The organism is Streptococcus sanguinis (genome assembly GCF_020729725.1).
GTDB lineage: Bacteria > Bacillota > Bacilli > Lactobacillales > Streptococcaceae > Streptococcus > Streptococcus sanguinis_V.
In genome coordinates this window covers 173,015-403,700 of record NZ_JAJEPA010000012.1, presented here as the reverse complement: position 1 = coordinate 403,700, position 230,686 = coordinate 173,015, and the positions used below count along the sequence as shown (strand labels likewise).

The window sequence follows — 230,686 nt, the reverse complement described above, 5'->3', positions numbered from 1 at the left end:
GGAAGCAATGATATAGTAGACTGCCACGCCGTACTTGCTGTGAGGTAGGCTGACTTCTTCAACGATAGCTCCCAAGCTTTCCAAGTGCTTCGCCGCTGCTAAAATCGTTTCCTTAACCTTGCTGTCAATTCCCTCACCCATGTATTCCTTAGGCAGGGCAATCTTCATTCCCTTGATATCTTGGCCAATCTTGCTGGTAAAGTCTGGCACTGCTTCTTGTGATGATGTAGAATCCTTAGGATCATTACCAGAAATAACATTCAGAAGCTGTGCATTTTCCTTAACCGTTTGAGAGAAAGGCCCAATCTGGTCTAAGGAAGAACCAAAAGCAATGAGACCAAAACGGGAAACCCGTCCGTAGGTTGGCTTGAGGCCGACTACACCGTTAAAGGAAGCCGGCTGACGAATAGAACCACCCGTATCTGAACCCAGTGACAGACGAACCTGACCAGAAGCAACAGCTGTTGCTGAACCACCAGATGATCCACCAGGAACCTTGCTGCTGTCCCAAGCATTCTTAGTCGTCTTAAAGTAAGAGTTTTCGCTGGATCCCCCCATGGCAAACTCGTCCATGTTGGTCTTCCCGACGATAATCATGTCCTTACCGTAGAGCTTCTCCACGCTGGTAGCATCGAAAATCGGCTTGTAATTGTAGAGTATCTTAGAAGCAGCCGTCGTCAAAATCCCCTTGGTTGAGATATTATCCTTGACTGCCAGCGGAATTCCGCTCATAAGATTGTCCGCATCAATGCCCCTAGCATCCAGAGCCGCAGCCTGAGCCAAAGCCTTCTCTTCGCTGACAGTAATAAAGCTGTCCACAGCTGCTTCACGTTCTTTGATGTCTGCCAAAGTTGCCTGAGTTAACTCTACCGCAGAAATTTCTTTCTTGACCAGCAAATCGTGCAGCTCTTCAATGGTCTTGTGATTAAAAGTCATTAGGCATCTCCTCCGTCATCTAGGATGGCAGGCACTTTGATGTAGCCCCGCTCTTTTTCAGGTACATTTTGGAAAAGCTCTTCCCGGTTCCAGCCTGGCTGAGCCACATCTTCTCGCATATAGTTGATATTGGCAGCTACATTGGAAGTGAAAGGCACCCCTTCCGTGTCCACTTCATTGAGCAATTCGACCATGTCGACAATCTTGGTTAAGGTCGTTGCAAACTCAGCCGTTTCTTCTGGTGAGAAAGCCAGTTTTGACAGCTTAGCAACGTGACTTACTTCTTCTTGAGTAATCTTCATCTCTGATTCCTTTCATAAGATATGTGAGCTTTAGCGACTGAAAATAAGAATTTGAGATGATTTTTTTATTTCCAGAGCTTAGCTCACCTTTACTTTGACAAGCTAGGGACGCTCATTTATTTGCCATCCGCTAGCTCTTTTCTTCAGCTTCTTCCTGCCATTCTTCAGGAATTCGCATCATTTCATTTTACCATATTTCAGGCTAATTCTTCAATTCTAAATGCAGTTCTTTGAGCTGTCTTTGTTCCACCAAACTTGGACTTTCCAGCATAGGATCAAAGCCAGTACCATTTTTCGGAAAAGCGATGACTTGCCGGATATTTTCTTCCCCAGCCAAAATCATAACCAAGCGATCTAAGCCCAGAGCCAAGCCGCCGTGTGGTGGGAAGCCGTATTCTAAGGCTTCCAGGAAGAAACCAAAGTCCCGTTCATAGTCTTCTCGGCTCATGCCTAAAAGCTCAAACATAGCTTCCTGAGCCTTCCTGTCATGAATCCGTAGACTCCCACCGCCAATTTCATAGCCATTCAAGACGATGTCGTAGGCATGGCTGCGGAATTGGTCTGGCTCCTGTCCATCTTCAAAAATCCCCTGTGTGAAAGGATGGTGCATGGCTTGATAGCGGTTTTGGTCTTCATTCCACTCCAGCAGCGGCCAATCCACAACCCAAAGGAAATGAATCAGACTCGGGTCAATCAAATCCAAAGCTTTTGCGACTTCTATACGCAGATGCCCCAAAGCTTCCTGAGCTCGACGCTTCTTGGCCATGACTAGCAGGATGAGGTCTCCATCCTTGGCCTCAAAACGTGCTAGTAAATCCCGACTCTCAGCCTCAAAGGTGCTAGCCAAATCACCAACTAACTGACTATTTTCAACCTTGAGGCTGGCAAAACGACTGCAGCCAAATTCCTTCATTTCCTGATAGTAGTGACTCAGCTGTTTCTTGCTAAAAGCACTAGCTGCATCTGGCACACAGATTCCCATCACTTCCTCTTGGCTATCCAAGGCTTTCTTGATAAGAAGCGATTCATTGGACTGGCATAAATCCGTCAAATTCTTCAGCTCTAAACCAAAGCGTGTATCTGGCTTATCAGAGCCGAAGCGGCTCATAGCCTCATCATAGCTGATAGTCGGAAAATCTTCTGTTAACTCTAAACCATGAGTTTTCTTGACAACAGCCTTGAGCATGGCTTCAACCAGAGCTCGGATTTCTTCTTCGCTTGCAAAACTCAACTCCAAATCCACCTGGGTAAACTCTGGCTGACGATCGCCCCGCAGGTCTTCGTCACGGAAACAACGAACAATCTGATAATAGCGCTCAAGTCCTGCTCCCATCAGCAATTGCTTGAGCATCTGTGGGCTCTGAGGCAGCGCATAGAATTGATTTTTAAAGACCCGACTAGGCACCAAGAAATCTCTAGCTCCTTCAGGAGTTGACTTAGTCAGATAAGGCGTCTCGACTTCCAAAAAGTCCAAACCATTCAAATATTCCCGAATGGTTGAGGTGACCTGGTGACGTAGTTTAAGGTTATGGGTCATCTTCTCACGGCGCAAGTCTAGGTAGCGGTATTTCTGACGCAGGTCTTCCCCAGTATGAGCATGCTGGTCCAGCTCAAAAGGCAATGCCTTGCTGCTAGCAATAACCTCAATCTTTTCAGCCCTCAGCTCAACCTGACCAGACTTGATGGACTTATTGACAAAGCGTTCTTCCCGCTGAACTACTTGCCCCGTCACAGCAATGACATCCTCTTTGCCAATGTCTTCCAGCTTAGTAAAATCTTCAATCTCACCGCCAACGAAGACCTGAAGCAAACCCTCGCGGTCCCGCAACTCAATAAAGGCTAGCTTGCCGTGATTGCGGATATTGGCCACCCAGCCAGTTGCGGTCATGGTCTGTCCGACCTGCTCTAAACCATAGTTTCCGATAAAAATTTCTTTCATGTTCTTTCCCTTTCAAATCAATTAGTAGCTCCGCCCTGTTGCTCAGGATATTAGCTATATTTCCCCATCGTCTTCACCTGACCTACTGCAAAATAAAAAGCTTTCGTCTATAAAACAGACGAAAGCCGTGGTACCACTGTTATTCGCCGCCCTAAAAGGCAGCCTCTGAGCTCGTAACGTGAGCGACGTTTGTGCTTAATCACACAAAAGATTACGAAACATGTTCTTCGGTTTTTGCTTTCTTGGTGCTGCTCTCAGCTATCAGCACTCTCTGTGCAAGTCAGCAAGCCTACTCTGCTTCTCTTTTACTCTTAAATTGTATCTATTATAGTCGAACCCAGGACATTTTGCAAGTGGTTTAAGGCAAATTTGTGATTTTCCTCTGATAGGGAAGCCACTGCCGGCTCTACCACCTGAATCTGATAACCAAGATTATAGGCATCAATCGCTGTATGCAAGACGCAAATATCCGTTAAGACTCCCGTCAAAATGACCGTATCTACTTTTCTTTCCCGCAAGCGAATATCTAAATCCGTACCGGAAAAGGCAGAATAATGGCGCTTATCCATCCAAAAGACCCGAGAGTCTGCTTGATGCTTCTCATAAAAATCAGCCAAAGGACCATAAAGATTGCGACCGCTAGTTCCTTTGATATTATGAGGCGGAAACAGCTTGCTTTCTGGGTGAAAGGCATCATTATCATCATGGGCATCAATAGCAAAGAAGATATAATCTCCTCTGTCAAAAGCTGCCTCAGTCACTTGAGCAATGGCTTCAGAAATTGCCTGTGCTGGCGCTCCTGCTGTCAACTTTCCCTCATCTGCGACAAAATCAACTGTATAATCAATGGAAATCAGTGCTTTAGCCATTAGTAGTCCCTCTTTTTAATTTCATCAAAGACATCCGTAATAAGAACTTTCAAATAAGTTCCTTTCATCCCCAGTGAGCGGCTTTCAATAATCCCAGCACTTTCCAGCTTACGCAAGGCATTGACAATCACTGAACGGGTAATCCCAATGCGATCAGCAATGACAGATGCAGTCAGCTGGCCTTCATTGCCATTGAGCTCGCCCAAAATTGCTGAAACAGCTCTCAGTTCTGAGTAAGACAGAGTATTGACTGCCATGGTCACTGCCGTCCGGCGGCGGATATTTTTTTCATCCTCTTCCCGCTGGAAGTTAAGCAGCTGGATACCAACCACTGTGCTGGCAATCTCAACCAAAATCAGATCATCGTCCGCAAATTCCTTGTCATTACGCCAGATAATCAATGAGCCTAAACGAATCCCTGAAACATGAATGGGAGCAATGGTAGTCAGGCCATCTGGAAAATCATCCTTGGTCTCTACCGGAAAAATCGTCAAATCATGCGTAACCGGCAGATTAGCTTCCGTTTCATAGACCAGATTGGCTTCTTGGACATACTCCTCTGGGAAATTCTTATCTTGGAAAAAAGCTTCTACGCGGTCATTATTGGTCTTATAGCGCATGAAATAGCCTAGAAGACGGCCCTTGCTATTGATAATACAGGCATTGCAGTGGATAATATCAGCCAACTGACGCGTAATAGCATTGTAGGGCAAATCTTCCTGCATCTGCTCCTCCGAGCGTTTCAGAATAGACGTAATTTTTCGTGTTTTTTCTAGTAAATCGGCCATATTTTTACCTCATATTTATTAGCTTCATTGTAACATAAAAGCAGTGAAATTTCAATAATTATCTGAAAATTTTTTATTGAAAAACAATTACATACAATTCTATAAAATAAAGAATTTTTCAGGTATATGACTTGATATGTCAAGTTATATTAAACAAAAAACAGTCAAGAATTTGACTGTTTTTGATTACTTTTGTTCTTTCTAATCAAGAGAACGCTTCTTGTAGAACAATTTCATAGCCATGAGCAGAAGCATTTGGCCTGCTAGAAGAAGCCAAGAAGAGTTTTCTCCTGTCTTAGGCAAGGCATGACCTGAAGCAGCTGTCTGCTTATGATTTCCAGAGCTAGCACTTCCAGCATTTCCAGTAGTTCCAAGAGCTGTATGCTGAGGATCTCCTACTTGTCCAGCAAGCGGAGAGCGAGCGAAACGCTCCTCTGTGTGAGCCAAAACAGATTGGTAATAGCGAATATCTTCTTCCTTATTCTGCTCAGCATAAGTTTGAGCTAGCAAGTCATATGTCGCCTTAGCTTGTGCTTGAACAGCAGTTAAAACTGCTACTTTTGCTTCTTGATCTGTTTGAGCTGTAAGAGCTGCTTGGTAAGCAGCCTGAGCTGCGGCTAGTTTAGTTTTAGCTTGTTCCAAGTTTTCTTCTGCATTTTCAAGATTTGACAATGACTCTTTAGCCATTTGCAATGCTGCTTCAGCATCTGTAACAGCTTTTTCAAGATTAGTCTTTCTTTCTTTTGCTGCATTCAAAGCTGCGTCTAGCTGAGCCAACTTATCTGATTCAGTTTTTAGAGCTTCTTGAGCTGCGGCAACTGTCGCTTGAACAGCAGTCAGAGCTGCTTGGGCCTGAGTTAATTTTTCTGCTTTAGTCTTGTCATCCAAGTTTGAGTTTTGCAGGGCTGCTTGTGCTGCTGCCAAATCCGCTTGATCAGCTGCCAACTTCTCTTGAGCTGCAGCAAGAGCTGCTTGGGCCTGAGCAGTTGCTGACTCACCTGCTTGAGCTTGGGCCTGAGCCAGTTGCTGGTTGGCTTGCTCTAGAGCTGCAGCCTTCCGATTGTAAGTAGTCTGAGCAACTCCCTTAGATGCCAGAGCCAGTTGATTAGCCTTGAAGGCAGCGTCATAGGCAGTTTGAGCCTGAGCTACTTCCTGCGGATCTACTTTTGCTGTTGCAGCTTTGCCTGTAATCGGGCTGGCATTGAAGTTCTTTTTGCTGGCATACTTGACTTGATCTTCTGACACAATGGTGAAATGAGCCATAGTGATGTCGCCTTCCATTGAGAAATCAACTCCCAGATAGTTTTTCTGGCGGCCAGTATTGAGACCTGAGATAGATGTAGCATGCAGCCATTCATAGCCATTAAACATGAATTCAACAACAGAATCATAGATTCGTCTCTTCATTTCAGCCACACTCATTTGGCCAGCTTTTTCTCTCCAAATATAAGCGTTTTCATAATACTGGAGACCTTTGCTCTCTTGCTCAGCACTTGTGGTCATTAAACCATATTCACGCGCTACGCGGTTAATTGCTTTAGCATCGTGATGGTATTTCTCCATCAAATCCCAGTTCCAGTTGTCTTTGCGGTATTCTGTCGCCACCTTATCAGCGAAATCAATTGAAGACGGTGTCACAACCACTTCACCTGTTCCCATCTGAGTACGCAGTTGGTTGATGAGTTCTGAAGCAAACTGTGAAAGTTCCTGACGAACATTCTGTGGAATATTGTTGGTATCAATCAAAGCTTTGCTATCTGTAGGATCTGCTACATAACGATTGAGAGCCTTAGCACTGGCATTAAGTGCAGCCAGTCTATTTTGAATCTCATTAGTTTTTTGCTCTGATAAATTTGGTACGATTAGCTCTCTCAAGGCTGCAATGTATTCCGGAGTCATTGAAACGCGGTTTTTATTGCTAGAAGCTTCAGCAGTAATTTTTCCAGCTTGAGCCTTTTGCAAAGCCTGTTGAGCTTGGTTCAGATCTGACTGAGTCTTCTCAGCCGCAACAGTTTTTTCCTGCAAGTTCTTTTGAGAAGCATCACGAGCCGTCTTAGCCTGAGTCTGGTTGGTCTGAGCTTTTGCAACCTCAGCTTGCTTCTGACTGTCAGTCTGACGAGCTGTAGCTACTTTTGCTTGCGCTTTTTCAACAGCAGACTGGTCAGCTGCCACCTTGTCTTGGGCTGCTTTCACATTTTTTTCTGCTTTAGCTGTAGCGTCCCCACTTAGGTTGGCCTGAGCTTCCTTCACGTCGTTTTGAGCTTTAGCAAGGCGTCCTTCTTGAGTTTTCGCTTGCTCTTGAGCTTCTTTAGTCTTGGCTGCCTGGGCATCGCGCTCAGCTTCAGCCGTCTTAGTTGCTTGGTCAGCTTTAGCCAGTTCTGACTTGTTGCTGTCCACTTGAGCTTTTTGATTGCTCTCTTCTTGCTTAGCTGTTTCAATAGCTTCCGGACCAGCTTTATCAGCTGCCTCCTGTGCCCGGTTAGCTTCAGCTTGTGCTTGCTCGACCTGACTTTGAGCCGCAGCAGTATTTGCCTGAGCTTGAGCCAAATCAGCTTTCCCTTGTGCAACATTGCTGTCGGCTTCTTTTACAAGAGCCTGAGCAGCATCTACCTGTTCTTTCGAAACAGATTCATCCTTTTGTGTGTTTTCTGCCTGTGGTTGGCTTTGACTAACGGGCGCATCAGAATAAGACTGATTATCAACTAATTGATCAGCCTGAACTCCTTCTGCGAGCACCAAAGACAATGCCGCTGCACTGACAGAAAAAGCACTAAGTGTCTTTTTCATTGTCAATATAATCTCCTCCACTTTTTCATCATTGTTAAAAACATTGACAAACACATTCTATCATGTTTGTCTTCTGGAAGGAAGACGCTAACACATTTTTTTAAGCATTTTTGGACAGATACATAAAAAATGTTGGACAAATTCCTAAAAAATGTCGGTAAAACCACCTATAATTTTTACCAATCGACCTCAAATTCAATTTCCAGAGCATCTTAATTTTTTTTATTTTTGCAATTCAAAGACAACCATTGGACTAAAAAATATGTAAAATAAGTTATAAAAAGGCCGGAATATTTTCCAGCCTTTTTATAACATCCGCTTATTAACGGCGATATTGGCGCAAGAAGCGCGTCATTTTTTCTTGGATTTGAGCTAGCTCATCTACTCGAGGCAGATAAACGATGCGGAAATGATCTGGATCCTTCCAGTTAAAACCTCGTCCATGGACGAGAAGGACTTTTTCCTGCTTGAGGAAATTGAGCACAAACTGCTCATCGTCGTCGATGTGATACATGTTCCGGTCAATTTTCGGGAAAATATAGAGACCAGCTTTAGGTTTTACAGCTGACAGTCCTGGAATATCCTGAATAGCCTGATAGATGAAATTACGCTGCTCATAGATACGACCACCTGGCAACAGCAGTTCATCCACAGATTGATGACCGCCAAGTGAGGTTTGGACGACTTGTTGAGCCAAGACATTAGAGCACAGGCGCATGTTGGAGAGCATGTTCAATCCTTCGATATAACCCTTAACATGATGTTTAGGACCAGATAGTACCATCCAGCCAACACGGAAGCCTGCAATGCGGTGCGACTTGGAAAGACCATTCATACTGACACAGAAGATATCAGGAGCCAGACTAGCCACAGACGTATGGACATTTCCGTCCATCACCATGCGGTCATAAATTTCATCTGCAAAGATAATGAGATTGTTCTGGCGAGCAATTTCCACAATCTCCAGCAGCAGTTCCTTAGGATAAAGCGCTCCTGTTGGATTGTTAGGGTTAATGATAATGATAGCCTTGGTATTAGATGTTATTTTTGACTTGATATCGTCAATATCTGGATACCATTCTGCCTGCTCATCACAGACATAGTGAACAGCATTCCCACCAGCCAGACTGACTGCAGCCGTCCAGAGTGGATAGTCTGGCATTGGTACCAGCACCTCGTCCCCGTCATCCAGCAAGCCCTGCATGGACATGACAATCAGCTCGCTGACACCATTTCCCAGATAAATATCATCAATATCTACATTAGGAAAATTCTTAAGCTGGCAGTACTGCATGATAGCCTTACGGGCTGAAAAAATCCCCTTGGAGTCAGAGTAACCCTCACTGTCACGCGCATTCATAATCAAATCATGAATGACCTCATCAGGAGCGGTAAAACCAAATTCAGCCGGATTTCCTGTATTGAGGCGGAGAATTTTTTCACCGTTGGCCCGCATGCGCATAGCTTCATCCAAAACCGGACCGCGAATATCATAGGCAACATGTTCCAGCTTGCTGGACTTGTCAAATTCTTTCATTCTTATTTTTCCTCTATTCATCAGAATGTTATCATTATACCACCAGAAAAAGCGATTGACAACAAAAAAATAAGCTCACTTTTCACGCGATTATGAAGCGATTTATAAGATAAAGAGCACTATTCCTTTTCTAACCCCTCAAAGTAAAGGAATCTTTTTCTGCTTGCAATTTTCTGACAGCATTTCCATTTTATCTTTACTTTTTTTCTGAAAAGGGTTACAATAGAAACAAGAAAATAGTTGCAAATCACTCGGACGTTATGGACTGATTGATTTTTGGTCAGCCCAATCATTCTGTGAATGATGCGACGTCCTTTGCCGACCATTTTAGAGGAGGTAGCTCTATGACTCAGAAATATGAAAACATTATGGTTGCTGTAGATGGTTCTCACGAATCCGAACTAGCCTTTGAAAAGGGTGTTAACGTGGCCCTCCGAAACGGCTCTCGTCTCACTATCGCCCATGTCATTGACACCCGGGCTTTGCAAAGTGTCTCAACCTTTGATGCAGATGTCTACGAGGACTTACAGGAAGATGCTAAAAAGCTGACAGCAGAGTTGAAAGAAAAGGCTCAAAAATCCGGTATCAAGTATGTTGACATTGTCATTGAGATGGGCAATCCCAAGACTCTCTTGGCAACAGATATCCCAGAAGAGCACAAGGTAGATCTGATCATGGTTGGTGCTACCGGCCTCAATGCCTTTGAACGGCTGCTAGTCGGTTCTTCATCTGAATACATCCTGCGCCACGCCAAGGTTGACTTACTAGTGGTCAGAGATCCAGAAAAGACTTTATAAAAACTAGAGCAGTTCAATGACTGCTCTAGTTTTCTTCTTTCTGCTCTAAGGTACGCTGGTAGGCCTGAATCTGTCGTTCCAGTTCTTCTTTGATAGCTCCTTCGGGAGCGTATTTTTCTTCCCAATCATCTGGTTTGAGAATTTTATGGGTGACGGGGTCAAAGTGAGCCTTCCCGTCTGGGAAAATTTTGCCCATATTAGCCCGATGGACAATATCGAACAGCTGCTCTGGATCCACTCCCATCAGGACAAAACTGCCATAAGTGAAGTATAGAGTATCAATCAAGGCATCCACCTGACCGACTAGAGAAACCTCAGCCTGACTCTTGGAGCGAACCTTGTCGGCAGCCTTGTCAAGGGCCTGATGGAGATAGGCTACAGAGCTATCAAAGTCTTCCTCTGAGTTACTAGCTGCTCGCAGAAACTCAACCAACTCTTCTAGCTTAAAGCCTGCACGATAGCGAGCGTCCTGAGGCGACCAGGCAATCGGCTCTTCCTGAGTACTTTCATCCATGACACTATGGAACTCTTTAACCTTATTAAAGTGATGGTCGCTGCTGGTAAAGACCTTTTCCCTCGCTAGTATGCCAAAATGCTCCAGAGCCTTGTGAATCCCATCCTGACTATTGCTGCTAGTCGTATGCTTGGCCACTTCCTTGACTGAGCTGGTTCCATTTCCCATAGCAATGGAGAGGCCAACTCCCGATAGCATTTCCAAGTCATTGTCAGAGTCACCGAAGGCCATGACCTGATGAATGTCAAAACCATATTCCTTGCCGACTCGGCGAATCCCCTCTAGCTTAGATGTATCTTTATTGATAATATCAACCGCATAGGGGCTGCTGCGGGTAAATTTCAAATCAGGAAAGTCTGCTTCAATCTTACGGCTTTCTTCTGGACTGGCTAAAATCAAAGCTTGATAAATCGGCTCCTGAATCAGCTGCAGGAGATCCTTTTCATGCTGGGGCAAGGCCTTGCTGATGACCTTATTAAATCCATGACTGACTGTTCGAGCCATTCGCTTAGGGATGAAACGGCTAGTCCACTGGGAGAAAGGGCTCATACCGAAGGACATAATCTTGGAGCCCAACATAGCCTCAGCCGTTCCCAAGGAAATCTCTTTCCGATGCTTCTTAGCATAGACGATTAAATCCCGCAAACTCTGCTTATCAATGGGACTGGCAGAAATTACCCTGTCTCTTGAAAAAATGTACTGACCATTATAGGTCACAGCAAAGTCTAAGTTCAATTGCTCCATAAAAGGTTTGACAAAGAAAGGACCGCGGCCTGTTGCCAAACCGACCAATATTCCTTGCTCCTTTAAACTCTGAATAGCTTTTTCTGTAGATTTCAAAACCGTTCGACTGTCATTGACCAGTGTCCCATCAATATCAAAAAAGACGGCCTTTACTTCCATTGATTTTCTCATTCTTTCCTTTTATGATACAATAAATTATAACACAAAAATGACATACAATCACATGAATTGCAGAAAAGAAAAACTGGAGTAATATCCATGCAACAGAAATGAAAAATCTATGAAAACATAATGTGAGTTTTCAACTCTGCATTATGACTACAAGGAGAAAAAGGATTTATGACAAAGAAAATCTTGGTCCTGCACACAGGAGGAACTATTTCCATGCAGGCTGACGGCTCTGGGGCTGTCGTCACCAATGCTGATAACCCTATGAACCATGTGACCGTTCCGCTTGAGGGAATAGAGACGGAAGTCATTGACTTTTTTAATATTCCCAGTCCACATATCACGCCCCAACACATGCTCAAACTTTACCAGAAAATCAAAGCCAGTGCTGACCAATTTGACGGAGTAGTCATTACTCATGGGACGGACACTTTAGAAGAGACGGCTTACTTTCTGGATACTATGCAATTGCCGAAGATTCCGGTCGTTTTGACCGGGGCTATGCGCAGTTCCAATGAGCTGGGGAGCGACGGAGTCTATAACTACCTGACAGCCCTGCGGGTAGCTAGTGATGAAAAAGCCAGTGATAAAGGCGTGCTTGTCGTTATGAATGATGAGGCACATGCTGCCAAGTATGTAACCAAAACCCACACGACCAATGTCAGCACCTTCCAGACACCGACTCACGGACCGCTTGGCTTGATTATGAAGCAGGAAATTCTCTATTTTAAGACAGCGGAGCCTCGGGTCCGCTTTGACTTAAACAGCATTTCTGGTCTGGTGCCCATCATTCCAACTTATGCAGGCATGAAGACAGAGCTTCTGGACATGCTGGATTTAGACAAGATAGACGGCCTCATCATAGAGGCATTCGGTGCTGGCAACCTCCCCAAGGAAGTGGCTGGCAAACTGGCTGATATGATAGCAGCCGGACTGCCAGTTGCTCTGGTCTCTCGCTGTTTTAACGGAATTGCTGAGCCAGTCTATGCTTATGAAGGAGGCGGCGTTCAACTGCACCAGGCTGGTATCTTCTTCGTCAAGGAGCTCAATGCCCAAAAAGCCAGAATCAAACTGCTCATCGCCCTGAATGCTGGACTCAAAGGTCAAGAACTCCGAGATTATATGGAAGGCTGAGAAAAAAATCCCTATTTATTTTCTTTAAATCAAAAAGTGCTAAGTTTGCTTAGCACTTTTTTGACTCTTTCATATTCTAACATTGGGAAAACTTCATTGAATCGCTGGACTTAGAAGATAACCTCAAACAGAGACGCTAGAATTTCAAAAATATAATCACTTACCATAGGTCACCTCTATTTTCTGAGCTTTCTTAAATGTCTTTGGATAGTGGACTTTGATTGCAACTTTCATAGCTTTTACCTCGCTTATCATTCATTCTTTAAGAGCAAAAACGAAACTCTTGGAGTGTTTAGCTCCAAGCTTTGTTCCTAATCTTTTTGTTCTTACTTGGATATAAGGATACAGCCCTAAACTTAAGAATCTCTTATAGATTTCTTAGGGAAAGCTTATAGTCAAAGAATCCGGCAGCAATCCCTATCTACTATTTGAAAGGAACAAGTCTTTTCAATCAAATACAAAAAACTTCACCGATTGGGTGAAGTTTGTGATTGTTAGGAGATTTATGATGAAAAAATTCTAAATTATTCTTATTCTTTGAGTGGCTCATACCTCGCAGGTCTTCTAGTCTTCAAGCTTTGGTTACCAGATTTTAAGGGGTGTTTACATTGTCATTGGTCCCACCTCTTTCTTTGATTTGACAATAGTATAATCCCTCAAACTTAAAGCCTACTTATAAATAACTTGCAGTAAACTTAATCAAAAGAACTCTTAATCTAGGTAATCTCGCTTGTCCAAATGCAGAGCAATCAAGTGCCAATTAGGATCTGTCCGCCAGTTCGGATCAGCTGTAATCTGACTGGCAACCTTTCTGGCTTCTTCTAAAATCGGATAATCTTCTACGATGTCTGCCACTTGAAACTCAGGAATACCAGACTGCCGAGTGCCAAAGATTTCTCCAGAGCCTCGCATTTTCAGATCCTCCTCAGCCAGCAGGAAACCGTCGGTCGTCTCAGTCATGATTTTCATGCGGCGCTTGCCCGACTCCGTCTTAGGATTGGCAACAAGGACGGCATAAGACTGCTTACTGCCTCGGCCGACGCGGCCTCTCAGCTGATGAAGCTGGCTGAGTCCAAAGCGGTCCGCATCTATGATGACCATCACCGTAGCATTTGGGACATTGACTCCGACCTCAATAACTGTGGTAGAGACCAGAATATCAGTCCGTCCTTCCTTGAAGTCCTGCATAATCGCCTCTTTTTCCTCGCTCTTCATCTTGCCATGAAGCAGAGCCACTTGGGCCTGCTGACCAAAATAGGCTGTCAGTTCTTCTTCTAGGGCAATGGCATTCTTAAGATCCAAAGCTTCTGACTCCTCAATCAAGGGAGAAATAAAGTAGACCTGAGCGCCCTTGTGGAGCTCTTTTTTCAGCCAGTCGAGGACGACTTCCAGCTGCTCATGCTTGACCCAGCGGGTGATAATAGGCTTGCGTCCCGCAGGCATCTGGTCAATAATAGATACATCCATATCACCAAATGCTGTAATTGCAAGGGTTCTGGGAATAGGCGTCGCCGTCATCATGAGGACATCAGGATTGTCTCCCTTTTCCCGTAAAATCCGGCGCTGCTCCACCCCAAAGCGATGCTGCTCGTCAATAATGACCAAGCCCAATGCATGGTAACGGACCCCTTCCTGAATCAGGGCATGGGTTCCGACAATCATGTCTACCTGACCGTTTTCAATCGCTGATAAGGTTTCCCTGCGTTCAGCTGTTTTCATTCCCCCAGTAAGTAGGGCCAATTTCAGTTCTGGAAAAAGCTGGGTTAGGCTGTCAAAATGCTGCTCAGCCAAAATTTCTGTTGGAACCATCAGAGCTGACTGAAAGCCAGCTGTATAAACAGCATACATAGCTAGACCAGCGACTACTGTCTTTCCGCTTCCCACATCGCCCTGCAGCAGGCGATTCATGTGGCCAGGCGATCGCAAATCCTGCAAAATCTCTGTCAGACTGCGCTCCTGAGCTGAAGTCAGCTCAAAAGGTAAGCTCTGCTTTTTCTCGGCTACAGCATCCGACTGCCAATCAATCTTCAATCCATTGCTGACAGCCTTGGTTTCTCTCTTTAAGACCTGCAGCTGCATTTGGAAATAAAAGAGTTCTTCAAATTTAACCCGCCGAAGAGCCTGCTTGTAGTCCGCCAAGTCCTTTGGAAAATGCATAGCCCGCACAGCCTCAACTCTGCTCACTAGCTGGTAACATTCCAGCAGGGGCTGGGGCAGATTTTCCTCTAAGAGCAAGTCCAATCCTTGGTCAAATGCTGTCTTAATCAGCTTGACCAAACTAGCCTGACTAATTCCCTGAGCCAGCCGATAGACAGGCTGCAAGTCGTCCTCTACCTTAGCTAGCAGTTTCATTCCAGTCAGACTGGCCTTGGCTTTGTCCCACTTTCCAAAGACGGCTATATTCGCTCCCACTTCAATCTTGTCCGCCAGATATGGCTGGTTAAAGAAATTAACTGCCAGAGCGACTTCTCCCTGCTTGATGGTAAAGCGCAGGCGGTTGCGTTTGTAGCCGTAATACTGTACATTGGCTGGGGTTACGACCTGACCAGAAACAACCGCCTTTTCTCCATCCGCCAAGTCTAGGACATTTTTACTCTTAAAATCCTCATAACGAAAAGGAAAATAAAGCAGCAAATCCTGCAAGGTATCTAGACCCAGCTTGGCAAATTTTTCTGCTGATTTCGGTCCCACACTAGGCAGAACCGTCAAAGGTTGGTGTAAATTCATAATTCCTCTTTCAGTTCTGATACTGTTGCGATGCTGGCATCACAGACAGGGTGACCAAGCTAGAGCATCAAGCGGTTCCTGCATTAATCTTCTTAGTCTTTGTATACCCTCGGTACACGGTCGCTAATCAAGCAAACCACCTCATAGTTAATGGTGCCACGCTTTTCTGCCACATCTGTCACCGTAATGGTCTCCGCTCCGCTATTTCCAATCAACACAACCGGCGTGCCAAGGGGATAAGACTGAGGCAGGCGCACTGTAATCTGGTCCATGGAAACTCGGCCGACAATAGGACAGCGCTGACCATCAATCAAGACATCAAAGCCCTGCATATCACGTGTCCAGCCATCTGCATAACCCAAAGGAATGGTGCCAATCCACTCTTGAGACTGGCTAGTGTAGGTGGCTCCATAGCCAACATCAGCTCCAGCCTCTACTTCCTTGACATGCACCAATTCTGAGAGCAGCGACAGAGCTGGCTTGAATTCATAAGGAAGTTCCAAGGCAGTTCCGCTAGGGTTGAGACCATAGATGATATCCCCCAGCCGAACCGCATTTAGGACGGTCTCGCTGTGCCAGAGAGAAGTGGCGGAATTACTAGCATGAACGAGAGAGGGAACATTGTCCAGCTCAGATAAGATTTGATGAAAACAAGCCAGCTGGGCTTCAAACTTATAGTGATCCACTTCATCTGCCGTTGCAAAGTGGGTAAAAATTCCCTCCACGACAACCCCAGCAGCCTGCAAGCGATGGATTGCCTCCTGAGCTTCCTGACTATCTCGAAAACCAATTCGCCCCATACCAGAGTCAATCTTGATATGAAAATTTAACCCAGTTAAATCTTCTTCAGCGTCTAAAGCTAGATCCAGCCATTCTAAACTGGCTACGGTCAGAGACACCTTTCCCTTTCTAGCTAGCGGAAGCGCAGCCAGATCTGATACTCCTAGCACCAGAATTTTTTTGCCAATGCCGGCTGAACGCAGCTCCAAAGCTTCATCGATATTAGACACACAAAAGCCATCTACAAGGGGCTCAATGTGCCTAGAAACCTCAATAGCTCCGTGGCCATAAGCATTTGCCTTGACGACAGCCCACTTCTCTGTCGTCTGAGGCAGATGGGCACTCAGTTGTCTAATATTAAAAGCAATGGCAGCTAAATCAATCACTGCCTTGCTAGGTCTATGCAGACTAGCTTTCATCATCTTCCTCCAAAATAACGCTGGCTGTAACTAGGCCAGCAGCATGGCTGAGCGAAATCCAAACCTTGCCAGTAAAAGGTGACCGGCTGAAATAAGGAGCTCCCTGACGATCATTTAAAATCTCCAAGTCCTGAAACCTGAGCTTACCGATGCCAGTTCCCCAAGCTTTAGAAAAAGCCTCCTTGGCAGCCCAACGACCAGCCAGAAATTCGATTTTCCGCTTGCCGGATAATTCCTCAAAACGAGAAAGCTCCGCCTCTGTCAGCACCTTCTTTGCAAAGCGGGCATTTTTCAGATAGGCTCGCTCAATGGCAGCCAACTCTTCTATATCAATTCCGTGTCCTTTTATCATATCATTCTCTGGAAAGGCGACAAAACTCAGCTGGGCCGCCAGCTGAGTTCGTCTTCACCCGACAGTTAGTCCTCTTTACAGGTCAAGACTGTCCCTTTCAATTTTCCTTATTTATCTAAAGTGTTGTAAATTTCTTCAATAAGCTGAACTGTATTGTCCCAGCCTAGGCAAGGGTCAGTGATGGATTTACCAAAGACTTCCGGCTCATTTTGCCGGCCGTCTTCCAGATAAGACTCAATCATAAAACCACGAACCGCTCTCTTAATCTTTTCGTTCCAATCCCGATTCAGCAAGGTCTGACGCACAATCCTAATCTGTTCCAGATACTGCTTGCCAGAGTTATCGTGATTGGTATCGATGACGATGAACGGATTCTCCAAGCCCATCTTTTCATAGTAGGAAATGGCATCCAGCATATTTTCATAGTAGAAATTTGGAATATTTTTACCGTATTCATTGGTAGCCCCACGCAGAATAACGTGAGCCAACGGATTTCCAGAGGTTTCTACTTCCTGACTGTGAAAAAGGAAAGTCTGCTTATTTTGTGCCGCATAGACAGCGTTAAACATAACTCCCAGATTGCCAGAAGTTGGATTCTTCATGCCGACTGGAGCGTCAATACCTGACGCCACAAAGCGGTGCTCCTGGTCTTCAACTGAGCGAGCACCCACAGCATGATAGCTTACCAAGTCGTCCACCAGCACAAGATTGGACGGATAGAGCATCTCATCAGCCGTCGTCAGACCAGTCTCTGTAATGACGCGGTAGTGCAGCTGACGAACAGCCTGCAAACCATTGATAAGACTAGGAGCTTTAGAAGTATCTGGCTGGTGAACCAAGCCCTTATAGCCATCCCCATTGGTCCGCGGCTTAGCAGTGTAGACGCGCATGACGATAAAAATCTTATCTGCGACCTTCTTCTGCAGCTCTGACAAGCGGCGGGCATACTCCAGCACAGCCTCTTCATTGTCCGATGAACATGGGCCAATCACCAAGAGAATACGCTCGTCTTCCCCACTGAGAATCTCAGCTAGTTCTTGATCTCGCTTATTTTTATGAGCCAAGGCCTGACCAGTCAGTCTGGTTCTGGACTTAATCTGCTCAATGTCAATCTTCTGACCTTTTTCGATAAATGCCATACTATTTTCCTAATGTATCATAAATTTCACGAACCAGCTGTTCCGTATTGGCCCAGCCCAGACAAGGATCAGTAATGGACTTGCCAAAGACTTCTGGTTCGTCCTGACGACCGTCTTCCAGATAAGACTCGATCATAAAGCCACGTACTGTAGCCTTAATCTTTTCATTCCAGTCCCGGTTAATCAGAGTCTGGCGAACGATACGAACCTGTTCCAGATACTGCTTACCAGAGTTATCATGATTGGTATCAATGATGATAAAGGGATTTTCTAAGCCCATTTTTTCATACTGGGCAATGGTGTCCAGCAGGTTATCATAATAGTAATTGGGAATATTCTTGCCGTATTCATTGAGGGCACCGCGCAAGATGGCATGCGCCAAAGGATTGCCAGATGTTTCGACTTCCTTACCGGAAAAGAGGAAACTCTGCTTGTTCTGAGCTGCATAGATGCCGTTAAACATGACATTGAGATTGCCAGAAGTCGGATTTTTCAAGCCAGTCGGTAGATCCGCTCCACTGGCAACAAAGCGGTGCTGCTGGTCTTCAACCGAGCGAGCTCCTACAGCCATGTAAGAAATCAAATCATCTACCAGAGGCAGATTTTCTGGATAGAGCATCTCATCAGCTGTGGTCATGCCTGTCTCAGAAATAACCCGATAGTGCAGATTGCGGACTGCCTTGATGCCGTTAATCAGACTAGGAGCGGCAGTCGCATTAGGCTGATGAATAAGCCCTTTGTAGCCATCTCCGTTCGTCCGAGGCTTGGCAGTATAAACCCGCATGACCATAAAGATGCGATCTTTTACTTCTTCTTGGAGAGCAGATAGACGCTTGGCATACTCCAGCACCGCTTCTTCGTTATCTGAAGAGCAGGGACCAATGACCAAGAGAATGCGGTCATCCCGACCACGCAGAATCGCTTCTAATTCTCGGTCACGCTTTTCCTTGCGAGCGAGCATGTCGCCTTCTAGCTTAGCAAGTTGGCGAACTTCTGCCACATCAATGGGTTGACTGGTTGCTTTAAAGGTCATCTATTCTCCTTCTTTTATGCTTACTTTTTACGGCCGTGACAGTTCTTGAACTTCTTGCCAGAACCACACGGACAAGGGTCATTTCTCTTTACGTTAGACAGGTCTGCATTCTCAGGCATATTTGGCGCCTTAGCAGAGATATTGCGGGTAGCTGTCGTACTGATAGCCCGCTCTGTCCGCGGACGCTCTTGCTCATGAATCTGTGCTTTCATCATCAGACGAGTCACATCGAATTCAATGGAGCCAATCATGTCGTTGAACATACGGAAACTCTCTGCTTGGTATTCGACAACTGGGTTATTTTGTGCATAGCCACGCAGTCCAACAGCATTGCGCAGCTGGTCAAGGGCGTCGATATGGTCAGTCCACTTGCTGTCCACCACGCGCAGAATCAAGACCTTCTGGAATTCACGCACAGCTTCTTCGTCTCGCAGCTTAGCAATCTGACTGTCGTAAACTTCCAGTGCACGTTCAAACAGATAATCTTTGATTTCTTGGTCAGACTTGCCTTCCAAATCGCTATCTGAAATAGAATCTTCTGAAACCAAGTTATACTTAGCAAAGTTTAAAATCGCTTCAATCTTATCATCCTGATCAGAGTGGCTGCTGCCATCAACGATACGGTTAATCGTCCGTTTAATCATAGCATGGATTTCAGGACTGAGGTCACGGTCAGCAGTAATGACATCGTGGCGCTCAGCATAGATAATTTCCCGCTGCTCACGCATCACATCATCATACTGCAAGACTTGTTTCCGTGTATCGTAGTTATTTCCTTCGACACGCTTCTGAGCTGCCTCTACCTGACGGGTCAGCATGCCAGACTTGATAACAGAATCTTCGTCACTAAGATTCATTCGATCCAAGAGGGCTTTAATGCGCTCTGAGCCAAAGCGACGCATCAGCTCATCTTCCAGTGACAGGTAGAATTGTGACTCACCTGGATCACCCTGACGGCCTGAACGTCCACGCAGCTGATTGTCAATCCGGCGGCTTTCATGGCGCTCTGTACCGATAACGCAGAGACCGCCCAATTCGCGAACACCTTCACCCAACTTGATATCGGTTCCCCGTCCGGCCATATTGGTCGCAATGGTAACCGCACCACGTTGGCCGGCGTTCATGATAATTTGTGCTTCTTTATAGTGGTTTTTCGCATTAAGAACTTCGTGAGGAACCCCAGCTTCTACCAATTTCTTAGAAATATAATCACTGGTTTCAACCGCAACGGTACCGACCAGAACAGGCTGCCCTTTTTCATGACGCTCTTTAACATCCTGAACAACTGCCTTAAACTTAGAATCAATACTTGGGTAGAGCAGGTCAGAATGGTCAATACGTGCTACCGGACGGTTGGTTGGAATCGGAATAACACGAATGTTGTATGTTTCGCGGAACTCTTCTTCCTCCGTCTTAGCTGTACCTGTCATGCCGGACAGCTTCTTATACATACGGAAGAGGTTCTGATAAGTAATAGAAGCAGAAGTCTTTGTTTCTTCCTGAATCGGCACACCTTCTTTAGCTTCAATCGCTTGGTGGAGACCATCAGAGTAACGACGGCCTTCCATTGTCCGACCAGTAAACTGATCGACAATCAGAATTTCCTGATCTTCACTGACCACATAGTCAATGTCAAGGAGCATGATGTAGTTAGCTCGCAGAGCATTGTCGATAAAGTGAGTCAGGGCAACATTTTCAATATCATAGAGATTGTCCAGCTTGAAGTAACTTTCTGCCTTGTCAATACCTGAGTCAGACAAACCAATCGTCTTAGACTGAACATCGATGATGTAGTCGTCCTTATCCAGAGATTTGACATAGTGGTCAGCCATATGATAAAGCTGGTTGGTATCTGAAGAAACCGGTCCGGATACGATTAACGGTGTCCGAGCTTCGTCAATCAGGATTGAGTCCACCTCATCGACCAAGGCATAGTTGAGCGGACGCTGTACCATGTTTTCAGCGCGGACTACCATGTTATCACGCAGGTAGTCAAAGCCGATTTCAGCATTGGTTGAATAGGTAATGTCGCAAGCGTACGCTTCTTTCTTCTCAGATGGAGACTTAGCTGCCAGATTGATACCGACAGAAAGGCCCAACCAAGAGTAGAGCTCACCCATTTCGGTCGCGTCACGCTCAGTAAGGTATTCATTGACTGTGACAACGTGCACACCTTTGCCTGCAAGGGCATTTAAGTAAACTGGCATCGTCGCTGTCAAGGTTTTTCCTTCACCGGTACGCATCTCTGGAACATCACCATGATGGAGAACAATTCCACCCATAACCTGAACCTTATAAGGGAAAAGGCCCAACACTCGCTTAGCTCCTTCACGGACAACCGCAAAAGCTTCAAATAAGAGCTGATCTAAACTTTCGCCATCAGCATAGCGTTTCTTGAATTCTTCTGTTTTTGCCTGAAGTTCTTCATCAGACAAGGCCGCCATTTCGTCTTCATAAGCCAAGACTTTGTCAGCCATTTTTTCTAATTTTCTTAATTCACCTTTATCATTTTCAATGATAGTCTTTAAAATATTCGCCATTTTTTTCCTTACTATATAATAATCTTTCTGATTTTTAGAATGTTCTTTTCATTATAGCATGTTTTCCTATATCTTTCAAGAATGAAAAAAGCAAAAAAGCTCCAGCAGACTGTGCTTACAGAACTGGGAGAGGTCAGGATATTCGAGGCTAAAAAAGAAAAGGCAGAGGTCTCGCTCTGTCTTTTCGAGTCCAAACAATACAAAGATAAAAAGTGTTCTTTTTGATAAAGAGACCTTTTTCTGATAAGACCTATCACTCCTTGAACATTCTACCGCTATTTTGGCTACTTAAAATTCAACAAGCGCATGGTGTCTTGGGCAATCATCAATTCTTCATTAGTTGGAAGAATGAGGATTTTGGCCTGCGACTGGGGACCTTGGATAAAGAGCTGACCCTGCTCATTAGCTGCCTTATTCAAAGAAAGTCCTAAGCAATTGAGCTTTTGAACGACCAAGCTGCGGATCAAGGCTGAATTCTCACCGATTCCAGCAGTGAAAACCAAGGCGTCCAGACCATCTAAATCTGTGATGTAGCTTGCAATGGTCTGAGCGATGCGGTTGACAAACATGTTGACTGCTAGACTAGCTTTTTCATCGCCTCTGTCACAAGCTTCCAGAACATCTCTTAAATCATTGCTGAGCTGGGAGATAGCCAGCAGACCGGATTCTTTATTGAGGACATCACTTAATTGCTGGGCTGATAATTTTTCCTGTTCTAGCAGGAAAGGGAGAATCATAGGATCTATGTCACCGGAGCGGGAGCCCATCATCAGGCCAGCCAAGGGGGTGAATCCCATCGAAGTATTGACAGACTGACCATTTTTAATGGCGCAGATACTAGCACCATTGCCCAAATGGCAGTTGATAATCTTCAAATGCTCTGCAGCTTCTCCTTGGCCTTCCCAAATCTCCTTTACCTTTTGAGCAATATACTTGTGACTTGTTCCGTGGAAACCATACTTTCTCAAACCGTATTTATGATAGTAATCCCAGGAAAGAGGATAAAGATAATAAGCTTCTGAGAGGCTTTGATGAAAGGCTGTATCAAACACAGCCACTTGTCCTGTCTCCGGCAAGGCCTTTTGGAAAGCTCGAATCCCTACCAAGTTGACAGGGTTATGGCTAGGAGCTAGGAAGGACAGCTTCTCAATGATGGATAGCACTTGCTCGTCTATCAAAGCAGAATCATCAAAGGATTCTCCGCCATGGGCTACACGATGACCGACTCCATCTATCTCGTCCAGAGATGCAATCAGCTTCCGCTCCAAAAGAAAGTCAAGCAAGTAATCAACGGCAAATTGATGTGAAGGAATGGCCAGCAGTTCCTTTTCTTTTTGACCTTCAAATTCAATCTTAAAAATACCTTCCTTTAAGCCAATCTTTTCAAAAATTCCTTTCACCAAAAGGCTTTCATCAGGCATACTGAGCAGTTGAAATTTTAATGACGAACTGCCCGCATTAATCGCAAAAATTTTTTTAGACATATTTTTCTCCTGAGCAATGAAAACAGTGATTTTTTCAAATAACGTTTTTTGAAAACTGAAACTTTCCATTGCTGCTTGTTAGATAAATAAGCTAGCTTCAAATGGTCGGCTAGCTTATTTACTATTTTATATATTACATAGCATTGACTGCCAAGACAGCCAAGACAGCGCCGATAGTCGGTCCTACAATTGGCACCCAAGCATAAGCCCAGTTTGCATCTCCTTTATTCGGAACTGGCAAGAGGGCATAAGCAAGGCGCGGACCGAAGTCCCGAGCTGGGTTGAGGGCAAAACCTGTCGTCGAACCCAAAGACAAGCCGACCGCCATAATGAGGAAGCCAACTAAGAGTGGAGTGAGTCCTGGCGTGATTTCGCCGTGCGTTATCATCAAAAGTGCAAAGATGAAGAAGAAAGTCGCAACGATTTCACTGAGCAGATTAAATGCTGGATTCTGGATGGCTGGTCCAGTAGCAAATACGCCAACTGAGTTGCCTTCTTCTGCCTTGGTTTCCTTGAAGTGCGGATAATAGAAGAGCACTACAATAGCGGCTCCGACAAAGGCCCCGAGAATCTGAGCAATGATATAGCCCACCACTTGCTCCCAAGGGAAGATGCCTCCTACCGCAAAGGCAATAGTGACAGCTGGGTTAAGGTGACCGCCAGTATTGTAAAATCCTGCCGTATAGACACCCAAGGTCACTGCCAAGCCCCAGCCAAATACAACGGTAAACCAGTTGGGAGAGAAACCTTTTGCGAAACTCTTATTAAGACTGATAGACGCTCCGATTCCATTCCCAAAAACCATCAGAACCATGGTGCCTAAAAATTCACCTAGATATTTTTCCATACTCCATACTCCTTCATTTCGAAATACTTTATACTCTCTCCTCTATATTGCTTCTACAGCGCAATATAGATTCTAAGAAAGCATAAGAGAAATATGCTCGTAAAATAGGAGAAAATTCCTAGCTCCAAAGCATGGATTGCAAGTGGTATTCTCTCCTCTGATATTATTTAATTAGCTAGATTGCTTCTCTACAGTCCTACAGCATACTCAGCAATGGACTGGTCTTCCTCAGAACTTCCTCCGCTGACGCCGATACCGCCAATCATTTCTGACTGGCAATAAATAGGAATGCCACCAGCTAAACTAACGACCTTATTGTCAGTCATCGTTTCCAGCTGGTAGAGCCATTGGCCAGGCTGAGTTAAAGATGCTAAATCCTTGGACTGCATCCTCATGCCAACAGCTGTGTATGCTTTCTTATAAGCCATATCGTTACTCACTAACAAGGCATTTTCCATACGATAGGTCATCACGACTTGTGCTGCTGGATCAACCACCGTTATCACGACAGCTAGTCCTAGCTCTTCAGCCTTGCGTCTAGCCCTCGTTACCAATTCCCAGGCATCCTGATAGATATTTGTGAAAAGAACAGGCTCTTTATCCAGTAAAGTTTGGCATCTGGCAAGGACTTTTTGGATGATGATGTCCTGCAATTCTGAGTTTCCTTTCCAGCTTGATAGCTCTGGACTGCTGAGCTCGTCTTTCTCTCTATCTCTAGCCATCCATTTCACCTCTTTTCAGTAGTTGACACGGACATCTTTTTGAATCGAACGGAACAAGTCAAAAAGATGCTTCTAACAGGTCAGATTTTTTAAACGGGACTCCCTTGACCAAACGCGCTGCATTTGAGCCAAACAGGCGCAAGACGTGGTCAGGTATAGCGGAATAATCTTTGATACGATAGATAAATTTTTCAAGCGGCAAGTTACGATAATGGAGGACTGCATCTCGCCCGTCACAGGCAATCCCTACTAAAAGCTGGGATTGAGTTGCAGCCACATGAGCTAGTGATACAGGATCGCTCAGTTCATCTGGGCTGACTAGACTAAATGGGATACCTTCCTCTTCGATACCGTAGCCGATTTGTGCTACCTTATCCGCAGGAGCATTGTCCGTAGCTATCAGCCTAATGGTGGGCTTTCTAGTATAAGCTAATTCCATAGTCGGCCCCCCATTTCTCTCTGACATAGGTCAAAATCAGTCCAGTCGCTACTGCATTTCGAGGCCCTACCAAGCCACGCACATTACCTCGACCAGCTACAATGGCATTCTGAGAGAGGGCTTCGGTCACTAGCTGAGGTATTTCAAAGTCCAAAGCTGAGCCACCTACGATGACAACGAAAGGAATGTCTCGAATATTCTGAGTAGGGCTGACACGCTTGAGAGCCCGAACTGCATTGGTAACAAAGACTCTTTCTTTGGCAGACTGCCGAACGAGTTTGATTTTCTCGATAGAGTAGTCTCCGTCATCAATAGGAACAAATTCATCATTTTCCTTGACGATGACGACTCTGGCAAACAAATCTCCAGACAGCGGCTTGTCAAAAAACTGAACAGTGCCGTCTTCATGCCGGATATGAAAAAGACTTTCTACCTTAGCCAGAGGATATCGTTTGATGTCTTCTGCTAGATGATGATTTTCCAATCCCAACTCCGAATTGATCAGCATGGTTACCATATCACCGGCACCGGCTAGATGGACAGCCAAGATTTGACCCTTGCTATCAATAATGGAAGCATCTGTCGAGCCTGCTCCTAAGTCCAAAATAGCCAAGGGGCGATCCGTCCCTGGTGTAGTCAGAGCCCCGAGGATAGCTGATTCAGCTTCTGCTCCACCGATTTCTACGGTAATACCCAACTCACGTTCGACTTCTTGGGCAATGATGGACATTTGCAGCTTGTCAGAATTTACCATAGAGGCAATGCCGACAGCCTGCTCCATAGAAAATTCTCCTGCCACACCACCGCGCACAGAAATCGGAGCAAAAGTATTGACGGCTAGTAAGTCACGGATATAAATGTCGGAAGGCTCTTTCTCGGTCAGGTTAGCCATAGTTTGACGAACCTTCTCCAGCATGCCACCAACATTGGTCCCCGCTTCTCCGACAACATTGCTAATCTCGCCAGCATAGACAATCTTCTCCATAATCTCATCGGCACCCTTGGAAATATCCACCTTTAAGGTATGCTCCTTGCCGATAATTTGGATACTGCCTGCTGGAATCGTCCGAGCCTGAACGTCGCCTGCTGGCGTCTTAATCACGACAGCTGAGCGGTTGCCAATGAGGGCACGGGCAATGGGAACGATGCTTTTCGTCTCTTCTGCACTCAAGCCGAACACTGTCGCAATGCCATAGGGATTGGATAATTGGGAAATCACCTTCCCCTGCTCTACCACTTCAACAGCAGCTTGCATGCCCAAAGGCACCTTGTCAATAAAGAGAATCTCATCCACGATTGGAATCTTCTGGCTAATGCGGTTATTGACCAGAACCCCATCATCCGCTTGCAAGATTGCAGCGGTAATCTGATAGCCCTTGGCTAGATAGGCATTGATCAGCTGGGCAACCAAGTCAAAATCAATAATCTTTGGCACTACCACGATGTATTTCCCATCAAGAGGATGATGAACCAAATCGAGAATATCTACTGTGAGTCCAATCCCCAGACCCAGTCCGCCTGGAGTACGAGGATTATGACCAATCATGGTAGACTCAGTAATGACTGTCTCTGTGATGGTTTCCATGGCAACATCGCCGATAACAGGCGTCGCTTCATTGATCCGAATCAAATCAACTTGTCCCAACTCAAGCGATGTTTGCTCCATCAATTTTCTCAGAGATTGATAAATCCCGTGGACATTTTCCTTGGTCCCCTTGATGCCTGTTGTATCCGCAATGGCTGAGGCAAGAAAGTGAATGCTTCCATCATCTTGCACTTCAGCTAAGGCAGACTCGGTCGAAGAATTTCCTATGTCTACTCCAATGATTCGTTTCACATTTTCACCTCCACCAAGATTAGGCTATTTTGAGCAGCACTTATAAAAGCAGTGACAATAATCTTTTTTCAACCCAAAATAGCCTTGGTAAAACCGAATTAGTTGTCGCCTTTCAACTTCTTGCGGCGCTCATAATTTTCAGCGGCTTCTCTGACAAAGCCCCCACAGATAACAGCTCCATATTGGTTTTCCAATTCATTGGCGATGTCCAATAATTCCTGTTTGGAAGACCGGTAAGGGCGCAGGGCATTGTAGATTTCCAGCACACGCGCATCCGGAACCTTGGTCAGTTCCGCAGCCCGAGAAAAGTTATACTGGATTGCTTCGCGGCCGGCATTCTTAGCAATTTCACCTTGCTTGATCAAAATCTCCGGCTTAATCCGCAAATCCTCAGCCGTTACATAGCCAGACAAGATATTTTCCAGAGTAATATCTTCGAATTTCTTATCCTGACCAACCTTTATCCAGTCAGGGTGTTTTTTAGAAATAGGATAATCAGCCGCTGTCGCTTCATCAGAACTGACAGGACGATTGGCTGCTCCTTGACTAGCTGAGCCGCTATCGCTTAGCTCGGCTAATATTTGTTTTACTAATGTTTCTACTGATTCACTCATTCTGATTTCTCCTTGTAGACATCATATGCATCAAATCACCTGACATTCATCAGCTGGTTTTCCTCGTTTAACCAGTTTCGTTTCCTTGATATGCAGCAAGGCTGAGTAGGCCTGATACTTAGGACGAGCCATTTGGTCGTTAAGGGTTGGCACCGGATTTGGTGTTTCACCCTTGGCATACTTAGCAGCATTTTTACCAATCAAACGATAGGTTTCAGGAGTTAACAAAGGTGCCTGCGGGAAGAGTTCCAGATTACTGAGCGGTGGCAAATCACGTTGGTGAATAACCGTTGTTCCCTTAGACTGAACACCGATAGAAATGCCAGAACCAGACAAGTGGTCTCCTTCTACTGCTACAAAGGCAACGTCAGAAGAACGATAGACCTTGACAATGCGAGCCTTGAGCCCTTCTTCTTCGATACCAGCCACCAGCTGACGAAGCACTTCCGTATGAGGAATGTTCACCATTGTCTTCACCTGCTGTTCCCCAAAGGCAGGTCCAACTGCAATAACGACTTCATCCGTTGACTGGCTAGGCTTAGCCACACCAACTGTACGGATGACAGCTTTTTCATTGGACACAGGCTTTGTAACAGGCTTTTCGCTTGTTTCAGCAGCTGTTTCGTTGGTATTGGCGCTCATCTCTTTCATCACTTCTGCAATAATGGAGCGCAGTAAAGTTTCATTTATCTCTGTCATATTAGCTCCTCCTATACATCACGCGGGTCAATCGCTTTAGGAATGTCTTTGACTTTTTCCCATTCTTCGCCGACCAGACGATGGCCTGTACCGACACCAACATAGTCATTCGGTGAATTCACCGCTGAAATAACATTCCAATCCCGATCAAAGATAGCAGATGTTTGCAGGAAATCCCCTGCTACACGTTGCTTGAACAAATTGAGCAGCTCATTGGCAACTTCAGGGAAGCCATTATTAGCCAAGGCTTTGATCAAATCAGCCCCTTGAACGCCGCGTTCCAGAATACCTTGAGCAGCCTTAATATCTTCAACCTTATCCCGCTCTGGCATATCTTTAGAGCCATGAGCATAGGTCGCTGCTTCGACTTCTTCGTCGGTAATCGGCGGCAGACCTAAGCCCTTGAAAAGAGCTTGCATAACGCGTGCTGCCTTGTTCCGAACCTTTACAACTTCCTCTTCACGTACAGGACGAAGACCACCGTCTACCCGCAGGTCACGCTGCAGGACATTGTAGTCGTCAAAGTCTTCCGCATCCCAGTTAGATCCGGCAAACATATTGTCATAGTTTGGCGTAGCAGAGTAGCCAGAGTTGATAAAATCTGTACCTGGCGCAAACTGCATCAAAGTCCGAACGGAGCGACGTAAGTCTGAGTGAGTAAAGGTTTGGTCATTTGATGAAGCACATTCCAAGTCCAGCATGCTGGCAATCAAGTTTTCAGCAACGACTGCCCGAATACCACTTGGAACAGCTGCAGGAATACCGATACAGCTAACTGATCCATTCTGAGTTCCTTGAACCCCAGCCGCTTTCGTGACATAAAGACAGCGAGCTTCTAGATAGAGCATGGACTTGCCTTCGGCTTGTCCCATCTGTACTTCAGACCCTGTACCAGAAGTGAAGCGCATCTTGAGTCCCCGAGAAGCATAGGCTGAAGCCAGAAATGCTTTAGACCAAGGTGTATCATCTCCATCGGTGAAGACATCTTCTGTACCATAAACAGAGATGGTCTCAGCATAAGCTGTAAAGCCACGCATACCAAATTCTAGTTCTGTCGCTTCTTCCAAAGAGCACTGAGTCAGTACTCCGGGACGGCCAACTTGGGAACCAATCATCAGAGACAGGGCATTGAAAGGAGCGTAACGCACTACGGCAACTGTTGTTTCCTGCTCTGCAAAACCACGCAGAGCTCCTTCAGCTGCATCTGCAGCAATCTGAACTGGATTATCATTGACGTTAGTGACGTGGGCTTGAGTAGCTGTTTGCTTACGGGTCCGCATCTTTTGCAGACACATCATAATTTCCACGACATTCATCTGATTGACCACTTCAATGATCTTTGCTGGAGTCATGGCCTTGGTTAGCTTAATGATTTCTGTCCGAGGTACATTCGGTGTCAATATTTTATTGGCAATCTCTCTTGAGTCCATCTGAATAACTTCTTCAGCTCGGCTCAGGTCAATCCCATAGTTGGCAATGAATTGGTCAATCAGGTCAAATTCTTCTTTTGGTTTGCCGTCTAACTCAACCACTTTTCCATTTTGAATTTTGATACTGGGTTTAGGATCATTGGGGCTTTCCATAGCCACTAAACCTTCTTCGACCCATTCTTTTACAAATCCATCTTGGTTGATAGGGCGTTCGCTTAATACTTCAAAACGTTTGGATCTCATACCGTTTCCTCCCTCTCACTCTTAAATGTAAGATGGCTGTGAGTTGGTTGGCTCGTCACCCATACTGCCTAAAAGTGCCAGTCCAACTTCACGCGCTGAGATAACTGATTGTCTAACTGCTCCAGAATCCCCACTGATAAAGAGGATGGCTTCGTTTGAGTGGCTGGTGCCACCATTTCCTGGAGAAGCATAGCCGACAACAGTAACGTTTGCAGCCTTAACAGCTGTATCCGCCATAACAACACCAATAGCTGCAGGTGCTCCGACAATCAAGCCAAAAGCACGGCCGTATTCAGCACCAAAGGCAGTCTGACAAGCATAGCTAGCACGCGCAGTATACTGGAGTTCAATATGCCCTGCATCATTAGCATAAACATCACCAAAGGTTCGATCTACTTCCTTCAAGGTTACTTCCACAGCTCGTCTGACATCTGATACATCTTCACCACCGAAGATAATCAAACTTCCGTGTCCAGCACCGCCCTTGGTATCACGAGGCAGTTCGATTTTAACAATTTCTGTATTGGTTGCTTTGACCGCTTCATCTGCGGCCATAATATGAGGACCCGCACCGGTACGAGCACCGACTACACCAATTGAGCGATAGCTCTTTTCTAGCTTCATAGCATCCAGCACCTGCTGGTCCACATTGGCAATGACAAGTCCAATTGTATCGCCTATCGGATTAACACCGACAAATTCTGTAATATTGCATTTGTTTTCCATAAGACAGCTCCTTTCGCTGACATGTTTTTTGAAGCGCTTACAATTTTAGAGAATAGGCAAATCAGATAAGAGGAGCACCATAGCTATACGCCTCTTTCTGATTCTTTCTTTCTTACTTTTTTTGGGTCAAAAGAATAGATTATTCTAAGGTTTTCTGTTAAAATGAGTATGGTTGTTTTTTATAAAGGAAAAAATTCTGCATTCTCAAAAAGAGCCTAACCAACTTTTTTAGGAATGCTAAGCTAAGCCTACAAGAAATATACTTGACAGGCCTTTCCCTTCAAAAATAACAATCGCAGAGACAGATAACAGATGATAAACTTTTCGCAGGGTTGCTCATCTTCTATCTGTTTTTTTATTTTCCATCATTACAGAATGGCAGGACAGCAGGCCGCTGTCCTGCCATTCTAGTAAATCTGATAGTTGAATCTTCCGACAAACTAGCCTTGCCAGTCAGCCGGATAGGTCACATAGATAAAGCGGGCCTTATCTCTGACAGAGAACTGAATGTCGCTGCCTTTAGGGATAAAGAGTACTTCGCCAGGGCCAGCTGTCATGACTTCGTCACCAACGATAATATCAAGACGCCCTTCAATGACATAATCCACTTCATCATAGTCCAGATGCCAAGGGAAAGTTGTCTTTTCCATGGTCATCAGACCCAAGCCCAATCGTGGGCTTTCGTCTAAAGTCAGCAAGTCTCGTGTATAAACTTGATGACTCGCATCACCTGTATCCAAGCGATCTTCTGGACGAACATCTAGACCTGGCAGGGCGATAGAAGCCACTCCTGCCTTACTGACTTTCTTCCCGCCATCTTTAGTGGCTAATTCTTCCAATAAAATCTTACGAACCAATGTTTCTAGGTCAGAACGATTAATATCTGCCATACTTCATACCTCCAAGTCTAAGCTTCCTTCTTCGTTAAGAAGAAAGCCAGTAATACCGCTGTGATACCGCCGACAAATTTACCAATCATCATCGGCACAATCATTTCCGGTTTTTGACCAGCTGTGAAGCCTAGGTGATCTCCAATAACAAAGGAAGCAGATACGGCAAAAGCTACGTTGATAATCTTACCGCGTTTGTCCATATCCTTCATCATCTGGAACATGGCAATGTTATTAGCCAGAGAAGCTACCAAACCAGCTGCACCAACTTCGTTCATACCTAGGGATTTTCCGATAGCAGAAAGTGGTTTGTTGGCTACCTTGGTAAAGACAGCTACCAGACCAAAGGCTCCAGCCAAGGTTACGGCAATCGTTCCGACAACTTCAAAGGCTTCCTTCAGTGTCTCAGCACCTTTTGGATAGATGCTGATGAGCCATTCATTTCCAGTCAGGAGCTGAGCTGCACCAAAGGCCAAACCAAGCGTTGCCAAGATAACAATAATCTGACCAAACACTTCAAAACCTTTGATCATGGCATTAGGTGCCAAAAGCAATCCTACGAAAATCAGAGCAGATACAATGATAATCGGAATAAGATTGACAATCAAGGTTCCAAAAGGCAGACCCGGTACGAAAAGTCCTCCGAGGAGACAGCCAATCGGAACAGTTACTAAACCGTATAAGATTCCACGAGCCAAAAACGGACGGTCATCTTTTTCGATAATACCCAAGGCAACTGGAATCGTAAAGACGATGGTTGGTCCCATCATAGAGCCCAGTACAAAGGCAGCAAAATTTCCTACCGCTGGATCCTGAGCCAGACTGAGAGCCAGAGGAGCTCCTCCCATATCATTGGCAATGAAGGTTGTCGCAAAGATAGACGGGTCAGCGCCCACCAAGCCATACAAAGGCACGACAATCGGTTTCAAGACATCCGCCAAGAGGGGAGCGATTACCATAATCCCAGCCATAGAGAGAGCCAAAGCTCCCATAGCCATGATTCCTTCTTCAAATTTTTCACTTAGTCCTAGTTTGCCACCGATACATTTATCCACTGCACCGATCAGCATGAATAGAACCATGATATAAATGATAATTTCATTGATACTCATAACATTACCTTAGTTTCTAATATTCTTCATCACTGTGATAGTCAACCTTGTCAATGATAGCCACAACAACCATATCCACAGGTATATTTACCTTATTCAGGCTCATACGGGCAGAACTGCCAGTGGTTACCATTACTTGGTCTCCTTCGCCTGCACCGATGCAGTCGGCCACAATAAGCAGAGCTGGGTCACTTTGATGTTCATTTAGCTGCCGTTCGACCACTAAAAATTTCAAACCATTTAAATTTTCGTCTTTTCTAGTCGCCCAAAGGCTTCCTTTTACTTTACCAACAAACATCTCTACCCACTCCTTTATTCTATGATTTCTATTTTTTGACGTTTTAGATAATCTCTCGCCAAGGCTGTCACAATCATTCCTTTTTCTATTTTAAAGCTTCCATTTTCAGGTAAGCCCATTTCTCTCAGTTTTTTCTCTGTCAGCAAAACCGTCTTAATCGGAGCCTTAGCCTTCTGGCTGACTTCTTCTGTCACCGCCCGCTTTTCAGCCGGACGAGGCTCTTCAGCATGATTGCTTTCTAGGAGTGCTAAGAGTTGGCCTTCTTTATAAAATTGCAGACCGTAGCGGATCAGCTTTTCGCGCTGTCCCTGCAGTTCCTGATACAAGTGCACTTTAGAAGATTGCTTGTACTGCTGAATAGCAAAGGCGCTGTCTGACACTAGGACTTTTTTGCCTTTCAAAAGACTCTTTAAAATGACTGCTTCCTCTACCGCTAAAGGGCAAAGGGATGAGAGTCTCAGAAAAGCATCAAAGCCAAGTGTCTCAACAACAATAACCTCTGCTGTGCAAGAATCTTTTACGACTTGAAAGCCTTCCCCTTCTAATAAGTCAGGAATCTTATCGCCTCCAATGACGTATACTGAGGGTTTCTGAGGCTTTTTCTTCAACTTTTCCATCAGGCGGTCTGTAATCAAATCTACCAAATGATCTAGATTTTCCATTCTTTACCTACCTTTTATTTGCTCATAGGACTTATTTTTTAATAATCCGTCCGCGTGTTCCTTTTTTGAAACCACAAGCATTGGCTTCATCGTAGTCAATATGCATATAGGTTGCAAATTTAGGACTAACACGGATGACTACATCATCAAATATCAGCGGACGAGCACCTTCTACTCTGACTTGTACAATCTCGTGATTTTTTACATTCAGACGTTCAGCATCTTCCGGTGTCATATGAACATGACGCTTAGCTACGATCAGGCCCTTATCCAGACAAACTGCCTTGTCTCCATGAGCCAAGATGACACCCGGTGTTCCTTCGATATCGCCACTTTCGCGAATGGGAGCCTTGGTGCCCAGTTGCAAACAGTCTGTCAGGGAAACTTCTACCTGAGAATGTTTGCGAACCGGTCCCAGAATAACCACATTGTGAAAAGCGCCTTTTGGACCGACAACTGTCAGCCTTTCTTGACTAGCGAACTGGCCTGGCTGTGATAGGTCTTTTGCTTTTGTTAATTGATAGTTGGGACCAAACAAGGCTTCCAAATCTTCCTGACTCAAATGGACATGACGTCCGCTCGCCTCTACCTCAAATGACCCCTGCAATTCTTCCTGAACTTTATCAATTACTTTATTTACCAAATTTTCTAAAGTCATTGCTGTTCTTCTTTCTCTTGTTATTAGCTTGCTATCAACCAGAGCAAGACTTCAATTGATTTTAATAATTGAGAAACCTTACAAGCAAATTGATCTCTGTCACCATCAGCAGCCTGCTCCAATTCTTTGCGCAGGAGGGTCGTTTCGATATATGTTTCATAGCAATTCAGCTGCCAAGTCGGCTCCTGATAACTCATCATAACCGTTTCTTGATCGAGCTGTCGACTGACCCGAATGGCCTGCAATTCTGCATTGCTAGGCAGGTCTGTCAGGTAATCAGAAATATCATCCAGAATATGCTGGCCAACGATTTGTTCTACTATGTTCAATAGTTGGCCAACTTGCTCACACTTTTCATCCTCAAAAGCCTGATGCAATTCTCTCTGGTTCTTCAAAAAGCAAGTATAAAGTTTAGTCAGTCTAAATAGTCGTGGATACACAGCAGAGTCCTCAAGGTTTGTAATCGGCACCCTGATAGCATCAGCAGCTGAGTCTATTTTCCCTTTGGTCTGACCTGAACAGACAATTCGAATATGGTGATCATTGAGAAAACCTCTGGCTGCTGGCGTCAGTTTTTCATCTTTGTTTAATTCAAAGACACCGTTATCAGCGAGAACGGATTCTCTATAAAGCTTTCTGATCTTAGCTTCTGTAAAAACTGACATGTATTCACATCCTTCTACTCCGTTGATACTCTGTGAAAATCAATCTGATACTCTTCGAAAATCAACATTTTCGTTTACGTATAGAGCTACTGCCCATAAGCTTCATTTTCACTGAGTATTCTATTTGCCTCAGGGGCCTGTATCAGGCCTAAACGCTATAATGCAGGCCCTTTCAGCAAATATTTATCTGTCCCAGATTATTTGGGCAGAATAACTTCTACTTCAGCATGTGGACGTGGAATTACGTGAACTGAAATCAATTCACCAACGTTTTCAGCTGCAGCTGCTCCAGCATCTGTCGCTGCTTTGACTGCGCCTACATCACCACGAACCATTACAGTTACCAATCCAGCACCGACTTGTTCTTTACCAATCAAAGTTACGTTAGCGGCTTTAACCATTGCATCAGCTGCTTCGATTGCGCCGACGAGTCCTTTTGTTTCTACCATTCCTAATGCATTTGCGTTTGCCATGTTTATTTCCTCCGATTATTTTCTTGTTTTTAAGTTTATACGAAAGTCTGTAATCTTATTCTTGATGAGGCAAGATTACTTCTACTTCAGCATGTGGACGTGGGATTACGTGAACTGAAATCAATTCACCAACGTTTTCAGCTGCAGCTGCTCCAGCATCTGTCGCTGCTTTGACTGCGCCGACATCACCACGAACCAAGACTGTTACCAATCCAGCGCCGACTTGTTCTTTACCAACTAAAGTTACGTTAGCCGCTTTGACCATTGCATCAGCTGCTTCGATTGCGCCGACAAGTCCTCTTGTTTCTACCATTCCTAATGCATTTGTGATTGCCATGATTGTATCCTCCAATTATAATGTTTAATATTGACTATTTTAGTTTTTCCAATACGCGTTGAACCAACAAGGTTACCAGTTCTTCTTCGTTTGATCCGTCAACTGCTACTGCTTTTGGTTCTTCCACTGCCATATTTTCTGCTTGTCGCAGGTCTGACAGTTCTGATGTACCGTAAGCTACACGACGGATATTGAAGAGATTGAGCGGGCTGACATTATCAGATGTCGCGCTGCCACCCACAGCTCCACAACCCAAAGTAAAGGCTGGGAAGAGACCAGTCGTTGCACCGACACCACCCAGAGCTGCTGGCGTATTGATCAGCAGGCGAGATACTGGTTTTTTCAGTGCAAATTCACGAATAATTTCTTCGTTTTGACTGTGAATAGCAAGAGTGTGGCCTGCACCTTCGTGATGCAAGATCTTAATGCTCAGCTCACAAGCTTCCAACCAGTCCTTGACAGTGTAGAAGCCTAAGACTGGAGCCAGTTTTTCCATAGAATATGGATACTGCTTGCCGACGCCTGTTTCTTCTGCAATCAAGACCCGAGCATCTGCTGGAACTGAAATACCAGCTAACTCAGCAATCACCTGAGGTGTTTTACCAACCATCTTCGGATTCATCGCACCACTCGGCTGGATAATGAAGGAGCCCAGTTTCTTAGCATCTTCTGCTGGAACAAAGTAAGCACCTTGTTTCTTGAACTCTGCTACAACCTTTTCCTTCATATCTTCTTCAACGATGATCGACTGCTCAGATGCACAAATCACACCATTGTCAAAGGTTTTAGAATCCAAAATCTGACGAACTGCTTTTGGCACATCTGCTGTTCTTTCGATGAAGGCTGGACCATTACCAGGACCTACACCGATTGCCGGTGTACCAGATGAGTATGCTGCTTTGACCATGGCATTTCCGCCAGTCGCCAAAATCAGATTTGTATCCTTGTGTCGCATCAACTCATTGGTAGCTGCGATGGATACGCGATGAATCGCACTGATGGCACCATCCGGACATCCAGCTGACTTAGCAGCTTTCTTGATGATTTCCACTGTTTCCTCAATACTCTTAAGAGCATTTGGGTGAGGAGAGAAGACGATACTGTTTCCTGCCTTCAAAGCGATCAAAGCCTTATACATAACTGTTGATGTCGGGTTGGTTGATGGAATCAAGCCAGCAATGACGCCGACTGGAACCCCAACTTCCAAGACTTTCTTTTCCTTGTCTTCGCGGAGAACCCCAACAGTTTTCATATCCTTGATTTCTTCAAGAATACCTTTGGAAGCAAGAGCATTTTTCAATACCTTGTCTTCCCAGCGGCCAAAGCCTGTTTCCTGAGCCGCCATTTTGGCTAGGCGTTCACGCTCATCATAACAAGCTTTCGCTACTACTTTTACAATGGTATCAATTTGCTCTTGGCTCATTTTAGCAAGTTCTGCTTGGGCTTTCTTTGCATCCCGAATCAAATTCCTTACTTCCTGAATCGATACCAAATCTTTATCTTCTAAAAACATCCGCAATTACTCCTCTCCTATTGTTTCCATCAAAGTCTCAACGAGAAGTTTCTTGTTGGCAAATTTTATTTCTTTCTTGCTGAGACGGATACCTTCTTGATGATAGGCAAGGCTGCGTAGTTCGACGACTTTTAGTTTTTCCAGTTCTTCTCTGGTGTAGGTCCTTGTCTCTCCTTCAAGCTTCTTTGCTGGTTCAGCCTTAGTTTCCTTTACAGGCTGAGGCTTTTCTTCGATTTTTTCTGAAGGGATTGTTTCCGCCGTAGAAGCAATCTCTTTTTTAGTTGTTTTACTGTTTCTCTTTGGTACAAAGAGAAGGTCTGTCTGATTATCCAGCCTAGAAATTACATGGCTGGCCAGATAGTAAGGTTTATCCTGTACCAACTCAACTGCTGCATCAACCGCTGAGCGGACTGCACTGACATCGCCTATTAATTGAACCGTATTCAAACCAGCTTTGACCGTTTCAATATTAAGCAATGATACATTGGCAGCCTTCAAAGCCGCATCTGCCGCAACTACAGCACCTAGATAACCTTTTACTTCAATTAAACCTAGTGCTCTATCTGCCATTTAATCAACTCCTAATCAATAACTTTTAGGATCATTCGCTACTGCAATGACTGCATTCGCAAATGCATCGCAGGCAGCTCGGCAGGCTGACTGTGATCCGACCAGAAGTCCGCCGGCAAAGTTGGTTTCACTCGGTGGGCCGTAGAAGGCACCAACCTGCACATCTGCCGCTTTCAAAGCCGCATCCAGTGCCACCATAGCTTCACCCGGTGGAGCAATCAAGTAAGCAATCGCTGTTCCTTCTTCTGCATTAGCTCCCTCTGACAGGTAAGAACCCGCACGAGAGATACAATGTGCAAAATAAGGAATGCTGTCATCATCATTGGCACTGTAGAAGCTAGCCCCATTTTCGATTTCATAGACTGCTACATCCAGACCGCTGCGAACTTCTTCTGGGTTTGGACCAGCCAAGATACCGATGACTTCACCAGCCAGCTTAGTTGAAGCGTTGCCTGCACCAGCATACATACTGCGAGCATAGACCACTTCGACATCTGCTGCCTTGGTTGCTTCATCCAAGGCTACATAAGTGACATCATCACAGTCAGAAGTGATAATTCCCAGGCTTCTGTGATGTGGTTTAAGCTCCAAAGAAGCTGCCAAACCTGCATCCACGTTTGAAATCAGAAGGGCACTTAATACATTTGCACCTAATCGATCATTTTTCAAAGCCACTACCTCCTATTATTTCAAATCAATTCCTGATTTCTTATTATCAAGAATCTTCTTAATGATTTCTGCTACATAGGCTCCAGCTTCAACGGCTGGTGTTCCGCCTTTATGAATATTGGAAACAACGGTCCGTTTCGCTTCTGGCATACCAACTGTTGGCTTGTAAGCCAGATAAGCACTCATAGACTCAGCTGTTACCAGACCTGGACGCTCACCGACTAGCATACAGATAACTTCTGCTCCAGTCAGCTCTGCGATTTGGTCCATAGCTGCAACCCGAGCATGCTTGATAAAGAGCACCTCGCCAAAGTCCAGTCCAAACATTTTCAGACCTTGCTTCAGAGCTGGCAGGAAGTCTTTGACGTTAGCCTCAATAGCTGATGAGCTAAGACCGTCACCAACGACAATCTGAACTTTGGCATTAGGTTTGCATTTTTCCTTGATAATAGCCTGCTGATCTTCTGGGAAGACCCGGCCAAAATCTGGACGTGTCAAGTATTCATCTTTAGTTGCTGCCTTAGTCTGTACAGGAATGAAGCCCATTTCCTTGATAAAGTCATCTGAGACATAGGAGAAGACCGCATCCTGAGCTGCCGCATGGTCTGCACGGAAACGCAAAACACTTTGTGTCTTGTAGCGATCGCCTGCCCGCCATAAGCCCAAACGTGCAGGAGTAAATTTCTTAATCTTCCGGTAGGCTTCTTCATTGATGGCATTAGGCACCAAGAACTGCTCCTGAATATCTACTTCCGTTATATCTGGAATGATGCCATCTTCAATCACTGAAGTGTCTTGTTTGACTTCTTCCTGCAGAGAAACTGTAGGTTCAGCTTCTTCCGAAACAGGAGGATTTTCAGCTTTATTTTGTTCAGTTGCTACCGTTTCTTTAGCAGCTGAGGCACCGCCCATCTCATTTAACAATGAGCGAATCATTTCTTTTAATTGCAATTCATCCACAATGATTTCCTCCTTGCTAATTTGATCTCATAAAGATGGAGCCGTCGCCGCCGATTTCTGTCAGGTGGCCATCTTCCATCAAGCCCATCTTTTCCATCCACTCTTCAAATTCCTTGATCGGACGTTTATTGAGAAGTGAACGCATGGTTGCTGTTTCATGGTAACCAGTTGTTTGATAGTTAAGCATGATATCGTCACCATGAGGAATCGCCATGATGTAGTTAACATTAGCTGCTCCGAGAAGAACCAAGAGATTTTCAGCATCGTTTTGGTCAGCCTTCATGTGGTTGGTGTAACAAATATCACACCCCATTGAGATACCGGTCAGTTTGCCCATGAAGTGATCTTCCAAACCAGCACGGATAACCTGCTTAGAATCGTAGAGATACTCAGGTCCGATGAATCCAACAACGGTATTTACCAAGAATGGATCGAAGCGTTTAGCGAAACCATAACAACGAGCTTCCATAGTCACTTGGTCTGCTCCATGGTGAGCGTCAGACGAAAGTTCAGAACCTTGACCTGTTTCAAAGTACATGACATTCGGTCCAGCAGCTGTTCCCACTTTCAGTGCTGTATCCCAAGCTTCCTGAATGATCTTAGCATTAAATCCAAAAGCTTCATTCCCTTTTTCAGATCCGGCGATAGACTGGAAGACCAATCCTGTCGGAGCACCTTGATTCATGGCTTCAATCTGAGTGGTAACGTGAGCTAGCACACAGTGCTGAGTTGGAATCTTGTGCTCTTCAATGAAGTCGTTAAACTTATGCAAGACCCGCTTAACGCTTTCTACTGAATCGTCTACCGGGTTCAAGCCCAAGAGAGCATCCCCACATCCATAAGCAAAACCTTCCATAGTAGACGCCATGATACCGTCTGGATCGTCTGTGGTGTGGTTAGGCTGAAGACGAGAGGAGAATGTTCCTGGCATACCAATCGTTGTATTAGCATGTTTGGTAATGATAATCTTATTGGCAGCGACAATCAAGTCCAAGTTGGTCATCAACTTAGCGACTGCTGCTACCATTTCAGAAGTCAACCCACGAGACAGCCACTGAATGTCTACGTTCTTAGTCTTGTTATCCAAGATCCATTCACGCAGCTCTTCTACTGTCCAATTCTTAATCTTTTCGTAAGTACGAAGATTGACATCATCAATGATAATCCGTGTTACCTCATCTTCTTCATAAGGAACTACTGGATTATTGAACAAATCAGATAATTTCAGCTGAGCTAGTACAACCTTAGCAGCAACGCGCTCTTCGGCAGATTCTGCTGCTACTCCCGCTAGCTGATCCCCTGATTTGTACTCATTGGCTTTGGCTAGCACTTCTTTTACGGATTTAAATTCGTAAAGCCGACCAAACAATTTTGTTTTCAAAATCATGGATTACTTCCTCCTTAGTGTAAATAAAAGTTTAATTAAACACCAATGTTTTCACGACAATTGGTAGGACCGATCCCTCAATGACTGGATTACCAATATCGATATAGTCGCCATTTTGAACATCCACTGAGTCAATGCAGACAAATGGATAATCCTTAGGCAACTGAGCAAAGAGACATTGACCTAGAACCTTGGCCATATCTTCTCTGACCACTACTAGCAGCGGAATTTTCTTTTCAATGCTTTCGCTCATTCCACTGACAATAGCCTCTGCGTATTCCAAAACCCGGGCGAAGCTTGGGCTTTTTTCTCCATTGATTGCCAAAGCCACCTGCTGGACTTCATTTTCCAGTGTGAACCAGGCTACCTTGTCCTTGATAATCTGCTGCAGCCCCTCCTTATCCTCATGCTCATCAGAAGCTGCCAGTTTGAGAACTGGAATGTTCTTAATAGGAAGGATATCGGAGATGTAGGTAATGGTACTGCCGCTGACATCGGTCGTATGGCTGCCGGCTCCAACAACGGTTGCCCGAATGGTCTCAGCTGACTGGATGACCTTCTTTTGTTCAAAAATCTTGGACTTTCTCAGCGCCCTGCCTAGCAGGATACCGATATCCCCATAGCGAAAATCATCCGCCGAGGTCGTTTCCAAGTATATTCCATCAGCTACACCACCAGAGAAAGATACGCAGTGGAGATCATAGTTCAACTTGAGACCGTGGTTGGTCTGTAGAAGCTCATAGTAAGGACTGTGATTGTCAATTCCTACAGACTGTTCTAATACGGAGACCATTTCTTGAATCAGCCGATCCAAATCAGCCCGATGGACCGTTTCACCAACTGCCAGCTGAAGCCCCTGCTCTGCAATGATCGTTTGCAGTTTTGGAGCAATATAGCTAATCCGCTGGGTCTGCGGATCGATTTTTATCAGCCGACCTCCGATATCAAAACATCCTGTATCAATCACATCTCCTTCTCGGAAGGCTGCCAGATTGGAAGTCCCCCCACCAATATCAATATTGACTACTGATGTATGATGCTCTTGAGAATATTGATGGCTGCAGGCCCCTTTACCAGCGATGATACTCTCAAGGTCTGGACCAGCAGTCGCAACAACAAAGTCCCCAGCGTAGCCACTCAGTGCTTGGAGCACCTGACTGGCATTTTCCTTGCGAGCTGTCTCACCAGTAATGATGACTGCTCCCATCTGAATATCTTTTTTCTGAATGCCTGCTTTCGCATACTCATTCAGAACAAAGTTTTTGATCTTATCTACCTCGATCAAAAGTTGATCCGAAATTGGTGTGAAGATAATTTCACTTTTATAAAGAACTTTTTTATCTGTAATATAGACACGAGGAATAGTAAACACAGAAGCAATATTCTCGATGGTAAGCTCTGACAAGATCAGCTGTGTAGTGGCTGTCCCGATATCGAGCCCCACACTCAAAATTTTATCTGACATACTAAAAACCTCCAAAAAAAGACGCTCAAAGCAATGCAAACAAACAGAGTTCATTTACATTCTTCAAGCGTCATTGCTTTTTTCGACTGACATCATTGTTAGTCTGGTAGTATTTATTTTTTAAAACGAATGGTCGTTGCCGTTCCCTCATGGTCTGAGTGGATAGACAAGGTTCCAAACAACTTTCCTTGGACAAAGCGTTCCACCAAGAGCAGGCCTAGATGATTTTCAAAGGTGTGCTCTTGATTGTAACCGCTACCATTATCCAGTACTTTTAAAGTTATTATATCATTTTTAAGTCCAACCTGCAAACGGATTTGCGGTTTTTCTGGATTTTTTTTGTCCTTAAAAGCATGTTCATAGCTGTTCTGCAGTAATTCATTGACGATTAGCGCCAGTGAAGTGGCCCGGCTGCTATCGAGACAGAGTTCCGGTTCCAGACTATAGGTAAGGGTTATTTCCCTATGCCCGGAAAAACAACGCTGAACATTTTCGATAACTCTCTTCAGCAGATGCTCAATCTGAATGCTGTCATCCTGCTGAGAAGACAGGAGCTCGTGAGTCGCCGCTATGGAGAGCACACGATTCATACTATCATTAAGAGCTTTTTTGGTGTCTGCTCCTGGACTTTGCTGAGCCTGTAGTCGCAGCAAGGAAACAACGGTTTGCAAGTTATTCTTTACCCGATGGTTCATTTCACGAATGGTAGTTGTATGGGTTAAGAGCTGTGCTTCCTTTTCCTTGATGTCTGTAATATCCTTACAGATCATGACCACATTTTCACTCTCAGCCAGCAGATAGCGTTTGACCAAAAAGCAATAAGTGCCATAATGTACCTCAACTTGGTGAGGTTTTTCTTGAGGGGCTTGCGGTCCCAGTTGCTGGATTTCTTCAAAAGTCAGACTGTCTAAGACCAGATTGCTGTAGTGCATTCCCTCAATCGAGTCCATATAGCCCAGCTTATGGCGATAAGAATCGGCAGCTGCTTGATTGAAATACTTGAGATAGCCCTGCCGGTCAAAGACCAAACAAGCTTCGTCAATATGATCAAATAAAACAAACTGCTCTTGGGCTGAAATCTCAGGAGTGCTTCGCAACCCAAAACCGTCGTCCTCTTTATCCAAAGAAAAGTGGTCCGGTAAAGTCTGAGGAGCATTTTTTTCGATAATCAGCGTTCCGATGACGCGCTCTTCTCTCACTATCGGAAAGACCGTCTGGTGGATGGCTAAGCCCTCCTGCGATCTGGCCGAAAGCCCAATCGAGGGAGCGCCCGTCTCCAAGGTCCGGATAACACCTGGCTCATTTTCCAGATAAGCCATAGCACCTACGACCGAGTTTTCGTACAAGCTGAGCTTGCTTTCCGGTTTTTTGTGAAAGATGACAATGGCATGTTCCGAAAAGATATTCTTTACGTCAATGAAGACATCTTCATTAGCATAAGCTGAGTTTTTCAATAATTCGTCAGCCTGTTGGACAAGATGCTCTATATCAGCCTCATCCAAATTTGTCTGTTCCTGACAAAGCTGCTTTATCTTATCTTTATACATCATTACACATCATCTTGGAGCACCAGCAATTTAGCAATCTCAATCATCGGCACTCTCTTTTGCATACTAATTGTCCGAATGCGCTTGAAAGCTTCAGGCTCTGACAAATGATCACGAGCCATCAGCAAGCCTTTGGCCTTTTCAATCACAATCCGATCGTCTATTTTTTTCGACAGCTTGACCATTTCATTGGACATCTGCTGTAGCTGGCGGCCCTTCTCAATGCAGACCTCTACCATTGGAATCAAGGACTTGGCATCCAAAGGTTTAACCAAGTAAGCACTAATCCCATTGGTTTTAGCTTTTTGAACATAGTGTTCATCACTGTAGGCTGACAGTAGAATCACACTGTAGGCTAAAGCATCTTCGAGTATCTTCTTACCCGCTGTCAGGCCATCCAGAAGCGGAAGCTTGATGTCCATCATGACCAAGTCACAACGATATTTCTGACACAAATCAATAGCCTCAAAGCCATCGGATGCCTCAGCCACCACTTCATAATCAGCTGCTTCTAATATATTTCGGATATCTAATCTTACAATTGGATCATCATCAACAATTAGTATTCTGCCTTTCATACTTCCCCTCGACAGTTTGATTTTTTATGTCCGCGTTACAACAGTGCTGGAGAAGCCTAAAATCTCTTCCAGACCTTGTAAAACGGCAATGAGAGCTGCCTCAACAGAAGAAACGTCACCTGTCATCACGACAGAGCCGCTGAAACGATCCACAAAACCAACTTGAACATCTGCAGCCTTGGTCGCAATATCAACCGCAATGATAGCCGCTTCACTCGGAGTGATCGTCAAGATTCCAATCGCATCCTTGATTTCTGCCTGCAATCCCAATTTTTCAAAAATGACTTCATCAGGATTAGCGATAAGGTGCGCCAAGGTCACTTGTTTCCCAGGAACGTATTCCTGTATCATTCTTTGTTTTTCTTCCAATTTAGTAAACCTTCTTCATGATTTTAAACCTTCAGAAGTGTACTGCATGCTCTTAATCATTATACAATAATTTTGGCATAACAGCAATTCAGAGGATTAAAACGCTTTCTCTAATACTTTAAGCAGCTCTTCTGCCGTAGGGACACGAGGGTTAGTCGGAGTACAGCCATCATGCAGAGCAGCTTCTGAAATTTCTACCTTGTACTGAGCAAAAGCATCTGCTTTCACACCATATTCTCTTAGAGAAGTTGGCATCTCCAGCTTTCTTTGTAGTTTCTTGATGGCTTCAACCAGCTGTCTCACTCCTGACACAGGGCTTGAAGCACTGCATCCCAGTAGTTTGGCAATATCCTGATAGCGGCTTGCTACAGTCTTGTCTGTCGCCTGCCGGTTCCGATTGTTGAATTCGATACCAGCATTATACTGAATGACATGGGGCATTAAAATACTGTTTAAACGACCATGAGGTACATGAAACTTAGCTCCTGCCGCATGTGCCAGACTGTGATTGATACCCAAAGAAGCTGTGTTAAAGGCCATACCAGCCAGAGTGGATGCTGCATGCATCTTTTCACGCGCTTCTACATCCTGACCATTTTTGTAGGCTTTAGGCAGGTATTCAAAGACCAGCTTGATTGCCTTTTCAGCCAAGGCATCAGAGAAGTCCGTAGCCTTGGTCGATACATAAGCTTCAATGGCATGGGTCAGTACATCCATTCCAGTGTCAGCCGTGATGTTACCAGGAAGTGACAGAACCAAATCCGCATCTAAGATCGCAACATCCGGAAGGATTTCTTTGGTCACTAAAGGATATTTGGTACCTCTCTCTGCATCCGTGATGACAGAAAAGGACGTTACTTCAGATCCAGTTCCGCTTGTTGTAGGAATGGCGATGAGAATAGCCTCTGAGAAGGCACCCTGCTTCTTGGCAAAATAATACATAGCCTTGGAAGCATCAATGGCAGAGCCGCCACCAATAGAAAGCACAATGCTGATTGGCTTGTCTCCTGCACTCTTGATACCAGCTACAACTGTTTCGATTGGCGGATCAGGCACAATATCTGTGAAAACAACAATATCATTGCTGTCATCAAAGTTGGCTAAAATGGCATCCAACGTGCCAGATGTCTTCAAAAAAGGATCGGCAACGACTAAAATATGCTCATTTTTATAATGGCTTAATTGCTGCAGAGCGCCCTTGCCCACATGCAATTCAGTCTTATAGGAAATCTTATACATCTTTTCTCCTTTCTGTTGTATCTATTTTTAAACAAAAAGAAACTATATGAAAATAAGACTGCTCCCCTACACACGTCACAGCATTTTCATATAGCTTCATTGCTTATTTATCTTCAGTACCCCTTTGTACTATATTGAATTATAACACAAAAGCGCTTTCAAAGCAATGAAAAAGTCATTAATATAAGAAATTTTTAGTGCCGCATCTCACAGCAAAGGCAAGTTTATTTGAAGAATTAAATTTTTATTAAAATTTAGTTCATTTTCCTTGTAATTCCCTGTGAAAGGTGTTACAATTTAGTTACTAGGAAATTGATTTTAGTACTTTTAAGGATATGGAAGTCTGGTGCAAATCCAGCGCGGTCCCGCCACTGTGATAAGCTTTTCAGCTTTAAGTCAGGTCTTTATTCTTAAATTTTAGTAGATTTCATGCCTCGATGTAAGGTAGTGATGTCAGTTTGGAACAAACATTTTAGCTTAGTTTCCATTATTGACTCTACGTTTAAGTACGTTAATTTTCTAAAGATGAGGTTTCACTTGTCTTTCTGCAAAGGAGCAGAGTCAATAATTGGAAAGCTAGTGCTAATCAACGAAGCTTAGCATGAAGATACAATGATGTATAGGCGGCTTTCTTTTTTAGAATATCAAAATAAGTTCTGTCCTTCCAAGACTTGGTAAAAGTCAATTTGGAAAGACAGAACTTTTTCTGTTTCTTTTTGTCACTGGCGTTTGCTTGCCCAACGCTCAACATCTGCCTTGGTGATATTGTGGAAGACCTTAGCACCTCTTTCATAGGCGATGTCTTCTTGGTTTTTAGTAAAGTTGATTACTCGAGCCAAGGCAAAGAAGTAATCTGACAGACGGTTGACAAAAATCAGGACATTATTGTTAATTTCTGTAGTCCACATAGCCCCTACGATATGACGCTCTGCCCGTCTTGCAATGGTCCGAGCCACATGAATCATGGAAGCAATCTCGTCACCGCCCGGCAGGATAAACCTTTCCAGAGCCGGTGGAATTTCTGCGTAAGTATCAATCCTCTCCTCAATCCAGTCAATTAGCTGCTGATCAACTTTATAGGGATAAACTCCCTTTGGTGTAGAGAGATCTGAACCACAGTCAAAGAGATAATGCTGCAGCTGGAGCAGCTCATCTCTCAGCTTATCATCCTTGTCTAGCTTGGTAATAGTATAACCAATCCAAGAGTTAAGCTCATCAATGGTTCCGTAAGCATTAACTCGTTCTGCATCCTTGGCGACACTTTGACCGCCAACTAGCTTAGTCAAGCCCTTGTCACCTGTTTTTGTATAGAGTTGCATATTTTTCCTCCTTTAAGTCACATTTTTGCGAATATCAACATAATCTTCTTCTTTCAAGCTGCCTTCAGCAAAGGTTGGCATGTGCTCCATGGTATAGACAGCATTTTCCAGCAGAAAGAAAGCCAAAGGACAGCCCGAGCCTTCACCCAGTCGCATATCCAGCAAAAGCATGGGCTCCAGTCCAAGAAAGTCACTGACCAGTCTGTAAGCAGGCTCCGTCGAAGCATGGGAAGCAAATGCATAATCCAAGACATGAGGGGTCAGCTGATGGGCAATCAGAAGCCCCGTTAGAGAGATAAGACCGTCCACTACACATGGCAGCTGATAGTGGGCACAGGCGAGATGAGTGCCTGCCATCGCCAGCATATCTAGCCCACCAAGCTTAGCGGTCAGATCCAGAATATCTCCATAAGGAGCATGACGATCCAAACACTGCTGGATAACGGCAGTTTTATGAGCCTTCATATCTTGAGTCAGACCAGCTCCATAGCCTGTGACGTCTTCTGCTTTGAGACCGAGAACTGCAGCAATGACAGCAGCCGAGGTAGTGGTGTTGCCAATCCCCATTTCTCCTGTTCCAAAGAGACGATAGCCGTCTTTGATCAAGGCCTCTGTCTTCTTGTAGCCGACTAGAATTGCCGCTATTGCCTGCTCACGAGTCATGGCTGGCTCCTCGAGCATATTACGCGTCCCATGACAAAACTTGTCCTCATTCTCCTCAAAGATATCCTTCTTGCAGCCAATGTCTACCAGACAGATGTCTGAACCTGCATGCTTGGAAATAGCGCACAGGCCTGACTTCCCTGCTAGAATATTGCAAGCAACAGTATAGGTCGTTTCCTGAGGATTGGCAGAAACGCCTTCTGCCACGATGCCATTATCTGCCACGTAGACGAGAACAATCTTCTTCTCCAAATCAATGGGACCAGAAAACATAGCATGCAAGCGAGCATAGATAGTCTCGAGCTTTCCCAAGGAACCCGGCGGCTTTCCTAGCTGATCACAATAGCGCTGGCCTTCTTGAAGCTTATCTTTATCTATCGGAAGAATCTGCTCAATAATTTTTTCTAAGTCTTTCAAACTAGTCTATCTCCTCCCTGACCGGCTGCACCCCTTCAAAAATAATCCTGCTCAAGGTCCGAGTCTGATAATAAGCCCCACTGGCTGAGCGAGCTAGTTCAACCTCTAGCTTGGGCAAGACTTCTAGCTGTTCCTTGCTCAGCAACAAACCAACCAATGTACCACTATGAGCAACATTGAGGCCTAAGCACTGGTGTTCTTTTACCAAAGCCAGTAATTCTTTCAGATAGGGCTTGGGCAGCCGTTGGTTATTCAACAAAGCACTATAGCTCGCCAAATGGCCAATCTTTTCCAGACTCTTCTCCTGACAAGCCGCCTGAAAGAGAGGAAGCAAGCGCTTGGACTCCTCAAGCGGATAGCTAGGACTGTCCTTCATCCGAACCAAGTCAAGAGTAGTCACCATCTCCACAGGCTCCAAGATATAGACATAGAGCTCCGGTCGCCAGTCTGTCTGCCAGACCACTTGACCAGTCAGGGGATTAATGACTGTCCAGTCCGCAAAAGCGACCGAGTCAGTAGGCTCAATCATGGCACAGAGACGCGTCAAATCCGCTGCCTTCAGAGGCTGCTTCAGCCCCAGAGCAGCTGCCTGCAGGCAGCTAACCATATCTGCTGTGCTGCTAGAATAGCCCTTGCTGATGGGCAGGTCTGACTCCTGAACAAAAGAGAAAACATTGGGCTCAGGTAGGAGCTCCAAAGCTCGCCGTACCTTTTCACCTTGAGCTTGCCTTGCGAGAGACGAAGCCCCGTCCAATCTCACTCGACTTCGCTTCTCAATCCCATAGGAGAGCAGAACCTCCTGCTCTCCTACTAAACCTTGAAATAATTCACCGCAGGAACCTGGACAGGACACGATTGCCTTAGTCATAAGGTGCCTCTTTCGCCAAGACCTCTGTCAGACAAGCCAGAAGCTGTTCATTTTCCTGATGGCTGCGGATGGCTATGCGGTAATGCCGGTCTGTCAGATTATGATAATTTTGACAGGAACGGATAAAAATCTTTCTCTGCCGAAGCTCCTGACGCAGGTCCTGCTGCCCCAAATACTCAAAGAAGATATAGTTGACACTAGGCGTGACCGGCCGAATCTGTGAAAATGCAGTCAGTCTTTGAAAAAGGAAGTCTCTTTCTACTCGAAGCCACTGCTTGGTAGCTTGCTGATAAGCCTGATCCTCCAAAAGGACAGGCAGGGCCTGGTCCGCCATAGCATTGACCGACCAAGGAGCGCAGCTCCCCTCTATCTCATCAAAGCAAGTCGGATGACAGCTAAGAGCATAGCCCAATCTCAGACCAGGAATAGCATAAAACTTGGTCAGAGACCTCACCACTACTGCATTTGGATAGGTAGCCAGACATGAGACGAAGCTATAGTCCTCCTCATCGTCCAGAAAGTCCATAAAAGCCTCATCCAATATCAAAAAGATTTGCCGCTCCTGCAAGTAGTCAGCTAGCTTTTCTAACTCAGTACGCCGAATCAAGGTACCCGTCGGATTATTGGGATTGCAGATGAGTACAGCGTCTCCTGCAGTCAGTGAATCCAAGGCTGGCATCATATCAGCTAGATTCCATTCATAGGATGGGGAAGGTAGGCTAAAGCGCTCCACCTTGGCCTGTACTTGCAAGAAGGCTTTCTCATATTCCATGAAAGTAGGGCTCAGAGTCAGGACTTTCTTTGGACGCAGGAAGCGGGCCAGCTCATAAAAGACTTCTACCGCACCATTTGCCAGCAGGACATTGTCCTTTTCTAGGCCATGGTGATGTGCCAGAAGCTCTCTAGAGCGGCTGTAGCTGATGTCTGGATAATGAACCAGCCAATCAATGGACTCGGTCAGACAAGCCCTCAGCCGCGGAGAAATCCCCAAAGGGTTGATATTGGCACTGAAATCCAGACAGTCTTCTAGAGAAAAACCAAATTCCTCAGCCAAAGCTGCCGCATTTCCACCGTGCTCTACTTTCATAAATAGACATTCCTTCCTCGTTTCCTTGTTAGAATCTAGTATACCATATTCGGCTTTTCATCCCTAGTCTGACTCCAGATAAGCCTGGAGACGGTCAATTCCTTCATTTTCCGTCGCTGATATTTCAAAAATTTCCTTGGCTCCAGCTGCTTTCAGCTGCCGCCGTGCTTTTTCAATCTGCTCTTCCTTATCAGCCATATCAATCTTGGTGACAATGCCAATCACTTCTTTATTGAAGAGGGAAGAAAATCCTTGAGGAAAGGTCTGCATCTGATTGGAAGCCGCCACCAAGAGGCCAATCACATCAGCTTCTGTTGCTGTCACGTTCAGAGCATTATAATACTTACGATGCTGGAGAAATTCTCCAGGCGTGTCAATGATGGCATCATAGAACTCAATAGCCTGAGTCTTAAAGTAGCTTAGCTCCAAGCCTTTCAGTCGCTGGGTCAGAGTGGTCTTACCCACTCCGACTGGACCGACAAACATGATTTTTTTCATATTTTGCATCCATTCCTCTCTATGACAGGAGACTGCCTGCTATCTGCTTAGCTGGGCTTCCTTACTATCTAGTTTGATAGTTTCCCTGCCGTTGAGCAGTACACCTTTATTTTCATCGCGGCCTTGCAGGTAGTAAAGGGCATCTTCCTGACCGTAAGTTTCAATTGCCTTAGTTTGCAAAAGACCGATTCCCTTGCTAGGATCTCTCAAAAGATTGAAGATAATACCCATTTGCAGTTTAGGGAAGTCCTTGAGCATAGCATAGTCGCCATTACTGTCACCGGCAATCAGGATTGGTTCTTGATTGTCATGATTGACAGCAATTAGCTTCTTGATGGTTTCTGTCTTGCCCTCACCCTGAGTCTGAACATAGTTGGTATCGTATTCTGGCTGAATCACACCCTTATCATCCTTTTTCAGGCGCATAGCAGTAACATTTTCTTTAGGAATATTGTAGCCATACTTAGAATTGCTAGCATAAGGGATAATCACATCGATATAAGACGCTGAGCAGATATAGACATCAATGCCGTTAGCCATCAGAGTCTTATAGAGATTTTGCATTTCCTTGACTGAGCGAACACCACGCTTGAAGGTCACAGTGATTTGGCCTGACTCACCTTTCAAGCCTTCTGGACTTTCCCAAGTTTCAGAAGTTAGCTTGTCTTGAAGAGCCTGGTCAATAGACTTTTCAGATAGGGCTTGAACTTCTTCAGAAGTCATACCTGCATAGAGGTAGGTCACCCATGGATAGCTGATGTCAGAGCTGAAGGTGTCACCAATCGCTTCGTAAAGATAGCGGAGTTTAGCAGCAAAGTCTTGGTATTCATCGGTCTTTTTGACTTCTTCCAGAGACTTGTCTCCTTGCATTCCCTTATAGCTATTGTAAATAGCCGTGTAGTCAGAAAGCAAGTCAGCTGCAATCTTGTCAATGTTCACTGGTTCACCATCTTTGTTATGGTAATCCTCAACGAAATCGTCACTCGGTATATTGGTCCGCACTGCTTGGTCAAATTCTTCCGGCGTCATCTTAAAGGCCAGATTTTCAATTTGATAGGTAAAGGTTGCTTCGCCAATATCGTTAATGACTGTCGTATTGTCCCAGTCAAAGACGGCATAAGGTTTTTTATTTTTATCATAGCTAGAGCTGGTGTTCCCATTCTCCTTGATGAGCTTAGTCAGACGGGCATAAAGCTTGTCTTCCCAGACGCCCTTATCCAAAGTCTTAGCCTTGTCCTTATCTGTTGTCTCCGTCTTAGCCGAGGATGACTCCGTCGTCGTCTTATTATTCCCCGCTTGACAAGCTCCCAGAAGCAAAGCCAAACTACAAAGCAGCACAATTCCTTTTGTCCGCATAGAAACAATCCTCCATAAAAAAATAATAGTGCGCAAAAAAATGGCATAGAAAACCCCTTTGATTCTGAAACACTCGCTTCATTGCGATCAAATCAGGCTTCCTTGCCATTTTCTATACTGTTATTATATTATAAACTATCTGGCAGACTTTGTCAATGAAGCGCTTTCAATTTTGTAAAAAAATAAAGGCAGAGAAAAATTATTTCTCTGCCTTACTGATTAAAATGCATATACTCTAATCTTCTCAATCAATGTGTTAGAGGAAACCTAACGTATTCAAGACTAGACAGACAATCCCCCTTTAATTCTACAATTTTTCAGGCACTTGATTTCTCCAGCCAGTGAAAACTTGTGCATAGCCCAATAGATACAAGGGCGTCAATGCGATGCTCAAGCCTACCAAGGCAATAATCATATAGATTCCTGACAGCATAAACAAGCGAGTGATGACTGCTACTGCTGCTGACAAGCAGCACAGGACGATGGCGTGAATCTGCAAAATATTGATTTTTTGTTTCTGTTCAAAATATCTCAATTTTGAAACGATCACCATCTGATAGAGCAAATTAATCAACTGATAAGACAAGCTGAGTATGATAAAAATCATAAAAAATGCTAAGTGGTTCTCACCAAAAAAGATGGAGCCCCAAAACAGCAACTCAAAATGAAGAAATAGGTAAGAGCTGGTCGGAATGAGCTGCAAGGCTTTGGTATCAAAAAACTTTTGGAACAATAAGAAGGCTAGCAACAAGATAGCGATGTGCCCAATAGTAAACTGCATGACCATCATGCTCCGCTCATGCATCTCACCGCGTAAGAAAATAGAAACGATAAATACCAGTAAGATAAAAAATAACTCAATTAAACCAGCCTTATAAAAATCTAAGTTTCTGATTGGATTACAATCCGTAACAAGAACATTCAAAAATTCATAATATCTCTTTTTCATTTTGTAAACTCCCATTGTTTAACTTTATAAAATTTCCCCTAAACTTTGCGGAATTTTCTATAAAAAAATTCCACATTTCATTATATCATACAGTATATAGGCTAAGGAAGTCTTATAAAACTATAGGTATAGCTCTATAGGATAATTCCCTTTCTCAATCATTCGCCAAGTTGGCATTTTTCCGCTATAATAATAAGGATGAACATCAAAGAAGAAATTATTAACTTAGCAAAAGAAATTGGGATTTCTAAGATTGGCTTTACGACAGCGGATGATTTCGACTATCTGGAGAAATCACTGCTCTCGGCTGTAGACGAAGGGCGAAATTCAGGATTTGAACACAAGAATATTGAGGAACGAATCAAGCCCAAGCTGAGTCTGGCTTCAGCCAAGACTATCATCTCTATCGCAGTCGCCTACCCCCACAAGCTCAAGCAGCAGCCTCAGAAAACGGCCTACAAACGGGGGAAATTCACCCCTAACAGCTGGGGGCTGGACTACCACTATGTCCTACAGGACAAGCTGGACCGGCTTGCCAAGGGAATTGAGGAACTGACCGCTGATTTTGAGTACAAGGGCATGGTGGACACGGGCGCCTTGGTCGATACCGCCGTAGCCCAAAGAGCAGGAATCGGCTTTATCGGCAAGAACGGCTTGGTCATCTCCAAGGAATTTGGCTCCTATATGTTTTTGGGAGAGCTAATCACCAATCTGGACATCGAGCCTGATCAGCCTGTCGACTACGGATGCGGAGACTGCAATCGCTGCGTGACAGCCTGCCCTACTTCCTGCCTGATTGGCGATGGCAGCATGGATGCCAAGCGTTGTCTATCCTTTCAGACTCAGGACAAGGGCGTCATGGATCTGGAATTTCGCAAGAAGATTAAAACAGTCATCTATGGCTGTGATATCTGCCAAATCTGCTGTCCTTATAATAAAGGCTTGGACAATCCGCTCGCAACAGAGATTGACCCCGACCTTTCTCATCCAGAGCTCCTGCCTTTCTTGGAGCTTTCCAACGGTCAGTTTAAGGAGAAATTCGGTCATGTGGCTGGCAGCTGGCGGGGGAAAAACATCCTGCAGCGCAATGCCATTATCGCTCTGGCAAATGCCAATGACCGCTCTGCCATTCCTAAAATGCTGGAAATTATTGACAAGGGGCAAAATCCCATTCATGTCGCTACAGCTATCTGGGCTCTGTGTCAGCTGGTGCGTGAGGTCCATCCGGAAATGATAGAACTGGTTATGAACGTCAAAAATCCAACTCCGCAAATCCAAGAAGAGCAAGGCCGTTTCCTAGAGAAATTTGGCCTAGAAGAAAAACTTGTGTTAGAAAACTAAACCGCTGAGACCTAAATATCTCAGCGGTTTCTTTATTTTTCTTCTTGTTTTCGGATTTCTTTAATGATGGATCCCATCTTGACTGACTCGTCGCTGAAATAGCGGTAAAGCCGGCCATCTCCGTCTCCCATGTAGCTGATAGGAGAAAAGCGGTCGCTGCGGAAAGCGTCATTCTCATCAATCAAGTCTTCATCTACCACGCGCCGAGTGACACGGGCGATGACATTGGTCAAGGCACCGCATTCGACCATATCCAGCACCTGACACTCAATGGATACAGGGCATTGGTCTACAAGCGGAGCATCCACGGTCTCGCCGATTGTGTAGCTAAGACCAGTCAGGGCAAACTTGTCCTTGCGGCTGTTGAAGCCAGCAATTTCAGACTCTTTGGTCAAATCCTTCTCTGGGACATTGACTGTGAATTGCTGGTGTTTGGTAATCTCTGTAATGGCATTTCCCTTGGTACGCATGGCAATAACCATCATACTGCCCAAGGAATAAACAGAGCTTGAAGTCGAAATATTATAACCGTGGACATCGTCCTTATAGCCTAAAAAGAAGACGGGAAAGCCGAAGTAAAGTTTTCTTGTTTCAAAAGTACGTTTCATATATGTTCCTTTATTTTTAATTTTAAAATAGTTTAGCTGGCTGGGACATGCATCAGCTAAAATGTCCCTTGTCGCCTATCAACTTTTTTGTCACAGGGTGATGAGCCTGGATAGGAAGCTCAAAGTCCTTTATCTCGTCAACAATTTCCCCGTCTGCCATGACCAAAATCCGATGACAAAGAGCATAGCTCAACTTGAAGTCATGCGAGATGAAAAGATAGGTCAGCTGGTATTTCTCCCACAAATCATATAGGAGGAGTAATAACCTGCCTTGAACAATGGGATCCAGACCGCTCAGAGCCTCATCAAAGATAAGAACATCTGGCTTTAAGAGCAGGCCCCGGGCGATGCAAATCCGTTGGAGCTGGCCGCCACTGAGCTGGCGCGCTGGCTGATTCAGATAGCTTTTATCCAGACCGACGTCTTCTAGAATGGCTTCTATCTCTTCTCTAGAGATATCTTTTGGCAGGGCCTCTGTCAAGACCTGATCGACTGTAAAGTTAGGATTTACTGAATGGAGCGAGTCTTGAAAAACCAGTAGAATTCTCACGCCAGACTTTTTGACTGAGTAGGGCAGGCCATCCAGTAAGACCTGGCCTTGACTAGGCTTTTCTAGACCAATCAGCAATTTAGCCAGCGTGCTCTTGCCACTGCCGCTCTCGCCCATCAGACCGATCATTTCACCTTTCTGGACGGAGAAGTTACAGTCTTTGACAACCGTTTTGCCATCGAATTTTTTAAAAACATGTCTACATTCCAGCATCTTGTCTCACCAACCGTTCGTATGGATTCCCTAAGATAAGGTCTTGGCTATAGGCCTGCGAAGGACTTTCGAGGAGCTTAGCAACCGGCCCTTCCTCCATGATAGCCCCCTGATACATGACAAGCATCTTGCCTCCCAGCTCTCGCGCCAAATGATAATCATGGGTCACCGTGATGAGGGTCTTGCCTTTAGCTAACTGCTCCTTTAAGATGAGAATAATCTGCTCGCGATTGTGGATATCTAGCGCCGAAGTAGGCTCATCCAAAATAATAGTCTCTGGCTCTAGGCAAAGCAAGATAGCCAGCATGACACGCTGCAGCATACCGCCGCTGAGCTCAAAAGGATATTTCTTCAAAAGCTCTTCCGGCTCTCCCAGTCTGACTTCTTTCATAGAAGCTATGGCCTTAGCCAGACAAGCGCTCTTTGAAATCTTGCTATGGCTGCGCAGGGTTTCCCAAAAATGGCTTTGAATGGTCTGAAAGGGATTGAACATAGCCATCGGATTTTGTGACATATAGGCCACTTTCCTCCCCCGCAGCTGCTGCCAGTCCTTGAGAGAGTTGCGCTCTAGGGACATAGTGCCATAGCGAACTTCTCCTTGCATGCTCAAGGATGAAGGCAGCTGGCCAATCAATATCTTGGTTAAGAGGGTTTTACCAGAACCACTCTCCCCAATGATGACCAGAGACTGCCCCGCCTCCACTTCAAAGCTGATATCCTGCAGTATGGTCTTTCCCTCAATCTGAGCTGTCAGTTGCTTTACTGCTATTTTTTCCATATCTGTTTCCAGCCTTTCTCTTCAAAGCATTCGGCAAATAGATTAAAGGCGACCACAGTCAGAAAGATAGCCAGTCCGGGCGCCAGCATCATCCAAGTTGCCGTTTGAAAATGGCTTCTAGCATCATGCAGCATCATGCCCCACTCGGTAATGTTGGGCTGGACACCGATTCCCAGAAAGGAAAAGCCAGAAATCATGAGAATAATATTCCCAATATTCATCAGCACAATAATCAAAATAGGCTTGTAGATAAAGGGCAGGATATGAGTTTTGAGAATATGAATCTGAGAGAGTCCCATGGTCTGGGCAGAAATGACGTAAGCTTCCTCTTTGGCACTCTTGACCAGATTGGCTGTCACCCTTGCATAATAGACCCACTCTATGATGACAATGGCTAGAATCATATTGGTCATTCCCTGTCCCAATATCCCAACAGTAGCTAGCGATAGCAGGAAGCTAGGAAAGGCGGAAATAACATTTGCAAACCATAAGAAGGTGGCTTCCGCCTTTCCTTGGTACCACCCAATCAGCAAGCCGACTGTCACACCGATGACCACTTCCAGCAGACTGATGGTCAAGGATAAAAAGAGGGAATAACGAGCCCCGTGCAGCAGACGAGACAAGACGTCTCTGCCTAGCTGATCGGTTCCCAGCAGGTGAACAGTATCAGGCGGCATCAGTTTATTTGAAATCTCTACGTGCTGGGGATCAAAAGAAGATAGATAGGGTGCAAAGAGAGCGCAGATGAGCAGAGCAAGCAAAATGACACTTGAAAAAATAAATCGCTTAGACATTGCTCCTCCTTTTTCTGACTCTAGGGTCGATCCAAACTGGCAGCTGCTGGGTTAGAACGTTATTTCCCAAGAATAATAGGCCAAATAAAAGCATGCAGCACTGAATAATGGGCAGATCCACAGCCTGCAGCGCATCTACAAAGAGGGAGCCGACACCATTCCAGGAGAAGACTTCTTCGACAATCAAGGAGCCTGTCAGGAGATAGACCAAGGTCAGGCTCAGGCCTGTCGCAATGGCTGGCAGGGAATTTCTCAAGAGATGATTTTTGACTAGGAAGAACTTGCTGACTCCGCGCAGGAGAGCATTTTCGACATGGACACTATTCATCTGCTCCAGCACAGCCTTGCGAATCAAAGCGGTATATTGGCCAATCAATGACATGCTTAGGGTCAGACTAGGAAGAATCAAGCTGCTAAAATCCTGCTTGCCCGAAACTGGCAGCCATCTGAGCTGAACAGCAAAAACTACAATCAGCATGTAACCTAGCCAAAAGCTGGGCATGGAAACACTGGAAAAGGATAGAAAGCGAGTGACCTTATCAAAGAGAGAATCCTTGTAGATCGCACTAAATATTCCCAAAGGAATGGATGTAAGCAAAATGAGCGCAAAGGATGTCAAGCCCAGAGAAAGAGTCGACTGGAAACGTTCCAACACCAAGGGCAGGACAGGAACCTTTAATAGATAAGACGTTCCAAAATCCCCACGAAGGGCCTTAGTCAGCCAACCTAGATACTGCTGGGGCCAAGGTTGATTGAGGCCCAGATATTCTCTGGCTTTTTCCAAGGATTGAGGAGTCACTTGAATCTTAGATACCCTTAAATAATTTTCTGCTTGATCAGCCGAGGATAGCTTGGCCAAGAGAAAGGTCAATACTGATATCATCAACAGGGCAGCTAGGAAAGAAACTATTTTTTTTAATAAATCTTTTTTCATAGTCCTTAAAAGAAAAGGGTCGGCTGATAAGCTTTTCAACTTAGCAGCACTACTCCCTTTATATTAAAATTTGCAGTTATGAAGTCAGCTTTTATTTTTTCTCAATATAGCGCAGTGGGAAAGCATTTTCTTCTGGAGCAAAGCGCATACCATCGAGTTCTCCCTTGCGATAGACGGAAACAACAGATTGGTAAGTGATTGGAATATAGATAGCTTCATCATGGAGCATGGTAAGGACTTTCTTGTAGCCTTCATCGACTTTTGCCTCGTCTGGTTCGACCAGAGTCGCCTTGATAATTTTATCAATTTCTGGCTTAGATGGCAGAGCTTCTAGGGAAACATTTTCTGGGTGACCATGGTCTGCTGGTGAAGTCAAGGCAGTCATCCAAGCATGCGGATCCCACGGTGCTCCCCAAGAGAAGGTCAACATCAAATCAAAGTCGCCCGTCTTAATATTTTCCCAATAGTCATCTTCTTCCATAGCTTTAAGCTGAACGTCAATTCCGATTTTCTTCCATTCGCCCTGGAAGTACTCAACCAAGTCCTTGTCTGTCGCCTTAGACGAGATATAAGGGACATTCAGGCTCAATTTCTTGCCATCTTTTTCGCGGATACCGTCAGAGCCTTTCTTCCAGCCTGCTTGATCCAACATCTTTTCAGCCAGTTTGATGTCGTATTCATAGGGAGTCAGATTGGCATCGGAGTGTGGGGTAGACTTAGAGAAGATGGTATCAGCGGGTGTTTCTGTTCCGCGGAAAATGTCTTTCGCGATAGACTTCTTATCAACCGCATGGTTCATAGCCTGACGGACAGACTTGTCTTTGAAGATTTCCTGCTTGGCATTCAAGAGCATGAGGCGGCTGGACATTGGCTGAGATACGTCTGTCGTGTACTTGTCATCCTTGGCATACTTGGCAAAGTTATCCAGACCGATAACGCCATTTCCATAGATCAAGTCAACATTGCCAGACTCAAACTCAAGAGCACGGGTTTGTGGATCTGGAATAATCTTGACTGTTACTTCTTTCAGTTTAGGCTTTTCACCCCAGTAATTTTCGTTACGGGTAAAGGTGATGTACTCGTTTGGCTTCTTGTCTTTGACAACCCATTGACCGGTTCCGATTGGCTTCTTGAGGTTGTCCTTAGTCGTATCATCTCCGTCAGGGAAAGCAGCATCAGCTATGAAGCGGATCGGACGAATCATTGATAAATCATAGAGAGTCGCACTGTAGGCTTGTTTGAGCTTAATCTCAAAAGTATGCTCATCTACAACTCGATAGCTTTCCAGCTGGTTGGTGAAGTCAAACCAAGTGTGGTTTTTCTTGTTTTCCTCTGAAAAGACAGTATCGAAATTCCGTTTGACATTTTCTGCGTTAAAGTCAGAGTCGTCTGAGAATTTTGCCTTTCTCAGCTTGAAGGTATAGGTTTTACCATCTTCGCTGATATCCCAGCTTTCAGCTAAGGCTGGCTCGATTTTCCCATTGTCACCGTAGCGGACAAGGCCTTCATAGACCATATCCTGAATGACAAATTGGTCTGGATTGTAGCGGTGAGGATTGACATCCCCAAAGTCCTCGCCCCAGACCATGGTGAGTTTGTCTTTCTCACCGACCTGTTGGGAAGAGTTTGAGTTTTGCTGGCAGGCTACCAAGAATAAAGGCAGCAAGAGGACAACTAATAAAAATAATTTTTTTCTCATTTTTATTGAATCACTTTCTTGTATTCATATTTTTTATGATTGCAGTCCCAAAAGATAGGGGCTATAGTTTATGTTTTTTTGATGATCAATTCATGCGGTTGTACTTGCTGTTCAGAGCGTCTCCGAACTTGGTAAAGAGGAGAATGGTCAGAATCAGCAAGATACAAGGGAAGACCACAATCCAAGGGGCCTCCTGAATGTAAATCCGTCCGTCATTGATCATGGCTCCCCACTCAGGCGACGGTGCCTGAGCTCCCAGACCGACAAAGCTGAGACCAGCGATTTCCATGATAATGGTGCTGATGTCAAAGCTCATGGTCGTCAGAATCTGAGGAAAAAGACTGGGGAAATAATAATTTTTCAGGCTTGTCCAAAAACTATTGCCATACAATTTCGAGGACTGGATATAGGGTTCATTTTTCAGCTGCAGGGTCATAGAGCGCATCAGGTAGGCATACTTGGTCCAGGCCGTCAGGCAGATAGCGATGAGGGTCTGCTGGAGACCGATGCCCAAGATACTGACTATGGCAATGACCAGAATGATAGAGGGGAAAGACTGAAAAGCAGTGATTACCAGCAAGATGAACTGGTCAAATTTCCCGCCGATGAAGGCGCTAGTCACCCCGATAAAGGATCCCACCGCCGCAATCAACATCAGAATCATCAGGGCTGGCAGGACCGTTTCCGCACCTCCGCTCACTGCACGCGCAAAGACAGACCGGCCAAGAGCGTCCGTTCCGAACCACTCACTGCTGCTCGGCCCTTGCAGGGCTTGGCTCAGATTGACCTTGGTCAAACTGTCACCCAAGAGATGAGGAGCCAAGGAGGATAGGATCAGGGCCAGGACGATGAGACCGCCCAAGACCAGGAGTTTTCGATTGATTTTCTTATCCATACGAACCCTCCTTGCTTGCTTTTAATTTCTTCATACGCGGCAGCAGTTTGGGATTTTCCTGAGCCAGACGAACGCGAGGATTGAGCCAAACCGTAAGCAGCTGAAAGACTAGATTTACAGTCAAGACTCCCGCTGTGATAAAGAGGACCGCCCCCTGAATGAGGGGGTAATCCCTCTTGGCGACGACTCCTATCAGCATCTTACCGATGCCAGGCCAGGAAAAGAGATGCTCGATAATAGCCACGCCACCCAAGAGCGAGCCCAGAGAAAGGCTGACCAAGGTGAGAAGAAAGGGCAGGACATTGTAAATCACATCATGCAACAGGATATGCCCCTCTCGAATCCCCCGACCACGCGCACCTTCGACTTCTGGTGAATGCAACACTTCAATCAAAGCGGTCCGCAGCTGCGGGATATAACGAGTGGACATGATCATGGCCAGTGTCATGACTGGCAGGACTAGCCCCAGCTCATTAGCTGTCGCCTGAATGGGAAACCAATGCAGCTGAACGGAAAAGATCAGAATCAGAATAATCCCCATAACAAAGCTAGGAATGGCATTCAGAAAGGCCAGACCTCCCATCAGGAAGCGATCAACTGGCTTTCCGGCATGATAGGATGTGTAGAGAGCTGTCGGCAGGGAAATTCCCAGAGTTGCTAGCAGGGTATAAAAAGCTAGGTAGACTGTATTGGGAAAATAGAAAACCAGCTGCTCCCAGACCGAAGCTCCGGAATTATAGGTCACACCAAAGTCGCCATGGACAATCCTGCCCAGCCAGGCCAGATATTGCTCCATAAAGCTGCCATTCAGACCCATCTCTGCCCGCTTGATTTCCAGCAATTCCTTGGTATAAGGAATGCCCTGAGCGTTGAGGATGCTCTCAGCCGGATCTCCCGGTGCTAGATAAACCAGCAAAAAGGAGATAAAGCTGACGCAGAGCAGGATGAGGACGAATTGCAGAATTGTTTTGATAATAAATTTAATCATGCGCCTCCCTTTCAGATGTCTGGTAGCTTTCAGGCTTCTTGCTGGCAACGGCCAACAACACTTCGCCTTGGTGGACGACCAAGGTCGCTTTCTGGTAGAGGACCAGACCGTCTTCCTTAGCAGTCACCTTTTCTAAAATATTGCCATAAATATCACAGATTTCGCCGATGACCTGACCAGCCTGTACTGTTTGATTGGGCCGGACAAAGCACATCCAGCAACCCGACCTCTGACAGGTCAGATAATAACTGTCGTCAAAGATCAACGGTGCCTGCTTATAATAGGGCATGGTCCCTTCAAAAAGATAACGGGTGACTTGCTTGACCGATTCCTTCATGGCCAGCACGTCCTCAGGCAGACAGGTGCCATTTTCTCCCTGCTCCAACAGGATACTAGGCAAACCATAGTCCACTGAGGCAGCGTGGTAGAGATTGCCACGGTCCTGAGATTGGTAGATTATCGGTGTCCCAGAAGCCTGCAGCATCTGATAGGACTTTTCCATCACCTCTGGATTTGCCCGCAGGGAATAGTAACCATGAGGGGTCAGCAGTTCTTCCCGATTGCCACTATGCAGGTCAATGAGGAAGTCACTGACACTAAAGACCTGACTCTCAATCACAGACCGAATCTGATAGCTGAGGCTGGAAACTGGCTCTTGATCCTGAAAAATCCTGTTCAGATTGAGGCCGTCCTCAGGTACAAGTGTCGTCTCCCGAGCCCAGAAGCCGCTGACATTGACTGCATGCAGGAGGAGGACAGAGCCTTGAAAGTTAAAGTCCCACTCATGCGCTAAATCCATTAGCGCCTTGACACCGACATACTCGCAGCCATGGACTGCAGCACTGATGGTCAGCAAGGGCTGGGAGGCCTGTCCTTTGAGCAGAGTGTACTGGATAGCCAGCTCATCCGTGATGGGCAGACTTCCTTGATAGCTGCTGCATGGCGCCATAGAGTCTAGTTGTTGCTTAATCCTCATCTTTATCCTCCCTGTACTGACTGAGCAAGAGCTTGGTATAGTCACTCTTGGGAGCAGAGACGACCTCTCGCATGCTGCCCTTCTCCTGCACGATTCCGTCCTTGAGGACGACCAAATCTTCCGCAAAATTGCTGACCAGAGCGATGTCATGAGAGATGAAGAGAAAGGAGGTCTGCGAGCGCTCCTTGATGTCTGCCAGCAGCTGCATGACTTCATACTGAACGGTCACATCCAGAGCACTGGTGATTTCATCGCAGATGAGCACATCGGGATTAATCAGCAAGGCACGGGCAATAGCTGCCCGCTGACATTCTCCTCCACTCAGCTGGTGTGGCAGCCTCTGAGCAAGCTCAGGTGTCAGACCAACCGAGGTCAACAAGTCACAGATAGCTTGCTTCCTATCTGACTGCTGCTGATAGAGAGAGAAGTTTCGACAGACCTCTTCTAGGCTCTGCTGAATGCTGCGCTTGGGATGAAAAGTCGACTGGGGCTGCTGGGCAATATACTGGACCCGAGCATAGTATTCCCTATCCTTGTAGTCATAGACTGGTTTGCCCAGTAGGGTCAGCTTCCCTTGGTCCGGCTTTAAAAAGCGGCAGATGAGTTTGGCAATGGTACTCTTACCAGAGCCTGACTCTCCGACCAGCCCTAAAGCCTGTCCCTTTTCCAAGCTAATGTCAATATCAAATACACCGATTCTCCGCTCACCTATCTGACTGTACTCGTAGGTCAGTTGGCGACCAACCAATACTTGATTCATAGCTGCCCCCCTTCTCTAAATGCTGCTAGCTTAGGCACGGCCTTCAGCAATTTCTGGGTGTAGGCCTGCTCAGGATGGCGAAGAACTTGATGGGCTGGACCACTTTCGACAATCTGCCCTTCTTTCATGACGACTACTTTTTGCGCTAGATGCTCAGCTACGCTGATATCATGTGTGACAAAGAGAATGGCCATTTTTTCCTCCTGATGAAGCTTGCTCAAGAGATCAAGCAACTTCATTTTCGACAGGACATCCAGAGCGCTGGTTGGCTCATCAGCCAGCAGCAGTTTGGGCCTGCTGGCTAGAGCCAGCGCCACACCGACTAGCTGCATCATACCACCGCTGAGCTCGAAAGGATACTTATTGACGACTTTTTCAGGCAGCAGCCCCACCATCTCTAGGCATTCTTCCAAGGGACGGAGATTTGCTGCTTGCTGGCCCTGATTTTTCACCAAGTCCTGATAATGCTTTTTGATCTTACGGCGGTTATTGAAGCTGAGACTGGCATGCTGACTAATCCAGGCCACTTCTCGGCCCACAAAAGGCAGATAAATGCGGTGGTCCTGGGGCTGAATTTCCTGCCCCTCAAAGGTAATACTGCCCTCTGTCACTGTCAGCCCCCTAAGAGGGAGGCCCAGCAGCATCTTGAGCAGGGTAGACTTGCCACTGCCGCTCTCGCCCACAATCGAAAGGGACTCCCCCTCAGCAAGAGAGAGGGAGACCCGATCGAGAATGACTTTATCTGCTGACTGCACCAGCAGATCTTTCATTTTCAGCATGTTTTATTCCTTTGATAGTTTGTTGCTGACGTGATAGTAGTCTGTTGGATGGGATTCCAAACCAGAGACGGACTTGTCCATTACCAGAGCGACCTTGAAGAAGCCGATGATGGTAAAGCCGTAGTCCTTATCCATGATTTCTTGGATTTCCTTGCTGAGCTGATTACGCTTAGCTGGATCAGTTTCAGTCGCCAACTCTTCGATTTTCTTGTCTGCTTCTGGGTTGCTGTAGTGACCGATATTGGCTGTACCATTGGTCTTAACGGCACTGTTGAAGAAGGCATATGGATCACCGATAGGAGCTGCTACCACTGCGTAAGGTGTGAAGGCATAGTCCTTTTCACTGGCAACGGCACTGACTTCAACTTTCTTAATAGTCGCTTCGATTCCGACTTCCTTGAGTTGTTGTTGGCTTGCTTCTACAGCCAGCGGCATTTCAGGCAGACGAGTAAAGGACAGCAGCTCAATGCTGACTTTTTGACCGTCTTTTTCACGGTAGCCATCGCCGTCAGTATCCTTGTAGCCAGCTTCATCCAAGAGTTTTTTAGCTTTTTCTACGTTAAATTCATGGACACTCTTTTGCAGGGCAAAGGCAAATCCTTTAGGGAAAGGGCCAACAGCTGGCACAGCTGAGCCTTTAAAGAGAGATTCTGAGTAGGTCTTCTTGTCTACCAAGGTATCTAAAGCCTGACGGAACTTGTCATCTGCTACGTAAGGATTTTCAAAGTTATAGTAGTAAGCTAGGTAGCGGGAACCTTCTACTTCAGAAATTTTGTAGTTCTTATCGGAAGCATAAGTACTTAGATTTGCATAAGGCAGACCATAGACAGCATCGACTTCTTTAGACTTGAGGGCTGCAGAAATAGCTGTCGGATCAGAGAAGTATTTAATCTTCAGATTAGCAACTTTTGGCTTACCATCCCAGTAGTCGTCATAAGCCTTGAGTTCTGCTCCGCTCTCAGGAGTGTACTTGGTCACCATGTAAGGTCCAGTTCCGACTGGAGCCTTGTCAGATGCGCTCTTGCCAGTCGTATCCACAATAGCGGAGTAGGGCTCTGCCAAGAGATTCGCCATAATCGGTTGCACAGCCTTTGTCTTGATGGTCACAGTTTGACCTTCCGCAGAAATGCTGTCAATGCCCATATCTGATGCTGCCCGCTCGCTTGTCTTAATCAAGCGTTCCAGAGAGGCTTTGACCTTTTCACCGGTCATTTTTTCACCATTTTGGAAAGTCACCTTATCCTTGAGGGTAATTTTCCACTCTAGGTCTGAGACTGCTTCGATTTTCTCAGCCAGCCAAGGTTTTACCTCAAGTTTGTCGTCCATCTTAAAGAGGGTTTCTCCCACTCCGTAACGGACCGTGAACCAGCCATTGTATTCCGCTGCTGGGTCCACATTTGCTGGAAACTGGGTGTAGCCAATGGTTACAGTCTTACTGCCACTATCGCCAGCAGGTTCGCTGGTTTTGCTAGGCTTTACACAGGAGGCTAGGGCTAGGCCTGCCAAGGCTAGAGCCATAATTTTTTTAAAATGTTTCATAAAATATTCAAATTCCTTTTCTATTTTGTAAACTACTTTAAGACGGTCTGTCCTAGTCAAATCTAAATAGACTTTGGCTCTCTGTCTAAGGTGGTTCAATGTCCTGAAGATGAGAGATCAAACGAGTGAAAAACAAGTGATTGCTCATTCTCTTTCCTCCTTGGGGATTTGTTTGTCTTAGTCTTTTCCTTCCAGATAGCTTCGAGCATCTTCGACAAAGGCAGTTGGCAGAGCCAGGTCAGCCTGCAGCTCATCACGATAAGCTCGGATGACTTCTTCCTCTCGGCCAGAGACTACCTTTTCAGCCCAGTCTGGGTCTAGGAGCAGGGCCTTGCCGAGGGCAAAGAGCGGAATCCCCGCATCCAATACTCGCTGGGCATCCTGTTTGGTCTCTATCTGACCGACACCAATCAGGGGCACTCTACCATTAATTTTTTTGATAATTTTCTGAATCACTGGCTCCGAGTCCTGAGAATCTCTGATAGACGAGCGCCAGACATCAGAGGTCGAAATATGCAGATAGTCCACCTGATGATAGATGAGCTGCTCCAGCAACTGCAGGGTATCATAAAGCTGGATTCCTGGCTCCTCAATCTCTTCCGGAGAAAAGCGATAGCCAATTAGGAAGGGGCGGTCGGCCTCTTCTTTGACTAGTTGCTTGGCTCTTTTCAGCAAGGTCTTTGGGAAACGCAGGCGGTTATTGAGACTGCCGCCCCACTTGTCCTGACGGACATTTGAATGAGGAGAGACAAACTGCTGGATTAGGTAGGTATTGGCACCATGAAGCTCGACTCCGTCAAAGCCAGCTTGAATGGCCCGTCTGATAGCGGACAGAAAGTCCTCTATCACCTGCTCCACTTCAGAATTCTTGAGCGCCCTCGGCTCAGCCAAATAATCACGCGGAGCCTTGACAGCGCTGGGTGCTACTGGCTGACCGTCAATCAAATCAGGCAGAACCATACGACCACCATGATAAAGCTGCACAATAGCCAGAGCCCCTTGGTCCTTGATGGCCCTGGCCAGACGACTAAGCCCCTCAATCTTATCGTCCTCAGCGCCGCTGAAGCTCTCCGCAAAGGACTTACCCAGAGGATGGACATAGGTACTGCCAGTAATGACCATGCCAACCGACCTAGACCGGCGGGCAAAAAAGTCAATATCTGCCTGAGATACATAGCCACCGGGCTCACTAGCGCAGATGGTCATAGGAGCCAAGGCAACGCGATTGCGCATGGTCTGACCATTTTTAAAAGTAAATTTATCCTGAATCTGTGTATTCATCTGGTCACCTCTTTCCCAAGATAAATCATGTTGTTTTTTAATAATAAAGCCTTAGAGTAAGGTCGCCTGCCAAGTCTGGTCCCGCTCTTCTAAGAGCAGCACTCGTCCTTGGGGGACATCAATGTTCCAAAAAACAGCCTCTCCATCAACTAAATGCTGGTAAATCAAGCGAAGGACTCCCAAATGAGCCACTAGAGCAATTGATTTCTCAGTACTATCTAGCAGGCGGTCCGTTGCTGCCCAGACTCTGGTCTGAAAGGCTGAGAAAACTTCTGCCTCAGGAGGCGTGACCTCAAAGGGAGCTTCCAGCCAAGCCTGCCAGACTTCTGGAAAAGCCGCTTCAATCTCATCAGCTGTCAAGCCTTCCCATTGTCCAAAGCCCCGCTCGTCAAAATCAGCTATGGCCTGGACTTGCCTATCTGGAAAAGCCAGCTGGGCTGTTTCCTGCGTCCGCTTGAGACTACTAGTGTAGATTGCATCAACCGCATGCTTCTGCATCAGCAGCGCCAGCTGCTTGGCATCTTTTTGGCCTTGCTCGTTGATAGAGACATCATGGCTGCCGTAGAAACAGCGCCTGCGATTGTAGTCTGTCTGACCGTGCCGCATCAGAAACCATCTTTTCATCCTAGCACCACCAATCCTAAGAGATAGAGGAGCTGGGCAATTTCGACATAGGCTCCTAGCGTATCGCCTGTGTGGCCGTCAATTTTATTATAAACGAACCGACGATAGCCGATTGCTCCCAAAAATACCAAGCCATAAGCCAAGAGGCCTCTCCAGCCGAAAACTAGCAGAGATAAGAGCAAAGGCAAAAGCTGGGCAAGCAGGATATGACTCGTCTTGCTGCCGCTGAAAAAATTTCCCGAGCCACCGCCTTCTCTGGCATAGGTCATCCGATAGAGCTGCAAGCTCAGACCGGCCTTGCCAATCATGGTCAGACTAGCCACGATAAACCAGCGAGGCTCTGGCAGATAAGGGTAGAGAACCAGCATCAGAGCATAGTAGAGAATGAGTGCCAGAACGCCATTGCTACCAATCCGGCTGTCCTTCATAATCTCCAGCATCCGCTCCTTCTTACGAGAGGAGAAAAGTCCATCCGCTGTATCCGCCAAGGCGTCTAAGTGAAAACCACCTGTCAGCAGAACATCGAAAGCAAGGGTCAGAATCCAAGCGACCATTCCAGGCAGAACTAGACTCATCAGGAAATAAAATCCACCTGAAATCAAACCCAACAAGAGGCCAAAGAGGGTCAGAAAAGGAAGTCCCCGTCGCAGATAGGAAATATCCACTGCCTTTGGAATCACAATCCGGCTAAAAAATTGGGTATAGATAATCAATGCCTTTATCATTTCAACTGCTGAGCGAGGCCGCAGATAACTAGATAAGCCTCACTCGCCTCCTTTGCAATCAGTTGGTTGATCTTGCCCTGCACATCACGGAAGAAGCGTCCTAGTCTGGTCTCTGGGACAATGCCCAGACCAACCTCATCCGTTACAATCCAGCACTCAGCATCAGTCTGATGGATTGCAGATAGGAGCTCTTGCCATTCTTCTTCCAAGAGCTGCAGCAGGAAAGACTGCTCCTGCCGACTGAGAAAATGCTCCTCCGTCAGCTCCAGCTTGTCTGGAAAATGCTGAGCAATCAAATCAAAGAGGCGATTGCTGGTCAGAAGAGTGGCACAATCCAGCAGATAAACTGGATGCGACTGTTCTCGTAACCAGTCGGCCAGCCCTGCATACTGCTCCTGAGTCGTCCAGGAAGCCGGCCGCCGTTCTTGGTGCAGCCGAATCCGCTCCTGCCATTCTGGATCTTCCCCTCGGGGCAGGCCGGTCGCAATGTAGCAAACTCTCTCTCGGTCCGCCAACTGCTCCTCCGCAAATGCCGACTTACCGCTTCTGGCACCGCCTGTCACTAACACAATCTTAGCCATTTGCTTCTTCTTTCATTACTTGAAATGCCTGCTCAAAGGCTGCCAAGGTCTGGTCTAAATCCGCTCTAGTATGGGCACTGGACATAAAGTTGGTTTCATACTGAGATGGCGCCAGATAAATGCCCTCTTCCAGCAAGAGACCGTGCAGTCTTGCAAACTGAGCATGGTCAGCCGCCTTAGAATCCTCAAAATTGCGAACTGGCTTCTGACTGAAGAAGAAGCCAAACATGGTACCTTTTGATACGACTTGCAAATCAATACTGTACTTGTCTGCTAGATTTCGCAAGCCATCACAGAGGTAGCTTGTTTTCTCTTCGATCTCAGCAAAGAGCTCCGGTGTCAGCTGTTTCAGCGTTTCGTAACCGGCCGTCATGGCGACTGGATTGCCCGACAAGGTACCAGCTTGATAGATGCTGCCTAGAGGCGCTACCTGATCCATATAGACAGCCTTACCGCCAAAGGCTGCAACTGGGAAGCCGCCACCGATAACCTTGCCTAAGCAGACAAGGTCTGGCTCTGTCTGATAGAGGCCGACTGCCCCCTGATAATGAGCTCGGAAACCACTCATGACCTCGTCCACGATGAAGAGAGAGCCGTATTCCTGAGTGAGGGAGCGAATAGTACTGATAAAGTCCGCATCCGCAGGAATCAAGCCCATATTGCCAGCAACGGCTTCTAAAATGACACAGGCAATGTCGTCTCCGTGCTTTTCAAAGCAAGCCTTCAGAGCATCTGTGTCATTGTAAGGTAAAGCCAGAGTTTCCCCAGCTACCTGAGCAATGACTCCGGCAGAATCAGCAATCCCAAAGCTGGCCAAGCCTGAACCAGCCTGAACCAAAAAGGAATCGCTGTGGCCGTGATAGCAGCCGATAAATTTGACAATTTTAGAGCGCTTGGTCACTCCACGCGCTACCCGAATGGCGCTCATGGTCGCTTCCGTTCCCGAATTGACCATCCGCATTCTTTCCATGAAAGGCAGGCGCTCCTGCACCAGCTGGCCGAGGGCAATTTCTCTGGGACTAGGAGCACCAAAGCTGGTTCCCTCCCAAATAGCTTCCACAACTGCTGGTAACACATCCTTAGGAGCATGCCCCAAAATCATAGGCCCCCAAGACAGGACGTAGTCAATATAACGGTTGCCATCGACATCATGCAAATAGGCTCCGCTGGCTTTTTCGATAAAAAGCGGATGGCCGCCCACAGCCTTAAAAGCCCTGACAGGACTGTTGACACCGCCGGGAAAGAGCTTTCGAGCCACTGTGAAATATTGGTTGGAATGTTCTCTCTTCAAGTTGGTCCTCCTTATCTAGAAAACTGCTGAGTTTCCGCAGTCTCTATCCTTCTCTCAGATAGCCGGCCGCATCCTTAGCAAAATAAGTGATAATCAAGTCTGCACCAGCCCGCTTCATACTGGTCAAGGTTTCCATGACTATGGCTTTTTCATTGATCCAGCCCTGATGAGCTGCTGCCTTGACCATGGCGTATTCTCCACTGACATTATAGGTCACCAAAGGCAGCTGGGTTTCCTGGCGCAGCTCTCTGAGGATATCCAGAAAGGCCAGAGCCGGCTTAACCATGAGAAAGTCTGCTCCCTGCTCCTCATCGCTCTTGGCTTCTCTTAGGGCCTCCAAGCGATTGGCGGGGTCCATCTGATAGGTCTTGCGGTCGCCAAAGGCCGGAGCACTCTCGCCAGCATCTCGGAAAGGTCCATAAAAGCTAGAGGCAAACTTAATGGCATAGGACATGATGGGAATCTCTTCAAAGCCCGCTGCATCAAGCCCTTGACGGATAGCCGCCACAAAACCGTCCATGGCATTGGAAGGCGCAATGACATCTGCTCCAGCCCTGGCTTGGCTGACAGCAACTTCTGTCAGTCTAGTCAGAGACAGATCATTGTCCACTTCTTCCCCTCGCAAAATGCCGCAGTGGCCGTGACTGGTAAACTCACAGAGGCAGGTGTCGGCAATGACGACCATCTCAGGGAAATGCTTCTTGATTAGACGGATAGCTTCTTGGACAATGCCGTTTTTAGCTGAAGCCTGACTGCCTGTTTCGTCCTTTTCTGACGGAATGCCAAAGACGATAAAAGCCCGAATGCCCAAGTCCACACATTCCTGAACTTCTGGCAGCAAATCCTCGAGGGAGAACTGATAAACTCCCGGCATAGAAGCTACCTCTTGCTTTTCAGTCAAGCCTTCCTTGACAAACAAGGGTTGGATAAAATCATCCACAGACAGCTTGGTTTCTCGAACCAGCTGCCGCAGACCGCTGCTTCTTCTCAGCCTGCGATGTCTATAAAATTCCATGCTTCTTCTCTTCTTTCTTGATTATTTCCTTGACCATTTCCTCAACAGAAGGACTCTGGGGCTGGTAGTCTACCCTATAGCCGGACCCCTTAACAGCCTGAGCCGTTGTCTGGCCAATCACTGCAATCTGATGGCTGGATGCTAGATGGGGCTGAATAGCACAAAAACTCTGCCAAGCCGACGGACTGGCAAAGGTCCAAATCACATCCTTCTGGGACAGATAGGTCTCGAGCTGGTCCTGACCAGCAGGATTTGAGGTCGTTTCGTACATAGGCCAAGCCCAGACATCATGGCCTGCTTCTTTTAATTTTTCAGCCAGACTAGGATTGGATAGGCTGCTCTGGGGCAGCAAGATCTTCTGCGTCGGCAGAGCCAAGTCCAGCCACTCCTGAATAAAGTCAAGACCATAGTGGCTGCTGGCCTGAAAATCACAAGCTCGGCCTAGCTTGTCCAGCGCCTGACTGGTCTGCGGTCCAATGGTCGCAATCTGGTAGTCAGCTTTCAGATAGGGACTGAAAGCCTCCACCGCGACAGCGCTGGTAAAAAAGACCCAGTCGGATTCTGGTAGAACTGCTTGGATAGCTTCTGGTAAGGGCAAAGATTGACAGCGAATGAGAGGAACATGATGCGTCTCAAATCCAGCCTGTCTGATTTCTGCTAACCAGGCAGAGTCCGGCGCCTGCTCTCTGGTAAAGATTATTTTTTTAACCATGGCATTCCTACTGCTCCCTTATCAGCTAACTGGTGCACAGCCTGCTCTGCCAATTCCTGGCCATCCTGCCCTTGAAGGCTGACAAAGACACATTGACCGTCCTCCTTGGCCAGCATGGCATCTAAGTGATAGTCCTGACCTTTTTTCTGGGCAAAAGCAGCGATAGGGAAGGTACAGTCTGCATTCATCTGAGCCAAAACTGCCCGCTCAACTGCCACTTCAGCAGCTGTCTTCTCATTCTGAACAGTTGCCAAGAGACTCCGTAGCTCCTCATCCTCTTCCCGGCATTCCACTGCCAAAGCTCCCTGAGAAATAGCTGGCAGACAAAGACTGGTCTCTAAAGGCTGAATGTGAAGACGGCGGCTTTGGTTCAGCAAGCCCAAGCGCTTAAGTCCAGCCATAGCCAAGACAATGGCGTCGTATTCGCCCTCTTCCAGCTTCTTGATGCGTGTATCAATGTTGCCCCTCAGTGGCTTGAAAGCCAAATCCGGCCTCTGAGCCTGCAGCTGAACCTGCCGGCGAATGCTGCTGGTTCCTATAAGAGCGCCCTTAGGCAGGTCAGCCAGCGTCTGGCCAGCTTGACGGAAAATCAAGCAATCACGAACATCTTCTCGCTGACTAATCGCACCGAGCGCACAGCCCTCAGCTAGTTTAGCCGGCATGTCCTTGAGACTGTGGACCGCCATATCAATCTCACCAGCCAAGAGGGCTCGCTCGATTTCCTTGACAAAGACTCCCTTACCGCCAATTTCCTGGAGGCTGACATGGGTCAAGCGATCTCCTTTTGTCGTATAGGGAACGAGGACAAAATCCCGCTCTGGATGGAGCTCCTTGAGCTGGTCCACTAACTGCTGGGTCTGGGTCATGGCCAGCTTACTCTTGCGGGTTCCTACCTTAATGACCTTCATCTTTTCCCCTTTCTCTGTGCAAGCCAAATATCTTGGCAATCAAGGCAATGTCATAGTCTGAATGCTCTCCGACTGACAGCTCTTTGAGCTGCAAGATTGGCTCCTTCAAGACTTGGTTGATAATACTCTTCATGTGCTTGGAAATCTGCTTCTGCTCCCGCTCGGTCAAATCTGGAATCTTGCGATTAAGGCTTTCCATGGCCGAAGCTTGAGCTTCCAAAGCCTTGTCCCGGATTTCTTGAATCAGGGGAACAATGCCTAGCTGCTGGCGCCAGTCAGCAAACTTGAGCAACTCCTCATCAATCTCCAAAGCAATCTGACCGGCAATCTCCTGCCGCTCGGCCTGATATTGCTCCAGTTGATTGGTTAGATTTTCAATATTATAGAGCTTCAGAGACGAGCCCGGATGGCAGGAACGTGGCAGACAGAGGTCAAACACGATTGCATCCGCCTTAAGCATGGAAGGAAAGATAATGTATTCTTCCGTTTTAACCGCTGAAAAGACCACATCCGCATCCGCCAGCACCGCTTCCAACTCATCCCAGCCATGGGCAGATACCCTGTCTTCTGTCAGAAATGCTTGGGCCTTGCTGACCGTCCGATTGAGCAGCATGACTGACTTGAAAGGCCGCTGTAAGGCATACTTGGTCACTAGCTGACCAATCTCTCCCAGACCGATGACAGCTACCTTTTTAGTGCTGTAATCCAGCCCCAACCGATCCAATTCTTGGATAGCCGTCAGGCCGATGGAAATTGGCCGGTCATTGATCCGATAAGAATCATGCATGCGCTTGGCAAAGGTCAGCGCCTGCTTGAAAGCCTGATTGAGGACAATACCAGTCGTACCAGCATCTTGCGCTGTCAGGAAAGCCTGCTTGAGCTGGCCCAAGACCTGACTTTCACCGACAATCTTGGATTCCAATCCGATAGAGACCCGCAGCAGATGCCGCAAGGCCTCATCCCCCTCACGAAAGACTAAATACTCTTCCAGCTCCTTAACAGGAATTTGAAACCAGTCCGCCAAAAAATGCTTGGAATAGTAGCGGCCAGTGTGCAGCTGGTCCACCACCAGATAGAGCTCGGTCCGATTGCAGGTGGACAGGATGATATTTTCCAAGATACTTTTTTCTCTTTTCAGGAGCTTTAGAGCTTTCAGCTTATCCTGATCTGAAAAGTGCGTTTTTTCCAAAATTGTCAGCGGCGTTTCCCGATGGGTCAAACCCACATATAATAGGTGCATACTTCTTTCCTTCTTTTAAAGTTGGTCTAAAATTGCTTCTATCTTCTTGCGAATCTCCTTGGAGCGACTAGGCGAGAGACCATTGGTCGAGATCATGACAGATACGTCCTTCTTTCGCGCAATGGCTACATTATAAAAGTCAGAGAAGGTCTTGTCGCCCGTATTGTTCACCAGCTGACTGGGTGCCGCCTCCTCCATAATCTGACGGTTGACTTCCTCCTGATCTGTACAGGCAAAGACCAGCTTCGCACCTTCCAAATCACCTGTCTGGTAGGGTCTAGCTAGCCACTGAATTTCCGCCTGAGGAATGTCAGTATGCAGAGTCGGACTGACCACCGTCACAGCAGCCTGCTCAGTCAACAGGGTCTTAATCTTCCGCGCTGCGACCTTGCCGCCTCCCACTACCACGACTTTCTTCTCTCTGATATTAATCATGACTGGATACATGCTAGCTTCTCCTATTTCTTTTCCCGAAAGATTTTCGCGCTGCGTTTGTAGACTGTATCCGGCTCCTCTAGACGATCATTGACCAAGCGAGCCAGCACAAAAAAGTAATCCGATAGGCGGTTGATATAGATCAATCCTACCTCATTGACCGCTTCTTCTGCCTCTATAACAGCTACCATACGGCGCTCCAGGCGTCTGGTCATGGTTCGGGCCACATGTAGAAGACTCGCAATCCTATGGCCACCCGGAATGATAAAGCGGTCGATTTTCGGAGGAATATGCATATATTCATCCATCCGCTCCTCCAGCCAGCTGACATTAGCTGGCTCTTGCTTGTAGGGACGCAATTCCCTCGGTGTCGCCAAGTCGCTGCCACAGTCAAAGAGATGCTGCTGGATTTCCTCGCATTCCAGACGTAGGTCATCCAAGACCGGATAGTCACGCATCTCAGATACGACATAGCCTAGATGAGAGCATAGCTCATCCATCGTTCCATAAGCTTCGACCCGAATATGGGTCTTGGATACTCGATCCCCACCGTAGAGCCGTGTAAAGCCCTTGTCTCCGTATTTGGTATAAATTCTCATTTTTCTTCTCTATTGATGATTTGATAGATCTGCTCCATGTCCAAAGACTGGCGCAGGACGTCTGCCAACTTATCATACTCTCTGTCTTTAAAGTCTTTGATACTGACAAGCTGGTCCTCTAGCGGCTCTAAGCCCTTAGCCAGACGAAGTTCATTCAAGTACTGACGAGTCCATTCTAGATTGTCAAAGACCCCATGAAGGTAGGTTCCTTGGACCTGGCCTCCATAAGCCACTGCCCCATCCGGACGCTCGGTTGCCTCACCATTTTGCTCCTTGATGATGGAAAATGGCTCAAGACCATCCACCAGCTGGGTTTCCCCCATGTGAATCTCATAGCCCTCTAGCTCTTGCCCCTCATGCAGGGCTCTGACCTGAGTCGTCCTCTTGACCGGCTGAAGCACCGTCTCTGTCTCTAAAATCCCTAGACCGCTAATCTCTTCTAAGTCAGACTCTAGGTGCAGCGGGTCGCTAATCTTCTGCCCCAGCAGCTGATAGCCGCCGCAGATACCAAAGATTGACACACCCTGCTCCATACACTCTAAAATCTCGGCTTCAAGACCAGACTCTCGCAGATAGTTCATGTCTTCGATGGTATTTTTACTGCCCGGCAGAATCAAGAGATCCGGCCGACCAATCGCATCACCAGGCTGGACATAGCGGACAGAAACATCTGGCTGGATTTCTAAACTATGAAAATCCGTAAAGTTAGACAGGCGCTTGAGGCTGACAACTGCGATATCCAGACTCTTTCTGCTATCAAAGCGCCGGCTCTTCTGCACCAGTGCGACACTGTCTTCGCTGTCAATATCCAGCTGGGCATAAGGCACGACTCCGATGACCGGCACCTGAGTCAACTCCTCAATCATATCAATGCCAGACTGCAGAAGAGCCACATCGCCGCGGAATTTATTGATAATAACCCCCTTGATCCGCTTGCGATCCTCAGGCGGCATGAGCTCAATCGTTCCGTAGATAGAGGCAAAGACGCCTCCCTTATCAATATCCGCCACTAAAATCACTGGCGCATCAACTAGCTTGGCCATGCCCATATTGACAATGTCTCGGTCATTGAGATTGATTTCAGCTGGACTTCCAGCGCCCTCAATGACGATGATATCATTCTCAGCACCCAGCTCCTCATAGACTTCCTTAATCTTAGGCAGGAGCTGCTGCTTGTATTCATGGTATTCGACAGCATCCATATCCCGCAGGACACGGCCTAGAAAAACAACCTGGGACTTGCGGTCAGAGGTGGGTTTGAGCAGGACTGGATTCATGCGGACATCCGGCTCTTTGCCAGCTGCCTCAGCCTGAACGACCTGAGCCCGGCCCATTTCATCTCCTTTTTTGGTGATAAAGGAATTAAGCGCCATATTCTGCGACTTAAAAGGCACCACTTCTAGGCCATCCTGCTTAAAAATCCGGCAGAGCCCCGCCGCAATAATGCTTTTCCCAGCATCTGAGGCAGTCCCCTGTACCATCAATGATTTGACCATTTTACATTTCCTCCTAGCTGCTCAAAGAAAGCAGCTTCATTTTCTGCCAGTGGCGTCTGAATAGTCTGATGAAGCTTGACAATCCAAGGCACAGCCAAGCCCGCCTCTACTAGCAGATCTCCCTGCTGGAAGAAATCATACTTGCTGCCCTCCGCGATCAAATGCCCTTTCTGCAGCAGGTAGGCATAGTCGCAGCAGTCATACATCAGATCCATGTCATGGCTGGATACGATGATGTTTGTCCCAGCCTGAACCAGCTTTTTCATGGTCTCGGCCATCTGATCCCGCCCTTTGGGATCCAACCCTGCCGTAGGCTCATCCAGCAGCAGATACTTGGGCTGCAGGGCTAGCATGCCGGCAATAGCCACCCGCTTTTTCTGGCCGTAGCTCAGATACTGCAAGGGTCTGTCCTGCAGATGGGAAATGTCCATTATCTCTAAAGCCATCGCTACTCTGCTTGCTATCTCGTCTTCTTCATAGCCTAAGTTTTCCAAGGCCATGCCAATATCGTCCTTCACAATGGTATAAAAGAGCTGCTGCTCCGGATTCTGAAAGACCATATTGACATGCTGCCTATACTGGAACAAAGCCTTCTTAGAGTCGCCTACAGGCTGACCATCATATAAAACACTGCCCTTCTGCGGTTGGAGCAGTCGGGTGATGATTTTCATGATGGTAGACTTACCTGAGCCATTAACTCCCAGAATGCCGGTAATCCGGCCTTCTTCGAAGTTCATAGAAATATCGTGCAGCGTTGGATTTTCGTCATACGAAAAAGAAATATTCTTTACTTGTAACATCTATGTTTCCTATCTACTTTCCATTATAGTATAAAAGCAGTCTTATTGTAAATGCGCTTTCATTATTCACTGTGCTCTGCATCAAATCTTAGCGTCAGTACTTCATTTAAATGCTGATTATCATCTAGCAATTTAACAAAAAGAGTATTGGCTAATCTGCCCCAAGCTTGGTGTTGCTTCCTTTTATTGTAAAAGGAGAATTTCAAGTCCAAGGTATCCCGAATGGTCACAAACTCATAGAAGACCAGGAAAATGAAGCGATACATGAGGACAATCAAGTCTAGCAGTACCCGTGGAACATGCATAGCTTTAAAAAGCCGCAGCATCTGAGCAAAAGGCACCGTCAGGACAAAGAAATAAGTCGAAACCAAGGATGAATAGATGCGCAAGAGGATAAAAATGGTCTGCTGGACAGAAGATTGACTGATGCCCAGATAGCCCTGACCTAAAGGCAAGGCCAGCAAGAGCTGCTCCTGACTGTTCTGATAGGTCAAGACAAAGGTCAAGAGACTAATCAGGATAAAGATACTGGCATGCAGATACCACTTCAGATAGCGCAGCCACGGAAGCCGAGCCACATAGCAAGTCAGAGGCGCCACCAAGACGATAAGTCCTAGCTGCAGACTCCTGACACCAGAAAAGCTGGCAGCTAACAAGAGCAGATAGATGACAAATTTATAAGCAACCGGCAGATTTTTCAGCCGATTTTGATAGGCGTATTTATCAATCGCAAACAAGTGGAGGTCTCCTTTCTAGCTTTGTTTTTACCATGCCCCCAGTACAGAGCAGCTCCGGTCCCAAACAAGCTGAATCGCTATCAAGAACCAGAGCTCTCTCATACTGTTGAAGGCTTTTATTTATGTTCAGAGTTTTCCTTTTGTTGGCCTTGCTTTTTCCCTTTGTGGTAGCCAATGACATAGAAGATGATACCCGCTCCGATACTGCCTTGCAGGGTGAAGAGCAGACTTTCTACTTCCGGACCTGCTGGCTCAAAAATTGGTGAAAACCAAGGCTCATAGTCCTTTTGGATAGAGCTAATGGTTTTTTCAGCAGCGTCATCTGTTCCACTGTATTCCACACCCTTAGGTGCAAAGATAAAGGCAGCTAGAGTTACTGCTACTGCAGCCAAGATTAAGATGAGATTCTTGTATTTTTTCATTTGAACAGACCTGCTCTTTCTTTGACATTTTCTGAGATTAAGTTATAGAGGACAACTGTCAGCAATCCTTCTACGATAGCGATTGGGATTTGAGTAGTCAAGAAGACACCCATGAATTTCAGTGCAGAACCAACAAAGCCACTGTTAGCATCAGGGAAGACCAAACCGAGCTGGATAGAAGTTGTCGCATAAGTCGCCAAGTCCGCAATCACAGCACAGATAAAGATTGAAACCGGTGTAGAAAGCTTGATGGATTTAGCAAACTTGTAAACGAAATAACCAACAAATGGACCAACCACTGCCATTGAGAATGCATTGGCACCCAGAGTTGTCAAGCCGCCGTGAGCCAAGAGAAGGGCTTGGAAGAGCAAGCAAATGGTTCCCAAAACGCTGATAACGGATGGGCCAAACATAGCTGTCCCCAGACCAACCCCGGTCGGATGCGAACTAGATCCTGTAACAGACGGAATCTTCAAAGAAGACAGGATAAAGATAAAGGCACCGGACAAGGCCAGCATAGTCTTGGAATTTGGATCCTCTGCAACAATTTTCTTGATGCGCATCAAGCCTACTACAAAGAAAGGCAGGAATACGGCGAACCAGAAGATACACCAAAAGAGCGGAAGATAGCCTTCCATGATATGCATAGCTGACACAGACTGGGTACTCAGTACCGCCAAAATAGCCAGCAAGGCAACAAAAGTTACTTTTTTATTTTTTAATAGTTTCATGTTTTTTTCCTTTTCTAAGAGCCTGAGCTCACAAGAATGAATCTTCATCCTTGAACATAGACTCTGATTTTAAAAAATCTTCTTTTTCACGAGGAAGGTAGTAAAATAAGGCAACTTGGTCTCTTGTGTGATTCCTTCGAGACCCAGCAGAGTCTGCTGCTTATCCGTCGAAGAGTTGCTAACCATAAAAGTCTGCTGCAAGAGACCGAGCTTTTCAAGCAGAGGCAGGACTGTATCCAGGTGATTGGCTACCTTCATGATCACAATCGAGTCATGTAGCTCAAGCGCCGCCTCAATCTTCTCAGCAGAAGCCGTAGCCGGCATGACCGCCAGAGACTCCTCATCCATGGTCAGGGGCTGACCTAGCTCAGAAGCCATGCTGCAAAAAGAGGTAATGCCAGGGATGGTCTGACAGTCGATTTCCTTTTCCAACAGGGCCAGCAGATAGCTGTAAGTGCTGTAGACCATGGGGTCTCCCAATGTGACAAAGCCAACATTCTTGTCAGACCTCACATCCTCTGCGATTTCAGCAGAGATAGCCTGCCACTGGACTTCCTTGGTCGAATTGGAACGGACCATAGGGAAATGCCGCTGCTTGATTTCCAGATGCTCTTTCAGATAGGGCTCCGCAATGCCTAATGCAAAGCTCTTGCTTCCCTTCTTAGCCTCTGGTGTATAGAGAATATCTAAGTCTTCCAAAAGCCGACTGGCCTTGACAGTTACTAGCTCGCTATCACCTGGTCCCACACCAATTCCGTAAAATTTCGCCATTCCTTCCTCCTATTGGATGATTTCTTCTAAATGCTGGATGTAGAGCTGCTGAACTTCAGGGTATTCCCCTAGACCAACCAGATGGGCCTTGACCTCATATCCCTGCTCCTTAAAGAAGCGATACCAAGAACCTTCCTCATCTGAGCTCATATCATTGGTCGCATGGTCGCCTGCTACCAGCATGAAGGGTGCCAGATGCACTTCTCGGACGCCATCTTTCTTCAGTTCCTGCTCAATCAGCTCAACCGGAGGATAGCTCTCTACACAGCCGACATAGACTGAGCTTCCCTTCAGCATATGATCCAAGGCTGCATAAGCTGTAAAAGCATAATGCTGGCTGCCGTGGCCCATCAAAACTGTTGCTGCATCCTGACCCTCATGGCCATACCGTTCCAGCAGAATATCCTTGACAGCCTCATAGTCTTCCTGACTGTTGAGCAGAGGCTTGGCAACGACTAGCTTTTTAAAAGCCGATTCAAACTCTTTGGCTTGGGTAAGAATCTTCTCATACTCGCTGCCCAAAATGACATGGAGAGGCTGGATATAGACCTCTTCAGTACCCGCTTCCAGGAGCTGCTCCAAAACCTCTTTGACCGTAGGAATATCTAGCCCTTCCTGCTTCTTAATCCGCCGTCTAACGACATTTGAGGTAAAAGCTCGGTGGACTGGATAGTCTGGAAAATGTTCCTGAATAGCCTGCTCACAAGCCTCAATTGTTTTACGTCTGGTCTCGGGATAGGTTGTTCCGAAACTGACTACTACTATAGCTTTACTCATGACCCGTATCCTTTCAGAGAATTTCCCGACATTTGTCAATGATGGAAGCAATAGTCGCTTCATCTGTCTCAACAATCTTGCTAAAGCCTGCTTCTTCTAAAACAGCCCGTGTGCTGGCACCCATGACAACGATTGGAACATCCTTCCAGTCATATCCAGCTTCTTGACTGGCTGCCACAAAGTTCATGGCCGCAGCAGAGTTCGGAAGACAGACCACTTCAATCTCTGACCAATTGTCACTGCTAATCTGACTGTCAAAGGCCAGCCTGTGGCTAGCAATAATCGGCAATGAATAGAGTTCTGCCAGACTGGCTTTCTTATGCTCAGCTGTCAGAATATACCAGTTGCCGCCTTCTTTTTCAAGAGCAGCAGCGAAATCCGCATCCGACTGCTGAGGCGTCATCCGATCTAGAACAATGCCGCTCGCTTCGATAGACTTAGCCGTATGATGACCGATAGCCGCAAAGCGGATGTGCGGCAGACTGCGCAAGTCTTTGCCTGCCTTGCGGAGGGCTTTCAAGAAGAGAGGCCAGCTCTGCATATCTGCAAAGAGGAGACCATCTACCTGCTCCAAGTCCGGCAGCTGCAATTCTAACTCTTCAACCAAATCTCGAGATGGGAAAGTGGTCAGCGCAGCTCCAGCATCCTTGAGCAAGCGAGGAAGTCTGCCCGTCTCTGACTGCTGGATGAAGATTTTACGGCCGAAAAGCGGCAGATTCTCATGGAAATTCAGCTGCTGTCTATAGGCCACGACATCACCTACCACAATGACACTGGGTGCCTTAAAATCCTCAGCTTCTGCTAGTTCTACTATGTTCCCCAAGGTTCCGTCCACTGAGCGCTGCTGAGGATGGGTTCCCCATTCAACGATGGCGGCTGGCTTGTCCTTGCCATAGCCTCTAGCCGTTAGCTCTTGGACGATGGAAGGCAGATTTTTCATGCCCATGAGGAAGACCAAGGTTCCTTTGAGCTCAGAAATTGCTTCCCAATTGAGCATCTCTGTCTCATCCTTAAGATGGGCTGTAAAAACATGAAAGCTAGTTGCTACATCCCGATAAGTCATAGGAATCCCTGCATAGGTCAGACCAGCCACAGCAGAGGTGATACCTGGCACCACTTCAAAGTCCACACCGGCTTCCACCAGCTTGACTCCTTCTTCTCCGCCTCGACCAAAGATATAGGGATCACCGCTCTTGAGGCGGACTACCCGCTTGCCCTGACGGGCTTTTTCGATGAGAATCTTTTCAATTTCTTCCTGTCGGATACAGGGCTGGCCTGGCTTTTTACCGACATCTATCTTTTCGCAGCCAGACTTTAGATGCTGAAAGAGCTCCTGATTGACCAAGCGGTCAAAGACCAAGACATCTGCTTCTTGAAGCCGTCTCTTTCCTTTGAGGGTCAACAACTCCGCATCACCTGGACCTGCTCCCAGTAATGTTACTAAACCGGACATTTTTTCTCCTTTTATTAGCTATTTTGTCAGATAAACCTCTAGCTCTTCTAAGCTAGAAACCATCTGCGGATAGGCCACAATTGGCCGAGAGATGATAATGCAGTCCATCCCCAGCTCTTGACAGCCATCAATCTTTTCACGAATCCCACCGACTGTACCGCTCTCCTTGGAAACAAAGACATCTGCTCCCGAGCGCAGCAAGAGCTCTTTATTACACTCTTTGGAAAATGGAGCCTTAATCGCATCAATCTGATCCGCTACCAGTCCCAGCTGCTCACAAGCCAGAAGCACTTCTGAAGTCGGCAGAACGCGAACGACAATCCGCTGCTCTGGCAGACCCTTGACAAAGAGCGGCAAGGTCTTGCTACCTGTTCCCAGATAGACTGTCTTGTAGCCGCGCTTGGCAATCTCATCAATCGCTTCTTGGGTCGAATGCACCACGATGGCTCCGCTCAAATCCAAGGTCGCCTGACGCTCAAAGCGCAGGTAAGATACACCAGCCATCTCTGCCGCCCGAATGGCTTCCTTGGACACAATGTCCGCAAAAGGATGGGTTGCATCAATGATTTCATCCACATCATTCTCTTTGATAAAGGCAACCATGTCCTCGGCTGTCAGCCGGCCCTGAATGACCGGCTGGCCGAATTTGGAAGCCAAGTGCCGGCCGTAGTCTGTGACAACAGAGCTGGTCACATCAATCTTTAATCGGTCAAGCACTTCTAAAATAGCGGTGCTGTCAGATGTCCCTCCCAGCAATAATTTCATCATAAAGTATATCCTCGAGGTGTAATCATGCGGCCGTTTTTAACATAAGTTTCTTTGTTACCAACGATAACGATTGTCGTCATATCTACCAAAGTTTCATCCAAGTCTTTGATGGTCGTCAAGATGATTTCCTCATCCTTACGGCCAATGTCCTTACCGATACCGACAATAGTATCCTCTGACTTATACTCAGACATGATAGAAAGTGCTTTTGCCAGATGGTCTGGACGTCCCTTACTCCGAGGATTGTAAAGGCAGACGACAAAGTCACCTTGAGCTGCGGCATGCAGACGCTTCTCAATCATTTCCCAAGGCGTCATCAAATCACTCAGACTGATATGACAGAAGTCGTTCATGAGGGGAGCTCCCATAGCTGCAGCAGCACCCAGACTAGCTGTAATACCTGGAACAACCTTAACTTCTACATCATTGGCATCTCCCAGCAATTCTAAAATCAAGCCAGCCATTCCATAGACTCCGGCATCTCCACTGGAAACAACTCCGACATTTTTGCCAGTCTCTCTAGCCAAATCAATAGCCTTTTGACAACGGTCGATTTCCTGACGCATACCATTCGCTACGAGTTCCTTGTCCTTGACCAAATCAAGAATCAATCGCATATAAGTCGAGTAGCCGACGATAATTTCACAATCGGCTATAGCAGCCAATGCTTCTTGTGACATCAATTCTTTTTTACCTGGGCCTAATCCGATAACGTATAACATATATTTTTTCTCCTTTATGGGTATGATAAAATTCTATAATGGCAGTTGGTTCATAAGACCGTCTGCTCTTTTTGATTTACTTTTTGGTTATTGCTTTTGCAAGCGCATAGGTACAGCCGTTCTTGGCAAAGCGCTCTGTCAGGACTTGACCCTGACTGGCCAGATCTGCGCTGGCCAAGGCGACACTGCCGACTCCGACTGTCTTTTTGACAAATTCTGACTGAGGATAGCGGTCTGCTACAACAGACAGCTCCTCCTTAGTAAAGGTCTCAAAGGGGCAGCCCAATTCCTCAGCCAAGGCCAGAATAGCTGCTTCGTCCTTCTTGACATCAATGCTGACGATTTTGGAAATCTCACTGGCAGAAATGCCCTGCTGCTGACAAAATTCCTCAAAGCCCTCTCGGAAGACAGCAGGAGACACATCCTTTCTGGCACCAACTCCTAAGATATAGGGTTGAGGATAGATGAGAGCCAGATTTTCTCTTTGAATGTCCTTTTTTTCTGAAGTCAGCAGAATCAGCGGTTCCGTTCCCTTGAGAACAGCCGCAAGTTCTTCCTCATCCACCAGAGTCAGACCGCGAAGGTCAGTGACCCAGTCCTTTTCCTGATAGAAATAGACTGTTCGGCCGCTGCCTAGATAGCTGTTGAAAGGTTTGATAAATTCTCTCAATTCCGGCTGCCAGCCATTGACTGACTGGGCCAGATTGTCCAGAGCTGTTACATTCTGCACATCTGTCGCTGTCGTGATAACAGGATTAGAACCGAGCAATTCTGCGATGTCTAGCGTCACTTGATTGGCTCCGCCTAGATGTCCGCTCAGCAGGCTGATGACATTCGTCGCTTTCTCATCCATGACAACTACTGCTGGGTCAGTCGCCTTGTCTTTCAAGACTGGTGCAATAGCTCGCACAACCGCCCCGATAGCCATGATACAAATGAGAACATCCACTTCCTGAAAGAGCTGACCAAGTGCTTCAACGACTCGTCCTTCGATGGCGATGACCCTGTCATCTGCCAATCGAGGTGTCGTATAGATAGGGATTTCCTTGCCTAGCTTTTCTCGCAGAGTCAGAGCCAAGTCCTTGCCGACCGCTGTCACTGTTGCGATTGCGTAGCGGGCTTGAGAATCACTTGGCATGGCTGCTCTTCCCCCGTCTGAACTCATGCTGGAAATCCGCATGGTAGAGCTTGGAATAGTAGAATTCCTGACCTAAAAAGTCACCGACCAAAATCAAAGCTGTCTTTCTAATCTTAGCTTCCTTGACCTTCTCAGCAATATTTGTCAAATCGCCAAAGACCTTCTTTTCATCCGGCCAAGTAGCCTTGTAAATAACAGCCACAGGCGTTTCTGGAGGATAGCCACCCTCGATCAGCTCGCTGACGACCTTTTCAATGCCTTGAACGGACAGGAAGATAGCCATAGATGTCCGGTGCTGAGCATAGCTTTTCAGGGATTCCCGATCTGGCACAGGCGTCCGGCCAGCCATCCGAGTAATGATGAGGCTTTGAGAAACCTCTGGTACGGTATACTCTGCCCCGATACTGGAAGCAGCTCCCAGAAAAGAGCTGACGCCCGGCGTGCAGTCAAACTCTATGTCCCGCTTCTTCATCTCTTCGATCTGCTCTCGAATGGAGCCATAAATGGAGAAATCTCCCGTCTGCAGGCGAACCACATCTTTACCAGCCTTGACTCCAGCCTCCATGACATCGATGATTTCCATCAAGTGCATGCTGGCGCTGTCGTGAATCTCAGCTCCTTCTTTACAGAAGTTCAGCAGATCTGGATTGACCAAGGAGCCTGCGTAAATGACCACATCAGCCTCAGACAGCTGCTTGTAACCTTTGAGCGTAATCAGCTCGACATCACCTGGGCCTGCTCCAACAAAATGTACTTTGGACATCAATTAGCCTCTCTTTCTTTTTTCTTACAGGAAACGATAATGGTCGGATTCTGAGGTTTGAAGTAGTGCCCCTTGCCTATAGCTGTCCAGCGACTAGCCTGAACCGAGACAATCTCTAAATCCTCCCAGTCCATCTGCTCCGCTATTTGAGCTGCTTCCAGAGCATTCTCCAGCAGGATAAAGTTCAAGACCAGCCGACCGCCCGGCTCCATGAGCTGGGCACACCAGTCGAAAATCTCCTGCATATTGCCCCCGGTCCCTCCGACAAAAATGGCATCAAAGCTGCCATCCAGCTCAATCGGAGCCAGTCCTTGATGGAGACGGACATTGTGGCAGCCAAAGTGCTGGATATTCTCCTGCGTCAAGGCCACCGCGTCTTCATTTCGCTCCACCGCCACCACTTCCAGTTCTGGATAGGTTCGGGCTGCCTGAATCGTGACACTACCAGTGCCAGAACCGACATCCAGCATGCGCTTGGCTCGATGCAGCTCCAACTTATCCAAACTGATGGCTCTGACTTCTTCCTTAGTCATAGGGACTTTAGCCCTGATAAATTCCGAATCCCTCATCTAACACCACCACTACATTCATTTCATATTCTCTATCTTCTACCTCACTCGCAGGCAGAATGGTAATACGCTCGTCTTCATAACTCAGCTGCTCACCGATGACCAGCACCTTATCTAAGCCTCTTTTAACAGCCTCTTGAGCAATCTCATAGGGGCCAACTTTCTGATCGGTCACCATAAAGACTTTTGACAGACTCATAATCAGGTCAAAATTAGGCTCCTTAGCATGGCTGCTCGTCAGATAAGCATCGTTCATAGGCAGGGCAATTCTGCTGGCCAGATACTGCATGGCGCTGATACCAGGCGAGATAACCACACGCCCCTTGAACTTCTCTGACAGCCATTTGCCCAAGCCGTAAATCAGGGGATCGCCTGAGGCCAGATATAGAATTTCTTCATCCTCACCAAAGCTTTCCAGCAATTCTGCCAACGCGGCTAATTTTTTAGGAGGAACCAGCCCCTTATCCCGATAAGCCGGCGGTAAAATTTCCAGATGGCGTTCACTGCCCAAAATGCGGTCAGCCTTCTCAAAATAGGCTTCCTGTCCCAGAAGACCATAGCTAGAATCTCCCGGACCAATTCCGATGACATAAATCATGTCCATTCCTCCTTTATCTGCTCTAAAGGCTGAGTTGATGCCAAATAGCCTTCCTCAGTCCCAAAGACGACCACTTCAATACTGACTTCTGGCTTACGATAGCGAAGCAGACGCTCACTTCTAGCCTTAATCTTATCCGCCAATACCTGATAGACACCCTCATAAGAAAATTCCTTAATGGCTGTTCCAGCTGCCTCGGTCGTCAAGCACTTGTCAACCTTTTCCAGCAGCTCAATAGGCGCCCCCATCAGGGCTAGATTAGCCACCAGCGTTTCCATACGAGCATCCGAGTCCTTGCTGTGGGTAGAGAAAATCCCAGCCGCCACTTTGACAAACTTGCCCATGTGACCAATCATCAAAACCTTGGTAAAGCCGATGCGCTGCACTTCTTTGAGGACATGACCGACAAAGTTACTCATATTGACGATGCGCCCAGCTGGAATCCCCACAGTATTAGTAGCAAAATCTTCACCGTAATTCCCCGGTACCAAGACGACTGAGCGATGTCCTTGATTGTAGAGCATGGTCAGCTCAATCGTGATGGACGCTTTCCAACTATCTTCAGACATTGGATTGACAATCCCTGTCGTTCCCAAGATTGAAATGCCACCGACAATACCTAGTCTGGAATTGTAGGTCAGCTTGGCCGTTTCTTCTCCTCCGGGAACGGAAATGATAACCCGTGCTCCACAGTTGGGACCGATAATCTCACGGACATGCTGCTCAATCATCCGTCTAGGAGTCGGATTGATGGCTGCCATGCCGACATCACAGGCCAGCCCCTTCTCGGTCACGCGCCCAACGCCCTGACCACCGTCAATCTCGATTTTCGTCTGATCTGGCAGAAGAGTCACGGTCGAATAAATCAAGAGTCCGTGCGTCGCATCCGCATCATCGCCGCCATCTTTTTCAATGGCTGCGGTCGCCTCTTCTGGTCCAAAGGAAGGATTGTGAACATCCATGGTCACTTCCACACCTGAAGCCGTATGCACAGTAACCTTTTCTTCTCTTTCCTGATTTAAGATCATGCTCAAGGCTGCAACGGTCGCCGCCGTCGCACAAGTACCAGTTGTAAAACCTTTTCTTAATTTCTTTCCATTGACATAAGCGTATTCATCCATCATTAGCCCTCTCCTTTCTCCGGAGCCTGCTTTTTATCTGAAACACTGTAACGCTCATAGTCCGTAGTGTCGAGCTTGAGCTGGTAGAGAATGGCATTGACCACAGCTGCTGCGATGGTACTGCCGCCCTTTTGACCCAGTGCTGCGATAGAAGGCACCGAACTTTCATGCAGTTTGAGCTTGGATTCTGCCGCTCCGACAAAGCCAACTGGAACTCCGACAACTGCATCCGGCTGCAAGCTTCCTTCTTCGACCATATCCAAAACCTTGAAGATAGACGTTGGAGCATTCCCGAAGACAAACAGTTTTGGACCATCCACTTTAGCTGCATATTCTACAGCAGCCATGGAGCGAGTAATTCCTTTTTCCTTAGCTTCCTGAAAGACTGCCGGCTCATTGACCAGACAGCGATAGGAAACACCTAGGTCATCCAGCAATTTCTTATTAAAACCACCCAAGACCATGGTCGTATCCGTAAAAATGGTACCCTTGTTTCGGAGGACATAGAGGATTTTCTCAATAACCTGATTGGAAAACTTGATATTGTAGAGGTAGTCAAAGTCTGCACTGGTAAAGACAACCCGCTTGAGTACTACCTCTTCAAAAGGATCCGAAAAATGTATATCTGGATGCTCTTGGTCAATAATTTCCTGAATCTTGCTGAAACTAGCTTCTTCAATCTTGTGCGCTGCTTTTAGATAGGACATCTAGTTCTTTCCTCCTTCTTTACTGGATGGTGTAGAATAACGGACATAGTCATCCGTCACCACTTCTCTCAGCTGGTAGATAATGGCATTGATAATGGCTACTACAATCGTGCTGCCGCCTTTTCTGCCGAGATTGATAAGGGCCGGAAGACCTGACTGAAGCAGTTCTTCTTTTGACTCTTCGACATTGATAAAGCCGACTGGAACCCCAATCACTGCATCTGCTTCTACCAATCCCTGCTCTGCCAGCTCAATCAGGTAAGATAAAGCCGTAGGAGCACCACCGAAAGCAAATACTTTAGGACCTTCAATCTTAGCTGCTATCTCAACAGCCGCCATAGCTCTGGTAATTTGCTTTTCCTTGGCCAGCGCAACTACTTCTTCATCGCTAATCAAACAGCGGTAGCTTACACCCAGCGGGTCAAGCACGCGCTTGTTAATCCCGTTAAGAGAGATATTAGAGTCCAGCAGGATAGTCCCCTTAGCTCTGATTACTTCTTCTATTTTTTTAAGGACATCGTGCTCAAAGCGCATGGTATAGAGATAATCAAAATCTCCCGTCGTATGGATTGCCCTCTTGATGATGGATTCTTCCATTTCCGAATGGAAGACATAATCAGGATCTTTTTCAGTAATCATAGACTGAATAATTTGAAAGCTCTTTTCCTCGATAGAGGAAGGATTTTGGATATATGTCATAGTATACTCCTAGAAATATGCTTGCATTACTAAATAAAAAAGAGTGAACAAGATTAAACCTGTCATGGTACTTGTATAAAGCAGAGAGATAGCCGTCTGAATATCATCTGCCGCAACCGGTCTGGAAGCTTCTCCAATAGTTGGCTTCTCAATCAGCTCTCCATGATAGACGTGCGGTCCGCCCAGCTGAATGCCCAGAGCTCCAGCTACAACTGCCTCTGAAAAAGCACTGTTGGGACTAGCATGCTGGTAGCGATCCCGCCAGCCAATTCGCAAGGCTCCCTTGAAATCCAGCAGTAAAATTTGACTGCTGAGAATCAAGAAAAGCCAAGTCAAACGCGCAGGAATCAGATTGGCCAGATCATCCATCTTGGCAGATATCAAGCCGATTTTGCGGTATTTCTCCGTCTTATAGCCTACCATGGAGTCCAAGGTATTGATGGCCTTATACGTCATAGCTAGAATGGGGCCGCCTAGAAAGAGGCAGAGCAGGGGACCGATAACCCCGTCACTGGTATTTTCAGCCACCGTCTCAATCGTCGCCTTGCTGATTTCCTCTGGTGTCAGCTGAGAAGTTTCACGGCCGACAATCATACCAACTTGCTTTCTAGCTTCTTCCAAAGTACCAAACTTGAGCGTATGGTAAACTTTTTGAGCCTCAAAAGCCAGGCTTTTAGCCGCCAGACTGGCATAGGCCAGATAGATCCAGATGATCCAGTAGAGGACAGGATGAACCAGACCAGCCAGCCAGAGTAGCCCGTAGCTAACTCCCAGCGCCAGTCCAACTGTTGCCAGCCAGAGGAAAAAGCCAAATAGATAGGGCGAAAACTGCCTTTTCTCCTGCAAGCGCATGCATAGATAAATATAGGAACCTATCCACTTGACTGGATGAGGCCAGCTATAGGGGTCGCCAATCAGCCAGTCCAGTAAGACGGCTAGAAAAATTGCAATGAGTGTCATATCAATTCGCCTCTTTGATATAGTTCAGCCAGTTGGCCAGTAGCTGCTCATCCTGATAAAAATGAACATGCAGGTAGCTGGCAAAGGTACGGCCCTTTTGATAACCGCCAGTCCAGGCAGCTACGACCTGGCCATCTCTGACCTTCTCTAGCTTGAGGACCGTATCTTCCTCCGTCTCAAAGACCGAATGATGAAACTCATGTCCCCTGACCGCCGTACCTTTAGGACCAAAAAGACTGTCTACCTGCGTTTCTGCTTGGCAGTAGCCAAAGCTTTTCAGGCCGGGGGTCATCAGGCTCTTGCCCTTGAAAATGCCGACCATTTCATAGGCCTGACCCTCTACTTCCAGCAGCTCTCCCAGATACATGAGTCCGCCGCATTCTGCGTAGATTGGCCGGCCCTGCTCGTGAGCTTTCTTAACCGAAGCCCGGAAATCAGCATTTGTCATCAGCTCCTGAGCATAGACTTCTGGAAAACCACCGCCAAAATAATAAGCATCTGCAGCTGGCAGTTCCTTATCTTTCAGAGGGCTGAAAGGCACCAGCTGGACATTGAGCTCTCTTAGAAAGTCTAGATTATCTTCATAGTAAAAGTGGAAAGCATCATCCAAAGCATAAGCCAAAGTCAAGGGCTGGTCATTGCGGATATGAAAAGGATTGGCCATCTGCTTATAGGGAAGTTCTGCCTTTCCCAGCAGTCTGTCTAGATTTATATGCTTGGCTGCTGCCGCTCCCAAGTCCTCAAATCGACGGTCCAAATCATTCATTTCTACGTCTGGGATTAGGCCCAGATGGCGCGATGGCAGCTCTGCTGTCGCATTCTTAGGCAGATAGCCTAGCACTTCAACATCCGTATACCGCTCTATGGCACCTTTGATGAGTTCATAGTGGTTTTGTGACGCCACTCGATTGATAATGACCCCAGCAATATCCAAATCCGAATCAAAAGTCGCAAAGCCATGGACCATAGCCGCTGCCGAGGTAGATGTTGCCTTCCCATCGATAATCAAGACAACCGGAATGCCCAACTTCTTAGCAACAGAAGCAGAAGACGCACAGTCCTTGTCCGTTCCCAGACCATCAAAGAGCCCCATGACTCCCTCGACTACTGCCACATCTGCGTCTCCATGCCATTTATAGTAGGACCAAGCCAGGCTCTGATCGTCCGGTATCATAAAGCTGTCCACATTCCGCGACGGCCGCTTGGTAATCCGACTATGATAAGCTGTATCAATATAATCAGGTCCTACCTTATAAGGCTGGACCTGATAACCTCTGTCTGCCAGAGCTTTCAAAATCCCTAGGGTAACTGTAGTCTTTCCAACACCGCTGGAAACACCAGCCAGCATAAATTGCTTCATCGCTTTACTCCAGATTCACTGATAAAAAAAGCACTACAAAAAAGAAAGAAGTTTCATTTTTTGTAGCACCGTTGCTCACTTATATGTATATCAAACACCCCGTTGTGTTCGTTTTCAGTTCTTATATTAAATTTATTTTAATATAAACGACAAAAGCTGTCAAGTTTTTCCTAGAGCATCTGCGGAGAAAGTCAGGGTTTTAGAGCGTTTTCACTGAAAGATGAGCAATTTTTACAATTCTGTTAAATTTAAAAAAACATCAGGAAAAGGAACATTCCTGATGTTTTATTTGAGTATCAACTTGCATCTTCCTCTACAAATTGACTATTATAGAGGTCCGCATAGAAGCCATTCTGCTCCATGAGTTCATCGTGGTTACCCTGCTCGATGATATTTCCATCGCGCATGACCAAGATAAGATCCGCATTACGGATAGTAGACAGGCGGTGGGCAATGACAAAGGAAGTCCGGCCCTCCATGAGTTTGTCCATCGCCTTTTGAATGAGCTCCTCCGTCCGCGTATCGACTGACGAAGTTGCCTCATCCAATATCAAGAGCGGCGCATCTTTGAGCAGAGCACGAGCGATCGTCAACAGCTGCTTCTGACCAACCGATAAGTTGACCGTGTCATCCAGCACCGTATCATAGCCCTGTGGCAGAGTCATGATAAAGTGATGAACACCGACCGCCTTTGCTGCAGCAACAACTGCTTCATCAGTCACATGCTCCTGATTATAAATCAAGTTTTCCCGAATCGTCCCCTCAAAGAGCCAGGTATCCTGCAAGACCATTGAAAAGGCATCGTGAACCTCAGAGCGTTTCATATCCTTAATATCTATACCATCAATGCTGATACTCCCTTTGTCAATTTCATAGAACTTCATAAGGAGATTAACGATGGTCGTCTTACCAGCACCAGTCGGGCCAACAATGGCTATCTTCTGTCCGGCTTTGGCTCGGGCTGAGAAATCATGAATAATGGTCTGGTCTGGCTTGTAACCGAAGAAGACCTCTTCAAAGGCAACATCTCCCTTGACAGCAGTAAGCTGCTGCTCTTTATGCTGGTCGTCTTCCATCTCAGGCTCAGCCAGAAATTCAAGGACACGAACCAGCGCAGCACCAGCCTGCTGCAAGACGGCGATACCTTGCGCAATCTGTGACAAAGGCTGAGAGAAGGTCCGCACATAAACCATAAAGGCGACAATAATTCCGATACTAATAGAGCCATTAATCGCCAGAGCAGCACCAACCAAAATAACCATCACATAGGCAAAATTCCCCGTAAAGAACATGAGCGGCATCATCATACCAGAGATAAATTGCGATTTCCAAATACTGTTATAGAGATTGTGATTGAGAACTGCAAAGCGCTCCTTAGACTTCTCAATGGCATTATAGCTGGTAACAACATTATGACCAGAGTACATCTCCTCCACATAACCGTTTACCGCAGCCAAATCGTTTTGCTGGGCGGTGAAATAGCCCTGAGACTTGCCCATAATGAGACCAACAAAGACAAAACCTAATACAGTAGCCAAGATAGTTACCATGGCCAAGATCCAGTTCATGAAGAACATGGTCAAGACCACAGCCACCAAGAGCAAGCTGGCAGAGATAACATTCCCCAGACTCTGGTTGAGGGATTGGCCGACCGTATCTACGTCATTGGTCACGCGCGACAGAGTATCCCCCTGAGAATGAGCATCGAAATAGCCCAGCGGCAGCTTGTTAATCTTCTCCGCAATGGCCGTCCGCAGCCGCTTGGAGAAATACTGGATAACCGTACTGATGATAAAGGACTGACCGTAGTTGAGCAGAGCTCCGACTGCATAGAGCACGGTCAGCAGAAGGGCAATCTCAGACACAGCTTTTAAATCAATACTGGTAGCCAGACCATCAGAAATGAGATTGGTAATTTCTTTTAATTTATTTGGCCCATAGACCGTGATAATGTTTGACAAGACAGCTCCCACAAATGCCAAAGCAAGAGGAAGCTGGAAGCCTTTGAGATAAGGCCGTATCTGGCTAAATAATGAAGGCTTCTTATTTCCCATTTTCTAATTCCTCCTTGGATAATTGTGAGTAGGCAATTTCTTGATAGACTTCGTTGCTGGCCAAAAGTTCTCGGTGGGTACCTTGACCGACCACCTTACCAGCATCCAAGACCAAGATTTGATCCGCATCCATGATAGTAGAAATCCGCTGCGCCACGATTAGCTTGGTCATATCCTGCGTCCGCTCAGCCAGCTCCTTGCGCAAAATGCGGTCTGTCTTATAGTCTAGCGCTGAGAAGGAGTCGTCAAAGATGAGGATTTCTGGCTTACGAGCCAAGGCTCTGGCAATGGCCAAGCGCTGACGCTGGCCACCAGAGAAGTTGGTTCCGCTTTGAGCCACTTCAGCTTTCAGCCCCTTTTCCTTCTCTTGGACAAAGGGCTTAGCCTGTGCAAGGTCAAGAGCCTCCCACATTTTCTGCTCATCCAGCGGGCTTTCTTTGCTTTGACCGAAGTTCAGATTGCTCTCGATATCGCCAGAGAAAAGCACCGCCTTTTGCGGGATGTAGCCGACCTTATTATGCAGGTCTTCCAGCTGGTAATCCTGAACATTGACACCATCTACCAGAATCTCTCCTTCAGTTACATCGTAGAAACGAGGAATGAGATTGACTAGCGTGGATTTCCCTGAACCAGTTGAACCGATAAAGGCCACGGTATCACCAGCCTGCGCTGTAAAGCTGACATGCTCAATGACCGCTTCTGAATTCTTGGAATAGCGGAAGGACACATCTCGAAAGACCACCTCTCCCTTGCTATCCGCTGCTGCCTTAGGCTGTTCCGGACTGGTGATAGAAGAATGCAGGTCCAGTACTTCATTAATCCGGCCAGCCGATACAATGGTCCGAGGCAGGACAATGAAGAGGGCACCCATGAGCAAGAATCCAATCACAATCTGCATAGCATAGGACATAAAGACGACCATATCACTGAAGAGTGGGAGACGCTCCTGCAGCCCAGCCTCCTGGATCAAATAAGCACCAATCCAGTAAATAGCCAGTGTCAATCCGCTGGAAATCCCCATCATAACTGGATTCATCATGGCCATCAGACGACCGATGAAAAGATTGAGCCGGGTTACTTCATCATTGGCCGCCGCAAATTTCTCATCCTGATAATCCTCAGCATTGTAAGCCCGGACCACGCGAATCCCAGTCAGACTCTCTCTAGTGACACTGTTTAGCTTATCGACCAAGCGTTGCGCAACTGACTGTTTGGGAAAGGCCAATGTCACCAAAACTACTGTCAGCAGGATATTGACTATAACAGCAATAAGAACTGCTATCAGCCAGTTCTCGGACTTGCCAATAATCTTGGTCATGGCCCAAATCGCCATAATCGGTCCCCTGGTCACCACCTGAAGCCCCATGGTAATTAAGGTCTGTACCTGGGTAATATCATTTGTCGTCCGAGTCAGCAGACTAGGGATTGAAAATTTCTTAATCTCCGTCTGCGAATAGTCTAGCACACGGTTGAAAATATCGCTCCGCAAGCTCTGGGTAAAGCTGGCTGCTATACGAGCGGCAAAAAAGCCAACCACAATAGCTGACAGCAAGCTAGCAAAAGACAGGCCGATCATTTTCAGACCTGGCTCCCACAAATCTGCCAAACCAGTCCCTGGTGTTTGCAGCAACTCTGTAATCGTCGAAATATAGGTTGGAACTTCTAATTCCAGATATACCGTTAGGAAGGTGAAGAGCACACTGAGAACAATCATGCTCACTTCCCTTACCGTCAGCCGTTTAAATAACTTAAACATCTTTCCCTCCATTTTCTAAACTTTCGATATTCTGATAAAACTTGGCCATGACTTGAGAAAAAATCAGCAGTTCCTGCTCAGAAACACCATTCAAAATAGAAAGGTTCATTTCATCAAAAAAGTCACGGATTTTTTTCATTCTTTCCTGCGACTGCGGAGTGAGACGGATATATTTAGCTCGCTTGTCTGTCTTGCTCGTTTCTAGCTGAATAAAGCCATTCTTCTCCATCCTTTTCATTAAGTTAGAGGCCACCGATTTGGAAATATCCAACTCCTGCTCAATATCCTTGATAAGGGTATCCTTCCCCTCTTCCATACGACAGGCGACAATATGCAAGACCTGCCCCTGAGGCCCAGCCATGGACTCAATCCCTTGCTCCTTGGCAAGCTTTTCCGCTATGAGATGAATCTTTCGTCCAAAACGCTTCAATTCCAGTAAAGGCTTATCCATACCTGTATCCTTTGTAAAAATAGTTTTCGTGAGAACTATTTTAACACAAGAAAAAAGAAAGTCAAGAAAAAAGTTTCCATGAGAACTATTTTTTCAACAAGAAAAAAAGCGAAGAAAATTTCTTCACCCTTCCTTTCAAACTGACAAACAGCCTAAAAATTGATTGGTCCCGCATTAAAATTTTGAAGAAGAAGCGAGGAATAGAGCCCCTCCAATGATAAGGAGAATGCCTGCAATCCAGCCTATAAATGGAATGGGCGCGATGTTGCTGCTTCCGACGATAAGGAGGACGCCCGCTGCGACACTGAAACGCATTTGACCTTTGTAATAAGCCAAGGAAGTAATTCCCAAGCCCAGAGCTGCCAATTTAATCACCGCTCCCAGTAAATTCAGGCCAGAATCACCTAGTAGGGCTGAAAAAGGAACAAAAAAGATATTCGAGAGCAGCAAAATAGTCCCTCCAATCAAACCAACCAGACCGCTTATCAGTGCTAAAGTTTTTGTTTTCATTTACATCTTGCCTCCTTCAATATTATTCTGCTAATTATCTCTAATTTTAGACATTTTTTGCAATTTTGTCAAATTTTTCTAAATGATAATCCCTTCCAAATGATCCAATTCATGCTGGCAGATTTGGGCAGGCAGGCCTTTCAAGGTCATGGTCTGCTGCTGCCAATGTTTATCCAGATAATCAATTGTGATTTCCTGATAACGTTGGGTAGGACGGCTTCCAACCAAGGACAGGCAGCTCTCTTCTGTCTGATAAGGGCCTGACTTAGAGCGCAGCACCGGATTAAACATGACTACCGGCACCAAACCATATAGAAAGATAATGACTCGCTTACGGACGCCAATCATATTGGCTGCGAGTCCTATACAGTTTTCTCGATTGGCCTGCAGAGTATCCTGCAAGTCTTGAGCCAGATAAAGGTCTTCTCTGCTAGCCTGCTCTGATGGCTGCTGTAGGAAGAAAATATCTTTGACAATTGCTTTTTCCATTACTTTTCCTCATAGAGAAGGGCCTGATAAATCAGACCCTATAAACTTATTTTGCGTGGCGCTCACTAACTTCTTTAGCCAGTACAAAGTTGCCCAGCGTTGCGGAGCCATTTCCAGCCACAGCTGGTGTCACGATATAGTCACGAACATCGGGAACTGGCAAATAGCCATTCAGGAGAACTGTGAATTTCTCACGAACCCGATCCAGCATGTGCTGCTGAGCCATAACACCGCCACCAAAGACGATGACATCTGGACGGAAAGTCACTGTCGCCTGAATAGCCGCCTGAGCGATATAGTAAGCTTGAATATCCCAGACAGAACTATTGAGTTTAATATTTTCCCCACGAACTCCGGTCCGCGCCTCTAAGCTTGGTCCAGCCGCCAATCCTTCCAAGCAGCCATTGTGGAAAGGACAAACGCCATTGAACTCTTTTTCCACATCCATAGGGTGCTTAGCTACATAATAATGCCCCATCTCGGGGTGACCTGCCCCCCCTACAAATTCGCCTCGCTGGATAGCACCCGCACCGATTCCTGTCCCAATCGTATAATAGACCAGATTTTCAATACGGCCGCCAGCATTGTTGCGGGCTACTACTTCACCATAAGCTGAACTATTGACATCCGTCGTGAAGTAAATGGGCACATTGAGAGCACGGCGTAGAGCGCCGACAATATCCACATTAGCCCAGTGCGGTTTAGGCGTAGTCGTTATAAAGCCGTAAGTCTTTGAGTTAGGGTCAATATCGATCGGCCCAAAAGATCCAACAGCCAGACCAGCTAGATTGTCAAAACGAGAAAAGAACTCAATCGTCTTGTCTAGGGTTTCAATAGGCGTGGTCGTTGGAAACTGTGTCTTTTCAACAACTTCAAACCGTTCATCACCTACAGCACAGACAAACTTAGTGCCGCCCGCTTCCAAACTTCCATACAATTTTGTCATTATAAATCCTCTTTTAAAATTTGATTTCTACTCTATTCATTATAGCATATCTCTTGCAGACTTCTTGCCAAAAACTTTCTTTGGGACACTCTTATAGATAGACTTATGTTATTAGAAAAAACGAACAAATCAACTTTTGTTCGTTTTCTAAATTCCATTAGGCTTTCACTTCGATAATTGCGTCGCCTTTAGCAAGAGCTCCTTCTGCTACTGGAGTCACAGAAGCATAGTCAGCTGTGTTAGTAACGATGACCATAGTCGTATCATCCAGACCAGCAGCTGCAATTTTCTCAGCTTCAAATGTTCCCAGAACATCACCAGCTTTGACCTTGTCACCTTGAGCAACCTTTTGGTCAAAACCTTCGCCGCCCATAGATACTGTATCAATTCCGACGTGAATCAGAATTTCAGCGCCATTAGCTGTCTTCAAACCATAAGCATGGCCAGTCGCGAATGCAATCGTAACTTCTGCATCAGCCGGAGCATAAACCACACCTTCGCTAGGCTTGATAGCAATTCCTCGTCCCATCGCTCCGCTAGAGAAAACAGGATCATCAACATCGCTCAAAGCTACTGCCTGACCAACAATTGGAGAAATAATTGTTTCATCTTGGAGGGAAGCTGGCACATTACCAGTTGTTTCTTCTTCGACCAGTTTTTCAGTTACAGCTGCTTCAGTTACAGTTTCTTCATCTTCAAAACCAAACATATAAGTCAATGCAAAACCAAGCGCAAATGATACAGCTACCATAAGGAGATATTGTAAGAGTTGTCCATTACCGATATAAAGCATTGTACCTGGGATGATAGTGATACCATTACCAGTACCAGCAAGTCCAAGGAGAGATGCCAAGCCACCACCAATTGCACCAGCAATCAATGAAAGGAAGAATGGTTTGCGATAACGTAAGTTAACCCCGAAGATAGCTGGCTCTGTAATACCAAGGAAGGCAGAAAGAGCAGCTGGGAAAGCAAGAGTTTTAAGTTTAGGATTTTTAGTTTTCACACCAACAGCAACGGTTGCAGCACCTTGAGCTGTCATAGCTGCAGTGATGATAGCATTGAATGGGTTAACGTGGTCCGCAGCAAGCAATTGTACTTCAAGCAAGTTGAAGATATGATGAACACCTGACACGACGATCAATTGGTGAACTCCACCAATCACCAAACCACCTAAACCAAACGGTAAAGCAAGGATTGCTTTTGTTCCAAACAAAATGTAGTTTTCAACAACGTGGAATACTGGTCCTATGATGAAAAGTCCAAGGATAGACATTACAAAAAGTGTAACGAATGGTGTCACCAAGAGATCCAAGACATCTGGCACAACCTTGCGGAGAGCTTTTTCAAACTTAGCTCCAACAACCCCGATAATGAAGGCTGGAAGAACGGAACCTTGCAAACCAACAACCGGGATGAAGCCAAAGAATTTCATGGCAGTCACTTCACCACCAGATGCTACTGCCCAAGCATTTGGAAGCGAGCCAGACACTAGCATCATACCAAGGACGATACCAACAGCTGGATTTCCACCAAATACACGGAAGGTTGACCAAACAACCAAGCCTGGTAAGATGATGAAGGCTGTATCCGTAAGGATTTCTGTATAGGTCTTCACATCATCTGGAAGCGTCATTCCAAGAGCGTTCAAGAGTCCACGCACACCCATGAAGAGACCTGTCGCTACGATAACTGGGATGATTGGCACAAATACATCACCAAATGTACGGATGGCGCGTTGGAACCAATTCCCTTGCTTAGCAGCTTCTGCTTTCATGTCATCTTTTGATGAAGTTGGCAATCCTAAGGCTACAACTTCGTCATAGATTTTATTAACCGTACCGGTACCAAAGATAATCTGGTACTGGCCTGAGTTAAAGAAGGCACCTTGAACTTTTTCCAGATTTTCGACAGTATTTTTGTCGATTTTACCCTCATCTTTAACCATCACGCGCAAGCGAGTCGCACAGTGAGCCACACTGTTGACATTCTCACGTCCGCCAAGGGCTTCGATGACTTTTTTTGCAATTTCAGTATTATTCATTTGCAAAAATCTCCTTATAAATATTTTTAACTTTTGAAAGCGATTTTATCGCCTTTACGAATATTATTTTACCATGATTCAAAAATATGTCAAGCGTTTTGCAGAAAAAATATTTTTTTACTGTTAAATGTTGATTTTTCATCGGAAAACGTTTACTATAGTAATAAGAAATAATATGATTCGGAGGACAAAAGATTGGCTTGGACGACTGAAAAACGCTACAAACGCTATGAAGACTGGACTCAGGAAGAGCTACAGCAGATCAAAGAAAACATCGCTAAATCTCCTTGGCGGGCTAACTACCATGTGGAGCCTCAGACGGGGCTGCTCAATGATCCCAATGGCTTTTCTTATTTTGACGGCAAGTGGGTGGTTTTCTACCAAAACTTTCCTTTCGGAGCAGCTCACGGCCTCAAGTGCTGGGTCCAGATGGAAAGCGATGACCTAGTCCACTTCAAGGAAACTGGCCTTCGGGTGTTGCCAGATACTCCTCTGGACAGCCACGGTGCCTACTCTGGCTCTGCCATGCAGTTTGACGACAAGCTCTTTCTCTTCTACACTGGCAATGTTCGTGATGAGAATTGGGTGCGTCATCCTTATCAAATCGGTGCCTTGTTAGACAAATCAGGCAATCTCAAAAAAATTGACAAGGTCTTGATTGAGCAACCTGCTGAAGCGACCGACCACTTCCGCGATCCGCAGATTTTCAACTACAAAGGGCAATTCTATGCCATTGTCGGTGGGCAAAACCTAGATAAACAAGGATATATCAAGCTTTACAAAGCTGTTGATAACGACTATAGCAACTGGGAAGTCGTCGGCAATTTGGACTTCGCCAATGACAAGACAGCCTATATGATGGAGTGTCCAAACCTAGCCTTTATCAACGACCAACCAGTCCTGCTCTATTGCCCTCAAGGCTTGTCTAAGGATGTACTGGAATATGGCAACATTTATCCAAACATGTATAAAATAGGTCAATCGTTTGACACAAACAAAGTTGCTATGATTGATCCTAGCCCTATCCAAAATCTGGACTATGGCTTCGACTGCTACGCGACCCAAGCCTTTAACGCGCCTGACGGTCGTGCACTCGCTGTCAGCTGGCTGGGCTTGCCTGATGTGGAATACCCATCTGACCGCTTCGACCATCAAGGTGCCTTCTCCCTCGTCAAGGAATTAAGTCTGAAAGACGGAAAACTCTACCAGTACCCAGTGCCTGCTATCAAGGATTTGCGAGCAGGGGAACAGCCTTTCGCTGCTTTGGTAGAAAGCAAGAACAGCTACGAACTAGAACTGAATCTCGCTGCAGACGCCGAACACGAAATCATTCTCTTTGCGGACAAGGATGGCAAGGGACTACGCATCAATTTCGACCTCAAGGCAGGTCAAGTGACCGTTGACCGCAGTCAGGCGGGAGAGCCATTCGCTCTGGACTTTGGAACCAGCCGAAGCTGTGATATTGACAAAGAAGCCACAAGTGCTACTATCTTCATCGATAAATCAATTTTTGAAATTTTCATCAATAAAGGAGAGAAAGTATTTTCCGGCCGTGTCTTCCCGAGAGAAGACCAGACAGGCATTGCTATTACTAAGGGCAATCCAACCGGTACTTACTATGAATTAGATTATGGTCGCAAAGCTAACTGATGTAGCAAAACTAGCAGGAGTCAGCCCCACAACTGTTTCCCGCGTCATCAACAGAAAAGGCTACTTATCCGACAAAACGATCTCTAAGGTTGAGGCAGCCATGCGAGAATTGGCCTACAAGCCCAACAATCTGGCGCGGAGCCTTCAAGGAAAATCAGCAAAGCTAATTGGACTCATTTTCCCTAATATCAGCAATGTCTTTTATGCAGAATTGATTGACAAGCTGGAGCATGAGCTCTTTAAACAAGGCTATAAAACCATCATCTGCAATAGTGAGCATGATTCAGACAAGGAGCGTGAATACCTTGAGATGCTGGAAGCCAATCAGGTGGACGGCATCATTTCTGGCAGCCACAATCTAGGCATTGAGGACTACAATCGCGTGACAGCACCAATCATTGCCTTTGACCGCAATCTTTCGCCGGATATCCCTGTCGTCTCCTCAGACAACTATGGTGGCGGAGTGCTGGCGGCCCAGACCTTAGTCAAGGCTGGAGCTCAAAACATCATCATGATTACTGGCAATGACAATTCCAACTCGCCAACCGGCCTGCGCCACGCTGGCTTCGCTTCCGTCCTGCCAGACGCACCGATTATCAATGTATCCAGTGATTTTTCTCCCGTCCGAAAGGAGATGGAAATCAAGCAAATTCTGACTCAGACCAAACCTGATGGCATTTTTACATCAGACGATCTGACAGCCATTTTAATTATGAAGGTCGCACAGGAGCTGAACATCCAGATACCTGAAGATTTGAAAATCATCGGCTACGACGGCACCTACTTTGTAGAGAACTACTACCCACAGCTAGCAACGATCAAACAGCCACTGAAAGATATCGCTCGTCTCTCTGTAGACCTACTCCTCAAAAAAATTGCCGGCCAAGAAGTCCAAACAACTGGCTATTTCCTGCCAGTCAGCCTCTTGCCCGGTAAGAGTGTTTAAAACTTATACAAACAAGGAAAGACGACCTCCATTATTGGAAGTCGTCTTTATTAGCCATAGTCTAAAAATTTCTCACAGGGCATTAATCAAATTATTACTGTTTCTTTCTGAAGGTTAACAGACCTGCTAGAAAAGCAAGGAAGCCACCTAAAAGTGCCAGTAGGGAAGTGTTTGTTCCGGTTTTTGGCAAGGCTTTTTCTGCTTGGCTAGCCGCTTCTTTTACTTCTGAAGCCTGAGTTTTTTGCACATCCAAGGATAAAGCTTGAGGCTGAGCGTTGGCTACAGAAGCGGCAGACAGCTGCTCTTCTTGAGCTACTGGAGCTTGAGATTTTTCTTCCTGAGCTAGGTTCGCTTTTCGAAGTCGCAAAATTGTCGCTGTCAGCGGAGCTAGGGCTAAACCATTGCTATTTCTGGAGACACCTGCTGGATCAGAAATGGCTGTCACTCCTGCGGTATTGCCATCTGCCACAACCTCTGCACCTGCTAGATGCTTGTAGGCTTCACCAAAGTTGAATTGTCGTTCCTTGGTGTCTGCATTGACAAAGACCGCATAAATATCGCCATTTGACGCAACTACTTGGTAACCGAGCACAAGGTCTTCTTTCTCAACACCATCCTTGCCAGGCTGGGTAATGAGGGTCACATTTTGCTCCACTTCATCTTTGGAGCTGCGGGTAAAGGCATCCGTTGATTTCCGCAAGGCAATCAAGCCTTTCATATAGGCACGACTCTTGGCATTTTCAGGGAACTTCTCTGAATCAGTCGCCTTGGTCCAGTCAAAGTGGTTGACCGCGTCGCTCGAATCATAAGAATCATGAATGAAGTACGGATAGTCAAACGGCGTGCCGTCCTCATTGGTCAACAAATGCGCTTTGTTTGGAACCTTGTCTTCGGAGACAGGATATTTATAGGCAGGATCACGGAATTGCTTGGTCCGGCCGTACTCTTGACCAGAGTGGATAAATGGTGTCCCTTGTGAAGTCAGAATCATCAGATTTCCCAAACGCAGGCGGCGATGAATCTCTTGATTATTGGCAGCTACTGCCGGATCTTTCTTGATCGACTGGGCAATGATATCAAAGAGTGTCAGATTATCATGAGCTGCGATGTATTGGATCACATCCCCTGGGCTATCCGCCTCAAAATTGGTTGGCTGCGCCTTGATGTTTTTGAAGACATTTTCCACACTGCGTTTGCCACCGGTGATAAAGGCTGGTGTTCCCTCATTTGGATAACCTGATTTCAAGGTGTTGCGAATATCATCTGAGAAGACCGCTACCGTGTCTGTTGACTTCATCCAAGATTGGTCAGCCGGCTGGACAGCTTTATTTTCATCACCTGCATAAGTCTTCCAGCCCTCACCCAGCATAATGAGATTTGGATTCAGCTTCTTGGCTTCTTCAAAAGCTTTTTGGATGGACTCAGCATCATGGTCCCCCATCATATCAAAGCGGAAACCATCTACCTTGTACTGCTCTGTCAGGTACTTGATCGAATCCACCAAGACCCGTCTGCTCATATAGTGAGTAGTACCCAAGCGGCCGCCGCCAAAGCTGGATCTCGGTGTACCATCCGCATCCATAAAGTGGTAGTAATTGGGCTCCAAATCCTCAAAGATAGAGGTTTTAGCCGTATGATTATAGACCACATCCATGATAACGCCCATGCCGCGCTTATGAATTTCATTGACAAGGTTTTTGAATTCCTCAATGCGCTTGGCTGGATCTGTCGGCGCACTGGAGTACATACCTGTCAGCGAGAAGTAGTTTTGCGGGTCATAGCCCCAGTTATAGTTGCTGTTGCTAGAAGCGTACTTGTCCATGCGCTCAGCATTTTTCAGCTCATTTACAAAGTAATAACTTAGAACTGGCAAGAGCTGAACGTGGGTCACTCCCAAATCTTTCAAATAATCCAATTTCTCAATGAAAGCTGAGAAAGTTCCAAATTGAGATTTCAAATCCTTTGAAATAGCTGGATCAGAGGTAAAGTCACGAACGTGCGCCTCATAAATCAAGGCATCTTCCCGCTTCTTGAAGTTCGGAATAGTAGCATAGGTCAGGTCTTTCGGTCCATATTCACTTGGATCTACAAAGGCTGCCTTGGCAATCTTGTAGGCATCCCCCTTGTCCGCATCTTCACTGTTCCAAGCTGCTAAAGACTTGGCATAAGGATCCAGCACCAGAACTTTTTTGCCGCCACGGCTAATTTCATAATGATAGAAATATCCACGATAGTCAGAAATCCCCAGACCGCTCTCAGGCGTCAAGCTGCTGGTCCATGTGCCAGACTCCCCTTTCTGCATAGCCAGGCGTCCAATGACCTTGTTCTGATCTTCTTTGTCATAGACTACCAAATCGACTTGGTCAGCACTTGGTGACCAGAAAGTTAGGTCCACTTGTTTGCCCGCTTGAGAAACACGCGCTCCCAAATCACCATCATACTTATAGATACTATCCTTCAGCTGCCAGTTCATGCTGGTTTTGAATTGATCATTGCCATATTTGATAAGGTAAGGTGACTGGGCTTGGTTAAAATCACCGATGAATTTGGCACTTTTGGTCTTAGGATCCAGAACCACATCTTTAACAACGACTTCATGGCCATCTTTGTCTGTAATCTTTAAATTCTTTAAAATATCTTCTTTTTTAGCACTCTCTAGTGTAGAAAAGCTGGCCTCGATCTCGGTCAAGCCAATATGCTGGGCTCCTATCATACGAATATCGTTGACAAAGTAAGGGTTGGTATAAACTGTCGGATCCGCATCACGCAAGAAAATCTGGCTATTTTTCTCCAAATTAGCGAAATTATAATCCTGATTTTGAATCTTCACATCATCTCCTGATTTGCTTTCGTCTAGAAGCAAAAAGCCAATCATCTTAGCAGCATCTTTCAAAGGGACATCTACATAGCGACCATATTTCCCAGTCTTCTCAAAGTCCACTCCGTCAGGCCAATTCTTGCTTGGGTTTTGGACATCTCCCCAGAGCCAGAGCGACTTCTTATCATACTGGCCATCTGTACGATAGTAGTTGATCCGTACCATCCCTTTTTTCAAAGGCTCATAAGTATGAGGTTGATAGTCCGTATCAAACCAAACCTCATTCATCTGAGGACTGAGTAGCTCGACCGTCTTGTCACCTGTAATATTTTGCCCTGCTGTATTATTGATTAGAAGGCTGATTTTGCTTCTTTTCTCAGCCATTTTAACATCAAGGTAATAACCATAGTCATCTTCTTTAGCAGTTGCAAAGCTAGTCGCTCCGGTTGGCCAAGCTCCCTTTTGACTAGAAGGCGTCTCAACATCGTCCCAAGTCCACAAGCCCAAGCTGTCTAGATTTTGTGACGGCAAGGTTTTGAAATGAAAGCGAATATTGCCTTCTTCGATAGCGTCTTTCGCCGAAGCTTGCGGCTGACTAACTGGTTCTTGCTTGTCTTTTTCAGTGGAAGCAGCGGTTTCCTTTGCATCTTGCCCAGCTGCTTCCGAACCTGCACTAGCTGGAGCTTGATCTGCTAGCACACCAGTTGGAGCAGCCTGCTCTGAAGCCCCCGCTCCTGAACTATCTGCCTCTCCAGTTTTTTCTTCACCTGCTGACTTAGGTTGAGCTGCCGTATTTGCATCAGAGACTGTTTCTGTTGCAGGGCTGGTAGCTGTGCTCGCCTCATCCGCTTGGACTAGCTGAGCATTCCCCAGTAAGAATCCTGAGGCAATGACAACAGAGGCTACTCCTACTTTTAAGCGACGGATGCCGAAATAATGACGCTTTTCCCCCATCCGAGACTGTAGGTGATAGTTATTTTTCATAAACAGAAAACTCCTTTATTTTTTCTTATAGAGAACATCTATGCAAACGTTTTCTGTATTTATTATACCGATTCTTTTTTAAGTTGTAAAGGCTTTCAACATGAGTTTTTCTTACTCAGATACCTCATGCTCTCTGAGCAGATTTTGATGAATTATTTCTGATTTAATCTCTGATTTCTAGTAAACAAAAAGGTCAAGACACTTGTCTCGACCTTCATTTTATTCAACGATAAATTGACTCAAAATCCCATTGATGAACTTACTGGACTTTTCGTCAGAGAATTGCTTGGAAAGCTCAATGGCTTCGTTGACTGCTACCAACTGTGGCGTGTCAAACTCTGTAATCTCAAAGATACCCAGACGCAGGATATTTTTTTCGACCAGCGTCAAACGATCCACAGTCCAGCCCTTTTTGAGGTGCTGGGCAATTTTCTTATCCAAGTCGTCCTTGGACTGGACCACACCGGAGACCAGATTGAGCAAGAAGGCTGGAATATCAGCTTCCGTTGCTTTGTCAGCCCCTTCATCCTTATCATAAGAATAGGCAAAGCGACAAGCTTCTACAAGATCCCCTTCATACTCTAGGCTCATCAGGGCCTGAAAAGCCCGCTGGCGCAGACCTCTTCTGGATTCCAACAATATATCAGTCATTGAGGAAGTCCTCATCAAATAGATCTTTCAAGTCTGGCTTTGGTGCCTTTTCTGGAACAATGCCTGCCACATGGATATTGACCGCAGACAGCTCTACCTCAGCCATATCAAAAACAGCGCTTTTTACAGCTTTCTGGATCGCTACTGCAACAGTCGGAACACTGACACCGTATTCTAAATACAGGTAGATATCTACAGTCACATCACCTGTCTCATCGGTATGGAGCGATACTCCGCGACCGAGTGAGCGCATAGAAAGACTGTCTGACATACTCTTATTTGCGAAGGAATAAACACCTTCTACCTTTGCCGTTGCAATGGCAATGATTTTTTCCAAAACACGTGGCGCAATGACGATTTCACCTAATTGTTCAGCTGCCATAGTTATTACCTCTTCTATATTATGCGCGAGAAACGTAAGTTCCTTCTGCAGTGTTGATGATTAATTTTTGTCCAACTTCGATGAAGTCTGGTACGTTGACAACAAGACCTGTCTCAAGGGTAGCTGGCTTACCAGATCCGGTAACAGTAGCTCCCTTGATAGACGGCTGAGTATCTGTCACGACCAATTCAACTGTTGTTGGTACAGTCACACCAATCACTTCTGTTCCGTAGAACTGGATTTTCACATCAGAGTTTTCAAGGATGAATTTCAATTCTTCTTCTACATTGACTACTGGAATTTCATATTGATCATAAGTCTCAGTATTCATGAAATAAGCAGTGTCATCCATTTGGTACAAGTATTGAGCTGGAACAGTTTCAATAATGGCTTGTTCAAATTTTTCTTCTGGGCGGTAGCTTGTGTCAAATGTAGAACCAGTACGAACGTCACGCAATTTCATACGCATAATCGTATTTCCCTTACCTGGCTTGTGGTGGCTCGCTTCCAAAACGCGGATGAGTTTTCCATCAGCTGTTTCAAAGGTCATTCCAGCTTTCAGCTTACTTGCTTCAATCATTCTATATTACCTCTTTTTAAAATTATATTTCTACTTATTCTATCATAAAGCCTGATAATTCTCAAATAACAATCAACTCCAATTGGTTGCAGCTACTAAATTTTCAGGCTTGATCTTCATACCAAACCGTACACTTACCTCAGTCTACTGGAACGATATTTCCATCTTCATCTTTCTTGACATGGACATATTTCCCATCCACCTCAATATAAAATGTTTTTGCTTTACCTTGAGAAGAAGATGCTTGTTGCTGAAGTTCTCCGCCTAGAGCTTGTCCAACATTCATGCCCATCAAAAGATTCATACCGTTTCCGCCCTCGTTTTTAGCAGCAGCAACCAAAGCTTCATTACGCGCCCGGCGTTCTTCAATCTCAATCGTATTGTATTTCATAGCCGCTAACTCACTATCAAGCTTGCGAACAGTCGCCATGCTATCTTCATCATAGCTTAAGTCTTCAAGGAGAACATTGGTTACTTCCAAGCCATATAAGCTCATCCAAGTTTGATTAACCTCTTGTTTTGCTACTTCATTAAAGACTTCTTGATTAGCATTAAGGCTATAGATATCCACTTGGTTCTCAGCAGTGTACTTTGCAATTGCTACCGCAATCTTTGGCGGTAGGTTTTGTCGCAAAGTCCCTTGTGCTACATTTTGCAAGGTAAATGGCTGTTCCACTGTAATCTGACGACTTACAGAACTAATATAAAAGAGGATCGGGTCCGCAATTTTCAAGTCATACAGACCATAAAAACGAATACTTAACAGCTGTTGATAGCGTTCGCTAAAGTACTCAACTGGATTTTGTGTACCAAATTTGTTCCCTGTAAAAGGCTGAGTTCTGAAATAAATGATTTCTTGCTGGGTTACAACTTGACCACCAAAGGAGAAGCGATGTTTAAAGTTCTCCCAAGTTCCCTTGATACCTTCTTTTTCTAATAACCAAGTGTTGTCTCCAGCCTGCCATTCATGACTTCCCGGTTCTAAAACTTCTCCCAAGAAGCTTCCATTGTTGACCAATAGAGCCACATATCCTTGTGGAACAATAACTAGCGAGCCATCCGTTAAAAGCCCTGTATTCTGATTGCCATGACGAGATTGACCATCTGGATCTTTGGTCAAAATTCTCCCTTTGATTGCTAGTGCCGTTTCCGGAACAGATTCAGGCAAGACCACTGCTTCTTTAAATTGACTATCACGAAAACTACTAATACCCCCAGAAAGGGCTGCTTTAATAAATCCCATAATTACTCCTATTTATAAAATTCAATTTCATCAACAACATCATAAGTATCCAGAACCCAATCTTGAGCGGTTCGAATCAAGGAAGCCTGACAATACTCGCACTTACTACCAGAATCAATCGTCAGTGGCGCCCCACAATTAGGACAATGATCGCTGGATACATCGTCTTTCGCAATTCCTTCAGTCTGAGCTCCATGCACACGAATGAAGTTCATTCGATAAACTGTAAACAATTCTTTGGTTGGATCACCTTCAATAATCCGACCTGTTTCATCATCTTTAATATAGTCTCTCATAGTAGATGACAGGATGACTTCTAATCTATCTTGACCTTTTGGATTTGGATAAAAGTCTTTAATTTTAGAATCTTCTACACACACCCGTTCCAAAACATTGGTCGTTTTGGCTCGAATATGTTCCTGTAACTGAGTTCGGTGTTGTTCATATAAACTCGGACTTTCTAAATTACGAACAGAAGCCCAATCTTTTTCTGTCCATGCAGACTGAAGTTGAAGATAGACAGTTTTCGCTTGAGACAAGAAACTTTCTTCATCAAAGTACGGATCCAATCTTTTCAGTTCTCTAATTGCTTCTTGATTATTCTGAATCTGTCTTCCTACTCTCTCTTCTGTGGTCATTTCCACGTCATTGCTTGAATAGGTATCACCACCCATTCCCTTCACAATCCTAAAAAATATACCGCCAACTGCAACAATAGCCACGACACCTAGAGCCCCAGAAGATCCTAATCCTGCCCCAGACTCTGAGCTCGAACTGTAACTACTCGTTCCTCCTGACCAACTACTTCTTCCTGATCGATTGCTTCCTCCTGACCAGCTACTTCTTCCTGACCGATTGCTTCCTCCAGATCTTCTGCTTCCGCCACTCTTAGAATTACCCACACCAGCATCAACTGTAGGAGCTAAAACCAATAGTAAAGCAAGAAGACTTGCAACAAACGCTAAAGTACTTTTTTTCATGATCCTCTTTTCATCCTTATAAAAAATAATAGGGGTAAGAATACAATATTCATTTTATATAACAATCAACTCTTTCGGCGCAAGAGTTAGGACTTCGCAGCCTGTTTCTGTGATGAGGAGATCGTCTTCGATGCGGACGCCGTATTTGCCATCCAGATAGATACCTGGCTCATCAGTCAGGACCATGCCCGCCTCAATCGGCTCTTCTGACTTGCCGAAGTAAGGTATCTCATGGATGTCCAGGCCGATACCGTGACCAATCCCATGGCTAAAGTAAGGACCGTAGCCAGCATCGTTAATAATCTGGCGCGGAATCCGGTCAAAATCAATCCGGCTGAGACCAGCCTTAACTACTTCTATCAGGGATTGATTGCTGCGCAGGACAATATCATAAATCTCCCGCTCCTCATCCGTCACCTGCCCCACATGAACAGTCCGCGTCATATCACTGACATAGTGATTGTAGTAGCAGCCAAAGTCCATGGTCAGGGTTTCACCTTTTTGAATGACCTTGTCACTAGCCACGCCATGTGGCATAGCAGAGCGGTAGCCCGAAGCGATGATAAAGTCAAAAGAAGCACCTGAAGCACCTAGCTGCCGCATACGGGCATCTAAAAAGTTCATAACAGCTAGCTCTGTCGTCTCACCAGGCTTGATAAAATCCAGCACATCTAGGAAGGCTTGATCCGAAATCTGACAGGCCTTGCGAATGGTCGCGATTTCTTGCTCATCTTTAATCATGCGCAGATTTTCAATAAAGGCTGTCATGGGAACCAGTTCGTAGGCCGAGAAGACACTTTCCAGCATTTTGAAGTAGGCATAGGAAATCTCGTCATCAAAACCGATTTTTTGCAGCTTGTCGTCCGCAATAATCTTGACAATCTCTCCAATCGCGTCGCGCGTTTCTACAATATCAAAACCTTGGACAACTCCCTTGGCAATCAGCGTATAGCGTGCATCCGTCAGGAAAATCCAACGATTCTTACTGATAAAAACTGTCGCTTCTGTCCCGCTGAAACCAGTCAGATAGTAAATATTTTTCAGATTGGTTACTAAAACAGCATCGCAGTCTGTCTGAGCCAACGCTGCTTCAAACTTTTCAACTCTTGATAACATGAGCCACCTCCGTGAAATAACTAAGCTTATTATATCAAAAAACAAGTCAAATAGGACATTTTTTAACAAGTCCTATCCAAGACTTAAATCTGACGAGCATTCTCCGACACGAAAAATCCCTATTTTTAATATCAAACAGGGATTTGATGAATCATTTTACATGTAGCTTGCTTTTCAAGTACTGGCCGGTATAGCTGGCTGGATTAGCAGCGACTTCTTCCGGTGTACCCGTCGCAATAATCGTACCGCCACCGACACCGCCTTCCGGTCCTAAGTCGATGATATGGTCAGCTGTCTTGATAACATCCAGATTGTGCTCGATAACGAGGACTGTATTGCCATCGTCCACAAAGCGAGATAGCACTTGAAGGAGCTTGGCAATGTCTTCAGAATGCAGACCCGTGGTCGGCTCATCCAAGATATAGAAGGATTTACCAGTCGAGCGCTTGTGAAGTTCGCTGGCCAGCTTCATCCGCTGGGCTTCACCACCTGACAAGGTCGTGGCTGGCTGCCCCAGAGTCACATAGCCCAGCCCTACGTCCTTGATAGTCTGGAGTTTCCGGGCAATCTTGGGAATATGCTGGAAGAACTCTACCGCATCATTGACCGTCATGTCCAGAACCTGAGCGATATTCTTCTCCTTGTAGTGAACCTCTAGAGTTTCGCTATTATAGCGGGTGCCGTGGCAGACCTCACAGGCCACATAGACGTCAGGCAGGAAGTGCATCTCAATCTTGATAATTCCATCACCCGAGCAAGCCTCACAGCGGCCTCCCTTGACATTAAAGCTGAAACGGCCCTTTTTATAGCCGCGAATCTTGGCTTCATTGGTCTTGGCAAACAGATCGCGAATATCGTCAAAGACTCCAGTATAAGTGGCCGGATTAGAGCGCGGTGTCCGACCAATCGGACTTTGGTCAATATCAATCAGTCTGTCCACATGCTCAATGCCGCTGATTTTCTTGAACTTACCTGGCTTAGCAGAGTTGCGGTTGAGTTTTTGGGCGATGGCCTTTTTGAGAATAGAGTTGACCAGCGTTGACTTACCGGATCCAGAAACTCCTGTCACAGCGATGAATTTGCCCAAGGGGAATCTGGCCGTGATATTCTGCAGATTATTTTCCTGAGCCCCTGTCACTTCAATAAAGCGGCCATTGCCTACACGGCGTTCCAATGGTACTGGAATCTCGCGCTTACCTGACAGGTATTGGCCAGTGATGGATTTTTTGCTCTTAGCCACTTGCGCAGGAGTGCCTGCTGCAACGATTTCACCGCCGAAAACACCAGCTCCTGGTCCCACATCAATCAGCCAGTCAGCCTCCCGCATGGTGTCCTCATCATGCTCAACCACAATGAGGGTATTGCCCAGGTCGCGCATCTTCTTGAGGCTGGCAATCAAGCGGTCATTGTCACGCTGGTGCAAGCCAATAGAGGGCTCGTCCAAGATATAGAGGACACCACTCAAGTTAGAACCGATCTGAGTCGCCAAGCGAATCCGCTGACTCTCACCTCCTGATAGAGTCCCAGCCGAGCGAGACAAAGTCAGGTAATTAAGGCCAACGTTATTAAGGAAGGTCAGTCTATCATGAATTTCTTTAAGAATAGGCTGCGCAATCGTAGCTTCATTGTCAGTCAAGCTAAGCTTATCCAACTGAAGCAAATAATCAGCAATCGACAAATCTGAAATCTCACCGATATGCAAGCCAGCTTCGCCGCCAACCTTGACAGACAAGGCCTGAGGGCTGAGTCGATAACCGTGACAAGCCGCACAAGTCAGCTCATTCATATAAGCCCGCATCTGCGTCCGAGTAAAATCACTATTGGTTTCATGGTAGCGGCGGTTGATATTGGTGACAACCCCCTCAAAAGGAATGTCAATATCGCGCACACCGCCAAATTCATTTTCATAATGAAAATGGAACTCTTGTCCATCTGAGCCAAAGAAAATCAGCTGCTTTTCTTCCTCCGTCAGCTCCTCAAATGGCTTGTCCATATCAATGCCAAAGGCAATCATCGCCTGCTCCAGCATCTGTGGATAGTAGTTGGAGGAGATGGGATTCCAAGGCGCTAGCGCCCCTTCGCGCAAGGTCTTGCCAGCTTCTGGCACAACCACATCTAGATCCACCTCCAGCTTAACCCCCAGACCATCACAGTCCGGACAGGAGCCAAAAGGCGCATTGAAAGAGAAGAGACGTGGCTCTAGCTCTGGCACTGTAAAGCCACAAACAGGGCAGGCATAGTGTTCAGAAAAAAGCAGCTCTTGACCGTCCATGGTATCAATCACCACATACCCCTCAGCAATCCGCAGAGCAGCTTCGACTGAGTCAAAGAGGCGGCTGCGCACCCCTTCCTTGATAACAATTCTGTCTACCACAACCTCAATATCATGCTGCTTGCTCTTAGAAAGCTCTGGCACTTCCGTCACATCGTAAATATCGCCATCCACGCGCACACGGACATAACCGTCCTTCTGAATCTTATCAAAAACGGTCTTATGCTGCCCCTTTTTCTTACGGATGACCGGCGCTAAAATCTGCAACCGCTGACGATCTGGCAATTCCAAGACCTTGTCAACAATCTGTTCAACAGATGAAGCCGTAATGGCTCCATGACCGTTGATACAGTATGGCGTCCCAACACGAGCATAGAGCAGGCGCAGGTAGTCATTGATTTCGGTAGCTGTTCCCACTGTTGAGCGGGGATTTTTACTGGTCGTCTTCTGGTCGATGGAAATAGCCGGGCTGAGACCATCGATCRAGTCCACATCCGGCTTTTCCATATTGCCCAAAAACTGCCGAGCATAGGCCGACAAACTCTCCACATAGCGGCGCTGCCCCTCGGCATAAAGGGTATCAAAAGCCAGACTGGACTTGCCCGAACCGGACAGCCCCGTCACCACGACCAGCTTGTCCCGCGGAATTTCTACATCAATATTTTTTAAATTATGAGCTCGCGCTCCATGAATCACAATTTTATCTTGCATCTTGACCTCGTTTCACTTATAAACCTTCTCCATTATAACAAATTTTTCTGCAAACTTTTGCCCCAAAAGCCCGAATTTGTAGTATAATAGTACGGTATGCAAAAAACACTCTGGAAAGGAAAAAGAGCATGAAGCAAGTCTTTTTATCTACTACGACAGAATTCAAAGAGATTGATGCGCTCGAATCAGGCACCTGGATCAATCTTGTCAATCCTTCCCAGAGCGAATCAATCGAAATTGCCAACGCCTTTGGCATTGACATCACTGACCTGCGAGCGCCACTCGATGCGGAAGAAATGTCTCGGGTTACTATAGAGGATGAGTACACGCTGATCATCGTTGACGTGCCCATCACAGAGGAGCGGAATAACCAGACTTATTATGTCACGATTCCCCTTGGTATTATCATCACGGAAGAGGCGATTATTACCACCTGTTTGGAAAAATTACCTCTGCTGGACATCTTCATTCACCGGCGCCTGCGCAACTTCTATACTTTTATGAAGTCACGTTTTATCTTTCAGATTCTCTACCACAATGCCGAGCTATATCTGACAGCCCTGCGCTCCATTGACCGTAAGAGTGAGCAAATTGAGAGCCAACTGCACAAGTCCACGCGAAACGAAGAACTGATTGAGCTCATGGAGTTGGAAAAGACCATCGTCTATTTCAAGGCCTCCCTTAAGACAAATGAGCGCGTGATTAAGAAGCTGACCAGCTCCACTAGCAATATCAAGAAATATCTGGAAGACGAGGACTTGCTGGAAGACACCTTGATTGAGACCCAGCAGGCTATTGAAATGGCTGATATCTACGGCAACATCCTCCACAGTATGACGGAGACCTTTGCCTCTATCATTTCTAATAACCAGAACAATATCATGAAAGCCTTGGCTCTGGTGACCATTGTCATGTCTATCCCGACCATGATTTTCTCAGCCTATGGGATGAACTTCAAAAATAACGAACTGCCTCTCAACGGTGAACCACATGCCTTCTGGATTATTATGTTCATCGCCTTTGCCATGAGTGCTTCGGTTATGGCTTATCTCATGCACAAAAAACTATTTTAACCATTAGAAAGAACGCCTATGTCACAAGTATCCCTCGACAAACTCAGCAAAAAAAACAAAGAATTTATCCATATCGCGACTAACCAGCTTTTACAAGACGGCAAATCCGACCAGGAAATCCAGACCATCTTAGAAGGCATTCTACCGGAAATCCTGGAAAATCAAACCAAGGGAATCACTGCCCGTGGCCTCTACGGAGCCCCGACTACTTGGGCAGCTTCTTTGACCGCAAAAGAGCGCTATGATGCCGAGCATCCAAAGGAAAATGACGATCCTAAATGGATGATGCTGGACTCTGTCCTCTTTATCTTTGGTTTCTTTACCCTCCTGACCTCTATCGTCAATCTGGCTTCCTCTCAGCCATCTGTCTATGGACTGACGACTCTCGTACTCGGAAGCATCGTCGGTGGCCTTTCTTTCTATGCTCTCTACCACTTTATCTACCGTTTCTACGGACCAGATAAGGACCGTAGCCAGCGCCCTAAACTGCTCAAGTCTATCCTTACCATGGCAGCGGCTATTCTCCTCTGGAGCATGTCCATCGTATTGACCAGTCTCCTGCCTGAATTCCTCAATCCCCGCCTGTCCAATGTCGTAGTTGCTATTGTCGGCGCTATTACCCTAGCCCTGCGTTTTTATCTCAAGAAACGCTTCAACATCAAGAGCGCGACTATGGGACCGACGAGATAAGAAATCTTTAAATCAAATAATACTTAAAAAGACAGTTCAAATCAAACTGTCTTTTTATTATACAATTCTTCTATTATCTAAAAAATCCCTGCCGAGGCAGGGAATCTAATTAGTCTTCATTTACGAAAGGCATCAAAGCCATTACGCGAGCGCGTTTGATAGCTGTTGTTACTTTACGTTGGTTTTTAGCTGAAGTTCCTGTTACACGACGAGGAAGGATTTTTCCACGTTCTGAAACGAAACGGCTAAGAAGCTCAGTATCTTTGTAATCAACATATTCAATTTTGTTCGCTGCGATGTAATCAACTTTTTTACGGCGTTTGAATCCGCCACGACGTTGTTGAGCCATGTGTTTTCTCCTTTATATTATAGTTAGATTCGGTCCTTAGAAAGGTAGATCGTCGTCTGAGATATCCATCGGGTTAGAATTGCCAAATGGGCTCTCATCACGAGAAAAGTTCGGTACTTGGTTAGACGAGTCTGCACTGCCATAACTTGGAGCAGAACTGCCGCCAAAGCTGTTTCCACCGTAACCGCCAGATGACTGACCTTCACGATTAGAGCGGCTTTCCAAGAGTTGGAAATTGTCCGCAACAACTTCTGTGACATAGACACGCTGGCCTTGCTGATTCTCGTAGTTACGCGTTTGAATACGACCTGTAATTCCGATCAGGGCTCCTTTTTTAGCCCAGTTTGCAAGATTCTCTGCCTGCTGACGCCAGATGACAACATTGATAAAGTCCGCTTCTCGCTCACCACTTTGATTTTTGAAGTTGCGATTGACAGCCAGAGTAAATGTTGCGACCGCTTGGTTCTGCGGAGTATAGCGAAGCTCGGCATCACGGGTCATGCGACCCACCAGTACAACGTTATTAATCATAGTCTACCTTCTTAAGCGTCAAGTTTGACAATCATGTGACGAAGAATGTCAGCGTTGATTTTTGAAAGACGGTCAAACTCTTTAAGAGCTGCATCGTCGTTTGCTTCAACGTTAACGATGTGGTAAAGTCCTTCACGGAAATCTTGGATTTCGTATGCAAGACGACGTTTTTCCCAGTCTTTTGATTCAACAACAGTTGCACCATTGTCAGTCAAGATAGAGTCAAAGCGTGCTACCAAAGCGTTTTTAGCTTCTTCTTCAATGTTTGGACGAATAATATAAAGAATTTCGTATTTAGCCATTGATTTTTCCTCCTTTTGGTCTAATGACCCCAAGACTTTGCAAGGGGTAAGTGAGGTTTGCTCACAAATAACTATTATAGCAGACTTGCGGCAGAATGGCAAGGGAAAGTTTTTATATAAAGAAAACTCTCCCTGTCATCAGAGAGAGTCCGAAAAATACGATTCTTTTTTAGAGAGGCTAGACAATTCTTCCTTGATCGACGACCAGTTTTCCAGCCTTATAGACCTGATGGGTCAGGTTAGTCGCAAAGAAGTAGAGTGGATAGTCAATGTTCTTAGCGTCTAGGATAGTAATGTCCGCCTGCTTGCCAGTATCAAAGCTGCCAATCTTATCTTGACGGTTAACTGAATAGGCCGCATTGATGGTTACAGCGTTAAGGACTTCCACTGGCGTCAGACGCATCATAAAGCAGCCCAGCTGCATGACGAACTGCAAATTAGCTGTCGGACAAGAACCTGGATTGCTGTCAGTAGTTAGAGTGATAGCCATGCCAGCTTCCAGCATCTTGCGGGCTGGTGCATAGGTATCTTCCATCAGACTGAAGGTAGTCGCTGGCAGGAGATTACCGATAACCTTGGCTTCCGCCATCTTGCGAATGCCCTCATCGGTCGCTACCATCAAGTGCTCTGCACTAGTTGCTCCCAGTTCAGCTGCTACATCTACTCCACCGATAGATTCGATTTCGTCAGCATGGATACGGAGCTTGAAGCCCATTTCCTTAGCTTTAGAAAGCAGGTAGCGTGACTCGTCAGCTGTAAAGACGCCTTTTTCACAGAAAATATCACAGAACTCAGCTAGATTTTCTGCCTTTACCCGAGGCAGCATTTCCTCGACGATGAGCTCCAGATATTCCTGAGAGCGTCCCTTGTATTCTGGTGGAACGGCGTGGGCAGCCATAAAGGTCGAAACCAAATCAATATCGTGGTCACGGTCCAGAGCCCCAACGACATCTAGCTGGCGCTTCTCTGTTTCCCAGTCCAAACCATAGCCACTCTTGGCCTCAACCGTTGTCACCCCATGCAGCAGCATATAGTCCAGCAGTCTCTTAGACTTATCGTAGAGAGTGTCAAAAGAAGCTTCTCGCGTCGCCCGGACTGTACTGAGAATACCGCCGCCTTGGGCAAGAATTTCCAGATAAGGGACACCGGCTAATTTCTTAGCAAATTCATGCTCCCGGCTGCCACCGTAGACTAAGTGAGTGTGGCAGTCAATCAAGCCAGGTGTGGCAATCTTGCCTTCATAAGACTGAATCTTAGTATCTGGTCCAACCAGACTGGCATCCGGCTCTCCGCTGCCGACTGCTAGGATTTTGCCGTCTTTGACTGCGATGTAGCCGTCCTCCAAGACCTGAGCTTCCTTCATCTCCTCACCAAAAAGTGGATGACCGAGATCCTTGGGACAGAAGACTTGATTAAAGTGAGTTAATAGTAAATCAGCAGTCATGCTTGTTCCTCCATTTCATTTTCCGATATATTTGCTTTTCATCATAATACACTATCGTCAAATTATAGTCAAAAGCTTGTAAAAGATAGGAGCCCCACTTTTTTTACTGTTTTTATCATTTTCTTGACTCTTTATGGACGGGAATCTTATAGAATGTAGGAGAAAGATATTTTACACTTGACTAAAAGGAGGATTTTTCATGTCATACTTTAGCGAAAATGAAATTGCAGCAGCAATGACCGTCAAATTAGACGATGTACTGCCTGAAAAAACAGTTTTCCAAGAAGGCATCCGCCGCGCACCTGATCGGGGTTTCCGCTTGACTCAAGCTCAAACCGAAATTGCGCTTAAAAATGCCCTTCGCTATATTCCAAAGAGATTCCATGAGGAAGTGATTCCGGAATTTCTGGAAGAACTGAAAACTCGCGGACGGATTTATGGCTACCGCTGGCGTCCAAAAGAACGCATCTATGGCAAACCAATTGACGAGTACAAAGGGAACTGTACCGCAGCCAAAGCTATGCAGGTCATGATTGACAACAACCTGAGCTTTGAAATCGCCCTTTATCCATATGAATTGGTTACCTATGGGGAAACTGGATCTGTCTGCGCTAACTGGATGCAGTACAACCTGATCAAGAAATACTTGGAAATCATGACCGACCATCAAACCTTGGTCGTGGAATCTGGCCACCCTCTCGGACTCTTCAAATCTAAACCAGAAGCTCCGCGCGTTATTATCACCAATGGCCTCTTGGTCGGTGAGTACGACAACATGAAGGACTGGGAAATTGCAGAAGAAATGGGTGTCACCAACTACGGTCAAATGACAGCCGGCGGCTGGATGTACATCGGCCCTCAAGGCATCGTCCATGGTACTTTCAACACCCTCCTCAATGCTGGACGTTTGAAGCTGGGTGTGGCTGACGACGGCGACCTGACTGGCAAACTCTTCATCTCTTCTGGTCTGGGTGGCATGAGTGGAGCTCAAGGGAAAGCGGCTGAAATTGCTAAAGCTGTGGCAATCGTAGCTGAAGTAGACCAATCTCGGATTGAAACTCGTCACTCCCAAGGCTGGATTAGCCAGTTAGCCGAAAGTCCAAAAGAAGCAATCGATTTGGCTCAGAAAGCTCTGGAAGCTGGCGAATCCACTTCTATCGCCTATCATGGTAACATCGTAGACCTCTTGGAATATGTCAACGAGCACAATATCCATGTAGATCTGCTTTCTGACCAAACTTCTTGCCACAATGTTTACGACGGCGGCTACTGTCCGGCTGGTATCAGCTTTGAAGAGCGGACACGCCTCCTGGCTGAAGACAAGGAAAGCTTTGCTAAGCTGGTTGACCAAACCTTGGAACGTCACTTCAAGGCGATCAAGACCCTGACTAGCAACGGTACCTACTTCTTTGACTACGGTAATGCCTTTATGAAGGCAGTCTATGACTCTGGCATCAAGGAAATTTCTAAGAATGGCTTTGATGACAAAGACGGCTTCATCTGGCCATCCTATGTAGAAGATATCATGGGCCCAATGCTCTTTGACTATGGTTATGGTCCTTTCCGTTGGGTATGTCTGAGCGGCAAACACGAAGACCTAGTCGCTACTGACCACGCAGCTATGGAAGTGATCGACCCTAACCGCCGCTACCAAGACCGCGACAACTACAACTGGATCCGCGATGCAGAAAAGAACCAGTTGGTTGTTGGAACTCAGGCTCGGATTCTCTACCAAGACTGTATGGGACGCGTCAATATCGCCCTCAAGTTCAATGAATTAGTCCGCGAAGGCAAGGTTGGTCCTGTCATGATTGGCCGTGACCACCACGACGTATCTGGTACTGACTCTCCATTCCGTGAAACTTCTAATATCAAGGACGGTTCTAATGTTACCTGCGACATGGCTGTGCAATGTTACGCTGGTAATGCCGCTCGTGGCATGAGTCTGGTAGCTCTCCACAACGGTGGCGGAACTGGTATCGGTAAAGCAATCAACGGTGGCTTTGGCTTGGTACTGGACGGTAGCGAACGCATTGATGAAATCATCAAATCTGCTATCGCTTGGGATACAATCGGCGGAGTCGCTCGTCGTAACTGGGCTCGCAATGAGCATGCTATTGAGACAGCTATCGAGTACAACCGCCTCCACCAAGGCACAGACCACATCACTATTCCGTACTTAACTGACGAAGATTTGGTCAAAGAATCTGTTAAGAAATTGTTCGAATAGAAAAAACTTGTCCCCCAACTTCCGACCTGAGCTGGGTGTCAACCTGGCTCAGCTGGAAGTTCCACTTTATTCACTTTGTAATTTTTAATAATATATAACACGAGGTAATATCTTATGGCAAAAATTGTTGAATGTATTCCTAACTTTTCTGAAGGCCGCAACCAAGCGGTCATTGACGGTCTAGTGGAAGTAGCTAAGAGCGTGCCAGGCGTAACACTTTTGGACCACTCTTCTGATGCCAGCCACAACCGCAGCGTCTTTACCTTGGTCGGTGATGATCAAAACATTCAGGAAGTTGCCTTCCGTTTGGTTAAATACGCTTCTGAAAACATTGACTTGACCAAGCACCAGGGTGAACACCCTCGTATGGGTGCAACTGATGTCCTGCCTTTTGTACCAATCAAAGACATCACAAGTGAGGAATGCGTAGAAATTGCGAAGACCGTATCTGAGCGAATTAACCATGAGCTCGGTATCCCTATCTTCCTCTATGAAGATGCAGCGACTCGTCCAGAGCGTAAGAACTTGGCTAAGGTTCGTAAGGGACAATTTGAAGGCATGCCTGAAAAACTCTTGGAACCTGACTGGGCTCCAGACTATGGTGAAAGAAAGATTCACCCAACTGCTGGTGTCACTGCTGTCGGTGCTAGAATGCCACTCATCGCCTACAACATCAACTTGGATACAGACAATCTAGAAATTGCCAACAATATTGCCAAAGTCATCCGTGGATCAAGCGGTGGTTACAAGTACTGTAAAGCTATCGGCGTTATGCTGGAAGACCGCAACATTGCTCAGGTTTCGATCAACATGGTCAATCTGGAAAAATTCCCACTCTATCGCGTCTTTGAAACAGTTCGCTTTGAAGCTAAGCGCTACGGAGTTGGAATCCTCGGCTCAGAAGTCATCGGTTTAGCTCCAGCCAAGGCTTTGATTGACGCAGCAGAATACTATCTGCAAATCGAAGACTTTGACTATGGCAAGCAAGTTCTGGAAAACCATTTGCTAGGCTAGGAGGACTGAAACCTATGAAATTAGTAGATTTAAGTTTGACAGAATTTGCCCAAGTCCTAGGCTCAGATGCGCCTGCACCAGGAGGCGGCTCTGCCGCTGCTCTTTCCGCAGCGAACGGTATTTCCCTGACTAAGATGGTCTGCGAATTAACCCTTGGCAAGAAAAAATACGCAGAATTTGAAGCAGAAATTGCTCAAGTGCACGCAGAAAGTGCCCGCTTGCAAGAAAGCCTGCTCGCTGCTATCGACAAGGACACTGAAGCCTTCAATCTAGTCTCCGCCGTCTTTGATATGCCTAAGGATACAGAGGAAGACAAGGCCGCCCGTCGGGAAGCTATGCAACAAGCCCTCAAGGAAGCGACCAAGTCGCCTTATGGCATGATGGAAGACATCTTGGCTGCCCTGCAAACAACTAAAAAGGCTGTCGGCAAGTCCAATACCAATGCTGCCAGCGACCTGGGGGTAGCAGCTCTCAACCTTAAGGCTGGTCTGCAAGGAGCTTGGCTCAATGTCCTCATCAACCTGTCAGGTGTCAAGGATGAAGCATTTGTCGCAGACTACCGCAGCAAGGGTGAGGACCTCCTGCAAAAAGGCTGCGCCCTAGCCGATGAAATTTATCAAGAAATTTTGAAAGTTGTCTAATAGATAAGCGGAAGAGAAGTCCGCTCTTTCCTGTGAATGGACTTCCTCTTCTCAAGAGGTAACAATATGGTTTTATCAGATATTGAAATTGCGAATTCGGTTCAAATGAAGCCTATCAAAGAGGTGGCAGAAAAGCTAGGAATTGCTGAAGATGCCTTGTCTCTTTATGGAAATTACAAGGCAAAAATCAGTGCTGGCCAACTGGAAGCCTTAAAAGACAAGCCAGACGGCAAACTGATTCTCGTGACAGCTATTTCTCCGACACCAGCCGGAGAAGGCAAGACCACGACTTCTGTCGGATTGGTCGATGCTTTGGCTGCTATCGGTAAAAAAGCCGTTATCGCTCTGCGGGAACCTTCACTCGGACCTGTCTTTGGTATCAAAGGCGGAGCTGCTGGTGGTGGGCACGCTCAGGTGGTGCCTATGGAGGACATCAACCTCCACTTCACTGGTGACTTTCATGCCATCGGTGTTGCCAACAACCTGCTGGCGGCCCTCATTGATAACCACATCCATCATGGAAATGCCTTAGGTATCGACTCTCGCCGCATTACTTGGAAGCGGGCAGTGGATATGAATGACCGGCAACTGCGCCACATCGTAGACGGCTTGCAAGGTAAAGTCAACGGTGTTCCGCGTGAAGATGGTTTTGACATTACAGTTGCTTCTGAGGTTATGGCCATTCTCTGTCTGTCAGAAAATATCACTGACCTTAAGAACCGCTTGGAAAAAATCATCATTGGTTACAGCTTTGAAGGTAAGCCAGTAACTGCCAAGGATCTGAAAGCTGGTGGCGCTATGGCTGCTGTGCTCAAAGACGCTATCCATCCAAACTTGGTTCAAACTCTGGAACATACGCCAGCCTTGATTCACGGTGGACCTTTTGCCAACATTGCCCATGGCTGTAACAGTGTCCTAGCTACCAAGCTGGCTCTCAAATATGCCGACTATGCAGTCACAGAAGCTGGTTTCGGTGCTGACCTCGGTGCTGAAAAATTCATCGATATCAAGTGTCGTACATCTGGCCTTCGTCCAGCAGCTGTAGTTCTGGTTGCTACTATCCGCGCTCTCAAGATGCACGGTGGTGTAGCTAAGAGCGACCTGGCTGAAGAAAATGTCCAAGCCGTTGTAGATGGTCTGCCAAACTTGGAAAAACATCTAGAAAACATTCAAGATGTTTATGGATTGCCAGCAGTCGTTGCCATCAATAAATTCCCACTGGATACCGAAGCAGAGTTGCAAGCAGTTTATGACGCCTGCCAAAAACGCGGCGTTGACGTCGTTATTTCTGACGTCTGGGCAAATGGCGGAGCTGGTGGTAAAGAGTTGGCTGAAAAAGTCGTGGAACTGGCCGAAGGAGACAATCACTTCCAATTTGTATATAATGAAGAGGACTCCATTGAAACCAAGCTGAACAAGATTGTCACCAAGGTTTATGGAGGCAAGGGGGTTCGCCTGACTCCTGCTGCTAAACGCGAGCTCAAACAACTGGAAGAGCTGGGCTTCTCCAACTATCCTATCTGTATGGCTAAGACTCAATACTCCTTCTCAGACGATGCTAAGAAACTAGGCGCACCTAAAGACTTTGTCGTGACTATCAGCCAGCTCAAAGTTTCTGCTGGTGCAGGCTTTATCGTTGCTCTTACTGGTGCAATCATGACCATGCCAGGACTGCCTAAAGTACCAGCCAGCGAAAAGATTGATGTTGACAAAGACGGCAATATCAGCGGTTTGTTCTAATAAATACCAAAAATGACAAATGTAACCCTTCTAAGAGTAAATGATTTTCAAGTTTCCGATTGGTCGGGGGGAAAGACAAAACAGCTTTATCTTTCCCCTCCAACTGGCCACTATGGCAAGCGGAACTTTGACTATCGACTCTCGACAGCAACTGTGGAGTTGGCTGAAAGTCAGTTTTCTGACCTCAGCGGCTTTCACCGCATTCTCATGAGCCTGGACCACACACTTCATCTCCACAATGCCAGCCGGCAGGAGGAAACGGTTCTAGCTCCCTTTACTCCCTATGTCTTTGAAGGGAGTGATTCTATCACAAGTCGGGGGACTTGTACCGACTTTAACTTAATCTACAGCGACCATTATCAGGGACAGATGATTGCCATTTCGGATAAACAAGAACTTGTCCGAGATGAAGAGATTCAATTTATCTATGCCTTAGGTGATTTAACGGTGACGGGAACAAACCTGCCAGCACTTAACCTAGAGGCAGAGCAGCTTCTGATAGTGGAAAAAGAGACTCAGGAAACTGAGCTGCATATAATGTTTTCGAGTAACCAGCCAAAGGGCGCTCCCCTTGCTATATGGGCTGGTTTGACCCACATCCCTACTAAGTAAAGATACCATGATGCCTTGTCACCATTCTATCTTTACTTGGAAAGGATCCCATATCTCTAAAGGAGAAACATTATTATGGATGCAACTAAACTCACTGCACAAGAACAAGAACAGGAAAAAGCGAAATTCAGCTTTTCCGGTGCAACTCTCTACGGTATCAATGCCGTTATCGGATCAGGGATTTTCCTCCTACCGCAAAAGATTTATAAAGGACTTGGTCCTGCCTCTCTAGCTGTCATGCTTGGAACTGCCCTTCTCGTTATTCTCCTAGCCGTCTGCTTGGCAGAAACTGCTGGTTATTTTAATAAAAATGGCGGAGCCTTCCAATATTCCAAAGCAGCCTTTGGAGACTTTGTCGGATTTAATGTTGGCTTCCTAGGCTGGGCAGTTACCATCATCGCTTGGTCTGCTATGGCAGCAGGATTTGCGAGACTTTTTGTCATTACTTTTAAATCCTTTGCCCCCTATGAACTTCTGCTCAGTGTGAGCCTGATTATTTTGCTCAGTCTAATGAATATATCAGGTCTTAAGACTTCCAAAATGTTCACCTTGACCGCAACCGTAGCAAAGCTCATCCCAATTGTCGCTTTCAGTCTATGTGCGATTTTCTTCATCAAAGGAGGAATTGACAAAGGAAACTTCACTCCGTTTCTTCAGCTAGAACCTGGCGTAGATATCATGAAAGCTATCTCTAGTACAGCCATTTATATCTTCTACGGATTTATCGGATTTGAAACCATGTCTATCGTTGCTGGTGAAATGCGCAATCCGGAAAAGAATGTACCTCGAGCTATTTTGGGCTCTATCAGTATTGTCTCTGTTCTCTATATGCTGATTATCGCAGGAACTATCGCCATGTTAGGCAGCCGTATCCTGCAAACAGATGCTTCTGTACAAGACGCCTTTGTCGAAATGATTGGCCCTGTTGGAGCATGGATTGTTTCTATCGGAGCGCTGATTTCTATTGCTGGACTTAACATCGGGGAATCTATCATGGTTCCACGTTATGGTGCAGCTATCGCAAATGAAGGTCTGCTTCCTAAGAAAATTGCAGAAACCAACTCTAAAAATGCCCCTATAGTTGCCATTATTATTTCAGGAATTCTGGCTATCGTCCTGCTCTTCTCTGGTAAATTTGAAGAATTAGCAGCTCTCAGTGTGGTCTTCCGCTTCTTCCAATACATCCCAACTGCTCTAGCTGTACTAGTATTAAGAAAGAAATATCCAGATAAGAAAGTGGTCTTCCGCGTTCCATTTGGTCCAGTAATTCCAATTTTGGCGGTTCTAGTCAGTCTCGTCATGATTTGGGGTGAAAACCCAATGAACTATGTCTACGGCCTCATCGGTGTCCTTATCGCCAGTGCAGTATACTTTATCTATATAGTACTGATTTGTAAAAATAAAGTTCTTGAACAAGAAGGAGAATGAATCTTATGACACATGTAATCAATTTGGATGGCGAACACCTTACTTTAGAAGACGTCATCGCAGTAGCTCGTCATGGAGCCACTTGCGAAATCGACCAAGAAGCTAAGAAAGCTGTAGAAGCTTCCCGCAAAATCGTGGATGATATCGTCCGCGAAAAGCGGGTCGTATACGGTGTTACAACTGGCTTTGGCTCTCTCTGCAATGTCAGCATCTCACCAGAAGATACGACTCAACTGCAAGAAAACCTAATCCGTACACACTCTTCAGGCTACGGCGATCCCCTGCCTGAAGATGCAGTCCGTGCGATTATGCTAATCCGGATTAATTCCTTGGTCAAAGGTTATTCTGGTATTCGTCTCTCTACTGTCGAAAAGCTCCTGGAATTGCTCAATAAAGGCGTTGTCCCTTACATTCCAGAAAAGGGCTCTCTCGGTGCCTCTGGTGACTTAGCACCACTGGCACACATGGTTCTGCCTATGTTAGGACTAGGTCGCGCTTACTATCAAGGTGAATTGCTCTCTGGGCAAGAAGCTTTGGACAAGGCCGGCATCGAAAAAATCGATCTAGCAGCCAAGGAAGGGCTGGCGCTGATTAACGGAACGACTGTCCTGACAGGTATCGGAGCTCTGGCTACCTACGATGCCATCCAGCTACTTAAGCTGTCAGATGTCGCTGGCGCTCTTTCCATGGAAGTCCACAATGGTATTACCAGTCCTTTCGAAGAAGACTTACATACCATTCGACCTCAAAGCGGACAGCTGGCTACAGCCCGCAATATCCGCAACCTTCTGGAAGGCAGTGGCAACACAACCGTAGCCACTCAACAACGGGTCCAAGACCCATACACCCTGCGTTGTATTCCGCAAATTCATGGTGCCAGCAAGGACTCTATCGCTTATGTCAAGACCAAGGTTGAGGTTGAGATCAACTCCGTCACAGACAACCCTATCATCACCAAGGAAGGCCATGTTATCTCAGGTGGTAACTTTCACGGCGAACCAATGGCACAGCCATTCGACTTCCTCGGCATCGCTATTTCTGAAATCGGAAATGTATCCGAGCGTCGTGTAGAACGTCTGGTCAACAGCCAACTGAGCAAGCTTCCATCATTCTTGGTCAAACACCCAGGACTCAACTCTGGCTTTATGATTACCCAGTACGCTTGTGCTTCGCTTGCTTCTGAGAACAAGGTCTTGTCTCATCCAGCCAGCGTAGACTCTATCCCATCTTGTGAAAACCAAGAAGACTTTGTCAGCATGGGAACTACTGCAGCACGTAAGGCAGCTGAAATTCTCAAGAATTCTCGCCGCATCGTGGCAACAGAAATCATGGCAGCCTGCCAAGCTCTGGATCTGAAACCAGAAAACCATGAACTTGGTAAAGGAACCAAGCCAGCCTACGACCTCTTCCGTCAGCATGTCCGCTTTATCGAGTTTGATAAGGACATTGAAATCTACGAAGAGCTCAACAAAGCTTCTGAGCTGATTGAAAACGAAGAATTCCTAGCAGCCGTTGAAAAGGCTGTAGACTTGAGCATTCAGTTCTAAAGCTGATGACTCTGTAAAAAAGCTAACCTAAGAAGCCCGCTCTCGTTCAGCTGGGCTTCTTTTCCCGCCAAAAGCCATTGACAGGCTTAGCGGAAACTCTTATAATAAAGTCGCAAGTATCGTTATGGAAAAGGACAAAATCATGTTAGAAGATTACTATCAGCTAGATAACAGCTATTATCATAAGAGACTGGATGATGATTTATATGCTGCCAAATGGGGTATGGTTATTGAGTTTTTGGACTTAAATGACCCTAACTTAAAACCCTTTGACGGCGTCAACTTTGCCTTGATTGGCTTCAAGAGTGATAAAGGGGTCTATATCAACCACGGCCGAGTGGGGGCTGTCGAAGGACCACAAGCTATCCGAACTCAGCTGGCCAAGCTTCCTTGGCATCTTGGCAGAAACGTCCGCGTCTTTGATGTTGGCGATATTGACGGGCCTAACCGCTCTCTGGAGCAGCTGCAACAAAGCTTGGCTCGAGCAGTCAAACGCCTGCGAGAGCTCAATCTCCGGCCCATTGTCCTAGGTGGCGGCCACGAAACCGCCTACGGCCACTATCTGGGCCTCAAGTCTTCACTAGCACCTGACCAAGACTTGGCCGTTATCAATATGGATGCCCACTTTGATTTGCGTCCCTATGACCAGACTGGTCCTAACTCCGGTACCGGTTTTCGCCAGATGTTCGATGACACTCTAGCTCAGAAGCAGGCCTTTAACTACCTTATCCTAGGGATTCAGGAGCATAATAACAATCTCTTTCTCTTTGACTTTGTGGCAAAATCCAAGGCTATCCAATTTCTGACTGGTATGGATATTTACCAAATGGGTTACAAGGAAGTCTGTAAGGTGGTCGATACCTTTTTGGCCGACAAGGAGCAGGTCTATTTGACCATTGATATTGACTGCTTTGCAGCTGGTGCCGCTCCTGGTGTCAGTGCCATTCAGTCGCTCGGTGTGGATCCCAATCTAGCGGTTCTGGTCTTCCAGCACATTGCTGCCTCAGGCAAACTGATCGGCTTTGACATCGTCGAAGTCTCTCCGCCTCACGATATAGACAACCATACGGCCAATCTGGCAGCCAGCTTTGTCTTTTACCTGACCCAAGTCTGGGCACAAGCACATGACTGATGGGCATCTAAAAACTTCATTACAAACATCAAAAGAGGATGAACTCTATGTTCATCCTCTTTTATTTTGCGTTTAATGCCTGAGATAGCCCTTGGCGTAAGTTTTCTAATTCCTTTAGTTGGTGCCGATCTCGGTAGGGATTGAGCTGGCTTTTGGCCGTTTCATAGTAGGTCTCAAAGTCCTGATCCAGCAAGTCTTCAAATCCTGCTTCCTGCAAGCTGCCAGTCAGCAGGCGATGCTTAATCACAGCCATCAGATAGTAAATCAGCCCCTTGTCCCGCGGATTGCCATAGCGACTAATGAGGCTATCCTTTTTCCGCAGCAGATCAAGCACAGGCTGGTAATCTCCCTTCTCGCAACCAATCAAGGCCAAATAAACTTCCAACTGGGTCTCTTTCCAAGGGAAGCTGAGAGATTTCAAGGCTGTTTTAGCTTTGAGGAAAATTCGCTCCGCCTGCTCATAATCTTTCAGCTGATAATAGGTCATACCCAAGCCGATGTAGAAAGCAAAAATCGAAGGCTCTGCTGTTTTATTTTCCGTCAGCTTAATGGCCTCTTTCTGATGAGCCAGAGATGCCGTGAAATTACCGCGAATCTGCTCAATCTCCGCCAGATAGTCTAGAGCCGCCGCAATCTGAATCGAGTACTTGGAACGCAGCGAAGCCGTCAAGCTGAAACAGTCAATAGACTGGTAGAGATGGTGAAGCGACTGCTCCTCATCTCCAATCATGAGATGATAGAGCCCCTTGAGTCGGAGGTTGATAGCAATGGCCTCGTGATTGTTGGCCTGGACCGAAGCATCCAGAGCCAGCTCCGTATAGTAGCGCATCTCAGGGATATTCTCCGTCTGGATACAGTAGTAAATCATCTGCCGATAGCCTTCTAGGAGAAAATCCATCTGCTGCAGCTCCTTGGCCGAAGCAATCACCTGCTGGATATTGTCCATCCCCTGCTGGTAATCCCCTGTCCGGATAGCATAGCGCCCTTCTAGATAGAGAAAGCGGAGAACCAATAGCTGAAAATCCTTGTGATTCTGGTGTTTTCTCTCTAAGCCCTCTATCTCCCGACGGATACGGTCAAACTGGTCTAAAACCGCTGACTGATTGCTATCATCCGTCTTTTCAATAAAGCCAAACTCCCGCGAGTAAATCGGAAAGAGCTCGTGATGAAACTTCAGAGTAGCCTCGAGATAATGCAGCTCGTACTCCAGAGACTTAATCGGCTGCTTGGACAGCTTGTAGTGATAGGCGATTTCATTGAGCAGCTGGGCATGATAGAGAGAGTCTCCCAGCTGGTCTTCCATACCTTGGGCAATCTGGTGATGCAGCATTCGCTTCTTGGCAAGCGATAAACGCTCATAGGCGTAGATTCTCAGAAGCTCCTGGCTGAACCACACTACCAATTCCTCGCCCTGCTCCTCTTCTATCAAGAGCTCCTTCTGTCCAAACTCCTCAGTGATTTCGACCACTTCTTCCATCGGCAGGCCTAATAGCCTGGCTAAGAGCGAAACCGATGCAGGACCCCTAAAGCAAGCCAGACAGTCCACCAACTCCTCCTCTTGACTGCTCAGGTAATCCAGCTTCAGAGACAGCTTAGCCTTGATGGCCGGGGTCAGCGGATGAAACTTCTCGCCTCGCAGGAGCTGCTCAGCGTATTCCGATAGGAAGAAAGGGATGCCTTGACTGACCCGATAAATATCCTCAAAGCCTTCTTCAGGTATGGCTAACTGACCTGTCTGGGCTTGCAAGTAAGCTGCACTATCCTTAAAATTCAGCGGCTGCAGCTCAATAAAGCCTAGCTTATTGCGAACCAGCAGGTGATTGAAAAAATGTTCCAAATAAGAAGGGGTGCTCAGATGCTTGGTCAGCACAAAGGCCACAGGATAGCCGGTCAAATGATTCATAACTTGCTCCAAGACAGCAACGCTGGCCTCATCCATCCAGTGACAGTCCTCAATTAAGATTATCAAAGCTTTTTTCTTAGAAATCTTCTGCAGAATATCCACCACAAACTGAGCCAGCTTGTCCGCATCCAACTGACGACCAGAAGTGCCGCCTGTCAAAATAGGAAAATAACTCTCCAAAATGACCTGCCACTGGCTGATAGAAAGAATCTGGTGCTGAATAACCAAGTCGCCCAGGCCGTCCAGCAAGCCACGCCAAGGCTGCAGCTCTGCCTTCATCTCTTCCTTAAAGCACTCAGCCATGACAATCTGGAAATACTTGGTCTGATTGGCCAGTACTTGACGAGTCACTGTCCGCTTTCCGATACCAGTACCACCGACTAGGACAAGAGCACGCGCCTCCTGAGTCTCTATCACCTTAGAAAAGTAAGATTCCAAGCGCTTGATTTCATCAACCCGCCCGAAAAAGTGGTCCGTATTGCGCAGAAACTGCTTAGTCTTGCGCTCGCTCCGGTCCTTGGCAAGCACCTCATGATATAGTTGCTGGATAGGTTCCGTAGGACTAATGCCCAGTTCCTTATCCAAAATATTGACCAATTTATAATAAGTCTCAATCACCTTACCAGGCCGATCATTATCCTGATAGAGCTTCATGAGCAGATGGTAGTTCTTCTCATCAAACTCATCAATGCTGATCAAGCGGCGCAAATTCCGCTCAGCCTCTTCCAAATCCAGCTGGTCTTTTTCTGTTTCCAGCTGTTGGTAGCAGGCTTGGATATAAAGCTGCTCATATCGCGTCCGCATCTTAGACACCCAGTAATCAAAGGCCTCACTGTCCTTGAGATAGAAGCCCTGCAGAAAATCCCCCTGATAGAGCGACAGATGCTCCGCAGGATGATCCGTGAAGCGTTCTACATCACTTTCAATCATACACTCGGGATTAAGCGACAGCACAGTCCGGTTGGGAGCGACAATCCATTCCCCACCTAGTAACTTGTTAGCTTGATAAATGGTATTGCGCAAATTCTTTTTGGCGGTCTGATTATCCTTGTTTTCCCAGAGGATTCCTGCAATCTCCTCCCGATTGACTGCTCCATTGATGTAAAGATAGTAAAGCAGAGCATTGATTTTGGCAAAAGGAAAAAAGACTTCCTCCTGATTGAGAAAGACACTCGGACTTCCCAGCAATTTCAACCTCAACAGATTTTTCGACATGCAAACGCCTCCAAGAAACCTTATAGAACTAATATAAACAAAAAGAGACAGTTTGGCAAGTAAAGTATTATACTAACCCTTAATTTCCAGTTTTTAAATTGGTTTTATTTAGGATTTTTTTGTTATACTAGGATGAAAATAAAATTTTAGAAAGTTACTTATGAAGAAAAATATTGTTCTTTTCATTTTTCTCCTTCTGAGCGCGATTGGCTTAGAATACGAGACACAAGCCTATACCACTGGCAGTATGTCAGGTACTTCCTATGGAATTGTCGGACTGTCAGCCCTCTTGGCTCTGCTCTATATCGTCCCTGCCCTACTCTTGATTCGCCAACTGGGTAAAAAATGGCAGACGCCTGCACTTAGCCTTGGGATAGCTCTGCTAGGCGGCCTTTTCATTTCAGGCTGGACCTCTGGCTTGGCCAACACCTATATCCACGAATGGGTCAGCACCAGCTTCCCAAATACTCTGCTCAGTGACCTAGAAAATGCCATCGCAGCTCCGCTGGTTGAAGAACCACTCAAGCTGTTGGCAGTTGCCTTCGCTGTCTATCTAGTCCCCGTCAAAAAGCTCAAATCCTTCTTGATGCTGGGTATAACGGCCGGCATGGGCTTTCAGATTAGCGAGGACTTCTCTTATATCCTCTCTGACCTGCCCGAAGGCTTCTCCTTCACTATCTCTGGTATCCTAGGCCGTATCACTGGCGGCGTCGCCTCTCACTGGCTCTACACCGCCCTAACCACTCTCGGTCTAGCTCTCATGCTACGCTATGCCAAAACTCAGAAAAATTATTTCCGAGTGGGGCTCTTCTACTTCCTAGCAGCCTTCGTTCTCCACTTCTTCTGGAACTCACCGCTGACTGCTATCGAAACAGATATCCCAATCATTGTACCGGCTATGACGGCTCTGGCTGTCTTTATCTTTTACCAAGCCTACCGAACAGCCCATAAAATTGACCAAGATGAATTGGAAGTGGAATAATACCAAAAAACGACCGTTATGGTCGTTTTTTTGGTTGCTTATCATAAAGACGTCTTTATCTAATGCTAATTTTCATCAAATAGGATGCGACGAGGCATAGGGCTGTCTTCAATTATGAAACTTTCTAACTCCGTAGCTATCCTATTTGTTTCTTGAGTAAGACTATCAGCTAAGCTATATATTTTCAACTGGATAACCATAAAAATATTTCATTCCTTCAACCCAATTTTTTTCTGACAAACTTTCAATATAATTTATCATTAAATCAATTTCATACCTAGAAATTATAGTTCGGGTGTTTACTGGAATTTTCTCTCCTGTAAAAATAGAAAGTAAGGATGCTTGAGAATAGAGATGATATTTTTCTTCCTTTTGAGCTGCATTATACAGAGCTTGCATAATTTCTTTAGTCAATAAACCAGGAAAAGCCAAGAAAGATTTATAGTAGTAATAAGCTAAGTTTTTATCCTCAACTACATCCAAATATAAATTCCCAACTTCTTCTATTGTCGCATCATTAGATAAAATAGAGCGGTAGTTTAGAAAATTATCTAAAGCATCTTGAATTGCAAATTCCACTTCAGTTTCTGTGTCTTCCCACTCCTTCCAAAGAGTAAGAAGGTACGGAATTACTTCATAAGACATTGTTCCTACGGCCCCCATAACAAAAGTAAATACCGTAAATTCTGAAGCGTTGATTAAAAAATGAAAATTATCAATCTTTCTTAAATCAGCATTTGTGCATACCGAGCAAAATAATCTAATACAAAGATTAAGCACAACTTCATCTTGACTTTGATTCATCAGGTCAATCAACAAGTTTTTCACCGTAAAATCTCCTTTTTTTAAGATTTCAGCAATAAGTAAGATGCATTCTTTTTCGTTACTTGTCGAAAGTAAGTTGCTTTTTAAATCCGCTAGCGTACTAGAACTGATTTCGCCAAAGTACATTCCTGTCATCAATAATTTGTTTCCCATCATCGCTCTCCTTTTAGCTTAATTATCTGGTAGGTTTATATTCTTAGAAAATACACACTAATCGTCTTCTTAAATCTATCTTCAAGTTTTCAGATTTCTCCTTGTTATATTTAGTTTTTTTATGTAAGTTAATATATAAGCCTTTTACCCCCTGAATTTCTAATTTGGGCAGAGTTATTATAACATAAAGCGAAAAATTAAACTGTTTTCTAGCTACACGAAAACCACCCGAAGGTGGTTTATAATAAAAGAAAACTATTTTTTAGCCATGTCATTAAGTTAAAAGTACAAGGAAGCTATATTTTATGTACTTTAATAATGAACATTGTCTAATCTACAAATCCGTATTTAATGGATATTTCACATTCCACTAACTAAACAACTAGTTCTTTAAATTTAAGTAAAAAAGATTTTTAACAGCTAATTTATCTTAAACCATGTTTTTTTTGCCATTTTAATATCTTATTTTGGAAATTAGTGACCTCTGTATGTTTCGGGTTATTACCAAACAAATACAAACCACTTTCTTGTTGGTGCATTTTCAATATCTTAGGATTTTTCTTACCATATCCATTTTTATGATAAAAACTAAGGTCTAATTTGTCCAACTCTGAACTTCTAATAGTTGTTTCGCCTGTGAACTGGATATTTTCTGGAACATTTTCACCTCCAAATGCTAGCCCTTGACGATGATGTCCTTTAGGTAATTCACCACTTTGGAGCATCTGTCTATATTCAGCACGAGCATTTGCGAGTTCTTCTCCTGAAACAATTCTTGATTCATCAGGATTAGCGTACCATTTCGGACTCTCAGCATGACGCTTAACAGCCTCTTCGTAATATGGTCCGTAAATTCCTTTACCTTTTCCTGTCCCCTTAAAACTTTTTGCTACATCACTACCATGTGTACTCAGACTTTGACCGACTTCCTGAGCTATAGTATTATTTAGGTTGTTTTTACCTCCAACTCCATCTTTGTTATTGGTTAAACCAAGATTAGAATCAGTCTTTTTACTGAGGTAAGCTGGCGCTGATTTAGAATGAGAAGGTTTTGAAACATCAAGCACTAAACCTTCTGGTGTCACCATTGAAGGTTGTGGGAACCATTTTTCACCAAAATTATCAACTTTACTCTTAGTAGCATCAAATAGATTCTTTCCAAAACCTTCCGCTGTATTTAAGACTTTACCAGTTTTAGAAGCAATGGCATGTGCCGCACTACCAACACCATTTTTTGCAATTTTTCCAGCTATAGATGCTTTCGACGCTGGTAAGGCAAACTCTGCCGCTTCCAAGGTAGTTTTAAGCTGATTTTTTTGAGCAAAACCGTCTCCGGCCATGAAATTTGAAATAGAGTTAATTTCGCGGGAGCCAGGAGAGACTTGACTCGCAAGATTCATTACATATCTGCTTACTCCTAATAACATCTCTGGTGCAGAGGTTGAATCCCATTTATCAATAATCCCTTGCCATACAGCAGAATCGCGATTATAAATTTCGTTCAATTCATCTTTAGATAGATTGACTAACCCAGCCTTATGAGCCGTAGTTTTCATTCCATCAAAGCTTAAATCGGCCAAAGAAGCCAGTCCAGTAACAGCATCATTATAATATTCCTTAAAGGCTGCTTTCCCAGCTTCATGGCTAATTTTGGATCTTTTTTCAAATGCATCTAGACTAAAATCCTTTGGCGATACTTTCGTTTCGGCTAAATATTTATTCGAAGCACTAGGATCTGCAAGAAGGTATTTATTGACAAATTGGCTGAGTGCACCCGGCCTTACCTCTTCTAGAGTTGTCGGACGAATTTTTGCCTCTTGGTAAGCCGCTTGATAATTTGGCTGACCAAATCGGTTCAGTTTCGTAGGTGCGCTCAGGTTTGCCCATCCTTTAGCAATCTTTTGACTTTTGCTTTCACTGGCTGAATCAGTATTTTGCTGGAGCAAATCGCTTAGTTTGGAAGTAGCATTTGTTGGTTGTTCCTGCCAGATTTTCCTTGCTTGAGAAGCTCTGTTTTGTCTTTCTTGAGCTCGCACCAAGGCCTTAGCTTTTTCTTGGGCCTGGCGGAAAGTATCAATTTTATTTTCTGCCGACTGGATTTTATTAAATCCCTTGGCTAACGCACTGATTTCTTCTGATGTATAGTTAGATAAATCTACATTGACCTTATCGCCAGGTGTCAGATTAATACGGTTTTGTTTATTATTGATGTTCAGCTTATTCTGCCCATGCAAATCCTGAAGAGCCAGCATAGAAGCTGCTGCAGCTTTTTCCTTATCATCCGGATAATGGAGATTGCCGATTTTGGCTAAGCTATCACCTTTCTTGATCTGATAGTCATTGCTTGCAGATTGATTAAATAGAGGCTGACTTTCTTTACTATTTGCAAAATCCAACAAGCCTTGATAAGCCGATGTAGGCTGACCTTGGCTATCGGTAAGAGTAGACTGACCATAAGGAGTAAAATCCAACTTTCCCTTGTTACTTGAGGAAGTTGAGCTTAAACTATACTCTGGAGTTGTGGTAGCCGACGTTTCAGAATTATTCAGACCATAACCATAGTCTTTCAACGCTTTAATAAACTGATTTCTATGTTCTTCTGACAAGGAATCTAAAGCTGTTTCAACTTCCGGTGAGACAGCTAAGTTATAGCGGCTACTGCCTGTGCTTGCTTTTTGAGTTCCAGCATTGGCAGACTCCAAGGCCTTTTCGGTAACATCTACTGCACCCAAAGCGTCTGTTGCAGATTGATCTACTTTGGAATCAGCCATTTTCAAGGCATCATCTTTACCTTTTTTAGCAAGATTGTCTGTCGTTACAGTATCATCTTTACCAGCAATCGCCTTATAATCAACAGAATCCGCCAAGCTGTCTGAAGCACTTGCAGATGAATCGCTGATTGGTTTGTAATCGCTAGGCTTGATATTGCTAGCGTCCTCGCTTACTGATGGTGTACTAATTGGCCGATAGTCGCTCGAACTAACACTGCTGGCACTTTCACTTACTGACGGTGTGCTGATTGGCTGATAATCACTCGAACTAATGTTGCTGACACTTTCGCTTGCCGACGGTGTGCTAATCGGACGATAGTCACTCGAACTAACACTGCTGACACTTTCGCTTACCGATGGTGTACTAATTGGCTGATAGTCACTTGAACTAACGTTGCTGACACTTTCGCTTACCGACGGTGTGCTAATCGGACGGTAGTCGCTCGAACTAACACTGCTAACACTTTCACTTACCGACGGTGTGCTAATCGGACGGTAGTCGCTCGAACTAACACTGCTAACACTTTCACTTACCGACGGTGTGCTGATTGGCTGATAGTCGCTCGAACTAACATTGCTGACACTTTCGTTTACTGATGGTGTGCTAATCGGACGGTAGTCACTCGAACTAACACTGCTAACACTTTCACTTACCGACGGTGTACTAATCGGACGGTAGTCGCTTGTGCTGATGTTGCTTAAGCTTGAACTAGAACTAGAACTGATTGGCGCATAATCAGAGGCTGAAAAAGAACTTCCAAAACTAGAACTACTAAAACCTCCGCCAAAATCGAAAGCTTTTACCTCGTGAGGTTGAAAAGCCATCGCACTCAGTATGACAGCCGAAGCTATAACAACTTTACGAAATGATTTTTTCATAAGACAACCTTTCTATAATGTAATACCTTTAATATTATAACGCATATTTCTTATACCGTTAATATTTTTGGTACAATGTTATAGTTTTTTAATAAAAAGTTGGAGTATCTTCATATTTATTTTCCTAATTTTTAAGACTCATTTAAGATAGTTGTGTATTATTCATTTCCATTCCCACCAGCCTTTCTATCCTCTTCTTTCTCTGCTCTTTCCTTAAAGAAATGTTAACATTTTCTTAAAACTAACTTATATTAGGAATTTTTAAGCCACAGTCTGTATACTTTCTACAAATCATCTAAGAAAGAGGTATGGATATGGATTATCTAGTGATTCCGGCCTATGAGCCTGATTATAATCTTATTAAGCTGATAAAAAAAATTCACCATAAGAGTGATTTTCATATCATTGTTATCGATGACGGCAGCTCCTCCAAATGCCAGATAGTCTTTGAGCAGGCAGAGCAGTACGCGACCGTGCTCCGTCATCAGGTCAATCAAGGCAAGGGGCAAGCGCTGAAAACTGCTTTTACCTTTATCCAAGCACTGAAGATATACGGAACGGTAGTAACAGCAGATGCGGATGGCCAGCACAAGGTCTGGGATATTTTCCGCGTAGCAGCCAAAGCTTCTGAAAATCCCAATCGGCTGATTCTGGGAGCACGCGCCTTTACTGGCAAGGTGCCTCTGCGCAGCCGCTTCGGCAACAGTCTGACTCGGGCTCTCTTCAAAGCCCAAACTGGCGTGGTTGTTTCCGATACTCAGACAGGCTTACGAGCCTTTACGACCAACATGATTCCATTTATGCTAAATGTAGAGGGGCAGCGCTATGAGTATGAAATGAACATGCTCTTAGAAGCCAGCAAGGAATATCTCATTTTGGAAGTGCCTATTGAGACGGTCTATATCAATGACAATCAAGGCTCGCACTTCCGACCAATTCGGGATGGGCTCATGATTTATAAAAATATATTCAAATTTGCCCTGACTTCTCTCAGCAGCTTCGTCGTCGACTACATCGTCTACGCCCTGGCTCTCTTGTTTTTAGCCGCTGTGCCGACCAGCTTGAGAATTCTTCTCGCAAATGGGATTGCCCGAGTGACCAGCTCAATCTTTAATTACTCGACCAATAAAAGGCTGGTCTTTAAGAACGACGACAGTATACTCAAGACAGGAACTGGCTATTTCAGCCTAGCTGTAGTGCTCTTTATCCTAGACACACTGCTGATTCGCCTCTTCTACGCTGTCTTTGGTCTCAATCTTCTGATTGTCAAAATCATCGTCGGCATCTTGCTCTTTACCGTCTCTTGGATGGTGCAAAAGAGATTTATTTTTAAGGAAAGGACACACACCGCATCATGAAATTTTTAAAGAAACGCTATGCCTACGCCTCCATTTTCGGGCTGCTTCTGATAGCTTCTTTCAGCTACTCCATGCTGAAAACCTTTGTCATCGCAGAGACCATTTCCACGGTTTCAAGTACGAGTTCGTCGTCCAATGCCAAGGCTGCCAGCAAGGCTGCCGAAACAGCGACTGTGACGGATACCAGCTATTCAGACGACAACATCTCGGTTACGCTAACTAAAAAGACCGTCAGCAACACCCAAGTCTACATCGCTGATGTGACTGTCAGCTCATCGGAATACCTGAAAACAGCCTTTGCCCAAAACACTTACGGAAACAATGTCACCGCCAAGACCTCGGAAACGGCCGCCAACAACAATGCTATCCTAGCGGTTAACGGCGACTACTACGGGGCCAACACAACTGGCTATGTCATCCGCAATGGCGTCGTCTACCGCGATACCGTCCGAGAAGACTCCAGTAATGGTGATTTAGCTATTTACAAAGACGGCTCCTTCAAGATTATCTATGAAGACCAAGTCTCTGCCGATCAACTGGTCAAAGACGGCGTGGTCAATCTCTTGGCCTTCGGCCCATCTCTTGTAGAAAATGGTGAGATTGTCGTTGATACCAACTCCGAAGTCGGCCAGTCCATGTCTTCCAATCCTCGGACAGCTATCGGTATCATTGATGAAAACCACTACATCATCATCGTCTCAGACGGACGTACCTCAGAAAGCGAGGGTCTTTCCCTCTACCAAATGGCAGAAATCATGAAATCTTATGGCGTTAAGACTGCCTACAACCTTGATGGCGGCGGCTCCTCTACACTTTACTTTAACGGTCAGGTCATTAACAAACCTACCACCAACGGAAATACTATCTCAGAAAGGTCGGTGAGTGATATTGTCTACATCGGTTACTAATCCCAGCAAAAAACGTTTTAGAAAAACAGCCCTTATCTACACACTATTAACTATTTTCTTCTTTGCTTTCAGCAGAATCTATGAATCTTTCAGCTTCGGCGAAACATCTAGCCACATGCACTACCTCTTTGTCATTCCTCTGGTGGGTGGCATCCTCCTCCTGCTCTTCATGAAGGTCATCCCTAATCTCTCTCGGCTCAGCCTCAACCTCTGGAACTCAGCTGTAGCCATCATGACAGCCGGTATGCTCTTCCGTGGCATTGTCAATCTGTCTGGCCGCTCCACGACGCTAGATACTCCCTATTGGTATGTAGGAGCAGCCTTTGCGGCTCTGGCACTACTCTCCATGGTCTTTACTCGAAGTGAGTGGAATAAAGAAATCCAGGCACAGCCGATAACCAGCAAAAAAGAAGACGCAAAACTAAGTCGTCGTGAAACCTACAGTCAAGTATAAACCAAAAAACCTCAGAAAACCTGAGGTTTTTAATGTAGTGATAATCTTTCTGAACTCTCATTATGATGAATGCTCTGCTTCTTTATTCACACTCATGCACACTACCCGTCAGTGGGTCAATGACTTCTGTCAGTTTAAAATGTCCCTGCTCATAATAGTAATGACAGATGGCGCAGTTGCCAAAGCGCACCTTGGAATCCAGAGCTTGAGCTGCAATCTTGAGATATAAGGCCCACATGGCACCGCCATGGCAGACGGCCAAGACTGGCTCTGCATCCGCCTGCTCCATGACCTCAGTCAGAGTGACCAGCATGCGCTCACCGACTTGGTTCACACCTTCTCCGCCATAGGGAACGAAGAGGTCTTCAAAAGAGGTAGCTCCTGGTCGAAATTTCGGCTGCAGGCGTTCAGGCTGGGCCTCAAAAAGACCAAAGTTCCATTCTTTAATACCCTTAAGACGAGTATAGTCGGTTCGACCAGAGACAAGTTCCAGCGTATCAGAAGCCCGCTCCTGGGTGGACGAGTAGAGCTGACCAAAACGAATGCCCCGCTCTTTCAAATAAGCTCCTGCCTGCCGAGCCTGTTCCTGCCCCAGTTCAGTCAGAGGGGAGTCACAAGCTCCCTGCACCAAACCCTCTTGATTGAAAAAGGTCTGTCCATGCCGCATCAAGTATAAATCTTTCATTTATTTTTCCTTCCAGCTGCTAAAATCGTGACCAATCACTTCTTCTAGGTAAAATTGGTCATGTTCAAAAGTAAACTTCAAAATACCGCAATTGGTCATGCGACCTAGACTTTCCAGACGCCAATTTTTCTGCCAAGCCCTAGCAAAATTAGCCATAGCTGCACCATGAGAAACCATGAGCACGGACTGGCCATCTGTCTCTTGCATGAGCTTGAGAACGGTCGCAGCCATGCGCTCCCTGACCTGGTCCTGCGATTCACCGCCATAGGTCACAAAGAAATCTCCATAGGGCAGGGGTGGATTAAGATCCTCGCTTTCCCCTTCAAAAGTCCCAAAGTTCCACTCCTTGAGTCCCTTGACACGCTTATAGGGAATCTTACCGTCCGTTACCAATTCCAAGGTATCACAGGCCCGCTCTTGAGTAGAGCTATAAGCATCATCAAATGCAATACCGGCATCCTTAAAATATTTCCCTGCCACCTTGGCCTGATAGATGCCAAAATCAGTCAGAGGAGCATCACACCAGCCCTGCACCTTATGGCGCAGATTAAAAAGCGTCTGGCCATGCCGCATCAGATAAAGAGTTTTTGCTATCATTCACATCTCCTTTAGATGAGTTCTAACTTTTCAAAGGCCTTGTAGAGACCGTCTTGGCTGACCGAGTCTGTCACCAGATCTGCCATGGCCTTGATTTCCGCTCCGCCATTTCCCATAGCGACCGCGACCTGACAATAGTCCAGCATAGGAATATCAACCTTGGCATCGCCAAAAGCCAGAGTATCCGCCTTATCAGCATGAAGATGCTTCAGCAGAACCTCAATAGCATGCGCCTTGGTAATACCTTTGGCTCCCAAGTCACCAAAGAGAGCATGCTCGCCCTTACCTCCCCAAGTACCCGCCTTAAGCTCAGGAAAAGCTGCCTTAGAGTCCAGATGGTCTTGGTAGCTTCTGAGAATAAAGCTGACTTTGTTCAGGTCGTCTCGGTAGAGCTCCCCACCATAAACCAGGCCATGAAGTGCTTCTTCTGCCTCCATATTTACTACTTTTTCTGGATTAACACCTTTTCCAAGGACGTAGGTCTGAAGCACTGGTCGTGCTGCTTCACGGAAGCCCCTGCTTGCAAAGAGGCCGTTATTACTCTCTAGGTAAAACTCTAGCCTCCGCTCCTGAAGCCAGTCGACTAGCCGTCTAGCAACCTCTTGAGGAATCAGCTGGTGCAGAATAACCTCCCCCTCATGCTCCACATAGGAGCCGTTGCCCCCAATCATGCCATCAAAGCCAATATCCCAAATTTCCGGCGGCATCTCAGCCTTGCTGCGGCCGGTGCAGACATAGACCAGATGGCCCTTTTCTCGTGCCTTGCGAATGGCGACAACAGCAGACTCCGGTATATGATTATCATAGTCGATGATGGTTCCATCCACATCCAGAAAGATGATTTTTCTCGTCATAAATCCCCCTCTTCCTCATCTTCTTCCTCGCATTTGCCAAATGCTTTCTTCTAATAATCCAAGCTAGCAAATGCTTTCTTCAATTTTTACAAATTCTCCTATTCTGACCCAGCTCTATTTTATAAAAGCTTCACTCTATTATATACCTTTTTGAAAGCCTTTTCCTATAGAATTATTATAGATAATGGTACTATCCTACTCTCTCAGAGAAAAAAACAAGAAGGACAGCTTTTAATCAGCTTGTTCCTTCTGTTCTTTTTATTTCCCAGCTTATCTACTCATCTTCTGCTTCAAACAGCCAGAGTTTGGAATCAAAGTCATAGCTTGACTTTTGCTCAGAATCCTCTAAAAGCTGACCGCTGGAAGCGTCCGTGGTGACCAGTCCAACTCGCATAAGCTCAGCCCCCGTATAGGCACACCCCTCTAGCCGATAGACCTTATCCGCAGCCAGTCCTTTCAGTTGCAAGCACTGATGAGAGCGATTGACTTGATTGAGGACCTTGAAAGTGCCTAAAAGTGCAGTATTCTGATCCTGACTGACAACCATCCAAGCTGTCTGCCCATCTCCCTTAAATGGCGACTGCAGTCGATAAAAAGTTCCATTATGAATCAGCTCTCGATGGCACTTGTAAAAAGCTATCTGTTCCCTGACTTCAGCCAATTCTTCTGGACTTAGCTGATTAAGGTCCAGCTCATAGCCAAAGGAACCGAAAAAGGCGACATTCCCCCGCGTCTTCAACGGAGTCAGACGATTGGTCTGGTGATTGGGCACGATGGAGACATGGGCTCCCATGGATGAAAGCGGATAGAGAAGACTGGTTCCATACTGGATTTTCAAACGCTCAATCGCATCCGAGTCATCGCTGGTCCAAGCTTGCGGAGCATAGTAGAGCATACCTGGATCAAAGCGGCCTCCACCCGAAGAGCAGGACTCAAATAACAATCTCGGATAGCGACTAATCAAACGCTCATACAAGTCATAAACACCCAAGACATAGCGGTGAAAAATCTCTCCTTGCTGATCAGCTGGCCAGGCAGCTGAGAAGACATCCGTCAGAGGGCGATTCATATCCCATTTGATATAATCCAGCTGTGCTTCCTCGATAACCGCCGATAGACGCTCAAAAATCTCATCCACTACTTCCGACCGAGAATAGTCCAAAACAAACTGGTTCCGACCATGGTGGGGCTGTCTATCTGGCACTGCCAACAGCCAGTCAGGATGAGTTCGGTAGAGTTGGCTGTCCTTATTGACCATTTCCGGCTCAAACCAAAGACCAAACTGCATGCCCAAACCGTGAATACGTTCTGCTAGCAAGCCCAGCCCCTGCGGCAGCCTTTCTGGATTGACAAACCAATCACCCAGCCCAGCGCGATCATTAGACCGCTGGCCAAACCAGCCGTCATCTAGTACAAAGAGCTCGACTCCTACTTCCTGAGCCTTTTCAGCAAGCTCCAGCAGCTGATTCTCACTAAAGTCAAAATAGGTAGCTTCCCAATTATTAATGAGAACAGGACGCGCTCGCTCGCGCCAGTAGCCCCTAGCTAGGCGTTGACGAAATAGCTGATGAAAGACTTGACTCATGCCGTTGAGGCCCCGCTCAGAATATACTAGCAGAGCTTCTGGACTGGTAAAGGACTGGCCTGCAGCCAGCTTCCACTCAAAACCAAAAGGATTGATGGCTAGCTGCAACCGGGTCACATCATAGGTATCCACCTCAGCCTGAATGAGAAAATTACCTGAATACACCAAGGCCGTTCCTAGTACTGGACCTGAAAATTCAGTCGTTTCCGGTCGCTTAAGAGCCACAAAAGGATTGTGGTGGGGACTGGAAATGCCGCGGGTTGACTCAATAGACTGAATCCCCTGCTGAAGCGGGCGCTCCTTGATATGGCGTTCCCGAGCCCATGCCCCTGATAACTGCAGCCAGTCATAATCAGCATCTGGCAGATCAAGCGACAGACTAGCTAGGGATTCCAAGTAGCAAGTTTCCCTGCCTTGATTAATCACTTTGCTGGAGCGAGTGATAACCGGCCAATCAGCAAAAATCGTATAAAACAGCTGAACTTCTACTTCTGTCACCTCATCTCGTAGGGTTAGAATAAGAGTCTTAGCCTCCGTTTGAGTCTCTGTATAAGTAGCGGGCAGCCCCTCTAAAGCAGGCTTACCATCTACTATCTGATGACTGACATAGACAAAATCAGTAATACGCGAGCCATTTTCCTGCCGCAGACAGATAGCGGGATGACGAAAATCTGTCGTGCCGTATTCTGGAAATTCCTGACGCACATGCTCCAAAGAATAGCGTAAATCTCCTTCTTTCCGATAGGTCGTCATGGGCCGATGCTGCAGCTCCACCAGATAAGAATAATCTCGCTCCGGTACCGCCGCTCCGTAGTAAAGCTGCAAGAGTTTACCATCCCCCGAAATCTGGAAGATATAAGAAACATCACCATTAGTCAGATGAAATTGCCTGCACTCTTCCTTAAACAAAATACTCGCCTTATTCATGGTCTTCTCCTTTCACAGTCTGCAATCAAACTTCCACTTTCATTATAAAAAAGGCCACCCCTTTTGGTAAGCCTTTCTTTCTAGTATTATTTATCCAAATGTGACTTTTTACAGCTCCTGCCTCAGATGAGAGCTAGCCTTGCGAAAGTTCAAGGGCGACTGGCCACGTGCCTTCTTGAAGGCTTTTGAAAAGCTCTGTGTTCCGGCAAAGCCCGTCTTATTGGCAATCTCTTCCACCGAAAGCTGGCTGCTCGTCAGCAAATCAGCTGCCATATTGAGTCGCAAATCATTGCTGTACTCCTTGATTCCCTTGCCTACTTCATCCTTGAAAAGCCGAGATAGGTAGGAAGGATGCAGCGCCAATTTCTGCGCCAACTCCTGCACAGATAAATTTTCTGGCAGATGACTGCTCAGCAGTTCCAAGACCTGCTGGACATAAGGATTGACCCGACGGCTTTCCGTGATTAAAGAGGTCTGCTTGAGACGCTGGGACAAGAGCTCCAAGAAGCGATAAACTTGCCTTTGCAGAGCTAGTTCAGCTGTTATTCCGCTGCCCTCATAAGCCAGACTTTCAAAGACCAAGGCCTTAAATTCCTGCAAAGAAGTCAGCGCAAAAGACCATTGGCCAGACTGCAGTCCCAGAGCCTGCAGATAATGAGGCAAGAGGAGCCCACCCAGTCCCATCCAGACATAAGACCAAGGCTCTTCTCCATCAGCCTGATAAAAAACCGACTGATCTGGTGGCACCACAAAGCCCTGCCCTTCCTGCAAATCATAGCGCTGATTGCCCACGGAGTAAGTCCCCCGTCCCTCCAGTACGATGTGAATGACATAAACATCCCGAACAGCCGGCCCAAAGCTATGGTGGGCTTCCGTTTTTGAATAACCACAGAAGGCAAAAAAACAATCTTCTTGGCCAAACTGCATAGACTTAACCAAGGTCAGCGAATGCTCCATCAGCTCCTCCTTAGATTTGGATAAAATTTTTATCCTTATTATAAAACAAAAACCACTAAACAGCAAATGAAGCTGATTAGTGGTTTCTTCATTCATCTTAGAAAGATTGGACGGATGGGTTATGATTAAAGAGAGCATGGGTAGCCTTATAGATATGGTAGGCTGTTGCAGCATTATTCATAGTGTAAAGGTGTATGCCCGCTACATCTTGGGTCACCAAGTCAACAATTTGGTCCACAGCATAAGCCAGACCAGCTGCTCTCAGAGACTCTGGGTCATGTTCGTATTTATCCAGAATAGCCCGGAATTTTCTTGGCAGCTTGATATTCTCACAGGTCTTGAGCAGGCGCAGAGCCTGATTGCGATTGAGAATCGGCATAATCCCAGCATGGATTGGCACTTCAATACCGGCTAAAATACACTTGTCCTGAAAATCATAAAAACGCTCATTGTCAAAGAAAAGCTGAGTCACCAGACTAGAACAGCCAGCATCCACCTTTTTCTTGAGATTTTGAATATCCGAAATCTGATTTGGAGAATCTGGATGGCCCTCCGGATAGCAGGCTCCAATGATGTCAAAGTGCGGTGCTTCTGTCTTAATGTATTCAATCAAATCAGTCGCATAGGTAAAATCATCCTTAGGCGCTACATCTGGAAAAATATCCCCTCGCAAAGCCAAAATCTGATGGACACCAACCCGATCCAAAGACTGCAAGATATTGGACACCATGTCCTTGGTCAGATAGACCGCAGGTAAGTGAGCAATCGTCGGAATCTGGAGATCATTGGCGATGAACTCGGTCAAACGAACCGTCGTCTCCTCAATGTCAAACTTATTATTGCTGGCAGTCACACTGATAAAGTGCGGAGCCAGATCTTGCATCTCTCTCAATGCCTGAAAAATCTTATCATTGCCTACTGCCGGATTGGGAGGAAATACTTCAAATGAGAGACTGGGTGTGTGACGACGAACCATATAACAAAAAGTTCCTTTCAATGATGGTAGTGATAGCCGAGGGCAACCCTAGAAGAACAACTTCTGCAGGATTGTCAGCTCTGCTTCAATTTTTGGGGTATCCTCCATCAAGATCAACTTTTGAGGTTCCAGGAGGATTATTGCAAATGTTGTCTAGCTGCTTTGGCTGCTTCTACTAAGCGCACCAAGCTAGCCTTGGTTTCTGGGATACCACGAGTTTTAAGACCACAGTCAGGGTTGATCCAGACCTTACTGCTTGGCACCTTAGCCAAGATAGCTTCAATCGTATGGTCGATTTCCCCTTCATTTGGCACGCGTGGTGAGTGGATGTCGTAAACTCCAGGCCCCACTTCTGTCTGGAAGTTCTTAGCCTTGAGCTCATCCAGGATTTCCAAGTTAGAGCGGCTAGCTTCAAAGGAAATCACGTCCGCATCCATGTTGTCGATCGCAGGGATGATATCTGTAAATTCTGAGTAACACATGTGAGTGTGGATTTGTGTGTCTGGCGCTACTGTAGAGTGTACCAAGCGGAAGGCTGGAATTGCCCAGTCAAGGTAATCTTCATACCAATCGCTGCGACGGAGTGGCAATTTCTCACGAAGAGCAGCCTCGTCGATTTGGATAATCTTCACGCCTGCAGCTTCAAGGTCAAGAACTTCATCCTTGATTGCCAGGGCGATTTGAAGGGTAGAATCCTTGATAGAGATGTCTTCACGTGGGAATGACCAGTTGAGGATGGTAACAGGTCCAGTCAGCATGCCCTTAACAGGTTTGTCTGTACGGCTTTGTGCATAGCTAGACCATTTAACAGTGATTGGGTTGAGACGAGTCACATCACCCCAGATGATTGGTGGTTTCACCCCACGCATACCGTATGATTGTACCCAACCATTCTTAGAGAAGAGGTAACCTGACAGGTTTTGACCGAAGTACTCAACCATGTCATTACGCTCGAACTCACCGTGCACCAGCACATCAAATCCAACTTCTTCTTGCCACTTGATCCATTCATCAATTTGCTCAGCCAAGAACTTGTCATAGTCTTCTGCTGACAGCTCACCCTTGCGGAAGGCTAAGCGTTTGGCACGGACTTCCTTGGTTTGAGGGAAGGAACCAATTGTCGTAGTTGGCAACGGTGGCAGATTGAGTGCCTTGTGCTGGATTTCCTCACGCTCTGCAAAGGCTGGCAAACGAGTGTAGTCCGCATCCGTCAAGCCAGCAATGCGCGCACGAAGTTCCGCATTTTCACCCACACGTTCAGTCGCAAAAAGTTCTTTGTTAGCAGCAAGTGCTTCTGCACCACCGCCATTACGGATAGCATCCAAGTCACGGATTTCATCCAATTTTTCCACCGCAAAGGCAAAGTGGTTCAAGATTGCTGGTTCAAATTCTTCATTAGCCGTTGTAAATGGCACATGGAGCAGCGAACATGAGCTTGTCAAGACGATGTTTTCAGCTTGGATTTGCTCAAGCACTGCCAAGCTCTTTTCATAGTTGTTGCGCCAGATGTTCTTACCATTGACGATACCCGCATAAAGAGTCTTGTCAGCTGGGAAACCGCCTTTAACAAGTTCAAGAGTTTTCTTGCCTTCGACAAAGTCCAAACCAATCGCATCTACTGGCAACTCTACAAGGTCTGCATAGATGTCACGAACGTCACCAAAGTAGGTTTGAACCAAGACTTCCAAGCCTTTCTTGTCTGCCAAAAGCTTCTTATAAAGGTCCAAGAAGAGAGCTTTTTCTTCTGCTGACAGGTCTTTGACCAGACTTGGCTCATCCAGCTGGATACGCTCTGCGCCCAGCTCTGCTAATTTGGCAAAGACTTCTTGATAAGCTGCAGCCAGTGCATCAACAAAGTCTGCCGGCGCTATACCGTCTTCAAAGTCAGATACTTGTAGGAGAGTGAATGGACCGACCACAACAGGACGGGTTACCAAGCCCAACTCTTTAGCTTCTGTAAATTCATCAAAAATCTTATACCCAGCCAGCTTGACTTGGGTTTCTTTTTCAAATTTAGGAACGATATAGTGGTAGTTAGTGTTGAACCATTTCTTCATCGGAAGAGCACGGACATCCCCTTTTTCGCCCTGATAGCCACGAGCCAAGGCAAAATAACGCTCCAAGTCAGTCAGCTCCAAGCCTTGCACAGATGATGGTACTACGTTAAAGAGAAAGGCCGCATCCAGCACATTGTCATAATGAGAAAAATCATTTGATGGAATCTCAGAAATTCCTTTTTCCTTAACAATATTCCAATGCTTAGCACGGAGCTCCTTAGCTGCAGCCAGAAGCTCTTCTGCTGAGATTTCATGTCTAAAGTATTTTTCAGTTGTAAATTTCAATTCGCGGAATTCACCCAAACGTGGGAAACCAATAATAGTCGTTGACATAAACGTCCTCCAAAATTTTTCTTGATTTTATCTTATCAGAAAATCCCCCCTCTGTATAATTGGAATTTCCCAGAGTTTGATATAGCCTAAAACTATAACCAACCTCATCAACCAATCCAAAATCCCCATTCTAGCAATACTATTGACTAAAATTATTGTTTGCTATAGGTAGAAATTATGACCCTGGAAAAAGAAAAACCAGCGAGAATAAAATCTCGTTGGTTTCTATAATATCTTGTATTACTTACTCTGTTTCATGATACAGCTTTTTAGCCTTTTCAATATCATAGTATCTGTCAAACTCTTCTTTAGAGTTGACGATATGCTCCTGACTGTCGACAGACACCTCTTGAGGAATGGTCACAGCTTCATATACATTCACAGTATCCGGCATAAGTAGACTGTAGACAGCTGCCTCCCTACTAAAACCTTCTGCACTGTTCTGCGAGTGTAATAAATACACTGTTGTTCCTTTTTTTTCTAGAAGCTTGTAAGCCTTCGAACTACTATCAAATTGAGTCTGGCCTAAAACGGATTTATCTACCCAAACTTCTCCACCAGGAGTAGTGGTATAAATGCCACTTGCTTTTTGGTCCCAATCAGTCGCTTGCTTTATAAAAGGTTTTCTCACGTAATCTTGAGCTAAGATCTCAATTTCCTCCATTTTTCGATTCTTTAAATTGAGGAAAAGCGGCTTCGTCTCCTGAGGATTCTTTAAATCTCGTATCCGAATTTTTAAATAGTCTTGACCCTGCCAAGTGTAAATTCCTCCTAGCTCTGCTGGTAAATAATTAGAATTGTAATTCTCTACAACTTTGTAGAGATCTATCTCCTTTTCTTCTTCAAGTCTTTTGTCATTGATACGATAGACACTAAGAGTCCAATAAGCACCGTCAGATGGTCTTTCCATCAAACGAAAGGGGAGCTCTTTCAGTTTAACATTCTGCCGCAGAATATAGCGAGAACTGTTTTGGTCAATTTTGTAAGAAGCATAACTACCGAACTCAGCCATCTTTTTGTCTTCTTCTGGGGTTGTTGAAACCCAATGGACAATAGCGCCCGCACCATCCGCAATCATTTCATAATCATCAATCTTTGCTTTACCCGTATACTTATGAAATTGTCCGTAATATTGTTTATTGCAGTAGAGATAGAGAGTCCAAGCCAGTAAAGATGAGAGTAATACTACTCCCAAGGTAATAACTGTTTTTGTTTTAGTCCATTTCATAATTAAGCTCCTATTTTTGCAAATTTATCGTCTAAATAATTAGGCAACTTCTCCACTCTCATTCCTCTTCTCCTTCTCCACAACAAACTCTCTAACCAAGCGGTAAATAACTGCGAAGATAGGAGTGAAGAAAATCATGCCGACCAAGCCAAAGAGGTTACCCCCAATCAAGGCTGCGGCTAGAGTAAAGAGAGTTGGGAGTCCGACGGACTGGCCGACCACGCGCGGATAGATGATGTTGCCCTCAATCAGCTGCACTCCCTGAAAGACTGCAATCGAGAGAAGAGCTTTCCAAGGGCTGTCGGTGAAGATAAAGATAGCTCCCAGGGCACAAGCTGAGAAAGGCCCGATGTAGGGAATGAAAGAGAGCACTCCGGCCAAAACCCCAGTCAGGGCAGCATAAGGTAGGCCTGTCAGAGAGTAGGCGATAAAGACTAAAATCCCAACAATGACGGCCTCAATCATCTGACCCATCAGGAACTTATCATAGGTCTCAACAATGACAGAGCCGACATAGGATAGGCGTTTCACAGCCTTCTCAGGAAGCAGAACCTGTAAGAGACGGCTAGTAATTGTCTGCAAATGCTCCTTGCTGCTCAAGAAAGCAAACATAAGAAAGATAGACATGATGACAGAGAAGAAGTTGCCAAAAATAGCAGAGATATTGCCCGTCAGACTGCCCAGAAGAGAGATGGCTCGGTTGACAATGTCGCTGTTTTGCAGTTGCTTGGTCAAATCTTTCAGCTGGCTAGAGGAAAGCAAGCCAGACTGCTGCAGCCACTTGGCTACCTGAGGTGCTACTTTGCCGATTGTTGCGCTCAGCTGATTGACCGCTGTGGTCAGAGTCGGCACGACGATGGAAACAATTCCTGTCATAATGAGAACTAAAATCAGCACCTCTAAAACTAAGGCCAAACCGCGCTGCAACTTCTGAGGGACTCGGCATTTGTCCAAGAGGTCTTCCAGCTTTTTCATCGGGACATTAAAGATGAAGGCTAGGACTCCACCCAATATAATGGGTGAAAAAACCGAAGTCAGACTCTGCAGACCAGACCAGATGTTCCCGATATAGAGAACCAGAGCCAGAGCAAGCGCCGCAAAGACGATTAGTTTATAAGATTCATTTATTTTTTTCATAAGGCTTCCTTTTAAGGTTTTGTCATTTCCTTATTTTATCATAATTTTCGAGGGCTTTCGAGCAGGAGGAAGCATGGCAACACACAGGTCAGTCCGCTTTGTCATCGCTCTTGAATTTGGGTACATCTTGAAGATAAAAAATCCCCGATATGATAGCTAGAACGCCGGCCAAGTTCCCCAAAAATGGAATGATTCCTGCAAGAAAGGCGAAAAAGAGAAGCTTATGGCTCATCTTATTGACTCTTGGCTCTTCACTATAATGAGCCATTCCAGCCAGGGAAAGACAAAGAAACAGCAAGCTGATCAGTATGATCAGGACGCCCCAGTCAGACTTTTCGACCATTTTGGGAACTAAAGCAACTATTTCCCAGTGCCATCTCTGAGAAGAAGCGTAAAGGATGATGAGGCCTCCTAAAATTCCAGTAATTCCATTTACCAATAACAATTTCTTTGACTTCATAGCAATCTCATTCTTTCTTTTTTAAACATAGTATACCTAGCCACTTTCTAATCTGTCAACCATTATAAAAGAATGATTGTCACATCCGATAAATCCGTTTTCATTCAAATTATCTTATGATAAAATAACTTTATGCACAAGAAAACGATTATTGATTTTAAGCAATTGGGCCAACGCCTGATTTTTACGAATCCCATCAAGGAGCTAAAGACTCGCCGCCTGGACCAAGTGGAGGAACTTTTGACAGAGATTGAGGGCTGGCAGGAGAAAGGATACTATGCTGTCGGCTATGTCAGCTATGAAGCAGCGCCAGCCTTCGAGGAAAAGTTCCAAGTTCATTCCGCTCCGCTCCAGAAGGAATATCTCCTCTACTTTACTATCCACGATAAAACCGAGCAGGCTGCCATTCCCTTGACCTATGAGGAAGTAGAAATGCCAGCAGCTTGGCAGGGGCTGACTTCTGAGCAAGAGTACCAGAAGGCTATCGAGACTATCCATCATCATATCCGCCAGGGTGATACCTATCAGGTCAACTATACGGTGCAACTGTGCGCGGAGCTCAATCCTGAGGATAGCTTGGCTATTTACAACAGGCTGGTCGTTGAGCAAAATGCGGCCTACAATGCTTATGTAGAGCATGACGAGACCGCCATCTTGTCCATCAGTCCCGAGCTCTTTTTCGAGGAGCACCGAGGTCAACTGACCACTCGTCCGATGAAAGGAACCACCAATCGGGGACTGACCTTAGAGCAGGATAGAGAGCAAGCTGCATGGCTGGCCCAGGATGCCAAAAACCGAGCAGAAAATATGATGATTGTCGATCTGCTGCGGAATGACATGAACCGCATTTCTCGGACGGGCAGCGAGCGGGTTGAGCGTCTCTGCAGCGTCGAGCAGTACTCTACGGTCTGGCAGATGACCTCTACCATCAAAAGCCAACTGCATGAGGGAATCGGACTGGCAGAGCTTTTCAAGGCGCTCTTTCCTTGCGGATCCATCACAGGTGCTCCTAAGATTTCGACTATGGCTATCATCAAGGCGACAGAAAAAGCTGCTCGCGGGGTCTACTGCGGTACAGTCGGCATCTGCCTGCCAGACCAGAGACGGATTTTTAACGTCGCCATCCGCACCATTCAGCTGGAGGGAAGAAAAGCCATCTATGGCGTTGGCGGCGGTATCACTTGGGACAGCACCTGGAAATCTGAATACATCGAAACCCAGCAAAAATCTGCCGTCCTCTATCGGAAAAATCCGCGATTCGACCTGATTTCTACAGGAAAAGTGACGGACGGAAAGCTAACCTTGCAAGAACAACACCTGCAAAGACTGACAGAAGCAGCCAGTTACTTCGCCTATCCTTTTGACCAAGACAAACTAGAGCAAGAGCTAGAAGAAACCTGCACTCAGCTAGACAAAGAAAAAGATTATAGGCTACGTATAGCTCTAAAAAAAGACGGCAGGATTGGGCTAGAAACGGCTCCTCTACTGCCACTGACGGATACTTTCAGAAAGGCAAAACTGCTCGAGCAGACAGCCAATCTAGCCCAGCCTTTTACCTATTTCAAAACCAGCCATCGGCCACATCTGACATTGGAGCAGCAAGAGCAGATTTACTACAATGCCCAATGCCAGCTGCTTGAAACCTCTATCGGCAATCTGCTACTGGAGCTAGACGGCAAACTCTACACGCCTCCAGCTGAACTTGGCCTGCTCAAAGGTATCTACCGTCAGCAGCTACTGGATAATGGACAGGCTACTGAGAAAGTTTTAACGCTGGCTGATCTGGCTCAGGCTGAGAAAATCTACGCCTGCAATGCAGTCAGAGGACTGTACGAGCTGGAGATTGATAGAGGAGAGCTCTGACATGAAAGTTATCTTTCTGCACGGACTAGGGCAAGATGCGCATTCTTGGAAGAAAGTTCAAGAAGCCCTAGCCAATGTCCCAACGGAGTCGCTGGCTCTTTTTCCGAAGAGCAATGAAAGTTACCAAGACATTCGACAAGCAACCCTCCAGCACCTTCAGGCCCAAGAACAGCCATTTATCTTAGTCGGTTTGTCACTCGGTGGCCTGCTGGCACTGGACCTAGCTGACCAAGCCCTTCCTCACATGAAGGGCTTGATTTTATCCGGAACTCAATACAATTTAGCAGATAATTTTCTCTACAGACTGCAGATTCTCGCCTTTAAACTGATGCCCAAAAGTGTCTTCACCAAGCAAGGAGCTGATAAAGACCAGATGATACGGATTTTGACCGAGCTGCGTAAGGTAAATCTCACTGAGAAAATAAAGAAAATCAAGCTCCCCAGCCTGCTGGTTTACGGCAGCAAAGACAAACCCAATCTAAAGGCTGCCTATGAGCTTAACAAGCTGCTGAAAGGTTCTCAGCTTCGCATTATAGAAAAGGGCGGCCATACTCTGAATAGCCAAGCGCCAACAACATTTGCTCAAATAATAAAGAAATTCCTAAATAAGTTCTGACCCTTTTACAAGACAAACCAAAAACTTTAGAAATATTTGAGAAATTCTTTATAAATATTTGAAAGTTTGGCGCTATACTAATTAATAAGAAGAGGAGTTTTCTCTCCTAACATCATGAAAAGGAGACTTGACATGGAAAATGTTTTAGTTTTACAGCAAGTCAGCAAGAAATTCGGCCGACAGTACGCTCTGACCGATGTGAGTCTGACGATAAAAAAAGGAGATATTTACGGTTTGATTGGCAAGAACGGGGCCGGAAAGACCACTCTAATCAAGGTCATTACCCAGCTCTTGGAAGCAAGCAGTGGCAATGTCTCCCTCTTTGGCTCTCAGAACTATCAAGATTGGATGCAGAGCCTCAAACGGGTCGGTTCTGTCATCGAAACGCCAGTCGCTCACAACCACCTGACAGCCTATGAAAATCTCAGCTACTACTGTAAGCTCCGCCATATTCCCCATGCGGACAAGGTCATCCGTGAAACCTTGGAATATGTAGACTTGACGGATACCGGCAAGAAGAAATTCCGCGACTTCTCACTCGGGATGAAACAACGGCTGGGTCTAGCTATCGCGCTTCTTACCAGACCTGACCTGATGATACTGGACGAGCCTATCAATGGCCTGGATCCGGTCGGCATCAAGGAATTTCGCCAGCTGGTACAGCGGCTCAACGAGGAGTTAGGCATGACCTTTATCATCTCCAGCCATATCCTGTCTGAACTCTACTTAGTGGGGACTCGGTTCGGCATTATCGAGGAAGGACGATTGATTCGTGAGATTTCAAAAGCGGAGTTTGAAGAACAGAGCGAAGACTATATCGTGCTTAAAACGTCGCAGTTAGAAGAAGCCAGCCGGCTGATTCACGACCAGCTCATGCATCGTATCAAGGTGGTCAATGCCTCTGACGAGATTCATATCTTTACCCATTCGCATGAGATTAGCAAGATTGTCAAGGAACTTGCGGTTGCAGATATACCAGTGCAGGAGATTTACTATGCACGACAAAACCTAGAAAACTTCTTTACTGACCTGGTCGAATGAAAAAGGGAGGTTTATCATGATGGATTTCATTCGAGCCGATTTTTACCGGCTCATGCGCTCAAAAGGCTTTTGGATTACTGAGTTTTTATTATTCTGTGTGATTTTCTCAGCAACTTTCTTCCAAGCAAATATTCATTTTGGAGCAAATATCTCCAGAAATGAGGCTGCTACTCAAGCTCTAGGAAAACTAACCGGACTTCAAGCTCTGGACTATTTTGCAGGCAATACAGACGGTCTGCTCTTTTTCACCATCATTGGTATCGGTATGGTCCTTGGAGTGGACCTGTCTCGGAAACTTTATAAAAACTGTCTGAGCTACGGCATCTCTAAGCTCAGCTATTATTTTTCTAAATTCTTTGTCTGCGTTAGCATCGCAGCCTTTCACTTCCTGATGATTTTATCTATCTCCTTTGTGACCGCTAGTCTGTCCAACGGAATTGGCAGCGCCCCCAGCTCTTTTTTGCCTCAGTTGGGAGCTGCTCTCTTCATTCAATTTCTCAGCACGGTTGCATGGATTGCCATCATTTCTTTTATACTCTATGCCAGCCACTCGATTGTATCTAGCTTTCTGACCTATTTCCTTGGCGGTACCTTACTGACTATTCCCCTCATCTTTTACCCTGACAATGAATGGCTGCTCTATCTGACCATGCGTTTTAACACAGATATGGCAGCAGATAGCGGAGCTGTTATCAAAGCTATCCTGACAGTGGTAACGGTCACCTTGCTCTTTATGGGTGGCGGGCTGATGGTTTTCAAAAAGAAAAATTTATAAAAAGCAGGAACAATCTTAATCATTCAGAGGAGATTTCATGTTACATACCATTCAGGCGGAGCTATACCAGCTTGTCCGCTCCAAGCTTTTTTGGCTAATAGAAGGGCTGCTCTTTTTTCTCATTTTCATCAGCTCTCTTGGTGAAAGAAACTTTAATTTTTATATCTCTACGTCTTCTGATCCAGAAGAAATAGTCATCCAAGGTTGGACAGGATTTGAAGCTCTCGGGGAGCTTGCTAAAGATTTCCTGCCCTTTGTCATGATTACTGTCCTTGTGCTCGTTATCTTTCTGTTAGGTCGTGACCTGACTAGAAAACTATACAACAATATATTAGCTAGTGGGATTTCTAGAAAAGAATTTTACTTATCCAAAATAGCTGTTCTTATCACAATTATCATCTTGCAAATGGCGGCAGCTTTTGCCGCAGCCTTTATCTTTGGGAGCCTCTTCCATGGACTTGGGACTATGCCAAAGAACTTTTTATGGAGCTTTTCCTTGTCTTTCTTTCGCTCCTTTCTCTTTATTATGACCTGCAGTTCTGTAGTTACCTGTCTCCTCTACCTGACCCGTTCCACCCTAGCTAGCTATCTCGTCTTTTTCGCCCTGATTATGCTTCAGTCTAGCCTCGTCATCGTTTTCCCTCAGATAAATTCTGAACTATTCTTATTCCTTATCCTAGCTGGTTCTCTCTTAGGTGGTTACCAAGCCTTTCAGCACAGAGACTTATAAATCTAAGCAGTCAGCCCTTTGGCTGCTTTTTTATTGCTTTGGGATTGGTTCTGCATTTCTTTAGAAATATTTTAGAATTTCTTGAGAAATATTTGAAGTCTAGGCTGTAAACTAAAAGTAAGCACAAAGAAACGGAGTATCACCATGCAGCATATCTTAGAGATTAAACATATTACGAAACAATCCAACCAGCAAGAGTCCCTTGATCAAGTCAGCCTATCTATCCAAAAAGGCGATATTTATGGATTGATTGGCAAGAAAGAGAGTGAAAAAACGAACCTGATTAAGATGATTTCCCAGCTCATTCATGCCAGCAACGGAACCACTGCCCTCTTTTCCTCTGCTAACAATCAGAAGGAATGGAAGAAGGCGCTCAAGCAAAGCGGAACTATCATCGAAACACCGATTGCCCACGAGCATCTGACGGCCTTTGATAATCTACTCTATTATTGCATTGATCGAAAGGTTGCCAATCCTGATAGGGTTATCCAAGAATGCCTAACTTATACCGGTCTGACCAAGACTGGCAAGAAAACATTCAGTGAATTTTCCCTAGGTATGAAGCAGCGGCTAGGCATCGCTATCATCCTTATTGATAAGCCAGACCTGCTGATATTGGATGAGCCTTTTAATAATCTGGGACCTATTGATATCAAGGAATTCCACCTCATGATCCAGCGAATCAGCCAAGGACTAGGAACGCCCCTTATCATTTCCAGTCACATCCTATCTGAACTTTCTTTGGTTGCCACCAAATTTGGCATTCTGGAACAAGGCAAGCTTGTCACAGAATTTACCAAAGAAGAATTCGACCCTCAACTTATACCAGAACAGCTTAACTAGCTACAGGTCTAGCAATGACTATTCTTCTTCACAAAGCATTGCTGAAACCTTTGTCGTTTTTGAGAACTCGACATCTTTTAACATAAAAAATCAACACCCCAGCAGCCAGTCAGCCGATTGGTTGTTCTGCATTTCTTTAGAAATATTTTAGAATTTCTTGAGAAATATTTGAAGTCTAGCTTGTATACTAAAATCAAACCTAAGAAAGCGAGAATATACCATGCAAACTGTTTTAGAAGTAAAGCAAGTTACCAAACAATATGGCCAGCAATACGCCCTTGATCATGTGAGTCTTTCAATCCAGAAAGGCGATATTTATGGACTGATTGGCAAGAACGGTGCTGGCAAAACCACTCTTCTCAAGACCATTAGCCGGCTCATTCATGCCAACAGCGGAACCGTGTCTGTCTTTGGTTCGCAGAACTCTAAGGAATGGAATGAAGCCCTGCGTAAGATAGGAACTGTCATCGAAACACCAGTCGCTTACAATCAGATGACTGCTTATCAAAACCTCAACTACTACTGCAAGGTCCACCAGATTGCCCAGCCCGACCAGCTCATCAAGGAAACCCTGGCCTATGTCGGATTGAGCAATACTGGTAAAAAGAAATTCCGCAACTTTTCGCTAGGAATGAAGCAGCGTCTAGGAATCGCTATTGCACTTATCAGTAAGCCTGAACTCATGATTTTAGACGAACCTATCAACGGCCTAGATCCGCTTGGCATCAAGGAATTTCGACTGATGATTCAGCGACTCAATCAAGAGTTGGGAATCACTTTTATCATTTCCAGCCACATCTTGTCTGAGCTTTATCTGGTAGCCACCAAGTTTGGCGTGATTGACCAAGGACGGCTTGTCGCAGAATTCACCAAGGACGACTTTGACCGAGCCAGCGAAGATTATATCGTCCTCAAAACCAGCGATAGAGACCAGGCCGCCAACCTCATCCAAGGTAAGCTCCACTATCAGCTCAAGGAAGCTGATAAATCTGACGAACTGCACATTGTCGCCCAAGAACAGGAACTAAATGACATCAACAGGGAGTTGGTCCTATCCAAAATTCATGTCAATGGTATCTATGCAGCTCACAAAGATTTAGAAAAATACTTTACAGATTTAGTCCAGTAAGGAGAAAAAACCATGTTACATACTTTTCAAGCAGATTTTTACCGTTTCTTTCGTTCCAAGGCTGTTTGGATTACCGAATTCATTTTTCTACTGACGACCTTGAGCGCAGTCTTTGGCAAATTAAATGCCGTCCAGCTTATACAAGCGGTGTCCAACGCTATCGGTAATAATACATTTATCATCATTATCCTCTCTATGGTCGTCATCGGGACAGATCTGAACAAGCAGCTTTACAAGAATACTTTAACCAGCGGCGTTTCCCGTACCAGTTTCTTCGTCTCTAAAGCCCTAGTCATGGTCTGCGTAACGTTCCTGCAGTTAGCTCTCTATTATAGCATCAACTTTATCCTAGCAGCCATTCTAAACGGTATCGGTGATTTATCCGCTACCTTCCTGCTTCAGTTTATTCTTCTATTCTTTGTGCAGTGCCTGACTGTCATTGCTTGGACAGCTATTATTTCCTTTATTCTTTATCTGAGTAAATCTATGATTGCTGCTCTGGGAGGTTACCTTTTCTGCGCATCCTTAACCGGAGCTCTTGCTCAATTTTATCCCAAATCTCTATGGCTGCAGCATTTCACCATGAGCTTTGACTTTGAGACGCTCCAAAGCAACGGTGTAACCTTAAGAATTATTCTAATCGCCTTGGTCTTAGGAACAATCTTCACTGTAGCAAGTCTTTATACTTTCCACAAAAAGGATTTATAGCAGAAAATGAGCTGGCTCTCGACTGGCTCATTTTAATCTTTTCAATTTTAAATTTCTTTAGAAATATTTTAGAATTTCTTGAGAAATATTTGAAATTTAGTTTGTATACTAAAAGTATAAACAAAGTAATTAAAGGAGAAACATCATGCAAAATGTTTTAGAAGTGAAAGGACTCACTAAAAAATACGGTGATCAGTATGCTCTGAAAGATGTCAGTCTTTCCATCAAGAAAGGAGAGATCTACGGTCTCATCGGAAAAAACGGTGCTGGTAAGACCACACTGATCAAAATCATCACTCAAGTCATCTATCCTAGCGGAGGAACCGTATCTGTTCTGGGCTCTCAGAACCAACAAGAATGGACCAGAGCCCTCGGCCATACTGGATCTGTTATCGAGACCCCTGTAGCTCATGCCCACATGTCGGCCTATGAAAATCTACGCTACTACTGTACCGACCGGGGCATTCCAAATGCTGACAAAGTCATCAAAGAAACCCTGCAATATGTCGGCCTGACCGATACTGGAAAGAAAAAATTCCGCAATTTCTCTCTAGGGATGAAACAGCGGTTGGGCATTGCCATTGCCATTTTGGGGCGTCCCGACTTGCTCATCTTGGACGAGCCCATCAATGGTTTAGACCCAGTTGGGATTCAGGAATTTAGAGAAATGGTCAAGCGCCTCAATCAAGAACTAGGCATCACCATCATCATTTCCAGCCATATCCTGTCCGAGCTTTATCTAGTAGCAACTCGCTTTGGCTTTATCAATCAAGGGCATTTCATCAAGGAGCTGTCTAAGGAAGAATTTGACCGAGAAAGCGGCGACTATATCATCCTCAAAACGGATAATATCAAGCAAGCTACTCATTTAGTGCAAGACAAGCTAGGCTACCAGCTCAGACCAAGTAACAAGGAAGATGAGCTGCATATTTCTGGCCAAGTACAAGAAATTCGCAAGATTGCCAAGGAATTAGTCCTAGCCGACATCCCAATCGGGGAAATCTACTACGCCCACAAAGACTTAGAAAAATACTTTACAGACTTAATCAACCAACAAGGAGGAAACACTCATGTTTAATAGTATCAAGGCGGATTACTACCGTCTCTTCCGCTCCGTAGGATTCTGGGGAGTGCAGGCTTTCTGCATCTTTGGAATTCTCCTCGGCATTTTCACTTCCAAAGTTGTCAGTTCCGACAACGGTATCTTTTTTGCCATAGATGTCGTCTCCTACAACAGCGGCATGCTCTTTATTGCCTGCAATGTCATGACTAGCTTGCTTCTCGGTGTTGATCTCAATGACAAACTTTATCACAATAACCTGACTACAGGCAAGACTCGGACCCAGTATTACTTCTCTAAATCACTGACTATCGGTAGCTTACTTCCTATGCAGTTCATACTGCTCTACATTTTTGGTATTGTCATCGAATTTGTCCGAACCGGTGGTAATATGGGAACCCTGCCAGCTAATTTCTGGGGACAATTCGCAATACTCTTTGTCATGCAGGTCATCTGTACCTATGCTTGGTACTGCATTACCAGCTTTGTCCTCTACTTGACTCGAAACTATAGTGTCGTCTTTATCACCTATATCATGACCTACATCTTACTCGGCCTCCCTAGTCAAATGGTTGATGCCAATAATGAATGGTTCAAGGCTATCAAGATGGAGTTCGTCTACGGAGACGCTTCAATACCAAGTGTCATCATCAAAACAGCTATCTTTGCTCTCAGTCTGATCACGGTCTTTAGCTTAGCAGGACTGGCTACACTGAAAAAGAGAGATTTGTAAAATAAAAACTCAGCTAATCACTAAATTAGCTGAGTTTTTTTGAGCGGATTTCACCCCTTCTGGTCTAGCCCGCTTTATCGGCTTCCTTTCACTGCTTCCAATCTTGCTTTTTCAAGAACAGACTGATGCAGACTCCTAGGATAAGGTAGAAAGTGACAAAGGTAAGACTGGCTGCCAGACTGGTCGGATATGGAAAGATCTTGCCCATAGGAAAAAGAACATTAGATAGAAATCCGAGGGGAACAAAGATCAAGAATAAAATCAGGGCTAGCTTAACCTGAAAAGAAGGTCTTACCTCGGATAGATTGCGGCCCGTTCCCCACACCAGCAGCCCTACTCCCTGAACGATCAGCACCGGCGTTAGCAAGATACTGATCTTGAGAAAATCAGCTAGGATAATGGAGAGGATGATGCCCAGACCGACAAAGCCAAGAGAGAGCTGATAGCAAATATTGCTGGCTATTCTCCTGTGCTTGATTGACTGCTCTTCCTCTTTCTGTACTACAGGCTCAATTCCCTTGAGCAGATAGTCTGTGGTCACCTCAAAATAGTCACTCATGGAAATGATCTTATCCACATCAGGCATACTCTGCTCGCTCTCCCACTTGGAAACGGCCTGTCTAGACACACCGAGTTGGTCGGCTAGCCCCTCCTGAGAAATGCCCCGCACTTTTCGCAGGTACTGGATTCTGTCTGATAGATTCATGGATTGTTTTACCTACTCTTTCTTATTTTTTATACTTTCTTTCATTGAAACTTATTATAGCACAAGGCGGAGAGACTGCAAAGTCTGATTGTCATCTCTTCATAAAATGCTAGACTTCTTCTTTAGACGGAAGAGCTTTTTCCTCCCTATCCGTCCGATACCAGAGATAGATACTATAAAGTGTCAGGAGAATCACACCTCCAAAGTAAAAGAAGGGATTAACTTGAGAAAAATCCAAATTGTTAGCTTGAGCTATGCCAACAAAAGTCGGGATGAGGGTGTTGGAGAGCGCATGAAAGATGTTACAAGCAAGGACAGACTGGGTCTTCTTATACAGAGCTGCAAGCCAAAAAGATAGAAGGATACTGAAAATGATAAAAACTGAGAACAAATCCTGACTTCGATCATAAAAGCGATCGTAAAACCAGAGAGGAATATGCCAGATGGCCCAAATAATACCGGTCATCAAAGTAGAGACAAAAAAAGAAAACTTTTTCTCTAAGGCCGGCTGTAGGAAGCCGCGCCAGCCGAATTCTTCAATCCCGCCCGATAGGACAATACAATAGATAAAAAACCAAGGAAATCTTACTAAAGCGCCGTCTACCAGCTTGCCGCCAGAAGCTAGGGCATAGAAGGCGGTCAGACCGCCACCATAGATTAGCAAGTAGAGCCAGGTCTCTTTCTTGCCTGAAAAGAGATAGGAGCAAATGGCCTTGAAGCCTTTCTTTTTCAGTACGATCAAGCTAGCCAGCATAGGCCCAAACATAGCAATACCATTTAGAATAGCTTCAAGAGCAAGATAGGCTGTAGGTGGGCTGTCTGGCCAAAGGTTTTTGAGGATAATGTCCAATAGCCAGAATCCCCATGTCCAGCCGAAGTTCCAAGCCAGAAACGGCAAAATTAGTTTGGGTTGTGGTTTGATAGTTGTTTCTGTATTCATGAGAATACCTCCTTATAATATAATTAAACTCAAGTTTTTAATCCAAATCTTCAAAGACAGCGACTCGTTCATTCCGAAATCAAAAACTTGGCTTCTGCTTTCAGATTAACAAAAAAGCCAGTTGCCTTTCTAGCGACTGGACTTGGAATAAAGAAAAAATCTAGTTGCTTTTTGAGTGATTGAACTTGGAATCATTGTCAACTGACAGTTGCAAGTCAGTTATATCAAGGGTTTAGAGCAGTCGGCTGATTTTTCACTTCGACTGGTAAAATGGCCTTTCTAAGATAATTGGCTTTTCAAATCACAAAACAGAAAGGCATTTTTATCATGCCTTTCTTCGATTTAATCTAAAAATAAACCTCAGCCAATTCGAAAATTAGCTGAGGTTTATGAGCGGATTTTGAGCGGATTTTGAGCGGATTTTTAAGCTAACTGATAGACCCGATCCCGCGTTGTTCCACTTGTTTTCAGAAGACCGAATTCTACAAATATATTCAAATATCTACGGGTTGTAGCCTCGCTTAATCCTGTAATCTCTTGTACTTTTGCATTAGCTATTTGTGAATGTCCCTCCAAGTAAGCTTTTATCAGCTGATAAATTTCTAACTCTCTTGGCTTTAATGTCTTGTGAAGTATCCTGTCTGCATCTTCATCTGCTTTTTCTTGGTATTCTTCTAGTGTTTCTAGTATGGCCTGCAACATAAACTCAGTAAATACTGTAGAGTCATTGGTATCATTGCTGATGGTCAAGGCATCATAATAACCCTGCTGATGAGCATAAATAACTGATTCTACTGGCAGCCATTCAAAAATTGGATTCCATTGACTGAGAATCAGACTCTGCCATAGACGTCCCATTCGCCCATTGCCATCTTCAAAAGGGTGAATAATCTCTAACTCAAAGTGAACGATACAGGACTTGACAATGGCCGAGACCTCGCTTTGCTCTGCCCATTTGAATAAATCCTTGACCAAATTGGGGACAAACTGTGGTCTAGCCCCAACATGAACTACTCTCCCCTCGCCATCATAGACTCCAACATCCCCTAGCCGAAACTGTCCCGACCGCTTGACTAAATCCTTAGTCAGCAAGCCATGTGCCAGGAGAAAATCATCCAGACTATAAGGGTTTAGCCTGAACACTCGCTCATAGGCTTCATAGGCATTTTGCACCTCATGAATATCTTTTAACGGACCAAGTACACGCCTGCCTTCAATGATGTCTGTTACCTGCTCTAATGATAAGCTATTATTCTCAATAGCAAGTGATGATTGAATAGATCGGATTCGGTTTTCCTTCCGCAAATACAGCTTACGTTTTTCAATCGAAAGTTGAGTAGTCAGTTCAGAAATTCTCTGAACTAGGTTCAATATCTTCTCTGTAATACGATAATTCGGTTGCATTTTACTCCTTTAAAAAAACATTTTCCCTTATCATACACTATCCTCTACAAAGTCACAACCAGTTCAAACCAGTCGTCCTCAGCTTTCATCGTCAAGTCCCCGCCTAGGATTTCGACTAACTGCTGGGTGATGTAAAGCCCCAGACCAGAAGACTCCTCACTGCTGGATAGATTTTCTGAGTAAAAGCGATTGGTCAGCTTATCCAGATATTGGATAGGCTGCTGGACGATATTTTTGACGGTAAAGATACAATGCTCGCCCTCTTTTTTCAGCGAAATGCTAGCGGCCTTACGGCCGTGCTTGAGGACATTGCTTATCATATTTTGGACAATGCGCTCTAAAATTTCTGGGTCTGTCTCTAGCTCTAGACCTTCAGCCAGCTCTACTTGCAAGTCAATCTGGGCTTTCTGGAAGGCGTCATAATAAGTAAAAAGCTGCTGGGTTACCAGCTGAGATATATCTGTTGGCTGGACATTGGCCCGTATGGCTCCCTCCATCAGCCGGCGATACTCCATCAAGGCTTCCAGCCGTTTGGACACCATTCCCAGACTATCTGCAATTTTAATCAGCTGCTGACTTTCCTGACTATCATCCTTCAGCAGCTGCTGGGTATAGCCGCTGGCAATGGTCAGAGGGGTGCGGATATCATGGGCGATATTACTGATAGCCATATCCAGCGTCTTCTTTTCCTGCTGGACAACAAAGGTCGTCTTATCTAGCTCCCGAAAGAGCAACTCTGCTTCCTCTGTCAGCTCCAAAACACTAGGTGCATGAGCAGCAGGAGCCAGACGATTCTGGCTCCCTGTCTGTCGCTTCCGACGAATCTGCTGTGCCACATCCTTGACCGCCAGATGATAGCGTATGAAACCAATAGCCAGAAACAGACTGATAAGGGCAAATAAAATGACTAACACCAACATATCAGTCCTCCTTGAGCCGGACACCTAGTCCCCAAACAGTCTCTATGTATTCCTCTGTTGGGTCCAACTGAGCCAGTTTCTTACGTAGATTGCTGAGGTGGGTATTCAGGGTATTATCCCCAGGCAGATAGCTCTCTTCCCAGACCTGCTCAAAGAGCTCTTCCTTGGTGTAGATCTTCTTGGGATGACGGAGCAAGAGCTGGAGGATATGATATTCTTTCTTGCTCAAACGGACGCTTTTCTCACCACAGACCGCCTCAAAGGTAGCCTTGAGCAGACGGATATTTTTAAAGGACTGGCCTTCTTCCTCGCCAGTCAAAGCCTGCTGGCTGCGCAGCTGCACGGTAATACGGGCAAAAACCTCATCCAGATTGAAAGGTTTGACGATATAATCATTAGCACCATTCAGCAGGTACTGACTAACCAGCGCTTTCTCACCAAGGGCTGTCAGCATAACCACTGGCACCGTAGCATTGCTGCTGCGAATTTCCCTCAACACTTCATCGCCATTCTTCCCCGGCAGCATGATGTCCAAAAGGACCAAATCAATCTCCTCCCGCTCAAACAGCGAAATGCCCTCCGTCCCCGAATAGGCGGAATAAACCGTGTGTTCCTTCTGAAAAAGATCTTTTAGAATTTCATGAATATCACTGTTGTCTTCGATGAGTAAAATATGAGCCATAAACACTCGCCTCCAGAAATTTCCTATCACTAGTGTAGCAAGGATAAGAGGCTAAGTCAATAAAAGATGGACTATTCGAAAAACTTTAGAAATATTTTAGAATTACTTGAAGGATATTTGAGAATCGGACTTTAAAATAGAAAGAAATAAGAAATAAGAAATGTATGTGCTATAAAAAGGAGGCTCAGAATGTTTAAAATTTTTTGCAAAATCGTTTTTAAAAGTATTACTTTCGCCCTTGAGGGCTAATAAAAAAGGAGACTCGCATGAAGAAATCATTTATTCTAACACTTCTAACCATTATAACTCTGGGACTCTTCCAGCCAGCTACTGCGCTGGCTGAGGAGGCTCAAAAGCTACCGTCTGGTATCGAACGTGACCAGATTGGCCAGAAAATCCAAGACTATGTCAAGGAACACGAAAAGACAACAGCCGGCATGGCGACGGCAGTCTTTGATAAGGACGGTACCATTTATAAAGGAAACTTTGGCTATATGAACAAGGAAAAGGGAGTCAAAGCTGATGACGGCAGCGTTTTTGAATGGGGCTCCGTAACCAAATTAACTGTCTGGCTCTCTGTTATGCAGCTCTGGGAGCAAGGTAAGATTAACCTAGAAGAAGACATCCGCACCTATCTGCCAGAGGGCTTCCTCAAAAATCTCCGCTATGATAAGCCTATCACCATGCTGGATCTGATGAACCATCAGGCGGGTTTTGAAGAGGGGGCTCATGCTGCTTATCTGGAAAATAAGGGGCAGACGATAGAGGAGATTTTGTCAGTTAGTCAGCCAGCTCAGATTTTTGAACCTGGCACAACAACAGCCTATTCTAATTTTGGAGCAGGCTTGGCGTCCTATATTGTTGAGCGAATCTCTGGTCAGCGTTTCTCCGACTACGTCCATGAGCATATCTTCCAACCACTGGGCATGAATAAAACGGCTATTTTGCCGGATCTATCAGACAATTCCTACGTTCAGAAAAAGCGTCAAGAAACCAAAGGATACGACACTAAAGGAAACTTACTGAGCAAGGACCATTTCATCACTAGCATCTATCCTATCGGAGCGGCTACTGGCACCTTGAAAGACTTGGAGAAGTTCGCCCAAGCCCTGCTGGCTCGCAAGACGCTCTTTGAGCGTCCAGAGACCTGGAACACCCTCTATACTGCCAGTGCCACCTACCCTGACACGGATATCATCCGCGATGCTCATGGCTTTTGGGCCAACGAATATGGTACTACTGTGTTGGGCCACGGCGGAAATACAGCTGGCTCTACTTCACGGATCATGTTGGACTTGGAACACGGTATCGGCTATGTCGTCATGACCAATCAAGGTGCAGAGCAAAATTATAATTTCCAAATGCCAGAGCTCGTCTTTGGGCCACATAAAACAGCCAGCAAGGAAACCCAAGAGCAGTTCAGTCCTGGCTATTATCGCACTCTGCGCAACTTTAATCAAGGCCCTCTAGCTATCTTTAAAATGATTCCAGCCTCCGCAGACTACTTGCAGGAACCATCTGACGATCAGCTATTGCCAAACAACTTCTGGGCCATTTATCAGAGCCAAGGCAAGACCCGTATCGCAGTGGCCGTTGCAGACTATGAGAAAGTCTATGACTTTGATTTCTTTAAAGACTATGTTGTTCTAGGCTTAGCCGGACTTGGTATCATCTACGCCCTCGGCCTGCTCCTCATCAGCCCTCTTCTAGGAGTCTATCGGCTTATCTTTCGCAAGAAACAAGACCAGCCAGACCGCACTTGGAAGGTCTGGAACCTTCTAACAGCTGTTGGTATTTTGACTGTTCCAATCAATCTCTTTCTGCTATTCATGTCAGCAACTTCGGGAGATTTCAGCGAGATTGCTCAGTGGCGCTACATGCTCTTTGCTGCCTTGGGACTCCTGCTAACCGCAGCGGCTCTGTTACCTCTCTTCAGAAAGTTCAGAGAAAAGCTCAGCAAAGGACGCCTCTTCCTGACGGTCATGACTAGTCTATCTGCCTTAGCAGTGGCCGCTAATATCCTCTATTGGTCCCTCTATCAGTGGTGGGTATTCTAATATGAAAGGAGACAGCTATGAAAAAAACATTTTCCCTAATCCTTTTAACTTTTCTGACTATAGGACTCTTTCGGCCAATTACCGCACTGGCTGAAGAACAGAAACTCCCATCTGGTATTGACCGCAACCAAGTTGGGCAAAAAATTGAAGACTATGTCAAGGAGCATGAAAAGACGACTGCCGCTATGGAAACGGCAGTATTTGACAAGGATAGCACCATTTACCAAGGCAACTTCGGTTATATGGATAAAGAAAAAGGCATCAAAGCTGACAACAGCAGCGTCTTTGATTGGGGCTCTGTGACCAAGCTGACCGTCTGGATAGCCGTCATGCAGCTCTGGGAACAAGGAAAGATTGACCTAGAGGAAGATATCAAGACCTACCTGCCAGAGAATTTTCTTAAAAATCTGCACTTCGACAAAGCTATCACGATGCTGGATCTCATGAATCATCAGACGGGATTTGATGAATCTCTGTCTTACACAAAAGGTGATAAAAATATAGAGGAAAATCTACGCATGCTCCAGCCTGTCCAGTCCTTTGAACCTGGAACAGTAACCTCTTATTCCAACTATGGTGCTGGACTCGCTTCTCTGATTGTCGAGCGGATTTCCGGTCAGACCTTTGCTGACTATACCCACGAGCATATCTTCCAGCCGCTTGGCATGGACAAGACAGCTCTCCTACCGGACTTATCTGATAATCCCTATGTTCAGAAAAAACGTCAAGAATCTAAGGCCTATGATACAAAGGGAAATTCACTAGGGACAGCTTTTTATGAATATGGTCTCTACTCAATTGGCCAAGCAGCCGGTACCTTGGAGGATTTACAGAAATTTGCTCAGGCTCTGCTGGGGCGCAAGGTTCTCTTTGAACGTCCAGAAACTTGGAATACCCTCTACAATCCCACTTCGACTTATCCAGGTACAGACATTGCTCGCAATGCCCACGGTTTTTGGATCAATGAATACGGAGTCAGCATCATTGGCCACGGCGGCAATACTGATGGTTTCAGCTCTCGTCTCATGCTAGACTTGGAAAGTGGCATCGGCTACATAGTCATGACCAATCAAAGCATGGAAGAGAATTACAACTACCAAATGCCTGAACTGGTTTTCGGAAAACGTAAAACAGCTGACGAAGATACCCAAAAGCAGTTTACACCAGGCTACTACCGTTCTCCACGTACCTTTCTCCATGGCCCCTTATCCTTTCTTAGACTCATGATGCCCTCAATAGAGAAGATTGACAATCCTGCTCAGAACCGAATCTTGAGTACCAATTTTTGGACCATCTATGAGAGCAAGGGAAAGATTACAATTCCCGTCGCTGTGGTGGACTATGAGAAAATCTCTGCTTTTGACTTCTATAAGGACTATATCATCTTAGGATTAGGCATCCTTGGAATTGTCTATAGTTTTGGAACGCTCATCATCAGCCTTTTATTAGGAGTTTATCGCTTGATTTCCCGAAAAACGGTTGAGCCCACAGACCGCACTTGGAAGGTCTGGAATCTGCTGACTTCTCTTGGTATTCTGGCTGTTCCCCTAAACCTGCTAATGATTATGATACCTTTGATGTCAGATGACCTAGATTCTCTAGCTCCCTGGCGCTACATGCTCTTTGCTGCCTTGGGACTCCTACTAACCGCTGCGGCTCTGCTGCCGCTCTTCAGAAAATCCAGAGAAAAGATCAGCAAAGGTCGCCTCTTCCTGACGGCAATGACCAGTCTATCTGCTTTGGCAGTGGTCGCTAACATCCTTTACTGGTCTCTTTACCAGTGGTGGGTGCTTTGATAAATGAGGTATTCTTATGTCCAAACTGATTTCTGTTTGGTTAAAAATCTGGATTCCCATTCTCTTTGCTATGGGAATCGGTATTCTCTTATATCTTATCACAAATTGGACCACACTAGATGCTGGAAGCAGATTTGTAGCTATAATCTATGTCATGCTCCCTTTGCACTGTCTAGAGGAATGGAGATTTCCTGGCGGTTTTCATTATAACTACAACATGCTTCGGCGCTCTCAACAGCCCGATTGCTATCCTATGAATCAATTTTCTGATATGCTGACTATCATGTTAGCTGAATTAATTGGTATTGTCTGTCTTTTCTACGGTGTCAATCAGATCATTGTCATCTGGAATCTTATCTTTTGCTTTTTTGAAATGATTGGCCACCTGATTTTTGGGTTCAGTATGTACCGACGTTTTCGAACAGTAGGAAAAAGAACCATTTATAACCCAGGTTTTGCGACAGCGGTTGTCTTTACGCTTCATGCTCTCTACTATGTTCTGAGCCAGTATCCTACAAATCTCCCCGGTTTGCCAATAATCATTTTAGCCATTATCAGTGGAACAGTTCTTGTAAGTAGTGTCGTTCTTATCCCTGAGCAACTGTTCAAATCAAAAGAGACTCCTTATCCTTTTGATAGCAACCGTTATTATGAAAAATATATCGCAAGAAAAAATAACTGAGTTCCCTTCCCTATTTCATAATCTTCTTCAAAAATTCTATGAGAAGTCAAATGCATAACTAATCGACTAATACTCACCAAAAATCGAAAAGTGGCCTAGTTCTATTCTGCTATTTTAAGTTTGGCCTTGCGGCCAACCAGACATATCTAATGTTTGTTAGCTGTTATTTCCAACTCTATCGCGACAGAAACAATATAGATACACCTGACAAGTCTATCTGCTTTGGCAGTGGTGGGGGCTCTAAGGCAAATTTTATATATCAGTCCCTCTGGCTTTCTATTTTTTGACCACTAAATTGTATTTAGTTTTTTCTTGATTTTTTATATTTTATTTATTACAATATGAACAAGTTCATAAAATGAACGTATTCATATTTTGAAAAGGGATTTAAAAATGAAAGTAAGTAAAAAAGAGAAGAATCGTCAAGCTATTTTAGAAGTGGCAGGGGAGTTGTTTCTCTCTAAGGGCTTTGGAGCAGTTTCTATGCGAGAGATTGCAGAAGTCTGTGATATAGCTACTGGAACTCTATATAATTATTTTAAAAGCAAGGGGCAAATTTTTATTGAAATAGTTCTCCAGAAGCAGTTTAAATTGACTACAAAATTTGACGAAAATGCTGAGACTTATACAGAGCTTGTGGCAAGTATTAAAAAGCAGATTATATCTGATGTTGGAACTATAACTGAAGTTGAGAAGTCCGACTGGCAGAGCGTTTTTCAAATCCTCACCTCTGATGCTGATTCCAGTCAATATTTGAGCAATTTGCTGTATCTTGACAGCCAATATCTTCAATCAATTAAGACTTACTTGGAAAGCAAGGCCCATCTACTGCCAGAAAACTACCCAATTGACCTCCTGCTGGAAATACTTTATAACAGTTTAGGGCTTTTGGTAATCCGATATCTTTATACGGATATGCCACCATCACTTTTAATGGAAAAAGGATTGGAACAGATAGAATTTATCATGGGGCAGGGAGGAATAAAATATTGAGAGATATTTGCACACCTAAGTTTTTACAGGAACTATTTGGACGGAAAACTAGCCTAATAACCATAGCTATAACGATGACCTTCTCTTTTCTGGTAACTGGATTACTCTGGCGCCTTTCCTTGCCAGATCAGAATTGGCCATTGTGGCAAATCATAACTTTTTGCCTCTTATCTGTAGATATCAGCGGCGGAGTGATTGCTAATTTATCTCAAGGGACTAATCATTATTATCAGGAGTCTGTAAAACGACGATGTATTTTCCTCCTGATTCATATTCAGCCCTTACTTCTAGCTCTACTTTTTAATCAATCTTTACTAACCTGTACTATGGTCTGGCTTGGTGCAATGATAGGCGCTCTGTTTGTAAGCGAGCTACTGAAAGATTGCAGGGAGCAAGCATTAACTGGTGCTTCTATGGCGGGGTTGGGTTGCATTCTTCTTATTAGTTACAGTAAATTGCCAATCAGTATGACAGCTCTTTTATCACTTCACCTGATTAAACTTCTATTCGCTTTTAGTGTAAATCACCATACGACCGCTTGGAGTAAAGATTATAAATAAAAGTATGCGAGTCTAAAATATGATGAACAGAAAGGAATCCCTATGTTGAAAAGAATCTTTATATTTATCCTTAAAACAATCACTTGGCTGGTAGGAATCTTAGCTCTGGCCTTATTGGCTATCTTTCTCTATAACCGCTTTCAAATAGCTCAGGAAAGCAAGCTCATTGAGAAGCCGATTGGTCAGCTAGTCGAGGTAGAGGGTAAGAAGCTCAATGTCTACACTGCTGGCAAGGGCAAGAAGACCTTAGTTTTTCTAGCAGGACTGGGCACCAATGCTCCGGTTCTGGATTTCAAAGCTCTTTATTCCAAGCTGGAGGATGATTATCGTATCGTCGTGGTAGAACGTCTGGGCTATGGTTACAGCGATGATGGAAACGATGACCGCTCATTGGATAGACAAGTGGAGCAGACACGTAAGGCCCTCAAAGCTGCTAAGATATCCGGTCCTTATGTTTTGGTTCCGCATTCGATTGCCGGTTTAGAAACGATTCACTGGGCCAATCATTACCCAGAAGAAATAGAAGCTATTATCGGGCTGGATATGACCATGCCTCATACGGAGGTGTCCGACCAGCAGAAATTTTATGGTTCTTATCAGACTATCCAGATGGGGAGAATGCTAGGCTTGGCTCGCCTGCCGATTTTCTTTGATGAAAATAGCAGCCCAGCCATAAAGTCTGGGGCTCTCAATGATCAGGAAAAAGCTGTCTTTAAAGCCTTGTTCCACCAGCGGTCAATCACCCAGGCGGTCATGAACGAAGTCAAGAATCGGAAGAAAAATGTTGAAACAATTAACAAAGAACCCGTGCCCCAGATTCCAACTCTTATCTTTGCGGCTGTCCAGAAAGGCGGAGAAACTCCTAAGTTGGAAGAAGAGTTTGTAGCGCAGAATGCCCAAGCCAAACTTGTGACATTAGAAAGCTCCCACTATATCCATGACGAAAAGCCAAAGGAAATTGCCCAGCAAATAAAAGAATTCTTGAAATAATGAATCTTGAAAAGTATTTAAAATTCAGTTAGACTAAAATTCCTATAAAACATACATCCTTGAAAAAGGCTGAGACATTCATATCTCAGCCTTTTTTCTATTTCACAGATGCTCCGTTAGTCGCGATGACTTCCTTGTACCAGTCAAAGGATTTCTTCTTAGAACGTTTGAATGTTCCCTTACCTTCATTGTCCCGGTCCACATAAATAAAGCCATAGCGCTTCTTCATCTCGCCAGTACCGGCTGATACTAGGTCGATACAGCCCCAGGTCGTGTAGCCCCACAGCACCACGCCGTCCTCATTGATGGCTTCTCGCATAGCCTTTACATGGGCTGCCAGATAGTCAATCCGGTAATCATCAGCCACATAGCCATTTTCATCCGGAGTATCCACTGCGCCCAGACCATTTTCCACGATAAACATGGGCTTTTGATAGCGATCCCAGATGGTATTTAACGTAATGCGCAAGCCCAGAGGATCAATCTGCCAGCCCCACTCAGAAGCTTCCAAATAAGGGTTCTTGAGAGAAGCAAAGATATTGCCCTCGGTCAGCTCATTAACCTTAGGATCGCCTGAAGCCACTCGGCTAGAGTAGTATGAGAAGGAAATGAAGTCCACCGTATGCTCCTTGAGCAGCTGCAGATCTTCTTCTGTCATTTCGACAGTGATGCCCTCGCGCTCCCAAGCTTTCTTGGCATAGTTGGGATATTCACCACGCGCCTGCACATCAATGAAGAAATAGTTTTTCCTGTCTTCCTCCATACCAGCCCATACATCGCGTGGATGACAGGTGTTAGGATAATTTTGACCCGCCGCCAGCATACAGCCGACCTTATTTTCCGGATCAATCTCATGAGCCAGCTTGGTGGCAATGGCTGAGGTGACTAGCTCATGATGGGCCGCTTGATACTTGACCTGTTCTTCATTTTCGCCTTCTTCAAAGCAGAGCCCCGCCCCCATAAATGGTGCATGGAGAATCATGTTAATTTCATTGAAGGTCAGCCAGTATTTGACCAAGCCCTTGTAGCGGGTAAAGAGAGTACGGCAGAGACGCTCGTAAAATTCCAGCATCTTACGGTTCCGCCAACCACCATATTGCTCAATCAAGTGCATGGGACAGTCAAAGTGAGTAATGGTCACCAAGGGCTCAATACCGTACTTGTGGCATTCCTTAAAGAGGTCTTCGTAAAATTTCAGGCCAGCTTCATTGGGCTCCAGCTCATCCCCCTTAGGGAAAATCCTGCTCCAAGCAATGGACAGCCGATAGGTCTTAAAACCCATCTCAGCAAAGAGGGCAATGTCCTCCTTGAAGCGATGGTACATATCAATGGCTTCCTTGGCTGGGTAGAAATAGCCATCCTCAAAGTCAAACATCTTTTTCTTACCCGTGATGATGGCCAGACGATCCTCACCAATCGGCACCACATCTACATTGGCCAGCCCGCGACTATCCGCATCATAAGCGCCCTCGCACTGGTTGGCAGCTGTCGCTCCGCCCCACAAAAAACCATCAGGAAAAGTCAGTTTTTCAGTCATCTTTTTGCCTCCTTATCAATTAAACGTTTTTCTTATATTATAATAAACAATCAGCAAATAAACTTCTAACATCCTACGGAAAATTGATACTATTCCAAGTTCTATGGTGTCTGTGAGGTTCGGCATTCCCAATATTCTTCAACTCATGTGGATCCACCTCAAAGGAGGTCAAGACGGTAGAACGTCTAGTTGCTGGTCAATGATGAGAGAGGTGGCATTAGGAGGGGGATCAACTAATCTGTATTTGATTTGTAATAGCATAGATATCATTGTCATCTATCAGGAACTGGCTATCATCATGAGGATCCACATAGACTGGGATAGGTCTAGGATTCTGGCTGTAAGAGATAAAATGATGTTCTCTTAAGGGAAGGCAAATGCTGGTTTGATAGGGCACTTGGTTAATATCAAATTCAAGCCAAATCTCATGCAACGGATTATACTCTCTAAACTGTTCAGCGGGGATAACATCGATAATATAGCCGTCATAGACATGTCCTAGTCTTCTGGCTTGAGCGAGGCTAGCCTTCTTTATCCAAGCAGCAATCATTAGAGAGAGAATCTTGCCGACTAGCAATAGACTAAAGCCAGGCAAGAAGACTATATAAAAGAAATGACGGTTTTCACTAGAAGCACTCTGATAGGGATACTCAGGATTATAGGCAATAGGGATTTGACTTTGAATTTTGGGTTTTGTAAATCTACCGAGAACAGAATAGCCTTCATAAGCCACGCCGTCTACTTGATATTGGTAGATGCTATTATAAAGACTTAGTCCTCTTCCTCCTCTACTTCCTCCGGTTTCATACACATCATAGTCAATGACTTGAGCGGATGTAGTTTTCCAACCATAAAATACGGCTTTGAATTGCCCTGTTGCAGTGATACAGATATAAGTGAGGGCTATCATAATCAGGCTTAGGTAGACTAAAGATACAATGGGATTCTCTTTACGAACTGTTCCCTCAACAATACTGATCCTTTTTGCAGCCTTAGGTTGCGACTTTGGCTCCTGTAGAGGATTAAAGGCCTGATAGAGGGAGCCGGCAGCAAATGCCATAAATAATAAGAATCCCAGCAATGGCATGAGTACAAGGACAGGGATGGGGATGTCATTCTTATATTGGCTCTGCTCAGGCGACTTGGGATTATAGAGAATGCTAATGGTTTGCCCAGACTTAGGCACTTCATATTGATAGATGTCTGAAATCCCCTGGTAGGTTTGGCCATCAACAATGTAGTGATAAATAGGGTAGTAAGCGGGCGTAGAGCGATTTTCCGGACTGGTCGTAAAATCGCTCACCTCAGCCGTTATGGTCTTCCACCCCTGAAATCGACTCTTATACCAATTAGTGGACGAGACATCTTTCAGCATCATGAACAGAAACGACAGCCCCACGAAACAGCTGAATAAAGCAAAGAGTAGTTTGTATAATTTGTTTGAAATAGTATTGTCTTTTGTCATATTATCCTATTATACCATAGGTCAGGGATTTTTAGCCTTTTTATACTCATCCAAAATCAAAGCGCAATTTTTTATAACCACCTTGGTTTAATCGAGCTCATAGCTGAAATAACAAACCCCCAATCTGGCATTTCTCTTCAGACCAGTGATAGATTTTCCTTATCAGTGCGATAAAAAATACATATTACTAAAGGTCTGTTATCTATGCTAAACTAGGAACATCAAGTGTTTAAGGAGTGAGAGCCGTGAACTGGGACGTCGTCAGTGATTACTATCCCCTCTATCAAGAGGCCTTTCTTTTAACCATGTTCATCGCCTTTTGGGGGATTTTGGGATCAATTGCTGTCGGATTCTTAGTCAGTCTGATTCGCTTTTACAAGATTCCAGTTTTGAAGCCGCTAGCAACCGCCTATATCGAGTTTTCCCGCAATACGCCACTGTTGCTGCAGCTTTTCTTTCTCTACTTTGGCTTGCCTCGTGTTGGACTCGTTCTATCCTCTGAGGCTTGTGCGACGATTGGGCTAATCTTTCTGGGCGGTTCCTACATGGCTGAGTCTTTCCGAAGCGGCCTAGAAGCAGTCAGCCAAACGCAGAGGGAAGTCGGACTCTCTATCGGCCTACGACCAGTACAAGTCTTCTACTATGTCATCCTGCCTCAGGCTGCAGCTATTGCCTTGCCTTCCTTTAGTGCCAATGTCATCTTTTTAATCAAGGAAACCTCAGTATTTTCAGCTGTTGCCTTGGCAGACCTAATGTTTGTAGCTAAGGACTTGATTGGCCTTTACTACGAGACAGACACAGCTCTGCTCATGTTGGTCATTGCTTATCTGATTATTTTGCTGCCAATTTCACTTGGCTTTAGCTGGATAGAAAGGAGGCTGCGGCGTGCAGGATTCGGGCATTCAAGTTCTCTTTCAGGGGAATAATTTCTTACGTATCTTACAGGGGCTGGGCGTTACCATTGGTATTTCTATCCTCTCGGTCATCATCTCCCTTATCTTGGGAACTATTTTTGGCATCATCATGACCTCGCACTCAAAAGTCGTGCGCTTTCTGTCCAGAGCCTATCTAGAGTTTATCCGCGTCATGCCCCAGCTGGTTCTGCTCTTTCTGGTTTACTTTGGCCTAGCCAGAAATTTCGACATCAATATCTCTGGTGAGCTTTCAGCCATTATCGTCTTCTCTCTTTGGGGAACGGCGGAGATGGGGGACTTGGTACGGGGTGCCATTACTTCCCTGCCCAAGCATCAGTTTGAGAGCGGTCAGGCATTGGGACTGTCGCAGCGCCAGCTCTATATCTATATTATCATCCCGCAGGTACTGCGACGGCTTTTGCCGCAGGCGATTAATCTAATCACGCGGATGATTAAGACAACCTCACTCATCGTCCTTATCGGAGTCATTGAGGTCGTCAAGGTCGGCCAGCAGATTATTGACAGCAATCGTCTGTCTATCCCTTCTGCTGCTTTTTGGATTTATGGCTGCATTCTGCTGCTTTACTTCGCAGTCTGCTTTCCTATTTCTAAGCTGTCCTCTTATTTGGAAACCATCTGGAAGGAGTAACGGACACCATGTCGGAAATCATTTTAGAATTACGGGACATTCGCAAGTCTTTCGGTAGCAATGCCATCCTTAAAGGCCTGTCTCTCTCTGTCCAAAAAGGAGAGGTCGTGGTCATCCTAGGATCATCTGGCTGCGGCAAGTCGACCCTTCTTCGCTGTATCAACGGCCTTGAAAGCATCCAGTCTGGCGATATTTTACTGGATGGTCAGTCCATCCTCAGCCAGAAAAAGGACTTCCATCTCGTTCGTCAGAAGATTGGCATGGTCTTTCAAAGCTATGAGCTCTTCCCCCATCTGGATGTCCTGCAAAATCTGATTCTTGCTCCCATAAAGGCTCAGGGGCGCAAGAAGGACGAGGTCATTAAGGAAGCTGAAAGTCTGCTGGAGCGGGTCGGCCTGGCGGATAAAAAGCACAGTTTTGCTCGCCAACTGTCTGGCGGCCAAAAGCAGCGGGTGGCAATCGTCCGTTCGCTCCTCATGCACCCAGAAATTATCCTTTTTGATGAAGTAACTGCTTCGCTGGATCCCGAGATGGTCCGCGAAGTGCTAGAGCTCATTAATGACCTGGCTGAGGAAGGCCGGACCATGCTGATTGTGACCCATGAAATGCAGTTCGCCCGCGCCATTGCTGATCGGATCATCTTCATGGACCAAGGTGGTATCCTCGAAGAAAATACAGCCCAGCAGTTCTTCACCCAACCCAAAACCAAGCGTGCCCAGGAATTTCTCAATGTCTTTGACTTCAGTCATCTAGGCTGACAGTTATGCCTATCCCCACCACTGATGTTGCTGCTTTTTCGCGGTTCTGTGCTTTCTTCACATTCCCATATCTTATAAAGGAGTCTCTTATGAAATTATCTAAAACAATCTTTGCTTTAACAACCCTAACTCTGGCTTTCTTCCTTGTCGCTTGTGGCAGTTCCAGCAAGAAAGATGCTGGTAACAAAGACGCAGCTTCCAGCAAAACAGTCAAGGCCCGCAGTCTGGAGGAAATTAAAAAGAGCGGTAAGCTCCGCATTGCGGTTTTCAGCGATAAGAAACCGTTCGGCTATGTAGATAACAAGGGCAAATATCAAGGCTATGACATTTATCTGGGCGACCAGCTAGCCAAAGATTTGGGTGTTAAGCCAGAGTATGTGCCTGTAGATGCTGCCAATCGGGCTGAATACTTAATCTCCAACAAGGTCGATATTACCCTAGCCAACTTCACTGTCACAGATGAGCGGAAAAAACAAGTCGACTTCGCCCTGCCCTATATGAAAGTATCTCTCGGAGTCGTATCACCAAAGGGCTCAGTTATCACCAAGCCTGAGCAGTTGGAGGGTAAGACCCTAATCATCACCAAGGGAACCACGGCTGAAACCTACTTTGAAAAGAACTACCCGAATATCAAGCTGCAAAAGTATGATCAGTACAGCGATGCTTACCAAGCCCTGCTGGACGGCCGCGGCGACGCCTTTTCTACGGACAATACTGAAGTCCTAGCCTGGGCACTGGAAAACAAAGGCTTTGAAGTCGGCATCACTTCGCTAGGTGATCCAGATACCATTGCCCCAGCTGTGCAGAAAGGCAATACCGAGCTGCTCAACTACATCAACGACGAAATCAAGAAACTCGGCAAAGAAAACTTCTTCCACAAGGCCTATGAAGAAACTCTCCACCCAACATACGGCGAAGCTGCTAAGGCTGACGACCTAGTTGTTGAAGGCGGGAAAGTTAAATAAACCTGCTGATATAAAGCAAGAAGTTGGACAAAAACTCAATTTCTAGCCGAAATATAAGAACAGTTTACATAAAAACGCATAAAATCAACACTTTTGTAATCAGTTGATTTTATGCGTTTTTTCTATTTAAACAGACCTATTTCATTCGATAAAAATCAATCACTAGACCAGCAGGGCCTTTAACTAGTAGCGATTCCGTTCCCCAATCAGTTACAGCTGGGCCGTGTAAAATCTCGGCACCAAGCTCTTTCAATCGTTGGTAATTCTGGTCTACATCCTCAACCTCGATGTGAAGAATGATTCCTGACTGAAAATCTCCCAAAGGTATCAAATGATTTTGGGACAACATGAGACAATGACTGCCAATCGTGAACTGAGCAAAACCATCATCAACATAATCGGCTTTTTTATCAAAAATACGCTCCAAGTCAGCACAGACTTGAGGAACATCTGAAACGATAATATCTAATTGATTTAAATTCATTTGTTATCCTCCATAAAAAGACCGGATTGCTCCGATCTTTTCAAGTTCCGCTCTAAGAAAATCAAGTTAGAAACAAGACATCGAACCGCAGGCAGTACTGGAGTACGGCAAGGTGAAGATGACACAGTTTACATTTGATTTTCGACGAGAAGAATTATTTAATTGCGCGTGATTGCAATCCTTCTTCTTCCAAGAAGAGGCGGAATGGTACGAGTTCTTCTGCTTCGTATTTTTCCTTGAAGGCTTTGATTGCTTCTTCTGAGTGAAGTTTTGGATCCAATTCAAGTACTTCTACTGGAAGTGGACGGTGTTGAGTAATGCGAGCATCGATAACAACAGTTTTACCTTCTTTGTTGAGTTTAACAGCCTCTGCAACGACTGCGTCGATGTCTTCGATACGGTCAACTGTAAATCCAACAGCTCCTTGAGCTTCAGCGATTTTCGCGTAGTCCGCGTTAGGGAAGTCACAACCAAACAAGTGTTTGTTTGTATCTTCGTATTTGTCCTTGATGAAGGCATATTTACCATTTGAGAAGACAAGGTTGATAACTGGAAGGTCGTATTGAACGTTTGTGATCACGTCTGGGTAGCACATGTTGAATGCACCGTCACCCATGATGTTCCATACTTGGCGATCTGGATTGTCTTTCTTAGCAGCGATACCACCAGGAAGGGCAATACCCATTGTCGCAAAGAGTGGAGATGTACGCCACATGTTCTTAGGTGTCATGTGAAGGTGACGAGTAGATGTTTGAGTAGTGTCACCTACGTCGATTGAGTAGATAGCGTCTTGATCAGCGTATTTGTTCACTGCGTTGTATACTTGGTACAATTGCAACTCACCCTCAGTTTTACCTTCGAGTTTGTTCATGTAATCGCGCCAGTTTTGGTTGTTCTTCACATTCGCACGCCACCATGGAGTAGATTCAACTGGGTTTACTTTGTCAAGAATCGCTTTAGCTGCTTGACCTGCATCTCCAAGGATTGAAGCGTCAAGGGCATGACGTTTACCAAGTTTGTAAGGGTCAATATCCACTTGGATGAATTTTTCAGTGTTCTTAAATGCTTCGTAAACTTCAGCAAATGGGAAGTTTGAGCCAAGGAAAAGAACTGTGTCTGCTTCAAAGACCACTTCGTTGGCTGGTTTCCAACCAACACGGTAAGCAGAACCTGTCAAACCTTCATAGTTCCATTCGAAAGCTTCAAAGTTTTTACCAGTTGTGATGATTGGTGCTTTGATTTTACGTGACAATTCAGTAATCACTTCACCAGCTTTAACACCACCAAATCCAGCATAGATAACTGGGCGCTCAGCCTTGTTCAAGATTTCAACCGCTTTGTCGATTTCAGTTTCGTTCAAGGCAGGAGCGATGAATGAGCGTTCGTATGAACCTGAACCATAGTATGAGTTTTCGTCGATTTCTTGGAAACCGAAGTTTACTGGGATTTCAACAACGGCTGGACCTTTTTTAGAAACAGCAGCACGGCAAGCTTCGTCAATCACTTTTGGCAATTGCTCAGCGTAAGCTACACGTTTGTTGTATACAGCGATACCGTTGTACATTGGATTTTGGTTAAGCTCTTGGAAGGCATCCATGTTGAGTTCGTTAACTGGACGTGATCCAAGGATAGCAAGGAATGGAGTGTTATCCATAGCTGCATCGTAAACACCGTTAATCAAGTGAGTCGCACCTGGACCACCTGAACCAACTGCAACCCCGATTGAGCCGCCGAATTTAGCTTGCATCACCGCAGCAAGAGCACCTGTTTCTTCGTGGCGAACTTGCAAGAAGCGGATATCCTTGTCTTCAGCCAAAGCATCCATAAGTGAGCTGAGTGTTCCTGATGGGATACCGTAGATGGTATCTACGCCCCATGTCTTCAATACGTTGAGCATTGCTGCTGATGCAGTAATTTTTCCTTGAGTCATAATAATAACTCCCCTTCAATAAAATAAATTTTCAGTTGTTGAAAACATTTCCATTTGTGAATGAAAACGCTTCAAGCAACTTTACTCTATCAATTTATCATGTTTTTTAGCTCTTGTATAAGAATATGCTCAAAGATGATATAGAACTATTACATAACACAAAGCCCTAAATTTTTTCACAAAGTCCAATGTGTTTTATAATAATTTTCATAATCCCTTTGAAATCAAGCATCATTCACAGAAAACTTTTGTAAGTTTAGGAAAATAAACAAGCTCTGTTCTGGAAAAACAGAGCTGTATTTTTTTGAAGAAACTACAAATATTCCTGCAAAGCCTTGGACAGGGCTCCATAGCCAGAAATGGTCAGATGGAGGCCGTCAGTTGTGTAGTCCGATCGTAGCTGGCCTTCCTCGTCCAGAAAAGCATCGTGTAAATCGATAAACTGGACATTCATGTAGGCGCTAGCCAGCTGACGATAGGACTGATTGAGGGACTGAATCTTTTCATTGCTGCGGACATAGACCGTGCTCTTGTAGGCTGGAGCTTCATTGACCGGCAGGACAGACAGCAACTGAATCTGAGCCAGAGGATAATCACGAGAAATCTCCTGAATAACGGCTTCCAAATTGGCCAGCGTTTCTGTCTGAGGCATCTCCTTGCCAATATCGTTGGTACCTATCAGGATAAAGACCTTATCCAAAGCCTGCCCAAAGAGATGGGCATTCAGATTTTCTAAAAGCAAATCAGTCTTATAACCCCGAATGCCGCGGTTGACCAGTCTTTTATCCGTCTGTAAGAGTTCATGGAGCGGATAGTATTCTACAATGGAGTCTCCGATAAAGATGATGTCTGGCTCCTTGACGGAGAGTTGATTGAGTTCTCTGTAGTTTTGCTGCAATTTTGCCTGCTCCTTGAGAAGCCATTCTTCTAGTAATTGTACTGCCATTATCCTTTTTCCTCTTCTAAGTATTGCTCAAGCACATGTAGAACACCGGCTTCTGTATTGGCTGGCGCTAGGTAATCTGCCACCCCTTTGACCCGCTCATCGCCATTCTCCATAGCGTAAGAAATACCAGCTAATTCAAGCATTTCTATATCATTTTCACTATCGCCAAAAGCCATGATTTCCGAGCTTTGAATCTGCCACTTAGCCATCAGTTGCTGCAAGCCCCAAGCCTTGTGCATCCCATCTTGGAGGATGTCAATGGCTCCATAACCACTAGCAACCGCGCTCAATCGGCCTGCAAAATGCTGATTAATCAGACGAGCATGCTCTGCTGCTGCAGCCTCTTCTACCATCATACTCATTTTCAAGACCTTGTCAAAGGGATAATCCTGAAGGCTAGGCACAAAATTCATCCGCTTATAGAAAAGCTGGGCCATTTCCTTAGTCATAACCTTTTCGATCAAGGGAAATTCTGTCCCTTCCTGGACAAAGCCGCCTCTTTCAGAAGTCACAACCAGCTGAAGCTCCTTTTCACGCCCGGCAAAGTAAGCCAGCGCATCCCTAATCAATCCATGTTCCCAGAAGCTGCTCATGCTTAGCCGATTTCCTTCAAAAATCCTCGCTCCGTTGGCGACTACCAAGGTCATGCGTTCTACCAAATCTCCCAATAGCAGGCGCATTCGTGGAATTTCATTGCCAGTAGCTACCACAAAGCGAATGTCTCTCTTCTCCAGCTCATCTAAAATAGTTGTCAAACGCGGCAAATCCAGCTGTCCCTGTCCGTCTAGCAAGGTTCCATCCATGTCTGTCGCTATCATCTTTACAGTCATCTTTTTATCCATTTCTATCTTTATCATCCAATTTGGATTGCCTCTTTCCCAGCAAGTTCCAAGAACCGCTGGATTCATAGGCTGTGATTATCTCCCTAGCTGTATCCGTAATCTCTTCTGGATAGTTCAGGCTCTCTAGTGTATTAACCGCATTCTTGGTCAAAGCGCTGCCTTGCTTAATTTTATAGTCAAAGACAATCTCTCCTGCTATATATTGACTGTCAAAGTGATATTGAGCATTGAGCTGACCAGAGGCTGCTACCAACTCCACATCATGGCTCGAAATCATATAAAGACAGGGCTTCTGAGCAAGCCAATCAATGATTGCCAGCCCTGCACCAATCCGCTCAACAGTATTGGTTCCCTTAAAAAGCTCATCAATGAAAAAGTAGTGCAAGCCCTCTTCTTTCAAGGAATCTATCATGCGCTCAATAGCCCGACTCTCAGTGATAAAGTAACTATCCCCAGAGCCGATGTCATCGGTCACATCCATTGAGCTCAAGACATGACCATGCTGCAAGGTCAAGCTCTCGGCGCAAGCAAAGCCTAACCCCTGAGCCAAGATAGCATTGATAGCTGCTATTCTCAGGTAAGTCGATTTTCCAGAAGCATTATCGCCACTAATCATCATATTCTTAGAAAAGTCCAAATCATTGCTGACAGGTCGCTCTAAGAGTGGGTGATAGAGACCCTTGCCCTTCATACCAGCTGAGCTTGTAAAGCTAGGTTTCGTATAAATTGGCAAGCTTTCCTTGTAGTTAAGTACAGCAATCGCTGCCTCTAAGCGACTTAGAATCTCCAGCACTTGCCTAGCCTGTTGATTGGCCTTGACCAGACGATTGGAGATATAGGCCTGAGCCAACTGAGGTATCAGCAAGACGGAGTTGATATAGAGATAGAAAATCTCCAACTCAGAGGCACCCGACTGGGGCCGAAAGACTTCTCCAAAAAGCCGTGTTCGGCTAAAAGAAGCCACCGCTTCTTTCAGAGCAGCTTGCTGGGGCAAGGGCAGGCGGGCGATCTTTTCACCAATATAGAAGATCCGTACCAGATAGCCCATGCTATCCAACTTCATCTCGAGAGACCAGCGCGTGGCCATGGAGTAAACGATATTAAAGGCCATGCTGATGATGGGAACTATATATCCCAGACTAGGATTGATAAAATAGAGTAAAGGGGAAACTAGCGGAATCCCAGCCAAGAACAGGTAAAAACTTCCCTTGTGATTCGCCTGAGCTTGTTTATAGATCAGCTTCTTAGCTTGATTGTGATTTTTCTTGCCAAGCTCAGAAAAAAGCAGCTGCAGCTGAATGCGCACCTCTGGATGTTGGGCTAAATATGCCTGCAAATCATCAAATTCCTGATCTGCCTCGAAATGCAACAGGCGGAGTTTGCTGTAAAGGTACTCTGAACCTAGACTGGATTGGGATGCTGTATCAATATCCTGAAAAATACCAAAAAAGTCCAAATCTCCCCAAGTCTGGTCGTCCACCAGACTATCATAGGTTCCAGCTTCTTCGTCTAACAAAAAAGACTCATATAGACTGGACTCACTGTCTGGCCGGCAATCCACCCGCTCACGACTTCCCCAAGCAGCAGCTAAACGCTTCTTAAAGCGAAGCTTTCTCCGAATAGCAGAGGCTATGACAAACACTAGCACCGCCAAAAAGCCCAGTAATACCACGATAAATTGTGACATAAATATCCTCACCCCTTCCAGAAAACCTCTGACTTTTAGACATATTATACTACTTAAAAAAGTAAAAAGAAAGGCAAGAAGAGGCGGATAAGACGGTCGATTTTACAAAGGCCACTTTTCAATCTTCCAGTTTTATATTATAATCATAGCTATATTTCTGTTGTAAATTGGAGGTCCTCATGAGCAAAAAAGAAGTCGCATTCCCACGCTACCAGCAGATTGCCGTCGCCATTGCCGAGCGAATCGTTGACGGCAAATATCCCATCGGAAGCAAGATCTATGCCCGCTCTACCCTAGCCAGCAACTTCAATGTCTCACCTGAGACAGCCCGCAAGGCTATTAATGTGCTGGTAGACCTGGAAATCATGGAAGTCCGTCATGGCAGTGGAGCCTTCATCTCCTCCAAGGAAAAAGCTCAGCAGTTTCTCGAGACCTATAAAGATGTCAACTCTCTGCAGGACCTCAAAAGCAAGCTCCACCAGAGCATCCAACGCCAAGAGGAAGAATTTGCTAACTTTTCCCAGCTGCTTAACCAGCTTCTCAGCCGAACTAAAGATGTCCAGCAGCGCTTCCCATTCAATCCCTACGAGCTCCAGCTCTCAACAGACGCCATCAACCTAGGAAAATCTATCACTGAGCTCAATATTTGGCACTCAACTGGCGCTACCATTGTCGCAGTCCAGCAGGGAGACCAACTCCTAGTCTCGCCTGGTCCTTATACCAAGCTGGAAGCCGGCAATACCATCTACTTTGTTGGCAACGAATTATCAGTCGGTTTGATGCATAATTTATTTTTTAATGAAATTGAAACAAACAAGTGAAACAGCACTTGTTTTTTTCTTTGTCAAAAAACAGAATAGACAGGCGAATCCGCTGTCTGACAAGGTTTTTATGACTTTCGGAAATATTCCAGAAAATCAACCTCCTTTTTTATAATAGCCGAAAAAGGCCGGTCTGACGGTCTTTTGGGTTTGACAAAGTGACCACACGATGTTATACTGTGATGGTCTTTTAAGTGACAACTTATCAAAACAAACATGTAGTCACTTGTGCAAAAGGAGAAATACGTTGAATAAACTAGAAGTAAAACATTTGACTAAAATTTTCGGTAAAAGGCAAAAGCAGGCACTGGAAATGGTGCAGCAAGCCAAAAGCAAAACGGAAATTTTAGAAAAAACCGGTGCTACTGTCGGAGTTTACGATGTAAACTTTGAGGTTCAGACCGGAGAAATTTTTGTCATCATGGGACTGTCCGGTAGTGGGAAGTCTACCCTTATCCGCCTGCTCAACCGATTGATTGACCCAACATCAGGCGACATTTACATCGACGGCCAAGATGTAGCCAAGATGAACGAAGAGGAGCTGCGTGACGTTCGCCGCCACAAGCTCAATATGGTCTTCCAGAACTTCGGACTCTTTCCGCATCGGACCATTCTGGAAAATACTGAGTTCGGTCTGGAAGTCCGAGGTGTTGATAAGGAGGAGCGCACGCGCCTAGCTGAACAAGCTCTAGACAATGCCGGTCTCCTCTCTTTCAAGGACCAATACCCCGATCAGCTCTCCGGCGGGATGCAGCAGCGGGTTGGCTTAGCTCGAGCTTTGGCCAATAATCCTGATATTCTGCTCATGGACGAGGCCTTCTCAGCTCTAGATCCCCTTATCCGCCGCGAAATGCAGGATGAGCTGCTGGATCTGCAGGCAGAGCATGAGCGTACCATTATCTTTATCACGCACGATCTCAATGAGGCCCTGCGTATCGGTGACCGTATTGCCATTATGGCTGACGGTCAGATTATGCAGATTGGCACCGGTGAGGAAATCCTGACCAATCCAGCCAACGACTTCGTTCGAGAGTTCGTTGAAGATGTTGACCGCTCCAAGGTCTTGACTGCCCAGAATATCATGACAACGCCACTGACTACTAACATTGACATTGACGGACCAACCGTGGCTCTTAATCGGATGAAAAAAGAAGAGGTCAGTATGCTGCTGGCTGTGGATAGGAAGCGACATCTCAAGGGTAGTCTAACTGCCGAAGCCGCCCGAGATGCCCGTAAGCAACATCAAGCACTGGCTGAAGTGATTGATAAGAACGTCCGCAAGGTCACTCAGGAAACCCTGATTACAGATATTTTCCCGCTGATTTATGATTCACCGGCGCCCCTGGCTGTGGTCAACGATCAGGACAAACTAGTCGGCGTTATTATCAAGGGCCGGGTTATCGAGGCCCTGGCCAATACTACTGAATCTGAAGAATAAGAGAGGTTCGCATTTTGAATATTTTACAACAGCCAATCCCCGTTTCTCAATGGGTTGAGGCCTTTACTAACTGGGTAACTGATACCTTCTCCGGACTTTTCTCGGTCCTTCAGGCTATCGGAAATGCCATCATGAATGGAATGACAGACACCCTGCTCTTCATTCCGCCCCTGCTCTTTATCGCAGTCATCACTATCTTTACCTATTTGATTTCCAAGCGTAAGCTGGGGCTGCCCCTGCTCACCTTCCTGGGCCTGCTCTTTGTTTACAACCAAGGCCTCTGGGAAAATCTTATGAACACTGTGACCTTGGTTATCGTCTCCAGTGCCATTTCCATTATCATCGGTATTCCACTGGGAATTTGGATGGCTAAGAGCAATCGTGTCGAAGCTGTCATTAAGCCCTTGCTGGACTTTATGCAGACCATGCCGGCCTTTGTCTACCTGATACCGGCCGTGGCTTTCTTCGGTATCGGTATGGTGCCTGGGGTCTTTGCCTCTGTCATCTTTGCCCTGCCACCGACTGTCCGCTTTACCAATCTAGCCATTCGTCAGATTCCGACCGAGCTGATTGAAGCGTCAGACTCCTTCGGGGGCACTGGCAAGCAGAAGCTCTTCAAAGTTGAGCTGCCTCTGGCTAAAAATACCATTCTAGCTGGGGTCAATCAGACCATCATGTTAGCTCTGTCTATGGTCGTTACTGCCTCTATGATTGGGGCGCCAGGACTGGGCCGCGGCGTTCTCTCTGCCCTGCAGCATGCCGACATCGGTTCCGGATTTGTCAATGGGGTATCTCTGGTTATCCTGGCCATTATCATTGACCGCCTGACTCAGAAGCTCAACCAACCTCTGGCTAAAAAATCACCGGTCACTGCCAAGGAAAAACGCAACAAGATTATGCTCTGGTCTGCTCTGGCTGCTGTCATCATGACAGCCTTTGTCGGAAATCAAGTAACCAAGCTTCAGCAAAGCAAAAAAGAAAAGGTCAACCTTGCCTATGTTGAATGGGACTCCGAAGTTGCCTCAACCAATGTCGTAGCGGAAGCTCTCAAGGAAATGGGCTACGATGTCACCATCACACCGCTGGACAATGCCGTTATGTGGAAGTCCGTTGCTAATGGCGAAGCCGATGCCATGGTTTCCGCCTGGTTGCCGACCACCCACGCTGCTCTCTATGAGGAGTACAAGGATAAGCTAGTGGACTTGGGGTCAAACCTTGAGGGCGTTAAGACAGGGCTAGTCGTACCAAGCTATATGGACGCCGACTCCATCGAAGACCTGTCAGACCAAGCCAAGAAAACCATCACAGGTATTGAGCCCGGCGCTGGTATCATGACCGCGACTGAGAAGACTATGCAAGAATACAGCAATCTCAATGGCTGGAATCTTTCTTCTTCCTCAACAGGAGCCATGACCACTGCTCTGGATCAGGCTATTAAGAATAAAGAAGATATCATCGTAACCGGCTGGTCACCACACTGGATGTTCTCCAAATACGACCTCAAATACCTCAAGGATCCTAAGGGAACCATGGGTGGCAAGGAAGCTATCCACACTATCACTCGAAAAAATCTAGACAAGGACTTGCCAGAAGTCAACAAGGTCCTAGACAACTTCAACTGGACTCAAAAGGACATGGAAGAGGTCATGCTCAAGATCAACGAAGGTACTTCGCCAGAAGCCGCTGCCAAGGAATGGATCAAAAACCACCAAAAAGAAGTGGATAGCTGGAAGAAATAAAAAGTATAGAAAAAAGGGATGAATCAAAAGATTCATCCTTTATTTTATAAGGAACCATTCTATTTTGTTTAAGTCATTCAATCCTGATAGAGACTGTCTCCATTCGTCGCGATGACTTCTTTGTACCAATCAAAAGATTTTTTCTTATAACGGGCTAGAGTTCCGCTACCGTCATCTTTGCGGTCAACGTAGATAAAGCCGTAACGCTTGCTGCGTCCTGCGGAATGGCTTCGTTAAGGGTCATAGAAAAACCGAGCCAGATGCGGCTCGGTCATTTTATAAGGAGCAAACTAAACGGTTAACTCAATCTGCAGATTCTCAAAAGCTTTCAGCAGGCTCTCGTAGTAGCCGTCTCCGGTCACTCTGGGGCCGCTCAGGACAGGATAGCCATCTCTTTCCAGGCGGGCCGTCAGTCGGTCCACCTCTTCCTGACTGCCTAGAGCGAAAGCCAAGTGATGATAGCCTGTTTGGTACAAATCCTCTTTGGCATCTGCCAAATCATGCTCTCGTGTCATGATTTCCAGACGCGCTCCAGATGCAAAGGTCAGAAAGTAAGAGGAAAAACCAGTTTTTGGATTATGATAAAGGGAGTTGCTTGCCGCCTGAAAATAATCCTGAAAGAACTGTCTAGCGCCTTCTAAATCACGGACATACAGCCCTACATGCTCAATCTTCATCTAAACTCCCTCCATTCGTCGCAATGACTTCTTTGTACCAATCAAAAGATTTTTTCTTATAACGGGCTAGAGTTCCACTACCGTCATCGTTGCGGTCAACGTAGATAAAGCCATAACGTTTACTGAGTTCTGCAGTGCTGGCTGAGACCAGGTCAATACAACCCCAAGTCGTGTAACCTAGCAATTCTACGCCATCTTCCAGCGCTTCTCCTACCTGTTGCAAATGCTGTTTGAGATAATCAATGCGGTAGTCATCTTCAACCGTTGGACCAGTTGGACCATCCACCAAGACATCCTTGGCACCAAGACCATTTTCCACGATAAAGAGAGGGAGCTGATAGCGATCATAAAAGCTATTTAGCACCAAGCGCAAGCCGACTGGGTCAATCTGCCAGCCCCATTCTGAACTAGCCAGATGAGGATTCATAATACCACCTAAAAGATTGCCTCGGCCGGAAGAATAATTTTCCGGATCATGAGCCGCAACCACACTCATATAGTAGGAGAAAGAAATAAAGTCTACAGTATTTTCAGCCAAAAGCTCTTTGTCGCCCGGCGCAAACTGAATCTCAATCCCATTCTCCTTGAAGAAACGATTGATATAGGCTGGATATTTTCCACGCGCATGGATATCAGAGAAGAGGTAGTTTTGATTTTCAAATTCCCGTGCTGCCAACACATCTTCTGGCTTAGGTGTCATAGGATAGGCCGGCATGGCGAGAACCATACAGCCAATCTTAAAATCAGGATTGATCTCATGACCGATCTTAGTTGCCAAGGCAGAAGCCACTAGCTCATGGTGGACCGCTTGATAGAGGTCCTGCTTGGATAGTTCTTCAGCTGGCGTGGCAATGCCCCCACTCATAAAGGGAGCATGGAGAACAGAGTTGATTTCATTAAAAGTCAGCCAATACTTGACCTTATCCTTATAGCGAGTAAAAACCGTGCGGACATAGCGCTCGTAGAAGCCAATCAAATCGCGGTTGGCCCAGCCATTGTACTGACGCGCTAAATGCAGGGGCGTTTCATAGTGAGACAGGGTAATCAGCGGCTCAATGCCATATTTGGCCAGCTCGTCAAAGAGATTGTCGTAGAATTGCAGGCCAGCTTCATTGGGCTCCAGTTCGTCCCCATTTGGGAAAATCCGAGACCAAGCAATGGAAGTTCGGTAAACCTTGAAACCCATCTCTGCAAAGAGAGCAACGTCCTCCTTATAACGATGATAGAAATCAATCCCTTCCAGCTTGAGATTATCTGCTGTTGGCCCCTCAGTAATCAAAGGATTGCGGTCACCTGGCTTGGCTGGCACTCCGCCTTTTGGAGTTACATCCTGAACAGACAGGCCTTTTCCATCCAGATTATAGGCGCCTTCATACTGGTTGGCTGCAGTTGCACCACCCCAGAGGAAATTCTGCGGAAATTTACCCATTTGCATTTTCTCGCTTTCGTTTTTTTTATATTTATATTATAATAGTTGTCAAACATATTTTCTAACACAATTATCTTAATAAATTGTACTATTCTACGAAAGAGTGTCCCCATGATTGATTTAGGCCAACTACATAAAAATACCGTTTTTAAAAACCAAGGAACCCCTTATTCTCTGACCCGCACCATCACTGAGAATGGTCATCCAGATATTCTTTTCCACTGGCATACCGATGTTGAAATGATTTATGTCCACGAAGGAAAAGCACAATTTCATATTGACGACGACTACTTTAACAGCGAAAAAGGTGATATTATCCTGATTCGCCCCAATGCCCTGCACTCCATCCACCCCATCAACGACGAGCGCCATTATATGGACGCTATTAATTTCCATCTGGATCTGATGGGCTACTCTGCCATGGATCAAGCCAGCATCAACTACTTGCAGCCCCTCTACAATGGTCAGCTAGACTTGACTCATGTTATCAAGTCCAATGATACAGCCTATGCGGAGATTCGCCAGTGCCTCTTAGCAGCTATGGAAACAGGCTATTTCCGCAAATCTCACTACGAGTTTCAGCTCAAAGCCCAGCTTAACCAGCTCTTCTACCTGCTCTTTGAGAATGGCTATGTCATTTCCAAAGACCTATCACCAGAAGGCTACCGCAAGGAAGAAAAGATTCGCTCCATCATCGACTACATCAATGCCCATTACCAAGAAGACCTAAATATTGACCAACTGGCTGGCATCTGTGGCTACAGCTCCACCCATTTCATGAACTTCTTCAAGAAGCATCTGGGCGTTTCCTGCATTGAGTACCTGATTCAATTCCGCCTTCGCAAGGCAGCCGAACTCCTGCAGCACTCCAATCTCTCTGTACTGGAAATCTCCAGCCAAGCAGGCTTTAATAACCTGTCCAACTTCAACCGCCAGTTTAAAAAATACTACCAAATGACACCAAGCCAGTATCGGAAGAAATGAAGCTCTAAAATAGAAAATAAAAAACGAATACCTGCTAACCAAAATATGCTGAGGGTATTCGTTTTTTTATGCTAATTTCACAAGAAGGACAGAAATAATAGTATGTTTTTACATATAAGTCAGCTAAGACCTAAGTGTTTCGATTATTCTCCTTAAGAACTAATCATTTCTATACTAGCAAGTTCAGCAGAAGATTGAAGAGCCCCAGCCAAAAGATAGCTAGCAACAAATTGCGTCCCTGCTTTTCCTTGAAGAGATTTCTTCTCAGAAACAGGCAGAAAATCAACAAGACTAGGGAGCACACTAGCAACAAAAACAAGATAAACATAGGTATAAGATACAAAAGCAACCACAAACCAAAATACATTTCATTTTCTTTCCAATAACATAATAGACGAGCTCGAAAGCGGTCAGTTTCATTCATTAACAGTTCTATAATCCTTTTTAATTATAACAAAATCTTAAATTTCAAAACAGCAAAAACCAGATTGGCAAATCCAATCTGGTTAAACTCATATTCAAGTAATTTATTGCCCCGGCCAGTTCAGTCCAACATGAGAATTCATTTCCTGATAGGCGGTATCAATCCGTGCTCTGGTTTCTTGGTCCAGTTTGTCTCGATACTTGCCACCTTCGACAAAATCGTCCAAAATCCAAGTCTGATAAGTGTATAAAGGAAGACCGTCTGCTGAAGTAGCGCCCTTTTCAACTCGGCTGACCCAGCTCGGATGAGCCTGAGCACTTTTTATCTGCGTGCCCTTTGTTGTCTTTTCAATGGTAACATCCATCAGCACTCCGCGCTCGGTCCAATGAGCATTTTCAATTCCCTCCATAGTTTCGATGCGCTGATTGGAAATGAAATTTCCCATAGAATACATGATCAGCTTCTTCCGGCCATCTTTCTCTAAAATCTCTGCCGGCTCAACCACATGCGGATGCCCTCCAAAGATGATATCTGCTCCCCAGTCAACCATTTTATGGTAGAGGGTCATCTGCTCTTCTGTCGGCTCCAGCTGGTACTCTATCCCCATCTGAGGCATGACGACTGTGAGGTCAGCTTCCTTTTCTGCCCGCTCAATCTCGGCCCGCATCTTTTCTTCATCCAGATCGGACAGGCGATTGTCATAGTCTTCCTGACTGAGCAGCCCTTCCATGCCATTATAACCATAGGAGTAAGCCAGCAGTGCAATCTTAATGCCTTTAACTTTCTTTATCAATAGCGGTGCCTGACTGCGGCTTTCATGCGGATAAACACCGATGGGAGTGATTCCCTCTTTTTCAAAAGCCTGAGCTGTAGTAAAAACTCCCTCCAAGCCAGAGTCTAAAATATGGTTATGAGCCAAGTCCATCACCTGATAGCCGGCATCCTTGATTGCTGGAACTACGGCTTCTGGAGCATTAAAGATCGGATAGCCATTCAAGGGATAGTCCGGCCGAATCGTGCCTTCAAAGTCCCCTAAGACCAAATCTCCCTGTCGAAGCCATTCCTTAGCATAGTGGAAATTCTCAGAAAAATCATAAGTGCCATCTTCTTTCTGAGCACTCAGATAAAGGCCGTCATGATAAAGCAAATCCCCAGTCGCCATGATACGAACCGTCTGATTCTGAGAGGAATCTGACTGACGCTCTTTCTTACTAGGAGACAGAAAGGTAAAATCCTGCAAATGTTCTGACAAGAGGATTAAGCTGGCTGACAGCCCTACTACGGTCAAAAGCACTCCGACAAACTGGCGATTGCTAAGCTGTTTTTGAAAGAACTTAGGACGAGGAAGCGGTAACTTCTTAATCCAATCCCGCCAAGCTTGGTAGGCATCTGTCAGGAGAGTATGCTCCGCAGCAAAATCAGATATCTTTTTCCAAAGTTCCTGAAAAAAAGTCTGAATCTTCTCCCAAAGAATTTTTTTATCCATCACATCTCTCCGCTTTTTCTTACTTGATAATAGTGCATCAATATTTACTATATTGTACTATTTTTACCGTCAAAAGGAAAGCAAAGCAAAAAGCAGGAGCGGGGAGAAGCGTGCTACAATCTCCAAATTGCGGCATGCTTCCACCATTCTCCTGCTTCATTTTCTATTTTTTCAATTCTAAGAGCCGATCACCAAGCTGAACTTCTCCTTTTGCAAGGACTTTAATCTGCTTATAATTAGCTGTGTTAGTAACAATGATTGGAGTTGTCACTGGATAACCAGCCTCCTTGATAGTATCGATATCAAAGCTAAGCAAAAGCTGTCCTTTCTTGACTTTAGAGCCTTGGACAACATGGGCTGTAAAGCCTTTTCCGTCAAGGGCTACTGTATCCATACCGACGTGAATCAACAGTTCTGCTCCATCATCCGTAGCTAAACCAATAGCATGGTTGGTAGGGAAGAGCAGGCGAATGACCCCATCAGCAGGCGCTACTACTTCACCGACACTTGGCTCAATGGCAACTCCTTTGCCCATAGCCCCGCTGGCAAAAACTGCGTCCGGAGTGTCCTCAAGAGCGATTATCTCGCCAGCTAATGGACTGGTCACGACTTGCTCTGTAATTCCCGCTGAGACTGCTTCTTTTTCAGAATCTAAAGACTCGGCAGCATCTTTTTCTGACGGACCACCGAAAAGATTTGGAATCTTGACCAGCTGAGTCAGGCCAAAACCTAGCACAAAGTTTGCCACAATGGCAATGAGGAAGTGAATCAAAGTCATGCTATTGCCAGCTTCGATAAAGGATGGAATGGCAAAGAGTCCCAAACCACCCATAACCTGCATTTTGACATCAAAGAAAGCCAGATAAGCACCAGTCAGAGCTCCAGAAATACAGGTCATGATGAATGGCAAGCGCATTGGAAGCGTGATCCCGTAAATAGCTGGCTCCGTCACACCAAAGAGAGATGAGATGAAAGCTGGAATCGAAAGCTGACGAACCTTATCTTCTTTAGTACGCATCATGATATTGAGCAGGGCACCTGCCTGAGCAAAACAAATCGCAATTGTGGCAACAAGGATGACCCCAGGACCCTTTTGGAGCTCCAAGATTGCTAGCGGTACCAAGCCCCAGTGAAGACCAAACATGACCAGAACCTGCCAAGCAGCCCCTAGGACGATACCGTACAGCACCGGACTAAAGTCATAGATACTTGTAAAAAGAGCACCAACCAAATCAGACGCCCAGCTCATAACCGGACCGATAACCAGAAAGGCCAGTGGCACTGTAATCAAAAGGGTAAAGAATGGTACGATAAAGACTTTGACAACATCTGGAATGATTTTTTTAAAGCCTTTTTCAATCTTGGCTCCAACCCAAACAGCTGTAATTACTGGAAGAACCGTTGATAAGTAGCTAGATGTAGGGAAGATAATAGGAAGACCGAAGAAAGTCGAGAAAATCGGAGATTCAATCGGTGTGCCACCAAAAAGTGTATAAAGCGGTTTTTCCGCTGTAAAACTAGCTGCAATATTTGGATAAACCAAGGCAAAACCGATAGCCAAAGCAGTGAACTGATTCATCTTGAAACGTTTAGCAGATGTAATAGCCAAAATTAAAGGAAGAAACTGAAAGATACCATCACCGGCTGCATTGAGAACGACGTAAGCACCATCTGTTTTGGAAACGCCTAAGGCTGCCATAATGGCTACCACACCTTTTATCATACCTGCTGCTGACAAGGTACCAAGCATCGGCTGGAAGAGACCAGATACGAGCGCAATGAAGCGGTCAAACAGATTTCCTTCTACAGCATCATCATCTGCATCAACACTGCCTTCACCAGCAATTCCAGCAACCTTGAGCACCGTTTCATAAACATCTGGCACATGATTACCAATAACAACTTGATATTGACCACCGGCCTTGACAACCGTTACAACTCCGTCGCGCTTCATCAGATAGTCTGTATCTACCTTAGATTCATCCTTTAGAGAAAAACGCAAGCGTGTCACGCAGTGTACCAGTTTGGTGATGTTGTCCTTGCCACCTACATGGGCAACAATATCCTGAGCTAATTCTGTATAGTCTTTAGCCATAATGGATCCTCCTTGTATTTTTTAGGTTAGCAGTCTGTTCCTATTCCCGGAAAATAGGGAACGAAAAAAACCTAAACACACACCAAATAGAAAGCAAGAAACTGCTTCGTATCTCGTATTTGCTTAGGTTTTGCCTGCTTGACCAGTAACAATCCATAAGTCCATTATATCAGAAGTCAGAGAAAATGCAAGCGTTTTCTGAATAATTTGTAGAATTTTATAAAAACAAATGGAAGCAAGGCTTGTTCCTCACTTCCATTTTAAGCTTTTACACTTACACAAAATTTCCTAGATCAACGGTCAGCACTTGGCCGTCTCGGACAACCTGCTGCCCTGCAATGTAGACATCCTGAACATCGCTGCCTTTGACTGCGTACACTAGGTGCGACAGCATATTTTCCAAAGGATAGAGATGAAGTCGTCCCTTAGGCTGAATGACAATGAAATCGGCTTGCTTGCCCGCTTCCAGACTGCCGATTTTCTTCTCTAAGCCCAGAGCTTTGGCTCCTTCAATGGTCAAAGCTTTCAAGGCCTGCTCAATCGTAAACTGGGTCGCATCGCCTGCCCGCATCTTCTGAAGGAGAGCAGCTGTCCGACCTTCTTCAAACATATCCAGATTATTATTGGAAGCGACAGAGTCCGTCGCTAAGCCAACGGTCACCCCAGCGGCTAGTAAGTCTGTCACTGGAGCTACACCAGAAGCCAGCTTGAGGTTGCTGATAGGATTGTGGGCGATGCTGACTGGAGAAGCCGTCAAATCCGCAATCTCTGACGGATTTAGTTCAACCCCGTGAGCAAAAATGGCTGGCTGCTCCAAGTAGCCCAAACCCTTTAAGAAAGCCAGAGGCCGTTTGCCATAGCGCTCCAGTATGATTTTATTTTCATCCTGTGTCTCCGCCACATGGATATGAAGCTTCAAGTCTAGCTCACGCGCTAGTTCAAGACTGCCCTTGAGCAGATCTTCGTCACAGGCATAAGGTGAATGAGGCGCCACCATAACCTGAAAATCTTCATCGTCATAGGAGCGAATTTTCTCAATAATGGCCCGAGTACGAGCCAGAGTCTCTTCTGCCGTTTCCGCGGCTGAGCTAAAGAGTGTTGGTGAGAAATAGCAGCGCATACCAGACTGCCGCACAGTCTGATAAATCCGGTCAATCTCCACTCCCTGAGGATTATACATGTCGTTAAAAGTCGTTGTTCCTGACAGCAGCATTTCAGCCATAGCCAGCTGGACAGCCTGGGTCGTTAGATCCGATGTGAATCGACTTTCTGCTGGCCAGATATAGCCCTCCAACCACTCATGCAGATTGCTGTCATCACGAATCCCGCGCAGCAAGGTCATGGCCGAGTGAGTATGACAGTTGACCAGCCCTGGAATGATCCAAGCCCCTTCATAATCCACTATTTCACTGCATTTCCCTAGCCAGTTTTCATCATAGGGACCGCAGTAGGCAATGCGGTCATCTTCCACGACCAACAGCCCTTCCCGGTAAACATGAAATGCGCTGTCACAGGTCACTAGATTGACATTTGTATAAGCTTTCATCCGCCATATCCTCACTTTCCCAACACTTGACTTCAAGAGATTTTAGCTATTATAACAAGCCTAATCTAATTGTGCAAGTCTTTTAATACAATTATGGAATAAAAAAGAGCCCCAGCTGAGGCCCTAGTTGTCAATCATTATCTATGACTAATCTTCCGTGTCAGGAAATCCCCAACAAACTGAATAAAGAAGATGAGCAGCAAAATAAGAATAGTCGCAAGAATGGTCACATCATGGTTGAAACGTTGATAACCATAAGTCAGGGCAACATTTCCCAGTCCACCAGCTCCAATCGCTCCGGCCATAGCGGTCTCACCAACCAGAGAGATCAGCGTAACAGTCGTCACCCGAATCAAGTCCGGCAGACCTTCCCGCAGGTAAACACCGACAATGTCCCAGAAGGTTGCTCCACTAGCCTGCGCCGCTTCAATCACTCCTCGGTCTAATTCGGATAAGACCACCTGAACCTGACGGGCAAAGAAAGGAAAAACAGCCAGTGAAAGAGGGACCAAGGCCGCAGTCGGTCCAATCCCAGTTCCCACAATAATCCGAGTAAAAGGATTGATGAGGGCTAGGAGAATGATGAACGGAATCGCCCGGAAGATAGAGGTAACCTTGTCCAAGACGAAAAAGACAAGTCTATTTTCCAAAATACCTCTCGGCCCTGTCAAGACAAGCAAGAGACCTGCGATAAAGCCTAGAATCCCACCGATAAAGAAAGGAATGATAGTCATATACAGAGTCAGGTAAATAGCTGTTCCCCAGCCAGCCTGCCCAGACCAGCCCATTCTATAAACATTGGGCATAAATTGTTGAATCAGCTGTAGCATTAGTTACTCCCTTCTTTCAGAACATGCAGCTCTACTCCTGCTTCGCGCAGACTTTCCTGCACCGCCGCCAGTTGCTTGGTCTCTCCAGATAAGATAACGACCATTTCTCCGACCGGTACATGATCTAAAATCTCAATATTGGCGTGAAGAATATTGGCAGATATGTGATACTGTTTGTAAATATCGTTTATAATGGCTGTGTCCGTCACCACACCTGAGTATTTCAGGTGTGCCAAAATGGAATTTTCCGGCAGGTTTTGCACAATCTTTTGCTGGTTGATTTTGATCATGGCCTCATTGATACCGGTTGCGGTCGTAATGAAGTCTTGGGTCAGCTCATTCTTGGGATTAGAGAAAATATCCAGAACTGAGCCTTCCTCAATCAGCCGGCCATTTTGCATAACTGCTACCCGGTTAGCAATGTCCTTGACAATCTGCATTTCGTGGGTAATGAGGACAATAGTCAGACCCAATTTTTGATTCAAATCCTGCAATAGAGCCAGAATCTGCTTGGTGGTCTTAGGATCCAGAGCAGATGTGGACTCGTCCGAGATTAGGATTTTGGGATCATTGGCCAAGGCCCGTGCAATGGCTACCCGCTGCTTCTGACCACCAGACAGCTGGGCAGGATAATTATCTGCCCGATCTGCTAAGCCCACTAAATCTAAAAGCGTATGAACTTTTTTCTCTTTTTCAGCAGCTGATAAAGGAGAGTGCTTGAGCGCAAAGGCAACATTTTCCTTGGCTGTCATCTGTGCCATGAGGTTAAAATGCTGGAAAATCATTCCGATATCCTTACGCTTTTGGCGCAGCTGCGCTGCAGTAAGTTGAACCTGATGATGATCATAGAAAACCGTATCATCCACCGTAATCTTACCAGCAGACGGCACCTGCAGCAAGTTAATGACACGAACCAGAGTAGATTTCCCGGCACCAGAATAGCCTACAATTCCATAAATATCTCCCTGATTAATATGAATGGTCACATCTTCTACGGCCTTAATGTCTTGCTTTTTTTGATTAAAAACGACATCAATGTGATCCAATTTGATAATTTCTTTGCCCATAATTTCCGATTCACTCCTTGATTTGTCCAATATGTGATGTATCCTCTGTAACCTTTTAGTTTGATTTCCGCCTGTCATTTGACCAAAGATAGTGATAAGTTGTGTGCTGCAATCTGTACCAACCTAGCTCAAAGCTAGATAATGATCAAACTAAATGACCCTAATAGCAGATAAAGGGCTGGAGAAGCTAATCTCCGCCCTTCTTAATCATTTCATTTATTCAATACAATGACCTTCTGCCGGTAAAAATTACCACACTGGCTGATCCATACCATCTGATGATTCTTCGATAACTTTTTTCACTTCATCAGTGTGGTAAGCCTTGATAATTTTTTCAATTGCGTCAGCCTTGTCTGATTTCTTCCAGTCTGGTTTCGCTGCAATCAGGTTATACCATTGTTTTGAGTTTTCATTGGCTTCTTCTTTGAAGAGGGCCTTCTTGTAGTCAATGCCTGCTTCGCGGACGAAAGTATTATTGACAACTGCAGCATCTGCTGAAGTCAGAGAAGCTGGTGTTTGAGAAGCATCCAACTCAGAAATTGTCAGATTCTTCTTGTTTTCTTTGATATTGGCAACAGTCGCAAGCTCGTTCCCTTTAACATCAAGCTTAATCAAGCCAGCTGATTCAAGAAGATAAAGAGCACGGCTCTCATTTGTCGCATCATTTGGAACGGCAATTGTCCCATTTTCTGGGATGTCTTTCACATCTGTGTATTTATTTTTGCCGTCCTTTGTACCAGAGTAGAGACGAATAGGTGCGATATAGGTATCCGCAACAGACACAAGGTCTGCTCCCTTCTCTTTGTTCCAGTTTTCAAGGAAATTGTAATGTTGGAAAGCGTTGATATCCACATCACCGTCAAGCAGAGCTTGGTTAGGCTGAGAGTAGTCAGTAAACTGCGTATACTCTAATTTAACACCTGCATTTTCTTTGTCAAGAATCTCTTGAACCTTGTTCCAGCGCGCTTCTTCTGTATCACTCAGACTCATCACCCCAACCTTGACGGTTACAGGTCCGTCTGCTGATTTGTTCTCCTTACTAGAAGAACCGCCGCAAGCTGCCAAACCCAAGGCTGCAAGGCCGACTAAGCCTACTGAAAAGATTTTTTTCAAATTCATCATTTATTCTCCTTTAATGGATAAAATTCTAAATCTTCTATTTTATAAGATTACTTCTCATTTTACCATGTTAAAGGAGACTTGGCTTATATAAATAATTTATCGCCGTGATAAAAAAATTATATAACGATTTGAAGCATTTGAGTTGATTTTATGCCCTTTTACTGCATGAAGGTCAGCAGATAGCCATATCCTTCTGCTTCCATTTTTTCTTTCGGAATAAATCGCAGAGCTGCTGAGTTGATGCAGTAGCGCAAGCCGCCTGCTGCTTCTGGACCGTCAGTGAAGACATGGCCCAGATGGGCATTACCAGAACGGCTGCGCACTTCAATCCGCTCCATGCCATGACTCTTGTCTTCATAGTATTTTAGAACATCTCTGGCAATCGGCCGGCTAAAGCTAGGCCAGCCGCAGCCAGATTCAAACTTGTCTCCAGCAAAAAAGAGGGGCTCACCAGTCGTCACATCTACATAAATTCCTTCTTCAAAAGTGGCATTGTAGGCATTATGGAAAGGGCGCTCTGTCGCACTATGCTGGGTCACCTGATACTGCTCTTCCGTCAGCTGCTCTTTTAGTTCCGCATCTGTAGGTTTCTCGTATGGGCTAGGATCGACCAAGGGCTGATAGGCATCATTGACATTGATATGACAGTAGCCACCGGGATTTTTTTTGAGATAATCCTGATGATAGTCCTCAGCTAGGACATAGTGGCGCAAAGGTTCTAGCTCAACAGCAATCTTTTGTCCCAGCTGCTTTTCCTGCTCAGCAAAGACCTGCTCAATGACCGCCTTATCGGCTTGATCCGTATAGTAAACGCCCGTCCGATACTGACGCCCCACATCATTTCCCTGCTTATTGACCGACAGAGGATCAATAACTCGGAAATAATAGAGCAGGATTTCCCGCAGGCTGACTCGCTTTTCATTATAGATTAGATGAACTGTTTCTGCATGGTCCGTCTGGTGAATCAGCTGGTAGTTGGTTGTTTCTACTTGTCCATTGGCGTAGCCCACTGTCGTTTCCTCCACACCCTCAATGCGAGAAAAGTACTCTTCCAATCCCCAGAAGCATCCACCTGCTAAATAAATTTCTGCCATAAAAGCACCTCATTTCTTTGCGTCTATTTTCTCATAAAAGGAGTAAATTTTATAGTGATTCAACTCAAAAATGATTTCTGCTACTGACTATAACCACTATTATACAGGCAGAATCTCATCATATTTATTTTTTTGCTCACCGACAACTTGCTTCACTTTTTTAGCCATAGCACCCATCATACTTTCTGAAGTATCTAATTTATTATATAGATTTTCAATCGTTTCTTTTGTTGATTTAGCAGCCTTTCTTATTTCGTCTTCACCTGCTTTCTTAATCTTTTCTTTCTCTGCCTTCATCATCGGCACCCAAAAGAGCTTAATGCGATTTGTTTCAAGCTTCTTCATGAAATCCTTGGTATCGCCAAAGGCATTCAGTTCACTCAAAGGTTTTTGCATATTCTCTCCTCAATTCTTCAATATCTTCTTCATATAAGGCTCGTTTTTTATAAAAAGCTTCTCGCAAATCTTCCTCTTCTACTTCTAACTTTCCTTGTTCTATTTTATGAGCAAGTTCAGTCTCATCTAAAAATTCAGTCAGTTTATTGTAATAACCATTTAGAAATGAAGAATCTGATACTTTCATGGTTCTCACAAATTGACGAGCTTGTTCAGCTTCTTGATTAATCAAAGTCGTTCTGAAACGAAAGATTTCATCAATATCATTCCATTTATTAGCAAGCTCTCGCTTATTTCTCCGATAGAAGATTTCTAGCTCCTCTAACTCACTCTCTTTCGCTCTTAACGAACGATAAATCAAATCTTGCTCCATTGATTAAAATCTCCTGCTAATTGGGCATCCTCTTCTGTCATTTTTTTGATCGCACTTTCGATGTCTGATCGGACATTTGAAAAAGCAGTGGCAATAGCTGTTGCTTTTGTAACCTCAGCATCAAAATGACTACGTAAAGGTTCCACGATATCCGTCTTACTGACACCCTCACTAATTAAAATTGTCTCAATCTCGCCAGCACTCAAGGCAGTACAGGTTGTTTCTAAAGCTGTTTTAGATAAATCATAAAAATTTTCCATCTGCATTATAGCCTCATTCCTTGCTAGACTAATTCTTGTCAAACCTGCTTGAGCAGCACTATCCAGACCAGAAGCAATAATTGAAGATTGTTCACTATCTAAAAAAATTTTCTCATTACTAGAGTAACCATCTGAAGCAAGGGTGTTTTTATGCCTTTCAAATGCAGATAGTTGTATAGCAACAAGTTCTTTTATTGGTTGCATTTCTGTGCTTGTTTTGAGTATAATATTTCCCTTTTCATCCAATTGATAACCGTTAGTCATGTGTTGACCAACAAAGCCTACCTCTCTACTCTCTACAAAGTGAACAATTCCAACTGATCCATCACTTCCTTTCTCAATCTTTCTGCCTACCATGCTAATCATATCTTTTGGATCAGCATAGTTCTTTATCCTATCTTTAATCAAATCAACAGTTTCTCGTTGCTTATCACTTAAAATCCCATAGACATTGGGGCCATTATAGATATAAGCTTTCTGGATTCTCTTAATATTCTCAGGTGATAAATCAGCCATTGAATATTGGGCATCCATAGAGCCTAGTGAGTGGCCATAAATATTAATCTTAGCATTTGGATATTTTTCCATAATATCCTTTAAGGCTCTCGAGGAGGCTTTCAATTGTCCCGTTGAACGGTCGTTACTAAGAAAAGAAGGTTTACTTTCTTGATACCATACACGAAGAGCAAGGAGAGCATCATTTTCTATCCAATCATTCCATACATCTCCAGGATTGGTCCCTATTTTATCTGGAGCGGTTGAGCCACGAAAAAGAACGGTTACTTCCTGAACTTGCTCAGCTGGAACTTCTGGATTATCAACTACAGCATAGACTTGCTCACCAGCACCAGAAGTCGTTGTCACAACTGGATTGATGATTGATGATTCTGGAGTTCCATAATAAGAAGGAAGAGCAACGTGACCAGTATTATCGTAAACTTGAGAGACTGTGCCAACACTTCTATCATACTGATCTTTTACTTCACGATTAAGAGAATTATCGTTATATTCAGTCATAGCCGTCTGAAGATTTTGTTCATTCACATATTTTTTGCTCATTTAACATTTTCCTTTAACAAAGCTGATAATTTAGGTGATACGGTATATCCATATGTTTCATACTCTCCATTGTCATTTTTTATCAATCCAAAATGAAAGTCCAACTCTTTATTGTTATTAAAATACAATCGAACCATCAGTCCCCCCATCGGATTATATTCTAATGTCTCAGTATCAATTTCATAAGATTGAATAACTCCTTCTCTGGTTAGAGCATTAGGATCATTCGCTCTCATATGTTCTTCATAAACCTTTCTTGCTTCTTTACTAGTTGCAATGCGTATCATTTCCTGTTTCTTCTGATGTTGGTACATACCAAATCCTCCTACTACTATCCCAATAACTGCTAGAATGCTAAACAAAACTATCAACCATCTTCTTGTGCTTTTCATAATTCCTCCTTCATGATATTAAATATTTAGTTTAATTTGTAACTTGCTACCTTACTTCTATTATACTATAAATAGATTACATAGAAAATATTTCCGCAACAGTTATTTACCTCTCTGTAATATTTTTCTTAAATTTTCCAAAATTTAGAGGAGCTTTTATAATGAACTGAATGATATGATTCATCTTCATTATTTATTTTACTCGTAGTGTAATACAATTTTAAAATATCTTTAAAAAGCGGAGGTTAGTAGTTCTCAGATATTACCGTTGCCTTAAAAAAGATTGAAGAAAGTCTTCAAATATGGAGCTTTCTTCAATCTTAAACAGTCGTATTTTAATTACTCCTCAATATACTTCAATTTCCCTCGGAAATCTTCCAGATTTTTATAGCCTTTTTCTTCCATAATAGCCCTGAGTTCTGAGGTGATGCGTTCGAAGGCTGCCACTCCTTCTTTATGAAGGGTTGTTCCTACCTGTACCATACTGGCTCCACAGAGGATATGCTCAAAGGCATCTCGCCCCGTCAGGACACCACCAGTACCAATGATTTGGATTTCTGGTTTCAGGCGTTGATAAAAAGCATGGACATTGGCCAGAGCGGTCGGCTTGATGTACTGACCTCCGATACCTCCAAAACCATTTTTCGGACGAATGACCACTGACTCATCTTCTATATAAAGGCCGTTTCCGATCGAGTTTACACAATTGACAAACTTAAGAGGATATTTGTTAAAAATCTCAGCGGCCTGGTCAAAATGCACGATGTCAAAATAAGGAGGCAGTTTGATACCCAGCGGTTTGGTAAAATAAGCAAAAACCTCTGACAAGATTTTTTCCGTCGTTTCAAAATCATAAGCAATCTGTGGCTTGCCAGGGACATTGGGGCAGGAGAGATTGAGCTCAGTAATGCCTTTAAAGTCACTTGCCTGCACTTTCTTAAGAATGGTGTGAGTTTCTTCTGGCGACATACCGACTAAAGAGAGGAAGAAGGTCCGGTTCGGTTCGCTTTCCTGGAGTTCCAGCAGGTAGTCAAGATAGTAGTCCAAACCATTGTTGGGCAGGCCCATGGAGTTGATAGACCCCAGCGGAACATCCTGATAGCGCGGTTCTGGGTTTCCCTGACGAAATTCCAGCGTCGCTGTCTTGGTCACAAACGTTCCCGCAGCAGAATCTTTGACTTCCGCCAGTTCCTCTTTTGTCATGCAGGCAACCCCAGCTGCATTCATCAGGCAGTTGTCAAATGCAAAACCAGCAATCTGTGTATATGTAGAAACCATAGTAAAACGCTCCTTTTTCTTCTGAAGGCGAGTGCCCTTAGCTCATTTCCTCTATTATATCACCAAACTCCACTTTTTCGTTTTTTAAACCGGCAATTCCTGACTAACGTTCGGAAAACATCCCGTTCGATCAGCTATTTTCTGGAATATTTCAGAAAACAAATTGTGGAAATTTTTAGAAAATTCAACTTTTTTCTTTACAAGATAAAAAAAGTCTGCTATAATGTTCCATGTAATAAAATATGACATCTAAAAGATGCCTGTTTTAAAAATTTAAACACATCCTCGTCACACAAGCTGCAAGCAGCTTCCGACAGGATGGTTTACTATTTTATTTAAAGGAGAATAACAGATGACAACTGCTAAAGAATATATCCAAAGCACTTTCGAGACCGTAAAAGCCCGCAACGGACACGAGGCAGAATTCCTCCAAGCTGTTGAAGAGTTTCTCAATACTCTGGAGCCCGTTTTTGAAAAACACCCAGAATACATTGAAGAAAACATCCTAGCGCGTATTACTGAGCCTGAGCGCGTTATCAGCTTCCGTGTTCCTTGGGTAGACCGCGAAGGTAACGTACAAGTCAACCGTGGTTACCGCGTACAATTTAACTCAGCAGTTGGTCCTTATAAAGGCGGACTTCGTTTCCACCCAACTGTAAACCAAGGGATCTTGAAATTCCTCGGATTTGAGCAAATCTTTAAAAACGTCTTGACTGGCCTGCCAATCGGCGGTGGTAAAGGCGGATCTGACTTTGATCCTAAAGGTAAAACTGATGCTGAAGTAATGCGCTTCTGCCAAAGCTTTATGACAGAATTGCAAAAACACATCGGTCCATCTCTTGACGTTCCAGCTGGTGATATTGGTGTCGGCGGACGTGAAATCGGCTATCTCTATGGTCAATACAAACGTCTTAACCAATTCGATGCGGGTGTCTTGACTGGTAAACCCCTTGGATTTGGCGGCAGCTTGATCCGTCCAGAAGCAACAGGCTACGGCTTGGTTTACTACACAGAAGAAATGCTCAAAGCTAACGGCCAAAGCTTTGCTGGCAAGAAGGTGGTTATTTCTGGTTCTGGTAACGTAGCCCAATACGCTCTTCAAAAAGCAACTGAGCTTGGTGCAACTGTTATCTCTGTATCTGACTCAAACGGCTATGTTATCGATGAAAACGGTATTGACTTTGATCTTTTGGTTGATGTCAAAGAAAAACGCCGCGCTCGCTTGACAGAATATGCTGCTGAAAAAGCAACTGCTACTTACCATGAAGGTTCTGTCTGGACTTACGCTGAGAAATATGACATCGCTCTGCCATGTGCGACGCAAAATGAAATCAATGGCGAAGCTGCCAAACGCATAGTCGCTCAAGGAGTTATCTGCGTATCTGAAGGTGCCAACATGCCGAGCGACCTGGATGCTATCGCAGTTTATAAAGAAAATGGTATCTTCTACGGACCTGCTAAAGCTGCTAATGCTGGTGGTGTAGCTGTATCTGCTCTGGAAATGAGTCAAAACAGCCTTCGTCTGTCATGGACTCGCGAAGAAGTTGACGGCCGCCTCAAGGACATCATGACCAACATCTTCAACACTGCTAAAACAACTGCTGAAACATATGGTCTTGGTACTGACTACCTTGCAGGAGCTAATATCGCTGCCTTCGAAAACGTAGCCAATGCTATGATTGCGCAAGGTATTGTTTAACTAGTCGATACATCCTATCGGAGGACAAATCATGAACTTACGGCCAATGGAAGTGAGAGACAATCCAGCTGTAGCGCAGCTCATTCGAGCCAGCCTAGAAGAATTCGGGCTTGATAAACCAGGAACTGTCTACTTTGATTCTCATCTAGATCATTTGGCCGACTATTATCAACATCAAGAAAGGGCAGCTTACTTTGTTCTGGAAGATGAAGGACAGCTCGTTGGCTGTGGTGGCTTTGCACCTGTGTCTGATAAGATTGCTGAATTACAAAAACTGTATGTCACTAAAAACAGTCGTGGCAAAGGTTATTCCAGCCGGTTGATAAAGCAGATTTTCCAAGAAGCCCGCCTAGCAGGTTATGAACAGCTTTATCTAGAAACCACTACTGAACTGACTACAGCCGTGGCCATCTATCAGCACTATGGTTTTACATCACTGCAGCAACCACTTTCTAACGCCACTGGCCACCCAGCTATGAATATCTGGATGATAAAATCCCTCTTATCAGATGAATAGATGTCAGTATACCCTGGCTGTCTCAAGAACATCATGACCAACATCCTCAACACAGCTAAAACTACCGCTGAAACATACGAAATTGGCAAAAACCATCTGACTAGTGTTAACATCTCTACCTTCGAAAACGTAGCCAAAGCCATGATTGCGCAAGGTATTGTTTAAGCACTATCAAACTAGAATAAATCCGACTGCTTTTATAAGCAGTCGGATTTTTATATATCTAATTTTTCAAAAAATTTGCCTGCTGACTGCTTTTCTTTTAGCTTCTCAAGCAGCTCAGTCTCCAGAAAAGGGCTTAGCTCGTCAAAATCTTGGCAAACCTTAAAAACAGTCTCTCTGTCCAACTGGCCATAAGTTAGTTCATAATAATCCTTCTTATGATGCCAGTTCTGGTCATAGTTGACATCTGTCCGTTGATAGTAAACAATGTTTTGCTTGGGTGTCAGGTAAAGCTTCTGCGTCAGAATGCTTTTCTGATCTTTGGACAGCTTACTGCGGCTGAAAATTTTAACACCTTGAAAAATCTTGCGCTCATGGATACCTTGATTTGTGACTTTCAATTCTATTCTTTTATAATGCATACTGATACCTCCAGAAATCACCTACATTATATCAAGTTTTGGCAGATTTTCAAGCAAAAGTGTCATTTCCAAAAGTCTTTAGTCGCCTCTAAAATTTCTTCTGTCGGTGTTACTGTGGCCTCAATAATGCTCTTGCCAGTCTTTTTCAGATAGGCTTGTATCAGATAATAGCCATAAGCATAGCCTGCAGCATAAGGCATTCCAACTGGTATCTGACCTTGAATCTCAGAGATTTCATCACCGTAGAGATAAGGAGCCATTTCCGCCATCCCCGTTAGCTGAAGCCGACTGGAGATGATAGGCTTAATCTCTTCTAACTGCTCTGGACTGGTTGAAGTAACCCAAGGCCCAATGAGATCTTTGCCATAGAGTTCAGCAGCAAAGGACTCTGCCAATCCTTCACTAACTACCCAGTCTGCTAGTGTCGTCTGCTGGTTCCATTTGATAAATTGGAAGCGGACATTATGATTGCACTCGTGGGCCAGAGCTGCCTGCACACGTGGCAAAGTATAGTCATTCGGTAGCAGACTAAGCATGAGGTAGCCTGGAATTCCTCCATCTCCACTGTACCCGTTATTGAGCTGTAGCATGGGCTTTTCTGGATTGCCTAACAAAATAGTAAAATAGTAATCCTCAACCTCTAAATCATAGCCAGCTTGCTCAAAAAGACCGATACTCCTCTTGATGGTATCTTGACAATTTTGCCAGAGTTGATCAGAGCTCAGAGCGTCGATAGCCGGTCTATCCTTTTCTGATAGAGTTGCAGGGATCTGATTCATAAAACCAAGCAGGAACAGAGCATCAAATCCTCCAGGATACTTCGCTTTCAGAGGAATGTGTTGCGTTTGATATTTTGTTGCAAAAGGTGCTAAAATCTTAGCCCGAAAACAGCCCTCTCGCTTTTCCAAGGGTAATTCGAGCAACTCCTGATAAACTTTATCAGAACGAATGATATTGACTTGCATGGTAATCTCCTTTCTTATCTACCATTAGTATACTCCCTCCCCTAAGGTCAGGGTCAAGAAAAAGATTTGAAACTTTTGTCTCAAATCTTCTTTTATCTATTCAATTTGTTGCCTCCACTTTCAAACCTAGTGCGGAAAGTAGCAAAGGCGCTAGAATGATTGGATAATTTTCCCTATTGCTCCTTCTTTTTCTCTTGCTTTGTCTTGTTTTTCTCCTTTTGCCACTTAGCATTTTCGTAGGTCACAGTATAGGTATCCTCATCGCCGCCTTCACCGTCAAAGATTAGGTCAAAGCGGATGGACTTGCCTGGCGCTAGATTGGTGCCGATTTGTGTATTGTCAAAGGTTGAGCCATCCAAAATATAGACATTTTCCTTCTTGTCATAGAGTCCAAAGTCATAAGGACTAACCAGAATGGGCTTTTTAGAAGTATTTTCAACCGTGATAGTCGCAACGACAGCTACTCCTGTTGACTCATCGCTCATGACTCTCTTGCTGTCTTCCACTGCCGAATGAACTGTCACCTTAAGTCCACTGGAAAATTCAACTGTTTTTTCAAAAGCATGGCTGTTATAGGACTCTAAAGGCGAGTTATGGTAGCCTGTGAGAGATTTGAGATGGTCATTTTCCTCCATAAGGCCAATTGTGGTGATGACGAGAAGAATGCTGAGCAAGGTCAGAAGAAAGATGATAATACCAGACACCAGAGCCGCCCAAAAGAGCCCCTGCTTGTGGATAGGACGTTTTAAACGGTAAACATGATTGTCCTCACTGACAATCTCCTGCTGAATTCGCTGATTCATATGGACCTTTCTAATCAATAATTACATGCCTTTTGAAAGAGGTCCAAGCGTCGGAAGCTCAATCCCTTCTCGCAAAAGCGCCTCATGGTAAAGGCGGTAGAAGATATGGTAAATGGAAACCTGCATGCCACCTTGTACGATCATGCTGATACGGAAGTTGAACTGGCCATTTGAAGCCATCTGCGGCCCCAAGACATCCGGTTCCTTGAGAATCTCTGGATGTTCTGGCACTGCTTCTTCATTGACCTTGGAAATGATACGGTAAATCTCATCCAAATCCGTCTGGGCATAAAGCGGAATGTCAATCAGAACCCGCATATCTCCACGAGACAGATTACTGACAACCATGATATTGCGGTTTGGAACAAAATGAAGCGTTCCGTCCGCGTCCCGTACCTGCGTCGTCCGAATCCCGACACTGATCACCGTTCCAGCGATGTTGATAGGACCGTTAGTCAGGCGAACATTATCACCAACATCTAACTGGCGCTCGAGAAGAATAAAGAAACCATTGACTAGATCCGACAGAAAGCCCTGAGCTCCCATCCCGATGGCCACCCCAGCAATCCCCGCACCAGCCAAAAGGCTGGAAACTGGCAGTCCCAAGATGGATAAAACCCAGTAAAACAAGAGGAAATACAAGACATAATTAAGCAGATTCTCAATCAGCCGAGTAATGGTTTTCTGTCTGGCTACATCCTGCTTGGATAGCTTAAGAGAGGGAGCAATGATCTTGGTCACTGACAAATGCAGGATTTTCTTAACGATGTAAAATAAGATAAAAAGCAGAAGTAAAGAGACCAGCTTGGAAAAAAGGTCATCTGCAATCTTGCTCCAGTCAAACTGCTGGATATAGCGGGAAAAGACATTTCCGGTCTTAGACATAGGCTACCTCCAAAAAGATTACTACCATTATACCACAAAGACCAATCAGCGCGGACATAGAATGGTTAACCCGACCTAGCATTGCTTTCACCCCCTTTCTATCGTATAATAAAATAAGTATCTAAGACAAGAAAGGAACATACATGGTCCATCGCTTCATCACTATTTGGAATAAAACCAATCTAATCAAGCGGATTTCCATCGGGATTGGCATTGGTGTCCTGCTGGCTATCACCTTTCCCCAAGCACAAGCCATAGGACTCCTGGGCCAAATCTTCGTTGGCGGCCTCAAGGCCATCGCTCCGCTCCTAGTCTTCGCTCTGGTGGCAAACGCCCTGTCTCAACAGCAGAAAGGGCAAAAGAGCAATATGAAGACAGTCATCTTGCTTTATCTTCCGGGAACCTTTGCGGCGGCCTTGGTAGCGGTTCTGGTCAACTTTTTCTTTCCCATTAGTATAGAGTTAGCTTCGTCCTCCCAAAAGGTGTCTCCGCCAGATGGAATCGGACAAGTCCTCAGCAATCTTCTGCTTCAGCTGGTGGACAATCCCGTCAACGCCCTCATCACCGCTAACTACATTGGTATCCTGTCCTGGGCTGTCATCTTTGGAATTGCCATGCGGGAAGCCAGCCACCACAGCAAGGAACTGCTCCAAACCTTGGCAGATATCACTTCTAAGATTGTCGAGTGGATTATCAATCTAGCCCCTCTTGGTATTTTAGGCCTGGTCTACACGACCATTTCCGGCAAAGGCTTCCAGGCTCTAAAAAGCTATGGTATCCTGCTGCTGGTCTTGATAGCCAGCATGCTGATTGTCGCTCTGGTTATCAATCCTTTGATTAGCTTTATCATGCTGCAGAAAAATCCTTATCCCTTGGTCTGGCGCTGTTTGCGAGTCAATGGTGTGACTGCCTTTTTCACGCGCAGCTCTGCGGCAAACATCCCCGTCAACATGAAACTATGTCGGGATCTAGGACTCAATCCAGAGACCTACTCGGTCTCTATTCCTCTGGGAGCTACTATCAATATGGCAGGGGCTGCCATTACTATCAATACCCTGACCTTGGCTGCTGTCAACACGCTGGGTATCAGAGTTGATTTTGGCACAGCTCTAGTTCTCAGTATTGTAGCGGCAATTTCTGCCTGCGGGGCTTCCGGCGTAGCTGGCGGTTCTCTTTTGCTCATTCCGGTCGCCTGCAGCCTCTTTGGGATTTCCAGTGATTTAGCCATGCAGGTAGTCAGCGTCGGCTTTGTCATCGGTGTCATTCAGGACTCCTGCGAGACAGCCCTCAACTCTTCTACTGATGTCCTCTTTACAGCTGTGGCCGAGATGAGCAGCTGGCCAAAAGAAAAACGTTATTAAGTTATTAATTCGACAAAAAACCTCTAGACTTCCATCATTACAGAAAGCTAGAGGCTTTTTTATGTGAGCAGATTAGTTCTTTCGATGCTTGTCAAAGTATTTCTTTGTTTCACTGATGACAATAGGAGAGAGTGCTAGAAGAGCGATTAAGTTCGGCAAGGCCATGAGGGCATTGACAATATCTGCAAGAATCCAGACCGCCTCTAGACCCACAAAGCCACCGAGAACAATCATAAGGACAAAGAGCAAGCGATAAACGCGGATATAGCGTACCCCAAAGAGAAATTCAAAACAACGCTCACCATAGTAATTCCAGCCCAAGATAGTCGTAAAGGCAAATAGAACTAGGAAGACTGAAAGCAGAACCGGACCAAAATTAGCAAAAACACTCGCAAAGGCTGCCTGAGTCAGAGACACACCATTAAGATTGCCATCCCAGACTCCTGTGATTAAAATCGTCAATCCTGTCAGGCTACAGATAATCAGGGTGTCGATGAAGGTTCCAGTCATAGAAATCAAGCCCTGTTCTACCGGTTCCTTGGTCCGAGCTGCCGCCGCTGCAATGGGTGCTGACCCCAAACCAGATTCATTGGAGAAAACTCCACGCGCGACCCCGTTTTGAATTGCCATCTGGATGGTCGCACCGGCAAAACCGCCGACAGCAGCCGTCTGACTAAAAGCTGAGCTAAAGACTAGCTGGAGAGTGGACAGCAGACGATCTAGATTGACCGCTAAGACAGTCACAGTCCCTAGAATATAAATAGCTGCCATAAAGGGCACAACCTTGGTCGATACTCGGGCAATAGACTGGATGCCGCTGAAAACAACCAGAGCCACCAAAATAGCCAAGATAGAAGCTGTCACAGCTGGAGGCAGCTGAATGGTATTCTGCATGGCCTCTGTGATGGAATTAACCTGCGTAAAGGTCCCAATCCCCAAGAGAGCCACCAAGATACCAGCTATCGCAAAAAAGATAGCCAGCGGGCGCCACTTCTCGCCCATCCCTAGTAAGATATAGTGCATGGGTCCGCCCGCCATAGCACCATGAGCATCCTTGCGGCGGTACTTGATAGCTAAGAGGCCCTCGGCATACTTCGTCGCCATTCCAAAGAAAGCAGCCACCCACATCCAGAAGAGTGCCCCCGGTCCACCGGTTTTAATGGCAGTTGCCACTCCGATGATATTTCCCGTTCCCACAGTCGCGGCCAGAGCCGTACAGAGAGCCGCAAAGCTAGAGACATCGCCCTGATGCTCCTCGTCCGATACAAAGATTAGCCGAAAGGCACGAGGAAGTCGAAAAATCTGCAGCAAGCCCAGACGCAGACTGAGATAGATACCAGTACCAACCAGCAAAATGAGCAGGGGCGGACCCCAAACAAAAGAATCTAGACGATTCAATATTTCCAACATGATATAAGCTCCTTTTCACACCGAGAAAAAGAAAGAGCACATGCAAAACATGTACTCTGGATGTGCTGGAGTAGGGAAATCCCTGCCTCTTCGCTCTGTCCTTTTACCTGAGAGTTTGAGCGGTTCTAAACCGCCTTGCCCCTTCGGTGCCATTCATGGTCTCTCCAGAGTTCCGTCCATTTCACAGTCAGAGGCCCCCGCCTCTTTCTGAAAAACTTCGTTCGGTGTTGATTATTAATTTTCTATTATTCTAAAAGAACATTCGCCTTTTGTCAATATTTTGTGAAAATTTTTGAGCATGTAAACGTTTTTTGATGCAAAAAAGAAGCCCAGAGGCTTCTTACTTAGCTTAATTCCGCGATAATAGCCTTGAGCTGGTCTTTGGTATGAACACCTGCGACTTGCTTAACGACTTGACCGTCTTTCTTGAACAGAAGGGTCGGAATGGACATAATGCCAAATTCGCGGGCAGTATTCGGATTTTCATCCACATCCATTTTGAGGATTTTCAATTCGTCCTCATGAACTTCCCCTGCCAACTGCTCCAAGATAGGCGCCTGCATACGGCATGGACCGCACCAAGTTGCCCAAAAGTCAATCAGAACCAATCCGTCTTTTGTTTCTTCCGCGAATGTTGCATCTGTAACTGCTGCTACCATAAATTTTCTCCTTTGAATAGCTTACTTTTGATAACATTTTACACCAAAAGCAAGAGAAAGAAAAATATTTGCTACGGATAGGACCTTAGTCACTCAGTGAGAAATGGTTGGTCATGAGATTGCTGGCATCCAAGAGTACTTTCTCCAAGAGCTGGTCTGTCGCTTCTTGCACCTTGTCGCTCATGGCTTGATGTTCAGCTTCAAAATCCACATCCTCGCCCTTGGCCAGAGCTCGGTCTACCCGACCAATCATTTCATGACCCCAGGCCATGGTCTTTTCCTGATAATCATCCAAGTCTCCGACATGACTGCTAAAATGAGCATCAGCCAACCCAGCAATGAGTCGATTGGCCCAGTAGAAAGAATCCGTTGAAACCTTGTCCGTCGTATTGGCAAAATAGTCTGGCGTTGTCGAGACCTGAGTAAAGAAAGGAACAGCTGTATTGTAAGGCATGGAGCCGTAGGACAGCCACTGGATCCCAGTCGCTTCCTGTGGTTGATTAGGGCGTAGCTGCAAGATAGCTGTCTGACTTGTCCGATTAATCCCAATAGTCCGAAAGGCCCGTCTGCTGTGGTGGTCCCCCTCTGCTCCGTAAGGATCATAAGGCGAATCTTGATAGTGACTGCTCAGGACATACTTGACATCTTCGATCGTGATCTTGCGGTATGGCTTGCGGCACCATGGAATGAAGAAACTCCTTGGATCTTGCTCCACTTCTGGATTGAGAAAACGCTGGATATCCCAAGCTCGCGGCGTATTGTAATGGCGGTCCTTATCCTTCTGGCTGCCAAAAGCATAGCGCGGATTGAAGCCCTCGTCCGAGTAATTAAGATTGAGATGGTTTTCCTCGATAAACTTTTGGAGATTTGGATGACAGAGGAAGTGCTCTGGATTGTCAAATTCAAAATAATCACTACCCAGCTGATTAGGATTGGTCACATAGGCATCATCCGGCACCCGCCGCGCCATCCAATGGTGGCCGCCAATGGTTTCCAGCCACCAAATCTCATTGACATCCGAAATAGCAATCCCATTGGATTCGTAAGTACCGTATTCCTCTAGGATTTTCCCTAGACGAAGAACCCCTTCGCGAGCTGTCTTGATATAGGGAAGAACCAGCGTAAGGATATCTTCCTCGCTGATACCTGACTCTACCAAAGGGTCAGCCCCCAGTACGCGGCTGTTGGTCGTAATCGTTTCCGTTGCGCTGACAGCAACATTGTAGCTGTTAATTCCAGCAGCTCCCCAAATACCATCTTTGGGAATTGCGTCTGGCACTGCTGTATAGCGGACTGGATTGTCCGGCAAATCCATCTCAAAGGACGTTAAAACAGACTGATAATGGCGTGGCTGGTCTTGTGGCTCCACTACAACAAATTTCTTGGGTGTAAAGACCCCGTTTTGTGAATCCTCTGTACGAGCCACAATGGTTGAACCGTCGTAACTGGCCTTCTTCCCCACCAAAATAGTCGTGCAAGAATCTGATGCATGCTTTATTCTCATTATTTTCCCTCCGAAACACTTTATGCTGCTTACATTATAGCAAAAAGCAGGCCCTCATAAAAGAACCTGCTGTTATCTCTTCGCTGAAACTTCCAATGCCCTATTCGATTTTCAAGACATAGGTATGCTCTTTGTAAAGCTCATCAATATCAAAATGCTCTAAATCTTCTTTCCTTGAGACAATATAATGCCCTTCTCTTTGATAATAGCCTAAGGGATTTCCTGACTTGTCTGTCAGACAGATTGTCCGCTGCTTAGTATCAACGCTGAAAGAAAACGGTATTTGATCTTTGAGGCGTCCGACAACTAAATAATCTTGACAAATCAGCTTGCCGCCCCACTTCTGATAGAGATGATTCGCTTGCTCTCCGTCTCTGGTAAAGATGATCAAGGCCTCAACATTATTTTCTTGCAGCTGCTCCCAAGCAGTTTGAAAGAGTTGACTGGCTATCCCTTGATTCTGAAAATCAGGATGGACAGCCAGATTAGCGAAGTAAGCTATCTTTTCTCCCGGATAATATGCATAAGAATGACTTGCTTCTTCGGTGTATATCCCGATATCTAGAAGCCCCACAACCTGATCATCTTCCACTGCTATGAGCTCAACTGAATCTTGGTAAGGTTCTTCGGTAAACTCATCCTTGCGACGGCTCATATCATCAAAGAAAGGCGAAAAGAGATAACTCAAAGCCTTTGTATAAACCCAACTTTTCTCATAAGTCGAGTCATAGGTTTGTATTTTCATTTCTGGCCTCTTACTTAAAGATCACAATCGTTGCACCGCTGCCGCCGGCATTTTGCGGAGCATAGCCGAAAGACTTCACATGCTTGTTGCGGCGGAGATATTTTGTCACCCCTTCACGGATGACGCCGGTCCCGATACCGTGGATAATATCCACCTGAGCCATGTTATTGAGGAGGGCCTGATCGATAAAGGCATCAAGCTCTTCTATAGCCTCCTCATAGCGTTTGCCACGCAGATCCAGCCTGGCTTTGGGTCCAGCAGTATTGGCCCGCTTGACCACATTGACCTGCTTACGCTTAGGTTGCTGCTCCTTTTCAGCTTTGAGTAAGTTGAATTCCTGCTCATCTAGAGTCATCTTGATGAGACCGACCTGAGCTTCCCAACGGCCGTCCTTGAGCTGCTTGACCAAGGTTCCCCGCTGACCATAGCTGGTGACTAGGATATCATCTCCCACCTTGGGCGCCCGATTTTTCTTGGCCTGCTTGAGCACCTTATTCTTTGATAAATCAACGGTTTCTGGTGCCAACTTTTTAAGCTGCGCTTTGGCTTCAATAATCTCATGTGGTTTGAGACTGGACTTATCATGGAGATTTTTGAGAATACTCTCACTCTCTGACAAAGCCAAATCAACGATTTCTTGGGCTTCTAATCGCGCTTTATTGAGCTCGGTTTCTTTTTCTCGGTTAAACTCATTGTAAAGTTTTTTGAGGGCTCGGTTAAATTTGAGATTTTCCTGCTCCACCTCGCGGATATTATCCAAGCGCTTGCGGCTTTCCAGCGTCTGCTCCTCAAGGCGCTCAATGATTTGATTAACATCACTGTCTGTGTTAGTCTGCTCTTGGGCATGGCCAACGATAACTTCCGACAAGCCCAAACGCCGAGCGATTTCAAAGGCATTAGATCGACCAGGCACTCCCTGCATAAAGCGATAGGTCGGCCTTAAACTATCTGTATCAAATTCCATGCTGGCATTTTCCACCCAGTCCGTTTCAATCCCATAGGCTTTGAGCTCAGGATAGTGGGTCGTCGCCATGGTTTTAATCTGCCTTAACCGCAAGTCTTCCAAGATAGCAATGGCCAGAGCTGCTCCCTCCTGCGGGTCAGTTCCAGCTCCCAGCTCATCCAGCAGAACCAAACTCTCGCTATCAACCTCCTCTAAAATAGATACGATATTGGTCATGTGACTAGAGAAAGTCGACAGGCTCTGCTCAATCGACTGCTCATCACCAATGTCTGCAAAAATCTGACTGAAAATCCCGACGCGACTCCCCTGATCCGCCAGAATCGGCAATCCTGACTGGGCCATGATCTGAGCCAAGCCTAAGGTCTTCAGCATGATGGTCTTACCACCGGTATTAGGCCCGGTAATGACAATCTCTGTCAAGTCTGGCCCGAAATGCAAATCATTAGCCACTGCATTTTCAATCAAGGGATGACGAACACTGAGCAGTTGGATGTCTTGCTCTTCCGACAGGTCTGGCACCACCGCTCCCGTCTCCTGCATGAAACGGACCTTGGCACGCACCAGATCCAGATGTCCGATAATCCAAGCATTGTTGGCAATTTCAGCTGCATGGGGACGGAAGAGGTCTGATAATTCCTGCAAAATCCGCTGAATTTCATAACGCTCGTCCGCCCGACTGCTGGCAATTTCTTCGTTGAGATTGACAACTGCTCTAGGCTCGATATAGACGGTATTGCCGCTGGCAGAAATATCGTGAACCACACCAGAAATGCGGTTGCGGTAGGTATTTTTCACGGGCAGCACATTGCGGCCATTCCGGCTGGCTACTACCTGATCCGCCAGCATCTCTCCCTTGTTTTTGAGAATCTCTTGCAGAATTTCCCGCACCTGGTTTTCATTTTCTTGAATTTTTCGGCGAATGCGGCTCAAACTTTCGCTGGCAAAGCTTTCAATAAAGCCTCCATCATTAACAGCCTGCAGACTTCCTTGCAGCTTAGGGAAAACAGCCAGATTCTCAAACAGACGGTCCAGCTTTTCCAAGTGCACATTTTCCAAGTCATCATAAAAGGACTTGAGCTCCTGAGTCACAGCCAAGACGCGCTTGAGAGCCAAAAACTCCTCAATATTCAAGTCGCTCTCCAGCTCCAAGCGCTTGGTCAAGGCAGTGACATCCTGAGTCGCGGCCAGACTAAAGTGCGGATGCTGCACAAAAATCTGCTGCATATCTGTCATTTCCAGAAAAGCTGAAGCTACCGTCTCCTTCTTACTGGTCGGCAAAAGCAGGCCCAGCTCCAGCTGCCCCTGCTCAGTCAAAAGATAGGGAGCAAACAGTTCTTTTATCTTCTTAAATTCTAAGGTTTCTAAAATTTTTGTGTTCATAATTTTCTTTTCTAGTAAAAAAGAACCCAGCTAGCAGGCCAACTGAGTCGTCTTTTATCCGATAACTTGATTCACCCAGAGATCTTTGAGGATATTGGATGTGATAGGGGTATACTTGACAATAAAGCGAATCATGAAGCTGCTGTTGAGCCGCTCCTGAACCATCTCCATCGGCACCGTCGCTAAAATAGTCAGGCACATTCCCAAAACAAAAATAGAGATGCAAACAGCGATGGCTCCGCTGGTCACATTGTACCATTTGGTATCCAGCTTATTGGGGTAGGGAATCAGATTCGCAAAAATCCCGAAAAAGCGCCCAAGGATGTAGACAGCCGTAAAAATAATGAGATAGGCCAAACCAGCATAAAAAACCTGGTCCAAGTGAAAAAGTTGGGAGCTAGGGAAAAAATAGGTCGAAGAGCCCTGAGTCGCGCTGGCATAAGGCACCCAGAGGCTGATAAACTTAGCCAAGCTCTTATAAAAAGCTCCAGCCACCAGCATAGAAACCATGGTTGCAGCAGCATAATAGCCCTGCAGAACAATACCACGCGAGTAGCCAATATAAAAGCTCCAGGCTAATATTAGTAAAATAATAATAGAAAGCATTATTTCTCCTCTATTTACCCGACTTTTCTCTCAGCTCACTGAGCATTTTGTGACGAAAATCTTCTAGTTCTTTTTCCTTGTCATCAAACTCAATCTCGCGGCTGAGCTGGGTAGATAGGCTATTGACCGCCAGCAAAATCGCCAGGACTTCATCATCTGCCGCAGGCATCTGCTCTTTGATAGCCTTGTATTTTTCCTTTGCTACCCGTTCTACTTCTTCCATAAAGAGATTATCGTGTTCTGTTGTTAGAGTTAAGGTCTTGTTTCCAAATGTAAATTTATATCGATTCAAATTTGCCATAAAATCACCTCATTGTATTATATCAAAAAAGAAGCCCTTTGTCAGTTATAAAAACACTGGGAACAAGACAGGGACTTTCTTTTTCATCTTTTTTGACATAGCAAGCAGCGGTGCTCTCCTACAAAATTTTTGTAGGATTTTCAATCTTATGACTTTCGACTTTTCCTTTTTATGGTACAATAGGGGGTATGGAAAGTATCACCCTCAGTCCAAAACAGCAAGAAATTCAGGCTTTTGTTGAGAAATATCAGAGCCAGCTGGCTCCCAGCAAGAACCCACATATTCAATATTTCTTCCGGCTGGATCAGGCGACGGTCAGTGTCTTTAGCTCCGGAAAAGTTCTCTTTCAAGGGGCAAAAGCTGCTCACTACGCTGGCTTTTTTGACCATCAAGCAGACAAATCCAGTTCTAGTCCTGCTTCTCAGAATTTTGCCCTCATTGGGACCGATGAGGTCGGCAACGGCTCCTACTTTGGAGGTCTAGCCGTCGTAGCTTCTTTCGTTACTCCAGACCAGCACGACTTTCTGAGAAAACTGGGTGTCGGTGATTCTAAAACCTTGAACGATAGCAAGATTCGCCAACTAGCTCCTGTCTTGAAAGAAAAGATTGCCCATCAAGCTCTGCTCCTATCGCCAGAGAAGTACAACGAAGTCATCGCTTCTGGCTACAACGCCGTCTCTGTCAAGGTAGCCTTACATAATCAAGCTATCTACCTACTGCTGCAGAAAGGCATCAATCCCGAAAAAATCGTCATCGATGCCTTTACCAGCCAGCAAAACTACAATAAATACCTAAAGCAGGAAAAAAATCATTTCCCAAATCCGGTAAGTCTGATTGAAAAGGCTGAAGGAAAGTTCCTAGCTGTTGCAGTTAGCTCTATTATCGCTCGCGACCTCTTTCTAGAAAACCTAGAAAATCTCAGTCAAGAGTTAGGCTATACCCTGCCCAGCGGAGCCGGAAGCAAGAGCGATCATGTTGCCAGCCAGATTCTTCGAGCCTATGGAATGGCCGGCCTGCAGCATTCTGCTAAACTCCACTTTAAAAATACTGAAAAAGCACAAAAACTTCTAGAAAGGTAACCTATGAAAAAATCAAATACTGCCGTTGTCATTCTCAAAGAATGGGGGCTCTTTATCATCTTTATCTCTATCATTATCCTATCACGGCTCTATCTCTGGTCCCCTGTAAAGGTAGATGGCCACTCTATGGACCCTACGCTGGCCAATGGGGAATATCTACTTGTGCTTAAATATCAGTCTATTGACCGATTTGATATCGTTGTCGCCACTGAGACAGATAATGACGGAACGACCAAGGAGATTGTCAAGCGGGTTATCGGTATGCCGGGTGATACTATTCAGTATGAAAATGATACTCTTTACATCAACGGCAAAAAAACAGACGAGCCTTACCTGACGGACTACATCAAAAAATTCAAAGAAGACAAGCTCCAATCCACTTATACTGGGGATGATTATGATGACAATGGTGTGTTTTTCAGAAAACTCGCAGCTCAGGCTCAAGCTTTCACTGTTGATAGTGAAGGCAGCCCTGTCTTCACTATCAAGCTTCTGGATGATGAATACCTGCTTCTGGGTGACGACCGGATTGTTTCCAAGGATAGTCGCCAAGTCGGTACCTTCCAAAAAGAACAAATCCAGGGAGAAGCCAAGTTCCGCTTCTGGCCACTGCTGCCTTTTAAGACCTATTAAGCATACCGAACTCAGTTGAACGTCAGCTGAGTTCGTTTTAAAAGAAGAACCTATAAACTATGGAATTTTACTTTTCAGGAACGATTGAACGTATTATTTTTGAAAATCCCAGCAACTTTTTCCGCATCCTGCTCTTAGATATTGAGGATACGGATGCCGAGGATTTTGAAGATTTTGAAATCATTGTCACCGGCTCTATGGCAGATGTCATGGAAGGCGAAGACTACACCTTCTGGGGCAGCCTCGTCCAGCACCCCAAATATGGCCAGCAGCTGAAAATTTCCCGCTATGAGCGAGCAAAACCCAGCAGCAAAGGCCTAGTAAAATACTTCTCCAGTGACCATTTCAAGGGCATCGGGGTCAAGACTGCTCAAAAAATCGTCCAACTCTACGGAGAAGATACCGAGGACACCATTGACAAGATTTTAGCGGAGCCGGAAAAGCTGACTCAGATAAACGGCTTAGCAGCTAAGAACCGCGAGGCCTTTGTCGCCAAGCTCAGACTCAACTACGGAACTGAGATGGTACTAGCCAAACTGTCAGCCTACGGCATTCCCAATAAGCTGGCTTTTCAAATCCAGGATACCTACAAGGAAGAAACGCTGGATATTGTCGAAAAATATCCCTATCAGCTGGTAGAGGACATTCAGGGAATCGGCTTTAAAATTGCTGACCATCTGGCAGAAGAGCTGGGGATCCAAAGTGATGCCCCTGAGCGTTTTCGGGCTGGTCTTGTCCACACCTTGCTGACCCAGTCCATGGAGCGGGGAGATACCTATGTCGAAGCTCGTGATTTACTAGAACATACCATCGAGCTCTTAGAAAGCTCACGCCAAGTGGAGCTGGACCCTAGTCTAGTCGCTGATGAGCTGGCCCATCTAATTGAGGAAGATAAGGTCCAGAATGTAGAGACCAAGATCTTTGAAAACAGCCTATTTTTTGCAGAAGAAGGAATAAGGAGTAATCTAGTCCGTCTGCTGGAAAAAGGCAAGCAAGATTCTTTCGATCCAGATAAGATTACTACAGCTATCCAGCAAGTGGAGGAAAGCTCCGGCATCTCCTATGACAGTATCCAAAAAGAAGCCATCCGTCAGGCTATCAATCAAAAGGTCTTTATCCTAACCGGCGGACCGGGTACTGGAAAAACTACCGTTATCAACTGTATCATCGCAGTCTACGCCCAGCTTCGCGGTTTGGATCTGCGAAAGGTCAATGATCTGCCTATTCTGCTAGCGGCTCCCACTGGACGTGCTGCTCGGCGCATGAACGAATTAACCGGTCTTCCTAGTGCTACTATCCACCGCCACTTGGGGATGACTGGCGATGATGATACCAGTCATTTGGATGATTATCTGGATGCTGATTTTATCATTGTGGATGAATTTTCCATGGTGGATACTTGGTTGGCTAATCAGCTGCTCAGCAATATCTCCTCGCAGACCAAGCTCTTGATTGTAGGAGATGCGGACCAGCTACCCTCTGTCAGTCCGGGTCAGGTACTAGCGGACTTGCTGCAGATACCGACTATCCCACAGACCAAGCTGGAAACCATCTATCGGCAGAGCGAGGAGTCTACAATCGTCACACTGGCCAGCCAGATTCAGAAGGGCATTTTGCCAGCAGACTTTACAGATAAAAAAGCGGACCGCTCTTATTTTGAAGCTAGAAATGAGCATATCCCGCCTATGATTGAGAAAATCGCTAGCGCAGCCATTCGCAGCGGTATCCCAGCTCAAGATGTTCAGGTATTGGCACCTATGTATCGGGGGCCAGCCGGTATCGACCAGATTAACAATCTTATGCAAAATCTCATCAATCCTGTAGAGAAAGAGGAACTGACCTTTGAAGCTCCCGACTGTCAGTATCGCCAAGGAGATAGGGTTATCCACTTGGTCAATGATGCCGAAAGCAATGTCTTCAACGGTGACTTAGGCTATATCAGCGATCTGCTGCCTGCTAAGTACACCGACTCCAAGCAGGACGAGCTGACCATTAACTTTGATGGCAATGAACTTGTTTATCAGCGTAGTGAGTGGTATAAGATTCGCCTGGCCTACGCTATGAGCATCCACAAGTCTCAGGGCAGTGAATTTCCCGTGGTCATCTTGCCCATCACCAAGAGCAGTCATCGGATGCTGCAGCGCAACCTCATCTACACCGCTATCACCCGCGCCAAGAGCAAGCTGATCCTGCTTGGGGAAAAAGCAGCCTTTGACTATGCTGCAAAAAACACCGGCACCGCCCGTAAAACCTATCTCATCGAGCGCTTTGGAGACCTCCCGCAAGCCGAAAGCAATATCCACAATCCTGTGGAAAAAATGAAAACACCTGTGGAAAACTATGTCCTAACTGAGGAAAACTTCCAGAAAATTGACCCTATGATTGGGATAAGAGAAGAAGATATAAAGGGAATTTTTAAGTAATCCTTGACTCCCTTCTTTGCTCTGTGTATAATGCTAAAATGTGGCTATACGACCAGACCAGACAAAACAACAATTAACTTTCTTCAAAGGAGATATTAATGAAATACAATAAATATGCCTCTCTAATAAAATGGGTGCTTGTAGGATGCTGTCTCATTTTATTTGGTACCCGTTCATCAACAAGAATTAAGGATATCAGTGTGGAAACCTTGCGAAAAGAAGGAAAAATTCTTTCTGCAAAAATCTCTGACACCTCCTACAGCCAAGCAATACAAATTACTCATATTGATGGACCGGTTGCAGAGTTAAAAGAAGATCATGACTCAACCTATTTCTACAGAGTAACTTATATAGATAAAAATGGTAGGGAAGCCGATGTTGGCCTGCGCAATGATTCTTCAACTAGCCGCTTCGTAGATGAACTAGAAAAAGCGAATACTTTAGGAGGAGAGCCAAAATGGTTGATTGCCTCTGTACACTCAGCTTCAGGTATTCCTGATTACGCTAAAATCATGAACTCTCATCTATTTAATGATGAAAATAACCAACAACTGAAATACTACATCACTCTCTCTGATGACAAAGAATTCCAAAAAAGTGGAACAACTTCCTTCACTTTCTTCACCTATATTGCTATATTCTGCATTCTGATCGGGTTCATCCGTTATTACTTAAACCATAAAAGATTGAATGATTTTTACAGACTCTATCCCGAGTTGAATGAAACGCTGGATCAGATTGAAAACAATGGTGGCTATGTTGACCCAGATATCCGTGTCTTCTTTTACAAGAATCATCTGGTCAGTTACAAATCTAGCTTTAAAACATGTGACATACATGACGCGCTAACAATTTATCATCATAGCAATTCATTCATGATTTCTATCTTTCCAATCATCAGAAAAAATGAGATTCGGGTTGTCCTTTCTGATGGCAACGAAGAGAAACTGCCTCTAAGACATCAAAACGTTTCTAAAACTGATCTTGCTTTAACTCGTTTAAAAAATCAAATCCATGAAAAATTTCCAAATATTGAATTATAAAGAGGACAGTTTTCTGTCCTCTTTATATTAACTTTCTACAATTGTATTTGGAAAATTCGGTGTACCAATCATCGCTTAGCTTCGTTTTAAGTATGTCAGAGTCTGTTCCATCAGATCGTCACTAAGAATATCAATGCCAATAGATTCCAGCATAAAGCGGATAAAGCGGAGACGCTCAGCCTGCTTTTCAAAACTTTTCTCTGAAAATCGACCCCCTAATCGGCCTGACCGAGGAAGATATCCACAGTATATTCAGCACATAAATAAAAAGGCTGGGACAGAATTAAATTTTTTAGTTCTGTCCTATCGCCTTTTTTTATGCCTTATTTTTCTGGCTAAAGTGCTGCAGGAGCTCGTCAGTAAAGATATCCATGCCGACCGAGGTCATCATAAACTGCAGAAAATGGATGCGTTCTGGCAGTTTTTCAGGATCGCTTTCAAAAACAGTCTCATTCATCCAGAAGTTCACCAGCAGCAGAAAGACTTCCGCAGCCTGGTCCGGATACTGAGTCTGGATAGACCCATCTGCCATGCCTTTTTTGATAATATCGCTGACCAGAGGGGAGCCTATCCGCAGATTGTCCCGCATCATGGTCAAAATAAAACCTGCATCCTGCTCGTACTCTTCCACAATGCCGTCCATGGCCCGGGCTGTCTGACTTTCCAGATTAGACTTGAGGATGGTTTGCAGCTGCTCCCTACCGGTCAGATTTTCCGTAGCCTTGAGCCACTGCTTCATCTCTTCTTCCATCAGCTCCTGCCGGCTCCTCATCACCGCCAGGACAATCTCATCTTTTGACTTGAAATGATGGTAGATAGCCCCCTTGGAAATGCCTGCCGTCTGAGCAATATCCTGCATACTGGTCTTTTCGGACCCCTTTTGGATAAAGAGCTGGGTTGCTGTATTTAAAATTTTTTCTCTCATGGCCTGGGATTTGTCTTTTCGCTGCGCCATTCTGTTCCCCTTTGTTTCTAATATAGCTTTATTCTACCAAAAAAGCCGGAGAAATACAAAATCATAAAAATATCTTTAAGCCTTGTCTTGCTGATCCCTTTGATACCAAAGATAGATACTGTAAGCCGCCATCAAGATATAGCCTAGGAAAAAGAGCGGATTTTCCGTCCCCTTGCCTACAAAGATGCCTTCGCCAATTGTATTAATGAGCCCATGAAAGAGGACACAATAGAGGACAGACTGACTGGTCTTGTAAAGGGCTGCCAGCCAGAAACGGCCGAGCAGGCAAAATGCTGTAAAGACCAGAAGAGAGGTCCCTGCCTGACTGCTGCCGGGGGTAAAGAAGAGGGGCAGATGCCAGACAGCCCAGATTAACCCAGTTGCTACAGTTGCCAAAGGGAAGGGCAGGATCTTCTCCAGACTTGGCTGCAGGAAGCCCTGCCAGCCAATTTCTTCATTACCACCTGTCAAGAGAGTGGTTACCAGAGCCAGAACCAAGACATTCAAAAGATTCAAACCTGGCAGCGGCCTGGTCACAAAGGCAATGGAAATCGTGTATAGCCCCACAAAAATCAATAGATAAGGCCAGCTTCTTTTCCTAGTAAACTTGATAAAAGCCAGCATTTCTTTCAAAGACTTACCTAAGACAAGCTTGGCACTTATAGCAGGACCAAATGTTCCCACTATCGTGAGCAGCGGAGGAAGCAACGGCACTCGCCCTTTCAGCACAGCCGAGAGAATCCACGCAGACCAAGTGATACCAAAAGTCCAAAGCAGAAAAATTAGAATTTGCTTGACAGATGAGGAATCTTTATAGTTTCTAGCTTGCATCTTTCTCAGCTCCTTTCCGATTGCCCTTCCAGTACCACCAGCCCAGCAGCAAAATTGTCATCACGGCATTCGCAGCATGAAAACTAAGAGACGTTCCGCCCTTGGTAGCTGCTCCTACGATAACTGTCTGCGCAAAGTTAATACAGCCATGAAAGACCATGCAGGCAAAAACAGACACCGTCTGCTTATATAGAACGGCCAGACAAAAGCTAGCCATGATGCAAAATAGAGTATAAAAAGGCAGGGAAAGTTGGCTTTGACCTGTTCCCGGAATCAGCCAGAGGGGCAGATGCCAGGCAACCCAGATGAGACCTGTGATGACCGTAGCAATCGGAAAAGAAAACTTCTTCTCCAAAGCTGGCTGCAGCACTCCCCGCCAGCCCAACTCTTCATTGCCGCCGCCGGCAAAGGTGATAAAGGTCCAGCCCAGAGGAAACATGAGCATGGCATTGAGCGGCGGTAATACAGGATTGGCGATAAAAAGGGTCAAAACCCGAACCAGGCAGAAGGCCAGCATATAAATCCACCAGCCCTTAGCATGAGAAAAGATAAAGGACAGCATTTGCTTCGGTTTAGAAATGTTAAGGCTGATAAAGCTCCCTAGAGCTGGGCCAAAAGCCCCTATCAAGATAAAGGCAGTTCCCAGAGTTTCTGCCCCGTTAGTGACCTGCAGCGCAGATAAAATATACAGAATCAGCCAGGATCCCCAGCTAATGCCAAAAGTCCAGGCCAGAAAGGGCAGGATATGCCTTGTCTCTGGCTCTACATGTGTTTGTTTGTTCATACGATAACTCCTTATCAAATGTAGAATAGTGAAAAGTCATCCGAAAACTGGACAAAGGCATCCTTTACTCTCAGTCTTTCAGATGATTGCCTGTTTTGAAACGCAGATTTTTAAAATCCGACCATTCGGTTTGTTTTGTTATAAAAAATAAAGACCTGCGCCAAATAGAAAACGTAGTCTTTTAGTCCTTGCCAAAAATAAAAAGCAAAGATAGACTAAATAATGCTAAAAGTTATGTCAGCACCGTTTAGCTACTGCCTGCTGCTTTTAGTTTCTAAGTTGTCCTGACTCTGATGCTTAAAACAGGTCATCTCTCTGCTACTTGCTCCTTTCTTGATTTTGCAATCGCCGGATATGCCAGAGATTGGAGGCAAGGCTCAGACCGCCTACTGCCATAATACCCAGTCCTCGCCATGGGCTAAAGACAGAAGTCAGCAAGCCACCAGCAAGGACAGCATATCCAGCTTTGACTCCCCACTTAGAATAGCGTATGCCATTCTCACCCTGTGACATCTTTTTCAGCTTTTCTGCATGCTGCTGCAAAAACTCTTTCTGACCTTCCAGCTGCCGATCCATCTCCTGATTCAACTTGAGGATGTGCTCGCTTGTTTTTTCTACTACAGATTTCTTCATTTCTGCTCCTTTCTTTTCAAAAAACCGACCAGACGGTTTTTTATTTTATAGACTCAGTATAACAGACACAGAAAACTTTGTCCAGTATTTTTTCAAAAAAGATTATTTTTAGTTAATGAAAATTATCAGCCAACTTAGAAACTCGTCATAAGCAACTCTCTCATACTAAAAACTATATCTAAAAAAGCTCGGTAATGAACCAAGCCTTTATCTTTATTCAAACCCCGTCACTGTCAGTCCTAGCAGCCGGATACCTCGTGGTTGTTCTTCCAAGCTATCGTAAATCTCATGAGCCGTTCGCTCGATTTGCTCCTTGTCTTGAGTGGCTAGATTCAAACTTTTCCTTTTAGTCAAGGTGGAGAAATCGGCATAACGAATTTTCAGAACGATGGTTCGCCCTTTCTTGTCATGCTTAGTCAGGCTATTTTCTACTTTCTGAGCCAGCAGGGTCAGCTCTTTCTTGATATCCTCGTCACTATAGAGCAGTTTGGCATAGGTCCGCTCCTTCCCGATTGACTTACGGATGCGATTGGACTTGACTGGACTATTACTGATGCCACGCGCTTTCCGGTAGAGATCAAAACCAAAGCGACCAAACTTATCAATCAAGGTCATTTCTGGTATCTTGAGCAGATCTGCACCAGTATAAACTCCCATTTCATGCAGTTTTTCAACGCTTTTCTTACCGACCCCATGAAACTTAGCAATGTCCATAGGCGCCAGAAAGGCCTCAGCCTCTTCGGGTAGAATAACAGTCAGACCATGAGGCTTCTCATAGTCACTGGCAATCTTGGCCAGAAACTTATTATAAGAAACCCCTGCCGAAGCTGTCAGATGGAGTTCATTCCAGATATCATGCTGAATCAGCTTAGCTATTTTGACCGCGGATTTAATTCCTAGCTTGTTTTCCGTCACATCCAGATAAGCTTCGTCGATGCTCATGGGCTCAATCAAGTCCGTATAGCGTTTGAAAATCTCTCGGATCTGCAAGCCGACTGCCTGATATTTTTCGTAATTCCCCGATATAAAAATCCCCTGAGGACAACGCTCATAGGCTTCCTTGGAGCTCATTGCCGAATGAACTCCGAACTTTCTGGCCTCATAATTGCAGGTGGAGACGACACCACGACCGCCAGTCAAACGTGGGTCGCTGCCGATGATGACCGGATGTCCCTTTAACTTAGGATTATCCCGCTCTTCCACCGAAGCAAAAAAAGCATCCATATCAATGTGGATAATCTTCCGAGATGTATCGTTAATCAGTGGAAAAATCAGCATGCCCTCCTCCTTTCTCCTGCCATAAATTTCAGCTTATGAGCTTTCACAAAGTCGGCCCTTTTTGCTCAAATAAATCTGAAACAGTTTTTTGTTCTTGTAAAAAGTATTTTAAAAGTAAGATTCTTCGTCAGCAATTTTTGTATGACATTTTAATTACTTTTATTATAACTTTTTTACCCATTTTTCCAAAATATTTGAAAAGAGTTATGTTTTTCAA

214 protein-coding genes, 3 pseudogenes and 2 riboswitches (1 of these 219 only partly in view) are annotated in these 230,686 nt (G+C 45.4%); of the genes and pseudogenes, 51 read left to right on the top strand and 166 right to left on the bottom strand.

All coding sequences use genetic code 11. From position 1 onward, the window contains the following. From gatA to K4I03_RS07275, 7 genes are all read right to left on the bottom strand, one after another. Positions 1-936, bottom strand: the 5' portion of a protein-coding gene (gene gatA, locus K4I03_RS07305) for an Asp-tRNA(Asn)/Glu-tRNA(Gln) amidotransferase subunit GatA (RefSeq protein WP_227964316.1). The gene continues 531 nt to the left of window position 1, outside the view; only the first 936 of its 1,467 coding nucleotides appear in the window; its start codon is at positions 934-936; its stop codon lies off the left edge, out of view. Beyond that, complete coding sequence (gene gatC, locus K4I03_RS07300; protein ID WP_002896305.1) at positions 936-1,238, bottom strand: Asp-tRNA(Asn)/Glu-tRNA(Gln) amidotransferase subunit GatC; 303 nt, start codon at positions 1,236-1,238, stop codon at positions 936-938. Before gatC ends, gatA begins: the two co-directional genes overlap by 1 nt. 202 nt (positions 1,239-1,440) lie before the next feature. Next, on the bottom strand, positions 1,441-3,177 hold the full coding sequence (gene aspS, locus K4I03_RS07295) for an aspartate--tRNA ligase (RefSeq protein WP_227964314.1): 1,737 nt from the start codon (positions 3,175-3,177) through the stop codon (positions 1,441-1,443). A 311-nt stretch (positions 3,178-3,488) separates the two neighbouring features. Next, on the bottom strand, positions 3,489-4,046 hold the full coding sequence (locus tag K4I03_RS07290; protein ID WP_227964311.1) for a cysteine hydrolase family protein: 558 nt from the start codon (positions 4,044-4,046) through the stop codon (positions 3,489-3,491). After that, entirely contained in the window at positions 4,046-4,834 is a 789-nt protein-coding gene (codY, locus tag K4I03_RS07285; protein WP_227964308.1) for a GTP-sensing pleiotropic transcriptional regulator CodY, read from the bottom strand. The genes K4I03_RS07290 and codY overlap by 1 nt, the downstream gene beginning before the upstream one ends. Before the next feature lie 201 nt (positions 4,835-5,035). Further along, positions 5,036-7,621 carry an SEC10/PgrA surface exclusion domain-containing protein gene (locus K4I03_RS07280; RefSeq protein WP_227964305.1) on the bottom strand — a complete coding sequence of 862 codons (2,586 nt, stop codon included), beginning with the start codon at positions 7,619-7,621 and terminating at the stop codon, positions 5,036-5,038. A 322-nt stretch (positions 7,622-7,943) separates the two neighbouring features. Then, on the bottom strand, positions 7,944-9,158 hold the full coding sequence (locus K4I03_RS07275; protein WP_009659361.1) for a pyridoxal phosphate-dependent aminotransferase: 1,215 nt from the start codon (positions 9,156-9,158) through the stop codon (positions 7,944-7,946). Positions 9,159-9,502: 344 nt separating this feature from the next. On the opposite strand from K4I03_RS07275, the gene K4I03_RS07270 reads away from it, so the two are divergent. After that, positions 9,503-9,955: a universal stress protein gene (locus tag K4I03_RS07270; protein WP_002896311.1), complete on the top strand. Its 453-nt coding sequence runs from the start codon at positions 9,503-9,505 to the stop codon at positions 9,953-9,955. A gap of 25 nt (positions 9,956-9,980) precedes the next feature. Here K4I03_RS07270 and K4I03_RS07265 read toward each other — a convergent pair whose 3' ends face one another. Further along, positions 9,981-11,372 (bottom strand): Cof-type HAD-IIB family hydrolase, encoded by a 1,392-nt coding sequence (locus tag K4I03_RS07265; protein WP_321573169.1) that lies wholly within the window; start codon positions 11,370-11,372, stop codon positions 9,981-9,983. A gap of 180 nt (positions 11,373-11,552) precedes the next feature. On the opposite strand from K4I03_RS07265, the gene K4I03_RS07260 reads away from it, so the two are divergent. After that, positions 11,553-12,515, top strand: a complete 963-nt coding sequence (locus K4I03_RS07260) for an asparaginase (protein ID WP_227964300.1) — start codon at positions 11,553-11,555, stop codon at positions 12,513-12,515. Between the two features lie 711 nt (positions 12,516-13,226). Here K4I03_RS07260 and recG read toward each other — a convergent pair. From recG to K4I03_RS07060, 40 genes and pseudogenes are all read right to left on the bottom strand, one after another. Continuing rightward, entirely contained in the window at positions 13,227-15,242 is a 2,016-nt protein-coding gene (gene recG, locus K4I03_RS07255; RefSeq protein ID WP_227964297.1) for an ATP-dependent DNA helicase RecG, read from the bottom strand. 92 nt (positions 15,243-15,334) lie between these two features. Further along, on the bottom strand, positions 15,335-16,441 hold the full coding sequence (alr, locus tag K4I03_RS07250) for an alanine racemase (protein ID WP_321573168.1): 1,107 nt from the start codon (positions 16,439-16,441) through the stop codon (positions 15,335-15,337). Then, on the bottom strand, positions 16,431-16,793 hold the full coding sequence (gene acpS / locus K4I03_RS07245; protein ID WP_002913852.1) for a holo-ACP synthase: 363 nt from the start codon (positions 16,791-16,793) through the stop codon (positions 16,431-16,433). Before acpS ends, alr begins: the two co-directional genes overlap by 11 nt. 107 nt (positions 16,794-16,900) lie before the next feature. After that, entirely contained in the window at positions 16,901-17,932 is a 1,032-nt protein-coding gene (locus tag K4I03_RS07240; protein ID WP_049553418.1) for a 3-deoxy-7-phosphoheptulonate synthase, read from the bottom strand. Position 17,933: 1 nt separating this feature from the next. Then, complete coding sequence (locus K4I03_RS07235; protein WP_227964292.1) at positions 17,934-18,965, bottom strand: 3-deoxy-7-phosphoheptulonate synthase; 1,032 nt, start codon at positions 18,963-18,965, stop codon at positions 17,934-17,936. 20 nt (positions 18,966-18,985) lie between these two features. Beyond that, positions 18,986-21,505 carry a preprotein translocase subunit SecA gene (secA, locus tag K4I03_RS07230; RefSeq protein ID WP_227964290.1) on the bottom strand — a complete coding sequence of 840 codons (2,520 nt, stop codon included), beginning with the start codon at positions 21,503-21,505 and terminating at the stop codon, positions 18,986-18,988. A gap of 284 nt (positions 21,506-21,789) precedes the next feature. Next, positions 21,790-22,989: an acetate/propionate family kinase gene (locus K4I03_RS07225; protein WP_227964287.1), complete on the bottom strand. Its 1,200-nt coding sequence runs from the start codon at positions 22,987-22,989 to the stop codon at positions 21,790-21,792. A gap of 133 nt (positions 22,990-23,122) precedes the next feature. Further along, the gene (locus K4I03_RS07220) at positions 23,123-23,836 is read right to left on the bottom strand and encodes an MIP/aquaporin family protein (RefSeq protein WP_227964285.1); all 714 of its coding nucleotides are present in this window, start codon (positions 23,834-23,836) and stop codon (positions 23,123-23,125) included. 188 nt (positions 23,837-24,024) lie between these two features. After that, the gene (locus tag K4I03_RS07215) at positions 24,025-24,558 is read right to left on the bottom strand and encodes a GlcG/HbpS family heme-binding protein (protein WP_227964281.1); all 534 of its coding nucleotides are present in this window, start codon (positions 24,556-24,558) and stop codon (positions 24,025-24,027) included. Positions 24,559-24,616: 58 nt separating this feature from the next. Next, positions 24,617-24,997: a glycerol dehydratase reactivase beta/small subunit family protein gene (locus K4I03_RS07210; protein WP_002910467.1), complete on the bottom strand. Its 381-nt coding sequence runs from the start codon at positions 24,995-24,997 to the stop codon at positions 24,617-24,619. After that, positions 24,978-26,834, bottom strand: a complete 1,857-nt coding sequence (locus tag K4I03_RS07205) for a diol dehydratase reactivase subunit alpha (protein WP_227964279.1) — start codon at positions 26,832-26,834, stop codon at positions 24,978-24,980. Before K4I03_RS07205 ends, K4I03_RS07210 begins: the two co-directional genes overlap by 20 nt. Positions 26,835-26,932: 98 nt before the next feature. Further along, a complete protein-coding gene (locus tag K4I03_RS07200) occupies positions 26,933-27,448 on the bottom strand; it encodes a diol dehydratase small subunit (protein WP_227964276.1) in 516 nt (171 codons plus the stop codon). Between the two features lie 30 nt (positions 27,449-27,478). Continuing rightward, positions 27,479-28,147 (bottom strand): propanediol/glycerol family dehydratase medium subunit, encoded by a 669-nt coding sequence (locus tag K4I03_RS07195; RefSeq protein ID WP_227964274.1) that lies wholly within the window; start codon positions 28,145-28,147, stop codon positions 27,479-27,481. Positions 28,148-28,158: 11 nt separating this feature from the next. Beyond that, positions 28,159-29,820: a propanediol/glycerol family dehydratase large subunit gene (locus tag K4I03_RS07190; RefSeq protein ID WP_002896348.1), complete on the bottom strand. Its 1,662-nt coding sequence runs from the start codon at positions 29,818-29,820 to the stop codon at positions 28,159-28,161. A gap of 21 nt (positions 29,821-29,841) precedes the next feature. Continuing rightward, positions 29,842-30,558 (bottom strand): annotated as a pseudogene (pduB, locus tag K4I03_RS07185) (propanediol utilization microcompartment protein PduB); the annotation flags it as partial. Between the two features lie 428 nt (positions 30,559-30,986). Beyond that, positions 30,987-31,436, bottom strand: coding sequence for a cupin domain-containing protein (locus K4I03_RS07180; RefSeq protein ID WP_002896350.1), 450 nt, complete (start codon positions 31,434-31,436; stop codon positions 30,987-30,989). Positions 31,437-31,453: 17 nt separating this feature from the next. Continuing rightward, complete coding sequence (locus tag K4I03_RS07175) at positions 31,454-32,548, bottom strand: ethanolamine utilization protein EutH (RefSeq protein WP_227964271.1); 1,095 nt, start codon at positions 32,546-32,548, stop codon at positions 31,454-31,456. Positions 32,549-32,564: 16 nt separating this feature from the next. After that, positions 32,565-32,846 carry a EutN/CcmL family microcompartment protein gene (locus tag K4I03_RS07170; protein WP_011836570.1) on the bottom strand — a complete coding sequence of 94 codons (282 nt, stop codon included), beginning with the start codon at positions 32,844-32,846 and terminating at the stop codon, positions 32,565-32,567. Between the two features lie 14 nt (positions 32,847-32,860). Beyond that, positions 32,861-33,508 (bottom strand): ethanolamine utilization protein, encoded by a 648-nt coding sequence (locus tag K4I03_RS07165; protein WP_227964269.1) that lies wholly within the window; start codon positions 33,506-33,508, stop codon positions 32,861-32,863. Between the two features lie 31 nt (positions 33,509-33,539). Continuing rightward, a complete protein-coding gene (eutD, locus tag K4I03_RS07160) occupies positions 33,540-34,166 on the bottom strand; it encodes an ethanolamine utilization phosphate acetyltransferase EutD (RefSeq protein ID WP_002896361.1) in 627 nt (208 codons plus the stop codon). Positions 34,167-34,189: 23 nt separating this feature from the next. Then, positions 34,190-34,831, bottom strand: coding sequence for a hypothetical protein (locus K4I03_RS07155; RefSeq protein WP_227964267.1), 642 nt, complete (start codon positions 34,829-34,831; stop codon positions 34,190-34,192). Between the two features lie 197 nt (positions 34,832-35,028). Continuing rightward, complete coding sequence (gene pduA / locus K4I03_RS07150) at positions 35,029-35,304, bottom strand: propanediol utilization microcompartment protein PduA (protein WP_002896373.1); 276 nt, start codon at positions 35,302-35,304, stop codon at positions 35,029-35,031. Positions 35,305-35,359: 55 nt separating this feature from the next. Continuing rightward, positions 35,360-35,641 (bottom strand): propanediol utilization microcompartment protein PduA, encoded by a 282-nt coding sequence (pduA, locus tag K4I03_RS07145; protein ID WP_125352186.1) that lies wholly within the window; start codon positions 35,639-35,641, stop codon positions 35,360-35,362. Positions 35,642-35,675: 34 nt separating this feature from the next. Beyond that, positions 35,676-37,154 (bottom strand): acetaldehyde dehydrogenase (acetylating), encoded by a 1,479-nt coding sequence (locus K4I03_RS07140; protein WP_227964264.1) that lies wholly within the window; start codon positions 37,152-37,154, stop codon positions 35,676-35,678. Positions 37,155-37,160: 6 nt separating this feature from the next. Further along, complete coding sequence (locus tag K4I03_RS07135; protein ID WP_002922086.1) at positions 37,161-37,724, bottom strand: BMC domain-containing protein; 564 nt, start codon at positions 37,722-37,724, stop codon at positions 37,161-37,163. Positions 37,725-37,739: 15 nt separating this feature from the next. Then, the gene (gene eutL / locus K4I03_RS07130; RefSeq protein ID WP_009659835.1) at positions 37,740-38,393 is read right to left on the bottom strand and encodes an ethanolamine utilization microcompartment protein EutL; all 654 of its coding nucleotides are present in this window, start codon (positions 38,391-38,393) and stop codon (positions 37,740-37,742) included. A 15-nt stretch (positions 38,394-38,408) separates the two neighbouring features. Beyond that, entirely contained in the window at positions 38,409-39,353 is a 945-nt protein-coding gene (eutC, locus tag K4I03_RS07125) for an ethanolamine ammonia-lyase subunit EutC (RefSeq protein WP_125381952.1), read from the bottom strand. Positions 39,354-39,369: 16 nt separating this feature from the next. Beyond that, complete coding sequence (locus K4I03_RS07120) at positions 39,370-40,740, bottom strand: ethanolamine ammonia-lyase subunit EutB (protein ID WP_227964261.1); 1,371 nt, start codon at positions 40,738-40,740, stop codon at positions 39,370-39,372. Between the two features lie 31 nt (positions 40,741-40,771). Further along, positions 40,772-42,205, bottom strand: coding sequence for an ethanolamine ammonia-lyase reactivating factor EutA (gene eutA, locus K4I03_RS07115; RefSeq protein ID WP_002896385.1), 1,434 nt, complete (start codon positions 42,203-42,205; stop codon positions 40,772-40,774). A gap of 113 nt (positions 42,206-42,318) precedes the next feature. Continuing rightward, positions 42,319-43,755 carry a sensor histidine kinase gene (locus tag K4I03_RS07110; protein WP_227964259.1) on the bottom strand — a complete coding sequence of 479 codons (1,437 nt, stop codon included), beginning with the start codon at positions 43,753-43,755 and terminating at the stop codon, positions 42,319-42,321. Beyond that, a complete protein-coding gene (locus tag K4I03_RS07105; protein WP_002902510.1) occupies positions 43,755-44,330 on the bottom strand; it encodes an ANTAR domain-containing response regulator in 576 nt (191 codons plus the stop codon). The genes K4I03_RS07110 and K4I03_RS07105 overlap by 1 nt, the downstream gene beginning before the upstream one ends. A gap of 24 nt (positions 44,331-44,354) precedes the next feature. After that, positions 44,355-44,699 carry a BMC domain-containing protein gene (locus K4I03_RS07100; protein WP_002898216.1) on the bottom strand — a complete coding sequence of 115 codons (345 nt, stop codon included), beginning with the start codon at positions 44,697-44,699 and terminating at the stop codon, positions 44,355-44,357. 96 nt (positions 44,700-44,795) lie between these two features. Further along, positions 44,796-45,938 carry a 1-propanol dehydrogenase PduQ gene (locus K4I03_RS07095; protein WP_002896393.1) on the bottom strand — a complete coding sequence of 381 codons (1,143 nt, stop codon included), beginning with the start codon at positions 45,936-45,938 and terminating at the stop codon, positions 44,796-44,798. A 310-nt stretch (positions 45,939-46,248) separates the two neighbouring features. After that, positions 46,249-46,397: riboswitch (adenosylcobalamin (AdoCbl) riboswitch) on the top strand. A 260-nt stretch (positions 46,398-46,657) separates the two neighbouring features. Further along, positions 46,658-47,257, bottom strand: a complete 600-nt coding sequence (locus K4I03_RS07090) for a cob(I)yrinic acid a,c-diamide adenosyltransferase (RefSeq protein WP_002896396.1) — start codon at positions 47,255-47,257, stop codon at positions 46,658-46,660. Between the two features lie 12 nt (positions 47,258-47,269). Then, on the bottom strand, positions 47,270-48,337 hold the full coding sequence (gene cobT / locus K4I03_RS07085; RefSeq protein ID WP_227964250.1) for a nicotinate-nucleotide--dimethylbenzimidazole phosphoribosyltransferase: 1,068 nt from the start codon (positions 48,335-48,337) through the stop codon (positions 47,270-47,272). A 1-nt stretch (position 48,338) separates the two neighbouring features. Further along, positions 48,339-49,205, bottom strand: coding sequence for a GHMP family kinase ATP-binding protein (locus K4I03_RS07080; protein ID WP_227964247.1), 867 nt, complete (start codon positions 49,203-49,205; stop codon positions 48,339-48,341). Continuing rightward, the gene (cobD, locus tag K4I03_RS07075; RefSeq protein WP_227964244.1) at positions 49,198-50,292 is read right to left on the bottom strand and encodes a threonine-phosphate decarboxylase CobD; all 1,095 of its coding nucleotides are present in this window, start codon (positions 50,290-50,292) and stop codon (positions 49,198-49,200) included. The genes K4I03_RS07080 and cobD overlap by 8 nt, the downstream gene beginning before the upstream one ends. A 63-nt stretch (positions 50,293-50,355) precedes the next feature. Beyond that, on the bottom strand, positions 50,356-50,790 hold the full coding sequence (locus tag K4I03_RS07070; RefSeq protein ID WP_227964243.1) for a EutP/PduV family microcompartment system protein: 435 nt from the start codon (positions 50,788-50,790) through the stop codon (positions 50,356-50,358). Positions 50,791-50,829: 39 nt separating this feature from the next. Next, positions 50,830-52,146, bottom strand: a complete 1,317-nt coding sequence (locus K4I03_RS07065; protein WP_227964240.1) for an HAD family hydrolase — start codon at positions 52,144-52,146, stop codon at positions 50,830-50,832. A 307-nt stretch (positions 52,147-52,453) separates the two neighbouring features. Next, the gene (locus K4I03_RS07060; RefSeq protein ID WP_227964237.1) at positions 52,454-53,110 is read right to left on the bottom strand and encodes a lantibiotic ABC transporter permease; all 657 of its coding nucleotides are present in this window, start codon (positions 53,108-53,110) and stop codon (positions 52,454-52,456) included. Between the two features lie 183 nt (positions 53,111-53,293). On the opposite strand from K4I03_RS07060, the gene queG reads away from it, so the two are divergent. Beyond that, positions 53,294-54,436, top strand: a complete 1,143-nt coding sequence (gene queG / locus K4I03_RS07055) for a tRNA epoxyqueuosine(34) reductase QueG (RefSeq protein WP_227964234.1) — start codon at positions 53,294-53,296, stop codon at positions 54,434-54,436. Positions 54,437-54,468: 32 nt separating this feature from the next. On the opposite strand, the gene K4I03_RS07050 is transcribed toward queG, so the two are convergent. From K4I03_RS07050 to K4I03_RS06810, 49 genes are all read right to left on the bottom strand, one after another. After that, positions 54,469-55,044, bottom strand: coding sequence for a flavin reductase family protein (locus K4I03_RS07050; protein ID WP_002901082.1), 576 nt, complete (start codon positions 55,042-55,044; stop codon positions 54,469-54,471). Between the two features lie 52 nt (positions 55,045-55,096). Further along, entirely contained in the window at positions 55,097-55,807 is a 711-nt protein-coding gene (locus tag K4I03_RS07045; RefSeq protein ID WP_227964232.1) for an ABC transporter ATP-binding protein, read from the bottom strand. Then, on the bottom strand, positions 55,794-56,585 hold the full coding sequence (locus tag K4I03_RS07040) for an ATP-binding cassette domain-containing protein (RefSeq protein WP_227964225.1): 792 nt from the start codon (positions 56,583-56,585) through the stop codon (positions 55,794-55,796). The genes K4I03_RS07045 and K4I03_RS07040 overlap by 14 nt, the downstream gene beginning before the upstream one ends. Next, positions 56,573-57,379 (bottom strand): ABC transporter permease, encoded by an 807-nt coding sequence (locus tag K4I03_RS07035; RefSeq protein ID WP_227964223.1) that lies wholly within the window; start codon positions 57,377-57,379, stop codon positions 56,573-56,575. Before K4I03_RS07035 ends, K4I03_RS07040 begins: the two co-directional genes overlap by 13 nt. After that, positions 57,372-58,313 carry an ABC transporter permease gene (locus K4I03_RS07030; protein ID WP_227964216.1) on the bottom strand — a complete coding sequence of 314 codons (942 nt, stop codon included), beginning with the start codon at positions 58,311-58,313 and terminating at the stop codon, positions 57,372-57,374. Before K4I03_RS07030 ends, K4I03_RS07035 begins: the two co-directional genes overlap by 8 nt. Positions 58,314-58,404: 91 nt before the next feature. After that, the gene (nikA, locus tag K4I03_RS07025; protein ID WP_227964215.1) at positions 58,405-60,012 is read right to left on the bottom strand and encodes a nickel ABC transporter substrate-binding protein; all 1,608 of its coding nucleotides are present in this window, start codon (positions 60,010-60,012) and stop codon (positions 58,405-58,407) included. Between the two features lie 85 nt (positions 60,013-60,097). After that, positions 60,098-60,907, bottom strand: coding sequence for an ABC transporter permease (locus tag K4I03_RS07020; RefSeq protein ID WP_002922119.1), 810 nt, complete (start codon positions 60,905-60,907; stop codon positions 60,098-60,100). After that, positions 60,900-61,895, bottom strand: coding sequence for an ABC transporter permease (locus K4I03_RS07015; protein WP_227964214.1), 996 nt, complete (start codon positions 61,893-61,895; stop codon positions 60,900-60,902). The genes K4I03_RS07020 and K4I03_RS07015 overlap by 8 nt, the downstream gene beginning before the upstream one ends. Further along, entirely contained in the window at positions 61,888-62,871 is a 984-nt protein-coding gene (locus K4I03_RS07010) for a M14 family metallopeptidase (protein WP_227964213.1), read from the bottom strand. Before K4I03_RS07010 ends, K4I03_RS07015 begins: the two co-directional genes overlap by 8 nt. After that, positions 62,861-63,631: an ABC transporter ATP-binding protein gene (locus K4I03_RS07005; protein ID WP_227964211.1), complete on the bottom strand. Its 771-nt coding sequence runs from the start codon at positions 63,629-63,631 to the stop codon at positions 62,861-62,863. Before K4I03_RS07005 ends, K4I03_RS07010 begins: the two co-directional genes overlap by 11 nt. Continuing rightward, entirely contained in the window at positions 63,628-64,410 is a 783-nt protein-coding gene (locus K4I03_RS07000; protein ID WP_227964208.1) for an ATP-binding cassette domain-containing protein, read from the bottom strand. Before K4I03_RS07000 ends, K4I03_RS07005 begins: the two co-directional genes overlap by 4 nt. A gap of 3 nt (positions 64,411-64,413) precedes the next feature. Further along, positions 64,414-66,009 carry an ABC transporter substrate-binding protein gene (locus tag K4I03_RS06995; protein WP_227964207.1) on the bottom strand — a complete coding sequence of 532 codons (1,596 nt, stop codon included), beginning with the start codon at positions 66,007-66,009 and terminating at the stop codon, positions 64,414-64,416. 117 nt (positions 66,010-66,126) lie between these two features. Then, entirely contained in the window at positions 66,127-67,230 is a 1,104-nt protein-coding gene (locus tag K4I03_RS06990; RefSeq protein ID WP_227964205.1) for an NADH-dependent flavin oxidoreductase, read from the bottom strand. Positions 67,231-67,281: 51 nt separating this feature from the next. Beyond that, the gene (locus K4I03_RS06985) at positions 67,282-67,854 is read right to left on the bottom strand and encodes a histidine phosphatase family protein (protein WP_227964202.1); all 573 of its coding nucleotides are present in this window, start codon (positions 67,852-67,854) and stop codon (positions 67,282-67,284) included. Continuing rightward, positions 67,851-68,579: an adenosylcobinamide-GDP ribazoletransferase gene (gene cobS / locus K4I03_RS06980; protein ID WP_227964200.1), complete on the bottom strand. Its 729-nt coding sequence runs from the start codon at positions 68,577-68,579 to the stop codon at positions 67,851-67,853. The genes K4I03_RS06985 and cobS overlap by 4 nt, the downstream gene beginning before the upstream one ends. Beyond that, positions 68,576-69,160 carry a bifunctional adenosylcobinamide kinase/adenosylcobinamide-phosphate guanylyltransferase gene (gene cobU, locus K4I03_RS06975; protein ID WP_011836543.1) on the bottom strand — a complete coding sequence of 195 codons (585 nt, stop codon included), beginning with the start codon at positions 69,158-69,160 and terminating at the stop codon, positions 68,576-68,578. Before cobU ends, cobS begins: the two co-directional genes overlap by 4 nt. Continuing rightward, positions 69,153-70,451, bottom strand: a complete 1,299-nt coding sequence (gene hemL, locus K4I03_RS06970) for a glutamate-1-semialdehyde 2,1-aminomutase (RefSeq protein ID WP_227964199.1) — start codon at positions 70,449-70,451, stop codon at positions 69,153-69,155. The genes cobU and hemL overlap by 8 nt, the downstream gene beginning before the upstream one ends. Positions 70,452-70,494: 43 nt before the next feature. Continuing rightward, positions 70,495-71,466, bottom strand: coding sequence for a porphobilinogen synthase (hemB, locus tag K4I03_RS06965; RefSeq protein ID WP_227964198.1), 972 nt, complete (start codon positions 71,464-71,466; stop codon positions 70,495-70,497). After that, complete coding sequence (locus K4I03_RS06960) at positions 71,453-72,178, bottom strand: uroporphyrinogen-III synthase (protein WP_227964197.1); 726 nt, start codon at positions 72,176-72,178, stop codon at positions 71,453-71,455. Before K4I03_RS06960 ends, hemB begins: the two co-directional genes overlap by 14 nt. Further along, positions 72,163-73,086 carry a hydroxymethylbilane synthase gene (gene hemC / locus K4I03_RS06955; protein WP_227964196.1) on the bottom strand — a complete coding sequence of 308 codons (924 nt, stop codon included), beginning with the start codon at positions 73,084-73,086 and terminating at the stop codon, positions 72,163-72,165. Before hemC ends, K4I03_RS06960 begins: the two co-directional genes overlap by 16 nt. Beyond that, positions 73,073-74,326, bottom strand: a complete 1,254-nt coding sequence (hemA, locus tag K4I03_RS06950; protein WP_227964195.1) for a glutamyl-tRNA reductase — start codon at positions 74,324-74,326, stop codon at positions 73,073-73,075. The genes hemC and hemA overlap by 14 nt, the downstream gene beginning before the upstream one ends. Before the next feature lie 15 nt (positions 74,327-74,341). Continuing rightward, entirely contained in the window at positions 74,342-74,773 is a 432-nt protein-coding gene (locus K4I03_RS06945; protein ID WP_126435884.1) for a precorrin-2 dehydrogenase/sirohydrochlorin ferrochelatase family protein, read from the bottom strand. 11 nt (positions 74,774-74,784) lie between these two features. After that, positions 74,785-75,360 (bottom strand): cob(I)yrinic acid a,c-diamide adenosyltransferase, encoded by a 576-nt coding sequence (locus K4I03_RS06940; protein ID WP_227964190.1) that lies wholly within the window; start codon positions 75,358-75,360, stop codon positions 74,785-74,787. Beyond that, positions 75,357-76,856, bottom strand: a complete 1,500-nt coding sequence (locus K4I03_RS06935; RefSeq protein ID WP_227964189.1) for a cobyric acid synthase — start codon at positions 76,854-76,856, stop codon at positions 75,357-75,359. The genes K4I03_RS06940 and K4I03_RS06935 overlap by 4 nt, the downstream gene beginning before the upstream one ends. Continuing rightward, positions 76,841-77,656, bottom strand: a complete 816-nt coding sequence (locus K4I03_RS06930; RefSeq protein WP_227964187.1) for an energy-coupling factor ABC transporter ATP-binding protein — start codon at positions 77,654-77,656, stop codon at positions 76,841-76,843. The genes K4I03_RS06935 and K4I03_RS06930 overlap by 16 nt, the downstream gene beginning before the upstream one ends. Positions 77,657-77,718: 62 nt before the next feature. After that, a complete protein-coding gene (locus K4I03_RS06925; RefSeq protein WP_002932250.1) occupies positions 77,719-78,393 on the bottom strand; it encodes a CbiQ family ECF transporter T component in 675 nt (224 codons plus the stop codon). A 116-nt stretch (positions 78,394-78,509) separates the two neighbouring features. Further along, positions 78,510-78,815 (bottom strand): energy-coupling factor ABC transporter substrate-binding protein, encoded by a 306-nt coding sequence (locus K4I03_RS06920; RefSeq protein WP_002901129.1) that lies wholly within the window; start codon positions 78,813-78,815, stop codon positions 78,510-78,512. After that, positions 78,812-79,546: an energy-coupling factor ABC transporter permease gene (locus tag K4I03_RS06915; RefSeq protein WP_002901131.1), complete on the bottom strand. Its 735-nt coding sequence runs from the start codon at positions 79,544-79,546 to the stop codon at positions 78,812-78,814. Before K4I03_RS06915 ends, K4I03_RS06920 begins: the two co-directional genes overlap by 4 nt. 69 nt (positions 79,547-79,615) lie before the next feature. Next, on the bottom strand, positions 79,616-80,317 hold the full coding sequence (locus K4I03_RS06910; protein ID WP_227964186.1) for a cobalt-factor II C(20)-methyltransferase: 702 nt from the start codon (positions 80,315-80,317) through the stop codon (positions 79,616-79,618). Between the two features lie 9 nt (positions 80,318-80,326). Continuing rightward, entirely contained in the window at positions 80,327-81,094 is a 768-nt protein-coding gene (locus tag K4I03_RS06905) for a sirohydrochlorin cobaltochelatase (RefSeq protein ID WP_227964184.1), read from the bottom strand. Positions 81,095-81,107: 13 nt separating this feature from the next. Continuing rightward, the gene (cobA, locus tag K4I03_RS06900) at positions 81,108-82,547 is read right to left on the bottom strand and encodes a uroporphyrinogen-III C-methyltransferase (protein WP_125408796.1); all 1,440 of its coding nucleotides are present in this window, start codon (positions 82,545-82,547) and stop codon (positions 81,108-81,110) included. An 18-nt stretch (positions 82,548-82,565) separates the two neighbouring features. Further along, positions 82,566-83,315, bottom strand: a complete 750-nt coding sequence (gene cobK / locus K4I03_RS06895) for a precorrin-6A reductase (RefSeq protein WP_227964183.1) — start codon at positions 83,313-83,315, stop codon at positions 82,566-82,568. Then, positions 83,312-84,037 (bottom strand): precorrin-3B C(17)-methyltransferase, encoded by a 726-nt coding sequence (gene cobJ / locus K4I03_RS06890; protein WP_227964181.1) that lies wholly within the window; start codon positions 84,035-84,037, stop codon positions 83,312-83,314. The genes cobK and cobJ overlap by 4 nt, the downstream gene beginning before the upstream one ends. 76 nt (positions 84,038-84,113) lie before the next feature. Then, complete coding sequence (gene cbiG, locus K4I03_RS06885) at positions 84,114-85,175, bottom strand: cobalt-precorrin 5A hydrolase (protein WP_227964180.1); 1,062 nt, start codon at positions 85,173-85,175, stop codon at positions 84,114-84,116. Then, positions 85,165-85,938: a cobalt-precorrin-4 methyltransferase gene (locus K4I03_RS06880; protein WP_125408793.1), complete on the bottom strand. Its 774-nt coding sequence runs from the start codon at positions 85,936-85,938 to the stop codon at positions 85,165-85,167. Before K4I03_RS06880 ends, cbiG begins: the two co-directional genes overlap by 11 nt. Then, positions 85,938-86,507 (bottom strand): decarboxylating cobalt-precorrin-6B (C(15))-methyltransferase, encoded by a 570-nt coding sequence (locus K4I03_RS06875; RefSeq protein ID WP_032905439.1) that lies wholly within the window; start codon positions 86,505-86,507, stop codon positions 85,938-85,940. The genes K4I03_RS06880 and K4I03_RS06875 overlap by 1 nt, the downstream gene beginning before the upstream one ends. After that, a complete protein-coding gene (locus K4I03_RS06870; protein ID WP_227964179.1) occupies positions 86,479-87,111 on the bottom strand; it encodes a cobalt-precorrin-7 (C(5))-methyltransferase in 633 nt (210 codons plus the stop codon). Before K4I03_RS06870 ends, K4I03_RS06875 begins: the two co-directional genes overlap by 29 nt. Then, complete coding sequence (cbiD, locus tag K4I03_RS06865; protein ID WP_227964177.1) at positions 87,102-88,229, bottom strand: cobalt-precorrin-5B (C(1))-methyltransferase CbiD; 1,128 nt, start codon at positions 88,227-88,229, stop codon at positions 87,102-87,104. The genes K4I03_RS06870 and cbiD overlap by 10 nt, the downstream gene beginning before the upstream one ends. Beyond that, positions 88,229-88,933, bottom strand: coding sequence for a cobalt-precorrin-8 methylmutase (locus K4I03_RS06860; protein WP_227964175.1), 705 nt, complete (start codon positions 88,931-88,933; stop codon positions 88,229-88,231). Before K4I03_RS06860 ends, cbiD begins: the two co-directional genes overlap by 1 nt. After that, on the bottom strand, positions 88,934-89,632 hold the full coding sequence (locus K4I03_RS06855) for a cobalt-precorrin-8 methylmutase (RefSeq protein WP_227964173.1): 699 nt from the start codon (positions 89,630-89,632) through the stop codon (positions 88,934-88,936). A 9-nt stretch (positions 89,633-89,641) separates the two neighbouring features. Further along, positions 89,642-90,592 (bottom strand): adenosylcobinamide-phosphate synthase CbiB, encoded by a 951-nt coding sequence (cbiB, locus tag K4I03_RS06850; protein ID WP_227964172.1) that lies wholly within the window; start codon positions 90,590-90,592, stop codon positions 89,642-89,644. Position 90,593: 1 nt separating this feature from the next. Continuing rightward, entirely contained in the window at positions 90,594-91,952 is a 1,359-nt protein-coding gene (locus K4I03_RS06845) for a cobyrinate a,c-diamide synthase (protein ID WP_227964170.1), read from the bottom strand. Between the two features lie 296 nt (positions 91,953-92,248). Then, positions 92,249-94,006, bottom strand: coding sequence for an ABC transporter ATP-binding protein (locus K4I03_RS06840; RefSeq protein WP_227964168.1), 1,758 nt, complete (start codon positions 94,004-94,006; stop codon positions 92,249-92,251). Continuing rightward, positions 93,996-95,762 carry an ABC transporter ATP-binding protein gene (locus K4I03_RS06835; protein WP_002925817.1) on the bottom strand — a complete coding sequence of 589 codons (1,767 nt, stop codon included), beginning with the start codon at positions 95,760-95,762 and terminating at the stop codon, positions 93,996-93,998. Before K4I03_RS06835 ends, K4I03_RS06840 begins: the two co-directional genes overlap by 11 nt. Further along, positions 95,755-96,213, bottom strand: coding sequence for a MarR family winged helix-turn-helix transcriptional regulator (locus K4I03_RS06830; protein ID WP_002934875.1), 459 nt, complete (start codon positions 96,211-96,213; stop codon positions 95,755-95,757). The genes K4I03_RS06835 and K4I03_RS06830 overlap by 8 nt, the downstream gene beginning before the upstream one ends. Positions 96,214-96,387: 174 nt before the next feature. After that, positions 96,388-96,723, bottom strand: a complete 336-nt coding sequence (locus K4I03_RS06825; protein WP_002903845.1) for a hypothetical protein — start codon at positions 96,721-96,723, stop codon at positions 96,388-96,390. A 78-nt stretch (positions 96,724-96,801) separates the two neighbouring features. Further along, a complete protein-coding gene (locus K4I03_RS06820) occupies positions 96,802-97,212 on the bottom strand; it encodes a peptide deformylase (RefSeq protein ID WP_002903844.1) in 411 nt (136 codons plus the stop codon). Positions 97,213-97,258: 46 nt separating this feature from the next. Further along, positions 97,259-98,158 (bottom strand): fructokinase ScrK, encoded by a 900-nt coding sequence (gene scrK, locus K4I03_RS06815; protein WP_227964166.1) that lies wholly within the window; start codon positions 98,156-98,158, stop codon positions 97,259-97,261. Between the two features lie 157 nt (positions 98,159-98,315). Next, the gene (locus K4I03_RS06810) at positions 98,316-100,202 is read right to left on the bottom strand and encodes a sucrose-specific PTS transporter subunit IIBC (RefSeq protein ID WP_227964164.1); all 1,887 of its coding nucleotides are present in this window, start codon (positions 100,200-100,202) and stop codon (positions 98,316-98,318) included. A gap of 195 nt (positions 100,203-100,397) precedes the next feature. On the opposite strand from K4I03_RS06810, the gene K4I03_RS06805 reads away from it, so the two are divergent. Both K4I03_RS06805 and K4I03_RS06800 read left to right on the top strand, forming a co-directional pair. Next, positions 100,398-101,852, top strand: coding sequence for a sucrose-6-phosphate hydrolase (locus K4I03_RS06805; RefSeq protein WP_227964163.1), 1,455 nt, complete (start codon positions 100,398-100,400; stop codon positions 101,850-101,852). Further along, complete coding sequence (locus K4I03_RS06800; RefSeq protein WP_223313133.1) at positions 101,833-102,798, top strand: LacI family DNA-binding transcriptional regulator; 966 nt, start codon at positions 101,833-101,835, stop codon at positions 102,796-102,798. Before K4I03_RS06805 ends, K4I03_RS06800 begins: the two co-directional genes overlap by 20 nt. 94 nt (positions 102,799-102,892) lie before the next feature. Here the strand turns inward: K4I03_RS06800 and K4I03_RS06795 are convergent, their stop codons facing one another. The 8 genes from K4I03_RS06795 to uvrA all read right to left on the bottom strand — a co-directional run bounded on the left by K4I03_RS06795 (position 102,893) and on the right by uvrA (position 114,535). After that, on the bottom strand, positions 102,893-106,600 hold the full coding sequence (locus tag K4I03_RS06795; RefSeq protein WP_227964161.1) for a pullulanase: 3,708 nt from the start codon (positions 106,598-106,600) through the stop codon (positions 102,893-102,895). 219 nt (positions 106,601-106,819) lie between these two features. Further along, positions 106,820-107,251 (bottom strand): transcription antitermination factor NusB, encoded by a 432-nt coding sequence (gene nusB, locus K4I03_RS06790; RefSeq protein ID WP_004188227.1) that lies wholly within the window; start codon positions 107,249-107,251, stop codon positions 106,820-106,822. Continuing rightward, the gene (locus K4I03_RS06785; protein WP_002896484.1) at positions 107,244-107,633 is read right to left on the bottom strand and encodes an Asp23/Gls24 family envelope stress response protein; all 390 of its coding nucleotides are present in this window, start codon (positions 107,631-107,633) and stop codon (positions 107,244-107,246) included. The genes nusB and K4I03_RS06785 overlap by 8 nt, the downstream gene beginning before the upstream one ends. Before the next feature lie 19 nt (positions 107,634-107,652). Then, a complete protein-coding gene (gene efp / locus K4I03_RS06780) occupies positions 107,653-108,213 on the bottom strand; it encodes an elongation factor P (protein ID WP_002896485.1) in 561 nt (186 codons plus the stop codon). A gap of 139 nt (positions 108,214-108,352) precedes the next feature. Next, entirely contained in the window at positions 108,353-109,456 is a 1,104-nt protein-coding gene (locus K4I03_RS06775; RefSeq protein WP_227964159.1) for an SPFH domain-containing protein, read from the bottom strand. Between the two features lie 8 nt (positions 109,457-109,464). Continuing rightward, complete coding sequence (locus K4I03_RS06770; protein ID WP_408643074.1) at positions 109,465-110,436, bottom strand: TIM44-like domain-containing protein; 972 nt, start codon at positions 110,434-110,436, stop codon at positions 109,465-109,467. Between the two features lie 54 nt (positions 110,437-110,490). Further along, a complete protein-coding gene (locus tag K4I03_RS06760) occupies positions 110,491-111,552 on the bottom strand; it encodes a M24 family metallopeptidase (RefSeq protein ID WP_227964155.1) in 1,062 nt (353 codons plus the stop codon). A 151-nt stretch (positions 111,553-111,703) separates the two neighbouring features. Then, a complete protein-coding gene (uvrA, locus tag K4I03_RS06755) occupies positions 111,704-114,535 on the bottom strand; it encodes an excinuclease ABC subunit UvrA (protein ID WP_227964153.1) in 2,832 nt (943 codons plus the stop codon). Between the two features lie 128 nt (positions 114,536-114,663). On the opposite strand from uvrA, the gene K4I03_RS06750 reads away from it, so the two are divergent. Beyond that, the gene (locus K4I03_RS06750; protein WP_002896489.1) at positions 114,664-115,608 is read left to right on the top strand and encodes a magnesium transporter CorA family protein; all 945 of its coding nucleotides are present in this window, start codon (positions 114,664-114,666) and stop codon (positions 115,606-115,608) included. A gap of 18 nt (positions 115,609-115,626) precedes the next feature. Beyond that, positions 115,627-116,298 carry a DUF1129 domain-containing protein gene (locus K4I03_RS06745; RefSeq protein ID WP_002929297.1) on the top strand — a complete coding sequence of 224 codons (672 nt, stop codon included), beginning with the start codon at positions 115,627-115,629 and terminating at the stop codon, positions 116,296-116,298. Positions 116,299-116,407: 109 nt separating this feature from the next. Here K4I03_RS06745 and rpsR read toward each other — a convergent pair whose 3' ends face one another. The 4 genes from rpsR to hutI form a co-directional block, all read right to left on the bottom strand. Then, the gene (gene rpsR / locus K4I03_RS06740) at positions 116,408-116,647 is read right to left on the bottom strand and encodes a 30S ribosomal protein S18 (protein WP_000068664.1); all 240 of its coding nucleotides are present in this window, start codon (positions 116,645-116,647) and stop codon (positions 116,408-116,410) included. A 36-nt stretch (positions 116,648-116,683) separates the two neighbouring features. Continuing rightward, the gene (locus tag K4I03_RS06735; protein WP_002896496.1) at positions 116,684-117,178 is read right to left on the bottom strand and encodes a single-stranded DNA-binding protein; all 495 of its coding nucleotides are present in this window, start codon (positions 117,176-117,178) and stop codon (positions 116,684-116,686) included. 11 nt (positions 117,179-117,189) lie between these two features. Then, on the bottom strand, positions 117,190-117,480 hold the full coding sequence (gene rpsF, locus K4I03_RS06730; protein WP_002896497.1) for a 30S ribosomal protein S6: 291 nt from the start codon (positions 117,478-117,480) through the stop codon (positions 117,190-117,192). 178 nt (positions 117,481-117,658) lie between these two features. Further along, entirely contained in the window at positions 117,659-118,924 is a 1,266-nt protein-coding gene (gene hutI, locus K4I03_RS06725) for an imidazolonepropionase (RefSeq protein ID WP_125382022.1), read from the bottom strand. A 199-nt stretch (positions 118,925-119,123) separates the two neighbouring features. On the opposite strand from hutI, the gene K4I03_RS06720 reads away from it, so the two are divergent. The 8 genes from K4I03_RS06720 (at position 119,124) to hutG (ending at position 129,268) form a co-directional block, all read left to right on the top strand. Continuing rightward, on the top strand, positions 119,124-121,154 hold the full coding sequence (locus K4I03_RS06720) for a urocanate hydratase (RefSeq protein WP_227964151.1): 2,031 nt from the start codon (positions 119,124-119,126) through the stop codon (positions 121,152-121,154). A gap of 114 nt (positions 121,155-121,268) precedes the next feature. Beyond that, on the top strand, positions 121,269-122,168 hold the full coding sequence (gene ftcD, locus K4I03_RS06715; protein WP_227964149.1) for a glutamate formimidoyltransferase: 900 nt from the start codon (positions 121,269-121,271) through the stop codon (positions 122,166-122,168). Positions 122,169-122,182: 14 nt separating this feature from the next. Beyond that, a complete protein-coding gene (locus K4I03_RS06710; protein WP_227964147.1) occupies positions 122,183-122,809 on the top strand; it encodes a cyclodeaminase/cyclohydrolase family protein in 627 nt (208 codons plus the stop codon). Positions 122,810-122,875: 66 nt separating this feature from the next. Then, entirely contained in the window at positions 122,876-124,549 is a 1,674-nt protein-coding gene (locus tag K4I03_RS06705) for a formate--tetrahydrofolate ligase (RefSeq protein ID WP_032909767.1), read from the top strand. A gap of 12 nt (positions 124,550-124,561) precedes the next feature. Beyond that, positions 124,562-125,161, top strand: coding sequence for a HutD/Ves family protein (locus K4I03_RS06700; RefSeq protein ID WP_227964146.1), 600 nt, complete (start codon positions 124,562-124,564; stop codon positions 125,159-125,161). A gap of 75 nt (positions 125,162-125,236) precedes the next feature. Next, the gene (locus tag K4I03_RS06695) at positions 125,237-126,589 is read left to right on the top strand and encodes an APC family permease (RefSeq protein ID WP_002898305.1); all 1,353 of its coding nucleotides are present in this window, start codon (positions 125,237-125,239) and stop codon (positions 126,587-126,589) included. Between the two features lie 5 nt (positions 126,590-126,594). Further along, entirely contained in the window at positions 126,595-128,136 is a 1,542-nt protein-coding gene (hutH, locus tag K4I03_RS06690; protein WP_172454764.1) for a histidine ammonia-lyase, read from the top strand. A gap of 142 nt (positions 128,137-128,278) precedes the next feature. After that, positions 128,279-129,268 (top strand): formimidoylglutamase, encoded by a 990-nt coding sequence (hutG, locus tag K4I03_RS06685; protein WP_111676959.1) that lies wholly within the window; start codon positions 128,279-128,281, stop codon positions 129,266-129,268. Positions 129,269-129,329: 61 nt separating this feature from the next. On the opposite strand, the gene K4I03_RS06680 is transcribed toward hutG, so the two are convergent. Continuing rightward, positions 129,330-132,386, bottom strand: coding sequence for an AAA family ATPase (locus K4I03_RS06680; protein ID WP_227964144.1), 3,057 nt, complete (start codon positions 132,384-132,386; stop codon positions 129,330-129,332). A gap of 160 nt (positions 132,387-132,546) precedes the next feature. On the opposite strand from K4I03_RS06680, the gene K4I03_RS06675 reads away from it, so the two are divergent. Further along, positions 132,547-133,368 carry a PrsW family intramembrane metalloprotease gene (locus tag K4I03_RS06675; protein ID WP_002919635.1) on the top strand — a complete coding sequence of 274 codons (822 nt, stop codon included), beginning with the start codon at positions 132,547-132,549 and terminating at the stop codon, positions 133,366-133,368. Between the two features lie 174 nt (positions 133,369-133,542). Here the strand turns inward: K4I03_RS06675 and imm47 are convergent, their stop codons facing one another. Continuing rightward, positions 133,543-134,346, bottom strand: a complete 804-nt coding sequence (imm47, locus tag K4I03_RS06670) for an Imm47 family immunity protein (RefSeq protein WP_227964143.1) — start codon at positions 134,344-134,346, stop codon at positions 133,543-133,545. Positions 134,347-134,771: 425 nt separating this feature from the next. Next, complete coding sequence (locus K4I03_RS06665) at positions 134,772-137,996, bottom strand: hypothetical protein (protein WP_227964141.1); 3,225 nt, start codon at positions 137,994-137,996, stop codon at positions 134,772-134,774. A gap of 308 nt (positions 137,997-138,304) precedes the next feature. Between K4I03_RS06665 and K4I03_RS06660 the strand changes: the two genes are divergently transcribed. From K4I03_RS06660 to K4I03_RS06650, 3 genes are read left to right on the top strand one after another with little or no spacing between them, the layout of a single operon-like run. Beyond that, positions 138,305-139,354, top strand: coding sequence for a bifunctional glycosyltransferase family 2/GtrA family protein (locus K4I03_RS06660; protein ID WP_227964140.1), 1,050 nt, complete (start codon positions 138,305-138,307; stop codon positions 139,352-139,354). Beyond that, positions 139,351-140,262: a phosphodiester glycosidase family protein gene (locus tag K4I03_RS06655; RefSeq protein WP_227964138.1), complete on the top strand. Its 912-nt coding sequence runs from the start codon at positions 139,351-139,353 to the stop codon at positions 140,260-140,262. Before K4I03_RS06660 ends, K4I03_RS06655 begins: the two co-directional genes overlap by 4 nt. Beyond that, complete coding sequence (locus K4I03_RS06650; protein WP_227964137.1) at positions 140,243-140,716, top strand: hypothetical protein; 474 nt, start codon at positions 140,243-140,245, stop codon at positions 140,714-140,716. The genes K4I03_RS06655 and K4I03_RS06650 overlap by 20 nt, the downstream gene beginning before the upstream one ends. Positions 140,717-140,798: 82 nt before the next feature. Here the strand turns inward: K4I03_RS06650 and K4I03_RS06645 are convergent, their stop codons facing one another. The 10 genes from K4I03_RS06645 to K4I03_RS06600 all read right to left on the bottom strand — a co-directional run bounded on the left by K4I03_RS06645 (position 140,799) and on the right by K4I03_RS06600 (position 152,512). After that, entirely contained in the window at positions 140,799-141,401 is a 603-nt protein-coding gene (locus K4I03_RS06645) for a histidine phosphatase family protein (protein WP_227964136.1), read from the bottom strand. Beyond that, a complete protein-coding gene (locus tag K4I03_RS06640) occupies positions 141,402-141,998 on the bottom strand; it encodes a histidine phosphatase family protein (RefSeq protein WP_227964134.1) in 597 nt (198 codons plus the stop codon). 11 nt (positions 141,999-142,009) lie between these two features. Then, on the bottom strand, positions 142,010-142,852 hold the full coding sequence (locus K4I03_RS06635) for an HAD family hydrolase (protein WP_227964132.1): 843 nt from the start codon (positions 142,850-142,852) through the stop codon (positions 142,010-142,012). A 274-nt stretch (positions 142,853-143,126) separates the two neighbouring features. Then, positions 143,127-145,364, bottom strand: a complete 2,238-nt coding sequence (locus K4I03_RS06630; protein WP_227964126.1) for an alpha-galactosidase — start codon at positions 145,362-145,364, stop codon at positions 143,127-143,129. A gap of 108 nt (positions 145,365-145,472) precedes the next feature. Beyond that, the gene (locus K4I03_RS06625) at positions 145,473-146,417 is read right to left on the bottom strand and encodes an AraC family transcriptional regulator (RefSeq protein WP_227964822.1); all 945 of its coding nucleotides are present in this window, start codon (positions 146,415-146,417) and stop codon (positions 145,473-145,475) included. Between the two features lies 1 nt (position 146,418). Beyond that, positions 146,419-147,297, bottom strand: a complete 879-nt coding sequence (gene metF, locus K4I03_RS06620) for a methylenetetrahydrofolate reductase [NAD(P)H] (protein ID WP_002910611.1) — start codon at positions 147,295-147,297, stop codon at positions 146,419-146,421. A gap of 137 nt (positions 147,298-147,434) precedes the next feature. Next, positions 147,435-149,687, bottom strand: a complete 2,253-nt coding sequence (metE, locus tag K4I03_RS06615; protein WP_227964123.1) for a 5-methyltetrahydropteroyltriglutamate--homocysteine S-methyltransferase — start codon at positions 149,685-149,687, stop codon at positions 147,435-147,437. A gap of 244 nt (positions 149,688-149,931) precedes the next feature. Beyond that, a complete protein-coding gene (locus tag K4I03_RS06610; protein ID WP_227964119.1) occupies positions 149,932-150,915 on the bottom strand; it encodes a hypothetical protein in 984 nt (327 codons plus the stop codon). Between the two features lie 39 nt (positions 150,916-150,954). Next, positions 150,955-152,052: an AI-2E family transporter gene (locus tag K4I03_RS06605; RefSeq protein WP_227964118.1), complete on the bottom strand. Its 1,098-nt coding sequence runs from the start codon at positions 152,050-152,052 to the stop codon at positions 150,955-150,957. An 88-nt stretch (positions 152,053-152,140) separates the two neighbouring features. Beyond that, complete coding sequence (locus K4I03_RS06600; RefSeq protein WP_002901428.1) at positions 152,141-152,512, bottom strand: hypothetical protein; 372 nt, start codon at positions 152,510-152,512, stop codon at positions 152,141-152,143. 132 nt (positions 152,513-152,644) lie between these two features. Between K4I03_RS06600 and pabB the strand changes: the two genes are divergently transcribed. From pabB to K4I03_RS06550, 10 genes are all read left to right on the top strand, one after another. Continuing rightward, positions 152,645-154,375, top strand: a complete 1,731-nt coding sequence (gene pabB / locus K4I03_RS06595; RefSeq protein WP_227964117.1) for an aminodeoxychorismate synthase component I — start codon at positions 152,645-152,647, stop codon at positions 154,373-154,375. Between the two features lies 1 nt (position 154,376). Next, positions 154,377-154,991, top strand: coding sequence for an alpha/beta hydrolase (locus K4I03_RS06590; RefSeq protein WP_227964116.1), 615 nt, complete (start codon positions 154,377-154,379; stop codon positions 154,989-154,991). A 132-nt stretch (positions 154,992-155,123) separates the two neighbouring features. Further along, positions 155,124-156,032, top strand: a complete 909-nt coding sequence (locus K4I03_RS06585; protein ID WP_227964115.1) for an ATP-binding cassette domain-containing protein — start codon at positions 155,124-155,126, stop codon at positions 156,030-156,032. Positions 156,033-156,048: 16 nt separating this feature from the next. Continuing rightward, positions 156,049-156,807 carry an ABC transporter permease gene (locus K4I03_RS06580; RefSeq protein WP_227964114.1) on the top strand — a complete coding sequence of 253 codons (759 nt, stop codon included), beginning with the start codon at positions 156,049-156,051 and terminating at the stop codon, positions 156,805-156,807. A gap of 37 nt (positions 156,808-156,844) precedes the next feature. Next, a complete protein-coding gene (locus tag K4I03_RS06575; RefSeq protein WP_227964113.1) occupies positions 156,845-157,537 on the top strand; it encodes an ABC transporter permease in 693 nt (230 codons plus the stop codon). 144 nt (positions 157,538-157,681) lie between these two features. Next, positions 157,682-158,380, top strand: coding sequence for an ATP-binding cassette domain-containing protein (locus tag K4I03_RS06570; protein WP_227964112.1), 699 nt, complete (start codon positions 157,682-157,684; stop codon positions 158,378-158,380). 220 nt (positions 158,381-158,600) lie between these two features. After that, on the top strand, positions 158,601-159,509 hold the full coding sequence (locus K4I03_RS06565; protein WP_227964110.1) for an ATP-binding cassette domain-containing protein: 909 nt from the start codon (positions 158,601-158,603) through the stop codon (positions 159,507-159,509). A 12-nt stretch (positions 159,510-159,521) separates the two neighbouring features. After that, on the top strand, positions 159,522-160,217 hold the full coding sequence (locus K4I03_RS06560) for an ABC-2 family transporter permease (RefSeq protein ID WP_125336399.1): 696 nt from the start codon (positions 159,522-159,524) through the stop codon (positions 160,215-160,217). Between the two features lie 145 nt (positions 160,218-160,362). Beyond that, positions 160,363-161,295 (top strand): ABC transporter ATP-binding protein, encoded by a 933-nt coding sequence (locus K4I03_RS06555; protein WP_227964109.1) that lies wholly within the window; start codon positions 160,363-160,365, stop codon positions 161,293-161,295. Further along, positions 161,288-162,010, top strand: coding sequence for a lantibiotic ABC transporter permease (locus K4I03_RS06550; RefSeq protein ID WP_002896539.1), 723 nt, complete (start codon positions 161,288-161,290; stop codon positions 162,008-162,010). The genes K4I03_RS06555 and K4I03_RS06550 overlap by 8 nt, the downstream gene beginning before the upstream one ends. A gap of 88 nt (positions 162,011-162,098) precedes the next feature. Here the strand turns inward: K4I03_RS06550 and K4I03_RS06545 are convergent, their stop codons facing one another. From K4I03_RS06545 to K4I03_RS06525, 5 genes are all read right to left on the bottom strand, one after another. Then, positions 162,099-162,716, bottom strand: coding sequence for a helix-turn-helix domain-containing protein (locus K4I03_RS06545; RefSeq protein ID WP_227964107.1), 618 nt, complete (start codon positions 162,714-162,716; stop codon positions 162,099-162,101). 109 nt (positions 162,717-162,825) lie between these two features. Beyond that, a complete protein-coding gene (locus tag K4I03_RS06540) occupies positions 162,826-163,656 on the bottom strand; it encodes a CPBP family intramembrane glutamic endopeptidase (protein WP_002929240.1) in 831 nt (276 codons plus the stop codon). A 423-nt stretch (positions 163,657-164,079) separates the two neighbouring features. Further along, positions 164,080-165,060 (bottom strand): Fic family protein, encoded by a 981-nt coding sequence (locus K4I03_RS06535; protein WP_227964106.1) that lies wholly within the window; start codon positions 165,058-165,060, stop codon positions 164,080-164,082. Positions 165,061-165,104: 44 nt separating this feature from the next. Next, on the bottom strand, positions 165,105-165,980 hold the full coding sequence (locus K4I03_RS06530) for a sensor histidine kinase (RefSeq protein WP_227964104.1): 876 nt from the start codon (positions 165,978-165,980) through the stop codon (positions 165,105-165,107). A 1-nt stretch (position 165,981) separates the two neighbouring features. Beyond that, positions 165,982-166,662, bottom strand: a complete 681-nt coding sequence (locus K4I03_RS06525) for a response regulator transcription factor (RefSeq protein WP_002907256.1) — start codon at positions 166,660-166,662, stop codon at positions 165,982-165,984. A 266-nt stretch (positions 166,663-166,928) separates the two neighbouring features. On the opposite strand from K4I03_RS06525, the gene K4I03_RS06520 reads away from it, so the two are divergent. The 6 genes from K4I03_RS06520 to K4I03_RS06495 all read left to right on the top strand — a co-directional run bounded on the left by K4I03_RS06520 (position 166,929) and on the right by K4I03_RS06495 (position 173,740). After that, the gene (locus K4I03_RS06520; RefSeq protein ID WP_227964102.1) at positions 166,929-168,719 is read left to right on the top strand and encodes a serine hydrolase domain-containing protein; all 1,791 of its coding nucleotides are present in this window, start codon (positions 166,929-166,931) and stop codon (positions 168,717-168,719) included. Between the two features lie 17 nt (positions 168,720-168,736). Further along, complete coding sequence (locus K4I03_RS06515) at positions 168,737-170,515, top strand: serine hydrolase domain-containing protein (RefSeq protein WP_227964100.1); 1,779 nt, start codon at positions 168,737-168,739, stop codon at positions 170,513-170,515. A gap of 16 nt (positions 170,516-170,531) precedes the next feature. Then, on the top strand, positions 170,532-171,197 hold the full coding sequence (locus tag K4I03_RS06510; protein ID WP_002926720.1) for an HXXEE domain-containing protein: 666 nt from the start codon (positions 170,532-170,534) through the stop codon (positions 171,195-171,197). 393 nt (positions 171,198-171,590) lie between these two features. Continuing rightward, positions 171,591-172,190 carry a TetR/AcrR family transcriptional regulator gene (locus K4I03_RS06505; protein ID WP_002926722.1) on the top strand — a complete coding sequence of 200 codons (600 nt, stop codon included), beginning with the start codon at positions 171,591-171,593 and terminating at the stop codon, positions 172,188-172,190. Further along, positions 172,187-172,750 (top strand): hypothetical protein, encoded by a 564-nt coding sequence (locus tag K4I03_RS06500; RefSeq protein ID WP_227964098.1) that lies wholly within the window; start codon positions 172,187-172,189, stop codon positions 172,748-172,750. Before K4I03_RS06505 ends, K4I03_RS06500 begins: the two co-directional genes overlap by 4 nt. A gap of 42 nt (positions 172,751-172,792) precedes the next feature. Further along, the gene (locus K4I03_RS06495; protein ID WP_227964096.1) at positions 172,793-173,740 is read left to right on the top strand and encodes an alpha/beta fold hydrolase; all 948 of its coding nucleotides are present in this window, start codon (positions 172,793-172,795) and stop codon (positions 173,738-173,740) included. A 97-nt stretch (positions 173,741-173,837) separates the two neighbouring features. Here K4I03_RS06495 and K4I03_RS06490 read toward each other — a convergent pair whose 3' ends face one another. Continuing rightward, complete coding sequence (locus tag K4I03_RS06490) at positions 173,838-175,277, bottom strand: 6-phospho-beta-glucosidase (protein WP_227964095.1); 1,440 nt, start codon at positions 175,275-175,277, stop codon at positions 173,838-173,840. Between the two features lie 229 nt (positions 175,278-175,506). Further along, a complete protein-coding gene (locus K4I03_RS06485) occupies positions 175,507-176,742 on the bottom strand; it encodes a DUF3592 domain-containing protein (protein WP_227964093.1) in 1,236 nt (411 codons plus the stop codon). A gap of 245 nt (positions 176,743-176,987) precedes the next feature. On the opposite strand from K4I03_RS06485, the gene K4I03_RS06480 reads away from it, so the two are divergent. The 4 genes from K4I03_RS06480 (at position 176,988) to K4I03_RS06465 (ending at position 180,028) form a co-directional block, all read left to right on the top strand. Further along, positions 176,988-177,668, top strand: coding sequence for an amino acid ABC transporter permease (locus tag K4I03_RS06480; RefSeq protein WP_002910633.1), 681 nt, complete (start codon positions 176,988-176,990; stop codon positions 177,666-177,668). Continuing rightward, positions 177,628-178,305: an amino acid ABC transporter permease gene (locus tag K4I03_RS06475; protein WP_002926727.1), complete on the top strand. Its 678-nt coding sequence runs from the start codon at positions 177,628-177,630 to the stop codon at positions 178,303-178,305. Before K4I03_RS06480 ends, K4I03_RS06475 begins: the two co-directional genes overlap by 41 nt. A gap of 8 nt (positions 178,306-178,313) precedes the next feature. Then, the gene (locus K4I03_RS06470; protein WP_227964092.1) at positions 178,314-179,063 is read left to right on the top strand and encodes an amino acid ABC transporter ATP-binding protein; all 750 of its coding nucleotides are present in this window, start codon (positions 178,314-178,316) and stop codon (positions 179,061-179,063) included. Between the two features lie 89 nt (positions 179,064-179,152). Beyond that, entirely contained in the window at positions 179,153-180,028 is an 876-nt protein-coding gene (locus K4I03_RS06465; protein WP_227964091.1) for a cysteine ABC transporter substrate-binding protein, read from the top strand. Between the two features lie 136 nt (positions 180,029-180,164). On the opposite strand, the gene K4I03_RS06460 is transcribed toward K4I03_RS06465, so the two are convergent. From K4I03_RS06460 to K4I03_RS06440, 5 genes are all read right to left on the bottom strand, one after another. Then, positions 180,165-180,512 carry a VOC family protein gene (locus K4I03_RS06460; protein WP_227964089.1) on the bottom strand — a complete coding sequence of 116 codons (348 nt, stop codon included), beginning with the start codon at positions 180,510-180,512 and terminating at the stop codon, positions 180,165-180,167. A 154-nt stretch (positions 180,513-180,666) separates the two neighbouring features. Next, positions 180,667-182,442 carry a pyruvate oxidase gene (gene spxB / locus K4I03_RS06455; protein ID WP_227964088.1) on the bottom strand — a complete coding sequence of 592 codons (1,776 nt, stop codon included), beginning with the start codon at positions 182,440-182,442 and terminating at the stop codon, positions 180,667-180,669. Positions 182,443-182,755: 313 nt separating this feature from the next. Next, positions 182,756-183,388: an SGNH/GDSL hydrolase family protein gene (locus tag K4I03_RS06450; protein ID WP_227964087.1), complete on the bottom strand. Its 633-nt coding sequence runs from the start codon at positions 183,386-183,388 to the stop codon at positions 182,756-182,758. Then, a complete protein-coding gene (locus K4I03_RS06445) occupies positions 183,388-184,245 on the bottom strand; it encodes a Cof-type HAD-IIB family hydrolase (protein WP_227964085.1) in 858 nt (285 codons plus the stop codon). Before K4I03_RS06445 ends, K4I03_RS06450 begins: the two co-directional genes overlap by 1 nt. After that, positions 184,223-185,917, bottom strand: a complete 1,695-nt coding sequence (locus K4I03_RS06440; RefSeq protein WP_227964084.1) for a MutS-related protein — start codon at positions 185,915-185,917, stop codon at positions 184,223-184,225. Before K4I03_RS06440 ends, K4I03_RS06445 begins: the two co-directional genes overlap by 23 nt. 179 nt (positions 185,918-186,096) lie before the next feature. On the opposite strand from K4I03_RS06440, the gene K4I03_RS06435 reads away from it, so the two are divergent. The 3 genes from K4I03_RS06435 to K4I03_RS06425 all read left to right on the top strand — a co-directional run bounded on the left by K4I03_RS06435 (position 186,097) and on the right by K4I03_RS06425 (position 189,915). Continuing rightward, on the top strand, positions 186,097-186,738 hold the full coding sequence (locus K4I03_RS06435; RefSeq protein WP_227964083.1) for a GntR family transcriptional regulator: 642 nt from the start codon (positions 186,097-186,099) through the stop codon (positions 186,736-186,738). A 247-nt stretch (positions 186,739-186,985) separates the two neighbouring features. Next, positions 186,986-188,176, top strand: a complete 1,191-nt coding sequence (locus K4I03_RS06430) for a quaternary amine ABC transporter ATP-binding protein (RefSeq protein ID WP_227964081.1) — start codon at positions 186,986-186,988, stop codon at positions 188,174-188,176. Positions 188,177-188,190: 14 nt separating this feature from the next. Further along, a complete protein-coding gene (locus K4I03_RS06425) occupies positions 188,191-189,915 on the top strand; it encodes an ABC transporter permease/substrate binding protein (protein ID WP_227964080.1) in 1,725 nt (574 codons plus the stop codon). A 77-nt stretch (positions 189,916-189,992) separates the two neighbouring features. Here the strand turns inward: K4I03_RS06425 and K4I03_RS06420 are convergent. The 3 genes and pseudogenes from K4I03_RS06420 to K4I03_RS06410 form a co-directional block, all read right to left on the bottom strand. Then, positions 189,993-190,139, bottom strand: a pseudogene (locus tag K4I03_RS06420) (family 1 glycosylhydrolase); the annotation flags it as partial. A 66-nt stretch (positions 190,140-190,205) separates the two neighbouring features. Next, entirely contained in the window at positions 190,206-190,592 is a 387-nt protein-coding gene (locus K4I03_RS06415) for a VOC family protein (protein WP_227964079.1), read from the bottom strand. Continuing rightward, positions 190,582-192,027: a glycoside hydrolase family 1 protein gene (locus K4I03_RS06410; protein WP_321573159.1), complete on the bottom strand. Its 1,446-nt coding sequence runs from the start codon at positions 192,025-192,027 to the stop codon at positions 190,582-190,584. The genes K4I03_RS06415 and K4I03_RS06410 overlap by 11 nt, the downstream gene beginning before the upstream one ends. Positions 192,028-192,132: 105 nt before the next feature. Here K4I03_RS06410 and K4I03_RS06405 point away from each other — a divergent pair, with 105 nt between their 5' ends. After that, positions 192,133-193,005 (top strand): AraC family transcriptional regulator, encoded by an 873-nt coding sequence (locus K4I03_RS06405; RefSeq protein WP_002926736.1) that lies wholly within the window; start codon positions 192,133-192,135, stop codon positions 193,003-193,005. 152 nt (positions 193,006-193,157) lie between these two features. Here K4I03_RS06405 and K4I03_RS12605 read toward each other — a convergent pair whose 3' ends face one another. From K4I03_RS12605 to K4I03_RS06345, 13 genes are all read right to left on the bottom strand, one after another. Beyond that, positions 193,158-193,358: a RhtB family transporter gene (locus K4I03_RS12605; RefSeq protein ID WP_321573158.1), complete on the bottom strand. Its 201-nt coding sequence runs from the start codon at positions 193,356-193,358 to the stop codon at positions 193,158-193,160. Between the two features lie 174 nt (positions 193,359-193,532). Further along, positions 193,533-194,915, bottom strand: coding sequence for a CapA family protein (locus K4I03_RS06400; protein WP_227964076.1), 1,383 nt, complete (start codon positions 194,913-194,915; stop codon positions 193,533-193,535). Positions 194,916-195,078: 163 nt separating this feature from the next. Then, positions 195,079-197,010: a beta-glucoside-specific PTS transporter subunit IIABC gene (locus K4I03_RS06395; RefSeq protein WP_227964075.1), complete on the bottom strand. Its 1,932-nt coding sequence runs from the start codon at positions 197,008-197,010 to the stop codon at positions 195,079-195,081. A 274-nt stretch (positions 197,011-197,284) separates the two neighbouring features. Beyond that, positions 197,285-198,556, bottom strand: coding sequence for a TRZ/ATZ family protein (locus K4I03_RS06390; protein WP_227964074.1), 1,272 nt, complete (start codon positions 198,554-198,556; stop codon positions 197,285-197,287). A 137-nt stretch (positions 198,557-198,693) separates the two neighbouring features. Continuing rightward, positions 198,694-199,386 (bottom strand): methionine ABC transporter permease, encoded by a 693-nt coding sequence (locus K4I03_RS06385; RefSeq protein ID WP_002898357.1) that lies wholly within the window; start codon positions 199,384-199,386, stop codon positions 198,694-198,696. Next, entirely contained in the window at positions 199,386-200,453 is a 1,068-nt protein-coding gene (locus K4I03_RS06380) for a methionine ABC transporter ATP-binding protein (protein ID WP_002923210.1), read from the bottom strand. Before K4I03_RS06380 ends, K4I03_RS06385 begins: the two co-directional genes overlap by 1 nt. Positions 200,454-200,702: 249 nt before the next feature. Then, the gene (locus tag K4I03_RS06375) at positions 200,703-201,575 is read right to left on the bottom strand and encodes a MetQ/NlpA family ABC transporter substrate-binding protein (protein WP_227964073.1); all 873 of its coding nucleotides are present in this window, start codon (positions 201,573-201,575) and stop codon (positions 200,703-200,705) included. 158 nt (positions 201,576-201,733) lie between these two features. After that, positions 201,734-202,669: a peptide-methionine (R)-S-oxide reductase MsrB gene (gene msrB, locus K4I03_RS06370; protein ID WP_227964072.1), complete on the bottom strand. Its 936-nt coding sequence runs from the start codon at positions 202,667-202,669 to the stop codon at positions 201,734-201,736. A 99-nt stretch (positions 202,670-202,768) separates the two neighbouring features. Then, positions 202,769-203,065, bottom strand: a complete 297-nt coding sequence (locus K4I03_RS06365; protein WP_223312646.1) for a hypothetical protein — start codon at positions 203,063-203,065, stop codon at positions 202,769-202,771. After that, the gene (locus K4I03_RS06360; RefSeq protein ID WP_223312647.1) at positions 203,046-203,438 is read right to left on the bottom strand and encodes a hypothetical protein; all 393 of its coding nucleotides are present in this window, start codon (positions 203,436-203,438) and stop codon (positions 203,046-203,048) included. The genes K4I03_RS06365 and K4I03_RS06360 overlap by 20 nt, the downstream gene beginning before the upstream one ends. Next, positions 203,423-204,757 carry a cutinase family protein gene (locus K4I03_RS06355; RefSeq protein ID WP_223313520.1) on the bottom strand — a complete coding sequence of 445 codons (1,335 nt, stop codon included), beginning with the start codon at positions 204,755-204,757 and terminating at the stop codon, positions 203,423-203,425. Before K4I03_RS06355 ends, K4I03_RS06360 begins: the two co-directional genes overlap by 16 nt. Beyond that, positions 204,754-205,149: a DUF1310 family protein gene (locus tag K4I03_RS06350; protein ID WP_128834613.1), complete on the bottom strand. Its 396-nt coding sequence runs from the start codon at positions 205,147-205,149 to the stop codon at positions 204,754-204,756. Before K4I03_RS06350 ends, K4I03_RS06355 begins: the two co-directional genes overlap by 4 nt. 339 nt (positions 205,150-205,488) lie before the next feature. After that, the gene (locus K4I03_RS06345) at positions 205,489-206,427 is read right to left on the bottom strand and encodes a dihydroorotate oxidase (RefSeq protein WP_227964071.1); all 939 of its coding nucleotides are present in this window, start codon (positions 206,425-206,427) and stop codon (positions 205,489-205,491) included. Between the two features lie 352 nt (positions 206,428-206,779). Between K4I03_RS06345 and gdhA the strand changes: the two genes are divergently transcribed. The 3 genes and pseudogenes from gdhA to K4I03_RS06330 all read left to right on the top strand — a co-directional run. Continuing rightward, positions 206,780-208,126 carry an NADP-specific glutamate dehydrogenase gene (gene gdhA / locus K4I03_RS06340; RefSeq protein ID WP_227964070.1) on the top strand — a complete coding sequence of 449 codons (1,347 nt, stop codon included), beginning with the start codon at positions 206,780-206,782 and terminating at the stop codon, positions 208,124-208,126. 31 nt (positions 208,127-208,157) lie between these two features. After that, on the top strand, positions 208,158-208,643 hold the full coding sequence (locus K4I03_RS06335) for a GNAT family N-acetyltransferase (protein ID WP_227964069.1): 486 nt from the start codon (positions 208,158-208,160) through the stop codon (positions 208,641-208,643). 15 nt (positions 208,644-208,658) lie between these two features. Then, a pseudogene (locus tag K4I03_RS06330) lies at positions 208,659-208,808 on the top strand (NADP oxidoreductase); the annotation flags it as partial. 50 nt (positions 208,809-208,858) lie between these two features. On the opposite strand, the gene K4I03_RS06325 reads toward K4I03_RS06330, so the two are convergent. From K4I03_RS06325 to K4I03_RS06310, 4 genes are all read right to left on the bottom strand, one after another. Next, positions 208,859-209,227, bottom strand: coding sequence for an EXLDI protein (locus tag K4I03_RS06325; protein WP_227964068.1), 369 nt, complete (start codon positions 209,225-209,227; stop codon positions 208,859-208,861). Positions 209,228-209,289: 62 nt separating this feature from the next. Next, positions 209,290-210,192, bottom strand: coding sequence for a DUF2268 domain-containing protein (locus K4I03_RS06320; RefSeq protein ID WP_227964067.1), 903 nt, complete (start codon positions 210,190-210,192; stop codon positions 209,290-209,292). 173 nt (positions 210,193-210,365) lie between these two features. Next, entirely contained in the window at positions 210,366-210,995 is a 630-nt protein-coding gene (locus K4I03_RS06315; RefSeq protein WP_227964066.1) for a DUF4352 domain-containing protein, read from the bottom strand. 21 nt (positions 210,996-211,016) lie between these two features. After that, positions 211,017-211,880, bottom strand: coding sequence for a mechanosensitive ion channel family protein (locus K4I03_RS06310; protein ID WP_227964065.1), 864 nt, complete (start codon positions 211,878-211,880; stop codon positions 211,017-211,019). A gap of 143 nt (positions 211,881-212,023) precedes the next feature. Between K4I03_RS06310 and sstT the strand changes: the two genes are divergently transcribed. Then, entirely contained in the window at positions 212,024-213,241 is a 1,218-nt protein-coding gene (gene sstT, locus K4I03_RS06305) for a serine/threonine transporter SstT (RefSeq protein ID WP_227964064.1), read from the top strand. Between the two features lie 72 nt (positions 213,242-213,313). On the opposite strand, the gene K4I03_RS06300 is transcribed toward sstT, so the two are convergent. From K4I03_RS06300 to K4I03_RS06270, 7 genes are all read right to left on the bottom strand, one after another. Then, positions 213,314-214,651, bottom strand: coding sequence for an alanine/glycine:cation symporter family protein (locus K4I03_RS06300; protein WP_227964063.1), 1,338 nt, complete (start codon positions 214,649-214,651; stop codon positions 213,314-213,316). A gap of 85 nt (positions 214,652-214,736) precedes the next feature. Further along, positions 214,737-214,829: riboswitch (glycine riboswitch) on the bottom strand. Between the two features lie 166 nt (positions 214,830-214,995). Then, positions 214,996-215,310 carry a thioredoxin gene (gene trxA, locus K4I03_RS06295; protein ID WP_002898369.1) on the bottom strand — a complete coding sequence of 105 codons (315 nt, stop codon included), beginning with the start codon at positions 215,308-215,310 and terminating at the stop codon, positions 214,996-214,998. Between the two features lie 85 nt (positions 215,311-215,395). Beyond that, complete coding sequence (locus tag K4I03_RS06290; RefSeq protein ID WP_227964062.1) at positions 215,396-216,814, bottom strand: C69 family dipeptidase; 1,419 nt, start codon at positions 216,812-216,814, stop codon at positions 215,396-215,398. A gap of 100 nt (positions 216,815-216,914) precedes the next feature. Further along, positions 216,915-217,559, bottom strand: coding sequence for a GNAT family N-acetyltransferase (locus K4I03_RS06285; RefSeq protein WP_227964061.1), 645 nt, complete (start codon positions 217,557-217,559; stop codon positions 216,915-216,917). A 10-nt stretch (positions 217,560-217,569) separates the two neighbouring features. Further along, positions 217,570-219,903 carry an endonuclease MutS2 gene (locus tag K4I03_RS06280; protein WP_227964060.1) on the bottom strand — a complete coding sequence of 778 codons (2,334 nt, stop codon included), beginning with the start codon at positions 219,901-219,903 and terminating at the stop codon, positions 217,570-217,572. Positions 219,904-219,957: 54 nt separating this feature from the next. Further along, positions 219,958-220,509, bottom strand: coding sequence for a CvpA family protein (locus K4I03_RS06275; protein WP_002901497.1), 552 nt, complete (start codon positions 220,507-220,509; stop codon positions 219,958-219,960). Positions 220,510-220,519: 10 nt separating this feature from the next. After that, positions 220,520-220,810 (bottom strand): hypothetical protein, encoded by a 291-nt coding sequence (locus tag K4I03_RS06270; RefSeq protein WP_002919703.1) that lies wholly within the window; start codon positions 220,808-220,810, stop codon positions 220,520-220,522. A 188-nt stretch (positions 220,811-220,998) separates the two neighbouring features. Between K4I03_RS06270 and rnhC the strand changes: the two genes are divergently transcribed. The 4 genes from rnhC (at position 220,999) to K4I03_RS06250 (ending at position 225,988) form a co-directional block, all read left to right on the top strand. Next, entirely contained in the window at positions 220,999-221,889 is an 891-nt protein-coding gene (gene rnhC, locus K4I03_RS06265; RefSeq protein ID WP_227964059.1) for a ribonuclease HIII, read from the top strand. A gap of 3 nt (positions 221,890-221,892) precedes the next feature. After that, positions 221,893-222,522, top strand: a complete 630-nt coding sequence (lepB, locus tag K4I03_RS06260; protein ID WP_002901501.1) for a signal peptidase I — start codon at positions 221,893-221,895, stop codon at positions 222,520-222,522. Positions 222,523-222,581: 59 nt separating this feature from the next. After that, the gene (gene recD2, locus K4I03_RS06255) at positions 222,582-224,945 is read left to right on the top strand and encodes an SF1B family DNA helicase RecD2 (RefSeq protein WP_227964058.1); all 2,364 of its coding nucleotides are present in this window, start codon (positions 222,582-222,584) and stop codon (positions 224,943-224,945) included. Between the two features lie 98 nt (positions 224,946-225,043). Next, positions 225,044-225,988 carry a hypothetical protein gene (locus K4I03_RS06250; protein ID WP_223310470.1) on the top strand — a complete coding sequence of 315 codons (945 nt, stop codon included), beginning with the start codon at positions 225,044-225,046 and terminating at the stop codon, positions 225,986-225,988. Positions 225,989-226,304: 316 nt separating this feature from the next. Here K4I03_RS06250 and K4I03_RS06245 read toward each other — a convergent pair whose 3' ends face one another. The 5 genes from K4I03_RS06245 to dinB all read right to left on the bottom strand — a co-directional run bounded on the left by K4I03_RS06245 (position 226,305) and on the right by dinB (position 230,469). Then, positions 226,305-226,943: a TetR/AcrR family transcriptional regulator gene (locus K4I03_RS06245; RefSeq protein WP_061592255.1), complete on the bottom strand. Its 639-nt coding sequence runs from the start codon at positions 226,941-226,943 to the stop codon at positions 226,305-226,307. A gap of 75 nt (positions 226,944-227,018) precedes the next feature. Beyond that, positions 227,019-227,774 carry a CPBP family intramembrane glutamic endopeptidase gene (locus tag K4I03_RS06240; RefSeq protein ID WP_223310468.1) on the bottom strand — a complete coding sequence of 252 codons (756 nt, stop codon included), beginning with the start codon at positions 227,772-227,774 and terminating at the stop codon, positions 227,019-227,021. After that, positions 227,764-228,558 carry a CPBP family intramembrane glutamic endopeptidase gene (locus tag K4I03_RS06235; RefSeq protein ID WP_223310467.1) on the bottom strand — a complete coding sequence of 265 codons (795 nt, stop codon included), beginning with the start codon at positions 228,556-228,558 and terminating at the stop codon, positions 227,764-227,766. The genes K4I03_RS06240 and K4I03_RS06235 overlap by 11 nt, the downstream gene beginning before the upstream one ends. Positions 228,559-228,876: 318 nt before the next feature. Further along, on the bottom strand, positions 228,877-229,191 hold the full coding sequence (locus tag K4I03_RS06230; protein WP_002918171.1) for a hypothetical protein: 315 nt from the start codon (positions 229,189-229,191) through the stop codon (positions 228,877-228,879). A 213-nt stretch (positions 229,192-229,404) separates the two neighbouring features. After that, positions 229,405-230,469 (bottom strand): DNA polymerase IV, encoded by a 1,065-nt coding sequence (gene dinB / locus K4I03_RS06225; protein ID WP_223310466.1) that lies wholly within the window; start codon positions 230,467-230,469, stop codon positions 229,405-229,407. Positions 230,470-230,686 lie beyond the last annotated feature (217 nt).

Bases quoted from the DNA above. Each gene is read 5' to 3' on its own strand.
- K4I03_RS06570 (WP_227964112.1), top strand. From the start codon at position 157,682: ATGCAGCATATCTTAGAGATTAAACATATTACGAAACAATCCAACCAG.
- K4I03_RS06625 (WP_227964822.1), bottom strand. From the start codon at position 146,417: ATGAATGAAGAAACCACTAATCAGCTTCATTTGCTGTTTAGTGGTTTT.
- recG (WP_227964297.1), bottom strand. From the start codon at position 15,242: ATGAATTTACACCAACCTTTGACGGTTCTGCCTAGTGTGGGACCGAAA.
- msrB (WP_227964072.1), bottom strand. From the start codon at position 202,669: ATGGCAGAAATTTATTTAGCAGGTGGATGCTTCTGGGGATTGGAAGAG.
- nusB (WP_004188227.1), bottom strand. From the start codon at position 107,251: ATGACTGATATATTGTTGGAATCCAGAAGAGGTCTGCGCCAGCGGGCT.
- eutA (WP_002896385.1), bottom strand. From the start codon at position 42,205: ATGTCAGATAAAATTTTGAGTGTGGGGCTCGATATCGGGACAGCCACT.
- K4I03_RS06845 (WP_227964170.1), bottom strand. From the start codon at position 91,952: ATGAAGCAATTTATGCTGGCTGGTGTTTCCAGCGGTGTTGGAAAGACT.
- pabB (WP_227964117.1), top strand. From the start codon at position 152,645: ATGCACAAGAAAACGATTATTGATTTTAAGCAATTGGGCCAACGCCTG.
- K4I03_RS06250 (WP_223310470.1), top strand. From the start codon at position 225,044: ATGAAATACAATAAATATGCCTCTCTAATAAAATGGGTGCTTGTAGGA.
- K4I03_RS06935 (WP_227964189.1), bottom strand. From the start codon at position 76,856: ATGGTCAAATCATTGATGGTACAGGGGACTGCCTCAGATGCTGGGAAA.
- K4I03_RS07240 (WP_049553418.1), bottom strand. From the start codon at position 17,932: ATGGCATTTATCGAAAAAGGTCAGAAGATTGACATTGAGCAGATTAAG.
- K4I03_RS07065 (WP_227964240.1), bottom strand. From the start codon at position 52,146: ATGCGGACAAAAGGAATTGTGCTGCTTTGTAGTTTGGCTTTGCTTCTG.
- K4I03_RS06235 (WP_223310467.1), bottom strand. From the start codon at position 228,558: ATGAACAAACAAACACATGTAGAGCCAGAGACAAGGCATATCCTGCCC.
- K4I03_RS06645 (WP_227964136.1), bottom strand. From the start codon at position 141,401: ATGAAAGATTTATACTTGATGCGGCATGGACAGACCTTTTTCAATCAA.
- K4I03_RS06390 (WP_227964074.1), bottom strand. From the start codon at position 198,556: ATGAAAGCTTATACAAATGTCAATCTAGTGACCTGTGACAGCGCATTT.
- K4I03_RS07170 (WP_011836570.1), bottom strand. From the start codon at position 32,846: ATGTTTGTTGGTAAAGTAAAAGGAAGCCTTTGGGCGACTAGAAAAGAC.
- K4I03_RS06415 (WP_227964079.1), bottom strand. From the start codon at position 190,592: ATGAAGATTGAGCATGTAGGGCTGTATGTCCGTGATTTAGAAGGCGCT.
- hutI (WP_125382022.1), bottom strand. From the start codon at position 118,924: ATGACTGCTGATTTACTATTAACTCACTTTAATCAAGTCTTCTGTCCC.
- K4I03_RS07265 (WP_321573169.1), bottom strand. From the start codon at position 11,372: ATGGAAGTAAAGGCCGTCTTTTTTGATATTGATGGGACACTGGTCAAT.
- K4I03_RS06490 (WP_227964095.1), bottom strand. From the start codon at position 175,277: ATGACTGAAAAACTGACTTTTCCTGATGGTTTTTTGTGGGGCGGAGCG.
- efp (WP_002896485.1), bottom strand. From the start codon at position 108,213: ATGATTGAAGCAAGTAAGCTGAAAGCTGGAATGACCTTTGAAACAGCT.
- queG (WP_227964234.1), top strand. From the start codon at position 53,294: ATGAACATCAAAGAAGAAATTATTAACTTAGCAAAAGAAATTGGGATT.
- K4I03_RS06565 (WP_227964110.1), top strand. From the start codon at position 158,601: ATGCAAACTGTTTTAGAAGTAAAGCAAGTTACCAAACAATATGGCCAG.
- K4I03_RS06810 (WP_227964164.1), bottom strand. From the start codon at position 100,202: ATGAATAATACTGAAATTGCAAAAAAAGTCATCGAAGCCCTTGGCGGA.
- sstT (WP_227964064.1), top strand. From the start codon at position 212,024: ATGGTCCATCGCTTCATCACTATTTGGAATAAAACCAATCTAATCAAG.
- K4I03_RS06920 (WP_002901129.1), bottom strand. From the start codon at position 78,815: ATGAAAAAATACAAGAATCTCATCTTAATCTTGGCTGCAGTAGCAGTA.
- K4I03_RS06540 (WP_002929240.1), bottom strand. From the start codon at position 163,656: ATGAATACAGAAACAACTATCAAACCACAACCCAAACTAATTTTGCCG.
- rpsR (WP_000068664.1), bottom strand. From the start codon at position 116,647: ATGGCTCAACAACGTCGTGGCGGATTCAAACGCCGTAAAAAAGTTGAT.
- K4I03_RS06610 (WP_227964119.1), bottom strand. From the start codon at position 150,915: ATGAAATGGACTAAAACAAAAACAGTTATTACCTTGGGAGTAGTATTA.
- K4I03_RS06315 (WP_227964066.1), bottom strand. From the start codon at position 210,995: ATGAATCAGCGAATTCAGCAGGAGATTGTCAGTGAGGACAATCATGTT.
- K4I03_RS06800 (WP_223313133.1), top strand. From the start codon at position 101,833: ATGGTCGCAAAGCTAACTGATGTAGCAAAACTAGCAGGAGTCAGCCCC.
- K4I03_RS06510 (WP_002926720.1), top strand. From the start codon at position 170,532: ATGTCCAAACTGATTTCTGTTTGGTTAAAAATCTGGATTCCCATTCTC.
- K4I03_RS06675 (WP_002919635.1), top strand. From the start codon at position 132,547: ATGAAGAAAAATATTGTTCTTTTCATTTTTCTCCTTCTGAGCGCGATT.
- K4I03_RS07280 (WP_227964305.1), bottom strand. From the start codon at position 7,621: ATGAAAAAGACACTTAGTGCTTTTTCTGTCAGTGCAGCGGCATTGTCT.
- rnhC (WP_227964059.1), top strand. From the start codon at position 220,999: ATGGAAAGTATCACCCTCAGTCCAAAACAGCAAGAAATTCAGGCTTTT.
- K4I03_RS06835 (WP_002925817.1), bottom strand. From the start codon at position 95,762: ATGTTTAAGTTATTTAAACGGCTGACGGTAAGGGAAGTGAGCATGATT.
- nikA (WP_227964215.1), bottom strand. From the start codon at position 60,012: ATGAGAAAAAAATTATTTTTATTAGTTGTCCTCTTGCTGCCTTTATTC.
- hutH (WP_172454764.1), top strand. From the start codon at position 126,595: ATGACACATGTAATCAATTTGGATGGCGAACACCTTACTTTAGAAGAC.
- hemA (WP_227964195.1), bottom strand. From the start codon at position 74,326: ATGCACCTATTATATGTGGGTTTGACCCATCGGGAAACGCCGCTGACA.
- K4I03_RS06535 (WP_227964106.1), bottom strand. From the start codon at position 165,060: ATGCAACCGAATTATCGTATTACAGAGAAGATATTGAACCTAGTTCAG.
- K4I03_RS07060 (WP_227964237.1), bottom strand. From the start codon at position 53,110: ATGGGAGTTTACAAAATGAAAAAGAGATATTATGAATTTTTGAATGTT.
- K4I03_RS07015 (WP_227964214.1), bottom strand. From the start codon at position 61,895: ATGATTAAATTTATTATCAAAACAATTCTGCAATTCGTCCTCATCCTG.
- dinB (WP_223310466.1), bottom strand. From the start codon at position 230,469: ATGCTGATTTTTCCACTGATTAACGATACATCTCGGAAGATTATCCAC.
- K4I03_RS06760 (WP_227964155.1), bottom strand. From the start codon at position 111,552: ATGTTATCAAGAGTTGAAAAGTTTGAAGCAGCGTTGGCTCAGACAGAC.
- K4I03_RS06915 (WP_002901131.1), bottom strand. From the start codon at position 79,546: ATGAAACTATTAAAAAATAAAAAAGTAACTTTTGTTGCCTTGCTGGCT.
- codY (WP_227964308.1), bottom strand. From the start codon at position 4,834: ATGGCCGATTTACTAGAAAAAACACGAAAAATTACGTCTATTCTGAAA.
- K4I03_RS06350 (WP_128834613.1), bottom strand. From the start codon at position 205,149: ATGAAAAGCACAAGAAGATGGTTGATAGTTTTGTTTAGCATTCTAGCA.
- K4I03_RS06705 (WP_032909767.1), top strand. From the start codon at position 122,876: ATGGTTTTATCAGATATTGAAATTGCGAATTCGGTTCAAATGAAGCCT.
- K4I03_RS06400 (WP_227964076.1), bottom strand. From the start codon at position 194,915: ATGGATAAAAAAATTCTTTGGGAGAAGATTCAGACTTTTTTTCAGGAA.
- K4I03_RS06630 (WP_227964126.1), bottom strand. From the start codon at position 145,364: ATGAATAAGGCGAGTATTTTGTTTAAGGAAGAGTGCAGGCAATTTCAT.
- K4I03_RS07275 (WP_009659361.1), bottom strand. From the start codon at position 9,158: ATGAAAGAATTTGACAAGTCCAGCAAGCTGGAACATGTTGCCTATGAT.
- K4I03_RS07140 (WP_227964264.1), bottom strand. From the start codon at position 37,154: ATGTTTTTAGAAGATAAAGATTTGGTATCGATTCAGGAAGTAAGGAAT.
- metF (WP_002910611.1), bottom strand. From the start codon at position 147,297: ATGGTTCGTCGTCACACACCCAGTCTCTCATTTGAAGTATTTCCTCCC.
- K4I03_RS06745 (WP_002929297.1), top strand. From the start codon at position 115,627: ATGTCACAAGTATCCCTCGACAAACTCAGCAAAAAAAACAAAGAATTT.
- gdhA (WP_227964070.1), top strand. From the start codon at position 206,780: ATGACAACTGCTAAAGAATATATCCAAAGCACTTTCGAGACCGTAAAA.
- K4I03_RS07180 (WP_002896350.1), bottom strand. From the start codon at position 31,436: ATGGCAGATATTAATCGTTCTGACCTAGAAACATTGGTTCGTAAGATT.
- K4I03_RS06470 (WP_227964092.1), top strand. From the start codon at position 178,314: ATGTCGGAAATCATTTTAGAATTACGGGACATTCGCAAGTCTTTCGGT.
- K4I03_RS07110 (WP_227964259.1), bottom strand. From the start codon at position 43,755: ATGATGTATAAAGATAAGATAAAGCAGCTTTGTCAGGAACAGACAAAT.
- K4I03_RS07005 (WP_227964211.1), bottom strand. From the start codon at position 63,631: ATGAATCAAGTATTGGTTGGTCGCCAACTGACCTACGAGTACAGTCAG.
- K4I03_RS06795 (WP_227964161.1), bottom strand. From the start codon at position 106,600: ATGAAAAATAACTATCACCTACAGTCTCGGATGGGGGAAAAGCGTCAT.
- cobJ (WP_227964181.1), bottom strand. From the start codon at position 84,037: ATGTTATACGTTATCGGATTAGGCCCAGGTAAAAAAGAATTGATGTCA.
- metE (WP_227964123.1), bottom strand. From the start codon at position 149,687: ATGTCAACGACTATTATTGGTTTCCCACGTTTGGGTGAATTCCGCGAA.
- K4I03_RS06560 (WP_125336399.1), top strand. From the start codon at position 159,522: ATGTTACATACTTTTCAAGCAGATTTTTACCGTTTCTTTCGTTCCAAG.
- cobA (WP_125408796.1), bottom strand. From the start codon at position 82,547: ATGTCCGGTTTAGTAACATTACTGGGAGCAGGTCCAGGTGATGCGGAG.
- hutG (WP_111676959.1), top strand. From the start codon at position 128,279: ATGTTAGAAGATTACTATCAGCTAGATAACAGCTATTATCATAAGAGA.
- lepB (WP_002901501.1), top strand. From the start codon at position 221,893: ATGAAAAAATCAAATACTGCCGTTGTCATTCTCAAAGAATGGGGGCTC.
- K4I03_RS07050 (WP_002901082.1), bottom strand. From the start codon at position 55,044: ATGAAACGTACTTTTGAAACAAGAAAACTTTACTTCGGCTTTCCCGTC.
- K4I03_RS06580 (WP_227964114.1), top strand. From the start codon at position 156,049: ATGATGGATTTCATTCGAGCCGATTTTTACCGGCTCATGCGCTCAAAA.
- K4I03_RS07260 (WP_227964300.1), top strand. From the start codon at position 11,553: ATGACAAAGAAAATCTTGGTCCTGCACACAGGAGGAACTATTTCCATG.
- K4I03_RS06945 (WP_126435884.1), bottom strand. From the start codon at position 74,773: ATGTATCCAGTCATGATTAATATCAGAGAGAAGAAAGTCGTGGTAGTG.
- K4I03_RS07200 (WP_227964276.1), bottom strand. From the start codon at position 27,448: ATGAGTGAATCAGTAGAAACATTAGTAAAACAAATATTAGCCGAGCTA.
- K4I03_RS07090 (WP_002896396.1), bottom strand. From the start codon at position 47,257: ATGCAACTCTATACAAAAACAGGTGACAAGGGCTTGACTAAGCTAGTT.
- K4I03_RS06830 (WP_002934875.1), bottom strand. From the start codon at position 96,213: ATGGATAAGCCTTTACTGGAATTGAAGCGTTTTGGACGAAAGATTCAT.
- K4I03_RS07165 (WP_227964269.1), bottom strand. From the start codon at position 33,508: ATGGAAAATCTAGATCATTTGGTAGATTTGATTACAGACCGCCTGATG.
- eutD (WP_002896361.1), bottom strand. From the start codon at position 34,166: ATGACTTTAGAAAATTTGGTAAATAAAGTAATTGATAAAGTTCAGGAA.
- K4I03_RS06785 (WP_002896484.1), bottom strand. From the start codon at position 107,633: ATGGCAGCTGAACAATTAGGTGAAATCGTCATTGCGCCACGTGTTTTG.
- K4I03_RS06395 (WP_227964075.1), bottom strand. From the start codon at position 197,010: ATGGCTAAAGACTATACAGAATTAGCTCAGGATATTGTTGCCCATGTA.
- K4I03_RS07080 (WP_227964247.1), bottom strand. From the start codon at position 49,205: ATGACTAAGGCAATCGTGTCCTGTCCAGGTTCCTGCGGTGAATTATTT.
- K4I03_RS06680 (WP_227964144.1), bottom strand. From the start codon at position 132,386: ATGTCGAAAAATCTGTTGAGGTTGAAATTGCTGGGAAGTCCGAGTGTC.
- K4I03_RS06695 (WP_002898305.1), top strand. From the start codon at position 125,237: ATGGATGCAACTAAACTCACTGCACAAGAACAAGAACAGGAAAAAGCG.
- K4I03_RS06230 (WP_002918171.1), bottom strand. From the start codon at position 229,191: ATGAAGAAATCTGTAGTAGAAAAAACAAGCGAGCACATCCTCAAGTTG.
- K4I03_RS06325 (WP_227964068.1), bottom strand. From the start codon at position 209,227: ATGCATTATAAAAGAATAGAATTGAAAGTCACAAATCAAGGTATCCAT.
- K4I03_RS06660 (WP_227964140.1), top strand. From the start codon at position 138,305: ATGGATATGGATTATCTAGTGATTCCGGCCTATGAGCCTGATTATAAT.
- K4I03_RS06365 (WP_223312646.1), bottom strand. From the start codon at position 203,065: ATGCAAAAACCTTTGAGTGAACTGAATGCCTTTGGCGATACCAAGGAT.
- K4I03_RS06860 (WP_227964175.1), bottom strand. From the start codon at position 88,933: ATGTCCTATCTAAAAGCAGCGCACAAGATTGAAGAAGCTAGTTTCAGC.
- recD2 (WP_227964058.1), top strand. From the start codon at position 222,582: ATGGAATTTTACTTTTCAGGAACGATTGAACGTATTATTTTTGAAAAT.
- K4I03_RS06550 (WP_002896539.1), top strand. From the start codon at position 161,288: ATGTTTAATAGTATCAAGGCGGATTACTACCGTCTCTTCCGCTCCGTA.
- K4I03_RS06240 (WP_223310468.1), bottom strand. From the start codon at position 227,774: ATGCAAGCTAGAAACTATAAAGATTCCTCATCTGTCAAGCAAATTCTA.
- K4I03_RS06710 (WP_227964147.1), top strand. From the start codon at position 122,183: ATGAAATTAGTAGATTTAAGTTTGACAGAATTTGCCCAAGTCCTAGGC.
- K4I03_RS06770 (WP_408643074.1), bottom strand. From the start codon at position 110,436: ATGAAAAAAAGTACTTTAGCGTTTGTTGCAAGTCTTCTTGCTTTACTA.
- K4I03_RS06375 (WP_227964073.1), bottom strand. From the start codon at position 201,575: ATGATGAATTTGAAAAAAATCTTTTCAGTAGGCTTAGTCGGCCTTGCA.
- K4I03_RS06870 (WP_227964179.1), bottom strand. From the start codon at position 87,111: ATGGACATGATTTATGTCATCGGAATTGGTCCGGGAGATTCTAGCTAT.
- scrK (WP_227964166.1), bottom strand. From the start codon at position 98,158: ATGACAAAATTGTATGGAAGTTTGGAAGCGGGCGGCACTAAGTTTGTC.
- secA (WP_227964290.1), bottom strand. From the start codon at position 21,505: ATGGCGAATATTTTAAAGACTATCATTGAAAATGATAAAGGTGAATTA.
- K4I03_RS07215 (WP_227964281.1), bottom strand. From the start codon at position 24,558: ATGGCTAGAGATAGAGAGAAAGACGAGCTCAGCAGTCCAGAGCTATCA.
- K4I03_RS07105 (WP_002902510.1), bottom strand. From the start codon at position 44,330: ATGAAAGGCAGAATACTAATTGTTGATGATGATCCAATTGTAAGATTA.
- K4I03_RS06445 (WP_227964085.1), bottom strand. From the start codon at position 184,245: ATGATAAAGATAGAAATGGATAAAAAGATGACTGTAAAGATGATAGCG.
- K4I03_RS07220 (WP_227964285.1), bottom strand. From the start codon at position 23,836: ATGGAAAAATATCTAGGTGAATTTTTAGGCACCATGGTTCTGATGGTT.
- alr (WP_321573168.1), bottom strand. From the start codon at position 16,441: ATGAAAGCTAGTCTGCATAGACCTAGCAAGGCAGTGATTGATTTAGCT.
- K4I03_RS06720 (WP_227964151.1), top strand. From the start codon at position 119,124: ATGTCATACTTTAGCGAAAATGAAATTGCAGCAGCAATGACCGTCAAA.
- K4I03_RS07290 (WP_227964311.1), bottom strand. From the start codon at position 4,046: ATGGCTAAAGCACTGATTTCCATTGATTATACAGTTGATTTTGTCGCA.
- K4I03_RS07010 (WP_227964213.1), bottom strand. From the start codon at position 62,871: ATGAGGATTAAGCAACAACTAGACTCTATGGCGCCATGCAGCAGCTAT.
- pduA (WP_125352186.1), bottom strand. From the start codon at position 35,641: ATGGCAATCACAAATGCATTAGGAATGGTAGAAACAAGAGGACTTGTC.
- cobD (WP_227964244.1), bottom strand. From the start codon at position 50,292: ATGAAAGTAGAGCACGGTGGAAATGCGGCAGCTTTGGCTGAGGAATTT.
- K4I03_RS06575 (WP_227964113.1), top strand. From the start codon at position 156,845: ATGTTACATACCATTCAGGCGGAGCTATACCAGCTTGTCCGCTCCAAG.
- K4I03_RS06930 (WP_227964187.1), bottom strand. From the start codon at position 77,656: ATGTTACAAGTAAAGAATATTTCTTTTTCGTATGACGAAAATCCAACG.
- acpS (WP_002913852.1), bottom strand. From the start codon at position 16,793: ATGATAAAAGGACACGGAATTGATATAGAAGAGTTGGCTGCCATTGAG.
- K4I03_RS07045 (WP_227964232.1), bottom strand. From the start codon at position 55,807: ATGCTGGAATGTAGACATGTTTTTAAAAAATTCGATGGCAAAACGGTT.
- rpsF (WP_002896497.1), bottom strand. From the start codon at position 117,480: ATGGCTAAATACGAAATTCTTTATATTATTCGTCCAAACATTGAAGAA.
- K4I03_RS07040 (WP_227964225.1), bottom strand. From the start codon at position 56,585: ATGGAAAAAATAGCAGTAAAGCAACTGACAGCTCAGATTGAGGGAAAG.
- K4I03_RS06290 (WP_227964062.1), bottom strand. From the start codon at position 216,814: ATGAGAATAAAGCATGCATCAGATTCTTGCACGACTATTTTGGTGGGG.
- K4I03_RS06245 (WP_061592255.1), bottom strand. From the start codon at position 226,943: ATGGCGCAGCGAAAAGACAAATCCCAGGCCATGAGAGAAAAAATTTTA.
- cobK (WP_227964183.1), bottom strand. From the start codon at position 83,315: ATGATGAAATTATTGCTGGGAGGGACATCTGACAGCACCGCTATTTTA.
- K4I03_RS06460 (WP_227964089.1), bottom strand. From the start codon at position 180,512: ATGAATTTAAATCAATTAGATATTATCGTTTCAGATGTTCCTCAAGTC.
- K4I03_RS07070 (WP_227964243.1), bottom strand. From the start codon at position 50,790: ATGAAAAAAATCATGTTTGTCGGTCCAGTCGGAGTGGGTAAGACCACT.
- K4I03_RS06285 (WP_227964061.1), bottom strand. From the start codon at position 217,559: ATGAAAATACAAACCTATGACTCGACTTATGAGAAAAGTTGGGTTTAT.
- spxB (WP_227964088.1), bottom strand. From the start codon at position 182,442: ATGACTCAAGGAAAAATTACTGCATCAGCAGCAATGCTCAACGTATTG.
- K4I03_RS06825 (WP_002903845.1), bottom strand. From the start codon at position 96,723: ATGAAAACAAAAACTTTAGCACTGATAAGCGGTCTGGTTGGTTTGATT.
- K4I03_RS06555 (WP_227964109.1), top strand. From the start codon at position 160,363: ATGCAAAATGTTTTAGAAGTGAAAGGACTCACTAAAAAATACGGTGAT.
- K4I03_RS07035 (WP_227964223.1), bottom strand. From the start codon at position 57,379: ATGTCTAAGCGATTTATTTTTTCAAGTGTCATTTTGCTTGCTCTGCTC.
- K4I03_RS06385 (WP_002898357.1), bottom strand. From the start codon at position 199,386: ATGCTACAGCTGATTCAACAATTTATGCCCAATGTTTATAGAATGGGC.
- K4I03_RS06640 (WP_227964134.1), bottom strand. From the start codon at position 141,998: ATGATAGCAAAAACTCTTTATCTGATGCGGCATGGCCAGACGCTTTTT.
- K4I03_RS07195 (WP_227964274.1), bottom strand. From the start codon at position 28,147: ATGACAGAGATAAATGAAACTTTACTGCGCTCCATTATTGCAGAAGTG.
- K4I03_RS06275 (WP_002901497.1), bottom strand. From the start codon at position 220,509: ATGCTTTCTATTATTATTTTACTAATATTAGCCTGGAGCTTTTATATT.
- K4I03_RS06435 (WP_227964083.1), top strand. From the start codon at position 186,097: ATGAGCAAAAAAGAAGTCGCATTCCCACGCTACCAGCAGATTGCCGTC.
- K4I03_RS06990 (WP_227964205.1), bottom strand. From the start codon at position 67,230: ATGAATACACAGATTCAGGATAAATTTACTTTTAAAAATGGTCAGACC.
- cbiD (WP_227964177.1), bottom strand. From the start codon at position 88,229: ATGATGGATGAATACGCTTATGTCAATGGAAAGAAATTAAGAAAAGGT.
- K4I03_RS06855 (WP_227964173.1), bottom strand. From the start codon at position 89,632: ATGACATATATCCAAAATCCTTCCTCTATCGAGGAAAAGAGCTTTCAA.
- K4I03_RS06905 (WP_227964184.1), bottom strand. From the start codon at position 81,094: ATGAGTAAAGCTATAGTAGTAGTCAGTTTCGGAACAACCTATCCCGAG.
- ftcD (WP_227964149.1), top strand. From the start codon at position 121,269: ATGGCAAAAATTGTTGAATGTATTCCTAACTTTTCTGAAGGCCGCAAC.
- K4I03_RS06545 (WP_227964107.1), bottom strand. From the start codon at position 162,716: ATGAATCTATCAGACAGAATCCAGTACCTGCGAAAAGTGCGGGGCATT.
- K4I03_RS07030 (WP_227964216.1), bottom strand. From the start codon at position 58,313: ATGAAAAAAGATTTATTAAAAAAAATAGTTTCTTTCCTAGCTGCCCTG.
- hemB (WP_227964198.1), bottom strand. From the start codon at position 71,466: ATGGAATTTTATAGACATCGCAGGCTGAGAAGAAGCAGCGGTCTGCGG.
- K4I03_RS07000 (WP_227964208.1), bottom strand. From the start codon at position 64,410: ATGCTGAAAATGAAAGATCTGCTGGTGCAGTCAGCAGATAAAGTCATT.
- pduA (WP_002896373.1), bottom strand. From the start codon at position 35,304: ATGGCAAACGCAAATGCATTAGGAATGGTAGAAACAAAAGGACTCGTC.
- cbiG (WP_227964180.1), bottom strand. From the start codon at position 85,175: ATGCCAAGTGATTCTCAAGCCCGCTACGCAATCGCAACAGTGACAGCG.
- K4I03_RS06335 (WP_227964069.1), top strand. From the start codon at position 208,158: ATGAACTTACGGCCAATGGAAGTGAGAGACAATCCAGCTGTAGCGCAG.
- K4I03_RS06450 (WP_227964087.1), bottom strand. From the start codon at position 183,388: ATGGCAGTACAATTACTAGAAGAATGGCTTCTCAAGGAGCAGGCAAAA.
- K4I03_RS06665 (WP_227964141.1), bottom strand. From the start codon at position 137,996: ATGAAAAAATCATTTCGTAAAGTTGTTATAGCTTCGGCTGTCATACTG.
- K4I03_RS06655 (WP_227964138.1), top strand. From the start codon at position 139,351: ATGAAATTTTTAAAGAAACGCTATGCCTACGCCTCCATTTTCGGGCTG.
- gatC (WP_002896305.1), bottom strand. From the start codon at position 1,238: ATGAAGATTACTCAAGAAGAAGTAAGTCACGTTGCTAAGCTGTCAAAA.
- cobS (WP_227964200.1), bottom strand. From the start codon at position 68,579: ATGATAAAGGCATTGATTATCTATACCCAATTTTTTAGCCGGATTGTG.
- K4I03_RS06525 (WP_002907256.1), bottom strand. From the start codon at position 166,662: ATGGCTCATATTTTACTCATCGAAGACAACAGTGATATTCATGAAATT.
- K4I03_RS07270 (WP_002896311.1), top strand. From the start codon at position 9,503: ATGACTCAGAAATATGAAAACATTATGGTTGCTGTAGATGGTTCTCAC.
- K4I03_RS06600 (WP_002901428.1), bottom strand. From the start codon at position 152,512: ATGAAGTCAAAGAAATTGTTATTGGTAAATGGAATTACTGGAATTTTA.
- K4I03_RS06880 (WP_125408793.1), bottom strand. From the start codon at position 85,938: ATGTCCAAAGTACATTTTGTTGGAGCAGGCCCAGGTGATGTCGAGCTG.
- imm47 (WP_227964143.1), bottom strand. From the start codon at position 134,346: ATGGGAAACAAATTATTGATGACAGGAATGTACTTTGGCGAAATCAGT.
- K4I03_RS07225 (WP_227964287.1), bottom strand. From the start codon at position 22,989: ATGTCTAAAAAAATTTTTGCGATTAATGCGGGCAGTTCGTCATTAAAA.
- K4I03_RS06840 (WP_227964168.1), bottom strand. From the start codon at position 94,006: ATGGGAAATAAGAAGCCTTCATTATTTAGCCAGATACGGCCTTATCTC.
- K4I03_RS06585 (WP_227964115.1), top strand. From the start codon at position 155,124: ATGGAAAATGTTTTAGTTTTACAGCAAGTCAGCAAGAAATTCGGCCGA.
- aspS (WP_227964314.1), bottom strand. From the start codon at position 3,177: ATGAAAGAAATTTTTATCGGAAACTATGGTTTAGAGCAGGTCGGACAG.
- K4I03_RS06820 (WP_002903844.1), bottom strand. From the start codon at position 97,212: ATGGAAAAAGCAATTGTCAAAGATATTTTCTTCCTACAGCAGCCATCA.
- K4I03_RS07210 (WP_002910467.1), bottom strand. From the start codon at position 24,997: ATGGAATTAGCTTATACTAGAAAGCCCACCATTAGGCTGATAGCTACG.
- K4I03_RS06345 (WP_227964071.1), bottom strand. From the start codon at position 206,427: ATGGTTTCTACATATACACAGATTGCTGGTTTTGCATTTGACAACTGC.
- K4I03_RS06405 (WP_002926736.1), top strand. From the start codon at position 192,133: ATGATTGATTTAGGCCAACTACATAAAAATACCGTTTTTAAAAACCAA.
- K4I03_RS06520 (WP_227964102.1), top strand. From the start codon at position 166,929: ATGAAGAAATCATTTATTCTAACACTTCTAACCATTATAACTCTGGGA.
- K4I03_RS06700 (WP_227964146.1), top strand. From the start codon at position 124,562: ATGACAAATGTAACCCTTCTAAGAGTAAATGATTTTCAAGTTTCCGAT.
- K4I03_RS06775 (WP_227964159.1), bottom strand. From the start codon at position 109,456: ATGGGATTTATTAAAGCAGCCCTTTCTGGGGGTATTAGTAGTTTTCGT.
- K4I03_RS06495 (WP_227964096.1), top strand. From the start codon at position 172,793: ATGTTGAAAAGAATCTTTATATTTATCCTTAAAACAATCACTTGGCTG.
- cbiB (WP_227964172.1), bottom strand. From the start codon at position 90,592: ATGACACTCATTGCAATTTTTCTAGCCGTCTTACTGGACTGGCTGATT.
- K4I03_RS06270 (WP_002919703.1), bottom strand. From the start codon at position 220,810: ATGGCAAATTTGAATCGATATAAATTTACATTTGGAAACAAGACCTTA.
- K4I03_RS06590 (WP_227964116.1), top strand. From the start codon at position 154,377: ATGAAAGTTATCTTTCTGCACGGACTAGGGCAAGATGCGCATTCTTGG.
- K4I03_RS06515 (WP_227964100.1), top strand. From the start codon at position 168,737: ATGAAAAAAACATTTTCCCTAATCCTTTTAACTTTTCTGACTATAGGA.
- K4I03_RS06465 (WP_227964091.1), top strand. From the start codon at position 179,153: ATGAAATTATCTAAAACAATCTTTGCTTTAACAACCCTAACTCTGGCT.
- K4I03_RS06380 (WP_002923210.1), bottom strand. From the start codon at position 200,453: ATGGGCAAAGAAATTATCAAATTGGATCACATTGATGTCGTTTTTAAT.
- K4I03_RS06960 (WP_227964197.1), bottom strand. From the start codon at position 72,178: ATGGTTAAAAAAATAATCTTTACCAGAGAGCAGGCGCCGGACTCTGCC.
- K4I03_RS06440 (WP_227964084.1), bottom strand. From the start codon at position 185,917: ATGTCACAATTTATCGTGGTATTACTGGGCTTTTTGGCGGTGCTAGTG.
- K4I03_RS06985 (WP_227964202.1), bottom strand. From the start codon at position 67,854: ATGAAAAGATGGTTTCTGATGCGGCACGGTCAGACAGACTACAATCGC.
- K4I03_RS07155 (WP_227964267.1), bottom strand. From the start codon at position 34,831: ATGTCAGTTTTTACAGAAGCTAAGATCAGAAAGCTTTATAGAGAATCC.
- K4I03_RS07190 (WP_002896348.1), bottom strand. From the start codon at position 29,820: ATGAGATCCAAACGTTTTGAAGTATTAAGCGAACGCCCTATCAACCAA.
- K4I03_RS06355 (WP_223313520.1), bottom strand. From the start codon at position 204,757: ATGAGCAAAAAATATGTGAATGAACAAAATCTTCAGACGGCTATGACT.
- trxA (WP_002898369.1), bottom strand. From the start codon at position 215,310: ATGGTAGCAGCAGTTACAGATGCAACATTCGCGGAAGAAACAAAAGAC.
- K4I03_RS07095 (WP_002896393.1), bottom strand. From the start codon at position 45,938: ATGTATAAGATTTCCTATAAGACTGAATTGCATGTGGGCAAGGGCGCT.
- K4I03_RS06505 (WP_002926722.1), top strand. From the start codon at position 171,591: ATGAAAGTAAGTAAAAAAGAGAAGAATCGTCAAGCTATTTTAGAAGTG.
- hemC (WP_227964196.1), bottom strand. From the start codon at position 73,086: ATGAAGGTCATTAAGGTAGGAACCCGCAAGAGTAAGCTGGCCATGACC.
- K4I03_RS07135 (WP_002922086.1), bottom strand. From the start codon at position 37,724: ATGGCAGATAGAGCACTAGGTTTAATTGAAGTAAAAGGTTATCTAGGT.
- K4I03_RS06910 (WP_227964186.1), bottom strand. From the start codon at position 80,317: ATGGCGAAATTTTACGGAATTGGTGTGGGACCAGGTGATAGCGAGCTA.
- K4I03_RS06635 (WP_227964132.1), bottom strand. From the start codon at position 142,852: ATGACGAGAAAAATCATCTTTCTGGATGTGGATGGAACCATCATCGAC.
- K4I03_RS06735 (WP_002896496.1), bottom strand. From the start codon at position 117,178: ATGATTAATAACGTTGTACTGGTGGGTCGCATGACCCGTGATGCCGAG.
- K4I03_RS07175 (WP_227964271.1), bottom strand. From the start codon at position 32,548: ATGAGTATCAATGAAATTATCATTTATATCATGGTTCTATTCATGCTG.
- K4I03_RS06280 (WP_227964060.1), bottom strand. From the start codon at position 219,903: ATGAACACAAAAATTTTAGAAACCTTAGAATTTAAGAAGATAAAAGAA.
- K4I03_RS06360 (WP_223312647.1), bottom strand. From the start codon at position 203,438: ATGGAGCAAGATTTGATTTATCGTTCGTTAAGAGCGAAAGAGAGTGAG.
- K4I03_RS06485 (WP_227964093.1), bottom strand. From the start codon at position 176,742: ATGACAAAAGACAATACTATTTCAAACAAATTATACAAACTACTCTTT.
- cobU (WP_011836543.1), bottom strand. From the start codon at position 69,160: ATGGCTAAGATTGTGTTAGTGACAGGCGGTGCCAGAAGCGGTAAGTCG.
- K4I03_RS06750 (WP_002896489.1), top strand. From the start codon at position 114,664: ATGAAGCAAGTCTTTTTATCTACTACGACAGAATTCAAAGAGATTGAT.
- K4I03_RS07120 (WP_227964261.1), bottom strand. From the start codon at position 40,740: ATGATTTTGAAAACAAAATTGTTTGGTCGGCTTTACGAATTTAAATCC.
- K4I03_RS06300 (WP_227964063.1), bottom strand. From the start codon at position 214,651: ATGTTGGAAATATTGAATCGTCTAGATTCTTTTGTTTGGGGTCCGCCC.
- K4I03_RS06605 (WP_227964118.1), bottom strand. From the start codon at position 152,052: ATGAAAAAAATAAATGAATCTTATAAACTAATCGTCTTTGCGGCGCTT.
- K4I03_RS07020 (WP_002922119.1), bottom strand. From the start codon at position 60,907: ATGGATAAGAAAATCAATCGAAAACTCCTGGTCTTGGGCGGTCTCATC.
- K4I03_RS06410 (WP_321573159.1), bottom strand. From the start codon at position 192,027: ATGCAAATGGGTAAATTTCCGCAGAATTTCCTCTGGGGTGGTGCAACT.
- K4I03_RS06875 (WP_032905439.1), bottom strand. From the start codon at position 86,507: ATGAGGGATTCGGAATTTATCAGGGCTAAAGTCCCTATGACTAAGGAA.
- K4I03_RS06940 (WP_227964190.1), bottom strand. From the start codon at position 75,360: ATGAGAATTTATACCAAATACGGAGACAAGGGCTTTACACGGCTCTAC.
- K4I03_RS06320 (WP_227964067.1), bottom strand. From the start codon at position 210,192: ATGCAAGTCAATATCATTCGTTCTGATAAAGTTTATCAGGAGTTGCTC.
- K4I03_RS07235 (WP_227964292.1), bottom strand. From the start codon at position 18,965: ATGACCTTTAAAGCAACCAGTCAACCCATTGATGTGGCAGAAGTTCGC.
- K4I03_RS06310 (WP_227964065.1), bottom strand. From the start codon at position 211,880: ATGTCTAAGACCGGAAATGTCTTTTCCCGCTATATCCAGCAGTTTGAC.
- K4I03_RS06530 (WP_227964104.1), bottom strand. From the start codon at position 165,980: ATGTTGGTGTTAGTCATTTTATTTGCCCTTATCAGTCTGTTTCTGGCT.